This is a genomic window from Amycolatopsis sp. NPDC043889, from assembly GCF_056435645.1.
In genome coordinates this window covers 39438-215279 of the sequence record NZ_JBWKEC010000013.1, presented here as the reverse complement: position 1 = coordinate 215279, position 175842 = coordinate 39438, and the positions used below count along the sequence as shown (strand labels likewise).

Annotated in this window: 129 protein-coding genes and 1 riboswitch; of the genes, 52 read left to right on the top strand and 77 right to left on the bottom strand. The window is 69.8% G+C overall.

What is annotated here, in order from left to right; translation table 11 throughout:
• Positions 1 to 149: 149 nt before the first annotated feature.
• From AC0685_RS24210 to AC0685_RS24200, 3 genes are read right to left on the bottom strand one after another with little or no spacing between them, the layout of a single operon-like run.
• On the bottom strand, positions 150 to 9974 hold the full coding sequence (locus AC0685_RS24210; protein ID WP_478227607.1) for an SDR family NAD(P)-dependent oxidoreductase: 9825 nt from the start codon (positions 9972 to 9974) through the stop codon (positions 150 to 152).
• Positions 9975 to 9992: 18 nt separating this feature from the next.
• On the bottom strand, positions 9993 to 10214 hold the full coding sequence (locus tag AC0685_RS24205) for a hypothetical protein (RefSeq protein ID WP_340683030.1): 222 nt from the start codon (positions 10212 to 10214) through the stop codon (positions 9993 to 9995).
• On the bottom strand, positions 10214 to 16603 hold the full coding sequence (locus AC0685_RS24200; RefSeq protein WP_478227606.1) for an SDR family NAD(P)-dependent oxidoreductase: 6390 nt from the start codon (positions 16601 to 16603) through the stop codon (positions 10214 to 10216). Before AC0685_RS24200 ends, AC0685_RS24205 begins: the two co-directional genes overlap by 1 nt.
• Before the next feature lie 305 nt (positions 16604 to 16908).
• Between AC0685_RS24200 and AC0685_RS24195 the strand changes: the two genes are divergently transcribed.
• The 5 genes from AC0685_RS24195 (at position 16909) to AC0685_RS24175 (ending at position 25645) form a co-directional block, all read left to right on the top strand.
• Positions 16909 to 18600 carry a flavin monoamine oxidase family protein gene (locus tag AC0685_RS24195; protein ID WP_478227605.1) on the top strand — a complete coding sequence of 564 codons (1692 nt, stop codon included), beginning with the start codon at positions 16909 to 16911 and terminating at the stop codon, positions 18598 to 18600.
• A 19-nt stretch (positions 18601 to 18619) separates the two neighbouring features.
• On the top strand, positions 18620 to 20032 hold the full coding sequence (locus AC0685_RS24190; protein ID WP_478227604.1) for a class I adenylate-forming enzyme family protein: 1413 nt from the start codon (positions 18620 to 18622) through the stop codon (positions 20030 to 20032).
• A gap of 27 nt (positions 20033 to 20059) precedes the next feature.
• Positions 20060 to 20998 (top strand): ACP S-malonyltransferase, encoded by a 939-nt coding sequence (locus AC0685_RS24185; protein WP_478227603.1) that lies wholly within the window; start codon positions 20060 to 20062, stop codon positions 20996 to 20998.
• Complete coding sequence (locus AC0685_RS24180; RefSeq protein WP_478227602.1) at positions 20995 to 22539, top strand: MFS transporter; 1545 nt, start codon at positions 20995 to 20997, stop codon at positions 22537 to 22539. The genes AC0685_RS24185 and AC0685_RS24180 overlap by 4 nt, the downstream gene beginning before the upstream one ends.
• Positions 22540 to 22882: 343 nt before the next feature.
• The gene (locus AC0685_RS24175; protein ID WP_478227601.1) at positions 22883 to 25645 is read left to right on the top strand and encodes a helix-turn-helix transcriptional regulator; all 2763 of its coding nucleotides are present in this window, start codon (positions 22883 to 22885) and stop codon (positions 25643 to 25645) included.
• 7 nt (positions 25646 to 25652) lie between these two features.
• On the opposite strand, the gene AC0685_RS24170 is transcribed toward AC0685_RS24175, so the two are convergent.
• The 7 genes from AC0685_RS24170 to AC0685_RS24140 all read right to left on the bottom strand — a co-directional run bounded on the left by AC0685_RS24170 (position 25653) and on the right by AC0685_RS24140 (position 37499).
• The gene (locus AC0685_RS24170; RefSeq protein WP_478227600.1) at positions 25653 to 28376 is read right to left on the bottom strand and encodes an AAA family ATPase; all 2724 of its coding nucleotides are present in this window, start codon (positions 28374 to 28376) and stop codon (positions 25653 to 25655) included.
• Positions 28377 to 28385: 9 nt separating this feature from the next.
• Complete coding sequence (locus tag AC0685_RS24165; RefSeq protein WP_478227599.1) at positions 28386 to 31124, bottom strand: AAA family ATPase; 2739 nt, start codon at positions 31122 to 31124, stop codon at positions 28386 to 28388.
• A complete protein-coding gene (locus AC0685_RS24160) occupies positions 31121 to 33817 on the bottom strand; it encodes an AAA family ATPase (protein ID WP_478227598.1) in 2697 nt (898 codons plus the stop codon). Before AC0685_RS24160 ends, AC0685_RS24165 begins: the two co-directional genes overlap by 4 nt.
• A 472-nt stretch (positions 33818 to 34289) precedes the next feature.
• Positions 34290 to 34955 (bottom strand): helix-turn-helix transcriptional regulator, encoded by a 666-nt coding sequence (locus AC0685_RS24155; protein WP_340683040.1) that lies wholly within the window; start codon positions 34953 to 34955, stop codon positions 34290 to 34292.
• A gap of 501 nt (positions 34956 to 35456) precedes the next feature.
• Positions 35457 to 35792, bottom strand: coding sequence for a hypothetical protein (locus AC0685_RS24150; protein WP_478227597.1), 336 nt, complete (start codon positions 35790 to 35792; stop codon positions 35457 to 35459).
• A 172-nt stretch (positions 35793 to 35964) separates the two neighbouring features.
• Positions 35965 to 36750 (bottom strand): SDR family oxidoreductase, encoded by a 786-nt coding sequence (locus AC0685_RS24145; RefSeq protein WP_478227596.1) that lies wholly within the window; start codon positions 36748 to 36750, stop codon positions 35965 to 35967.
• The gene (locus AC0685_RS24140; protein WP_478227595.1) at positions 36747 to 37499 is read right to left on the bottom strand and encodes an SDR family oxidoreductase; all 753 of its coding nucleotides are present in this window, start codon (positions 37497 to 37499) and stop codon (positions 36747 to 36749) included. Before AC0685_RS24140 ends, AC0685_RS24145 begins: the two co-directional genes overlap by 4 nt.
• A gap of 122 nt (positions 37500 to 37621) precedes the next feature.
• On the opposite strand from AC0685_RS24140, the gene AC0685_RS24135 reads away from it, so the two are divergent.
• Positions 37622 to 38236: a TetR/AcrR family transcriptional regulator gene (locus AC0685_RS24135; RefSeq protein ID WP_340683044.1), complete on the top strand. Its 615-nt coding sequence runs from the start codon at positions 37622 to 37624 to the stop codon at positions 38234 to 38236.
• A 158-nt stretch (positions 38237 to 38394) separates the two neighbouring features.
• A complete protein-coding gene (locus AC0685_RS24130; protein ID WP_478227594.1) occupies positions 38395 to 39768 on the top strand; it encodes an MFS transporter in 1374 nt (457 codons plus the stop codon).
• Here the strand turns inward: AC0685_RS24130 and AC0685_RS24125 are convergent.
• Positions 39727 to 40686, bottom strand: a complete 960-nt coding sequence (locus AC0685_RS24125) for a helix-turn-helix transcriptional regulator (RefSeq protein WP_478227593.1) — start codon at positions 40684 to 40686, stop codon at positions 39727 to 39729. The two genes, AC0685_RS24130 and AC0685_RS24125, sit on opposite strands and share 42 nt — an antisense overlap.
• Positions 40687 to 40829: 143 nt before the next feature.
• On the opposite strand from AC0685_RS24125, the gene AC0685_RS24120 reads away from it, so the two are divergent.
• On the top strand, positions 40830 to 41267 hold the full coding sequence (locus AC0685_RS24120; RefSeq protein WP_478227618.1) for a nucleoside deaminase: 438 nt from the start codon (positions 40830 to 40832) through the stop codon (positions 41265 to 41267).
• On the opposite strand, the gene AC0685_RS24115 is transcribed toward AC0685_RS24120, so the two are convergent.
• Positions 41264 to 42523, bottom strand: a complete 1260-nt coding sequence (locus AC0685_RS24115) for a GGDEF domain-containing protein (RefSeq protein WP_478227592.1) — start codon at positions 42521 to 42523, stop codon at positions 41264 to 41266. The genes AC0685_RS24120 and AC0685_RS24115 overlap by 4 nt on opposite strands.
• Positions 42524 to 42746: 223 nt before the next feature.
• On the opposite strand from AC0685_RS24115, the gene AC0685_RS24110 reads away from it, so the two are divergent.
• Positions 42747 to 43697, top strand: coding sequence for a chitinase (locus AC0685_RS24110; protein ID WP_478227591.1), 951 nt, complete (start codon positions 42747 to 42749; stop codon positions 43695 to 43697).
• Between the two features lie 143 nt (positions 43698 to 43840).
• Here the strand turns inward: AC0685_RS24110 and AC0685_RS24105 are convergent, their stop codons facing one another.
• The 13 genes from AC0685_RS24105 to AC0685_RS24045 form a co-directional block, all read right to left on the bottom strand.
• Positions 43841 to 45379 (bottom strand): ABC transporter substrate-binding protein, encoded by a 1539-nt coding sequence (locus tag AC0685_RS24105; protein ID WP_478227590.1) that lies wholly within the window; start codon positions 45377 to 45379, stop codon positions 43841 to 43843.
• 49 nt (positions 45380 to 45428) lie between these two features.
• Positions 45429 to 47459: a hypothetical protein gene (locus AC0685_RS24100; RefSeq protein WP_478227589.1), complete on the bottom strand. Its 2031-nt coding sequence runs from the start codon at positions 47457 to 47459 to the stop codon at positions 45429 to 45431.
• A 177-nt stretch (positions 47460 to 47636) separates the two neighbouring features.
• Positions 47637 to 48152 carry a hypothetical protein gene (locus tag AC0685_RS24095; RefSeq protein WP_478227588.1) on the bottom strand — a complete coding sequence of 172 codons (516 nt, stop codon included), beginning with the start codon at positions 48150 to 48152 and terminating at the stop codon, positions 47637 to 47639.
• Positions 48153 to 48275: 123 nt separating this feature from the next.
• Positions 48276 to 48545 carry a hypothetical protein gene (locus AC0685_RS24090; protein WP_034311873.1) on the bottom strand — a complete coding sequence of 90 codons (270 nt, stop codon included), beginning with the start codon at positions 48543 to 48545 and terminating at the stop codon, positions 48276 to 48278.
• An 86-nt stretch (positions 48546 to 48631) separates the two neighbouring features.
• Positions 48632 to 49264: a TetR/AcrR family transcriptional regulator gene (locus tag AC0685_RS24085; RefSeq protein ID WP_478227587.1), complete on the bottom strand. Its 633-nt coding sequence runs from the start codon at positions 49262 to 49264 to the stop codon at positions 48632 to 48634.
• Positions 49261 to 50112, bottom strand: coding sequence for an SDR family oxidoreductase (locus AC0685_RS24080; RefSeq protein WP_478227586.1), 852 nt, complete (start codon positions 50110 to 50112; stop codon positions 49261 to 49263). Before AC0685_RS24080 ends, AC0685_RS24085 begins: the two co-directional genes overlap by 4 nt.
• Positions 50113 to 50179: 67 nt before the next feature.
• A complete protein-coding gene (locus tag AC0685_RS24075) occupies positions 50180 to 51346 on the bottom strand; it encodes an acyl-CoA dehydrogenase family protein (protein ID WP_478227585.1) in 1167 nt (388 codons plus the stop codon).
• Complete coding sequence (locus AC0685_RS24070; RefSeq protein WP_478227584.1) at positions 51343 to 53295, bottom strand: ATP-binding protein; 1953 nt, start codon at positions 53293 to 53295, stop codon at positions 51343 to 51345. Before AC0685_RS24070 ends, AC0685_RS24075 begins: the two co-directional genes overlap by 4 nt.
• Positions 53296 to 53478: 183 nt before the next feature.
• On the bottom strand, positions 53479 to 55077 hold the full coding sequence (locus tag AC0685_RS24065; protein WP_478227583.1) for an acyl-CoA carboxylase subunit beta: 1599 nt from the start codon (positions 55075 to 55077) through the stop codon (positions 53479 to 53481).
• On the bottom strand, positions 55074 to 56222 hold the full coding sequence (locus tag AC0685_RS24060) for an acyl-CoA dehydrogenase family protein (RefSeq protein ID WP_478227582.1): 1149 nt from the start codon (positions 56220 to 56222) through the stop codon (positions 55074 to 55076). The genes AC0685_RS24065 and AC0685_RS24060 overlap by 4 nt, the downstream gene beginning before the upstream one ends.
• A complete protein-coding gene (locus AC0685_RS24055) occupies positions 56219 to 57910 on the bottom strand; it encodes an acyclic terpene utilization AtuA family protein (RefSeq protein WP_478227581.1) in 1692 nt (563 codons plus the stop codon). Before AC0685_RS24055 ends, AC0685_RS24060 begins: the two co-directional genes overlap by 4 nt.
• Positions 57907 to 58701, bottom strand: a complete 795-nt coding sequence (locus AC0685_RS24050) for a TIGR03084 family metal-binding protein (RefSeq protein WP_478227580.1) — start codon at positions 58699 to 58701, stop codon at positions 57907 to 57909. Before AC0685_RS24050 ends, AC0685_RS24055 begins: the two co-directional genes overlap by 4 nt.
• Positions 58702 to 58971: 270 nt before the next feature.
• A complete protein-coding gene (locus AC0685_RS24045; RefSeq protein WP_478227579.1) occupies positions 58972 to 59832 on the bottom strand; it encodes an NAD(P)-dependent oxidoreductase in 861 nt (286 codons plus the stop codon).
• Between the two features lie 50 nt (positions 59833 to 59882).
• On the opposite strand from AC0685_RS24045, the gene AC0685_RS24040 reads away from it, so the two are divergent.
• The 10 genes from AC0685_RS24040 (at position 59883) to AC0685_RS23995 (ending at position 73468) form a co-directional block, all read left to right on the top strand.
• Positions 59883 to 60275, top strand: a complete 393-nt coding sequence (locus tag AC0685_RS24040; RefSeq protein ID WP_478227578.1) for a MerR family transcriptional regulator — start codon at positions 59883 to 59885, stop codon at positions 60273 to 60275.
• Complete coding sequence (locus AC0685_RS24035) at positions 60272 to 60751, top strand: tetratricopeptide repeat protein (RefSeq protein ID WP_478227577.1); 480 nt, start codon at positions 60272 to 60274, stop codon at positions 60749 to 60751. The genes AC0685_RS24040 and AC0685_RS24035 overlap by 4 nt, the downstream gene beginning before the upstream one ends.
• A 41-nt stretch (positions 60752 to 60792) precedes the next feature.
• Complete coding sequence (locus AC0685_RS24030; RefSeq protein ID WP_478227576.1) at positions 60793 to 61632, top strand: enoyl-CoA hydratase-related protein; 840 nt, start codon at positions 60793 to 60795, stop codon at positions 61630 to 61632.
• Positions 61629 to 62237 (top strand): acetoacetate decarboxylase family protein, encoded by a 609-nt coding sequence (locus AC0685_RS24025; protein ID WP_478227617.1) that lies wholly within the window; start codon positions 61629 to 61631, stop codon positions 62235 to 62237. The genes AC0685_RS24030 and AC0685_RS24025 overlap by 4 nt, the downstream gene beginning before the upstream one ends.
• A 222-nt stretch (positions 62238 to 62459) precedes the next feature.
• The gene (locus AC0685_RS24020; RefSeq protein ID WP_340683062.1) at positions 62460 to 65444 is read left to right on the top strand and encodes a ribonucleoside-diphosphate reductase subunit alpha; all 2985 of its coding nucleotides are present in this window, start codon (positions 62460 to 62462) and stop codon (positions 65442 to 65444) included.
• A 74-nt stretch (positions 65445 to 65518) separates the two neighbouring features.
• Positions 65519 to 66595 carry a ribonucleotide-diphosphate reductase subunit beta gene (locus AC0685_RS24015; RefSeq protein ID WP_340683063.1) on the top strand — a complete coding sequence of 359 codons (1077 nt, stop codon included), beginning with the start codon at positions 65519 to 65521 and terminating at the stop codon, positions 66593 to 66595.
• Between the two features lie 154 nt (positions 66596 to 66749).
• Positions 66750 to 66972: riboswitch (cobalamin riboswitch) on the top strand.
• Positions 66973 to 67071: 99 nt separating this feature from the next.
• A complete protein-coding gene (metE, locus tag AC0685_RS24010) occupies positions 67072 to 69345 on the top strand; it encodes a 5-methyltetrahydropteroyltriglutamate--homocysteine S-methyltransferase (RefSeq protein WP_478227575.1) in 2274 nt (757 codons plus the stop codon).
• Between the two features lie 138 nt (positions 69346 to 69483).
• Complete coding sequence (locus AC0685_RS24005; RefSeq protein ID WP_478227574.1) at positions 69484 to 70929, top strand: cytochrome P450; 1446 nt, start codon at positions 69484 to 69486, stop codon at positions 70927 to 70929.
• A 209-nt stretch (positions 70930 to 71138) separates the two neighbouring features.
• Positions 71139 to 72986 carry a putative bifunctional diguanylate cyclase/phosphodiesterase gene (locus tag AC0685_RS24000; protein ID WP_478227573.1) on the top strand — a complete coding sequence of 616 codons (1848 nt, stop codon included), beginning with the start codon at positions 71139 to 71141 and terminating at the stop codon, positions 72984 to 72986.
• Between the two features lie 17 nt (positions 72987 to 73003).
• The gene (locus AC0685_RS23995) at positions 73004 to 73468 is read left to right on the top strand and encodes a peroxiredoxin (RefSeq protein WP_034311845.1); all 465 of its coding nucleotides are present in this window, start codon (positions 73004 to 73006) and stop codon (positions 73466 to 73468) included.
• On the opposite strand, the gene AC0685_RS23990 is transcribed toward AC0685_RS23995, so the two are convergent.
• The 4 genes from AC0685_RS23990 to AC0685_RS23975 all read right to left on the bottom strand — a co-directional run bounded on the left by AC0685_RS23990 (position 73455) and on the right by AC0685_RS23975 (position 77335).
• Positions 73455 to 73985, bottom strand: a complete 531-nt coding sequence (locus AC0685_RS23990) for a GNAT family N-acetyltransferase (protein ID WP_478227572.1) — start codon at positions 73983 to 73985, stop codon at positions 73455 to 73457. The genes AC0685_RS23995 and AC0685_RS23990 overlap by 14 nt on opposite strands.
• A 61-nt stretch (positions 73986 to 74046) precedes the next feature.
• Positions 74047 to 75261, bottom strand: a complete 1215-nt coding sequence (locus AC0685_RS23985; protein ID WP_478227571.1) for an LCP family protein — start codon at positions 75259 to 75261, stop codon at positions 74047 to 74049.
• A 94-nt stretch (positions 75262 to 75355) separates the two neighbouring features.
• Positions 75356 to 76618: a class I SAM-dependent methyltransferase gene (locus AC0685_RS23980; protein WP_478227570.1), complete on the bottom strand. Its 1263-nt coding sequence runs from the start codon at positions 76616 to 76618 to the stop codon at positions 75356 to 75358.
• A 21-nt stretch (positions 76619 to 76639) separates the two neighbouring features.
• Positions 76640 to 77335 carry an alpha/beta hydrolase gene (locus AC0685_RS23975; protein ID WP_340683070.1) on the bottom strand — a complete coding sequence of 232 codons (696 nt, stop codon included), beginning with the start codon at positions 77333 to 77335 and terminating at the stop codon, positions 76640 to 76642.
• Positions 77336 to 77466: 131 nt separating this feature from the next.
• Here AC0685_RS23975 and AC0685_RS23970 point away from each other — a divergent pair, with 131 nt between their 5' ends.
• Together AC0685_RS23970 and AC0685_RS23965 are read left to right on the top strand one after the other, a co-directional pair.
• The gene (locus AC0685_RS23970) at positions 77467 to 78195 is read left to right on the top strand and encodes a sugar isomerase domain-containing protein (protein WP_478227569.1); all 729 of its coding nucleotides are present in this window, start codon (positions 77467 to 77469) and stop codon (positions 78193 to 78195) included.
• 92 nt (positions 78196 to 78287) lie between these two features.
• The gene (locus AC0685_RS23965; RefSeq protein WP_478227568.1) at positions 78288 to 79433 is read left to right on the top strand and encodes a serine hydrolase domain-containing protein; all 1146 of its coding nucleotides are present in this window, start codon (positions 78288 to 78290) and stop codon (positions 79431 to 79433) included.
• 50 nt (positions 79434 to 79483) lie between these two features.
• Here the strand turns inward: AC0685_RS23965 and AC0685_RS23960 are convergent, their stop codons facing one another.
• Complete coding sequence (locus tag AC0685_RS23960; RefSeq protein ID WP_478227567.1) at positions 79484 to 81349, bottom strand: ABC transporter ATP-binding protein; 1866 nt, start codon at positions 81347 to 81349, stop codon at positions 79484 to 79486.
• A gap of 146 nt (positions 81350 to 81495) precedes the next feature.
• On the opposite strand from AC0685_RS23960, the gene AC0685_RS23955 reads away from it, so the two are divergent.
• On the top strand, positions 81496 to 82797 hold the full coding sequence (locus AC0685_RS23955; protein WP_478227566.1) for a glycosyltransferase family 87 protein: 1302 nt from the start codon (positions 81496 to 81498) through the stop codon (positions 82795 to 82797).
• On the opposite strand, the gene AC0685_RS23950 is transcribed toward AC0685_RS23955, so the two are convergent.
• From AC0685_RS23950 to AC0685_RS23930, 5 genes are all read right to left on the bottom strand, one after another.
• Entirely contained in the window at positions 82798 to 83007 is a 210-nt protein-coding gene (locus tag AC0685_RS23950; RefSeq protein ID WP_003071237.1) for a helix-turn-helix domain-containing protein, read from the bottom strand. It lies immediately after the preceding gene.
• A 178-nt stretch (positions 83008 to 83185) separates the two neighbouring features.
• The gene (locus AC0685_RS23945) at positions 83186 to 84814 is read right to left on the bottom strand and encodes an ABC-F family ATP-binding cassette domain-containing protein (protein WP_126731835.1); all 1629 of its coding nucleotides are present in this window, start codon (positions 84812 to 84814) and stop codon (positions 83186 to 83188) included.
• 142 nt (positions 84815 to 84956) lie between these two features.
• Positions 84957 to 85625, bottom strand: a complete 669-nt coding sequence (locus tag AC0685_RS23940; protein WP_478227565.1) for an acVLRF1 family peptidyl-tRNA hydrolase — start codon at positions 85623 to 85625, stop codon at positions 84957 to 84959.
• Between the two features lie 182 nt (positions 85626 to 85807).
• A complete protein-coding gene (locus tag AC0685_RS23935) occupies positions 85808 to 88678 on the bottom strand; it encodes a S8 family serine peptidase (protein ID WP_478227616.1) in 2871 nt (956 codons plus the stop codon).
• 213 nt (positions 88679 to 88891) lie between these two features.
• Positions 88892 to 90454 carry a deoxyguanosinetriphosphate triphosphohydrolase family protein gene (locus AC0685_RS23930; RefSeq protein WP_478227564.1) on the bottom strand — a complete coding sequence of 521 codons (1563 nt, stop codon included), beginning with the start codon at positions 90452 to 90454 and terminating at the stop codon, positions 88892 to 88894.
• 43 nt (positions 90455 to 90497) lie between these two features.
• Here AC0685_RS23930 and AC0685_RS23925 point away from each other — a divergent pair, with 43 nt between their 5' ends.
• Positions 90498 to 91625, top strand: coding sequence for a lycopene cyclase family protein (locus tag AC0685_RS23925; protein WP_478227563.1), 1128 nt, complete (start codon positions 90498 to 90500; stop codon positions 91623 to 91625).
• Between the two features lie 72 nt (positions 91626 to 91697).
• Entirely contained in the window at positions 91698 to 93380 is a 1683-nt protein-coding gene (locus AC0685_RS23920; protein ID WP_478227562.1) for an EAL domain-containing protein, read from the top strand.
• Positions 93381 to 93454: 74 nt separating this feature from the next.
• Here AC0685_RS23920 and AC0685_RS23915 read toward each other — a convergent pair whose 3' ends face one another.
• From AC0685_RS23915 to AC0685_RS23905, 3 genes are read right to left on the bottom strand one after another with little or no spacing between them, the layout of a single operon-like run.
• Complete coding sequence (locus AC0685_RS23915) at positions 93455 to 94615, bottom strand: sulfotransferase family protein (protein WP_478227561.1); 1161 nt, start codon at positions 94613 to 94615, stop codon at positions 93455 to 93457.
• 10 nt (positions 94616 to 94625) lie between these two features.
• Positions 94626 to 95408 (bottom strand): SDR family oxidoreductase, encoded by a 783-nt coding sequence (locus AC0685_RS23910; RefSeq protein WP_478227560.1) that lies wholly within the window; start codon positions 95406 to 95408, stop codon positions 94626 to 94628.
• The gene (locus AC0685_RS23905; protein WP_478227559.1) at positions 95405 to 96574 is read right to left on the bottom strand and encodes a hypothetical protein; all 1170 of its coding nucleotides are present in this window, start codon (positions 96572 to 96574) and stop codon (positions 95405 to 95407) included. The genes AC0685_RS23910 and AC0685_RS23905 overlap by 4 nt, the downstream gene beginning before the upstream one ends.
• Positions 96575 to 96661: 87 nt before the next feature.
• Here AC0685_RS23905 and AC0685_RS23900 point away from each other — a divergent pair, with 87 nt between their 5' ends.
• A complete protein-coding gene (locus tag AC0685_RS23900; RefSeq protein ID WP_478227558.1) occupies positions 96662 to 97540 on the top strand; it encodes a helix-turn-helix domain-containing protein in 879 nt (292 codons plus the stop codon).
• A gap of 41 nt (positions 97541 to 97581) precedes the next feature.
• On the opposite strand, the gene AC0685_RS23895 is transcribed toward AC0685_RS23900, so the two are convergent.
• Positions 97582 to 98049, bottom strand: a complete 468-nt coding sequence (locus AC0685_RS23895; protein WP_478227557.1) for a nuclear transport factor 2 family protein — start codon at positions 98047 to 98049, stop codon at positions 97582 to 97584.
• A 77-nt stretch (positions 98050 to 98126) separates the two neighbouring features.
• Here AC0685_RS23895 and cysD point away from each other — a divergent pair, with 77 nt between their 5' ends.
• Both cysD and cysC read left to right on the top strand, forming a co-directional pair.
• Positions 98127 to 99035: a sulfate adenylyltransferase subunit CysD gene (cysD, locus tag AC0685_RS23890; RefSeq protein WP_478227556.1), complete on the top strand. Its 909-nt coding sequence runs from the start codon at positions 98127 to 98129 to the stop codon at positions 99033 to 99035.
• A complete protein-coding gene (cysC, locus tag AC0685_RS23885; RefSeq protein ID WP_478227555.1) occupies positions 99035 to 100861 on the top strand; it encodes an adenylyl-sulfate kinase in 1827 nt (608 codons plus the stop codon). Before cysD ends, cysC begins: the two co-directional genes overlap by 1 nt.
• 225 nt (positions 100862 to 101086) lie before the next feature.
• Here the strand turns inward: cysC and AC0685_RS23880 are convergent, their stop codons facing one another.
• The 3 genes from AC0685_RS23880 to AC0685_RS23870 are packed head-to-tail and all read right to left on the bottom strand — an operon-like array spanning position 101087 to position 103545.
• Positions 101087 to 101740, bottom strand: a complete 654-nt coding sequence (locus tag AC0685_RS23880; RefSeq protein WP_478227554.1) for a response regulator — start codon at positions 101738 to 101740, stop codon at positions 101087 to 101089.
• Complete coding sequence (locus AC0685_RS23875) at positions 101737 to 102966, bottom strand: sensor histidine kinase (RefSeq protein WP_478227553.1); 1230 nt, start codon at positions 102964 to 102966, stop codon at positions 101737 to 101739. Before AC0685_RS23875 ends, AC0685_RS23880 begins: the two co-directional genes overlap by 4 nt.
• A gap of 9 nt (positions 102967 to 102975) precedes the next feature.
• On the bottom strand, positions 102976 to 103545 hold the full coding sequence (locus tag AC0685_RS23870) for a TetR/AcrR family transcriptional regulator (protein ID WP_478227552.1): 570 nt from the start codon (positions 103543 to 103545) through the stop codon (positions 102976 to 102978).
• Between the two features lie 93 nt (positions 103546 to 103638).
• Between AC0685_RS23870 and AC0685_RS23865 the strand changes: the two genes are divergently transcribed.
• Together AC0685_RS23865 and AC0685_RS23860 are read left to right on the top strand one after the other, a co-directional pair.
• Entirely contained in the window at positions 103639 to 104853 is a 1215-nt protein-coding gene (locus AC0685_RS23865) for an MFS transporter (protein WP_478227551.1), read from the top strand.
• Between the two features lie 13 nt (positions 104854 to 104866).
• On the top strand, positions 104867 to 106831 hold the full coding sequence (locus tag AC0685_RS23860; protein WP_478227550.1) for an ABC1 kinase family protein: 1965 nt from the start codon (positions 104867 to 104869) through the stop codon (positions 106829 to 106831).
• Here the strand turns inward: AC0685_RS23860 and lepB are convergent.
• The 9 genes from lepB to AC0685_RS23815 form a co-directional block, all read right to left on the bottom strand.
• Entirely contained in the window at positions 106755 to 107555 is an 801-nt protein-coding gene (gene lepB, locus AC0685_RS23855; protein WP_478227549.1) for a signal peptidase I, read from the bottom strand. The two genes, AC0685_RS23860 and lepB, sit on opposite strands and share 77 nt — an antisense overlap.
• A gap of 28 nt (positions 107556 to 107583) precedes the next feature.
• Positions 107584 to 107913 carry a YnfA family protein gene (locus AC0685_RS23850; RefSeq protein WP_125687586.1) on the bottom strand — a complete coding sequence of 110 codons (330 nt, stop codon included), beginning with the start codon at positions 107911 to 107913 and terminating at the stop codon, positions 107584 to 107586.
• A gap of 154 nt (positions 107914 to 108067) precedes the next feature.
• Positions 108068 to 108475, bottom strand: a complete 408-nt coding sequence (locus AC0685_RS23845; protein WP_034311811.1) for a metal-sulfur cluster assembly factor — start codon at positions 108473 to 108475, stop codon at positions 108068 to 108070.
• Complete coding sequence (sufU, locus tag AC0685_RS23840) at positions 108472 to 108921, bottom strand: Fe-S cluster assembly sulfur transfer protein SufU (RefSeq protein WP_007029705.1); 450 nt, start codon at positions 108919 to 108921, stop codon at positions 108472 to 108474. Before sufU ends, AC0685_RS23845 begins: the two co-directional genes overlap by 4 nt.
• A complete protein-coding gene (locus tag AC0685_RS23835; RefSeq protein ID WP_478227548.1) occupies positions 108921 to 110207 on the bottom strand; it encodes a cysteine desulfurase in 1287 nt (428 codons plus the stop codon). The genes sufU and AC0685_RS23835 overlap by 1 nt, the downstream gene beginning before the upstream one ends.
• Before the next feature lie 39 nt (positions 110208 to 110246).
• Positions 110247 to 111017 carry a Fe-S cluster assembly ATPase SufC gene (gene sufC / locus AC0685_RS23830; RefSeq protein WP_007029703.1) on the bottom strand — a complete coding sequence of 257 codons (771 nt, stop codon included), beginning with the start codon at positions 111015 to 111017 and terminating at the stop codon, positions 110247 to 110249.
• A gap of 35 nt (positions 111018 to 111052) precedes the next feature.
• Positions 111053 to 112252, bottom strand: a complete 1200-nt coding sequence (gene sufD, locus AC0685_RS23825; RefSeq protein ID WP_478227547.1) for a Fe-S cluster assembly protein SufD — start codon at positions 112250 to 112252, stop codon at positions 111053 to 111055.
• Positions 112253 to 112254: 2 nt separating this feature from the next.
• Positions 112255 to 113661, bottom strand: coding sequence for a Fe-S cluster assembly protein SufB (sufB, locus tag AC0685_RS23820; RefSeq protein WP_478227615.1), 1407 nt, complete (start codon positions 113659 to 113661; stop codon positions 112255 to 112257).
• A gap of 38 nt (positions 113662 to 113699) precedes the next feature.
• A complete protein-coding gene (locus AC0685_RS23815; RefSeq protein WP_478227546.1) occupies positions 113700 to 114500 on the bottom strand; it encodes a helix-turn-helix transcriptional regulator in 801 nt (266 codons plus the stop codon).
• A 171-nt stretch (positions 114501 to 114671) separates the two neighbouring features.
• Between AC0685_RS23815 and mptB the strand changes: the two genes are divergently transcribed.
• From mptB to AC0685_RS23790, 5 genes are all read left to right on the top strand, one after another.
• Complete coding sequence (mptB, locus tag AC0685_RS23810; protein WP_478227614.1) at positions 114672 to 116306, top strand: polyprenol phosphomannose-dependent alpha 1,6 mannosyltransferase MptB; 1635 nt, start codon at positions 114672 to 114674, stop codon at positions 116304 to 116306.
• Between the two features lie 19 nt (positions 116307 to 116325).
• Positions 116326 to 117252 (top strand): ABC transporter ATP-binding protein, encoded by a 927-nt coding sequence (locus AC0685_RS23805; RefSeq protein WP_478227545.1) that lies wholly within the window; start codon positions 116326 to 116328, stop codon positions 117250 to 117252.
• Positions 117249 to 118049 (top strand): ABC transporter permease, encoded by an 801-nt coding sequence (locus AC0685_RS23800; protein WP_478227544.1) that lies wholly within the window; start codon positions 117249 to 117251, stop codon positions 118047 to 118049. Before AC0685_RS23805 ends, AC0685_RS23800 begins: the two co-directional genes overlap by 4 nt.
• Positions 118050 to 118113: 64 nt before the next feature.
• Complete coding sequence (locus tag AC0685_RS23795) at positions 118114 to 119082, top strand: COX15/CtaA family protein (RefSeq protein WP_478227543.1); 969 nt, start codon at positions 118114 to 118116, stop codon at positions 119080 to 119082.
• A gap of 103 nt (positions 119083 to 119185) precedes the next feature.
• A complete protein-coding gene (locus AC0685_RS23790; protein ID WP_340683096.1) occupies positions 119186 to 120133 on the top strand; it encodes an acyl-CoA desaturase in 948 nt (315 codons plus the stop codon).
• 76 nt (positions 120134 to 120209) lie between these two features.
• Here AC0685_RS23790 and AC0685_RS23785 read toward each other — a convergent pair whose 3' ends face one another.
• A complete protein-coding gene (locus AC0685_RS23785) occupies positions 120210 to 121076 on the bottom strand; it encodes an ATP-grasp domain-containing protein (protein ID WP_340683097.1) in 867 nt (288 codons plus the stop codon).
• Positions 121073 to 121381: a hypothetical protein gene (locus AC0685_RS23780; RefSeq protein ID WP_478227542.1), complete on the bottom strand. Its 309-nt coding sequence runs from the start codon at positions 121379 to 121381 to the stop codon at positions 121073 to 121075. Before AC0685_RS23780 ends, AC0685_RS23785 begins: the two co-directional genes overlap by 4 nt.
• Before the next feature lie 95 nt (positions 121382 to 121476).
• On the opposite strand from AC0685_RS23780, the gene AC0685_RS23775 reads away from it, so the two are divergent.
• Both AC0685_RS23775 and AC0685_RS23770 read left to right on the top strand, forming a co-directional pair.
• Entirely contained in the window at positions 121477 to 122448 is a 972-nt protein-coding gene (locus AC0685_RS23775) for a quinone oxidoreductase family protein (protein WP_478227541.1), read from the top strand.
• Positions 122445 to 122972 carry a GNAT family N-acetyltransferase gene (locus tag AC0685_RS23770; RefSeq protein WP_478227540.1) on the top strand — a complete coding sequence of 176 codons (528 nt, stop codon included), beginning with the start codon at positions 122445 to 122447 and terminating at the stop codon, positions 122970 to 122972. Before AC0685_RS23775 ends, AC0685_RS23770 begins: the two co-directional genes overlap by 4 nt.
• A gap of 62 nt (positions 122973 to 123034) precedes the next feature.
• Here the strand turns inward: AC0685_RS23770 and AC0685_RS23765 are convergent, their stop codons facing one another.
• The 5 genes from AC0685_RS23765 to AC0685_RS23745 form a co-directional block, all read right to left on the bottom strand.
• The gene (locus AC0685_RS23765; RefSeq protein ID WP_478227539.1) at positions 123035 to 123280 is read right to left on the bottom strand and encodes a cold-shock protein; all 246 of its coding nucleotides are present in this window, start codon (positions 123278 to 123280) and stop codon (positions 123035 to 123037) included.
• The gene (locus AC0685_RS23760) at positions 123280 to 123849 is read right to left on the bottom strand and encodes an FKBP-type peptidyl-prolyl cis-trans isomerase (RefSeq protein ID WP_219153041.1); all 570 of its coding nucleotides are present in this window, start codon (positions 123847 to 123849) and stop codon (positions 123280 to 123282) included. The genes AC0685_RS23765 and AC0685_RS23760 overlap by 1 nt, the downstream gene beginning before the upstream one ends.
• 10 nt (positions 123850 to 123859) lie before the next feature.
• Positions 123860 to 126121, bottom strand: coding sequence for a HelD family protein (locus AC0685_RS23755; protein ID WP_478227538.1), 2262 nt, complete (start codon positions 126119 to 126121; stop codon positions 123860 to 123862).
• Between the two features lie 64 nt (positions 126122 to 126185).
• Positions 126186 to 127142 (bottom strand): MFS transporter, encoded by a 957-nt coding sequence (locus AC0685_RS23750; RefSeq protein WP_478227537.1) that lies wholly within the window; start codon positions 127140 to 127142, stop codon positions 126186 to 126188.
• A gap of 200 nt (positions 127143 to 127342) precedes the next feature.
• Positions 127343 to 128323 (bottom strand): heme o synthase, encoded by a 981-nt coding sequence (locus AC0685_RS23745; RefSeq protein ID WP_478227536.1) that lies wholly within the window; start codon positions 128321 to 128323, stop codon positions 127343 to 127345.
• Positions 128324 to 128623: 300 nt separating this feature from the next.
• Here AC0685_RS23745 and tkt point away from each other — a divergent pair, with 300 nt between their 5' ends.
• From tkt to AC0685_RS23710, 7 genes are all read left to right on the top strand, one after another.
• The gene (tkt, locus tag AC0685_RS23740; RefSeq protein ID WP_478227535.1) at positions 128624 to 130726 is read left to right on the top strand and encodes a transketolase; all 2103 of its coding nucleotides are present in this window, start codon (positions 128624 to 128626) and stop codon (positions 130724 to 130726) included.
• Between the two features lie 17 nt (positions 130727 to 130743).
• Positions 130744 to 131856 carry a transaldolase gene (tal, locus tag AC0685_RS23735; protein ID WP_478227534.1) on the top strand — a complete coding sequence of 371 codons (1113 nt, stop codon included), beginning with the start codon at positions 130744 to 130746 and terminating at the stop codon, positions 131854 to 131856.
• 8 nt (positions 131857 to 131864) lie between these two features.
• Positions 131865 to 133484 carry a glucose-6-phosphate isomerase gene (locus AC0685_RS23730; RefSeq protein WP_478227533.1) on the top strand — a complete coding sequence of 540 codons (1620 nt, stop codon included), beginning with the start codon at positions 131865 to 131867 and terminating at the stop codon, positions 133482 to 133484.
• Positions 133481 to 135010: a glucose-6-phosphate dehydrogenase gene (gene zwf / locus AC0685_RS23725; RefSeq protein WP_478227532.1), complete on the top strand. Its 1530-nt coding sequence runs from the start codon at positions 133481 to 133483 to the stop codon at positions 135008 to 135010. Before AC0685_RS23730 ends, zwf begins: the two co-directional genes overlap by 4 nt.
• Positions 135007 to 136005: a glucose-6-phosphate dehydrogenase assembly protein OpcA gene (gene opcA, locus AC0685_RS23720; protein ID WP_478227531.1), complete on the top strand. Its 999-nt coding sequence runs from the start codon at positions 135007 to 135009 to the stop codon at positions 136003 to 136005. The genes zwf and opcA overlap by 4 nt, the downstream gene beginning before the upstream one ends.
• Entirely contained in the window at positions 136002 to 136757 is a 756-nt protein-coding gene (gene pgl / locus AC0685_RS23715; RefSeq protein ID WP_478227530.1) for a 6-phosphogluconolactonase, read from the top strand. The genes opcA and pgl overlap by 4 nt, the downstream gene beginning before the upstream one ends.
• A gap of 621 nt (positions 136758 to 137378) precedes the next feature.
• Entirely contained in the window at positions 137379 to 138581 is a 1203-nt protein-coding gene (locus AC0685_RS23710; RefSeq protein ID WP_478227529.1) for a sensor histidine kinase, read from the top strand.
• Positions 138582 to 138594: 13 nt separating this feature from the next.
• On the opposite strand, the gene AC0685_RS23705 is transcribed toward AC0685_RS23710, so the two are convergent.
• The 8 genes from AC0685_RS23705 to AC0685_RS23670 form a co-directional block, all read right to left on the bottom strand.
• A complete protein-coding gene (locus AC0685_RS23705; protein WP_034311760.1) occupies positions 138595 to 138936 on the bottom strand; it encodes an RNA polymerase-binding protein RbpA in 342 nt (113 codons plus the stop codon).
• Positions 138937 to 139001: 65 nt separating this feature from the next.
• Positions 139002 to 139232, bottom strand: coding sequence for a preprotein translocase subunit SecG (gene secG / locus AC0685_RS23700; protein WP_016333144.1), 231 nt, complete (start codon positions 139230 to 139232; stop codon positions 139002 to 139004).
• Between the two features lie 140 nt (positions 139233 to 139372).
• A complete protein-coding gene (gene tpiA / locus AC0685_RS23695; RefSeq protein WP_478227528.1) occupies positions 139373 to 140158 on the bottom strand; it encodes a triose-phosphate isomerase in 786 nt (261 codons plus the stop codon).
• The gene (locus AC0685_RS23690) at positions 140158 to 141366 is read right to left on the bottom strand and encodes a phosphoglycerate kinase (RefSeq protein WP_478227613.1); all 1209 of its coding nucleotides are present in this window, start codon (positions 141364 to 141366) and stop codon (positions 140158 to 140160) included. The genes tpiA and AC0685_RS23690 overlap by 1 nt, the downstream gene beginning before the upstream one ends.
• Before the next feature lie 9 nt (positions 141367 to 141375).
• On the bottom strand, positions 141376 to 142380 hold the full coding sequence (gene gap / locus AC0685_RS23685) for a type I glyceraldehyde-3-phosphate dehydrogenase (protein WP_038515534.1): 1005 nt from the start codon (positions 142378 to 142380) through the stop codon (positions 141376 to 141378).
• A 178-nt stretch (positions 142381 to 142558) separates the two neighbouring features.
• A complete protein-coding gene (locus tag AC0685_RS23680) occupies positions 142559 to 143746 on the bottom strand; it encodes a winged helix DNA-binding domain-containing protein (protein WP_478227527.1) in 1188 nt (395 codons plus the stop codon).
• 130 nt (positions 143747 to 143876) lie between these two features.
• A complete protein-coding gene (locus tag AC0685_RS23675; protein ID WP_478227526.1) occupies positions 143877 to 145070 on the bottom strand; it encodes an acyltransferase family protein in 1194 nt (397 codons plus the stop codon).
• Complete coding sequence (locus AC0685_RS23670; RefSeq protein WP_478227525.1) at positions 145063 to 148161, bottom strand: glycosyltransferase; 3099 nt, start codon at positions 148159 to 148161, stop codon at positions 145063 to 145065. Before AC0685_RS23670 ends, AC0685_RS23675 begins: the two co-directional genes overlap by 8 nt.
• Positions 148162 to 148544: 383 nt before the next feature.
• Between AC0685_RS23670 and AC0685_RS23665 the strand changes: the two genes are divergently transcribed.
• Together AC0685_RS23665 and AC0685_RS23660 are read left to right on the top strand one after the other, a co-directional pair.
• Positions 148545 to 149150, top strand: coding sequence for a YiiX/YebB-like N1pC/P60 family cysteine hydrolase (locus AC0685_RS23665; RefSeq protein ID WP_478227524.1), 606 nt, complete (start codon positions 148545 to 148547; stop codon positions 149148 to 149150).
• 72 nt (positions 149151 to 149222) lie between these two features.
• The gene (locus tag AC0685_RS23660; protein WP_478227523.1) at positions 149223 to 150452 is read left to right on the top strand and encodes a hypothetical protein; all 1230 of its coding nucleotides are present in this window, start codon (positions 149223 to 149225) and stop codon (positions 150450 to 150452) included.
• A 43-nt stretch (positions 150453 to 150495) separates the two neighbouring features.
• On the opposite strand, the gene AC0685_RS23655 is transcribed toward AC0685_RS23660, so the two are convergent.
• Positions 150496 to 150918, bottom strand: coding sequence for a nitroreductase family deazaflavin-dependent oxidoreductase (locus tag AC0685_RS23655; protein WP_340683117.1), 423 nt, complete (start codon positions 150916 to 150918; stop codon positions 150496 to 150498).
• A gap of 87 nt (positions 150919 to 151005) precedes the next feature.
• Between AC0685_RS23655 and AC0685_RS23650 the strand changes: the two genes are divergently transcribed.
• Positions 151006 to 151944, top strand: a complete 939-nt coding sequence (locus AC0685_RS23650) for an AraC family transcriptional regulator (RefSeq protein WP_478227522.1) — start codon at positions 151006 to 151008, stop codon at positions 151942 to 151944.
• A gap of 85 nt (positions 151945 to 152029) precedes the next feature.
• Here AC0685_RS23650 and AC0685_RS23645 read toward each other — a convergent pair whose 3' ends face one another.
• From AC0685_RS23645 to AC0685_RS23635, 3 genes are read right to left on the bottom strand one after another with little or no spacing between them, the layout of a single operon-like run.
• Entirely contained in the window at positions 152030 to 156508 is a 4479-nt protein-coding gene (locus AC0685_RS23645) for a hypothetical protein (protein ID WP_478227521.1), read from the bottom strand.
• Positions 156509 to 156520: 12 nt separating this feature from the next.
• A complete protein-coding gene (locus AC0685_RS23640) occupies positions 156521 to 157261 on the bottom strand; it encodes a hypothetical protein (protein WP_046199931.1) in 741 nt (246 codons plus the stop codon).
• A 47-nt stretch (positions 157262 to 157308) separates the two neighbouring features.
• On the bottom strand, positions 157309 to 158760 hold the full coding sequence (locus tag AC0685_RS23635; RefSeq protein WP_478227612.1) for a hypothetical protein: 1452 nt from the start codon (positions 158758 to 158760) through the stop codon (positions 157309 to 157311).
• A gap of 109 nt (positions 158761 to 158869) precedes the next feature.
• Between AC0685_RS23635 and AC0685_RS23630 the strand changes: the two genes are divergently transcribed.
• On the top strand, positions 158870 to 159307 hold the full coding sequence (locus AC0685_RS23630) for a PPOX class F420-dependent oxidoreductase (protein WP_478227520.1): 438 nt from the start codon (positions 158870 to 158872) through the stop codon (positions 159305 to 159307).
• A 333-nt stretch (positions 159308 to 159640) separates the two neighbouring features.
• Entirely contained in the window at positions 159641 to 162154 is a 2514-nt protein-coding gene (locus tag AC0685_RS23625; RefSeq protein WP_478227611.1) for a PQQ-dependent sugar dehydrogenase, read from the top strand.
• 109 nt (positions 162155 to 162263) lie between these two features.
• Here the strand turns inward: AC0685_RS23625 and AC0685_RS23620 are convergent, their stop codons facing one another.
• Positions 162264 to 162875 carry a TetR/AcrR family transcriptional regulator gene (locus tag AC0685_RS23620; protein WP_233621456.1) on the bottom strand — a complete coding sequence of 204 codons (612 nt, stop codon included), beginning with the start codon at positions 162873 to 162875 and terminating at the stop codon, positions 162264 to 162266.
• 84 nt (positions 162876 to 162959) lie between these two features.
• Here AC0685_RS23620 and AC0685_RS23615 point away from each other — a divergent pair, with 84 nt between their 5' ends.
• The gene (locus AC0685_RS23615; RefSeq protein WP_478227519.1) at positions 162960 to 163838 is read left to right on the top strand and encodes a sterol desaturase family protein; all 879 of its coding nucleotides are present in this window, start codon (positions 162960 to 162962) and stop codon (positions 163836 to 163838) included.
• Here AC0685_RS23615 and AC0685_RS23610 read toward each other — a convergent pair.
• Together AC0685_RS23610 and AC0685_RS23605 are read right to left on the bottom strand one after the other, a co-directional pair.
• On the bottom strand, positions 163812 to 164816 hold the full coding sequence (locus AC0685_RS23610) for a glucosyl-3-phosphoglycerate synthase (RefSeq protein ID WP_478227518.1): 1005 nt from the start codon (positions 164814 to 164816) through the stop codon (positions 163812 to 163814). The genes AC0685_RS23615 and AC0685_RS23610 overlap by 27 nt on opposite strands.
• Before the next feature lie 84 nt (positions 164817 to 164900).
• A complete protein-coding gene (locus tag AC0685_RS23605) occupies positions 164901 to 165824 on the bottom strand; it encodes a hypothetical protein (protein ID WP_478227517.1) in 924 nt (307 codons plus the stop codon).
• Positions 165825 to 165882: 58 nt separating this feature from the next.
• On the opposite strand from AC0685_RS23605, the gene AC0685_RS23600 reads away from it, so the two are divergent.
• The gene (locus tag AC0685_RS23600) at positions 165883 to 168852 is read left to right on the top strand and encodes an FHA domain-containing protein (protein WP_478227516.1); all 2970 of its coding nucleotides are present in this window, start codon (positions 165883 to 165885) and stop codon (positions 168850 to 168852) included.
• Between the two features lie 170 nt (positions 168853 to 169022).
• Here the strand turns inward: AC0685_RS23600 and whiA are convergent, their stop codons facing one another.
• The 4 genes from whiA to uvrC are packed head-to-tail and all read right to left on the bottom strand — an operon-like array spanning position 169023 to position 173857.
• Positions 169023 to 170012: a DNA-binding protein WhiA gene (gene whiA / locus AC0685_RS23595; protein ID WP_005152315.1), complete on the bottom strand. Its 990-nt coding sequence runs from the start codon at positions 170010 to 170012 to the stop codon at positions 169023 to 169025.
• Positions 170003 to 171004: a gluconeogenesis factor YvcK family protein gene (locus AC0685_RS23590; protein WP_478227515.1), complete on the bottom strand. Its 1002-nt coding sequence runs from the start codon at positions 171002 to 171004 to the stop codon at positions 170003 to 170005. Before AC0685_RS23590 ends, whiA begins: the two co-directional genes overlap by 10 nt.
• Positions 170991 to 171848 (bottom strand): RNase adapter RapZ, encoded by an 858-nt coding sequence (rapZ, locus tag AC0685_RS23585; RefSeq protein WP_034311885.1) that lies wholly within the window; start codon positions 171846 to 171848, stop codon positions 170991 to 170993. The genes AC0685_RS23590 and rapZ overlap by 14 nt, the downstream gene beginning before the upstream one ends.
• Positions 171849 to 171898: 50 nt before the next feature.
• Positions 171899 to 173857 (bottom strand): excinuclease ABC subunit UvrC, encoded by a 1959-nt coding sequence (gene uvrC / locus AC0685_RS23580; RefSeq protein ID WP_478227514.1) that lies wholly within the window; start codon positions 173855 to 173857, stop codon positions 171899 to 171901.
• A 249-nt stretch (positions 173858 to 174106) separates the two neighbouring features.
• Here uvrC and AC0685_RS23575 point away from each other — a divergent pair, with 249 nt between their 5' ends.
• Positions 174107 to 174844: a S1 family peptidase gene (locus AC0685_RS23575; RefSeq protein WP_478227513.1), complete on the top strand. Its 738-nt coding sequence runs from the start codon at positions 174107 to 174109 to the stop codon at positions 174842 to 174844.
• A 94-nt stretch (positions 174845 to 174938) separates the two neighbouring features.
• Positions 174939 to 175718, top strand: coding sequence for an exodeoxyribonuclease III (locus AC0685_RS23570; protein ID WP_478227512.1), 780 nt, complete (start codon positions 174939 to 174941; stop codon positions 175716 to 175718).
• Positions 175719 to 175842 lie beyond the last annotated feature (124 nt).

Sequence of the window (175842 nt, the reverse complement as noted above, 5' to 3'; positions counted from 1 at the left end):
TTTTACCCCCAAGGAAAATCACGCCGCGGACACCGAAGTGCTGCGGGGTTTGTTGGGGGGGGGGGGGGGGGGGGTTGGGGGGGTGGGGGGGGGGGGTTGGGTCCCCACCCAAACCCCCCACCCACGACCACATGGACCGGGGGACCCCTTCAGCCCTGCTCGGCGGTCGACATCGCCCGGCTGATCAGGTCCCCCACGTCCAGATCGTCGATCGACTCGGCGGACACCGTGGCCTCGGACTCGGGCAGTTCCTCGGCCAGCTTCACCAGAGCCTCCAGCACCCCCAGTTCCCGGAGCCGCTCGACCGGCGCGCCCGCCAGCGCCCGCCGCAGCCGCGCCTCGTCGGGCACCGCGACCTCCGGGAACAGCAGTGTCCGGAGGTGTGCCGCGAGCGCCGAGGGGGTCGGGTGGTCGAACACCACCGTCGCCCCGAGTTGCCGTCCCGCCGCGGCCGCGAGCCGGTTGCGCAGTTCGACCGACGTCAGTGAGTCGAAGCCGAGGTCGGTGAACGCGTGGTCCGGATCCACCTCGTCCGCCGTGGCGAAGCCGAGCACCTGCGCGGTCTGCGTCCGGACCAGGTCTTCCACCGCCTCGGGAGTGAGGGCGGCGGATTCCGCGACCGGGGAAGCCGTCCGCCGCACGGGAAGCCGGACGAGCCCGGTGAGCAGCGCGGGCAGCACACCCGCCCTGGCCTGGTCCCGCAGCCCGGCCAGGTCGAGTTTGACCGGTACGGCCACCGGCCCGGGTGCCAGGTCGAACAACGCCGCGCCCTCTTCCGGTGTGAGCGCCCCGAAGCCGTCACGCCGCATCCTGTCGATCAGCGCCTGGTCGAGGACCCCGCCCATCCCCTCGGCGGCCCACATCCCGTACGCGAGCGACCGCGCGGGCAGGCCGTCGGCGTGCCGTCGCTCGGCCAGCGCGTCGAGGTAGGCGTTGGCCGCGGCGTAGTTGCCCTGCCCCGGCCCGCCGAGCACGCCGGACACCGAAGAGACCAGCACGAACTCGGTCAGCGTCCGGTCGAGGGTCAGTTCGTGCAGGTGACGGGCCCCGTCGGCCTTCGGGCCGAGGACCCGGTCCAGGCGTTCCGGGGTCAGCGCGGTGACGACGCCATCGTCGAGCACACCCGCCGCGTGCACGATGCCCGACAGTTCGGGGATGCCGTCCAGCAGAGCGGCGACCGCGTCGCGATCGGCGACGTCGCACGCTTCGACGCGCACCTCGGCGCCCAGCTCGCCCAGCCGGGCGGCCAGTTCTTGGGCGCCGGGAGCGGCGAGGCCGCGACGGCTGGTGAGGACCAGCCGCCCGACTCCATGTTCGGTCACGAGCCGTTCGGCCAGTTTCGCGCCGACACCACCGGTACCGCCGGTGATCAGCACCGTGCCCGCGGACTCCCAGTCCGGTTTCGGGCCGGGCTCGGCCCGGACCAGCCGCGGCACCTCGGCGCGGCCGTCCCGAACCCGGATCCGGGGTTCGCCGGTGGCCAGTGCGGTGTCCACATCGGACACTTCGCCGTCGAGGATGACGAACCGGCCGGGGTTCTCGGCTTGCGCGGACCGCACCAGGCCGGCCGCGGCCGCGTCGTCGAGCCCATCGCCGGTGACCACCACCAGCCGCGAGCCGGAGAACCGGGGCTCGGACAGGAACCGTTGCAGGACTTCGAGGACAGCGTGGATCCCCGCCGACGGCACCGGCAGGACGACCACCGGCGGGACCGGCTCGGTCACCTCGTCCCACCGCACCCACGGCACCGGCGTGGCGGACGCCGCCTCGGCCGCGATGTGCTCGACGCGGAACAGCGACCGGTCTTCCCCGGCCCGCACCTGTTCGCCGGTGACCGCGCGGACGACCAGTGAGCCGACCGACAGCACCGGTGCCCCGGCGAGGTCGGTCAGGTCGACCGCGACCTCCCCGGGCGCGAGGAACCGCAGCCGCGCGCGGACCGTCGTGGCGCCGGTCGCGTGCAGGCTGACATCGCTCCAGCTGAACGGCAGCGCCCCCGACTCCTCACCCTCGCCGAGGAACATGCCGTGCAGGGCGGCGTCGAACAACGCCGGGTGGATCCCGAACCGGGCCGCGTCCTCCCGGGCGTCCTCGGGCAGCGAGATCTCGGCGTAGCGGTCCTCACCGTGCCGCCACGCCGCACGCAGGCCCTGGAAGAGCGGGCCGTAGACGAACCCGCGGTCGGCGAGGTCGTCGTAGAACGAGCCGAGGTCGATGGGTTCGAGACCGTCCGGCCACACGAAGCCCTTCGCGGGCGGCTCGGCCTCGGCCAGCAGGCCCAGCGCGTTGAGTTCCCAATCCTCGCCGGGGATCCGCGAGTGGATGGTCACCGCCGCCGCGGCGCTGACCGCGACCTGCAGTTCGAGAGGCCCGCTCTCGGGGAGCACGACGGGAGCGTGCAAGGTCAGTTCGACCAGCCGCGGCCGCCCGGCCTCGTCACCCGCCCGGACGGCGAGTTCGGCGAGCGCCGCGCCCGGCAGCAGGACGGTGTCGTGCACCGTATGCCCGGCGAGCCAGGGATGGGTCGCGAGCGAGATCCGTCCCGTGAGGACGGTACCGTCGCTCTCGGCGAGGGACAGCCCTGCGGCGAGCAGCGGATGCCCCGGCGAGTCCAGCCCGGCCGAGGTGAGATCTCCGACCGGGGCCGGTTCGAGCCAGAAGTGTTTGCGTTGGAAGGGGTATGTCGGCAGGTCGACCGCGCGGGCACCCGGTAGCACGGCGTCCCAGTCGACGCGGACACCTTGGACGTGGAGGGTGGCGAGCGCGGTCATCGCCGTCACGGCTTCGTCGCGTCCCTTGCGCAGCAGGGGAATGCCGTCGGTGAGTGGCGAAAGCACCGCGTCCGGGCCGATTTCGAGGAACTTCGTGACACCGTCGGCGCGGAGCTCCTCGACCGCCGCGGCGAACCGGACGGTCTCCCGGACGTGCGCGACCCAGTACGCCGGGTCAGCCACGTTCGACACCATCGGAATACGCGGCTCCGAGAACGTCAGTTCCCGGACCACCGCGGCGAACTCGTCCAGCATCGGTTCCATCAGCACCGAATGGAACGCGTGCGACACGTCCAGCCGCTTCGTCTTGCGATCGGCGAACCGGGCCACGACGGCGAGTGTCGGCTCCTCGGCACCCGAAAGCACCACCGAAGACGGTCCGTTGACCGCCCCCAGCGAGACACCCTCGGGCAACTCCCCGATCTCGTCCTCCGACGCCTGGACGGCGACCATCACCCCGCCCGGCGGCAAGGCCTGCATCAACCGGCCGCGTGCCGTGACGAGCTTCGCCGCGTCCGCCAACGACAGCACTCCGGCGACATGCGCGGCCGCGATCTCACCGATCGAATGCCCCACCAGGTAATCCGGCCGCACACCCCACGACTCCACCAACCGGAACAACGCCACTTCCAGGGCGAAGATCGCCGGCTGCGCGAACTCCGTCCGCGACAGATCCCCGAACTCCGGCAGCAGCGCGCACACCTCGTCATACGCCGCCGCGAACACCGGGAACGCCTCGTACAACGAAGCACCCATCCCGGGATGCTGCGAACCCTGACCGGTGAACAGGAAAGCGAGCTTGCCCCGCGTCGCACGACCGGCGATCCCACCACCTGTGGCGATGGTTTCGAGCCCGGCACGCAGACTCTCCGCGTCCGCACCGACGACCGCGGCCCGGCGCTCGTGCGCGGTCCGCGTTGTGGCCAGGGAGTACGCCACGTCACGGGGATCGGCATCGTCCACAAGGGACAGGAGGGCACGGGCCTGGTCGGCGACGGCCTGATCGGTTTTCGCCGACAGCACCCACGGAACGACGCCGTGCGAAGCGGGCTCAGCGGGCGCTTCGGCCGGGACCTGCTCCAGGACGACGTGCGCGTTCGTCCCGCTGATCCCGAACGACGACACCCCGGCCCGGCGAGGACGGCTCACCTCCGGCCACGGCCTCGAGTCACGGAGCAGATCCACGGCGCCGGCGTCCCAGTCGATCTCCGCCGACGGTTCCGCCGCGTGCAGGGTCCGCGGCAGCACACCCCGGCGCATCGCCTCGACCATCTTGATGATCCCGGCGACCCCGGCGGCGGCCTGCGTGTGACCGAGGTTCGACTTGACCGAACCGAACCACAACGGTTCGTCCCGCTCGGCGCCGTAGGTCGCGATGAGCGCCTGCGCCTCGATCGGGTCGCCCAGCCGCGTGCCCGTCCCGTGCGCCTCGACCGCGTCGATGTCCGAAGTGGACAGACCGGCGTCGGCGAGCGCGGCGCGGATCACGCGCTGCTGCGAGGGCCCGTTGGGCGCGGTGAGGCCGTTGGACGCGCCGTCCTGGTTGACCGCGGAACCGCGCACCACGGCCAGCACCGGATGCCCGTTGCGGCGAGCGTCCGAAAGCCGCTCCAGCACGAGCACCCCGGCGCCTTCCGACCAGCCGGTGCCGTCGGCGCCGGCGGAGAACGACTTGCAGCGCCCGTCCGGGGAAAGCCCGCGCTGACGGGAGAAGTCGAGGAAGGTCTCCGGCGTCGCCATCACGGTGACCCCGCCGGCGAGCGCCATGTCGCACTCGCCCGCCCGCAGCGACCGGGCGGCCAGATGCAGGGCGACCAGCGACGACGAACACGCCGTGTCGACCGACACCGCCGGGCCTTCCAGCCCGAGGGTGTACGCGATCCGCCCGGACAGGACGCTGGCCGAGGTCCCGGTGCCCAGGAATCCGGCGACACTGTCGGGCACGCTGGCCAGTTTCGCGGCGTAGTCGTAGTACATGATCCCGGCGAACACACCGGTGGCGCTGCCCTTCAGCGACGCCGGATCGAGCCGGGCGCGTTCGAGCGCCTCCCAGCTGATCTCCAGCAGCAGGCGTTGCTGCGGGTCCATCGCCAGGGCTTCCCGTGGCGAGATGCCGAAGAACTCGGGATCGAACTCGCCCGCGTCGTGCAGGAAGCCACCGTGCCGGGTGTAGGTCTTGCCGGGCAGGCCGGGTTCGGGGTCGTAGATCCCGTCGACGTCCCAGCCGCGTCCGCCGGGGAACGGCGAGATCGCGTCGGTGCCCGCGGCCACGAGTTCCCACAGCTCCTCGGGTGACCGGACATCGCCGGGATACCGGCAGCTCATCGCGACGATCGCGATCGGCTCGTCGGCGGCGCGCCGGGTCACCACCGGACGCGCCGGTTCCGGGGCGCCGAGCAGTTCGGCGCCGAGGTACGCGGCCACCGCCGCCGGGCTCGGATGATCGAAGACGAGCGTCGCGGGCAGCCGCAACCCGGTCTCCGTGGTGAGTTCGTTGCGCAGTTCGACGGCGGTCAGCGAGTCGAAGCCCAGTTCCGTGAACGGCCGCGACGGCTCAACGGTGCCCGCGCCCGCCCGGCCGAGGACAGCCGCGACGCGTGCCCGGACCAGGTCGATCAGCAGGGCTTCCCGGTCGGTTTCGGACAGCCCGGCGAGCCGTCCCGCCAGCCCGGTATCGGTGCGGCGGGCGGCTTCGCGACGAGTCCGGACGCGGACCAGGCCGCGCAACAACGGCGGGACACCGGCGTTCCGCACGGCGGCGAGGTCGAGCCGCATGGGGACGAGGACGGCACCGCCGTCGGCCACGGCGGCGTCGAACAGCGCGAGCCCCTCTTCCGGTTCGAGAGCGCCGAAGCCGTCCCTGCCGATCCGGTCCCGGTCGGTGCCGCTCAGCGAAGCACCCATCCCGTCTCGCCACAGACCCCACGCGAGTGACTGCGCGGGCTTCCCAGCGGTGCGGCGTCGCCGGGCGAGAGCGTCCAGCTCGGCGTTCGCCGCCGAGTACGCCCCCTGCCCCGGTGAGCCGAACACCCCGGCGATCGAGGAGAACAGCACGAAGAAGTCGAGGTCACCGGTGAGTTCGTCGAGTACATGGGCGGCCGTGGCCTTCGCCCGGTACACGGCGGCGACCCGCTCGGGGGTGAGCGACGTGACCACACCGTCGTCGAGGACACCCGCCGCATGGACGACGCCGGTGACCGGAGGCTCGGCCCGCGCCAGGAGGTCGCGAACCTGATCGCGATCGGAGACGTCGCAGGCCTCGATCCGGGCCCCGAGTTCGTCGGCGAGTTCCTGGGCACCGGGCGCGGCCTCGCCACGGCGGCTGACCAGCAGCAGATGCCGGACACCGTGTTCGGCGACCAGATGCCGGGCGAGGCGGGCGCCGAGACCACCGGTGCCGCCGGTGATCAGCACGGTCCCGGAAGTGTCCAGTGTGGACTCACCGGTGCCTGCTCTGGCCAGGCGCGGCGCGAACAGGCTTCCGCCGTCGGCGTGCACTTCGGGTTCACCGGTGCCGAGGGCGGCTTCGACGTCGGCATGCGTGCCGCGGACCAGGACGATCCGGCCCGGATGCTCGGTCTGCGCGGCCCGGACCAGCCCTTCGACCGCGCCTTCGCGATCGGTCAGCACCACCAGCGGAGCTGGCTCGTCCGTGGCCAGGAAGTCTTGCAACGCGAGGAGAGTGGTGTCGAGCGAATCGGCTTCCACCACCGCCGCGGGCGTGATGTCCTCAGAACCGGTGGGAAGCGGCACGTCTTCGACACGATAGAGGCCGTCCCGCACCGTGGCCGTGGCCGTGACGGCGCGGACGCTGAGCCCGCCCACGGAGGCGACGGGTGTCCCCGTGCCGTCGGCGAGGTCCAGCGCGAAGCCGTCGGCGACCGGCCGAGCGTGCACGCGCAGTTCGGTCGCGCCCCGCGCGTGCAGCACGACGTCACGCCAGGCGAACGGCACCGAACCCTGGTCCTCGCCGGTGACGGCGGTGGCCTGGAGCGCGGCGTCCAGCAGTGCCGGGTGCAGACCGAACTTCGCCGCCTGCCCGGGCTCCGGCAGAGCGACTTCGGCGAAGATCTCCGTGTCGCGACGCCAGACCTTGCGCAGGCCGCGGAACATCGGCCCGTACGCGAGTCCGGCGGCGGCCAGCTGGTCGTAGGCGTCTTCGAGCCCCAGCGATTCGGCGTTCTCCGGCGGCCAAACGGTGTCCATAGTGGACACCGGCGGAGCGCCGAGGAAGCCGGTCGCGTGGGTGACCCACGGCCGCTCCGGAAGCCGCGAATGGATCGACACCGGACGGCGTCCGTGCTCGTCGGCCGCGCCCGCGACGACCTGGACCTCCGGCGCGGTGCCGGGTTCGAGGACCAGCGGTTCCCGCAGGACCAGCTCTTCCACGCCCGCGCAGCCCGCTTCGTCGCCCGCGCGGACGGCGAGTTCGGCGAACGCGGTGCCGGGGACGAGCACGCGGCCCGCGACGACGTGGTCGGCCAGCCACGGATGCCGGTCGAGCGAGAGGCGTCCGGTGAGCAGGACACCGTCGTCGGCTGCGACGGACACGGCGGCGCCGAGCAGCGGGTGGTCGGCGGCGGCGAGCCCGGCCGCGGTGACGTCGGCGTCGCTTTCCTGGCCGAGCCAGAAGTGCTCGTGCTGGAAGGCGTACGTCGGCAGTTCGGTGAACCGGCCGCCGCCGAGGTAGGCGGCCCAGTCGACGGGGACACCGCGCGTGTGCAGCGTGCCGAGCGCGGAGACCAGCTGCCGGGGTTCGTCGTGACCGCGGCGCAGCGCGGGCACGCAGGCGTCGACGAGCGCGCTGAGCACGGCGTCCGGCCCGAGCTCGAAGAACTTCGTGACCCCGGCCGCGGTCAGGCGCTCGACCGCGCCGGCGAACCGCACTGTCTCCCGGACATGCGTGACCCAGTACGCCGGGTCCGTCAGGTCCGCCGTCTCCGTCACCGTGGACACGATCGGAATCCGCGGCGCCGAGAACTCCAGGCCCCGGACCACTTCGGCGAAGTCGTCCAGCATCGGTTCCATCAGCACCGAGTGGAATGCGTGCGACACGTCCAGCCGCTTGGTCTTCCGGTCGCTGAACCGAGCCGCGAGCGCGAGCGTGGCTTCCTCGGCGCCGGAAAGCACCACCGACGACGGACCGTTCACTGCGGCCAGGGAGACTCCCTCGGGCAGCTCGCCGAGTTCGTCCTCGGACGCCTGGATCGCGACCATCACCCCGCCCGGCGGCAAGGCCTGCATCAACCGGCCGCGTGCCGTCACGAGTTTCGCCGCGTCGGCCAAGGACAGCACTCCGGCGACATGGGCGGCGGCGATCTCGCCGATCGAATGCCCCGCCAGGTAATCCGGCCGGACACCCCACGACTCCACCAACCGGAACAACGCCACTTCCAAAGCGAAAATCGCCGGCTGCGCGAACTCCGTCCGCGACAGATCCCCGAACTCCGGCAGCAGCGCGCACACCTCGTCATACGCCGCCGCGAACACCGGGAACGCCTCGTACAACGAAGCACCCATCCCCGGCCGTTGCGAACCCTGACCGGTGAACAGGAAGACCAGCCCACCCTCCATCACCCGGGACCCCGCACCCTCGGTCACTTCGGACAGACCCGCCGAGAGGGTTTCCCAGTCCGTGCCCGTGACGACGGCCCGGTACGGCAGCGCCGCCCGGGTCGTCAGCGTGTGCGCGACGTCGATCGGCTCGGCGGTACCGGCCACGGAAAGCAGACGGGCCGCTTGTGCGGCCAGCGCCGGTTCCGTGGCCGCGGACAGCAGCAACGGCACGACGGCTGGAGCGTCCTGAACGGCGGCGGGTTCCTCCGGCGGGGCCTGTTCCAGCACGACGTGCGCGTTCGTCCCGCTGATCCCGAACGACGACACCGCCGCCGAACGGGGCCGCCCGGTCTCGGGCCATGGTGTGCGTTCGGTCAGCAGCGAGACCGGCCCGGCGGACCAGTCGACCTCGCGGCTGGGCGTGCCGACGTTGAGGGTGGGCGGCAGGACCCCGTGACGCATCGCCTCGACCATCTTGATGATCCCGGCGACCCCGGCCGCGGCCTGCGCGTGCCCGAAGTTCGACTTGACCGAGCCGAGGAACAGCGGGCGATCACGATCACGGCCGTAGGTGGCCATCAGCGCTTCGGCCTCGATCGGGTCACCCAGCCTGGTGCCCGTGCCGTGCGCCTCGATGGCGTCTACGTCTGAAGTGGACAGTCGCGCGTCGGCGAGCGCGGCGCGGATCACGCGCTGCTGTGACGGACCGTTCGGGGCGGTGAGGCCGTTGGAAGCGCCGTCGGAGTTCACCGCGGAACCCCGCACCACGGCGAGGATCCGGTGCCCGTTGCGCTGGGCGTCGGACAGCTTCTCCAGCACGAGCATCCCGACACCCTCGGCCCAGGCGGTGCCGTCGGCGGCGTCGGAGAACGACTTGCAGCGCCCGTCCGGCGCCAGGCCGCGCTGCCGCGCGAAATCGACGAAGATCCCCGGCGAGGCCATCAGGTTGACGCCACCGGCGAGGGCGAGCGTGCACTCTCCCGCCCGCAGCCCGCGCACCGCCGCGTGCACGGCGACCAGCGACGACGAACACGCCGTGTCGATCGAGACCGCCGGGCCCTCCAGGCCGAGCTGGTAGGCGATCCGTCCGGAGTGGACACTGCAGGTGGTGCCGGTGAGCAGGTAGCCGTCCACCGTGTCGCCCGGATTGTGCAGACGCGGCCCGTACTCCTGCGCGGAAACGCCGACGTAGACACCGGTGGGGCTGCCGCGCAGCGCGGCCGGGTCGAGGCCGGCGCGTTCGACGGCCTCCCAGCCGACCTCCAGCAGCAGCCGCTGCTGCGGTTCCATGGCCAGCGCCTCACGCGGCGAGATCCCGAAGAACTCGGCGTCGAATCCGGCGGCGCCGGGCAGGAAACCACCGGTGCGCACGTAGGTGGTGCCGCGATGGTCGGGGTCGTCGTCGAACAGGCCGGAGGTGTCCCAGCCGCGGTCGGCCGGGAACTCGCCGATGCCCTCGCGGCCGCCCTCGACCAGGTCCCACAGCGCGGCGGGCGTGTCGGCCCCGCCGGGGAACCGGCAGGCCATGCCGACGATCGCGATCGGCTCGTGCCGTCCGTCCTCGGCGTCACGCAGCCGTTCCCGGGTCCGGTGCAGGTCCCCGGTCACCCGCTTCAGCAGGTCGAGAAGCTTCTCTTGGTCCGCCATCACACCCTCGCTCGGTGGTCAGAAGATCTCGTCGGTGAGGAAGTCGAAGACCTTGTCGACAGCGGCGTCGAAGAGCAGGTCGTCGAATTCGTCGTCCTTGTCGCCCGCCGCGTAGGCCAGCAGCAGCTTCTTCAGCGGCTTGGCGACCTTCTTGCGGTCTTCGGGGTCCAGATCGCCGAGGCGTTCGCTCAGCCGCTCGATGTCGGCCAGCACCTTGGCGACGGCTTTCTTGTCCGCCATCACGAAATCCCCAGTTCGGTGGCCAGGAAGTCGACGACCTCGTCCGCGGTCGCGTCCTCCAGCCGTCCGCCGACGCCGGTCCCCGTCGTGGTGATGCCGTCGAGCAGCGTCCGCAGACGGACGGCGACCGCGGTCCGGCCGTCGTCGTCGACGGCGGTCAGGCGTTCCGCGAGCCGGTCGAGTTCGGCGAGCACCGCGTCGGCCGCGCTGAGCGACGGAGGGGCCAGTTCGGACAGGAGATGCCCGGCGAGTGTCGCGACGGTCGGATGGTCGAAGACCGCGGTGGCCGAGAGGCGCAGCCCGGTGACGGTGTTGATCCGGTTGCGCAGTTCCACCGACGTCAGCGAGTCGAAGCCGAGGTCCTTGAACGCGCGGGCCGGATCGATCATGCCGCCCGCCTCGTGGCCGAGGACGGCGGCGGCGTTGTGCCGCACCAGGTCGATCAGCAAAGCCGTGCGCTCCTCGTCGGGCAGTGCGGTGAGCCGCTCGCCGAGACCGGCGCCGCCCGTGGTCGCGGGCGCCGCCGCGCGCCGGGTGGTGACCTTGGCGAGACCGCGCAGCACGGGCGCCACTTCGGTGGTCCTGGCGTGGGCGCGCAACGCGGCGCGGTCCAGTTCGATCGGCAGGACGGCGGTGAACCCGCCGTCGAGGGCGGCGTCGAACCGGGCCAGCCCGGACTCCGCGGTCAGCGGCGGCAGGCCTTCGCGCGCCATGCGGTCGACGTCGTTCTCGGCCAGCCCGCTGCCCATGCCTTCCCGCCAGAGCCCCCATGCGAGCGAGACCGCGGGCAAGCCCTGCGTCCTGCGGTGGGCGGCCAAGGCGTCCAGGAACGTGTTCGCGGCGGCGTAGGAGGCCTGGCCCGCAGAGCCGACGATCCCGGACACCGACGAGTAGAGCGCGAAGAGCGCGAGGTCGTGGCCGAGGGTGAGTTCGTGCAGATGCCAGGCGGCGTCCACCTTGGGGCGCAACACTTTCGCGAGCCTCTCGGGGGTCAGGCCGGTCAGCACGCCGTCGTCGAGGACACCCGCGGTGTGCACGACGCCGGTCAGCTCGACACCGTCCAGCAGTACGGCGAGCGCGTCCCGGTCGGCGACGTCACAGGCCACGACCCGGACTTCGGCACCCAGACCGGTGAGCTCCGCCGCCAGCTCTCCCGCGCCCGGTGCGTCCGGGCCGCGGCGGCTGGTGAGCAGCAGCCTGCGGACGCCGTGCGTGGTCACGAGATGCCGCGCGACGAGCGCCCCGAGCCCGCCGGTGCCGCCGGTGACGAGCACCGTCCGGTCCGGATCGAGCGCTCGCGGGACGGTGAGCGCGACCTTGCCGACATGCCTGGCCTGGCTGACGAACCGGAACGCGTCGGGCGCGTGCCGGACGTCCCAGGTCCGCACCGGCAACGGGGTGAGCGCGCCCTGGTCGAACAGGGTGATCAGCTCGGCCCAGATCTCGGCGGTGCGCGTCCGGCCCGCTTCGATCAGGTCGAAGGCGCGGTAGGCGACGTTCTCCGGCGCGCGGACGTCGGTCTTGCCCATTTCGAGGAACCGGCCGCCGGACGCGGTCACGCCGAGCGAGGCGTCGACGAAATCGCCCGCGAGGGAGTTGAGCACGACGTCGACCCCGCGTCCGCCGGTCGCGGTCCGGAAGGCTTCGGCGAAGTCGAGGGTCCGCGAGGACGCGATGTGGTCCGAGGGCAGCCCGGCCGCGCGCAGGACGTGCTGCTTGCCCTCACTGGCGGTGCCGAACACCTCGGCGCCCAGCCGGCGGGCGAGCTGGGTCGCCGCCATCCCGACCCCGCCCGCGGCCGAATGGATCAGGATCGACTCGCCCGCTTTCAGACCGGCCAGGTCGACCAGCGCGTAGTAGGCGGTCAGGAAGACGAGCGGCACGGTCGCGGCCTGCTCGTCGGTCCAGGCGTCCGGGACGCGCGTCAGGAACGGGCGCTCGCCGACGGCGACCGGGCCGATCCCGCCGTGCACCATGCCCATCACCCGGTCACCCGGCGCCAGGTCGGTCACTGCGGCGCCGGTGGCCAGCACGGTCCCGGCTATCTCGCAGCCCAGCGGCCCGGCCTCGCCAGGGTACATGCCCAGGACGTTCAGCACGTCACGGAAGTTCAGCCCCGCCGCGCGGACGGCGATGCGCACGTCTTCCGGTCCGAGGTCCGGTTCGCCCGCGGTCTCCAGGACCAGGTCGTCGACTGTTCCCTCGCCCGACTTGCCCAGCCGCCAAGGCCCGCCGGGCGGCAGCAGGACTCCCGCGCCCGCCTCGGCGATCCGCGGCACGAGCGGGACGCCGTCGCGCACGGCGACCTGCGGTTCCCCGGTCGCCACCGCCATCGGCACGTCTTCGGCCTCGCCGTCGACGAGGACGAACCGGCCCTGGTGCTCGGCCTGTGCACTGCGCACCAGGCCCCAGATCGACGCTGCCGCCGGATCCGTGGCGTCCGGTCCAGCCGCGTGTCGCGTGTGGATGACCAAAGTGGACTCTTCCCGCGTCACCCAGTCCTGCAGCACTTCCAGGACACGCGCGCCGAGCTCGTGCGCGGAGGTGACCGGGTCGCCTTCGGGCAGCACCGACAGCACCGCGGGCTTGCCGGGGACGACCTCCGGATACGCCGTGCACGCCACCGGTTCCGCGACCGCGATCGGCGTCCAGTCCACAGTGAACAGTCCACCGGGGAGTTCCTGGCCGCGGGCGACCGGGCGGCGGACGGCCAGCGAGCCAACGCTCAGCACCTCGGCGCCCGAGGGGTCGACGGCGACCAGCGACACGGTGTCCGCCGCGTGGAACGTGATCCGCAGCCGCAACGCGGTCGCGCCGCTCGCCCGCAGGCGGACGTCCGACCAGGAGAAGGGCAGCCCACCGGCGGATTCCGCCGACTCACGGAAGAACATCGCGTGCAGCCCGGCGTCCAGCAATGCCGGGTGGATACCGAAGCCGCCGTTCTCGTCCGCGGGAAGCGCGACCTCGGCGTAAACGTCGTCGCCATCGATCCACACCGAGCGCAGGCCACGGAACACGCCTTCGTAGCCGAAGCCGGGCAGGTTGTCGTAGAACCCTTCCAGGGACTGGGCTTCACCCGGCGGCGGCCATGCGATCCCCGGGACGTCGGCGTCGCTGTCCGGCGCGAGGACTCCGTTCGCGTGCCGCGTCCACTCCTCGCCGTGCTCCGGTCGCGAATGGACGGTGACCGCTCGGCGGCCGTCGTCGTCCGCGGCGGCCACCACCACCTGGATCTCGGCCGCGGCCGACAGCACGAGCGGGGCGCCCAGGGTCAGTTCCTCCACCCGTCCGCAGCCCGTTTCGGCTCCGGCGTGCAGCGCGAGTTCGAGGAATCCGGTGCCGGGGAAAAGAATGTCGTCGCCGACGCGGTGGCCGTCCAGCCAGGGCTGATCGGTCGTCGAGAGCCGCGCGGTGAACACGGTGTCGCCGCCGGGCACCGCGACCACCGCCCCGAGGAGCGGGTGTTCGGCGCGGCGCAGGCCGAGGCCGCGCGCGTCACGGCCCGGGCCGGGCGTGAGCCAGTACTTCGACCGCTGGAACGGGTAGGTCGGCAAGTCGATCCGGCGCCCGCCCGGGACGAGCGCGGCGAAGTCGACGTCCACCCCGCGGACGTGGGCGGTGCCCAGCGCGGTCAGGAGTTCGGGGACTTCGGGCCGGTCGCGGCGGAGCAACGGGCGCGCGACACCGTCTTCGACCAGCGCCGAGAGGACGCCGTCCGGGCCCAGCTCCAGGTAGGTGCCGCAGCCGTTGTCCCGCAGGACACGCGACGCGTCGGCGAAGCGGACGGTCGCTTCGACGTGGCGGATCCAGTAGTCGGCGGAGTCGTGCCCGCCGATCTCGCCGGTGACCGTCGAGACGATCGGCAGGTTCGCGGGGTGGTAGTCGGCGAGCCGCGCGATCCGGGCGAAGTCGTCGAGCATGTCCCGCATCAACGGGGAGTGGAACGCGTGGCTGACATTGAGCCACTTGACCTTGCCGTCGAAGCCGCCGATCGCCGTCTCCAGCGCGTCACGGGCACCGGACAGCACGACCGCGTCCGTACCGTTGACCGCCGCGATCCCGGCGCGCCGCTCGTGCCCGGCCAGCAACGCATGAGCCCTTTTCTCGGAGACACGCAGGGACACCATCGCGCCGCCTTCGGGCAGCTCACGCATGAGCCTTCCGCGCGCGGTCACCAGCATCGCCGCGTCGGACAGTGACAGCACACCGGCGACGTGCGCGGCCGCGAACTCACCGACCGAATGCCCGCACAGATAAGCCGGGGCGACACCCCAGGACTCCAGCAGCCGGAACAGGGCGACCTCGACGGCGAACAACGCGGGCTGCGCGTAGTCGGTGCGGTCGAGCAACGCCGGGTCGGCCTCGCCGAACACCACGTCCCGCAGCGGCGGATCGAGCTGCAGGTCGACATGCGCGCAGACCTCGTCGAAAGCCTCGGCATAGCCGTCGTAAGCGGCATAGAGCTCGCGGCCCATCGCGATGCGCTGGGCACCCTGCCCGGTGAACAGGTACGCGAGTTCGGCGGGTTCCTGGAGCGGGCCGCCGCGGAGCACCCGTTCGTCGAACGCGGTCAGCGCTTCCGTCAGGCTCGCGGCGTCCGGCGCCAGGACGAAGGCGCGTTCCGTCAGCGTCGCCCGGGTCTTGGCGAGCGAGAAGGCGAGGTCCACCGGATTCGCGTCGACGGCGGCGAGCTGTGCCGCGTGGGCCCGCAACGCGTCCGGATCGGCGGCCGAGAACGCGACGGCGACCGGCGAGGGCGCTGAGGGCGAGGGCTCGGCGGTCGCGACGGGTGCCGGTTCCTCCAGGATCAGGTGGGCGTTCGTGCCGGAGATGCCGAACGACGAGACGGCGGCCCGGCGCGGTTCCCCGCCACGGGGCCAGTCGACCGGCTCGGCCAGCAGGGAGACCGCGCCGGCGGACCAGTCGACCGCCGGGGTCGGATCGGCACCGTGCAGAGATCGCGGCAAACGGCCGTGACGCAGCGCCATGATCATCTTGATCACCCCGGCCGCCCCCGCGGCCGCCTGCGCGTGCCCGATGTTGGCCTTCACCGAACCCAGCCACAGCGGTGTTTCCCGGTCCCGGCCGTACGTCGCGAGCAGCGCCTGCGCCTCGATCGGGTCGCCGAGCGTGGTCCCTGTGCCATGCGCCTCGACGGCGTCCACAGTGGACGCCGACAGTCCGGCGTCGGCCAGCGCGGCGCGGATCACCCGCTGCTGGGACGGGCCGTTCGGCGCGGTGAGCCCGTTCGACGCGCCGTCGGAGTTGACCGCGCTGCCGCGGATCACCGCGAGCACCGGATGCCCGTGCCGTTCGGCGTCGGAAAGCCTTTCCAGCACGAACATTCCCGCGCCCTCGGCCCACGCGGTGCCGTCCGCCGCGGCCGAGAACGGCTTGCAGCGCCCGTCCGGCGCCAGGCCGCGCTGGTTCGAGAAGGCCACGAACGGGCCGGGGGTGCCGAGCACGGCGACCCCACCGGCGAGCGCGAGGCCGCATTCACCGTTCCGCAGCGCGCGGACCGCGAGATGCAGCGCGACCAGCGACCCGGAGCAGGCGGTGTCGACGGTCAACGCCGGTCCCTGCAGACCGAGGGTGTACGCGATCCTTCCGGAGACGACGCTCGGCGCGCTGCCGGTGAGCAGGAGCCCGTCGAGCCCCTCGGGCGCGTCGGCCAGGCGGGTACCGTATTCCTGCGGCTCGGCGCCGACGAACACTCCGGTCCGGCTGCCCGTCAGGGTTCCGGCATCGATCCCGGCGCGTTCCAGCGCCTCCCACGCCGTCTCCAGGACCAGCCGTTGCTGCGGGTCCATCGCCAGCGCCTCACGCGGCGAGATACCGAAGAACCCGGCGTCGAATTCGGCCGCACCGGGCAGGAAACCGCCGTGGCGCACGTACGTCTTGCCCGGGGTACCCGGTCGCGGGTCGTAGAGACCGTCGACGTCCCAGCCGCGGTCACGGGGGAATTCCGTGACCACGTCCCTGCCTTCATCCACAATGGACCAGAGGCCCTCGGGTGAGTCCGCGCCGCCGGGGAAGCGACAGCCGATGCCGACGATCACGATCGGTTCGCCGGTGACCGCACCCCCTTCCGCGGTGTCCGCGGCCTCGGCTCCGAAGAGGCACTCGTCGAGGAAGGCCGCCAGCGATTCGGGTCCGGGATGGTCATAGGCGAGAGTCACCGGGAGTTCGAGGCCGGTCTCGGCGGTCAGCCACGCGTGCAGCTTCACCGCCAGCAGGGAATCGAACCCGAGATCGGCGAAGGTGCGGCCGGGCGGGAGCGGCCCGTCCAGCACCGCCGACGTCGCCCGGCGCACCAGGCCCAGCAGCGTGCGGCGCCGCTCGGCGCGCGGCCTGCTTTCCAGCCGTCGCAGGGAATCCAGCTCGGTCATGCGCGCACTCGCCACCTCGGGTCGCCCGGCACAGGGAAGTCGCGGTCCAGCTAGCCACAGCGGCCCTCGCGGGCGGGGCGGAACTGTTCCACCGCCGGGTAACCGGCCGCTCCCCTGCCCGGTTTCCGTGCCGTGGGCAAGCGGTGGAAAAGGTATCCGGCGCGCCGGGACGGAATCGTTAACGTGGCTTTCGGCGAACCGGATTTCAGCGCCGAGACCCGTAGCCGCACGAGAACGCCGGCGTCCGCCGTGCCGGCCCGCGGTCGTCCGCGCGACGCCAGACACCAGTGCCGGAGGTAACGCCGATGACCCTGTCTCCCGTCGAAGAACGCATCCTGCCCGGCCCCCGGGCCGAGGCGGCGCCGCCGACGAGCATGCTGTGCCCCGATTTCCCGTTCGCCTACGACGACTGGCTCCGCCATCCCGCCGGTCTCGGCCGGGTGCCGCGCCAGGCGCACGGCACCGAGGTCGCGGTGATCGGCGGCGGCCTGTCCGGGATGGTGGCCGCCTACGAGCTGATGAAGCTCGGCCTCAAACCGGTGATCTACGAGGCCGAGCAGCTCGGCGGCCGGATGCGGTCGGTGAGCCTGCCCGGTTACCCGGACGCCGTCGCCGAACTGGGCGCGATGCGGTTCCCGCCGTCCGCCGGGGCTCTCTTTCACTACATCGACAAGGTGGGCCTGGAGACGACGCCGTTCCCCAACCCGCTCTCCCCCGCGTCGCCGAGCACGGTGATCAACCTGCACGGCGAGAACCATTGGGCGCGCACGTCCGCCGACCTGCCGCCGGTATACCGCGAGGTCAACGACGCCTGGACGAAGACGCTCCAGGAGCAGGCCGACATGTCGCTGATGGAGGACGCCATCCGGCGCCGCGACATCACGACCATCAAGGCACTGTGGAACCACTTGGTCACCAAGTTCGACAACGTGTCGTTCTACGGCTTCCTCACCTCGTCGCCGCTGTTCTCGTCGTTCGAGCACCGCGAGATCTTCGGCCAGGTCGGCTTCGGCTGCGGCGGCTGGGACACCGACTTCCCCAACTCCGCGCTCGAAATCCTGCGGGTGATCTGCACCGACACCAGCGACGAGCACCACCGGATCCTCGGCGGCTGCCAGCAGCTGCCGCTCGGGCTGTGGGCGGACGAACCCGCCGACCTCGACTACTGGCCGTCCGGCACGTCACTGGAAAGCCTGCACGGCGGCGAACCGCGCCCGGCGGTGGTCCGGATCGACCGCACCGGCCGCGGGTTCACCATCGAGGACGCGAACCGCGACGTGCGCACGTACCCGGCGGCGATCTTCGCCGCGCAGAACTGGAACCTGCTCTCGGGGATGAAGAGCGACGACGCCCTGCTGCCGCAGCCGGTCTGGACCGCGCTGGAGCGCACCCACTACATGGGCGCGTCGAAACTGTTCGTCATCACCGACCGGCCGTTCTGGCTCGACCAGGACCCGGCGACCGGCCGCGACGTGATGAGCACGACGCTCACCGACCGCATCCCGCGCGGGGTCTACCTGATCGACAACGGCCCCGACGAACCCGGCACGATGCTGCTCTCCTACACCTGGAACGACGACTCGCTCAAGGTCGCGTCGCTGAGCCCGGACGAGCGGCTCGACGTGATGCTCTCCGCGCTGGCCAAGATCTATCCGGGTGTCGACATCCGGTCGCACATGATCGGCCCGCCGATCGCGATCACCTGGGAGACGCAGCCGCATTTCAAGGGCGCCTTCAAATCCTGCCTTCCCGGCAGCTACCGCTACCAGCGGCGCCTGTTCACCCAGTTCATGCAGCGTGACGCCGCCGAGCACCACCGCGGCTTCTTCCTCGCCGGCGACGACGTCGCGTGGATCGCCGGTTTCTCCGAGAGCGCGGTCACCACCGCGCTGAACGCCGTATGGGGCGTCGTCGAGCACCTGGGCGGCGGCACCCATCCGGACAACCCCGGTCCCGGCGACGTGTTCGACGAAATCGCCCCGGTGAGCCTGGATTGACAGCGGAAAGGACTTCCCCATGTTCGCGAAGATCTATTCCCCCGACGCGGTCACCGGCGGCGCGGCCTTCGAACAGCAGGCCCTCCGCGTCGCCGAGGTGCTGCGGGACCGCGGCGTCGGCTCCGGTGACCGTGTCCTGCTCAAGGCCGACAACACGCTGGCCTATCTGACGATCCTCGTCGCGCTGATGCACGTCGGCGCGTCGGTGGTGCTCGTCGACCATATGGAGCACGCCGACCGCACGGCCGAAACGATCGCCGGCTCCGGTGTCGTGCTGGCCGTCATCGACGACGACGCGCCGATGCCGCCGGACGCGCCGTCGGCCTACACCTACGAGATCATGGTGGCCGCCGCCGACCGGGCCCCGACGGATGTCCAGTTGCGTTTCGACGTCTGGGAAAAGCTGCCCGACAGTCTCGTGATGTGGTCGTCCGGTTCGACCGGCATCCCCAAGGGCGTCGCGAAGAACGGCGCGCGGTTCCTGAAGAACCTCGAGCGCAACGCCGATCTCGTCGGCCACGTCGCCGACGACGTCCTCCTGCCGCTGCTGCCGTTCAACCACCAGTACGGCCTTTCGATGGTGATGATCGCGTGGCTGCGGGACTGCTCGCTGGTGATCGCGCCGTACCGCCGCCCCGACCGGGCGCTGCGCCTGGCCGGACGTGCCGGGGCGACGGTCGTCGACGCGACGCCGTCCACCTATCGCAGCCTGTTCAACATCATCGGCAAACGTCCGGCGCTCAAAGAGGAATTCTCCCGGGTGCGCATGCTGTGCAGCGGCGCCGCGCCACTCGAACCCGGCGTCGTGGAGCAGTCCGAAGAGCTGTTCGGCATGCCGCTGCTCGACAGCTATGGCAGCACCGAGATGGGCAACGTGGCCTTCGCCAACATCGGGAACCCGCGTGGCTGCGGGCAAATCGTCGAAGGACTGGACTTGGAAGTCCGCGCCGACGACGGCACCGTGCTGCCCCACGGCGAGATCGGCGAACTGTTCGTCCTCGACCCCGACCTCATGGAGGGCTACCTCGACGCGACCGGGCAGGTGATCCCCGTCGACCGCGGCTGGTACGCGACCGGAGACCTCGGCCGTCTCGACGCGGACGGGAACCTGCTCGTCGTCGGTCGCAAACGGGCGGTGCACCGCAACGGGCACACCCTGCATCCCGAGGTGATCGAGCACCGGCTGGCCGGGGAGGGCTGTTCGGCGAAGATCGTCGCGCTGCCCGATCAGCGTCGCGGGTCGAGCCTGGTCTTCGTCGTCGAGGACGACGCTCGGCGGGACTCGCGGTACTGGCGCGACCGGATCTGCGGTGTGCTGCCGCCCGCCGAGCAGCCGAACCGCGTCCTCGTCACCGATCAGTTCCCGTTGAACCGCAACGGGAAACCGGACCGGAAGCGGCTCGAACAATTCGCCGCCGCCGAACAACTCTGATCCCCACCACGAAACCGGGTGTGCGCAGTGGAAAGTTCCACCGATGCCGTCCTGTTCCCCGGCATGGGCCCCGCCCGTGCTCGCGAACTGGGCCGCTTCCTCGTCATCGATCCCCTGGCCCGGCGCCTGCTCGGCGTGGCGGAGCACGCGCTCGGCCGCTCCCTGCTGGATCCGCTCGCCAGAACGGACGAGGAGTACAACGAGCACACCCAGATCGCGTTCGTGCTCGCGTCGCTGGCGCTGGCCGAACGCGCCGAGCGGGAGCACGGGCTGGTGCCGGTCGCGGTCGGCGGCGCCAGCTTCGGTGAACGCGCCGCCGTGGTCCGCGCCGGCGCCCTTCCCGTGGCGGATCTCGTCCGGCTCGTCGACGCCGTCGCACGGCGGGAACGGGAGTACTTCGAGACGGCGCACCAGGATCTCGTCAGCCAGTTCATCGTGCGCACGCCGGAGGCGGCGCTCGGCGGGATCCTCGACGGGATCGGCCACGAACTCTCCGGCCGGTTCGACGACGAGGTCCACCTGGTGACCTTGCGCGAGTCCGATTTGGACGAATTCGTCCGGCGCGTCCGGGCCGCGGGCGGTTACGCGCTCACCACCATGCGTCCCGCGGCGCACGCGCGGATGCTCGGCGGATTGCGCGACAGGCTGGCGGAAGAGGTCTTCGGCGGGTTCGGTTTCGCCGACCCGGAGCTGCCGATCGTGTCCGATCAGGACGGTGAGCCGGTCCGGACCGGCGACGAGGTGGCATCGCTCCTGCTGGAGTCGACGGTCAACGCGGTCCGGCTGCCGGGGCTGGTCCACCGGTTCGCCACGCTCGGCGTCGGCCGGGTCCTCGTCGCCGGTCCGGACCACCTGCTGCACCGGCTGCCCGGGCTGACGTCGGCGTTCACCCTGCTGCGCGCCGACCTCCGGGACACTCTGAAACCGAGACGACGGCCCCGCGGGCGAGAGGCGGTGGCCGCATGAGCACCAAGGTCCGCGACGTCGCGACGATCATGGTGTCCTGCCTGGCGCAGCTGATGGTCGCGATCGACATGACCGTGCTGCATCTGGCGGTACCCGCGCTGACCACGCAGCTCGGCGCTTCGGCCGAGGAACTGCTGTGGATCGCGGACGTCTACGGGTTCGCCATGGGCGGCCTGCTGGTGACCATGGGCAATTTCGGCGACCGGTTCGGCAGGCGCCGGGTGCTGCTCATCGGCGTCACCGCGTTCGCGCTGGGCTCATTGGTGGCGGCCTACGCCCCGAGTGCCGAGCTGCTCATCGCGGCCCGCGCGCTGCTGGGAATCGCGGGTGCCGCCGTGCTGCCTTCGACGACTTCCTTGCTACGCGCGGTTTTCACCACGCAGCGAGCGCGGACGGCCGCGGTCGGGGTGACCGCCGGGGTTTCGGCCGCGGGTTTCGCCATCGGCCCGATCGTCGGCGGGGTCCTGCTGGAACACTTCTGGTGGGGCTCGGTGTTCCTCGTCAACATCCCGGTGGCGCTGCTGATCCTCGGCGCCGCGCGCGTCGTACCGGAGTCTCGGTCCAGCGGCCGGTTGCGGCTCGACCTGCCCAGTGTGCTGCTGTCCATCGTCGGGCTGGTCGCCGTGGTGTACGCGCTGAAAGGCGCGTTCTACGCCGGGCTTTGGTATCCGGAGGTGCTCGGCGCGTTCGCTCTCGGAGGTGCGTCGCTGCTGTGGTTCGGCAGGCGCCAGCGTCGGCTGGAGCAGCCGCTGATCGATCTCGATCTGTTCCGGCGCCGCGGTTTCTCGGCGTCGGTCGGCTCGAATCTGGTGTCGGTGTTCACGATGTCGGCGTTCGCGCTGATCTCGAGCCAGTACTTCCAGCTCGTGCTGGGCTGGAGTCCGCTGCGCTCCGGGCTGGCCTTCGTGCCCGGCGCCGTCGCCGCACTCGTCGCGGGCGGTGTCGTGGCGGCCAAGGCGGTGCGCCGGTTCGGCCGGGCGCCGACGGTCTCGGGCGGGCTGGCGCTGGCGTCGATCGGCTTCGGGCTGTTCGGCGCGGTGAGCACGGACTCGCCGTACCTGCTGGTGCTGGCCGCGCAGGTGGCTTTCGGCGCGGGCGCCGGGCTCACACTGACCGTCACCGGCGACACCATCCTCGGCACGGTGCCTCGCGACCGCGCCGGTGCCGCGTCGGCGATCTCCGCCACCGCCTACGAACTCGGCGGCTCACTCGGGATCGCGGTGGTCGGCAGCGTGCTGTCCGCCGTCTACCACGCCGAACTGACGCTGCCCGCCGGAGTGCCGCCCGATCTGGCCGCCCAGGTGCGGGAATCGTTCAGCGCCACCGCGGCGGTCGCGACCGGCCTGCCCGAACCGGTGGCGACGGCGGTCCGCACGGCTGCCGAGGAGTCGTTCGTCGGCGGCATCCGGACGAGCATGCTGGGCAGCGCGGCGGTGATGACGATCCTCGCGCTGGTGGCGCTGCGGAGCCTGCGGGGCGTGCCGAAGGTGATCGAGACCGACGTGCCGCCTCCGCGGCCCGCTCCGAGCCCGCTGCCGTGACTTGGTGGGCGTCGCGCAGGGTCCGAAGTACACGAAGCGGTCCTTCACGGACGTACGGCCAGGAACGACGTGAAGGCCTCCTTCCCTACTCTCAAGGTAGGGAAGGAGGCCTTCACGGACTTGGCCGGGCGTGTCTCGCCGGCCCCCTCATGACGAAGTGACGTTCCCTTCCGCACTGCCACGGACCATCCCGAAGAGCGGCCGACCGTGGTCCGCCGGGGCAACTATGCTGGCCGAAGGTGCCCCGGCCGCCTGACCTCCCGACCGAACGGTCCTCCTTGCGCCATGCTCGGAGCGACCGTCGCCCGGCCGCGCCGTGGACCCGCGACGGCCGAGGAGGGAAATGGGAGCGACGGCCGTCACGAGCGCCGGACCGGAGGACGCGCAGGCCGCGTTGGACCGGGTGCTCACGGGGCCCGGCGCGATCTGGGTGGTGCACGGGCCTTCGGGCAGTGGCCGCAGCACCGTTCTCTCCGGTCTCGCCCAGCGCGGCCGCCGCTCCGGTGCCGCCGTGCTGGCCGTGCCCGCCGGCCTCGAGCCCAGGACCGTCCTCCTCCGGCTGACGACCCAGCTGGCCGAGCTGATCACCGTCCTCGACCGCCCCGAGCTGGTCAGCATGCTCAGCGCGGTCGCCTGGCTGCGAACCCGGCTCGAATCGGGTTCCGGCGCCGGACCGCAGACGACGGCCCACGATCTGGTCACCGTCCTCGCCACGCTCGCCCCGCGCGGCCGCATCGTGCTGCTGTTCGACGACTTCGACCTGCTGCCGCCGGAGCTCGCCACCGTGCTCACCCTGGTCGCCGAAGGCGCCCGCGCCACCGGGACGGTCACCGTCGCGACCGTGACCGGCCGGAGCAGGCGGGACGGCCCGGTCGGCAAGGTGTTCGCCGTCGCCGACGGCGCGATCGGTCTCCTGCCGCTGACCGCCGACGAGGCGACCGCGCTGCTCCCCGCCTGGACGACCCGCGCCGGGCGGATCGCGAGTGATCCCGCGTTCGTCACGGCGGTGCGCGCCGCGCTCGGGCCGCTGTTCGGCAATCCCGGCACGGTCGGCGCGACGGTCGCGGGCCTGCGCGCCACCGGCAGACTGGCGGTCATCGACGAGCACGTGTGCCTGATCGGCGCGGGAACGCCGATCGTGCTGCCCGGCGGGCATCCTGAGACGCTCCGCCTGCGACGGCTCGGGCCGCGCGCCCGGCGGCTGGCCGCCATCATCGCGGTGCTGGGCGAACAAAGCGCCGTCACCCTCGAAAGACTGCCTTGGCTGGCCTCCGCGGCGGGAATGACGCCGTCCATCGTGGGACAGGCCCTCGACGATCTGGTCCGGGCCGGGATCCTTCGCACCGGCAGCGGTACCGACGGCGCGATCGAGTTCGCCGTCCCCGCCCTGGCCGACAGGCTCCGGCTGGAGCACGGCGCGCGCTGGCGCGCCGTGCTGCATCGGCGGATCGTCCGGGAGCGGCGATCCGCCGAGATCGCCCCGCATCTCGCGGAGCTTCCGCCGTCGCCGCCGGATCCCGAGGCCGCGAGCCCGCTGCTGGAAGCCGCGGCGAACGCCGACCTGCCCACGGCCCGCCGCTACCGGAGGGCGGCGCTGCGGCTGCTCGCGCCGGCCGACGCCCGCTTCCCCGAAACGCTCCGTGCGCTGCTCGCGGACAGCCTCGCGGCCGGTGAGTACGGCACGCTGGCCGACGACCTCGCCACCGTCGTCGCACCGCGACTCGCCGACGCCGAGCCGTCCGCACGGCTGTCCGTCACCGCGCTGCTGTGCTGGCTGGGTGCCCTCGCCCACGATCAGCGGCTCGCCGAACTCGACGTCGTACGATCGCTGGCAGTCGAGGTCGCCCGCGCCCTCGACTCGGCTCACGAATGCCACCGCCTGCTGGACGCGGTCAACCGGGCCGACCGGCCGGTGGCCGCCGAGGCGGTCCGGGCGCTCGCGCGTGCCTGCGGCGCCGAAGACGACCGTCTGTTCGCCCTCGGCGCCGGGATCCTGCTCGGCTCGTTGCCCGGCGACGGTGGCAGGCCTGCCGAAGAATGGCTGGTATCGACGGAGATGCCGCCGCACGAGGACGTCGCCGAGGCCGCCGAGGTCCTCGACACGGTCAGCGTGCTGAAGGTCCTGCTGTGCGGCCGGTACCAGCCGCCCTCGACCGGGTTCTCGTGCGACTGGCACGCCGTCCGGCAGGCCTACCGCGAAGGCGAGTGGGACACGGCGCTGTCGCTGGCGCGGCGACTCGAAGGCGACCGCCTGTGGTGGGATCCACCCCGTCGCCACCGGTTCGCGAGTGTGTTCGCCGCGGAGATCTGCGCCCAGCGCGATCAGCCGGAACGAGCAGCGGATTGGTTGCGCCGCTTGCCTTTCCGGACGTCCGTCGACGCCTGTGCCGCCTGGGTCCGCTGCCGGCTGCGCCAAACCGAAGGACGGCACGACGAGGCGGTGGAGCGCGGCTGGCGGGATTACCTCGACTGCCGCGAACGCGGCGTGCGCGCGGGTATGGAACGGCTTCTCGCGCGGCTCCTGTACGGCGCGCGGCGTCAAGGTGACACCGAGACCGTGACCCGTCTGCTGGCCGAATTGGAGAACCTCGCGACCCGATGCCCGACCCCGTCGGTCCAGGAGGCGGCCCTGGTGTGCGGCGGTCTCGTGCGCGGGGACAGGGAATCGGTGCACGCGGGGGTCAAACTGGCCCGGCAGTCCGGCGACGTGTTCCGGATCGCCGAGGCGTGCACGGCGTTCGGCGAGGTGAGCCCGGTTCCCGCGCCGTCGCTGCTGGAAGCGCGCCGGACGCTGGAGCGGCTCGGCGCGGTCGCCGAGCTGGCGTCCGTTTCGGCGCTGCTCGACCGGCACCGCATCGCCGTCTCGCCGGAGCAGGCGGACCGGACCGACCGGGCGGCGCTGGATCCCTTGGAGCGCCACATCGTCGGCCTGATCGCGAGCGGCCACACGAACCGGCAGATCGCGGCCGCGCTGCAGGTCAGTGAGAAACGCGTCGAAGCGCGGCTGACGTCGCTGTTCGAGCGCACCGGCAGTCATTCCCGCGTGGAGCTGGCCGCGGCGTGGCTGCAGGGCCGCCTCGACACGGCGGCGCCCACCGGATCCTGATCGGCATTCACCCCGCCCGGTGGCCCCGCATCGCCGCGGCCAGCTGGGCGCGGCCGGTGATGCCCAGCTTGCGGTACGAACTGGTGAGGTGCTTCTCCACCGCGCGCACCGTGACCTCCAGCAGTTCCGCGATGTCGCGGTTGCGGCGCCCGGACACCGCCAGTTCCACGACGCGCTGCTCGGTCGCGGTCAGCAGGCCGTCCGCCTGATCCGGCGGCTCCCCGGATCCGGTCAGCCAGCTCGCGCCGCATCCGGCCGCCAGGCTCCGGCCCTCCCGCAGCCACTCGCGGGCGTCGGGCCCGGTGGCCCGTTCGCCGAGCAGAACCAGGGTGCGGGCGAGTTCGAGACGATCTCCCGAGCGGGACAGGGTTTCCGCGGCTTCGCGCAGCACCGGGACGGCGTCCTCGTCCCGATCGAGCAGCGTCGCGCGGATCCGCAACGCCCGGCCGACCGAAGACGGCGCGCCCCACGACAACGCCCGCTCGACCTCGCCCTGCGCGACGGCTTCGGCCCGCTTCGGGTCGTCGGTCGCCGCGAGCAGCAGCGCGATCTGGCCGCGCAGCGGCAGCAGCACCCGGTTCCCGAACCGTTCCAGCTGGTGCACGCAGTCGAGGAAGTACTCGGCGGCCGCGGTGTGATTGGCCTCGGTCAGCGCCAGGGTGCCGTAGGCCAATGACCGCAGCCACGGATCGTGGTCGGCCTCCAGGTTGTCGACGAGCAGCCGCGCGAGCGCCGGATCTCGTTGCTCCATCGCGATTTCGGCCAGCACCCGCATCGCCGTCATGGTGATCCCGACCCGGCTGGGGCCCGCCGAGGCGAGCACCGCCTGCGCGCGGTCGCGGGCGACGCCGAGCAGCCCCGTGGCGGAGGCCACCAGCGCCTGCCCCGCCCACGCGACCAGCGTCGGGAGGTCGGGGTCGGCGGCGGGGCCGCACGCCGCCGCGAGCCAGGAGTCCACTCCCTCCAGCGAATCCGCCGCCGCCAGCACCAGCACGGTGAGCGGGAACGTGGTGTACATCTGGTCCGGTGAACCGGGTTCCCGCGCCAGCACCTGCCTGGCGAGGTCCACAATGGACTCCCGGGGTGCGACACCCGCGACGGTCATCAGGTACAGCAGGACCGCGACCAGTTCCCGCTGGGCCGAAGACTCCTGCGCGGGCGCGGGACCGAGTTCGGCCAGCCGGTCCGCCGCCGCGTCCCCGGCACCGGGCACTCCTCGTTCGAGGTAGCGAAGCCGGGCTTCCATGCGCAACGCCGCTTCGGCCGCGGCCGGGCCCGGGACCTCCCGCAGTTCCACGAGCACCTGCCGGAGGCGGCGGACATCCGCGGCGAAACGGAGCCCGGCCACCACCGGGAGCAGGCCGAGCGCGAAGGCGCGATCGACCGGATCCCGCATCAGGCCCAGTGCCTGATGCAGATGCCGGTGGGCGGCGGGCAGGTCGTAGCCGCGTTCGACGGCGGCGAGATCGACGAGCAGTTCCGCGCGATCGGCGCCCGGATGCGCCAGCGCGTGCCGCAGGTACTGGGCGGCCGTCCGAGGCGACGAGTTCGCCAGCGCGGCACTGGCCGCGGTCCGCAGGACGTCCGCGGCCCACGGCTCGGGTTCGGCGACCGTCGCGAGCAGCTGGCGGCCGATCTGCTCGACCGGCCTTCCGTTGCGGTACAGGACGTTCGCGGCACGCAGGTGCAACCGGTCCTGTTCATCGGCGCTCAGCTGATCGGCGACGAGATCACCGGCCATCCCGCCGGCGAACCGCAGCAGCCCGTCGGCGGGGGTCTCGACGATGCCCAGCCTCCGCAGCGCCCGCAGCGCCGCGTCGAAGTCCGGGGAATCGAGTCCCGCGAGTTCGGCGAGGACGCCGGCCTCGGTCTCCTCGCCGAGCGCGGCCATCGCCTTGGCCACCGCGCGGACGTCGTCCGGCTGGGCGCGCAGGCAACGGGTCAGCCGGGCCGCCGCGGGCGAGGGGCGCAACGCGGCGAGTTCGGCCGCGGCCGAGGCGACCGGGCGCAGCCCGTGCCCGAGTATCGTGTTGACCAGCGCGTCCAGCAACATCGGCGAACCACCCGTGCGGGCGAAGCAGGCGTCCGCGAACTCGGGGGCGGGTTCGGCTCCGCAGCGGGCGGTCAGGTAGGCCCGGACGCCGGCGGCCGAGAGCGGGGTGGCGTGCACCGTACGCGCCGCGGTGCGGGCGATGTCCTTGACCACGATGTCGTCGGCGGAGTCGTCGCCCTCCAGCAGGGTCGCGACGACGAGGACCCGCAGCCTGCTCATCCGTTTGGCCAGGTAAGCGAGCCAGCGCGCCGACGCCGCGTCCGCCCATTGGAGATCGTCCACGAGCAGGGCCACCGGGCCGGTGTCGCGCACCATTTCGGTGAACAGTTCCAGCAGTTCGTGCAGCACGAGATGGGCGCGGCGCGCGTCGGGCGGGCCGGCGGGGAATTCGCTGTCGGCCCGGACCGCGGTGAGCAGTTCCCCGCGACGACCCGCCTCCAGCAAGGGTTCCAGCAGCAGCCAGACGACGCCGTGGGCGACTCCGCGCTCCAGCGGTGTCGCCGCTGCCCGCACCACGCGCACTCCCCGCGCGGCGGCCTCCTCCCCCGCCGCGTGCAGCAGGGCGGACCGCCCCGCCCCCAGGCCGCCGCGGACGACGACGAACTCGCCCGCCCCGGCACGGGCCTCGGCGACCGCCCCGGCGATCGCGGCCAGCTGATCCGCTCGCTCGATCATCATGACGGCGGCTCAGAGCTCCTTGTCCAGCGCGTCGAACAGCTCGCGCAACTCGGCCCGCCCGGTCACCTCGAGCTGCCGGTAGATCGCGGTGAGCCGCAGCTCGACGGCGCGTTTGCTCACGCCCAGTTCTTCAGCCAGTTCGGCGTTGGAGGCGTTCGCGAGCACGCGGCGGACGAGGTCGGTCGCACCGGGCGAGAGCGCCCGCCAGCGCCGGGACGCCGTGCGGTAGGACCGCCGCGGCCGGTCGGACAGCCGTTTCCCGAGGTCCGCGATCCGGGACGTGGCCCACGCGAGCTGATACGCGGTGGCCAGCCGTTCGGCTTCGCGCAGCAACCGCGGCACGCCGCTGGTCTGGCCGCGGTTGAGCTGGGCGGCCGCGAGCAGCAGGACCGCCTCGACGTAGAGCACCCTGGCCGGCGACTGCTGGAGCGCGTTGACCGCCTGTGTCAGCCGGAACACCGCGTCCTCGGCGCGGACCGCGACACCCGCCCCCAGATGGGTCCGCCCGATCGCGGTGCGCGTGCCCCAGTTCTGCGCCAGCCGCCATTCCTCGCTGATCATCGCGGCCGCGGTGTGCTCGTCGCCGAGTGCCTGCGCCGCGATGGCGACATGCGAACGCCACGGCACCAGGCCCGGGTTCAGCCAGCCCGCCGCGTTCATCCGCCTGCCGCATTCCTGGAACAGGCCCAGCGCCCGGCGGTGGCGTTTCAGGTCCAGTTCCAGGAGCCCGCGCATGAAAAGCAGGTAGGGCGCGGAGTACAGCGGCCCGCCGTCGCCCGCGGCGTCGACGGCGCGCTGGGCGGCCTCGAGATCCCCGCGGGTGAGGGACGCCGCGATCTGGATCGTGCTCAGCGACGTGGCGACCGTCGACGGCCAGCCCTCCGGTGGGCCGGAGGCGGCGGCTTCGGCGAGCGCGTCCTCGGCGGCCTGCACGCGACCGCGCTGCAGATGGATCCAGGCCTTGCCGGTGAGCCCGAGGGCCACCGGCACGCCCGCCCCGGCCGCGCTCGCGTCCGCGATCATCTCCTCGTACACCGAAAGCGCTTCCAGGACGTCGTCGGTCTGGGTGAAGGTGATGGCCAGCGCCAGCCGCGGCGAGTAGAGGGTGATGGGTTCGCGGGACGGATCCGCCGCGCGCCGGGCCAGCCGCCGGGCGGCTTTGCCGTCGCGGCAGGCGATCGTGGCCAGCCAGGACGCGGCGGCCGCCTGCGCGGAGGTCAGTGCCGCCGGGTCGAGATCCGGCAGTGCGGGGATGCCGAGATGGACGGCGCCCGCGCCGCTCCCGTCGGCCAGCCAGTACAACGCCGCCAGATCCGCGCGGTCCCGGTCGTCGACCGCGGCCTCGCTCAGGAGGGCCAGCTCGCGCAAGGCGTCTTCCCTGGCGCCTCGCTGCATCATCAGGTCCACAGCGGACAGTCGCGTTCGGACGGTGTCGTCACCGGAAACCCTGGTCGCCCTCGCCAGCCGCAGCCCTCCGGTGAACGGGCACGACGACGCCTCGACGGTCTCGAGTTCCAGCCGCAGCCGCGCCGACATCCCCGGCGGCGCCGGTTCGGCCAGCGCTCTCCGGTAGTAGCGCGCCGCTTCGGCGTGATCCCCGGCTTCGCGGCGGCGCAACGCCGCGGCGTGCAGCGTCTCCAAGGCCCAGGCCTCGCCGACCGGTTGCGAGCCGAGCAGCAGCCCGGCGACGACCTCCTCCGGGGCGGCCCGGCGATGCCCGAGTTCGGCGGCCCGGCGGCGCGTCCCCGCCCGCTCGTCCGCTCCGGTCTCGGCGAGCACCCAGGTGGCCACCTGCGGGTTCATCGGCTCGGCGGGATCGGTCCCGATCAGGCCGGAGTCCGCCAGCACCCGCAGCGCCCGGCCCAGCGGCATCCCGAGCGGCCCGGCGAGCGGCCGCAGGTACGCCTCGTCGAGGGTGCCGATCGCGGCGATCGTCCGGACCAGCGCGGCGAGATCGGACGGCAGCCGGGCGAGCAGGTCGAGCACGGTGTCGCGGCGCACGTCCGCGGTGACGGCGGTGATCTCCGGACCGGCGGACGACCGGGCGAGCACCTCCGCGAGCAGGGCGGGATTCCCCCGCGTGGCCGCGTAGACCTCGGCCACCGGCGGCCGCGGCGCGGGGACCGCGTGCACCAGCCGCCGGACCGCCGCCTCGCTCAAGGGCCGTAACCGGACGACATGCCGGTTCTCCCAGGGAAGACCGCCGAGCGACAAGGGATCCGCTTCGTCGGCGTCCTGCGGGCCGGAGTGCGCGGCGATGAGCAGCACGGGGTCGTTGCCCCGGCGTCGCTGCAAGGCCGCCAGCCAGGCTTCGGACTGCTCGTCGGCCAGGATGAGGTCGTCGACGACCAGCAGGACCGGGCAGCGCCGGGCCGACTCCAGCAGCCGCTGGCAGAGCAGTTCGTGCAGGACCTGCACGTCGGTGCCGTCCGAGAGCGCGGCTTGCAGCCACGGGACGTCCGCGAGCTCCGGGATCGGTGCCAGCAACTGGGAAAGAAGCCCGTACGGCAGCTGCGCCTCGGTGGCCGAGCCGCACGCGGTGAACACCTGCAGTCCCCGCTCGGCGGCCAGGGACGCGACCTGGTCCAGCAGCGCCGTGCGCCCGCTGCCCGCCGGGCCGAGCACGGCCGCGGAGCCGCCGTGGCCGTGTTCGAGATCCCCGATCAGGCGAGTGAGCAGACGCAGTTCGGTCTCGCGTTCGACGAGTTCGTCCGCACCGTCGGCTTCGAGCCGCCGGACGGCGCTCACCGGGCACCTTCGAGGACGGCCGGACGCTCTTCGGTCTCCTCCAGCACCACGGCCAGTTCGGTCCGCCCGCTGATCCGCAGCTTCCGGTACACGCTCGTCAGATGTGTCTCGATGGTCCGGACGGTGACGAAGAGCCGTTCCGCGATGACCCGGTTGCTGATCCCGCGTCCGGCGAGCCGGGCGATATGCCGTTCCGCGGGACTCAGCGAGGCGAACGGGGACATCTCGCCCGGGATCCCCGCGTCGGCGGCGGTCCGCTGGGCGCGGCGGAGCAGGAACCGGTCCCCTGTCCGCAGGCTCAGCTCGGCGCAGCGCCGCAACCGGGTGCGCGCGGCGACGGTGTCCCCCGCTTCGACGAGCGCGCGGCCGAGGTGGTACTCCGCCAGCGCCTCCTCCAGCCGGGCGGGTGAACCGGCCAGGATGCCCGCCGCCTCTTCGATCAACGCGATCCGGTCGGGGCCGCGGGTGGCGACCGCGGTCGCGAGCCGGGCCATCCCGACCGCCCTCGGGGTGCCCCACCGCAGTGCCGGTCCGGTTCCTTCGGCCGCGAGGTCAGCGGCGGCCTCGAAACGTCCCTCGTCGGCCAGCATGCAGGCGGCCTCGAACCACCACGGCGCCAGCAGCGGGTTGGCGATGCCGACGTCCGCGAGGCTCTCCCCGCAACGGTTGAAGAGGTTCAGCGCGGCCTCGCGGTCTCCCGCCGCCCAATGCACCCGCGCGTCGACTAGCTGGAACCACGGGCGCATCACCGTGTGCTCCCACAATTGCGGGGAATCCGCTTCCCGCAACAACTTCATCGCCTTCGCGGTCTCGCCCTGCTGCGCCGCGACGGTCGCGTACGCGATCCGCGGGACGACACCGCCGGTCCGGCCTTCGGCGCGACGGCTGAGCGCGTAGGCCTGTCCGGCGTCGGCCGACGCGGTGGCGAGATCACCGCACCAGTGCCCGAGCAGGCCGCGGAAGGCGAGATATTCGCTGCGCTGGGCCGGCACGAGTTCGATGGCCCTGGTCAGTTCGTCCCTCGCGACGTCGATCTCGTCCGCGAGCAGCAGGGCCAGCACGGCGGAGCTGACGGCCGAATCGTCGGTGGTCGGGGTGTACCCGCGGATCGCGCGCATCGCCCATTCGGCGGCTTCACGCGGCCGGGTGCCGTCGAGTGCGGCGACGACGGCGCAGACGGCCAGATGCCTGGCGTCGACGACCGCGTTGTTCGACCGCGGCTGGATCCGGGTGTCGAGTTTCGCCAGGCTGTCGCGGTCTTCGATGCCCACCAGGCACAACAGTCCTTCGAGCTGCCCGCGCAGCTGCTGGTCCATCTCGCCGCCGAGCACGGTCAGCACCCGGTCCAGCACGGTGACGGCGGTCCCGCAGCGGCGGGCGACGAGCGCCGCGCGGCCCAGTTTCACCGCGGCCCTGGCCTGGTCCACCGGATCCTGTTGCAGTTCGAGCGCGCGGCGCAGGAGGTCGAATCCGCTGTCCGGTTCCAGCAGCGCGACCGTCTCGGCGAGTTGAACGGCCAGCCCGGCGTCGGAGGGCCGGGCGGCCGCGGCGGGCCGGAGATAGCGCAGCGCGTCCCAGGGCGCGCCCCGGTCGCAGGCGCAGGTCGCGGCGTCACGCAGCAGGTCGACCATCCAGGTGTCGAGCTCGGCGAGTTCGAGCAGGTGTTCCGCCACTTCCTCCGGTGATCCGGCCGCGTCGCTCAGCAGGATCGCCGCGGTCCGCCGCCACCGGCCCAGTTCGGCGGGTTCGAGAGCGTCCAGCAGCCCTTCCCGCACCGGATCGTGCCGGAAGGAAAGCCCTTCCGCGGCGAGGATGTGCCTGCCCCGGAGCAGCTCGACGGCGGTTCCGGCGGTGCGGGCAGGCACCTTGGCCAGACGGGCGACCAGTGACAGGTCCTGCCCGCCGAGCACCGCGATGGCGGTGGCGACCGCCTTGGCGTAGTCGGGGACGCCGGCGAACAGGGAGCGGATCAGCGCCGCCCCCGCCGCGGACCCGGCCACCGGGGCGATCCCGGACGCGACCTTGCCCAGTTCGTCGAGCATCTCCCGCAGCAGCAACGGATTCCCGCCGGACTGCTCGACGCAGTGCCGCACGAACGGCTCGCCCGGGTCCGACCCGACGGCCTCGCGCGCGAGCGAGGCGACCGCCTCGGCGGGCAGCGGGCCGAGGTCGAGCGCTTCGGTGCCGTACCAGGATTCGAGATCCGCCAGGCGTTCCGCCGCGCCGTCCGGCCCGTCGGCGGCCGACCGGACCAGGATCATCCGCACCGGCAGCCTGGTGGAATGCCGGGCGATCAGGCTCAGCCACCGCACGACCGCTTCGTCACACCAGTGCACGTCGTCGACGGCGAACACGATCGCGGGCAGTCCGGCCGCCCATTCGGCGAAAGCCTCGTACCAGGCGGCGAAGTCTTCCGGGTCCGGGACGCGGGCGCCCGCGCGGCGCAGCTCCGCGAGTAGTTCCCCCGCGACCGCGGCCCCGTCACCCGGAACACCGGTGCCCCGGCAGACGACGGTGTCCGTGAGAGCCGCCAGCGCGGTGTCCAGCAGGCTGGACTTCCCGATACCCGCTTGCCCCCGCACGACGATGACGGAGCCTTCACCGGGTGCACCGGGGCGCAGCCGAGCGGCGAGCCAACGGAGCTCGTCGTCACGTCCGGCCAGCGCGCGTCCGGGTCTGTTGGCGTCCCTCATCTCCCGCCTCCCTGTCGTCCCATCGGGGCCGTTGCCGTCACACAGAGCGAACAATCGCTTACGTGCTTCCATCTCATCGTGTGATCGTCTTACCGAATAGAGCGTGCAACCTCGATAAGGGTTATCCCTCACTACAGGGACGGCGGGCGCTCAAATGAGCACGACACTCATCAACGGCGGGATTTCGAGCGCGAAGCGGCGCGGGTCGGCGCGCGGACCCGGGTCGATCAAGACCGACAGAAGTCGCGACAGAAGGAAACATGGCATGAACCAGCGACACCATCGAAGTGACCGCCCGGCTGCCAGCTGACTCGCTCGACAGGCCGCCATCCGCTCAAACGAGCGAAATCACCGCGCGGGTCATTACGAATTCTGCCGAAATACATGCAAACGAAGTGGCCGTTCACTGGGACCGCACCGTGATCGCACGAGCACGTCACGCGATGGCCACCCGCGCGTCAGATCCCGGCGATCAGCTCGCGCGCCGGGACTCCGGCACCCGCGGCGGCCAGGCCGTCGAGTCCAGCAGGCCGGTGGCGAAGGCGCGTGAAACCAGTTCGACCCGGTTGCGCGCCTTGAACTTCCGCTGGAGGCGGGCGACGTGATAGTCGATGCCCTGCCGGCTCAGGTAGAACTTGTCGGCCATCTCCAGACTGGACAGGCCACTGGCGATCCCCTGGAGGATCTTCGCCTCGATGTCGGTGACCGAGCCGAGGTGTTCGGCGCGGGCGACGGCGGGCGCCGCCTCCGGGAGCATGGTCAGCAGGATCGCCGTACCCGGCGCCCGCATCCGGCCCGCCATGATGGTCAGCCTGTCGGAGCCGCCGGAACCGAGCCCGGTGACACTGCCGCGGAACCGCTGTTCCCAGCCTTCGGCGACCCGGTTCAGCCGGTCGCGTAAATGGTCCGGACCAGTGGTGACCAGCTCGGGGAACGATTCGCCGAGCACGTCGGCGGGACGGCGGCCGAGCAGGCGGAAGAACGCGGCGTTGCCGCTGCCGAGCCGCAAGCCGGCACTGAGCGCCGCGAGCGGCATGTCGGCGACTTCCACGAATTCGCTGATGGTTCCGGGTCGTACGGTGCGACCCGCGTCGAAAGCGCGCGTGCCGATCGGGGAAATCGTTCGGATGCCGGCCATGGAAAGCCCCCTTCTGCCTGAGCCAAATGTGTCCACCAAAGCCGTCCCTGCCCAAGACTCGGCAAACACTACGAAGCGGCGATCCGCGAGGTCAACGAATTCCGGAGCAGTTCGTGGCCACCGAACCCACCGTGCGGACGGGCCGCACCGAAGGTTCGGTATCGGGGCCTCGGCTGGAGAATCCTCAGCTCAGCGGCCGGTTCGGCGACCGAACCTCGCACCGAGAGGGAGGCGAAGCGAATTCCGCGTGAAGAAACTCTCGCGTTTTCGCTCCGTCACGATAGCACCGAATCCGCCGATCCTTAACATTGATTTAAGGTGGGCCCGGATCGCGATTCGCGAAGCGGGTGGCCCGATGATCGGTACACGGCCGGTGACCGCCTGTCGATCGACCGAATGGCCTTCAGCGAAGAAAACGATCGGCCGACCGGAACCTTCTATCCATTGTAGACACAGAGCCGCCACGGGCGTGGTGACACCCGGGGCGGCTCCGCTGGAGAATCAGACGGTTTCGCGCGTGGTCACCGCGTCCTTCTCTGCGGCCAGCGCGGTGCAGGTGCGCACCCAAAGTTCCCAGCCGCGCAGCGCCTGGTTGCAGTTCCAGCCGGTCCAGCGGCCCGCCTGCGCGCCCTCGTTGCCGGCGCGGTTGCAGGCGGTTTTGCTGCTCCAGCCCTCACTCACCTTGCGATACGGCGTGCAGGAAGCCGCCGCGACGTCGCCCGGCACCCCGGCCGCGCACGGTTCCGCGGTGCTCGCCATCGCCGATCCCGCGGTCAGCACCGACCCGACGAGGGTGGCGGCGAGAACGGCACCACGGACCACGAAGCGTTTGTTCATCGAGTTTTCCTTACCGCGAGCAAGACCCCTGCCCACAGTGGCCGATCCGCCGACGAAGATCAACCGCCTTGTGCCGGGCGAGTCACCGTGGTCGTGAGTGGCGATTCGGGTTCTAAGCCGAATCGCCACTCACGACCACCCGGACCTGCGCAGCCTCCGCAGCCGGGCGAGGTCATTCACCGATGACCTGCTCCACCTTGCGCTGCAGCTTGTTCATCCCGCCGAGCCAGCGGTCGGTCTGCGTGGCCCGCACGGCGTAGTAGTCCGCGACCTCGGGGTGCGGCAGCACCAGGAACCGGTCGGCGGCGACGGCTTCGAACAGCGCGTCCGCGACCTGCTCAGGCTGGATCGCCGACGCGCCCATCAGCAGCTCGCCCGCGGGGCCGGTGTTCTCCAGCATCGCCGTCCGCACGCCCTGCGGGCAAATGGCCTGCACGGTGAGCCCGCGGTGCCGATAGGTCGCCGACAGCCATTCGGCGAAGGCGAGCGCGCCGTGTTTGGTCACCGAGTAGGACGCCGAACCGAGACTGGTCAGCAATCCCGCCGCCGACACCGTCGAGATGAAGTGGCCGCGGCCGCGTTCGAGCCACGGCGGCAGGAGCAGCCGCGCCGCGCGCACGTGTGCCATGACGTTGACGTCCCAGATCCGCGCCCAGTCCTCCTCGGGCGCGTCCACGCCGCCCATCGGCGCGATCCCGGCGTTGGCGCAGAAGACGTCGATCTCGCCGAGGGTTTCGCGCGCCGCTTCGATCAGGGACGCGACACCCGCTTCGCTCGCGGCGTCACCGGCGACGGCGGTCCCGCCGATCTCCTTCGCGACCTCGGCCGCGGCCTCCCCGTTCAGGTCACCGACGACGACCCGGGCGCCCTCGGCGGCGAACCGGCGGGCGAGGACGGCCCCGATGCCGCCGCCCCCGCCGGTGACGACGACCCCGGAACCGGTGAACGACGCGGTCACAGGCCACCCGCCAGCGTGACGCCGCCGTCGAGGACCACCGTCTGCCCGGTGATCCAGCCCGCCTCTTCCGACAGCAGGAACGACACGGCGCTCGCGATGTCCGCCGGAACGCCGAGGCGCTTCATCGGGTACGGCTCGGAGACCTCTTCTTCGCGGCCTTCGTACAGCGCGGTCGCGAACTTGGTCTTGACCACGGCCGGCGCGACGGCGTTCACGCGGATCTTCGGGCCCAGTTCGAAGCCGAGCTCCTTGGTGAGCCGGATCAGCGCGGCCTTGCTGACGCCGTACATGCCGATCCCTGGCGAAGCGCCGAGCCCGGCGATGGACGCGACGTTCACCACCGCGCCGCCGTGCTCCCCCATCCACGCGTCCCGCGCCCGGCGGGTCCACGAAAGCGGCGCGAGCACGTTGACGGCGAAGATCTTCGCGGCGGCCCCGGGGTCGATGTCCAGGGTCGGCCCGAACACCGGGTTGATACCGGTGTTGTTGACCAGCATGTCGAGCCTGCCGAAGGTTTCGATGGTCTTGGCGACGGCCTCGTCCTGGTGCGCCTCGTCGTCGGCCTTCCCCGGAACGGCGATGGCGACGGCCTCGCCACCCAGTTCGGCCACGGCCTCGGCCAGCGGCTCCGGCTTGCGCGCGGTGATGCACACCTTCGCGCCGCGCTCGACCAGTTCCTTGGCGATCCCGAGGCCGATACCCCGGCTGGCGCCGGTGACGATCGCGACGCGATCCTTGAACGAGTTCACTCTTCGATCTCCTCTGTGTTCACTGGCGACGCAATCACTAAGCGAGCGCTCACTTACAATGGGAAGGTCCGGAGACGGTGTCAAGCCCGCCATCCGGAACGAGCGTCTGGGAGGATCTGCGGATGACCATGTCGCTGTCGGCCGAGCTGTGGCCCGACGTCCAGCCGGAGACGGCACGGCGGCTGATGCTGGCGGGGGTCGAATCCTTCGCACGCCGTGGCTATCACGCGACCACCACCCGGGACATCGCCTCGGCGGCGGGCATGAGCCCCGCGGCGCTGTACGTGCACTTCCCGTCCAAGGCCGCCCTGCTGTTCGCGATCTCGAAGTACGGCCACGAGCAGACGCTCTCACTGGTCGAGAGTGTCGTGGCACGGGAGACCGACCCGGTCGTGCGGATCCGGCTGCTGGTCGAGGACTTCGTGGCATGGCACGCGCGGAGGCACACCGTGGCCCGCGTCGTGCAGTACGAACTGCACGCGCTGCCCGACGAGGAGTTCGAGATCGTCGCGAAACTGCGCCGCCGCATCGAGCAGGTCGTGCGCGAGGTCATCACCGAAGGCGCCGCGGCGGGCGTGTTCACCGTCGGCGACCCGCACACCGCCGCCCGCGCCGTGCTCTCGCTCGGCGTCGACGTCTCCCGCTGGTACAGCGAGCGAACGCGCCAGACCCCGAAGAAGCTGGGCCAGGAGTACAGCGAGCTGGTGCTGCGCATGCTCGGCACGAAACTCTCCTGACCAGTACTGATCGACCTTTCCCGGCGATACCGCCACCAGAGTGACATACCAACTGGTCGGTATCTAGAATTACCTGTTGAGACGTTGACCACATACTAAGCGGTTGTTAACTTGCCCGGACTGCATCGCCGCAGCAGCGCCGAGCGAAGGGCATCCAGATGGCCGACACCGCACCGAACGCCCCTGAAACCGCCGCCGAACCGACGATCACCGTGTCCCAGCGCAGGAGGGCCGCGACCGCGGCGGCACTCGCCTCCTCGGTCGAGTGGTACGACTACTTCGTCTTCGGGATCGCGGCCGCCCTGGTCTTCGGGAAGACCTTCTTCCCCACCAGCAACGCGGCGGCCGGCGTCCTCGCCTCGTTCGCGACCTTCGCGGTCGGCTTCCTCGCCCGGCCGCTCGGCGGGATCATCGCGGGCAGCCTCGGCGACAAACGGGGCCGGAAACCCGTGCTGGTGCTGGCGATCGCGCTGATGGGCGCGGCGACCACGCTGATCGGCCTGCTGCCGACCTACGACACGATCGGCATCGCCGCACCGATCCTCCTGGTCCTGCTCCGGCTCGTACAGGGGGTCGCCGTCGGCGCCCAGTGGGGTGGCGCGATGCTGCTCGCCACCGAGTACGCGCCGCCCGGCAAACGCGGTCTCTACGGCAGCCTCGTGCAACTCGGCGTCCCGATCGGGGTGGTGCTGGCGAACACGGTGTTCCTGGTCGCCGCCCAGGTCGCGCCGCCGTCGGATTTCCTCGTCTGGGCGTGGCGGATCCCGTTCCTGGTGGGTGTCCTCGTGCTCGGGCTGGCCTGGTACATGCACGTCAAGATCGACGAAACCCCCGAATACCGTCGTGCGGAAGCGAAACTCGCCGCCGAGGAACGCGGCCGCGCCAAGTCGCCGCTGCGCGACATCCTGCGCGACCACAAGGGCACGGTGCTGCTGGCGGGCGGCTCGTTCATGGTCAACACCGCCACCTTCTACATCCTGCTGAACGGTGTCCTCGACTACGCCACCCGTCACCTGGGGATGTCGCGGACCACCGTGCTCGTCGCGACCCTGCTGATCAGCACGCTGCAGCTGGCGATCATCCCGCTGGCGGCGAAACTGTCCGACCGGATCGGCAGGCTCAAGATCTACACCTTCGGCGCGGTGGGGGTCGCGCTCTGGGCGATCCCGATGTTCCTGCTGATCGACACGGCCTCGCTTCCGCTGTTCGTCATCGCCTCGTTCGTCGGGTCGCTGTTCCTCGGCATCATGTACGGCCCGCAGGCGGCGCTGTTCGCCGAGCTGTTCACGGCCGAGATGCGCTACACCGGCGCCTCGCTCGGCTACCAGATCAGCGCGGTCGTCGGCGGCGGGCTGGCGCCGTTCATCATGGTGCTGCTGCTGGAATCCACCGGGACCTCGATGTCGGTCTCGCTCTACATCATCGTGCTGGCCCTGATCTCGCTCGGCTCGATCGGCCTGCTCGCCAAACGCGCACGGTCCACTTCGGACTCAGACGACCGCGCGCGCGAAGCGGTCGGCGACCAGCCGTAGCCGCTCCTTGACCTCGTCCGGCGCCTCCTCCACGACGAAGTCGACCTCCCAATGGGCTAGGTAGTAGGGCATCACGGAAAGGTCGTTGGAACCGACCCGGACCCGGCAGGTGTGCTCGTCGATGGCCTCGATCGTCCCGGCGGTCGGGGACACGTATTCGGCGAGCGCGTCCGCCGAGGCGCTCACCCGCAGCACCATCTGGTGCGGATACGGCGAAGACGTGATCCCGCGGGAGACGTACGCCGCGAGGTCCTCGGCGGGCGGTTCCCTCGGCGTGAACCGGAAACTCGTGTCCGGGACGCCGTCGATGCGGTCGACACGGAAGGTCCGCCAGTCGTCCCGGTCGAGGTCGAACGCGACCAGGTACCACCGGCGCCCGGTGTGCACCAGGCGCAACGGCTCGATGTAACGCTCGCTGACGTCACCGTTGTGGCTGCGGTAGCCGAACCGCAGCCGCTGATGGTCACGGCACGCGGACGCGATGACCGTCAGCGCCGCCGCGTCGATGACCGGGACGACGCCGCCGAGCGGGATCATCGCCGTGTTCAGCGCGGTGATCCGATGCCGCAGCCGCGCGGGGAGCACCTGCTCCAGTTTCGTGAGCGCGCGCACCGAGGTCTCCTCGATCCCCGAGACCGTCCCGTTCGCGGCCGTGCGGAGCCCGACGGCGACCGCGACGGCCTCGTCGTCGTCCAGCAGCAGCGGCGGCAACGCGGCCCCCGCGCCGAGCCGGTAGCCGCCCGCGACGCCGGGAGTGGCGTGCACCGGGTAGCCCAGTTCGCGCAGCCGCTCGACGTCGCGCCGGACCGTTCGGACGTCCACCTGCAGCCGGTCGGCCAGATCGGCGCCCGGCCAGTCGCGACGTGCCTGCAGCAGGGAGAGCAGCCTCAGCAGCCGTGCCGACGTGCCCATGGTCATCGGTTCGCTCGCTTCATGGGAGGAGTGTCGCAGATATTCAGGACAGTTCCGGTCCGCATTGGGCTCGTGAGTGGTAATGACGGTTAGAACCGTCCTAGCCACTCACGAGCCGTAAGGTGACCCAGGTGATCGATCCCGCGCGAATGCTGTCCGTCGCCCGTGAAGAGGCCGAACTCGGCAAGGCCGAGGGCGGGGTCCCGATCGGCGCCGCCCTCTTCGACACCGCCGGCGTCCTGCTCGGCCGCGGCCACAACCGCCGGGTCCAGGACGGCGACCCGTCGATGCACGCGGAGACCTCGGCCTTCCGGAACGCGGGCAGGCGGCCGCACTACCGGGACACGATCATGGTCACCACGCTGTCCCCCTGCTGGTACTGCAGCGGGCTGGTGCGCCAGTTCGGCATCGGCCGGATCGTCATCGGCGAGGCCACCACGTTCGAAGGCGGCCACGGCTGGCTCGAGGAACACGGCGTCGAGATCACCCTGCTCGACGATCCGGCGTGCACCGCGCTGATGACCGAGTTCATCCGGGATCACCCGGACCTGTGGTTCGAAGACATCGGCGTCCCGGCCGAGGACTAGGTTTCGGCCTCGAAGACGACGGTCCGGTTGCGCCCGGCTCCCTTCGCCGCGCGCAGCGCCTGGTCCGCCGCGCCGACGAGCCGGTCGAGTGTCTCGCCGCAGGTGGGATGCGACGACACTCCGATCGAGACGGTCGTCCCCGCGAACGTCCCACCCAGTGAGACGAACGTCGAGGAGATCCGCAGCCGGATGCGTTCGGCGATCGCGTGCGCGTCGAACCGGCTCGTGCCGGGCAGCAGGACCACGAATTCCTCGCCGCCGAACCGGCCGACCAGGTCCGCGGCACGGACCTCGGCGCGCAAGGTGTCCGCCACGGCCCGCAGGACGTCGTCCCCGACGTGCCTGCCGTGCCGGTCGTTGAGCCGGGCGAAATGGTCGAGATCGAGCATCAGCAGCGAAAGATCGGCGCCACGGCCGCGAAGCAGCTCGAACTGGGTGCGGGCACCGTCCAACCAGGACGACGCGGTGAGCAGTCCCGTGCCGGAGTCCGTGCCCGCGTGACCACGCAGCGCACGCATCGTCCCCGCCCGGTGAAGTACCACGAGCGCGCCCGCGAGTACCACGGTGACGAACGGCCAGTCCGCCGCCGACCACGCGAGCAACAGTCCGAACGCGACCATCGCCGCGTCGAAGGCGAATCCCGACGGTTCCGCCCCGAATTCGGCCGCCGGTGCGGCCAAGGCCGCGTCGACGGACAGGAAAACCAGACCGGTCGCGAAAACCAGGGCGAAACTTTCGAAATCCCTTGCCGCGCCGATGAACGGCGGCGCACCCAGCAGTACCGGGATGATCGAGGCGCCGAGCGCCGAAAGCATGGTCGCGGACGCCGCGAACACCTGCCGGTGCGGGATCCCGCGCCGGATCCGGAACCAGCGATATCCCGCCGAGGCGACGACGAGCACCGCCGCCAGAGCGGGCGGCAGCAGGAGCGCACCCGCGAAAATCCACGCCGCGTCCAGTCCGGCGCCGAGCCGGGTGTCGGCGCGGGACCGCTCGACGGGGCGCGAAACCTCCGCACTGAGGACCATTCCGGTTAACAGAGCGGAAAACGGAAGAAACGACGACGGCGCGGGCGGCCGCAGGACGAAGAGATAGGTGGTGGCGGCGATGGCGGCGAAGTCGACGAGGAGCAGGTACCCGATCAGGCCTCGCCTGGGTAATTCCCACAGGCTCCACGAGCCTAGTGCCCGCCGCGGCGCGGCGAACCGGCCTCTCCGGTCGCGGCTTCCGGTCGCCATCAGGGAGTCCCCCACCATTTCGGCAAACTAGCCGGTAATCGCGATGGTGTCGATCCGCTTTCCGGGTCATGGCCCCCTACTAAGGTAGGTCGTTTCCGGCGGGTACTCCGGTGAATTCTTGACAGTCCTCAATGGTCTAGTCCACCGTGAGTAGGCGCACCCTCCCAGTTGATACGCCGCGTCAAGACGGAGGTGCTCCACACCTGCGCGCCTCGCCGCGCGCGTACCAGTTGGAGGACCGATGAAATCCTTACGACGCTGGGCAACACTGGCCACCACCGTCGGCGCCGCTCTCGCCACGGCCGCCGGCCTCGCCCCCGTCGCCTCGGCGGCCCCGGATCCGGTGCTCGCCTCGCCCTATCTGTACCAGTGGTCGGGACAGACGGACCCGATCGCCGCCATGAACGCCACCGGCGTCAAGGCCTTCACCCTCGCGTTCATCCTCTCCGACGGCGGATGCAACCCGAAATGGGACGGCAGCCGTTCCCTCACCGGCTCCGACGCCACGATGATCAACAACATCCGGGCCAAGGGCGGTGACGTCATCCCGTCGTTCGGTGGCTGGTCGGGCACGAAGCTCGGCCCGAAGTGCGGCACTCCCGCGGCACTCGCCGGTGCGTATCAGAAGGTCATCGACGCCTACAAACTCAAGGCGATCGACCTCGACGTCGAGAACACCGACGAGTTCGAGAACTACACCGTCCAGGACCGGATCCTGAACGCCGTCAAGATCACGAAGCAGAAGAATCCCGGCCTGCGCGTGGTCATCACCATCCCGACCGAGGTCGGCGGCCCCAACGCGCACGGCAAGCGGCTGATCAACCAGTCGAAGGTGCTAGGCGCGGGCGTCGACGCGTGGTCGGTCATGCCGTTCGACTTCTCCAGCGGCGGTGACATGGCCGGCAAGACCCGCAGTGCCGTGGACGGGCTGAAGAATGTCGTGAAGTCCACTTTCGGCCTGAGTGACGACGCGGCCTACCGGCGCAGCGGGCTTTCGTCGATGAACGGGAAGACCGATGTGGCGGGCGAGACCGTCAGCGTCGCCGACTTCCGCGCGATCCGCGACTACGCGGCGAGCAAGCATCTCGCCCGGCTGTCGTTCTGGGCCGTGAACCGCGACTGCGACAACTGCGCGGGAATCTCGCAGGGCAAGTACGACTACACCAAGATCGTGGCGGGTTACACCGGCTGACTTCCGTTCCCCACCGGTGTCAGTCCGTGAAGGCATCCTTCCCTACCTTGAGAGTAGGGAAGGAGGCCTTCACTACGCGTGGCGTAACGCCAGAACGCGTCGCGAAGGCCCTAGCCCTCAAGAGAACTCGGAACCGGAGCGAGTCAGCGACCGCAGTCCGGCGCCGTGTTCAGCGGCCGCCCGCGCGACCACACGAGGTCGACCGGATGCACCGAACCGTCCGGATCGATCGACAGGATCGGCAACGCCTTGTCGAGCTGGTTCCCCGTCGCCTGGTCGAACGCGATGAAGCCGGTCGCGCCGGGCACCGGGGAGTTGCAGTCGATGCTGCGCAACACGTTCGCCACCGAGACCGGATCCGCCGACACGTTCTGCACGGCCGCTTCGACGGCCGCGGCGACCGCGTCGTGTTCGATCATCGCGGCGCCGTCCCACAATTCCCCCTTGGGAAAACCGTGGGTACCGGTGAATTCCGCGACGAAGTTGCCGTAGTTTTTCTTGTACGTGGGATGCGCCGGGTCGGCGGCGAACATATCCCACTGGTCGGGATAAGCGAGCGCCGTGTAGCGGAGCCGGACACTGATGTCCTTGTTCAGCTCCAAGGGTTTCCCGGCGAGCGTGCTCGCGTCGTCCCCGGTCATCACGGTCACCGTGTCGAGGCCCTCGCAGGCGCCGTCGCCCGCCAGCGCCGCCACGAGGGCGCCGAGATCGAGCCCGCGGCCGGCGAAGTAGATCAGATCGGGTTTCGCACCGCAGATGTCGTTGTGCCATCTGCTGAACAGCCCCCGCAGGTACGCCTCGCGCGAAGTGTCGGCGAGCGGTTTGACGTCATAGGTCTTGGTGAACACGACCGGGACCTTCGACGAGTTCTGGAACGCCTCGGCGAGCGTGGTCGCGTAGGTGTCCTCCTTGCTGACTCCCTGGATCAGCATCACGCGCCGGAATCCGTGCGCGGCGATGTATCCGGCCGCGGCGCGGGCCTCGTCGGTGTTGGTCGGGCCCACGCGGAAGAAGTTGTCGATCCGCGCGCCCTTCGGGTCGGTGTTCATGTTGTCCGCGGTGACGGTCGCGCCGATCGTGGCGATACCGTGCCTGGACAGTTCGGCCACCAGCGCCCGGCTGTTCTCCGAGCTGGTACCGACGGCGGTGACCGCCACGATGCGCTGGGCGGCGGCCGCGGCGACGATCTCCTCGGCGACGACGCGCCAGTGATCGGCGTTGCTCCCGTAATTGGCCAGCAGGAGCTTGATCCCCGGCGGCCCGTTCTTCGGCCACGCCGCGGTGATCGCACCCTGGACCTCCCGCCGCACGAACGGGAACGGCTGGCTGTCGACCTTCGGATCGGGCGCGAGGTTCTCCAGCACCACGATGGTCTTGAAGTTGTCCCCCGCCATCTCGTTGCGGCTCTTGATGAACTTCTCCAGCGGGTCGAGCGGATCGTCGTCCCGCATCGGGCCGGAGTCGAGGTTCAGCCCGACGCAGACGTAAGACGATCCGACCGACTCCTCGTCCGCGTCCACCGCCCGCAGCCCGGAACCGCAGGACTCCCACGGTCTGAACCCCGCCAGCAACGCCCCTGCCAGCACGACCACGGCCAGGATCAGCAGCAGCCGATGGCGGCGCGCCCAGCCGCGTGGCCGGACCGGCGGTCCCGTCACCGCACGTTCACGGGCCTCGGACATGCGTGTTCTCAACGAATCGAGCCAGGACATCACAGAGTTCCGTTCCGGGTCAGGGGAATTCGCCGCGGCGGGCGGCTTCCTTCGCCGACACGAGCGCGCCGACGTCGGGCTGATGCGAGGTGGTGGCCAGCGCGGCGAAGGCGTTCGCGATCACCTGGTGCTGGTTCTGCCCGCGCACGGCGAACGGGTTGGCGGTCAGCCAGCCCGCCGCGATGAGCCGGGCGACGTTGTTCCGGATCTCGGACCGGTCGTTCGGGCACCGCGCGTTGTCCAGATTGACGAGTTCTTCGTACAGCTCCGCGTGATCCCGCTCGGGCGGCAGATCGTCCGGCGCGTTCAGGACCAGCTCGAGTTTCGCGATCCACTCCGCGTGCGGGATCCGGTTGAACTCGCGTTCGAAGAAGGCGACCACCTCGCCGATGTCGCCCAGCGCGAGGTTGCAGTAGGCCAGGCGCACCGGATCCTGCGCGGTGTCCGGATCGTCGCGCAGGGCCTTGAACTGGTCGGTGTAGGTCGGCCCGTCGCCGTCACCGCGCCGGGCCAGCGCGGACACCAGGTTCGCGGCGATCCAGGGATGCAGGGCCGCCTGGTCGTCCGTGGAACCCGGCGAGTTCCGCGCCCTCACCCACAACGAGGTGCGCAGTTCGGTCAGGATCCGCCCGACGTGCGGCTGGTCGATCCGGCTCTGAGCGGCGTCCGGGATCAGCCAGGGCGCGGTCGCGAACGGGGCCGCGGTCACGAAGTCGTCGACGTGGACGTCGTCGAGGTGCTCGGTCAAAGCGAGCTCGGTCAGCCTGCGGTAGCAGGGATCCTGTTCGTCACGAGGATCGGTGGTGAGCAGATCGCGGTCGCCTTCGCGCGCGTCGCTCGCCCGCAACCGCCCCGCGAGCTGTTCGACCGCCGACGGCAGTCCACCGGTCGCCCGGTGCGCGAGCGTGACCTTGGGCGTGCGCGCGCCGGAATCGAGGATGCGCGCGATCCGCCCGATCGACTGGGGCGAGATCCGGACCGGGTAGTAGGGCGAGTCGAGCGCCCCGTTGGCCGGGTTCGCCCAGTCGTCGTACGAGGCCTCCTCGCAGTCCGCGATCGTCCGGACGGCGGGCGGGGCGCCGGACGCGGGTTTCCACGGCGCCAGCCAGGCGGTCCCCCAGTCGTCGTGCCACCGCCCGCTGGTGGCGATCACCAGCAGCGCGTCGTGGGCTTCGCGGTCGTTCGGATGCTGGACGGCGTAGCGCTCCCGCGCGGCGATGAGGTCGGCGAGGAACTCGGTGCCGCCGGCGTGGTCGACGTCGTCCAGCACCACCACCCAGTTGTGCCAGTGCCTGCGCTGCGGCGAGATGTCGCAGGTGCAGGGGCTCTTCTCCTCCGGCTTGGCCATCCGCGGATGGTTCTCCCGGACGTCGCCGAGGAACGCCGCCATCAGCCACTCGTTGACCGCCTTGGCGTCGCGGGCGCTGCCGTGCGCGAGCCGGTTGAGTTCGAGCAGCGCGTCGAACGGCGATCTCCCCTCGGCGTTGGGGAAGTCCGCGAGCGACCGCAGCGCTTTGCCGAGCCGCGGCCGGATGTTCCGGACCAGATGCGGGAACGTCTGGCGGAACAAGTCCGCATACGGGGGCTCGACGAGGCCGGTCGCCTTCGCCGTCTCGGTCAGCGTGTCGAGCGCTCTGTCCAGCGCCGGTGTCCAGATGATTCCGTGAAAACTGTTGAGCAGCGACTTCAGTTGCACGAGGTCTTCGTCGCGATTTCGGCCGGAAAGCTCCGCCTGAACTGCGATCAACGCGATCGTGAACCGAACAAACTGCGGTTTCGGCCGATTTCGCCATTTACTCGACAACCCATAGGCCAGTTTCGTGAGCACGTCGATCGTGCCCGCCCTGCCGCCCTGCCCGAAATCGAATCCGGCGTGCACGACACCCCAGCCCAGGTCACGGCGGATCGCTTCCAGTGCCGTGGTCTTCCCCGAACCGACCGGTCCGAGCAGCAGCGTCACCGGCTGCGGGCGGGACGGATTCCCCGTCTCGCGGTTGAGCAGCATTCTCCGGGCGAGCTGCACCGCGGGAGAATGTCGGTCCACACTCATTTTTCCTGTTCAACCCCTAGTCATGCTCCGGGAGGAATGGAGAGCGCGAACCATCGTAGGTACCCGGCCGGAGCCGGGACACCGGAAAAAGGGCACCGGACACGAACGGACGAATTCAGGGGATGAATCGTAATTCTTGTTCGACAGCGCGCGACGCCGTCGATCACCCGATCGGCGCTATCTACCCCATTGCGGCCGGCGGCCGCCGCCGGGGTATCCGCCGTGATTCCAGTCGTAATACCACCCGTGGTGACCGGCACGCGGATCCGGCCGTTCCTCGGGCCGCGGCGTGGGCGTCGGGGACGGCGTCTCCGAGCCGTGCATCGACGCGGTCATCGGCGGCGGAGGGGCGACACTGCCACCCGAAGGCCCCGACGGGACGGGTGAGGACACCGCGTCGTCCGGGACCTCGACGGCCTGCGGGGCGATGGTCGGCGACGGCGGCGGGAGCGGCGTCCCGGGGACGACCTCGGCCTGGTCGCTCGGGGTGAGCAGCACGGCCAGCAGCCCGCCGACGACGAGACCGCCCGCCGAAAGCGCCGAGATCCGCCGGATCCTCCCGCTCCCGGGAGCGGCGTCCGGAACCCGGTGCTTCGGCCTGCGCGGCTCCCGGCGACGGGGTGCGGCGCCGGCTTTCCGCATCAACTCGCTGAGGGCGTCCGCGCCGGAATCGTGGCGAGCCGTGCGTGCCATCGGCACCTCCCTACCCGGTCCGCCGCTCGACGGCGACGGCCTCATCCCGGGGTGGATCCTAGGAACGCGGGAGGTGGTTGTAAACGGTCGTCGTCCACTGCGGACAGACGATGCGGTGAAGGGTCAGGCTGCCGCGGTGACCGCGATGGCGGCTTCGCCGGCCTCGGTCAGCTCGGCGGGCACGCGGCCGGTGACCGCGGCGGGGCCGGTGGACGCGCCGGGGCGGATGTAACCGCCGCGAGCCAGCGCGTGCGCGGTCATCTGATCGCAGCAGGCGAACCCGTCGATGAAGAGATCCGGCTCGCAGCTGCACGACATCTGGGCACGGCGCGCCGCGACCGCTCGCAGCATCGCCATCGCGCGATGGGACAGTTCGATCTCTGAACCGGACACCGGACGGACCTCTCTCGATCAGCCACCTGAATCAGCAGCACTTACACCGTGTTATCGGCCGCTGCTCCATCAGTGTTAACAAGATCTCAGACGTTGTCGGTGACTTCTTGGTTCCGTGAGATCTTCGCCGACGCCAGGGGCGGCTCCAGAACCCGCGCCCACTGGGCGACGATCTGCTTGCGCCGCTTCGTGTCGTCGGTCAGCAGGTTCGCCAGCCCCAGGCCGCGGGCAAGATCGAGAGTGGCCTGGACCAGCTCGCGAACGCCCTGGTGGGACTCGTCGACGCCGAGCAGCTCGACGGTCACCCGGTGCGCTTCCCGCCCGACCCGCGCCTCCAGCGGCACCAGGGTCGCGCGCAGGGCCTCGTCGGTCGACGCCGCGACCCAGAGGTGGAGCGCGGCGCGGAACAGCGGCCCGCTGTAGAGGTTGAGCACCATGTCGACGGCCCGCTCGATCCGCGACCGCCCCGACGGCAGTTCCGCGGCGCGGGCGCGCAGTTCCACGATCTGGATCTCGCCGACATGCTCGACCGCGGCCGCGACCAGGTCCTCCCTGGTCGGGAAGTGGTGCTGGGCGGCACCGCGCGAGACACCGGCGCGTTCGGCGATCAGCGCGACGGTGGTCCCGTGCCAGCCCAGCTCCCCGATCGTCTCGACGGCGGCCTCGACCAGCCGCCGCCGGGTCGTCCGGCTGCGCTCTTGCTGCGGTTCGCGGATCATGGCCCTGATTCTGGGGTACGGCTTTCGACCCAGAAATCGAGCTGCAGGTCTTCCTCGCGTCCGCCGACGCGGTACTTCGAGAAGTCCGTGACCCCTTCGGCGGCCAGCACCTCGTCGTCGAGGTAGAAGTTCCCCGTCGCCTCGGTGCTCGGCTTGGTCAGGATCGCGTGCGCCGCGTCCGCCATGATCTCCGGCGTCCGCGACTTGGCCGCCAGTTCCGCGCCGACGACGTTGCGGATCGCCGCGGTGTCGATCGTCGTCCGCGGCCACAGCGAGTTCGCCGCGATCCCGTACTGCCGCAGTTCCGCGGCCAGCCCGACCGTCACCAGGCTCATCGAGTACTTCGCGATGCTGTACGCGAGGTGCCCGGCCCGGAACCACTTCTCGTCGAGGCTGATCGGCGGCGACAGCGTCAGGATGTGCGCGTTCTCCGCCTGCTTCAGGTACGGGATGGCGAGTTTCGACAGCAGGAACGACCCGCGCGCGTTGATGTCCTGCATCAGGTCGTAGCGCTTCATGCTGACTGTTTCGGTCGGTGTCAGGTCGATCGCGCTGGCGTTGTTGAGCACGATGTCGATACCGCCGAACTGCTCCGCGGTCCGCGCGATCGCGGCCTCGACCGACGTGTCATCCCGGACGTCGCCGACGATCGGCAACGCCTGCCCGCCGGCGTCCTCGATCGCCTTGGCGGCGGTGTAGAGCGTGCCCGGCAGCTTCGGATGCGGCTCGGCGGTCTTGGCGAGCAGGGCGATGTTCGCTCCGTCGCGGGCCGCGCGGACCGCGATGGCCTCGCCGATCCCGCGGCTGCCGCCGGAGATGATGATCGTCTTGCCGTGCAGCGTGCTCATGAGTTCGCCTTCCGTAGTGGGCTCGTGAGTGGCAAGGACGGTTAGAACTGTCCTTGCCACTCACGAGTCAGTAGGACCGGGGCAGGCCGAGACTGTGCTGGCCGACGAAGTTGAGCACCATCTCGCGGCTCACCGGCGCGATCCGGCCCAGCCGGACGGCCGTGACCAGCGTGCCCAGCCCGTATTCGCTGGCGAGACCGTTGCCGCCGTGGGTCTGCACGGCCTGGTCGACCGCGCGGATGGCGACCTCGGCGGCGGCGTACTTCGCCATGTTCGCCGACTCGCCCGCGCCGAAGTCGTCACCGGAGTCGTAGAGCGACGCGGCCTTCTGCGTCATGAGCTTCGCCAGTTCCAGCTCGATCTTGATCTCGGCCAGCGGATGCGCGAGGCCCTGGTGGGTGCCGATCGGCGCGCCCCACACCTTGCGCTCGTTGGCGTAGGAGACGGCCTTGCCCAGCGCGTAGCGGGCGATACCGAGCGAGAACGACGCGCCCATGATGCGTTCGGGGTTGAGCCCGGCGAACAGCTGCGCGATCGCCGCGTCCTCCTCGCCGACCAGCGCGTCGGCGGGCAGGTGGACGTCGTCGAGGAACAGGCCGAACTGCTTCTCCGGCGAGACGATGTCCATCTCGATCTGCTTGCACTCGAAACCGGGTGTGTCGGTCGGGACGGTGAACAGCGCGGGCTTGAGCTTGCCGGTCTTCGCGTCTTCGGTGCGGCCGACGATCAGGACGGCGTCCGCCTCGTCGACACCGGAGATGTAGACCTTCCGTCCGCTGAGGACCCAGCCGTCGCCGTCGCGTTTCGCGGTGGTGGTGATCTTGTGCGAGTTCGACCCGGCGTCCGGTTCGGTGATCGCGAAGACCATCCGCCCGCTGCCATCGGCGATGCCGGGCAGCCAGCGCTTCTTCTGCTCCTCGGTGCCGAACCGCGAGATCACCGTGCCGCAGATCGCCGGCGAGACGACCATGAGCAGCAGCGGGCAGCCCGCCGCGGCGAGTTCTTCGAGCACCGCGGCGAGATCCGCGATCCCCGCTCCCCCGCCGCCGTACTCCTCGGGCAGGTTCACGCCGAGGTAGCCGAGCCGTCCGGCCTCGGCCCACAGCTCGTCGGTCTTGAGCCCGGCACGGGCCTGTTTCGCGTAGTACTCGTGCCCGTACTTCTTGCCGAGTTCGGCGACCGCGGCCCGCAGCGCGACGCGCTCCTCGGGCTCGGTGAAGTTCATCGCGTTCATTCGTCGTCTCCTACCACCGCGAGGATCGTGCCCACTTCGACCTGTTGTCCGACCACCACCGGGAGTTCCGTCACGACGCCGTCGGCGGGCGCCGCGATCCGGTGTTCCATCTTCATCGCTTCGAGCCACAGCAACGGATCGCCGGTCTTGACGGTGTCACCCGCCTCGACCGCGAGCCGGACGACCGTGCCCGGCATCGGCGCCACCAGCGATCCGGCGGCGAGCGCCGCGTCGGGATCCGTGTACCTCGGCACCACACCCAGTTCGACGGTGCCTTCCGGTGAATCGACGTACACCGTGTCGCCGTACCGGGCGACGGCGAACTTCCGCCGCACTCCGGAGACTTCCAGGACCACGCTGCCGCTCTCGGCGGAAGCCAGTTCGGCACCTTCGAAACCGTCGGCGCGCAGACCGTCCCTGCCGAGGCTGTAGACGACCTCGATCTCGTCGTCGCCGTGACGAAAACGTTTGCGCTGCCCCTGGGAGCGAACGTTGCGCCAGCCGCTCGGCAGCCGCCGCTGCACCCGCGCGTCCGAGCGGTTCGCCGCCGCCCCCGCCAAAGCTGCGGCCAGCGCAGAAATCCGTACGGTGTCCACAGTGGCCAGTGGGCGGGCCAGGGTTTCGAGACCGTGCCGGTCGAAGAACGCCGTGTCGGTCTCTCCGGCGAGGAAAGCCGCGTGGCGCAACACGTTCACCAGCAGATCGCGGTTGGTCACCACACCGTGGATCTCCGCGCCTGCCAAGGCGCCGGCCAGTGCCCGCGCCGCGCTCCGGCGATCCGGGGCGTAGGCGATGACCTTGGCGAGCATCGGGTCGTAGTGCACGCCGACGGTCTGCCCGCTGACGAACCCGGAGTCGAGCCGGACACCCGGGCCGACTTCGAATTCCCGCTGCGCGGCGGGCAGCTCGAAGCGGTGCAAGGTGCCGCTCTGCGGCTGCCAGCCGGCGGCGGGATCCTCGGCGTAGAGCCGGACCTCGATCGCGTGGCCCCGCGTCTCCGGCTCGTCGATCGGGAGGTGCTCCCCTTCCGCGATCCGCAGCTGCAGCGAGACGAGGTCGAGCCCGGTCGTGGCCTCGGTGACCGGATGCTCCACCTGGAGCCGGGTGTTCATCTCCAGGAAGTAGAACCGCCCGTCCGGCCCGGCGAGGAACTCGACCGTCCCGGCGCCGACGTAGTCGATCGCCTGCGCGGCCTTGCGCGCGGCGTCGAACAACGCCTCCCGCATGGCTTCGTCGACGAACGGCGACGGCGCCTCTTCGACGACCTTCTGGTGACGGCGCTGGATCGAGCATTCGCGCTCACCCACCGCCCATACCGTGCCGTGGGTGTCGGCGAGCACCTGGACCTCGATGTGACGGCCGGTCTCCAGGTACCGCTCGCAGAACACGGTCGGGTCGCCGAACGCCGACGCGGCCTCCGCGCTCGCGCCTTCGACGGCCTCGGCGAGTTCGCCGAGCGAGCGCACGACGCGCATTCCGCGTCCGCCACCTCCGGCGGAAGCCTTGACCAGCAAGGGAAGGTCTGCTTCGGTGACCTCGGCCGGGTCCAATTCGGACAGGATCGGAACCCCGGCTTCGGCCATCATCCGCTTGGACTCGACCTTGGAGCCCATGCTCTCGATGGCTTCCGGCGGCGGCCCGACCCAGGTGAGCCCGGCGTCGATCACGGCGCGGGCGAACGCGGCGTTCTCGGACAGGAAACCGTAGCCGGGGTGGATCGCGTCGGCGCCGGTCTCGACGGCCGCCTTGATCAGCAGCTCAGCGCGCAGGTACGTGTCGGCGGGCGCGTTGCCCGGCAGGCGGACGGCGACATCAGCCTCGGCGGTGTGCGGCGCGTCGGCGTCCGCGTCGGAGAACACCGCGACCGTGCCGATCCCGGCGTCGCGACAGGTGCGGAACACGCGGCGGGCGATCTCACCGCGGTTGGCGACCAGCAATTTCTCGATCATGCCGCTCACATTCCTTTACGCGAGATTGCGCGCGTCCGCGATCGGGCCGGCAGGGCGCAACTTCGCGTAGCACCCGCACTGTTGGTCGACAAGCGCCCTGCCACCCCGATAGCGGGGCCTTCGGCCGAGCGCGCGCCTTGACGTACATCTGGTTGCCGCGACATCAGTCTGCTCCGCCTCCCGTCACATCCTGAAGACGCCGAAGCCCTCGGCGCCCTTCACTGGTCCATTGTGGATCACGGACAGGCTGAGCCCGAGCACCGTGCGGGTGTCGCGGGGATCGATGATCCCGTCGTCGTAGAGCATCCCGGAGAGGAACATCGGCATCGACTCGGCTTCGATCTGGCCTTCGACCATGGCGCGCATGGCGGCGTCGTGCTCCTCGTTGTACTCCTGCCCGCGCGACGCGGCGGCGGCACGGGCCACGATGGACAGCACGCCCGCCAGCTGCTGCGGTCCCATGACCGCGGATTTCGCACTGGGCCAGGCGAAGAGGAACCGGGGATCGTAGGCGCGGCCGCACATGCCGTAGTGGCCGGCGCCGTACGAGGCACCCATGAGCACCGACAGATGCGGCACCTTCGAGTTCGACACGGCGTTGATCATCATCGCGCCGTGTTTGATGATGCCGCTCTGCTCGTATTCCTTGCCGACCATGTAGCCGGTGGTGTTGTGCAGGAAGACCAGCGGCGTGTCGATCTGGTTGGCCAGCTGGATGAACTGTGCGGCCTTCTGCGACTCTTCGCCGAACAGCACCCCCTGCGCGTTGGCGAGGATACCGACCGGATAGCCGTGGATGCTCGCCCAGCCGGTGGCGAGACTGCTGCCGTACAGGGGCTTGAACTCGTCGAAGTCCGAACCGTCGGCGACCCTGGCGATCACCTCACGCGGATCGAACGGCACCTTGAGGTCGGTGGGCACGATGCCGAGCAGGTCTTCGGCAGAGTACAGCGGCTCGGCGTAGTCGGGTTTCGGCGTCGGTCCCTGTTTGGTCCAGTTCAGCCGCTTGACGATGCTGCGCCCGAGCCGGATCGCGTCCTCTTCGTCCGCCGCGAGGTAGTCGGCGAGACCGGAGGTCCGGGCGTGCATCTCGGCGCCGCCGAGCGATTCGTCGTCGGACTCCTCACCGGTGGCCATCTTGACCAGCGGCGGCCCGCCGAGGAACACCTTCGCGCGTTCCTTGACCATCACGACGTAGTCCGACATGCCGGGCAGGTACGCGCCGCCGGCGGTCGAGTTACCGAACACCAGCGCGATCGTGGGCACCTTCGCCGCCGAAGACCGCGTGATGTCGCGGAAGATCCGGCCGCCGGGGATGAAGATCTCCTTCTGCGTCGGCAGATCCGCCCCGCCGGACTCGACGAGGTTGATCACCGGCAGGCGGTTCTGCGCGGCGATGTCCGCGGCCCGGTAGCTCTTCTTGGCCGTCCACGGGTTGCTCGCCCCGCCTTTGACCGTGGGGTCGCTCGCCGAGATCATGCATTCGACGCCTTCGACGACGCCGATGCCGGTGATCACGCTGGCGCCGACCTGGTAGTCCGAACCCCAGGCCGCCAGCGGCGACAGTTCCAGGAACGGCGAGTCCTCGTCGAGGAGGAGCTCGATCCGCTCGCGGGCCAGCAGCTTGCCGCGTTTGCGGTGGCGGGTGACGTACTTTTCGCCGCCACCCGCGATCGCCTTGGCGTGCTCGCCGTCGATCTCGGCCAGCTTGCCGAGCATGGACTCACGGTTGGTGGCGAACTCCTCGGTCCGCGTGTCCACTCCTGACCTGATCGTGCTCATGCGGTGTATCCCAATCGCTTCGCGGCCAAGCCGGTGAGGATCTCGTTGGTCCCGCCGCCGATACCGAGGATGCGCACGTCACGGTAGTGACGCTCCACTTCGGACTCCCGCATGTAGCCGAGTCCGCCGTGCAGCTGCACGGCCTCGTTGACCACCCATTCGGCGGTCTCGACGGCGGTGTTCTTCGCGAAACAGGCTTCGGCGATGACCTCTTCGCCCGCGACGTGCCGCTGGGCGACCTGCCGGGTGTAGGTGCGGGCGACGTCGATCTTGCGGGCCATCTCGGTCAGCTTGTGCTGCACCAGCTGGCGGGAGATCAGCGGACGGCCGAAGGTCTCGCGCAGGCGGCACCAGTCCAGCGTCAGGTCCAGAGCCCGCTGCGCGTGCGCGTAACCCTGCACCGCCAGCGAGACCCGCTCGGTGACGAACTGGGTGGCGACCTGCGCGAACCCGCTGTTCTCGGCGCCGATCAGGTTCTCCGCGGGCACCCGGACGTCCACATAGGACAATTCGGCGGTGTCCGAGCAGAGCCAGCCCATCTTCTCCAGCTTGCGGGAGACGGTGAAGCCCGGTGTGCCGCGTTCGACGACGATGAGCGAGATCCCGTGGGCGCCGGCTTCACCGGTACGGACCACGGTGGTCACGAAGTCGGCGCGGCAGCCCGAGGTGATGAAGGTCTTGGCGCCGTTGATGACGTACTCGTCGCCCTCGCGTACCGCCGTGGTGCGGATCCCGGCGACGTCGGAGCCGCCGTCGGGTTCGGTGACCGCGAGCGAGCCGATCTTGTGGCCCTCCAGGGCCGGCCGGACCCAGCGTTCGATCTGCACCGGATCTCCGGCCGCCGCGATATGCGGGACGGCGATGCCACAGGTGAACAGCGAGGCGAAGAGCCCGCCGGAACCGCCCGCGTAGTGCAGTTCCTCGGCGATGACCACCGCGTCGAGGTAGTCGCCGCCTCCGCCGCCGACCTCCTCGGGGAAGCCGACGCCGAGCAGCCCGAGTTCCCCGGCCTTGCGGTGCAGATCGCGGGGCAGTTCGCCCTCTCGCTCCCACTCTTCGAGGTGGGGCAGGATCTCGGTTTCGGCGAACCGCCGCACGGTCTTGCGCAGTTCGGCGCGTTCCGGCGTGGAGAAGGGGTCGGTCACAGGAGGGCCTCCGGGATGTCGATCTCGCGGGAGCGCAGCCATTCCCCGAGCGCCTTCGCCTGCGGGTCGAACCGCGCCTGCGACGCGACGCCCTCGCCGAGGATGCCTTCGACGACGAAGTTGAGCGCCCGCAGGTTCGGCAGGAGATGCCGCCGGACCTCGAGGTCCGCGGTCTCCGGGAGCAGCAGTTTGAACTCGGTGACGGTGAGCCGGTGCGCGAGCCAGCGCCACGCCTCGTCGGAGCGCGCCCAGACACCGACGTTCGCGTTGCCGCCCTTGTCGCCGCTGCGGGCGCCGACCACCCTGCCCAGCGGTGCCCGCCGGACCCGCGCCTGAGTGAACGGAGCGGGCGGCCGATCATCGTCCACATCGGACAAAGGCAGCGTTTCGGCGGCGGGCGCGATGTCGCGGCGTGTTCCGTCCGGCAGGACGGCGACGTGTGGCACCTCGTGCGCGTCGACGAAAGCGGGCCGGTACACACCGTAGGGCGAGGCGGCCGTGGGCGGCGCGGTGACGTGGAAGCCCGGGTAGCTCGCCAACGCGAGTTCGATCGCCGCGCCGCTGAACGCGCGCCCGGCGACCTCCGGGTCGGCGTCCTTCACCGCGACATGCAGCAGCGCGCTCGCCTGCTGCTCGGTTTCGGCGTCGGGCCGGTCGGTGCGAGCCAAGGTCCACTGGACGCCCGCCGGCGGCTTGGCCTTGAGCGCGCCTTCGAGTTGTTCCTTCACCAGCGCGGCCTTCGCCTCGATGTCGAGTCCGGTGAGGACGAACGTCGTCTCGTTACGGAAACCGCCGAGCCCGTTCAGGCAGACCTTCAGGGTCGGAGGCGGCGGCTCTCCGGTGACGCCGCTGATCCGGACGCGGTCCGGGCCGTCCTCGGAGAGCGTCAGCGTGTCGAACCGCGTCGTGACGTCCGGCCCGGCGTACCGGGCGCCGGTGATCTCGTAGAGCAGTTGCGCGGTCACGGTTCCGGCGTTCACGACACCGCCGGTGCCGGGGTGTTTGGTGATCACGCTGGAGCCGTCGGCGGAGATCTCGGCGATCGGGAACCCCGGCACGCCGAGCTCGTGCTCGGTGAAGAAGGCGTAGTTGCCGCCCGTGGCCTGCGTGCCGCATTCGATCACGTGCCCGGCGGCGACCGCGCCCGCCAGCGCGTCGTAGTCGTCGCGGGCCCAGCCGAAGTGCGCGGCGGCCGGGCCGACGATCACCGACGCGTCGGTGACGCGGCCGGTCACCACGATGTCGGCGCCCGCGTTCAGGCATTCCGCGATACCCCACGCGCCGAGATACGCGTTGGCGGTCAGGGTCTTGCCGAAGCCGAGTTCTTCCGCACGCTGGATGAGGTCGTCGCCCTCGACGTGCGCGATCGCGACGTCGACGCCGAGTTTCGCGGCCAGTTCGCGGAGCGCGTCCGCGAGACCGGCGGGGTTGAGCCCGCCGGCGTTGGCGACGATCTTGACGCCCTTTTCCTTCGCCAGCGCGAGATTCTGCTCCATCTGGCGCAGGAAGGTCTTGGCGTACCCGCGGTTCGGGTCCTTCATCCGGTCCCGGCCGAGGATGAGCATGGTCAGCTCGGCGAGGTAGTCGCCGGTCAGCACGTCGAGCGGGCCGCCGGTGAGCATCTCGTGGACCGCGGAGAACCGGTCGCCGTAGAACCCGGACGCGTTGCCGATCCTGATCGGGGTCATGCGAACTGCCCCGGTTTCCGCCCGGCACCGGGAGGTCCGGCGAAGGCCTGCGCGATCCCGAGCCATTCCTCGACGTCCTTGCCGGTGGCGACCAGGTCGGTGTCGGCGGGGTGACGGCGCTGGGTGATGACGAGGCAGAAGTCGACGGCACTGCCGGTGAGCCGCTGTCCGGCACCCTCGGGCCCGAAGTCCCAGGTGGTGCCGTCGGGCGCGGTCAGCTCGACACGGAACTCCTCGCTGGGCGGGGAGAGCGAGTTGAGCTTGTAGGCGAAGTCGCGAGTGCGGGTGCCGAAACGGGCGATGTGCCAGATCCGCGCGGTGTTCTCCCGCGTGACTCCGAGCGCGTCGTAGATGTCCTGGCCGTGCGCCCAGGTCTCCATGAGGCGCGCCGTCACCATGGACGCGGCGCTCATCGGCGGGCCGTACCAGGGGATCTTCTGTCCGTCGGGCACCGCCGCGAGCGCGTCGGCGAGTTTCGCGCGGCCGGCGCGCCACTCCGCCAGCAGCTCACGCGGCGGCGTCTTCGCGCCCTCCGCCGCGCCGTCGTCGACGTAGGACTCGCCCGTCGCGAGCAGCCCTTCGATCTCGGCCTGCCACTCGGCCTCGGATCCGCGCGCCGCGATCAGCGCCTTCTTGTCCGTCCAGGCCAGATGAGCGATCTGATGGGCGATCGTCCAGCCTTCGGCCGGGGTCCGCCGCGCCCAGTCCGACGCGGGCAGATCCGCCACCACGTCGTCGATGGCCTGCGATTCCGCCGCGAGATCCCCAAGGATCACGCCCAGGTCAGCCATGCCCGCCTCCTCGCGTCTCCCTCAGGCTGGCACCGCCCGCCGGAAAAATCAAGCACGCCTGATTGTTTTCCTCAGTCGGCGTGCAGCCGCGACTCCAACTGGCTTCGAGGTGTCCCCAATGTGGCATCGGAGACGCTCAGTGTCCCCAATGCCACATTGGGGACACTGAACCCCGTCGCCCACGACCTCCGCGCGACATCGCCTCGACTACCGACACACCGATGGTGAAGAAGGATCCCTCAAGGAGGCCTTCACGGACATCGGGCCAGGTCAGCTCCCCGGCCGCTCGAATTCCCGGATCAGCACCGGGTACTGCTCCCCGCCGTGCCCGGCGGCGATCGCACGGTCGGCCATCGCCTTGAACAGCTTCGGCAGTTCGGCGTTCACGCCCAGTGCCTCGCATTCCTCGACCAGATGCGCCATTGCCCGTGCATCGGTTTCCAAGGCCGACACCTCCGCGGGGAAGGAATCCTTGTCGACCTGTTCGGCGTACCCGGGCAGCCAGCCCGCCACCCCGACGGCGATCTGCTGCGCGAAGGGCGCGTACGTCGCGGCGTCGACACCGGCCGTCTTGAGCATCGCGGTGCCCTGAAGCCACGCGTTCAGGACGCTCCACATCATCGTCAGGCCGGCGACGTCGTACAGGGACGCGAGTCCGGGGTCCTCGCCGAGGTGGCTGATCGTGCCGAGCGCGCCGATCTCGAAGTCCGGCCGCGGCCCGCTCAGCAGGATCACCGCGTCGGCGGTCCCGATCGTCGACGGGATGGCCATGATCGCGCCGTCCACGTAACGGGCGCCCCGTTTTTCGGCCCAGGCGGCGGTTTCCCGCGCCTGGGCGGAGTCGCCCGAGGTCAGGTTGACCAGTGTCGTGCCCGCCAGCACGGCGTCGCCGAGCAGTGCACGCACGGCGGAGTAGTCGGTGAGGCACAGGATCGTCACACCGCCCGAGCCGAGCGCGTCGCCGATCGTGGGCGCGAGCCGCGCGCCTTCGGCCACGAGCGCGTCCGCCTTGGCGGCCGTCCGGTTCCACACGGTCGTGGGATGCCCCGCCTTCAGGAACGCGCGGGCGAGCGCGGTGCCCATGAGACCGAGGCCGACGACCGATACCGGGGTGTTCTCGTTGTCTGTCATGGCACGATCGTCAACGTTGATACCGGTATGAAGGTCAAGTGGGGAAAGCGATGAAGATCGGTGAACTGAGTCACCGGACGGGCGTCAACGCCCACCAGTTGCGCTACTACGAGGCACAAGGCCTCCTGGAGGCGAGCCGCGGCGCGAACGGTTACCGCGAGTACGACGAGACGGCTTTGCTGCGGGTGAAGCAGATCCGTCATCTGCTCGCCGCCGGCCTGTCGTCCGAAGACATCGCGTACCTGCTCCCCTGCGCGATCGGCGAGGAACCCGAGCTGATCGGCTGCCCCGAGTTGCTGGCCGCGATGCGCGAGCGGCTCGGACGCCTGGACGAGCAGCTGGCCAAGCTGACGCGATCGCGCGACGCGCTGGCCGAGTACATCGTCGTGGCCGAGCGGGTCGGCGGCGAGACCTATCCGCCTTTCGACGGCGCCGCCGCGTGAACGAGGCACACGAAGCGATCCGGCTGCGGGAGCAAGGCACCGACGAGGCGCGCCTGCGGCTGATCGAGCTGGCCGGGCGGCACCCGCGGGACGCCGTGATCGCCTACCAGACGGCCTGGGCCCACGATTCCGCCGGACTGGAGGCCGAAGCGGCCCCGTTCTACGAACAGGCGCTCGCGGGCGACGGTCTGTCCACAGAGGACAGGCATGGCGTGTTCGTCGGGCTCGGCAGCACCTATCGCGTCCTCGGCCGGTACGACGAGTCGCTCGCGACCTTGCGGCGCGGCCTCGGCGAGTTCCCGGACGACGCGGCGCTGAGGACGTTCCTCGCGATGGCGCTCTACAACGTCGGCGAGGCGCGCGAGGCGGCGGGAACCTTGCTGAAGGTGCTCGCGGCGACCAGCGCGGACGACGGCGTCCAGCGGTACCGGCGAGCGGTCGAGTACTACGCGGACCATCTGGACGACGTCGAATGAGCCTTATTGACACCTTGTCAACGTAGCCTTACTTTCACGTCATGAGCGCGTACGCCGAAATCACCTACGAGGTCGCCGACCGCATCGCGACGGTCACGCTCAACCGGCCCGAAGCCCGCAACGGCTACACCATTCGCATGGCCGACGAACTCGGCGACGCGATGGACCGGGCTGACCGCGACGAGGACGTCCGGGTGGTGATCCTGACCGGCAACGGCAAGGATTTCTCGGTGGGCGCCGATCTCACGCAGGGCGGCTTCGACTTCGACCCGGAGACCGGCCCGGACGCGGCGTGGCAGGAGCCGGCGGGACGCTGCTCGAAACGGATCTTCACGATGAACAAGCCGGTGATCGCGGCCCTGCGGGGCGCGGCCGTCGGCGGCGGCATCACGATCACGCTGTCCTGCGACTACCGTCTCGCGTCCACGGATTCCCGGTTCGGCTTCGTCTTCGTCCGCCGCGGGATCTACCCCGAAGGCGCGTCCGCGTGGTTCCTCCCGCGGCTCGTCGGGATGGGAACGGCACTCGACTGGATGGTCAGCGGGCGTGTCTTCGGCGCCGAGGAGGCGAAGGCCGCCGGGCTGGTCCACAGTGTCCACGAGCCCGAGGAAGTGCTCGGCAAGGCGCGCGAACTGGCCCTCGAGATCGCGACGACCACCTCACCCGTTTCGGTCGCGGTGACCCGGCAGCTGCTGTACCGGATGGCGAGCGCCGCGTCGCCGTTCCCGGTGCACGAACTGGACTCCAAGCTGATCGGCGGGCTGGGCGCCAGCCCGGACGCGGTCGAGGGAGTCGTGTCCTTCCTGCAGAAACGACCACCGGAGTTCTCCATGCGCGTCGACACCGACCAGCCCGCCTATCTGCCGTGGCGGAACTCGTGACCGCCTATCCCCCGGAGCCCTGGAACCTGGCGGGTCAGGCGTACCTGTCGATCTGGCGTATCCCGGTGAGCGAACTGCCCGAACTGCCCAGCGGCGCCGAGCCGATCACGCTGGGCGGCCGCGCCCAGGTGTTCACCGCCTGGATCGACTACCAGGAGCCCGGACAGCTCCAGTACCACGAACTGCTGGCGACCGTCGCGGTCCGCGGCGAACGCCTCTCCAGCTCCATCACCGACATCTGGGTCGACAGCGAGGTCTCCCTCGCCGGCGGACGCGCACTGTGGGGCATCCCCAAGGATCTCGCCGCGCTCGACTTCGCCCACGGGCGGACCTTCACCGCCTCGGCGGCCACCCACGAGGACTGGATCGCGACGGCGGCCTTCACCCCGCGCCCGAGCCTCCCGGTGCGGATGCCCGCGGCCTTCGACGTCGTCCAAATGCTGGACGGCCGTCTCAAAAGAAGCCCCGTCCGAGCGACGGCGAACCCGCGTCCCGCGGCCGCGGATTGGCGGATCAACGAGTCCGGCCCGTTCGGCTTCCTTGCCGGTCAGCGGCCCGCGCTGAGTGCCTGCCTGCGCGACTTCAAGATCGTTTTCGGCGGCTGACCAGCCGCTCAGCGTGATCGTCTAACCCGCCAGGGTGAGACCACGACACGCCACCCATTGGGGCACGTGCGGCCTCCGACCCCTACATGTAGTCTCTGGGAACCGGTACCGCCCAGCGACGGGGAGACCGCTCGGGAGCGGTTGCCGGACAGCTTTGTGAACGTGCAGCGCACGGCCTTGTGCGGCCTTGCGGTGCTTCAACGCGCCCTTTGGAGACTACGCATGTCAGTGGAAATCGGTCAGCGGCCACCTTCGTCCTCGGACACCACGCCCGCGACCGTGCGAGTCATCCGGCGGGACGGCAGCGTGTCCCCCTTCGACGCGAACAAGATCTCGGTCGCCGTGACCAAGGCCTTCCTCGCCGTCGAGGGCGGTGACGCGGCCGCCTCGTCGCGGATCCACCACCTGGTCAAGGAATTGACCGAGCAGATCGAGACCACCCTGCTCCGCCACGCCGGTCCCGAGACCGCGCTGCACATCGAGCAGATCCAGGACATCGTCGAACTGGCGCTGATGCGCGGCGAGCACCACAAGGTCGCCCGCGCGTATGTCCTGTACCGCGAGGAGCGCGCGAAGGCCCGTGAGGCCGAGAAGCCCGCGTCGTCCGACGTCGCCATCAGCGTCAAGGCGGCCGACGGCTCGCTTCGCCCGCTCGACTGGGCCCGCGTCTCGCACGTGGTCGGCGAGGCCGTCGCCGGCCTCGAGGACGTTTCGGCCGAGCCTGTCCTGGCCGAGGCCAAGCGCAACCTCTACGACGGCATCAGCGCCGACGAACTCGCCCTCGCCCAGATCATGGCCGCGCGCGTGCTCGTCGAGCAGGAGCCCAACTACTCCTACGTCAGTGCCCGGCTGCTCGCGGACAAGCTCCGCGGCGAGGCGCTCAGCTACCTCGCGGGAGTGCCGCAGCAGGCCAGCCAAGACGAGATGACCGCGAGGTACCCGCAGTACTTCCGGGACTACCTCAAGCGCGCCATCGAGCTGGAGCTGGTCAACCCCGAGCTGCAGACCTTCGACCTGGACAAGATCACCGCGGCCATCCGCGCCGAGCGTGACCTCGACTTCGGCTTCCTCGGCCTCCAGACCCTGTACGACCGGTACTTCCAGCACCACGACGGCGTCCGCTTCGAGCTGCCGCAGGCGTTCTTCATGCGCGTCGCGATGGGCCTGGCGATCCGCGAGGACGACCGGGAAGCCCGCGCCATCGAGTTCTACGAGCTGCTCTCGACGTTCCACTTCATGGCGTCCACCCCGACGCTGTTCAACTCGGGCACCACGCGCCCGCAGCTGTCGTCGTGCTTCCTGACCACTGTGGACGACGACCTGGACTCGATCTTCCAGGCGTACAAGAACAACGCGCTGCTGGCGAAGTACTCGGGCGGTCTCGGCAACGACTGGACCCCGGTCCGCGGCCTCGGCGCGCACATCAAGGGCACCAACGGCCAGTCGCAGGGTGTCGTGCCGTTCCTCAAGATCGCCAACGACACCGCGGTCGCGGTGAACCAGGGCGGCAAGCGCAAGGGCGCGGCCTGCGCGTACCTCGAGACCTGGCACGTGGACATCGAGGAATTCCTCGACCTGCGCAAGAACACCGGTGACGACCGTCGCCGCACGCACGACATGAACACCGCGAACTGGGTGCCGGACGAGTTCCTGCGCCGCGTCGAGGCCGACGCGCAGTGGACGCTGTTCTCGCCGAACGAGACCCCGGATCTGCACGACCTCTACGGCAACGCGTTCGCCGAGCGCTACCGCGAGTACGAGGCCGCCGCCGAGCGTGGCGAGCTGAAGGTGTTCCGCAAGGTCCGCGCGGTCGACCTGTGGCGCCGCATGCTGACCATGCTGTTCGAGACCGGCCACCCGTGGATCACCTTCAAGGACCCGTGCAACCTGCGTTCGCCGCAGCAGCACGTGGGTGTCGTGCACTCGTCCAACCTGTGCACCGAGATCACGCTGAACACCACCACCGACGAGGTCGCGGTCTGCAACCTCGGCTCGGTGAACCTGCTCAAGCACGTCACCCCCGAGGGCCTCGACACGAAGCGCCTCGAGAAGACCGTGCGCACGGCCGTTCGCATGCTCGACAACGTGATCGACATCAACTTCTACACGATCCCGGAGGCGCGCCGCTCCAACCTGCGCCACCGCCCGATCGGGCTGGGCCTGATGGGTTTCCAGGACGCGCTGTTCGAGATCGGTGTCCCGCTGTCCTCGGACGAGGCCGTGCAGTTCGCGGACACCAGCATGGAGCACATCAGCTACTACGCGATCTCGGCGTCGACCGACCTCGCCGAGGAGCGCGGCCAGTACCAGACGTTCGAGGGTTCCTTGTGGAGCAAGGGAATCCTGCCGATCGACTCGATGCAGCTGCTGATCGACGCGCGGCAGGGCGACGCGCTCGACGTCGACACCTCGTCCACTTTGGACTGGGCGCCGCTGCGCGAGCGGGTCAAGACCGTCGGTATGCGCAACTCCAATGTGATGGCGATCGCGCCGACCGCGACGATCTCCAACATCTGCGGGGTCGGGCAGTCGATCGAGCCGCTGTTCCAGAACCTGTTCGTCAAGTCGAACATGTCCGGTGACTTCACCGTGGTGAACCCGCACCTGGTCCGCTCGCTCAAGGAGCGCGGGCTGTGGGACGAGGTCATGGTGTCGGATCTCAAGTACTTCGACGGCAGCCTCGGCCAGATCGACCGCGTGCCGGACGACCTGAAGGCGCTGTACGCGACCGCGTTCGAGATCGAGTCCAAGTGGCTGGTGGACGCCGGTTCGCGGCGCCAGAAGTGGATCGACCAGGCTCAGTCGCTGAACCTGTACATCGCGGCGCCCAGCGGCCGCAAGCTCGACGAGCTGTACCGCTACGCCTGGCACAAGGGCCTCAAGACCACGTACTACCTGCGGGCGCGGTCCGCGACGCACGTGGAGAAGAGCACCCTGCGCGGCACCGACGGCAAGCTGAACGCGGTCTCGGCCACCCCGGCCCCCGCCGCACCCGCTTCGCCGAAGCCCGCCGCTCCGGCCCCGGCTCCCGCCGCTTCGCCCGCCCCGTCGGCTTCCGCCGCGGTCCCGGCCGTGCCGGTCACCGCGCCCGCACCGGCCGCCAAGCCGGAGCCGAAGGAGATGCCGAAGGTCTCGGACGTCGACTTCGTCGCCGCCGACGGCGCCGCCTGCCGGATCGACGACCCCGACTGCGAAGCCTGCCAGTAACGACATCCTCGTGAGTGGTAAGGGCGGTTAGAACCGTCCTTACCACTCACGACGCCTCTTGGAGTGTGCCCTTCATGACCACCTTTGACGCCTCCACCGACGCCACCGGCCTCGGTGAGATCGAAGTCGGCGCCGCCCGCATCAACGTCGACGACAAGCGGATGATCAACGCCCGCGCCGACGTCAACCAGCTGCTGCCGATGAAGTACACCTGGGCGTGGGAGAAGTACCTCGCCGGCTGCAACAACCACTGGATGCCGACCGAGGTCGCCATGCAGGCCGACATCGCGCTGTGGAAGTCGCCCGACGGCCTCACCGAGGACGAGCGCACCATGCTCAAGCGCAACCTCGGCTTCTTCGCCACCGCGGAATCGCTGGTGGCCAACAACATCGTGCTCGCGGTGTACCGGCAGATCACCAACCCCGAATGCCGCCAGTACCTGCTGCGCCAGGCGTTCGAGGAGGCCGTGCACACGCACACCTTCCAGTACATCTGCGAGAGCCTCGGCCTGGTCGAGGGCGAGCTGTTCAACATGTACCGCGAGGTCCCGTCCATCTCGGACAAGGACGCGTGGGCGCTGAAGTACACGCAGAACCTGGAGAACCCGGACTTCGAGACCGGGACGCCGGAGGCCGACCAGGCCTTCCTGCGTGACCTCGTCGCGTTCTACGTGATCTTCGAGGGCATGTGGTTCTACACCGGCTTCGCGCAGATCCTGTCGCTCGGCCGCCGGAACAAGATGGTCGGCATCGCCGAGCAGTACCAGTACATCCTGCGCGACGAGTCGATCCACCTGAACTTCGGCATCGACTGCATCAACCAGATCAAGATCGAGAACCCGCACCTGTGGACCGAGGAGTTCCAGGCCGAGGTCCGCACCATGCTGACCGAGGCGTGCGAACTCGAGGTCGCCTACGCCCGCGACACCATGCCGCGCGGCATGCTCGGGCTCTCGGCCGAGCTGATCGAGCAGTACATGCACTTCATCACCGACCGGCGGGCGCAGCAGATCGGTCTCGCGCCGATCTTCGGCGAGACGGAGAACCCGTTCCCGTGGATGTCGGAGGCGATGGACCTCAAGAAGGAGAAGAACTTCTTCGAGACCCGCGTCATCGAGTACCAGTCCGGTGGTGCCCTCGACTGGGACTGAACCCCGAACTCGCGTGCTCAGGCACGTGACTCGCGTGCTTGAACACGGAACACGCCGGGCGGACTTCCGCCCGGCGTGTTCCGTCTCCAGGCACGCGTGTTCCGCCTCCGATCACGTGAGTTACGCCTCCAGTCACGCGAGACCCGAATTCGGTACGCTCCGGGGTGCTACTGGTTCGCCCGGCCTCCCAGGCCGGTCGAGGTAACAGGGAACCCGGTGCGAATCCGGGACTGCCCCGCAGCGGTATGTGGGAACGAAAGCCGTCACCGTGCGAGACACGGTAAAGCACTGGGACATGGCGCCCCGGGAAGCGACGGCCGGTAGGAACGAGCGAGTCGCCCACGAGTCCGAAGACCTGCCCGTGGTACGCGCGCCGACGGCGTGCGTGAGTCCGGGCCTCGTGGGATGGGCACGACCGAACGGCGGTCATCCCCGCGCGCTCCGGGCTCGCCCGACAAGCTCGCGAGGAGAGAGCTGTGACCGAAATCGGCACGACTGTGCTGGGCTACCCCCGGATCGGACCGGACAGGGAACTCAAGCGTTCACTCGAACGCTACTGGGCGGGCAAGATCGACGAGGCCGAGCTACTGGGCACCGGCCGCGCGCTGCGCACCAGGACCTGGCGGGAACTCAAGGACGCGGGACTGAAATCCGTCCCCTCCAACACCTTCTCCCACTATGACCAGGTGCTCGACACCACCGAGCTGTTCGGAGCGCTGCCGGAGCGCTTCACGACGCTCGGTCTCTCGCCGCTCGACACCTACTTCGCCGCCGCACGCGGGGTGCAGGAAGCGCCGGCGATGGAGATGACGAAGTGGTTCGACACGAACTACCACTACCTCGTCCCCGAACTCGGCCCGGACACGACGTTCTCGCTCACCGGCACCAAACCGCTCGACGAATACCGCGAAGCCCGTGCGGTCGGTGTCGAGACCCGGCCGGTGCTGGTGGGCCCGGTGACGTTCCTGCTGCTCGCGAAGCCGGCCGAGACCGCTCCGGAGGACTTCCGACCGCTGGACCTGCTCGACAACCTCCTCGACGGCTACGTCGAGCTGCTGCGCCGTCTGCACGACGAAGGCGTCGAGTGGGTTCAGTTCGACGAACCCGCCTTCGCCGCGGACCGCACCGAGAGGGAGCTCAACGCGCTCATCCGCACCTACCACCGGCTCGCGAAGGAGACCGCGCGGCCCAAGATCCTGGTCGCCGGGTACTTCGGCGGTCTCGGCCGCGGCTTGGGTGTGCTCGCGCGCTCTCCGATCGACGCCATCGCGGTCGACCTCGTCACCGATGAGTCCTTTGTGGACGCCGTCGCCGCCGAACCCGCCCTGCGGGACAAGGAGGTGCTGGCCGGTGTCGTGGACGGGCGCAACGTCTGGCGCACGGATCCGACCCGCGCGCTCAGCCGAGCGGCGATGCTGCTGGGTATCGCGAAATCGGTCAGCGTGTCGACGTCCTGCTCATTGCTTCACGTGCCCTACGACGTCGAGCGGGAGGACGGACTGCACCCGCGCCTGAAGGGCTGGCTCGCCTTCGCCAGGCAGAAGGTCGACGAGGTCGTCTTGCTCGGGCGCGCGCTGAAGGAAGAGGGCGTCGACCTCTCCGCCGCCCGTGCCGCGGCCACGGATCGCGCGACGGCGGCCGACCTGGCCGACAGCGGGGTCCGCGCCCGGCTGGAGGCACTGCGGCCGGAGGACACCGTCCGCTCCCCCTACGCCCGGCGCGCGGCGGCTCAGCAGGCCGCGCTGAAGCTGCCGCCGTTGCCGAGCACGACGATCGGCTCGTTCCCGCAGACCACCGACGTCCGCAAGGCGCGGGCCGCGCACAAGGCGGGTTCGCTGGACGACGCGGGCTACGAAGCCGCGATGAAGGCGGAGATCGAGCGCGTCGTCCGGCTGCAGGAGGACCTCGGCCTGGACGTGCTGGTGCACGGCGAACCCGAGCGCAACGACATGGTGCAGTACTTCGCCGAGCGGCTGGCCGGGTTCGCGGCCACCGACTTCGGCTGGGTACAGTCCTACGGTTCGCGCTGCGTCCGGCCGCCGATCCTGTACGGCGACGTCTCCCGGCCGGAGCCGATGACCGTCGAGTGGGCCCGCTACGCGCAGGGCCTGACCGGCAAACCCGTCAAAGGCATGCTGACCGGACCGGTGACGATCCTGGCGTGGTCGTTCGTCCGCGACGATCAGCCGCTGGGCGAGACCGCCCGTCAGGTGGCGCTGGCCATCCGCGACGAAGTGCACGAACTGCAGGAGGCGGGCATCCGCGTCATCCAGGTGGATGAGCCGGCGCTGCGGGAGCTGCTCCCGCTGCGCGCGGCGGCGCACGAGGCGTACTTCGCGTGGGCGGTTTCGTCGTTCCGGCTGGCGACTTCCGGAATCGACGACGCGACGCAGATCCACACCCATATGTGCTACTCGGAATTCGGCGACGTGGTCAAGGCGATCGACGCGCTCGACGCCGACGTCACCAGCATCGAGGCCGCGCGGTCGAAGCTGGAGGTCGTCACCGACCTCGGCGCGGCGGGCTTCGGCCGCGGCGTCGGGCCTGGCGTCTACGACATCCATTCGCCGCGCGTCCCCGCGGTCGACGAGGTCAGCGGGCTGCTGCGGACCGCCGTCGGCGCCGTGCCCGCCGAGCGGATCTGGGTCAACCCGGACTGCGGTCTGAAGACCCGTGGGTACGCCGAGGTCGAACCGGCCCTGCGGAACCTGGTCGCGGCCGCCCGCGTGGTCCGCGCCGAACTGGCCTGACCGGTCCGTGAAGGCCTCCTTCCCTACCCTCAAGGTAGTGAAGGAGGCCTTCACGGAACTTCCACCGGGGTATTGTCAGGACGTCAATAAGGGTGCGATGGTGGAACGGTAACCGATCTCAGCGGGGAGATGGTCGCCATGGCGAACGCCGTCGAAAAGGTCACCGGGGCGCTGCGCGAGCGGGTCCCGCCGCTCACCTCGATCCCCCTGCCGCGTTCGGTCGACCAGCGCTGGCTCGGCGCGACCTGGCCGGTCCGCGAGCTCGCGCCCGCCCCGCCGGGCCTCAAACCCGTCCTCGGCGACGAAGGCCCGCCGGTCATCGGGCACGCCCTGGACTTCATGCGCTTCGGCATCGAGTTCGGCCTCAAACGCTACGAGACCTACGGACCGGTGTCGTGGATGGGCGCCTTCGGGCGCCGCATCGTCGCGCTCACCGGCCCGGAGGCCACCCAGATCGCGTTGGTGAACAAGGACAAGGCCTTCTCCCAGGAAGGCTGGAAGTTCTTCATCGAGCAGTTCTTCGACCGCGGTCTGATGCTGCTCGACTTCGGCGAGCACCATCTGCACCGGCGGATCATGCAGGCGGCGTTCACCCGGCAACGGCTCACCGGTTACGTCGACCAGATGGGGCCGGCCCTGCGTAAGGGCGTCGCCGCGTGGGCCGACCGGCCGAACCCGCGGATCTACTGGTCCCTCAAGCAGCTCACGCTCGACGTCGCGACACGCGTGTTCATGGGCATGAGTTCCGGCGACGACGCGGCCGCGATCAACCGCGCGTTCGTGAACTCCGTGCGCGCGGGCACGGCCATCGTGCGGTTCCCCGTTCCCGGCGGCCGCTGGGCGGCGGGTTTGCACGGCCGCAAGGTCCTCGAACGCTACTTTTCGGCGAACCTGCCGGCGAAACGGGCCGGCGACGGCGACGACCTCTTCACCGCGTTGTGCCACGCCACCACCGAAGACGGTGACCGCTTCACCGACTCCGACGTCGTCAATCACATGATCTTCCTGATGATGGCCGCGCACGACACCTCGACGATCACCAGCGCCGCCGCCGTCTACCACCTCGCCAAGAATCCCGAGTGGCAGGAACGCGCGCGCCGGGAATCGCTCGCGCTCGGCGACGACGTGCCGGACATCGAGGCGCTGGAGACCCTGACGACGCTGGATCTGGTGATCAAGGAAGCCCTGCGGCTGGTGGCCCCGGTTCCTTCCCTGACCAGGAAGACCGTGAAGGACACCGAGGTTCTCGGGCATTTCATTCCCGAAGGGACACTCGTCGGGGTTTCCCCCACTGTCAACCACTTCTCGCCGGAGCACTGGACCGACCCCATGCGGTTCGACCCGGACCGCTTCGGCGAGGACCGCCGCGAGGACAAGTCGCATCGCTACGCGTGGATGCCGTTCGGCGGCGGGGCGCACAAGTGCATCGGCCTGCATTTCGGGACGTTCGAGGTGAAGGCGCTGCTGCACGAGATGCTGCGGGCGTATCGGTGGTCGGTACCGGAGAACTACACCGCACGCTGGGACTACGTCTCGCTGCCCGTGCCGGCGGACGGACTGCCGATCCGCCTGACATCCCGCTGAAGCCGGACCAATCGGACAAACACGATCGAGCACTCTTGGTAACTTCCGGTCACCACTCGTGTAGCAGCGATCACCCTTTCAGCCGGTAGACACCCCGGATCGCGCATGATGCCGTGACACTACACCCGGTCGGCCCATACCTAGTGTGGGTCCGTGGGCTCGGACACCCGGTCTGAGCTGGCCATCAACCGAGCATGAAGAGGTGAAGTGTGCCCGAACCTGGTTCCGCGCCAGGGTTGGTGGACGTCGCTCGGAGATGGGCCGAGACGCTCGCTGACACTAAAGGAGTATCGCTTCCCAAGGAGCAACTCGAACAGCTGCTGCTCGGTGTCGCCCAGGACGCCGTCTTGGCCGAGCCCGACCATCAGCCCGCCGTGCTGCGCTTCTCCAAGCTCTATTCCGCCTCTCCCATCGGGATCGCCCTCGCGGACGCCAACGGCACCATCGTGGAGGCGAACGCCGCGCTCGGCCGTCTCCTCGGCTGCCGCCCCTCCGCGCTGCGCGGGCGGGAGATCCCCGATCTCGGCTCCGCCGAACACGACGTCGCCCGCCTGCGGAACGCGCTCGCGCAGCTCATGACGCACGGGCAGCCGACACAGCAGGAACGCCTGCTGCTGGATCACAGCGAGGAAGGCTCGCTCTGGGTCGACGTGACTCTCACCGACCTCCCGGGTGACCGGCCCGATTCGACCTATCCGGTGCTGATGGTCTCCGACGCCAACGAGATCCACCTGCTGCAGGAACGGCTGCTGCACCAGAACGTGCACGACGCGCTGACCGGCCTGCCCAACGCCACCGCGTTCGGCAACGCCCTCGAAACCGCGCTGGCCGGGTCCGGCGGCGAGCAGGTCGCGCTCGTCTATCTCGACGTCGACGGCTTCAAGGTGATCAACGACGGTCTCGGGGCCGGCGTGGGCGATCAGGTGCTGCGCGGGGTCGCGAAGAAGCTCACGTCCGTCTTCACCGGCAGGCACAACGGCTCGGTCGCCCGGCTGTCCGGCGACGGGTTCGCCGTCCTGCTGCGCGGCGACTTCACCCCGCCCGATGTGATCGCGCTGGTCGAGCAGGCCTTGGAGGAGCTGGTCGAGCCGATCTACCTCGGCGGGCACGGTATCGGGGTCAGCGCGAGCGCGGGCATCGTCGTCCGCCCGGTCGCCGACGGCGGACCCGAAGACCTGCTTCGCGCCGCGGAAATCGCCCTGCACCGCGCCAAGGAGGCGGGCAAGGCGCAGTGGATGCTGTTCGATCCGGAACTCGACGCGCGTGACCGGGGCCGCTACCAGCTCGGCGCGGTCATCGCGGGCGCGCTGGAGAACGGTGAGTTCTCGCTGATCTACCAGCCGACGGTGAAGCTCGCGAATCCCGACCAGCTGGCCGCGGTCAACGCCGGGTTGCGCTGGAGCCACCCGGAGAAGGGTGAACTGGACTCGGACGATTTCTATCCGCTCGCGCAGATCACCGGGATGACCATCCCGCTCGGCCGATGGCTGCTGGCCGAATCGCTCGCCGCCACCGCGAGATGGCGGAACAGGTTCGGCGAGGCCGCTCCCGACGTCTGCGTGCGGCTGCCGAACCGGCTGGCCATCGAGCCCGATCTGGTCCTGTTGGTCAAGGAACAGCTCGACCGGCACAACCTGCCCGCCCAGGCGCTGCGGCTGTGCACGGACCGCGAGTCCGTGCTCGACTCGAGCGGCGAGGTGCTGGACTCCTTCGCCGTGCTGGCCGATCTGGGCTCCCAGCTGGTGCTGGCCATCTCCGGTTCGGACGATCTGGAGCTGATCCCGCGCCACGGGCTGCCGGTCCGCCACGTGATCCTGTCCGGCGCGGTCGTCGACGCGCTGGCCGACGGCGAGGACGAGGCCGACGTCCGCCACCTGTGCCAGCTGGTCGCCAGGGCCAAGGAGCTGAACCTGCGCATCGGCGCGGAGGGCGTCCGGAGTCACGAACAGGCCGAACGGCTGCGGCGGTACGGCGTACTCGCGGCGCGTGGTTCGTTCGTGGCGGATTCCGCGACCGGGGACGAGGTCGACGAGCTGATCGAACGGCACGCCCACTGACGTGACAGGATCGGTCCATGGACCAAGGTGACATCGCCCCGGACTTCACTCTGCCCGACGACAAGGGCGAGGAGCGCACGCTGTCGGACTTCCTCTCGTCCGGCCCGGTCGTGCTGTTCTTCTACCCCGCCGCGATGACCAGCGGCTGCACCGCGGAAAGCTGCCATTTCCGCGACCTGGCCGCGGAATTCGCCGAAGTGGGCGCGCACCGCGTCGGCATCAGCCCGGACGCCGTAGCCAAACAGCAGGAGTTCTCCGCCAAGCACGGCTTCGACTACCCCCTGCTGTCCGATGTGGACGGTGTGGTGGCGAAACAGTTCGGCGTATGGCGCAAATTCAGCCCGCTGCATGCCAAACGGCACACCTTCGTCATCGACACCGACCGCAAGGTGCTCGAAGTGATCAAGAGTGAGCTGAAGTTCACCGTGCACGCCGACAAGGCGCTCGCGGCCTTGCGCGAGCGCAAGACTAAGGACGCTTGAGCCGCCAGATCCGGTTGACGCCCGCGCAGGCGGGGGCGAGCGGCGGTTCGGCGGCCTCGTCGCCGGTCATCGTGAAGCCCAGCCGCGCGGGCACGGCACCGCTCGCGAGGTTCTTCTCGTCGTGCCGGATCTCGATCTCCGGCGCGCCGAGCCGGAAAGCCTCGTCGGCCAAGAGCTTCGCGGCCCTGGTCGCGAAGCCGCGACCGGTGTGGTGCCTGCCGAGCCAGTAACCGATCTCGATCCGGCCCGGATGCGTGATCATGCCCGCGCCGCCGACGAGGTCTTCCCCGCTGTGGATCGCGAAGTCGTAGGTCTTGCCGTCGGCCCAGTTCTCCGCGGTCCGCTCCAGGAAGTCGGCGGCTTCACGACGGCCGTAACCGTAGGTGGCCCAGATCATCCAGGCGCCGAGATGTGCGGCAGAGTCGCCCGCGACGGCGGCGAGGGTTTCGAGCTGCTCCGGCTTCCAGCGGCGCAGCGTGACGACGTCGTCGGCGAGGGTTTCGGCGGGCGCTTCCATCAGGCTCCTCGTGAGTGGTAAGGACGGTTAGAACCGTCCTTACCACTCACGAGGCCGACGATCAGGTCAAAATCGCGCTGTCCGGGATCTCCGTGTCGTTCTTCAACGCGTCGAACAGCAGCTTCGACTTCGTCTTGTCCCAGTTCTCCGCCGAACCGCTGGTCACCGGCACTGTCGTGGTGACGACGCCGCCCGAGGAGATCCCGCGCATCGCCAGCGCCAGCCCCACCAGATTGTGCACGTGGTCGCCCGAATCCATCGTCAGCGCGTCCGGCGCCGTCGACAGCAGCGGGAAAAGCGAGAACGGGTTCAGCAATGTGCCGGGGCTGCCGATCTCGCTGACCATCGCGCCGATGAACTTCCGCTGGTTGGCCACGCGGTCGAGGTCCGAACGCGGGGTGGCCTCGCTGTGCCGCATGCGGACGAACCCGAGCGCCTGCGGGCCCTGGAGGTCCTGGCAGCCCGCGGGGATCTTGATCTTGGTGAGGGTGTCCTCCATCGGCTTCTCGACGCACATGTGGACCCCGCCGATCGCGTCGACGATCTTCGCGAAGCCGCCGAAGCCGATCTCGGCGTAGTGGTCGATGCGCAGGCCCGTGGCGCCCTCGACGGTCTGCGCGAGCAGCGTCGGGCCGCCGATCGAGAACGCCGCGTTGATCTTGTTCTTGCCGTGCCCCGGGATGGTCACCTGCGAGTCGCGCGGAAGGCTCAGCAGCGTCGGTTTGGTGCTGTTGTCAGGGACGTGCGCGATCATGATGGTGTCGGTGCGCTTGCCACCGCCTGCGGCCTTGCTGTCCCCGGTGACCAGCTTCTCCTGCTCTTCGGGGGTCAGCCCGTCGCGGCTGTCGGAGCCCACGATCAGCCAGTTGGTGCCTTCGGCAGCGACGGGGCGGCCGGAGTAGTCGGCCAGCGCGTCGACGCGGTTGATGGAGAACTCCAGGTACACCCACACGCCGGCGAGGAACACCACGAACACGGTCAGCAGGGTGAGCAGCACCTTGCCGAAGCCCCAGCGCTTACGTCGCCGCGGCGGCCGCGCACCGTCGTCGGCCGGGCGGCCAGGAGGGGGCTGCGGCGGGCCTGGACGGCGTGGTGGCGGACCGGCGGGCCGTTCCTGGCCGCCGTGCCCCATGGGCCTCGTCCGCTCGTCGTACGGGCTGCTCCCCCGGCCCGGCAGCGGCATCATCTGCGCGGGCTGATGCCGCCGGGGGCGGCCGGACGGCGGCCGTTGCGGCGGCGGCATCCGTCGCCCTCGGTCGTCGCCTCCATACGTCATGCCGAATCACCCGTCCCGGTCTCGCGTGTAGGGCCCAGTCAACCGCAGACCCTAGGTGAAGGACGTCCGGCACCCCGCATCGGTTGGGTGGAGCTCACCGTCCGTTTTCGGCGAATCCGAACTGGTGGACCTTGAGATACCCCGAACGGAACCCCGCTTCGGAGTACGCCAGATAGAACTCCCACGTCCGCTTGAAGACGTCGTCGAAGCCCAGTTCGGTGATTTCGTCCCACCGCTGGCTGAAATTCTCCCGCCACAGCCGCAACGTGCGGGCGTAGTCCTGGCCGAACTCGCGTACTCCCTCCAGTTTCAGCCTGGTGTGCGCCAGCATGCCCTGCTCGACCGACGTCGTGGACGGGATGAGCCCACCGGGGAAGATGTACTTGTGCACCCAGGTGTAGGACCGGGCCGCGGCGAGCATGCGTTCGTGGTCCATGGTGATGGCCTGGAGCCCCAGCCTTCCGCCCGGCTTCAGCCGCTTCCCGATGGTCTCGAAGAACGTCGGCCAGTACGCTTCCCCGACCGCTTCGATCATCTCGACGCTGACCACGGCGTCGTACTGGCCGGTCGAGTCGCGGTAGTCGCACAGCCGGACATCGACGCGGTCGGCGAAGCCCGCCGCCGCGATGCGCTCGGTCGCCAGCTTCGCCTGCTCCTCGGAAATGGTCAGCGAGGTGACCGTGGCCCCGCGCGCGGCGGCCCGGATCGAGAGTTCGCCCCAGCCGGTGCCGATCTCGAGCACGGTGCTGCCTTCGCGGACCCCGGCGTAGTCGAGGACGCTGTCGATCTTGCGGTGCTGGGCGGCGGTGAGGTCGTCGTCCGGGCCGAACAACGCCGACGAGTACATCATCGACGGGTCCAGGAACGCGCCGAACAGGTCGTTGGACAGGTCGTAGTGGCGATGGATGTTCGCCCGCGCGCCCTCGACGGTGTTCTCCTCGCCGGCCGGGTGGCCGCGGTCGACGAAGCGGCGGAACCGTTGCAGCAGCGGCGGGATGAGCGTCGCCATCCGCTCCGCGAACGGGGTCAGCACCTCGGCGAGCGCGTCGCTCGTCCAGTCGCCGACCATGTAGGCCTCACCGAAGCCGATCTTCGCGTCCACGCCGAGGCGGTGGAAGAAGGCGGCGGGGCGGTTGAGCCGCATCTCGGGCGCGTCCGGCCCGCCGGCGCCGAGCTGCGAGCCGTCGGGCATGCGCACGCGGACGTTCAGCGGGCGCACCGCCTGCCGGAACAACTGCTCGGCGATCCGCGCCCGGAACGGGGAATGCGGCGGGGTGGCCAGTCCGGGCCACCGGTTTTCGTCAGGGGTGGGCAGGCCGGACGAACCGGCCGTCCGATCGACGCTCGACGTGGACATGAGTACTCCCTCCCGCCCGGTCTAGACCGGGATCCGCAGCCGTTCCGAACTCGGCCGCCCCCAGGCGCCGCTCAGCGTTTCGTCAGTTCCCCCGGCTTCGATCAGCTCGAGTGTGAAAGCGCGTACGAGACGGTTCCAGACGCGAGACCTTCGTAGCATCGCGTGCCCTTCGCCGCCTATTTCAAACCGCGCGGATCGCGACGTCACCTTTTCGGCGCGTTCCGCGAAAGCGTGTGATGCCACCGGATCGGTCATCCGGTCCTTGGTCCCGTGCGCGATGAGCACGGCACGGCCGCCGACGGCACCGATGGGTTCACCCGGTGGTGTCCACGGTGCCAGCGCGCAGACGCCGATGACGGCCGGATCGTCGGCGACGCGCAGGGCGACCCGCCCGCCCATCGAATGGCCGACGAGGATCACCGGAACCCCCGGATGGTCATCGCGGACGCGTTCCAGTGCCCAGCGCGCGTCGGCGAGCGCGTCGGTGCCGTGGTCGTTCCAGCCGTAGATCCGGTTGCGCAGGAGCCTCACCTCGACCCCGTGCGCCCGGCCCGCCCGATGGACGTCCCTCGCCAGCGGCACCATCCGCTGGTACGCCAGCCGCCACGGCGCGACGCGGGCATGACTGTGCTCCGCGCCGCCGTGCAGGACCAGCACCACGCCTTTCACCCGGCCGCGTACTCGCCAAGTCCGCACCGCGGGATCAGCCTCGCTCACCCTGGACCCTCCAGTCTCCGAAACCCCGGCCGCAGTGATCGGGTCAACCTCGATCATGACCCGATGTATTCCACTTCGGCCATTGGTCCACGCGATACATTCGTCGCTGATCTCCAGACGGAAGGGCGGATGTGGTGAGCACCACCGAACGTTGTGCAGGCGTCACCGAACGGCTCGCTGAGGCCGAACGGGGTAACGCGGAGCAGATCCGGAAGTCGGCCGAGCTGATCCTGGGGGTCATCCGGGCGGACGCCCTGGTGTTCACCGCCGGGGCCGGACATTCACTGGCCGCGGTCGCCGAGACCTTCTACCGGGCGGGTGGGCTCGCCTGTGTGTACCCGGTCTACCACCCCGAACTGCTGCCGTTGCACGGCGCGCAGCACAGCACCAAGACCGAGCGCCGCTCCGGGCTGGCCGAAGAGGTGCTGGCCGAGCGCGCGCCGGGCCCGGACGACGTACTGGTGGTGTTCTCGACCTCGGGGGTCAACCCGTACCCGGTCGAACTGGCCGCCGGTGCCCGGAAGCGCGGGGCAGCGGTCATCGCGGTGAGTTCGGCCGCGTCGGTGGCCAAGGCGCCCAAACGCGCGGCCACGACGCTGCTCGAAGAGGCGACCATCGTGCTCGACTCCCACGTCCGTCCCGGGGACGCGAGCTACCCGCCGGAAGCGCCGCGGACCGCGCCGCTGTCCACGGTGATCAACGCGTTCCTGTGGAACCTCGTGCTCGCCGAGGTCGTCGACCTCGGTGCGGCGCAGGGCGTCGACATCCCGCTGTGGCGCAGTTCCAACGTGGACGGTGGCGACGAGGCCAACGCCGCGCTGCTGGCCAAGTACGGCGCGCGGGTTCCCGCTCTCCGCTAGTTCTTTACCGCGCGGACGAGTTCCTTGACTCGTCCGCGCGGCGCTTCTACGGTCACATACCGACCGGTCGGTGTCCGCAGGAGGTCCGTGCCATGACCGAGATCCACGGCGAGTGCGCGGCGGGCTTCGAACCCGTCCGCGCCGCCTTCGAGGAGAACTTCGCCGAACGCGACGAGATCGGCGCCGCGTTCTCGGTGACGCGGCACGGCGAGACCGTGGTCGATCTCTGGGCCGGCTGGGCCGATCCGGACCGGACGACCCCGTGGCGGGCGGACACGCTCACCAACGTCTGGTCGACCACCAAGGGCATGACCGCGCTCTGCGCTCACCACCTCGCCGACGCCGGACTGCTCGAGCTCGACGCGCCGGTCGCGAAGTACTGGCCGGAGTTCGCGGCGGCGGGCAAGCGGGAGATCCCGGTGCGCTGGCTGCTCTCGCACCGCTCCGGGGTGACCGGGGTCGGTTTCGACCGGCCGGTGACGGTGAAGGAACTGTACGACTGGGACCACATCACCGGACTGCTCGCCGCGCAGGCGCCGCTCTTCGAACCGGGCACCGCCAGCGGCTACCACGCGCTGTCGTTCGGGTTCCTCGTCGGCGAGGTGATCCGCCGGGTGAGCGGGCAGGACGTCCGCGCGTACTTCGCCGGGCACATCGCCGGCCCGCTGGACGCGGACTTCCGGATCGGCCTGGACTCCGACGCCGATCTGGCGCGCTGCTCCACCCTCGTCGAGCCCGTGCTCAGCGCCGAGATGACGACCGCGCTGACCCAGGCGTTCACCAACGCAGGCCCGGTCGCTCTCGCGGCGCTAGCGAACCCGCGCGTACAAGGCCGTGACGCCAACGATCCCGCGTGGCGGCGCGCGATCCTGCCCGCCTTGAACGGTCACGGCACCGCCAGGGCCATCGCGACCATTTACGGCGCGCTCGCCTCCGGGCGCCTGCTCTCGGCCGGAGCGCTCGCGACCGCCCGTGAAGGACAGGGCCGCGAGGCCGACGTCGTCGGCGGGCTGGGCAACGAATGGGCGCTGGGGTTCTACCTCGGCAGCGAGGAACGCGGCTTCGGGCCGAACCCGCGCGCGTTCGGGCACGACGGGTTCGGCGGCTCGTCCGGTGGCGCGGATCCCGAAAGCGGGGTCGCCTTCGGCTACACGATGAACCGGATGGGCCCGCTGATGCGGGACGATCCGCGGAAGATGGCGCTGGTGAACGCGACCTTCCGCGCCCTGCGGTCGTGAGTGGCGATTCGGGTTCTAACCCGAATCGCCACTCACGACCCACCCGAGGGTCACGCGGCCGCGGACTCCTCCGAGAACTGCGTCAGGTACAGCGCCGCGTAGCGCCCTTCCCGCGCGAGAAGGTCGTCGTGCGTTCCCCGCTCGACGATCTCCCCGTGCTCGATCACCAGGATCTGGTCGGCCGCCCGGACCGTCGACAACCGGTGCGCGATGACCAGCGCGGTCCGCCCGTCGAGCGCGTCGGTCAGCGCCTCGCCCACGGCCGCCTCGGACTGCGAGTCCAGATGCGCGGTCGCCTCGTCGAGGACGACGACCTTCGGCTGCGCGAGCAGCAGCCGGGCGATGGTCAGCCGCTGCCGCTCCCCGCCGGAGAGCCGGTAACCCCGCTCCCCCACCACGGTCTCCAGCCCGTCCGGCAGTTCCCGGATCAGCTCGGCCAGCCGCGCCTTCTCCAGCGCCGCCCAGATCTCGGCGTCGGCGACCCCGGGCCGCGCGTACTCGAGGTTCGCGCGGATCGTGTCGTGGAAGAGGTGCCCGTCCTGGGTCACCACGCCGACGGTCTCCCGCAGCGAGGCGAAACCCAGATCTCGAACGTCCACATCGGACAGTTTGACCGATCCGGCGTCGACGTCGTAGAGACGCGGCAGCAGTGAGGCGATCGTCGACTTGCCCGCGCCCGACGAACCGACCAACGCCACCATCTGCCCGGGTTCGGCGCGGAAGCTGATGCCGTGCAGTACCTCCTCACCGCCCCGGTGATCCAAAGTGGACACATCCTCCAGCGACGCCAGCGAGTACCGGTCCGCCGCGGGGTAGCCGAACCGGACGTCCGCGAACTCCACCGAGACCGGGCCTTCGGGAACGCGGCGCGGTTCCGGCTTCTCTTCGATCATCGGCTTGAGGTCGAGCACCTCGAAGACGCGCTCGAACGAAACCAGCGCGGTCATCACGTCCACCCGGACGTTCGCCAGCGCGGTCAGCGGCGAGTACAGCCTGGTCAGCAGCAACGCCAGCGCCACGACGGTGCCCGGCGCGAGCGCCCCGGTCAGCGCGAGGTAGCCGCCCAAACCGTAGACCAGCGCCTGCGCGAGCGCGGAAACCGTGGTCAGGCTGGTGAGGAACCAGCGTGTCAGCATCGCCGTGCGCACGCCGATGTCGCGCACCCGCCCGGCCCGCGCGCCGAACTCGCCCGCCTCGCGCTCCGGGTCGCCGAACAGCTTCACCAGCGTCGCGCCCGGCGCGGAGAACCGTTCGGTCATCTGCGTGGTCATCGACGCGTTGAGCTGACCGGCTTCCCGCTGCAGGGCGGCCATCCGCCGCCCGAGCCGCCGCGTCGGCAGGACGAACACCGGCAGCAGCACCAGCGCCAGCAGGGTGACCTGCCAGGACAGCGTCACCATGACCACGAGCGACAGCGCGAGCTGGATCACGTTGGTGACCAAACCGGACAGTGTCGCGGTGAACGTGCGCTGCGCGCCGATGACGTCATTGTTGAGCCTGCTCACCAGTGCGCCGGTGCGGGTGCGGGTGAAGAACGCGACCGGCATCCGCTGCACGTGGCGGTACACCGCGAGCCGCAGGTCGAGGATGATCCCCTCCCCGATCCTCGACGACTGCGCCCGCTCGGCCAGCCCGAGTCCGGCGTCGATCAGCGCCAGCGCCGCGATCACCACGGCGAGCCACACCACCAGCGCGACGTCGTGCCCGCCGACGATCGCGTCGACCACCTTCCCGGCCAGCACCGGCGTGCTCACCGCCAGTACCGCCGAGACGACGGTGAGCACCAGGAATATCAGCAACCTTCGCCAATGCGGCCTGGCGAACCGTGCGACGCGGCGGAGCGTGCCCTTGTGCAGCCCCTTCGGAACGTCGGCGGACTTCATCGCCGAGTTCATCAGCGTCCACGTGTTGTCCATGAGAACCCTCTCTTCGCCCCCAAAACCTCGATATTAGTCGAGAGTTTTCCCGGATATAAGCATGACCAACACCGGAGCACACCGGATGCTTCCCGGTTTCCGCGTCCTCTTTCCGGCGAAGGTGGCCGCGTCGGTAGCCTGAGCCGGTGACCAAGGACCCAGACCGGCGACGACTGACCATCGACCTGGTCTTCTACACGGGCTGCCTGATCTTCGCCGTCGCGAACACGGCCGTCGCGGAGTTCTACGGCTATCGCGTGTGGGCGAACTTCGCTGTAGCGGGTTACGGCCTCGCCGTTGTCCACTCCGGCTGGCTGCTGGCCGCCGCCCGGCGCGGCAAGCCGCTGCCCGGCGCGCTCGGTTCGCGGTGGATCGGCATCGGGGCGATCGGCCTGTTCGCCATGATCCTTCCCTTGGGAATGCTCGTCATTCGCCGTCTGACCGGAGTGGACTGGCTCGTCACACCGAGCTCCTGGGCCGCGCAGCCCGAGGTCTGGGTGATCGAACGGTCGGCGAAACTCCTTCTGGAGAACGGCACCCCGTACGTCGACGTCACCACGCTCGGTCGCGCGGTGGAAGTAAACGATTACACGCCATACGGTCCGGTGATGACCGTCTTCGGTCTGCCGCGTGCCCTGTTCGGCGACGGACCGGTCGCGAACGCCCTCACCGACGCGCGCTGGATGTTCGCGCTGGCGGCCGTCGCGTGTGTGCTGCTGACGCTGCGGCTGCTGAAGTGGCCGAAAATCCCGGTCAGCGCCGCGCAACTCGCGCTCGCCTGCCCGCTGACAGCACTGACCTGGGCGGTCGCCGGCCCGGATCTGGCCATCGTCGGCCTGCTGGTGCTGTCCTTCGCGCTGGCCTCGACCGGCCGCGCGGTCCTGTCGGGCCTGGTGCTGGCATTGGTGGTCAGCGCGAAACTCATCGTCGCGCCCGCGATCGTGGTGCTGGGTGTCTTGTTGATCACGCGGCGTGGCCCTCGCGCACTGGGCGGATTCGCCGCGGCACTCGTGGTGACGACCCTCGTCCTGCACGTCCCCGTCTATCTGGCCGACCCCAAGGCGTTCGTCGAGCACGTCTTCCGCTTCCCGCTGGGAATCGGCGTGATCAAGTCACCGGCGGCGAGCCCGTTGCCCGGCCACCTCATCGCCTCACTCGGCCCGGTGGGCACGGCGGTTTCCTTCGCGCTGCTCGGGATCGCTGCCGTCGCGATCCTGGTCTGGCTGCTGCGCCGCCCGCCCGCGACCGGCTCGGACGCGTTGCTGCGCATGGCCGTCGGGCTCGTCGCGCTGATCATGCTCACTCCGGCGACGAGGTACGGCTACCTGGTGTATCCGCTGGTCCTGCTCGGTGCCAGGTTGGCCTTCCTGGCCGCGGAAACCCGTGAAACAGCGGTCCCTGGAAAGGGAACTGCGCCCCCCGCGCAGCAGTCCGCTACTTCCTCGTGACTACTTCTTCTTGACCCTGGTGGCACCGCCACGGCCGCGCAACTGGACGCCGGACTCCGAGAGGACCCGGTGCACGAACCCGTACGAGCGACCCGTGGACTCCGCGAGAGCGCGGATGCTCGAGCCCTTCTCGTATTTCTTCTTCAGGTCAGCGGCCAGCTTGTCACGCGTGTTGCCGGTGATCCGCGCGCCTTTCTTGAGATCAGCCACGTCGATCGCCTTCCAGCCGAGAGTGTTCTGGGCCACATAACGGCCCCTGTCGCCGCAATGATCGAACACTGAGCGCCGGAATGCCAGACGACGAGCGCAAAACTGCTGAAACCGCGATCACATTGGGCCATTTCAGTGGCCGGATGGCATCGATCAAGCACCCGAACGGACGCAGGCCTCACGCAAGCTGGACAAGTTCCAGATAATCCGCCGACCAATGGTCCTCGGTTCCGTCCGGCAGGAGGATCACGCGTTCCGGCTCCAGCGCCTCGACCGCGCCCGGGTCGTGTGTCACCAGGACGACGGCTCCGGCGAAGCTGCGCAAGGCGTCCAGGACCTGGGCACGGCTGGCCGGGTCCAGGTTGTTCGTCGGCTCGTCGAGCAGCAAAACGTTGGCAGCGCTGGATACCAGTCCGGCGAGCGCGAGCCGCGTCTTCTCGCCGCCGGAGAGCGTGCCGGCGGGCTGATCGAGCTGCTCGCCGGTGAACAGGAACGAACCGAGAAGGTTCCGCAACTCCTGCGCTCCGGTGTCCGGCGCGAGGTGACGGATATTTTCCCACACGGACGCGTCGTGGTCGAGAGTTTCGTGTTCCTGTGCGTAATAGCCCAGACGCAATCCGTGACCTGGAATGGTCTCGCCGGTATCCGGAGTTTCCATTCCGCCGAGCAGCCGGAGCAATGTCGTCTTTCCGGCACCGTTCAATCCGAGCACGACGACCTTCGACCCGCGGTCGATGGCGAGGTCGACTCCGGTGAAGATCTCGAGCGAACCGTAGGACTTCGAGAGTCCCTCCGCGGTGAGCGGCGTCCGGCCACAGGGGGCGGGCTCGGGGAACTTGATCCGGGCGACCTTGTCGGCCTGCCGGGTCTCGTCGAGCGCGGAGAGCATCTGCTCGGCACGGCGGGCCATGTTCTTGGCCGCCACGGCCTTCGTAGCCTTGGCCCCCAGTTTGGCGGCCTGCTGCTGCAGCGCGGACGCCTTCTTCTCGGCGTTCGCGCGCTCGCGGCGGCGGCGCTTCTCGTCGGTGGCCCGCGCGTCGAGGTACCGCTGCCAGCCCATGTTGTAGAGGTCGAGCTCACCGCGGGTCGCGTCGAGGAACCACACCTTGTTGACGACGTCCGCGAGCAGTTCGACGTCGTGGCTGATGACCACGAGACCGCCGTCGTGCTGCTTCAGGAAGCCGCGGAGCCAGTTGATGGAGTCTGCGTCGAGGTGGTTGGTGGGCTCGTCGAGCAGCAGGATCGTCTCGGATTTGCCGCCCGCGCCCGCCTCGGCGGCGGCGAACAGGATCCGGGCCAGCTCCACACGGCGGCGCTGACCACCCGAGAGCGTCTGCAGTGTCTGTTCGAGCACCCTGTCGGCCAGGCCGAGGTTGGAACAGATCCGTGCGGCCTCGCTCTCGGCGGCGTATCCGCCGAGGGACGCGAAGCGCTCCTCGAGACGGCTGTAGCGGTTGACCGCCTTGTCGCGTTCCTTCTCGTCCGCCAGCTCCGACATCGCGGTCTGCGCTTTTTCCATGTTGCGCAGCAAGGTGTCGAGGCCGCGCGCGGAGAGCACGCGGTCTTTCGCGGTGACGGACAGGTCGCCCTCGCGCGGGTCCTGCGGAAGATAGCCGAGCTCGCCGCTGCGGCGGACCTCGCCCGCGTACGGCTCACCCTCCCCCGCCAGCACCTTGAGCGAGGTGGTCTTGCCGGCGCCGTTGCGGCCGACCAGGCCGATGCGGTCGCCCTGCTGGATGCGGACGTTGGTGTCGTCGAGCAGAATGCGCGAACCTGCGCGCAGCTGCAGGCCAGTGGCCGTGATCACGGGAACTCCCGGTACAAGGGGTGGATGAGCGGACAGCTTCGACTCGTCTGCCGTCGGGCAGACGAGGAGCTACTCCAAGAGGATGTCCACACGATCAGTGTACGGGCCGGTGTCGAACGGTTTTATCCGACCGTGCCCGACGTCACGGCCCGGACAGGGTGATTTCGACCGCGACAGCCCGCTCCGCCGCGTCTTCGAGCACCGTGCGGCGCGGTTCGGCGATGTCGAGGACGCGGGCCTCGGCACGCTGGAACAACGGCGCCAGACGCTTGTCCTCGCGCAGGGATTCCAGGGCGCGGCGATCCCCGCCGAGTACGACGGCGTCCACTTCGGACAGTTGCGGGACGAGCACCTCGAAAGCGTCGTCCGCGGCGGAACGGAGCGCTGAACGCGCCTGCCCTTCCCGCCGCCGCGCGAACCGCTGCTGAGACCAGCCGCCCGCCGCGGACCGGCCCTGGACGAGATGGCGGTCAGTCCTGGACTGCACGACCACTCCCCCGCGCGCGATCCCGACGCTGTGCCCGCCACGGCGCACCAGCAAGAGCGCGATCCTCCGTGAGGTCAGCGCGTGTTCGATGAGCGGGCCGACGGCGAGACCTGGCACGGTTCCTTCGGCGTTCAGCGGTCCGAAAGGGACGGTCGCGACGGCGACTACGCCGTTGTCCGCGACGACCGTGACGGTGTCCGGCTTCAGTTCTGTCGAGCGGACGCCTTCGTTGCGGACGGCGAAGCGGGCGTACCAGCCTTCAAGGCGATCCGGCGCGACCTCGACCGCCCGTCCCCCGCCCGCTACCTGCCGCTCCCTCGCCATGGGTCCAACGTACGGGGCCCGGCCGGATCGGCAACACCGCACTCGCGTGCTTAAGCACGGAACTCGCGTGCTTGAAGGCGGAACTCACGAGTGCGGCCTCCAAGCACGCGAGTTCCGCCTTCAAGCACGCGAGTGCGGTCTCTGATCACGTGAGTCACGCCTTCACGCGCACAGCGAAACAACTAGACCGGCTTCACCGGCCCGCGCCCCACCGACTTCCCGACACCCGCGGGGCGCTCCGCCACACCGGGCTGAACGAAACCGTTGATGTGCAAGGAGATCGCGCGGATCGACCCGGTGTCGCCACCGGCGACGTCCACCGCGGTGAACTTCCAGGTGCCGTCGGCGGCACCGGCGGCCAGGCCGCCGAGCGCCTGCGCCGGCTTGTAGGTGCCGGTGAACGGCGCGTTCGCCGCGCTCACCGAGCTGAACGCGATGGCCGCGTTGTCGGCGAAGACGACCTGGCACAGGTTGTTGCCCGAGCCGCCGCTGCGCTGGAACACAGTCGCCTTCGCACCCGAGGGCGACGTCAGCGTGCCGACCAGGTCACCGACGTACGAGTGGTTGATGCCCACCGTCGTCGAGGTCTGGTCGGCGTCGCAGGTCGCCCCGTCCACCGAGAACGTCAGTTTCGACGCGCGCCCGACCCCGCTCACCGTGATCGGCACGGTCACGCCGGTCGGGTCGCTGTCCGGGATCGCCACGGCGTCACCGGTGTAGGCGAAGTTCTGCGTCACCGGCGACGGGGTGCCGACCGGCAGCGAGAACGTGGACGTGGTCGGCGAGTACGAACCCGCGAAGGTCACGCGCGCGTTCAGCACCACCGGCACACCGAGTTCCTGCGTGGCGGGAACGGTGATGGTGAAGTCGTTCACGCCGGTCTGCCCGGGGCTGATCGTGCCGTACGACTTCGACCGCGGCGCCACCGTGACACCGGGGGTCGGGCTGGACAGCACGACGCTGGTGGACGTCGCGGTGCCGTCGCCGCGGTTGGTCACCGGCAGGGTCACCTTGGCGGTGTCGCCCGGGTCGAGCGCGGAGCCGCCGTCGGCAGGGGTGACCGTCGGCTGACCCGCGGACGCGAGCGGCTGCGGGCTGGCGCCGGTGTAGGCGAGCACCTTGTCGGCGAGGATGACGCCCGCGCCGCTGGAGTTGTCGCGGCCGGGGGCGAGGATGTCGACGGCGGTGTTGATCAGCGCCTCGCGCACGTCGGCCGGGGGCAGCCCCGGGTTGCCCGAGAGCACCAGGCCCGCGATCGCGGCGGCGTGCGGCGCGGCGGCCGACGTGCCGTAGAACGTGGTGAAGCCGGTGACGCTGGTGGAGACGCCGTCGGCCGCGGTGATGTCCGGCTTGGCGCGGACCTCACCACCGGTCCCGGACACGTCGCCCGGGGTGATCGGCGTGCCGTCGGCCTGGTAGAACATCCGCCGCGGACCGTCCGAAGTGAACCGTTCGACCTTCGTGGTCACGCCGAACGCGCCGGGGAACGGACCGGCGGGGTTGGCCGGGTCGCCCGGTTCGAGGGGTCGGGGGAACGCCTTCGCGGCCGGTGCCGCCGCGACACTGAACGCGTCCCGCGCGGCCGAGTGACCGACGGTCACGCCGGGCTTGGTGTAGGCCTTGAGACCGTCGGCCGAATCGGTGAACCGGCCGCGCAACGCGGACAGCGAAAGGTAGCGGCCCTCACCGGAGAACTTGACGATGGCCAGCCGCAGTCCGGCGACGCCCGTGGTGTCCACCCGCTCGTACGGGTCCTGGGTGCCGGTCTGGACGTCCTGGCTGAAGTCGACGACGTTGCCCGCCTGGTTCAGCAGGTACAGGTCGTAGTCGTTGTTCGAGCGGCCAAGCGGGTCGGACCAGAACAACGTGACCGGCACCCGGCCCGACGCGCTCGAAAGCGGCTGGAAGATCTGGTTGCCCGCGGCACCGGCGAAGTTGTGCGCGGTACCGGCGTATTTGCCGACGCCCTTGCCTGAGTCGACGAAGTCGCCTTCCCAGTGGCCCGAGGTACCGTCGGTGACGTTGCCCTCGTTACCGGCCGAGGAGAAGTACAGCGCGCCATCGGCGGTAACGTCGTTCACGGCCTGGGCGATGATCCAGTCCTGGAACGGCGATTCCTTGAAGTACAGGACGTCGTCGACGATGACGTCGCAGCCCGCGTCGAACCGCAGCTTGCGGATGTTGTCGGCGAAACTGGCGTCGGAGTTGAACGCGCTGGCGAAACCGAGCGCCGCGTTCGGCGCGAGGTCGTGGATGATCTCGAGCATCGCGGTGCCCTCGTCGCCATCGCCTTCCTGACCGGGGATCACGTCGACGCCCGCCGGGAGTTCGCCGCGCGCCTGCGAGGTCGCGAGCGAGTCGATCCCGTCGGACAGCGCGCAGATCTTGGTGCCCACCCCAGTGACGCCGAACTGCTGGCGCGCCGTGTCGGCGTTGTGCGCGCGATCGCCCTCGCTGTTGACCGGTCCGGCCGCGATACCGGCCTGTCCCTTGGCGTCGACGGCCTTCTTCAGCTCGTCCGCGATCCGGGCGGCCTTCTCTTCCTTGCTTTCCCGCTTGCCCGCGGTGGCGGGCTCGGCGAGCTGGCGGGCGGTGAACGCCTCGTTGGCGGTCTCGACCTTCTTGACGTCGGCGCGGGCCGCGATCGCCGGGACGGCGTTCAGCGGAACCTCGGCGCGCACACTGCCGTAGCGCTCGGACACCGCGCGAATCCCCGCACCGGATTCACGCAGTCCCTTGAGGAGTTCTTCCGAGACCTGGCCCCGGATGTCCACGAGTACGGTGCCGGCCGCGGAGACGTTCGCCCCAGACCCCAGTGCGGGAACCGCGGAGGCCGACATCCGCTGTGCGCGGAGTTTCTGTTCGACGAGCAGTCGGCTGTCCACTTTGGACTCGCCGGCGTTCTGGCTCTTCTTGATCGACTGCAGTGCCTCGATCTGCCGGACGGTGTTCGCCGAGAACGCGTCCGGGGACCCACCGCTTTCCGCCGCCGCGACGGGCGGGCTCACCAGGCCGAGCGCGGTGACGAGGGCAGCGGTGCCCGCGGTCAGGATCGTTCTTCTTCTCCTACTAGAACGGGTTGGACGCACGTGCGCCTCCGATTCCTAGGCGCGTGCCCCGACTCACGCTGACCGACGCCGGCGATCACCGGCTGGATCAAGCTAAGTACCGGGCGTGCACCGGCGGCAGTCGCCGTTCGGGTGACGTCGGATGGGTATTTTCCGGTTTCGGCCGCAGCTCGTAGGCCGTTCAGGGGAATCGCGTCGTTACAGGACGAACGAGTCCGACCAGGGCTGGGAAGCACGGCCCGACAAGCCGTCCAAAAGGGTCACCGCCTGCTTGTCCGTCAGCGACGCCACGAAATCGACGACCGCCCGCCCGCGCGCCAGACCGCGTACGGCGTCGGCACCGGTGACCGGCTCCCCGGTCGCTCCGATGAGCAGTTCCGGTGACGTCCGCGCCAGCGCGGAGAACTCGGACTGCGCCAATTCCACCAAGTCGTGCAGCCGTCGCGGGAGCCGGTAGAACTCGTCGCGATCGAGCAGCCACGCGTCGAGCGCGTCGACCAGCGTGGTCACCAGGCTCGCCTGTCCGCGTTGGTGCAGCGCGAGTTCCGGGCGCAGCAGCACGAACCGCCGGTGCACGAATTTCAGCACCTGCACCTCGTGCCACTGGGCGGGACGCAGCGTGAGATGGCCTGTCCGGGTCGGAGGCGAGGCCACCACCTGGACGCCGTCGACGAGCCGCGCGGTCCACTTCGCGGAGAAGGCGGCGGTGGCCTGCTCGGCCTCGATGGAACCGTCGAAGCCGGTGGCGAGCAGGCCGTCGACGAGTTCGGCGCGGACACGGGCGACGGCACTGGTGAAGGCGTCGTCGTCGACGATCCAGCCGTCCTTCGCGTGCATTCGGCGGCGCAGCCGTTCCAGCGAACGGCCGGGCAGCCGCCGTTCTGCGGTCAAGGTCGCGTCGTCCAGCCCGGCCAGCTCCAGCGCGTGGTCGACCCAGCCGGAGAACTCGGCGGCGACCGGCGCGTGCTGCAGCACACCGATCCGGTGGAAGTCCTGGAGATCGTGGATGGCGTAGGCGATGTCGTCGGCGGTGTCCATCACGGACGCTTCGACGGTCTGCTGCCAGGGTTCGATCCGGCCGTCGAACGGGGCCCGCGCCTGAGTGAAGTCGTCGAGTTCGGTGCTGTAGGCGGAGAACTTGCTCGCGCCGGTGCCGGGGGCGTCGGCCGGTTCGGCAGCGCCGCGTGGCTGGACGGCCATCGACGTCGGGTGCGGGTCGGGCACGTGCAACCGCGCCCACGGGTACTTCAGCACCGCGGCGCGCACCGCCGTGGTGAGGTCGAGCCCGGACGCGGACGGACCGCGTACGTCGGTGGTGGTGATGATCCGGAACGACTGCGCGTTGCCTTCGAAACCGTCGGCGAGGCCGAAGCGGTGGCGGGCGATCCGGTCCAGGGTCTGCTCGCCGAGGTGGCCGAACGGCGGATGTCCCAGATCGTGCGCGAGCGAGGCGGCCTCGGCGACGTCCGGATCACAGCCGCCCAGTTTCGCGGCGAGTTCGGCGGAATCGCTGCTCGCGTTGATCCGCTCGGCGATGGCGCGCGCGACCTGCGCGACCTTGAGGCTGTGCGTGAGCCGGTTGTGCAGCAACCCGGCGCCCCCGGCGCTGACGACCTGTGTCACGCCGCCGAGCCGGGCGAAGAACGGCGAAGCGGCGATCCGGTCCCGGTCGATCCGGAACGGGCTCGTGGCGAGATCGCTGAACCCGGCGTTCGCGCTCTCCGGATCGCGCCGCCACGCCCTCGGGTCCGTCTGTTCCATGCGTCACACCGTATCCGTCGCGGCGGCATGATGAGATGCCCAGGTGGCGGACGTGGTGATCGCGGGCGGGGGCCCGGCCGGACGGGCGCTCGCGCGTGCCTGCGCCCGGCGCGGCCTGGAGACGGTCCTCGTCGACCCGGCGCCGGGCCGACGCTGGCGGGCGACCTACGGGTTGTTCGCCGACGAACTGCCCGCGCTGCCCGCGAGCGCCGTCGCGTGCGCCCCTTCGACCACGCTCGCCTTCGGGACCAGGCCGCACGTCCTGGATCGCCGCTACCTGGTGCTGGACAACGCCGGCCTGCGACGGTGGCTCGACGGTGCCTACGACGTCGTCGGGGGGACGGTGTCCGGCGTGGACCACGGCGGACAGGGTTCGTCGGTGCGCCTCGATGACGGGCGAACCCTCGCGACCGGGCTGTACGTCGACGCGTCCGGTGTCCGGCCGCGAGGCGACCGGTACGAACAGACGGCGTTCGGCGCCGTTCTCCCAGCCGAGGACGCGCTGCGGCTGGTCGACGACCCCGACACCGCCGTGTTCATGGACTGGCGGGAGACCGAGTCCGGATTCCTCTATGTACTGCCGCTCGGCGACGGCACCGTCCTGGTCGAGGAGACCTCGCTGGCCCGCAGACCCGGCCTGCCGCTCGACGTCCTGGCGGCACGGCTGCGAGCCCGTCTGAGGGCCGTCGGGCTGACGTCGCGCGGGCGCGAGGAACGCGTGCGGATAGTGCTCGACGTGCCGGTGCCGCGACGCGGCCGGACCGTGCCGTTCGGGACCGCCGCCGCCCTGGTGCATCCGGCGACCGGGTACAGCGTTGCGACGTCGATCCGGCTCGCGGAACCGGTGGCCGACGCCGTGGTCCGGGCTTGGGATCGAGGTCCCGACGCCGCGGCGTCGGGCGCGCACCGGGCGCTGTGGCCGTCCTCGGCACGCGCCGTGCACGGATTGCGGCGGCACGGGCTGCGGGCACTGTGCGGGATGCCGCCCGAACTGGTCCCGGTGTTCTTCGATCAGTTCTTCACGTTGCCCATCCCGCTCCAGCGGGCATTCACCAGCGGTCGCGAAGATGTTTCGGATACCGCCGAAGCGATGTCGGCACTTTTCCGGATGTCACCATGGCCAGTAAGAAAACACCTGATCGGGTGGCGTGCGTTACGCCGTTCTAGGTAACCCAGGTGCCTTCACGATGAACATCAGTTGACACGTATTTCGTTTCGTTCCGCCACCGGCGAATATTCGCTTGTGACGTTGCAGATCGCTGTCCGCTTCGCTTACCAGCCGTTGTACAGCCTGCACACCGGTGGCGTCGTCGCGTTCGAAGCACTGGCAAGGCCAGGCCGCGGCACCGCCCGCGAACTGCTCGCCGACGCCCGGCGCAGCGGCAGGCTGGCCGAGGTCGACGTCGGCCTGGCCGCCGAAGCCGTCCGGCAGCTGCGCGAACCGCAGGCCACCCTCCCCCTGCACCTGAACCTGTCCGCGCGGACGGTCGCGGCACCGCCGTCGCAGTTCGACCCGCTGACCGACGCGCTCAGCCTGGCGGGCCGCCGGACCAGGGACGTCGTGCTGGAGATCGGGCCGCCGTTCACGCAGATCCCCGCCGACCTGCTGCTCACCGGCATGCGGCGGCTCACCGAAGTCGGGTTCCGGCTCGCGCTCGACGGCCTCGGCCGCGGTGACCTCCCGCTCACGCTGCTCGCTTCGGCGCCCGTCGACCTGGTGAAACTGGACCGCAGCGTGCTGCGCGGCCTGCCGCACGACCCGGCCGCCGTCGCGGTGGTCGAGTCGGTGCTGCACTTCGCGTCGCGCACCGACAACCGCCTGGTGGCGACCGGGCTCGAAACCACCGAACAGCTGGAGTCCGCGCGGCGGCTCGGCGTGCGGATCGCGCAGGGCAACCTGCTCGCCCCGCCGGACGGCGACCACGCGCCGCTGCCCGCGCCGGACGCGCCCGGACCGTTCATCCCCGGCACCGCCCGCGCCCGCCGCGTCGGCGACTTCCTCCGGCCCGCGACCACGCTGCCGGAAGACGCGACCTGTGACGACGTGCGCGAGGTACTGGCCGCAGCGGACGGGCCGAGCGGCATCGTCGGCATCGACGACCGGCACCGTCCACAGTGGTCGATCGACCGGACCCGGTTCCTGGTCGCGGTCACCGGGTTGTACGGCCACGCCCTGCACGCCAAACGGCCGGCGTCGCGGCTCGCCGACCGGCCGCACACGATCCACGCCGACGCGAGCGCGCTCGAATTCCTCGAACTGGTCACCGACGCGGACTGGGGCCGGACCGGCGACGACGTCGTGGTGGTCGACGACCGCGGCCGGTGTGTCGGCGTGGTGCTGGTGAACGAGGTCGTCCGCGGGGTCGCGGAGGCGAAGGTCGAGGAGGCGGTCTCGCTGAGCCCTCTGACCCGCCTGCCGGGTAGCGACGCCGTCGCCAGGGACGTCGACCGCCGGATCAACGCGCGGGAGCCGTTCGTCGCGGCCTGGCTGGACGTCGATTCGTTCAAGACGGTCAACGACACCGCCGGGTTCGCCGCGGGCGACGACCTGATCCGCACGCTCGGCCGGACTCTCACCGACCTGGAGGCCCGGCTGCGCCGGATGCGCGTCAGCCACGTCGGCGGGGACGACTTCCTGATCGCCTGCGACGTCGACGAGATCGGCACGGTCGCCGCCGCGCTGCTGGACACGGCGTGGTCGGCCGACGGGCTGCCGGTGACGGTTTCGCTGGCGACCCTGGTGTGCGGGCACGGCGCGATCCGGTCCTACAAGGACGCGTCCCGGCTCCTGGCGCCGCTGAAGAAGCGGGCCAAGGAGGTTCCGGGGTCGAGTTGGGTGCTCGGGCGGCCGGGTTCGGACCGGGTCGAGGTCCTGCGCGGGATCACGACGCGCGGCCTGCCTTCCCAGCGCGCCGCCGGCTTCTGACCTGCCGCATTTAGTCCTCTGAATGCGGTCCTTGCGCGAGCGACTACCGCATTCAGAGGACTAAATGCGGGGGATCAGAGGGCGTAGGCGGCGCGGTAGGCCGAGAAGCGTTCGTCGACCTCGCCCGCGGTGAGGCCGAAGTCCGCGAGGTCGTACCGGTGCAAGGGTTTCCTTTCCCCGGAACGGCTTTCGGCGTGCACCACGGTCATCGCGTCCCGGGCGGCATCGCTCAGCGGCAGCCCGAAATGCCGGTAGACGTCCTCGACCGTACCGATCGGGTCGGCGACGAAATCCTCGTACCGGACATCGCAGAACTGTGCCGGGTTGTGCCGTTTCCTTGCCTCCAAAGACTTTTCCGCACCGCGCGCCCAGAGGTCCAGCTGGCTGCGGCCGATCACGTCGCCGCGGAAGACGTCGGACCAGCCCGCCGACGCCTGCTCGTTCAAGCTGCACACCGACGCGACGATCGTGCTCGGCGCGCGATGGGTCTGGACGATCAGCGCGTCCGGGTACACCTCCAACAGCGCGTCGAGCGCGAAGAGATGGCTCGGGTTCTTGAGCACCCAGCGTCGTCCGGCGTCCGGCAGGCCGATGAGCTGCAGGTTGCGCCGATGCCTGCGATAGGCGTCGGTCCAGCTCTGCCCGTCCAGCCAGCGCGAGTACGAGGGCACGCGCGCGAGGCATTCGTAGGACACCGATTTCAGCGACTGCCGCAGGAGCTGCCAGCATTCCTCGACCTGATCGGCGGACATATGGTGCAGGCCCATGAATTCGGGATGTTCGACGTGGTGTTTCTCGTAACCCGCCTGTATGCCTTGGAAGACCGGGTTCGCCACCCAGGTCTCGCGCGGCGGACGCGGTTGCGGCACTTCGGTCAGCCAGACTTCCAGCCCCTGGTGCGCCGGGTCCTCGGTGAGCAGTCGGTGCAGTGCCGTGGTCCCCGTGCGCGGCAGGCCGGTGACGAAGATCGGCCGGTCGACGGGAACGTCGGCGTACTCAGGATTCTGCTTCCACGATGCCTCGCTCAACGACCTCGCCACCAGGGCGCCGCGCAGGAACGCGCGATGGATCTTGTTGCCGTACGGGGTCAGGCCCGCCTCGCCGGCGTACGAATCCAGCAGCACGCGGAGACCTTCGAGATGGTCCTCGCCGCCGAAGTCGTCCAACCCGGTGAGTTTCGCCGCCGACGCGTGCAGATCCTCCACGGTGCCGACGTTTTCCCGCCCTGGCAACATGTTCTCCCCTTCAGTGGTGGTATTCGCCGGCGTTGACGTCGAGGCACTGGCCGGTGACGCACCGGGCGAGCGACGAGGCCAGGAACACGACGGTGTCGGCGATCTCGTCCGGTTCCGGGAGGCGGCGCAGGTCGATCGTCTCCGCCGTCTCGGCGTACACCTGCTCCGGCGGCACCCCGCGTTCCTTGGCCAGATAAGCGAAGTACCACTTCAGCGAGTCCGCCCAGATGTAGCCCGGCGCCACGGAATTGACCCGGATCCCACGCGGCCCGAGTTCCGAGGCGAGACTCTGCGCGAGCGCGAGCAGGCTCGCTTTCGCCATCTTGTAGGCGCCGAACGTCCGCCGGGAATGCCGCAGCACGGCCGAATTGATCATCACCACCGAACCGCCGCTCTCGGCGAGCGAAGGCGTGAACAGGCGCGTGAGCCGAAGCGCGGCGAGTACGTTGGTCTCGAAGCCCGCTCGCACGTCGGCGAGGTCGACGTCGGCGAGATCCATGATCGGCGGGATGGCGAAGGCGTTGTTCACCAAGGCATCCACCCGGCCGAACGCCTTCACCGCGGCCTCGGTGAGGTTCGCCGCCGAAGCGTCGTCGGTGATGTCGGTGGGCACGGTGATCGCGCGGCGGCCGAGCGCGTCGACCTCCTGGGCGACCTCCGCGAGCCGGGATTCGGTTCGGGCGGCGAGAACGACGTCGGCGCCCGCCGCGGCGCAGCGCACGGCGATCGACCGGCCGAGCCCAGGGCCGACCCCGGAGACCACGATCACCTTGTCCCGCAAGAGATCTGTCATCCCAGCATCCTCGCCGCGACGGCCTTCTGCCGGGCCGAGATCCGGTCCGCCCATTCCCGCGGGGTCACGCGCGCCTCGTCGTGGAACGGCAGCCGGTCGGCGAGTTCGCCGAACTTCACCACCTCGACCTCGGGGCCGTCGGTCTTGTCCAGCGCGCGGGACAGGCGCTGCCAGCGGATCTGGACGTAACCGCGGTCGTGCCCGGTGCGTTCGAGCCAGTTCGCCAGGCCGGGGTCGCGTTCGCTGATCACGAAGCGGATCTTGCCGTCGGGGTCGACCCGCGCCTGGTCGGTGGTGAGGCTCGTCTGATGGTTGATGTAGTCCAGCGAGAGATACCAGACGCTGCCGAGCTGGATGCCCTGATACGGCGCGTCCGAACGCGGCACCGTCACGATCATGACCTCCTCGTCGCCGAGTTCGTAGTGCCCGGCCGACGAGTACTGCGTGGTCAGGCCGCCCGGCGTCGGGCGCGGTTCGGTCATCGTGTTCACCGGCAGGTTCAGGTAGAACCACTTCGGGAAGGCGAGGAAGGTGCGTAGCCTGCTCAGCAGGATCTTGCCGGTGACGCCGTACCGCTTGGCCAGCCCGTCACGGGTGAGCGGCGCGGGCGCACCGCCCGCGGTGTCGGCGCACTGGATCTGGATCGTGCCGCGGCGTTCGGTGGCCCAGTCGCTGTAGACCTCGCGCACCACGAGCATCGACGAACCCGGGCCGAGGACGAAGTAGTTGGGTCCAGGGTCGGGTTTCGCCGGCCCGAAGCGGAGTTCGAACGAGCCGTCCTCGGCGATCTCGATCTCGCGATCGTCGAAGGCGGCGAGACTGTCGGGCACCTCGACGGGTGAGTAGTCGCCGTTGAGAACCTGGAAGCTGACGTCGGCCGTGCTCCCCCGCGTCCCGGTGACGACGTATTCGCGGTCCTCGCGGATGTTCGCGTTGAAGTACAGCGTGTCCGGGTTGTCCAGGCCCATCTTCGTGTACGGCCCGGTGGACTGGGTGAAGAACGGATAGTCCCGTTCGTAGGCCCACGCCATCTGCAGGGACGCGCGGATGCTGCCCGCGAGGTAGTCGTACCCCTCGACCAGATCCTGTTCGGTCCGGATGTGCGGCGCCTCCGCGATGATCTTCTCTGCTTCGACGATCGCGTCCGCGAACGGTTGAGTGAGCACCGGCGACTCCTCATACTGGTACAAATACGTACCGGCCTGGTACGTTCTTCGTGTCATCAGACTAGAACGCGTTCTAAGGATGGGTCAATGACCCGGCGCTCACCGCCCACCGAGCGAGTCGTGCGGCTGCTCGACTTCTTCGCCGCGCACCCAGGCCGTCGCTTCGGCCTGTCGGAACTCGCCCGCCGGCTGGACCTGGCCAAACCGACCTGTCTCGGCATCGTCACCGAGCTGACGGCGGGCGGTTATCTGATCCGGGACCCTCAGCCGGTCACGTACCGGCTCGGACCGGCGATGGTCGCCGCCGGCCGCGTCGCGAGCGAAGGATTCGGTGCGAGCGCGGTCGCGCGCCGTCATCTGGAGGAGCTGAGCAGGCGATACGGCACCACGTGCACGGCGTCGGCCGTGGTCGGCGACCGGATTCTGATGTTGCAGAGCGCCGGTCCCGGCCGGATCAAACTGGGCGAGACCTACCCGTTCGCGCCGCCGGTCGGCCTGATGTACGTGCTGTGGGATTCCGACGCGGCGTTCGACGCGTGGCTCGCCAAACCGCCGGCGGTTCCGGTGCGGCTGGACGAAGCGCACCTGCGTCGCGTCGTCGCCGAATGCCGGGAGCACGGTTACCTGGTGGAGAGCCTGACGGCCGCGGGGCGGCGGCTCTACGCGCTGATGGCGGGCGTCGGCGCGGAGGAACTCCCGCCGGAAGTGCGGGGCCTGGTGGGAGAACTCGTGTCGAGCCTAGGCGAGCGCGTCTACCTCGGCGCCGATCTGGAGCCGCGCCGCAAGCACGCGGTGAGCCTGCTCGCCGCGCCGACGTTCGACGCTTCGGGACGGCAAGAGCTCGTGCTCACGCTCTCGGTCGGCGAACCGATCACCGGCGCGGAGATCGCGCGGCGGGGCGCGGCGCTGGTCGCCACCGCCGACGCCGTCACCGCCGAATCCGGAGGCCGCCACCCCCGCGTTTAGCCCTCTGAATGCGATAGTCGCGTGTTCCGGGTTCGTGCGGGTCAGGAAGCCCACCGGTTCGCGGTGAGCTTCAGGCTCGGCACGTCGTCCATCGACATCATCGTCTCGTACAGCCGGTCGTATTGGGTCGAGGCGGTCAGCCACACGCCGTCCACCCGCCGATAGGTGTCCTCGTAGTACGCGGCGCCCTCGATCACCACCCGGTGTTCGGGCACGATCACCTTGTCCCGCATCAGCCACGTGCCCGTCGCGGTGTCGCCGTCGACGTCGATCTCCGGCTGGCCGGCGAAGTGCACCGTCGTGACGCCGGGGCCGACCGCGTTCCGGAAGAACTCGACGATCGCTTCGCGGCTTTCGAAGGTCAGTGGTTTGCCGTACGACGGCGTGCCGTAGCGCGCGTGCGCGTCGGCGGTCAGGGTCTCGGCCATCTCGTCCCACAGCTTGAGGTCGAGGCAGCGGAGGTAGCGGGCTTTCAGGCGACGGATCTCTTCGAGCGCGACCAGGTCCATGCCGACAGCGTCCCCCAGCCCTTGACCAAGCACAAGAACTTGTTCTACTTTTCTGATCTCGAACCACGGAGGTCACGATGGCGTCCCCGGCATACGAGCTCACCCACCTCGAAGCACTGGAAGCCGAAGCCGTGCACATCTTCCGCGAGGTCGCGGCGACCTTCGAACGGCCGGTGCTGCTGTTCTCCGGCGGCAAGGACTCGATGGTGATGCTCCACGTGGCGGCCAAGGCGTTCTGGCCGTCACCGCCGCCGTTCCCGGTGATGCACGTCGACACCGGGCACAACTTCGACGAGGTCGTCGAATTCCGTGACCGCACCGTCGACAGGTACGGGCTCAGGCTCGTCGTCTCCAGCGTCCAGGACGACATCGACGCCGGCCGGGTCGTCGAAGACCCGAAGGCCGGCCGCAACCGTCTTCAGACCGCCGCCCTGCTCAGGGGAATCCGCGAGCATACCTTCGACGCCGTGTTCGGCGGAGCGCGGCGCGACGAGGAGAAGGCCCGCGCGAAGGAGCGCGTGTTCAGCTTCCGTGACGAGTTCGGCCAGTGGGACCCGCGCAATCAGCGGCCGGAACTCTGGGACCTCTACAACGGCAGGCACCGCAAGGGCGAGCACATCCGCGTCTTCCCGCTGTCGAACTGGACCGAACTCGACATCTGGCAGTACGTCGAAGCCGAGAACGTCGACCTGCCGTCGATCTACTACTCGCATCGGCGTCCGGTCGTCCAGCGGGACGGGATGCTGCTCGCGCACACCCGGTTCCTCACCCTGAACGAAGGCGAAAGTCCTTACGAGGCAACGGTTCGTTTCCGGACCGTCGGCGACGCGACCTGCACCGGCTGCGTCGAGTCGACGGCGACGTCGCCGGGTGAGGTGGTCGCCGAGGTCGCCGTCAGCAGGCTCACCGAACGCGGCGCCACCCGCGCCGACGACCGGATCTCCGAGGCGGGCATGGAAGACCGGAAGAAGGAAGGCTACTTCTGATGAGCGCTTCGCTGGTCCGCCTCGCGACCGCGGGCAGTGTCGACGACGGGAAATCGACCCTGATCGGCCGTCTGCTGTTCGATTCGAAGACGGTGTTCACCGACCAGCTCGAAGCCATCGAACGCACCAGCCGCGACCGCGGCGAGGCGTACCCGAACCTCGCGCTGCTGACCGACGGTCTCCGCGCGGAACGCGAACAAGGCATCACCATCGACGTCGCCCACCGCTACTTCGCCACGCCCCGGCGGAAGTTCATCATCGCCGACACGCCGGGGCACGTGCAGTACACCCGGAACATGGTCACCGGGGCGTCCACCGCGGATCTCGCGCTGATCCTGATCGACGCCCGCAAGGGCGTGCTCGAACAGTCGCGGCGGCACGCGTTCCTGGCCAGCCTGCTGGGCATCCCGCATCTGGTGCTGTGTGTCAACAAGATGGACCTGGCCGGCTGGTCTCAGCAGCGCTTCGAAGAGATCCGCGAGGAATTCCGCCGCTTCGCCATGAAACTCCAGGTGCACGATCTCACCTTCGTGCCGATGTCGGCGCTGCACGGCGACAACGTCGTGCACCGGGGCGCCAGTATGCCCTGGTACGAAGGGACTTCCCTGCTGCACCACCTGGAACAGGTGCATGTCGCCTCGGATCGCAATCTCATCGACGCGCGATTCCCCGTGCAGTACGTGATCCGGGAGCACAGCCGCGACTTCCGCGGCTACGCGGGAACAGTCGCGGGCGGGGTGTTCAAACCCGGCGACGAGGTCGCCGTGCTGCCGTCCGGCTTCACCACGACGGTGCGCGCGATCTGGGGCCCGGGCGGCACCACGGTCACCGAGGCCTTCGCCTCGCAGGCCGTCACGATCGAACTCGGAGACGACCTCGACCTCGGCCGTGGTGACCTGATCTGCCGCCCCGGAAACCGTCCCCACACCAGCAGGGACGTCGACGCGATGGTGTGCTGGTTCTCCGAACAAGGGGCGCTGAAACCCGGCTCCACCTACGTCGTGCGGCACACCACCCGGGAGACCAAGGCCGAGATCCGCGAACTGGACTACCGGCTCGACGTCACCACCCTGCACCGTGACGAGACCGCGGAGTCGTTGTCACTGAACGAAATCGGCCGGATCCGGCTGCGCGCACGGCAGCCGCTGCTGTTCGATTCCTACCGCCGCAACCGCTCCACCGGTGGCTTCCTCCTCGTCGACGAGCACTCCGGGGCGACGGTCGCGGCCGGCATGATCACCGGCCCGGGCGTGACCGCTTCGAACGTCGTCTGGCACACCGCCGCGGTCAGCAGGACGGAACGGGCGACACGCGGGCTGACCGTCTGGCTCACCGGGCTTTCCGCGTCCGGGAAGTCGAGTGTGGCCGTGGAACTGGAGCGGCGGCTGGTCGCGTCCGGCAGGCCCGCGTACCTGCTGGACGGCGACAACCTCCGGCACGGGTTGAACGGGAACCTCGGCTTCAGCCCCGCCGATCGCGCCGAGAACGTCCGTCGCGTCGCCGAAGTCGCGAAGCTGTTCGCCGACGCCGGGGTGGTGTCGGTGGTCTCCCTGATCAGCCCGTACCGGGCCGACCGCGAACTGGCCCGCGCCGCGCACGAGGCGGCCGGGCTGCCGTTCCTCGAAGTCTTCGTCGACACCCCGCTCGAAGTCTGCGAAGACCGCGACCCCAAGGGGATGTACGCGAAGGCACGGGCGGGTGAGATCAGCGGGTTCACCGGGGTGGACGCTCCTTACGAGCAGCCGGAGAGCCCGGATCTGGTGCTGCGCCCGGAAAACGGGGATCCGGCCGCGATGGCCGCGCTGATCCTCGCCGCCCTGGAGTAGCGGAAGGACGCTTTCCCCGCATCACCCAGGAACAAGGCGCGTTGCGAAAGTGGCTTTCGCGACATAAGCACCGACTCGACCGAGCGGGCGTGTCTGATTCGGACTCTTCGGCGGCCTGAGCGACCTGCGCCGTCCCGAGCACGGCGCCCGCGGCGGCGACCGTGCCCAGCCCCCAGCAGGCAACGGCGATCGACGTTGCCTGTCCACTCCGGACCCCTGCCCCGTTCAGCCCGCCGGTGTGACGAATCCGGTGTCGTAGGCCTTGATCACCGCTTGCGTCCGGTCTCTCGCGCCGAGTTTCGCGAGCACGTTCCCCACATGCGTCTTGACCGTCTGTACGCCAAGGTACAGCTCGCCCGCGATCTCCACATTGGACAGTCCGCCCGCCATCAGCCGCAGCACCTCGCTTTCGCGTTCGGTGAGCCCGGCGCCGGCGAGACCGTCCTGCGGGCCCCGGTTCGCCTGTCGCGCGGCCAGCCGCCGGATCGCGGCCGGGAACAGCAGCGACTCCCCCGCCGCCACCGTCCGGATCGCCGCGACGATCTCCTCGGGCCGGGCCCGCTTCAGCAGGAAGCCGCTCGCACCGGCGAGCAGGGCGTCGTAGACGTAGTCGTCGTTCTCGAAGGTGGTCACCACGATCACCTTCGGCGGATTGTCCATAGTGGACATCAAATGGGTGGTCGCGCGGATCCCGTCGACCGAAGGCATCCGGACGTCCATCAGCACGACGTCGGGCCGGAACCGCGAGACCAGCCCCGGCACTTCGGCGCCGTCGGACGCTTCACCCACGACCTCGAGGTCGGGCTCGGAGGCGACGATCGCCCGCAGCCCCGCCCGGATGAGCTGTTCGTCGTCGACCAGCAGTACCCCGATGCTCATCGCCGTTTCCCCCATGGCACCGCCACCTCGACCTTCCAGAATCCGTCCGCACGGCCCGCGGTGATCGTGCCTCCGAGCACTTCCACCCGTTCCGTCATTCCCCTCAGCCCCCGGCCGCCCCCGTCGCGAGAAGGCGCCGCGGCGCCGAGCGGGTTGGACACCCGCAAGCGCAACAGCTCCGTTCCGGCGTCGACGAGGACCGTCACCGGAACCTTACCGGCGTGCCGCAGCGCGTTCGTCAGGCATTCCTGCAGGATCCGGTACGCTTCACGGGAGACGACCGGCGGCACCGAGGACGGTTCACCCCGCACCTCCGCCGCCACCTCGGCGCCCGCCAGCCGTGTCGCTTCGACCAGCGCGGGCAGCTCCGCCAGCCCCGATTGCGGGGTCCTCGACGACGCCTCGTCACGTAGCAGCCCGAGCACGTGGTCGAGGTCGTCCAGCGCGGCGCGGGCGGAGTCCTCGATGGCGGTCAGCGCCTGCTCGGTGAAATCGGGATCCGACCTCAGTGTGCGGCGTGCGGCACCGGCCTGGATGGTCACGACGCTCAGCGCGTGCCCGACCGAGTCGTGCAGTTCGCGCGCGAGCCGGTTGCGTTCGGCGAGTTGTTCGGTGCGCTTCTCCAGCTGGGCGATCCGCTCCGCGGCCGAGATCCCCAGCAGGCCCTTGGCGCAGCGGGTCAGCACCGCGCCCGCTCCCCACACGACGTAGGCCAGCGCGACGACGCCGAACAGGAACGCCAGCGGGATCCACGCGCTCGCCCAGCCCTTCGGCACCTCGATCGGGTCCTCGGCGGACAGTGCGATCCGGCCGGTGAACGGGGCCGCGATCGTGAACCCGAACGCGACCGGGACGACCAGGCTCACCAGGCTGACGACGCAGCCGGTGCTCACGTGCAGCAGGAACATCGCGGTCGACCGCAGCCGGACGGGCCAGCTCGACGCGGGTCCGAACGTCACGCCGGGGACGGGATCGTCCAGGAGTTCCCGCACGGCCGCGCCCTCCAGCACCCGGACGGCGGGGATGAACGACGACGCGACCATCACCAGGACGACGGTGATCATCGCGACGAAGATGCCGCGTTCCACCGTCACGACGAGGGGAAGCAACGACGGCACCACGATGGCCGCGAAGAGGATGTACGGCACGCTCAGCGCGCCACCGAGGATGAAGTACACCCACCGGCGGTAGGTCGCCCGATCGACGAGCGGGCCGAAAAGTCGCATGCGCTCTTTCTAGCGTGCGCCGGCTTCGCGCGTATCCCTCACGAGTATCTCCGCGATCTCCCTCGCGAGCGTGACGCGGTGCGCGTCCCCGTCGATGCCGGTGTGCGCGACAGCGCCCTCGAGCAGGAGGAAGAGCTGTTCCGCGAGCCGCTCCGGATCGGCCGCGCCGGGGGCGTCCTCGCGGAGGAGCTCGGCGAACTTCGCCCGTACCGCCGCCTTATGCCGCCGGATCACGTCGAGTCCGGGATGCCCAGCGGGCAGTTCGGCGGCCGCGTTCAGGAACGCGCAACCCCGGTCGCTCCCGAGCCGGGGGTGATCGATGTACGCGTCGAAGACCACGAGCGCCCGAGGACGATCGGCTTCGGCCAGCCGCTCTTCGAGGTACGCCCACCAGACGTCGTGACGACGTCGCAAGTACGCGACGGTGAGCTCCGTCTTCGACCCGAAGCACGCGTATAGGGTCTTCTTCGTGACGCCGGCGGCTTCGGCCACGGCCGCGACGCCCACCGCGTTGAGGCCCTCGCGGTAGAAGAGCTCACTCGCAGAGCTCAGGACACGCTCGCCGGCTGGGGTCAGCATGGTTCCGACTATACCGATCGGTTGACGTGTACGCGAAATGCGGGAACACTCCCGAAGTATACCGATCGGTATACACAGGAAGGAGAGCAGCTGGTGTCTTCATACAAACGCGAACTGACCCTCACCGCGGCCGGGTTGTCGCTGATCGCGGTCTCCTACGGACTCGCGCGGTACGCGTACGGCCTCTTCGCGCCGACTCTCCGGACGGAATTCGACCTCGACGGCAGCGCTCTCGGTGCCATCGCGGCGGGAAGCTACGTCGCGTACTGCCTCGCCGTAGTCGCCTCGACCGCCATCACGACCCGCTGGGGAGCGCGGGCGGGTGCGCTCGCCGCCGGGACGACGGCCACCGCGGGAACCGCCTTGATCGCGGCCGCGCCGAACGCCGCCGTGCTCGCGCTCGGTGTCGTCCTCGCCGGCGCCAGCACAGGCCTGGCCTCCCCTTCGCTCGCCGACGCGGTCTCACGCGTCGTCCGGGCAACCCGCCGTGACCGTGCCCAGTCCGTGGTGAACGCCGGGACCGGGCTCGGCGTGCTGATCTCCGGCCCGGTCTCCCTGCTCGCCATCGGTGACTGGCGAATGGCCTGGTGGGCCTTCGCCGCGGCCTCGGCGCTGGTGACCTTGTGGATCGCCCGGGTCGTGCCGCCGGTCAAGGAAGACCGCGCGCGGGGCCTGCCGGTGCCGCTCTTCCCACCCGCCACCGGGCGGCTGCTGCCCGCCGCAGCGACGCTCGGCCTGGCCAGCGCCGCGATCTGGACGTTCGGCCGGGACATCGCCGTGAGCGCCGGCGGGCTCGACGAGACCGCGTCGACGGTGGTGTGGATCGTCCTCGGCGCGGTCGGCCTGGCGGGCGCGTTCACCGCCGAACTGACCTCCCGGGCGGGACTGCGGCGGGCCTGGTCGGCGGGGATGATCCTGTTCGCCTCCGCCACGGCGCTCTTCGCCCTCGCCACTCGGTCGCTCCCCGCGCTCGTCATCGCGGCCGCGCTCTTCGGGGCCGTCTACATCGGACTGACCGGTGTACTGATCCTCTGGGGCACCAGGGCTTACCCGACGGCACCCGCGTTCGGTGTCGGTGTGGCCTTCCTGGCATTGGCGCTCGGCCAGGCCGCCGGGGCACCACTCATCGGTCTCCTCGGCGATCTCCTCGACCTCCGTACGGGCTTTCTCGTGGCGGCGGCGATCGCCGTTCTCGGTGTCCTGTTCGCGCCCCGGGAGGCGACCACGACGTACAACTTCGGGGCCCGCTCCCTCTCAAGGGTGAGTACCGTCCCGCCGGAGCGGGAATCCCCCGCGGACTGCGCGTGATGTGCTCTTCGGCATGAACCTGCTGCTCGGCCTGCTCACCCTGCCCGTCTACGCGCTGATGCTGTGGCCGCTCGTGGTCGCCGCCCGCCGCGTGCTGGGTGTGCGGATCGGCGTGATCCGCGCGTTCTGCGCCGCCGGTTTCGGCTGGCTGGTCGCGGGCGGCATCCTCAGCGCGTTCCCCTCGCCGATGTACATGGGCGGGGCCTTCGCCGGGCTGGTCATCCCGGTGCTGGGCGGCGCGTTCCTCGCGACGCTGATCTTCCTGTTCGTCGCGGAACTCGCGCTGCCGTCGGGCTCCGGGCTGGGGCTCATCGGCAGGATCCGGTCACTTCGCCGCCGCGCGGCGCGGACGCGGCGCTACTCGCAGATCACCCGGATCGCGATCAAGCACGGCCTCGGCCGGTACCTCACCGGCCGTCGCGAACCCGGCCTCGCCCAGGTCCGGCACGCCAAACTGGCGCGATCGCTGCGGCGTGCGCTGGAGGAGGGCGGCGTGACGTTCGTGAAACTCGGCCAACTGCTCTCGACGCGGTCCGATCTGCTGCCGCCGGTGTTCGTCGACGAGCTCAGCAAACTCCAGGATCAGGTCGCCTTCGCCGACGCCGACGAGGTCGCGACAGTGCTGCGGGAGGAACTGGGCGGAAACCCGGACGAGATCTTCGCCGAGTTCGACCCGGAACCGATCGCGGCCGCGTCGATCGCGCAGGTCTACCGGGCGAAGCTGCGCGACGGACAGGAAGTGGTCGTCAAGGTGCAGCGGCCCGGTGTGCAGGCGCTGGTCGACCGGGACCTCGACATCGTCCGCCGGGTGGCGGCCGCGCTGGACCTGCGCGCGGGCTGGGCCCGTTCGCTCGGCGTCGTCGACCTCGCCGAGGGATTCGCCGACGCGCTGGTCGAAGAGCTCGATTTCCGCACCGAAGCCAGGAACATCGAAGCGGTCGCCGCGGCGTACCCCGGCACCGAGGTCGCGCTGCCGACCGTCCACAAAGAACTGTCCACCGAACGGGTCCTGGTGATGCGGCGCCTCGAAGGCAAGCCGCTCGCCGCCGCGCGGGAGCAGGTCCCGGCCGCGGAACGGGCCGACCTCGCGCGGTCGATGCTGCGGTGCGTGCTCGGCCAGGTGATGGGCAGCGGTGTCTTCCACGCCGACCCGCATCCCGGCAACGTCCTGCTGCTCACCGACGGCAGGCTCGGCCTGCTCGACTTCGGCTCCGTCGGACGGCTCGACTCGGGCCTGCGCGGCGGGCTGCAGAACCTCATCCTCGCGCTCGACCGCGGCGACCCGGCCGCGCTGCGCGACGGTCTGCTGGAGATCGTCGACCGGCCGGACGAGATCGAGGAACGACGCCTGGAGCGGGCACTGGGTTCCTTGGTGGCCAAGCATTTCAACCACGGACAGGCGCCGGATCTGGACATGTTCACCGACCTGTTCCGGGTGATCGCCGACTTCCGGCTCAGCGTGCCCCCGCCGATCGCCGCGGTGTTCCGCGCGCTGGCCACCCTGGAGGGAACGCTGGCCGCGCTGGCACCGGGGTTCAACATCGTCGTCGAATCCCGCGCCTACGCCGCCGAGCAGGTCGGTGCCGGATTGCGACCGGAATCGCTGCGGTCCACGGCCACCAACGAACTGATGGCGCTGCTGCCGGTGCTGCGGCGGCTGCCGCGCCGCGTCGACCGGATCGGCAACGCGCTGGAACAGGGCAGGCTTTCGGTCAACGTCCGGCTGTTCTCCGACGAACGCGACCGCGACGTGGTCACCGGACTGGTGCACGAGATCCTGCTGGCGTTCGTCGGCGTGGCCACCGGGCTGATGGCCGTGCTGCTGCTGGGCAGCGCGACCGGTCCGGAGGTCCTGGACGGGGTCACGCTGCACCAGATGTTCGGCTACAACCTGCTGGTGGTCAGTGCGCTGGTGGGATTGCGGCTGCTCTTCGTCGTTTTCCGGCGGAGCGGACAACGATCACGATCGCCCCGATGACACCGAGGACGACGAGTCCGGTGCCGGCGAACGCGAGGTTCCGCGAGCTACGGAATCCGGTGTCGGACACGGGATCCCCGGAAAGTCCCGCTTCGACGAAAGCCGTGGTCTGCGGAAAAGGCTCGGCGCCCAGGGTGCTCCCCATGCCGACGACGACTCCGTAAACCTTGGAGAGGGGGACGGCACCGTCGCCCGGCATGCCGACGTAGAGCCGCGAGTCCCGGGAGTTGTTCCGCTGATCCCCCGCGACGAACACCGCGCCCGGCGGAACCTGGACGCTGAACGGCATGTGCTCCTTGCGGCCGTACCCGTTGTCGTCCTCGGTGTAGGGCTCTTTGACCGGCTTCCCGTTGACGGTGATCAGGTTGTCGTTCGTACAACAGACGACCTGATCACCACCGACACCGATCACCCGCTTGACGATCCGGCCATCGCCGGGTGCCGCGTCCGGAAACGCGGCGAGATCCATGAGGACGACCGAGCCGCGAGGGATTTCGGGGAGAGCGGTCCAGCGGTACAGCACGACCGACCCCGGCGGGATCGTGGGCGCCATCCCGGTGCTGGGGACGCTCACCATGCGGTAGCTCAGCAGGGTCCAGAACCCATATCCGCCGGTGCCCACGCCGACGATCGCCACCAGGATCATCACCAACAGGAGCGGGGAGAATCTTCGCTTCGGCCCGGGTCTTTCGGGGGGCGGAGCGGGGAAGTCCGTTTCGGTCACAGCGCAGAATAGCGCCGATGGTCCCGGCTCAACCCCGGGGCGCGTACATGATGACCCCGACCCCGGCGAGGCAGATCAAGGCACCGATGACGTCGTAGCGGTCCGGCCGGTAGCCGTCGGCGACCATCCCCCACGCCAGCGAACCCGCGACGAACACTCCTCCGTACGCGGCGAGGATGCGGCCGAAGTTCGCGTCGGGCTGGAGCGTCGCGACGAAGCCGTAGAGACCGAGTGCCACGACGCCCGCGCCGATCCAGAGATAGCCGCGGTGCTCCCGGACGCCCTGCCAGATCAGCCAGGCTCCGCCGATCTCCAGCAGCGCGGCGAGCGCGAACAGCGCGATGGACCGGACGATCATGCCGGGAGCTTATTGCGACGCGCGCGCCGTCGCCGAGCCGTATAGGTCGTTATACGAAAGGGTGACTATATGGCGTTGACCTTGGCAGAGAAGCGCGTGAAGGCCCCCTTCCCTCGGGTGACCCGAGGGAAGGGGGCCTTCACGCGCAAAGAGGTCAGACGGTGAAGCCGAGCGCCCGCAGCTGTTCGCGGCCGTCGTCGGTGATCTTCTCCGGGCCCCACGGCGGCATCCAGACCCAGTTGATCCGGAAGTCCTTGACCAGCCCGGTTCCCCCGCCGACGAGCGCGGCACCGGTCTGGTCCTCGATGACGTCGGTCAGCGGGCAGGCCGCGGACGTCAGGGTCATGTCGATGGTGGCGGTGTTGTCCGCCTCGACCCGGATGTCGTAGACCAGCCCGAGGTCAACGACGTTGATGCCGAGTTCGGGGTCGACGACGTCGCGCATCGCCTCTTCGACGTCCTCGACCTTCGCCACGTCGGCGGCATCCGGGGCGGCGGCGGTCTCGGCGTCGAGGTCGGCGGCCGTGCGCCCCTCGCGGGTTTCGGTCTGCTGTTCGGTCATGCCGTCTCAACTCCGTTGGTCGTGCGGGCGACGGCGTCCTTGAACGCCATCCACCCGAGCAGGGCGCATTTCACGCGGGCCGGGTACTTGGCCACGCCGGCGAAGGCGATGCCGTCCTCCAGCACGTCCTCGTCGGGTTCGATCTGCCCTTTGCCCTGCATCAGCTCGACGAAGGCGTCCATGGTGGTGAACGCCTCCTCCACGGTGTGCCCGACGACGAGATCCGTCAAGACCGACGTGGAAGCCTGGCTGATCGAACAGCCCTGTCCCTCGTAGGAGACGTCGGCGACTTTCCCGTCGTCGACCTTCACCCGCAGCGTCACCTCGTCGCCGCAGGTCGGGTTGACCTGGAACGACTCGGCGTCGAACGGCTCGCGCAGGCCACGGCCGTGCGGGTTCTTGTAGTGATCCAGGATGATCTCCTGGTACATGCTTTCGAGGTTCATCACGCCACCCCGAAGAACTTCCGCGCCTCACGCACACCGTTCACCAAAGCGTCCACTTCGGACAGTGTGTTGTAGACGTAGAACGAAGCGCGCACGGTCGCGGGCACCGAGCAGGCCCGGTGCAGCGGCCACGCGCAGTGGTGCCCGACGCGGACGGCGACACCGAGACTGTCCAGCACCTGACCGGAGTCGTGCGGGTGGACGCCGTCGATGACGAACGACACCAGTCCGCCGCGGTCGGTCATGTCGGTGGGGCCGATGATCCGCACGCCAGGAATCTCGCCGAGCCCGGCGAGCGCCGCCTCGGTGAGGAGGTGTTCGTGCGCGGCGACCCGGTCCATGCCGATCGCAGACAGGTAGTCGGCGGCCGCGCCGAGGCCGACGGCCTGCGACGTCATCGGGGTGCCCGCCTCGAACCGCTGCGGCGGCGCGGCGAAGGTGGTCTGCTCCATGCGGACCAGCTCGATCATCGAGCCGCCGGTCAGGAACGGCGGCATCGCTTCGAGCAGCTCACGGCGTCCATAGAGGACACCGATGCCGTAGGGGCCGACCATCTTGTGCCCGGCGAAAGCGGCGAAGTCGACGTCCAGCGCGTGCAGGTCCACCGGGAAGTGCGGCACCGACTGGCAGGCGTCCAGCACGACCAGCGCGCCGACCTTGCGGGCCTTCTTCACCAGGAAGTCGACCGGGTTGATCGTGCCGAGCACGTTGGACTGGTGCGTGAACGCGAGCACCTTGGTCCGCTCGGTGATCAGTTCGTCCACATTGGACAGATCGAGCCTGCCGTCTGCCGTGACGGAGAACCACTTCAGCGTCGCGCCGGTGCGCTGGCTGAGCTGCTGCCACGGAACCAGGTTCGCGTGGTGCTCCATCTCGGTGATGACGATCTCGTCGCCGGGACCGATCTTGAACCGCTCGGCCCCGGGACCGGCCGTGGCGGCGTTGCTCATCGCGTAGGCGACGAGGTTGATGCCCTCGGTGGCGTTCTTGGTGAACACCAGCTCGTGCGGGGAGGCGCCGACGAACTCCGCGATCCGCACGCGGGCGGATTCGTAGGCGTCGGTCGCCTCCTCGGCGAGCTGGTGCGCGCCGCGGTGCACCGCGGCGTTCGAGGTCTCCAGGAACCGGCGCTCGGCTTCGAGCACCTGCGCCGGTTTCTGGGACGTCGCACCGGAATCCAGATACACCAAGGGTTTCCCGTCCCGCACCGTGCGGGTCAGGATCGGGAAGTCGGCCCTGATGGCCGCTACGTCCAGCGGTACAGAGTTAGCCGTGGTGGTGGTCATCGGGCCAACTCCTCTCGGTGTAGTCGTGAAGTTCAGTGATCAGACGGCGGCGGTCTCGGCGGAGCCGGTGTACTTGACGTACCCGTTCTCCTCCAGCTCGTCCGCGAGTTCACGGCCGCCGGACTCGACGATCTTGCCGCCGGCGAAGACGTGCACGAAGTCGGGCGTGATGTGCCGCAGGATCCGCGTGTAGTGCGTGATCAGCATGACGCCGGCGTCGTTGTTGGCCTTGAACTCGTTGACGCCCTCGGACACGACGCGCAGCGCGTCGACGTCGAGGCCGGAGTCGGTCTCGTCGAGGATGGCGATCTTCGGCTTGAGCAGCGCCAGCTGCAGGATCTCGTGGCGCTTCTTCTCGCCGCCGGAGAAGCCCTCGTTCACCGAACGCTCGGCGAACTCGGACGAGATCTCCAGCTTGCCCATCTCCTCCTTGACCTCCTTGACCCAGTGGCGCAGCTTGGGGGCCTCGCCACGGACCGCGGTGGCCGCGGTGCGGAGGAAGTTGGACATGGACACGCCCGGAACCTCGACCGGGTACTGCATGGCGAGGAACAGGCCCGCGCGGGCGCGCTCGTCGACGCTCATCTCCAGCACGTCCTCACCGTCGAGCAGGACCTGCCCGGAGGTGACTTCGTACTTGGGGTGACCGGCGATGGCGTAGGACAGCGTGGACTTGCCCGAACCGTTGGGGCCCATGATCGCGTGGGTCTCGCCCGACTTGATGGTCAGGTTGACGCCCTTGAGGATCTCCTTGGGGCCCTCCTCGGTCGTGACCGAGGCGTGCAGATCCTTGATTTCCAGCGTAGGCATTTCTTTCCTAAAGTCTGATGTGGACGGACGAGGGCTTAGACGCCCACGGCTTCGAGCTCGGCTTCGATCGCGGCCTCGAGACGCTCGCGCACCTCGGGAACGCCGATCTTGACCAGGATCTCGTGGAAGAACCCGCGTACGACCAGGCGACGCGCGGCGTCTTCGCCGATTCCGCGCGACTGGAGGTAGAACAACTGCTCGTCGTCGAACCTTCCCGTCGCGCTCGCGTGGCCCGCGCCTTCGATCTCGCCGGTCTCGATCTCCAGGTTCGGGATCGAGTCCGCCCGCGCGCCCGGCGTCAGCACCAGGTTGCGGTTGAGCTCGTAGGTGTCGGTGGCCTCGGCGGCCGCCCGGATCAGCACGTCGCCGACCCACACGGTGTGCGCGTCGTCGCCCTGCAGCGCGCCCTTGTACATCACCCGCGACTTGCAGTTCGGCACCGCGTGGTCGACGAAGAGCCGGTGCTCCTGGTGCTGGCCCGAGTCGGCGAAGTACAGGCCGAGCATCTCGACGTCGCCGCCCTTGTCGGCGAACGTCGCCGTCGGCGAGACGCGGACGAGGTCACCGCCCAGGGTGATGACGATGTGCTTGAGCGTGGCGTCGCGGCCGAGCTTGAGGTGCTGCTCGGAGACGTGCACCGCGTCGTCGGCCCAGTCCTGGACGCTGACCACGGTCACGTTCGCCGAATCGCCGATGACGAACTCGACGTTGTCGGCGTAGGTGCCGGAACCGACGTGGTCGAGGACGATGACCGCTTCGGAGAACTGCTCGGCGCGGACCTGCACGTGCCCGTAGGCGACCTTGCCCTCGCCGGGGCCGGTGATCTTCACCGTCGACGGCTTCGACGTCTTCGTCTCCTTGGGCACCGTGATGACGGTGGCCTCGGTGAACGAGGAGTACGCCTGCGCGGCGATCCGGTCGCTCGGGACACCCGCGGCGCCGAGGCGCTCGTCGTCCCGGCCGACCGTCTCGATCTTCAGTTCGGGCGCGGCGTCGGCGTCCACTGCGGCCGAACCCGAAGCGGCGGCGGACCCGTCGTGCAGGCCACGCAGCCGCTTCATCGGAGTGAAACGCCAGTTCTCCTCACGACCGCCAGGGACCTCGAAGGCCTCGACGTCGTAGGAGGTGAAGCGCTCCGCGCGGGACGTGGCCGGCACAACTGTGCCTCCAGAGCCGGCGGGCTCGCCAACGCCCTCGCGCATCGCTTCGGAAACGTTGTTCTCGGTAACCGACATGACTAGCCGACGGACCCTTCCATCTGAAGCTCGATCAGGCGGTTCAGCTCGAGCGCGTACTCCATCGGCAGCTCACGCGCGATGGGCTCGACGAACCCGCGCACGATCATCGCCATGGCCTCGGCCTCGTCGAGACCGCGCGACATGAGGTAGAACATCTGGTCTTCGCTGACCTTCGAGACGGTCGCCTCGTGGCCCATGGAGACCTCGTCGTTGCGGATGTCGACGTACGGGTACGTGTCCGACCGCGAGATCGTGTCGACCAGCAGCGCGTCACAGACCACGCTGGACCGCGAGTGGTGCGCCCGCTTCGCGACCTTGATCAGGCCGCGGTACGAGGTGCGGCCACCGCCGCGCGCCACCGACTTCGACACGATGGTCGAGGAGGTGTGCGGCGCCAGGTGCTCCATCTTCGCGCCGGCGTCCTGGTGCTGGCCCTCGCCCGCGAACGCGACCGAGAGGACCTCGCCCTTGGCGTGCTCGCCCATGAGGAACACGGACGGGTACTTCATCGTGACCTTGGAACCGATGTTGCCGTCGATCCACTCCATGGTCGCGCCCTCTTCGCACTTGGCGCGCTTGGTGACCAGGTTGTAGACGTTGTTCGACCAGTTCTGGATGGTCGTGTAACGGCAGCGGGCGCCCTTCTTCACGATGATCTCCACGACCGCCGAGTGCAGCGAGTCGGACTGGTAGATCGGCGCGGTGCAACCCTCGACGTAGTGCACGTAGGCGTCTTCGTCGACGATGATCAGGGTCCGCTCGAACTGACCCATGTTCTCGGTGTTGATGCGGAAGTACGCCTGCAGCGGGATGTCCACCTTGACGCCCTTGGGGACGTAGATGAACGAGCCGCCGGACCACACCGCGGTGTTCAGCGCGGAGAACTTGTTGTCCCCTGCCGGGATCACGGAGCCGAAGTACTCCTTGAAGATCTCCGGGTGCTCCTTGAGCGCGGTGTCGGTGTCCAGGAACAGGACGCCCTGCGCCTCCAGGTCCTCGCGGATCTGGTGGTAGACGACCTCGGACTCGTACTGCGCCGCGACACCGGCGACGAGGCGCTGCTTCTCCGCCTCGGGGATGCCCAGCTTGTCGTACGTGTTCTTGATGTCCTCGGGCAGGTCTTCCCAGGAAGTGGCCTGCTTCTCCGTGGACCGCACGAAGTACTTGATGTTGTCGAAGTCGATCCCGGAGAGGTCCGCACCCCAGTTGGGCATCGGCTTCAAGTCGAAGAGCTTGAGCGCCTTGAGTCGCGCTTCGCGCATCCACTCCGGCTCGGACTTCTTCGAGGAGATGTCGGTGACGACGTCCTCATTCAGTCCGCGACGGGCCGTTGAGCCCGCCTCGTCGGAGTCCGCCCAGCCGAACGCGTACTTGCCAAGGGACTCGATGGTCTCTTCCTGGCTCATGGGCGCGGTGGTGGGAGTGCGCTGCTCGGCAGCGGCAGTCATGCGGGTTTCCCTCCATTCGGGATCCGTGCTGTGCGCCCTGGGGAGGGCGCCGTGCTTCCCGGCCCGGGTGTGGCCGGGTGACCCGCCGAGACGACGGGTACGTGTGTGGTGCACGCGTTGTCACCGCGTGCGATGGTCGCGAGCCGCTGGACGTGAGTACCCAGAAGTTCCGCGAAAGCCTCTGTCTCGGCTTCGCACAACTGAGGGAACTCGGCGGCGACGTGGGCGACCGGGCAATGGTGCTGGCAGAGCTGTTCGCCGACACCGACCTGACGGGTCGACGCAGCGTAACCCTCCCTGGTCAGCGCCGCAGCGAGGGCCTCGGCGCGCGAGGCGGGGTCCGTGTGCTTGGTGATCGCGTCCTGATGCGGGCCGACCAGCGAAGCGACCCGAGCCTCCGCGAAGGCCTTCACGGCGTCTTCGCCGGCGTGCTCGGCGAGGAAGCGGATGGCCGAGGACGCGAGGTCGTCGTAGGCGTGCCCGAACCGGGCGCGGCCGGCTTCGGTGAGCAGGAAGTTCTTGGCCGGACGGCCTCGTCCGCGGGGGCCGCGGCGGGGCGCGTCCCGGGTTTCGGCCTCGCCGTCGGCGAGCAGCGCGTCGAGATGACGGCGGACGGCGGCGGCGCTGATCCCCAGCTGCTCGGCCACCACGACGGCGGTCATCGGCCCCTGTTCCAGCAGCAGGCGGGCCACTTCGTGCCTGGTCCGGCCCTCGGGGCCGACCTGCGCGGGGACAGGCTGGACCTCGGCGCGGGGCATGTCGCCACCGGCCTCGTCCTGCGTCCCCGTCTTTTTCACAACACAAGTGTGACGTATTTCCGGGGAGACGGCAAAGAGGGGTGCCTCACGGAGTGGCGTGGGTCACGTCGGCCCGGCTGAGCACAGGGGTAACCACGTACCCGCCCGGTCTGTTCCCGGCATCGCTACCCTTCGTGCGTGGCAGTGGGCGATCACCCGGCACAGCGGGACATGGACGGGGCAGAGCCGGAAGACCGGGCCGTGGAGTCGGCGGGGTCGGTGGCGACGCTCGTCCCCGGGCGCCCGCACGATCCGGAACCCCTGGACGACAAGGAACTGCGCGGGCTGAACGTGGTCCGCCGGTTCGGCGCGGTCGGTTCCCTGTTCCTCGCCCTCGGCTCGCTCGGCGCGGGCGCCGCCCCGGTGATCAACCCGGTCCAGGAGATCCCGGTCCTGCGGCTGTTCACCCGGATCCCCATGGTCTCGCTCGCGATGGGCCTGGCGGGCATGGCGATCATCGTGCTCAGCTGGCTGCTGCTCGGCCGGTTCGCGCAGCCCGCGCGCCGCCGCCTCGCCACCCAGGGCCAGCTCGCCCGCACCATCGCGCTCTGGTGCGCGCCGCTGCTGTTCATCCCGCCGCTGTTCTCCCGCGACGTCTACAGCTATCTGGCGCAGAGCGAGATCGTCGCCCGCGGGATGGACCCGTACTCCCTCGGCCCGGCCGAAGCGCTCGGCGTCTCCGATCCGCTGACCTCGGGCGTCTCCAACATGTGGCGCGAGACCCCGGCACCGTACGGCCCGCTGCTGCTCCGCCTCGGCGGCTGGCTCGCCCCGCTGAGCAGTGGCAACATCGTCACCGGGGTCCTGCTGCAGCGCGGGCTCGCGCTGATCGGCGTCATCCTGATCATCTGGGCGCTGCCCCGGCTGGCCCGGCGGTTCGGCGTGCAGCCCGCCACCGCGCTGTGGCTCGGCGCGGCGAACCCGCTGCTGATCTTCCACTTCGTCGCGGGCGCCCACAACGACGCGCTCGCGATCGGGCTCATGGTGGCCGGGCTGGAGGTCGGTCTCCAGCGGATGCCGGTGCGGTTCAAGAACGACGAGCCGCCCCCGCCGGCCAAGGGCGAACTCCTCTACATCGGGCTCGGGGTGGTGCTCATCACCCTCGGCGTCGCGGTGAAGATCAACGCGATCCTGGCGCTGCCGTTCTTCACGGTGATGGTGGCCAGACGATGGCACGGCCGGATCAAGGACCTGGTCACCGCGGCGGTGCCGATGGCGTTGCTGTTCGGCGTGACCCTGGTGGCGGTCTGTTACGGCACGGGCCTCGGTTTCGGCTGGGTCGGCGCGCTCGGCACGCCGGGACTGGTCCGCTCCTGGATTTCGCCGACGTCGGAACTCGCCGCGCTCGGCGGTGTCCTCGGCATCGCGCTCGGTCTCGGCAACCACACCAACGCGATGGTGCCGATCCTCGGCTCGCTCGGCTATCTCGTCGCGGGCGCGGTGACGGTCAAGTTCCTCTGGGACAGCTTCAAATGGCGCTACCGGCCGATCATCGGCCTCGGTGTCTCCCTCGGCGCGGTGATGGTGCTGCACGTCGCGCTGCAGCCCTGGTACCTGCTGTGGGCGATCATCCCGCTCGCCGCGGCGGCGGGGACCTCGCGGTTCCGCATCGCCGCGACGATCGTCACCGCCGTTCTGCCGTTCCTGCTGCCGACGACGGGAAGCACCTTCGAGGGCCGCGGTTTCGTCCTGCCGTTCGCGTGGGCCGCCGCCGGGGTCGTCACGCTACTGGGGCTGTTCATCGTCCACCGCCTCTCACCACTGCTGCTGTCCAGACCGTCCCCGGAGCATTCGGTCCCGGCGTGAGGCCGTATCGTGACCTGTCGTGAACGCCCCCGCCGTCGAGATCACCGGGCTGGTGAAACGCTACGGATCCACCACCGCCGTCGATGGACTCGATCTGCGGATGGACCGTGGCGCACTGCTCGCTCTGCTCGGCCCGAACGGAGCCGGCAAGACCACCACCGTCGAGATCTGCGAAGGCTTCCTGCGGCCTGACGACGGCGAAGTCCGTGTGCTGGGCCTGGACCCGGCGCGCGACGGCGCCGCGCTGCGGCCCCGGATCGGCGTGATGCCCCAGGGCGGCGGCGCGTATCCCGGCGTCCGCGCCGACGAGATGCTCGGGCTGGTCGCCGCGTGCGCGGCGAACCCGCTCGAACCCGCCTGGCTGCTGGACGTCCTCGGGCTCGCGGGAGCGAGGAAGACTCCGTTCAAACGGCTTTCCGGCGGGCAGCAGCAGCGGCTCTCGCTCGCCTGCGCGCTCGTCGGACGGCCGGAACTGCTCTTCCTCGACGAACCGACGGCGGGCATGGACCCGCAGGCCCGCCGCCTGGTCTGGGACCTGCTCGAAGCGCTGCGCGCCGACGGGGTCAGCGTCCTGCTCACCACGCATTTGATGGAGGAGGCCGAAACGCTGGCCGACACCGTGGTGATCGTGGACCACGGCAAGGTCGTCGTCGAAGGTTCCCCGCAGTCGCTGACCGTCGAAGCCGGTGAGAGCGCACAGCTGCGGTTCAAGGCCAGGACGCGGCTCGACACCGCACTGCTGACCGCGGCGCTGCCCGAGGGGCACCTCGTCCACGAGTCGGCGCCGGGCACGTATCTCGTCGAAGGCGCGATCGACCCGCAGGTGGTGTCGACGGTGACGGCGTGGTGCGCGCAGCAGGGTGTCATGCCCGAGGAGCTGCAGGTCGGCAGGCGCACGCTGGAAGAGGTCTTCCTGGAGCTGACCGGACGGGAACTGCGCGCATGACCACGACGCCCACTCCCCGGTTCGCCCCGGGCACGTTCACCCCGGCTCCCGGCCGCGGTTCGCTCGGCAAGATGCTGCGCACGCACGCGAAGGTCGAAGCGAGCCTGACGCTGCGCCACGGCGAGCAGATCCTGCTGACCCTGCTGATCCCGCTCGCGCTGCTGATCGGCCTGTCACTGCTGGACATCCTGCCGTCGTCGCAACTCGGCGATTCGTCCAAAGCAGACTGGATCACGCCGAGGATCCTGGCGCTGGCGGTGATGTCTTCGGCGTTCACCGGACAGGCCATCGCGCTGGGGTTCGACCGCCGCTACGGCGTCCTCAAACGCCTTTCCGCCACCGCACTGCCCCGCTGGCTGCTCGTCGCCGGCCGGGTGGCCGCCGCGCTGGTGGTGGTCGCGCTGCAGGCGGTGATCCTCGGTGCCGTCGCCGCGCTGCTGGGCTGGTCGCCGTCGCTCGGCGGGATCCTCGGCGCGATCCCGTTCCTGATCGTCGGCACGCTCGCGTTCGGCGCGCTGGGCCTGCTGCTCGGCGGGGCGCTGCGCGCGGAGGCCGTGCTGGCGCTGGCGAACATCGTCTGGTTCGTGCTGCTGCTCGCGGGCGGCATCCTGCTGGCGCCGTCGACCATGCCGTCCGGCGTCGCGTGGATCGTCGAACTGCTTCCCTCGGGCGCGCTCGCCGAAGGCCTGCGGTCGGTCCTGCTGGACGGTTCGTTCGGCTGGGGCCCGTTCGCGGTGCTCGTCGGCTGGGGCGTCGTCGCGGGCGCGCTGGCGAGCAAGACCACTCGCTTGACCTGAGGCGGCCGACACACCGGGTGCGGCCGGTGGAACGCTCTCAGGAAGGGCGTTCTAGCATCGGACGGTGCCGTTCCAGAGCCTTGTAGCGCGTCTGCCGTATCCCTCGTTCGCGGTCCAGCGAGCGGTCGCGATAGCGGCGGTGATCGCGCAGGCCGGAATCGGCGTCACCGGCTCGGTCGTCCGCGTCACGGGTTCGGGCCTCGGCTGCCCGACGTGGCCGCAGTGCGTCGAAGGCAGCATCGTGCCGGTCGCGCACCCCGAGTTCGACACGCTCACCCAGTGGATCGAGTTCAGCAACCGGATGCTGACCGGGGTGGTCATCCTGGTCGCCGCGCTGTGCGTGATCACCGCGTGGCGCGTGCAGATCGAACACCCGAGCCGCCGCCGTCTGGTGAAGCTGGCCTGGACGATGCCCGCCGGCGTGATCCTGCAGGCCGTCGTCGGCGGGATCACCGTGCTCGCGAAACTCGAATGGTGGACCGTCGCGCTCCACTTCCTGGCCTCCACTCCTCTGGTCTGGCTCGCGGTCCTGCTGCTGCGCGCGTTCAAGGAGGGTGACGAGCCCGCCCGCTGGCTGATCCCGGACGCGGGACGCAAGACGCTGATCGCGCTCGCCGTGTCCATGTGGGCCGTCCTCGTGGCGGGAACCACCGTGACCGGGGCGGGCCCGCACGGCGGCGACCCCGGCACCCACCGGCTCCAAGCCCCCATCGAGACGCTCACCCAGGTCCACGGTGGTCTGCTGGTGGTCTACCTGATCGTGCTGGCCGTCTTCGGGCTCCAGCTGATGCGTGGCGTGACGCCGAAGCAGTTGTGGAAGCGGTACACCATCGTGTGGGTCGTCGCGGTCCTCCAGGGCGTCGTGGGCTCGGTGCAGTACGCCCTCGGTGTCCCGGAGGCGCTGGTCTCGTTCCACGTCCTCGGCTCCGCGCTCGTGATCATCTCGACGGCGGCGCTGTGGTGCGGCTCGCGCGACCGTGGTCCCGTGTCCTCGGCCACGGCTCCGGAACGCGAACTCGCCACCTCGAACTGAACCGGACGTAACCCCCAGGCGGCGTGCTCGCCAGACGGTGCCCTTACGCTGCGCTCGGTGCCCCACACGGGGGTCACCACCCAGTCGAGGCACGAGGTGTCGCATGACCGCCAGCACCGAGCCGGACGCACCGGCCAGTCCGTCCAAACCCCTGATCTCCCACCGCCGAGGCTCCGGGGAGATGCTGATACTCAAGACCTTCCTGCTGGTCCCGTTCGTCGCGCTGCTCGCCGCCGTGCCGATCGTGTGGGGCTGGGGCATGACCTGGGTCGACCTGGCGCTGGCGGCCGTGTTCTACACCGTCGGGACGCTCGGGGTGACCGTCGGATACCACCGCTACTTCACCCACGGCGCCTTCAAGGCCGGGCGGCCGCTGCGCGTGGCGCTCGCCATCGCCGGCAGTTTCGCCGTGCAGGGTTCGGTCATCTTCTGGGTGGCCAGCCACCGTCGCCACCACGCCTTCGCCGACCGCGAAGGCGACCCGCACTCCCCCTGGCTGTTCGGGACGTCGCCCTCGGCGCTGCTACGCGGCTTCTGGCACGCGCACATGGGCTGGATGTTCAGCCGCGAGGTGACCAACTACGACCGTTTCGCGCCGGACCTGGTGGCCGACAAGGATCTTCGCGTGGTGAACCGCTACTTCTGGCTGTGGATCACGCTGAGCCTCGCGCTGCCCGCGGTGCTCGGCGGGCTGATCAGCTGGTCGTGGTGGGGTGTGGTGACCGGGTTCTTCTGGGCCGGGCTGGTCCGGATCGCGTTCCTGCACCACGTCACCTGGTCGGTGAACTCGATCTGTCACCTGGTCGGCGAGCGCCCGTTCGCCAGCCGTGACAAGGCGGCGAACTTCTGGCCGCTGGCGATCCTGTCCATGGGCGAGTCGTGGCACAACTCCCACCACGCCGACCCCACCTGCGCGCGGCACGGTGTCCTGCGCGGACAGGTCGACGTGTCGGCACGGGTGATCTGGCTGTTCGAGAAGTTCGGCTGGGCACGGGACGTGCGGTGGCCGAAGCCGGAGCGCTTGGCCGCGAAACTCGCCAAACCCGCCTGACCCCCGTCGCACTTAGTCCTCTGAATGCGGTAGTTGCACACGCAAGGATCGCATTCAGAGGACTAAATGCGGGGCGTCAGGCGAGTTGCTGCCGTACGGCGGAGGCGAAGCGCCAGGCCGCGGCGGCATCGGTCTGCCGGAACCCGAGCGAAGGTTCGACGAGCTCCAGTTCCAGCAGCAGCGGCCTGCCGTCCGGACCGGCGACGAGGTCGACGCGGGCGTAGAGCAGTTCCGCGCGCAGGATGCCGAGTAGCGCCGCCGTCGCGTCCAAAGCGTCTTCGGCCAGTGCCCGGAATCCCGCGGCGGGCTGCACGGGTGCGAGCTTTTCCGTGACGTACAGCCCGGATTCGTCGAGTTCCCGGCCCAGCATCGCGGCCTTCGAGAACGCATGCGAGTACACACCGCCGAAGTACACCAGCGCGATCTCCCCCGCACTGTCCACACTGGACTGATACGGCTGGAGCAGCACGGTGTTCCCGTCGGCCTGCAACCCGGAGAGATGCGCGGCGGCCGCGTCGCCCGCCGTGAACCGGCCCGCTCCCCGCGAGCCGGCGCCGATGGCGGGCTTCAGCACGAACTCGCCCTTGGGCCAGCGTGGGGCCTTCTCGTCCGGCGCGATCAGGGTCGTCGGCACGATCGCGACCCCGGCGTCGCCGAGTTCGGCCAGATAGGACTTGTCGGTGTTCCACCGCGCGACCTCGGCCGAATTGGACAGCGTCGGCACGGTCTCGGTCCAGGACAGGAACTCGTCGCGGCGCTCGGCGTAGTCCCAGGTGGCGCGCAGCACGACGATGTCCGCGGCGGCGAAGTCGACGGTCGTGTCATCCCAGGCGGCCCATCGGGTCTTGAAGCCCAGGTCGGCCAGCGCCTCGGGTACGGCGTGCTCGTCGCCGTCACCTTCCGGCAGCGCGGAGCAGGCGGCGAAGATCGCGGAGCCGCTCACTTCCCCGCCATCCGGCGGCGGTGCTCGGCGCCGATCTTGGTGGCCTTCACGGTCTCGCTGTCCCACTCGGCGGGCTCGAGGTCTTCGACGGCCTCGACCAGCGCCTCGCCCGCCGCCACGGAGGCGACGACGACATCGCCGAGCGCGCCGTCGGCACCCACGAGCACGACCCGCGCGCCGATCCGGCCGATGTTCTCCACCACCGCGCGCGACGGCTTCCCGTGCCGCTTCACGAAGTCGCGAGCGGCCGCGACCTGGCGCGACGTGGGGGCGGCGGTCTCGGTCTTCTCTTCGGTCTCAGCCACGCGCCGAGCTTAACCGCGAAAGGCCCGGGACGCGGAATAACCGTGGCGTCGGCCATAGTTGTCCCGGTCGGAACGACCTTGAACGAGGAGGATGTATGCCCGCGGCAGTGCAGATCCGGCGAACCGGTGGTCCCGAAGTCCTTGAACTGTCCGAAGTCGAGGTAGGCGAACCCGGATCCGGCGAACTGCTCGTGGACGTCGCGGCGGCGGGCGTCAACTACATCGACACCTACCACCGCGAGGGCATCTATCCGGTCGACACCCCGTTCATCCTGGGCATGGAGGGTGCCGGGACGGTGGCCGCGGTCGGCGCGGACGTGACCGGTTTCGCCGTCGGCGACCGGGTCGCCTGGCAGGGTTCGCTGGGCAGCTACGCCCGGCGCCGTCTGGTTCCCGCCACGATCGCGGTGAAGATCCCGGACGGCGTGTCCGAGGAGACCGCCGCCGCCACGATGCTCCAGGGGATCACCGCGCACGCGCTGATCGCCTCGACCTACGAGGTCAAGGCCGGTGACGACGTGCTGATCCACGCCGCGGCGGGTGGAATGGGCCTGCTGCTGGTCCAGCTGGCCAAGGCGCGCGGCGCCCGGGTGATCGGCACCGTCTCCACCGACGAGAAGGCCGAACTCGCCAAGCAGGCGGGCGCGGACGACGTCATCCGCTACGACCAGGTCGACTTCGCCAAGGCCACCCGCGACCTCACCGGCGGCAAGGGCGTCGAGGTCGTCTACGACGGCGTCGGCAAGTCCACTGTGGACGGCAGCCTCGCGAGCCTGAAGATCCGCGGTCTGCTCGCCCTCTACGGCGCGGCCAGCGGCCCGGTCCCGCCGATCGACCCGCAGCTGCTCAACCGCAGCGGCTCGGTGTACCTCACCCGCCCGACCTCCGCGCACTACGTGCTCACCCGCGAGGAACTGGAGTGGCGCGTGAACGAACTGTTCGCCGCCGTCCAGGACGGCTCACTGAACATCCGGATCGGCGGCCGCTACCCGCTGGCCGACGCCCGTCAGGCGCACGAAGACCTCCAGGGCCGCCGCACCACCGGCAAGCTCCTGCTGATCCCGTGACGACGCTCTGGCCGGAGGAAGTCCGGCTCACCGGCGAAGGGCTCGTCCTGCGGGAGTGGGTCGAAGACGACATCGCGTTCATGCCGAGGCTGTTCGACAATCCCGCTGTCGCGCGGTTCACGCCATTGCCTTCCCCGTTCGACGAGGTGGCGGCGAAGGCGCACTACGCGAAGGCCGTCGCCCGTCGCGCCGAGGGCAACGGGCTGCGCCTGGCCATCACGGCCGACGGCGGCGATCCGCTCGGCGAGGTGGTGCTGTTCCTGAAGGAGGATGCGGCCGAACTCGGGTACGCCGTCGGTCCCGCGCACCGCGGGCGGGACCTGGCGGCGCGGTCACTGCGGGTCCTCACCGCCCACGCGCTGGACCTCGGGCGCGGACCGCTCCAGCTGAAGATCGACGCCGAGAACGCCGCCAGCGAAGCCGTCGCTCGCCGCGTCGGCTACGCCCTGACCGACGCGGCGCCCGAGCCCAAGGTCGAGAAGGGACTGGAGATCACTCTGCTCACCTGGGAGTACGCCGGCTGAGCGGGACGCCGTGAAGGCCTCCTTCCCTACTCTGAAGGTAGGGAAGGAGGCCTTCACGGACTTCAGCCCATCGCGCGGGCCCAGAGCGCTCGGAGCCGGAACTCGTCCTGTTCCGCGTGCTCGACGGTCAGCTCGACCTCGTCGCCCACGTCGAGCTTCCGGAATTCTCCGGGCCCGAAACCCTTCAGCATCGAATAGTGGACCCAGATCGGGTCGGCGAAGTCGGCCGACTCGACCACTCCCCAGCCATCGTCCACCAGCCAGGAACGAACCCGGCCTCGGTGGACGCGGCCGTCGGAAGGTCCCATCAGCCCTTGTCGGTCGGGACGCTCACCGCGTCGGTCACGAACACCAGGGTCTCGTTCGGCGCGATGCCGTTCCCGCCCTGGCCGTAGCCGAGGTCAGGCGGGATGATCAGCAGCCGCCGCGCGCCCTGCTTGATCCCTTCGAGACCCTTGTCCCAGCCCTGGATGACCATGCCGGCGCCGAGCGTCAGCTCGAACGGTTCGCCGCGGTCGAACGAGCTGTCCAGCTTCTGCTTGTTGGACCAGGTGACCAGCGAATAGTTCATCTTCAGGTTCGCGCCCGCCTTGGCGCCCTCGCCGGTACCGGGCTCGAGGTCCTTGGTGATGAGCTTCTTCGGCGGGTCGCAGTCGTCCGGGATGGTGATGGTCGGCGCTTCGCCGAACTTCCCGGTGGTCTTCACGTCCTCGGCCGTGCATTCCTTGCCCTTCGGGGCGGCCGGAGCCGACGAAGACGCCGACGCGGGGGCCGCGCCGGAGGTCTGGGCCGAACCTGCGGTGTTCTGTTTCTCGCCACAGGCCGCCAGGGCGAGGACGCCCGCGCCGATGACCACGATCTTGCCGAATGTGCGCATGCGGCCGACCTTAGCCAAGACCCTCCAGCGCGGGAACAAGGTCACCGGTCTGCACTACGCCCATCCGACGGGTCGCCCTGGTCAGAGCCACATAAAGATCGTTGAGCCCGCGCGGCGACTCGGCGACGACCTCGTCCGGGGACACCAGCAGCACCGAATCGAACTCCAGGCCCTTCGCCCGCTCGACCGGCATCACCGACACCCGATCCCCCGCCTCGCCGAGTGTCTCCGAGAGCGAAGCGACCAGGGGCGACGGACACAGCACGGCGACCGTCCCACCGTCCACAGCGGACAGTTCGGCGTCGACGAGGCCGGGCAGTTCCGCGGTGAGATCCGCCGGGTCCACGGAACGCAGCCACGGCTCGAAACCCGTCTCCCGCACCGAAACCGGCGCTTCGAGTTCCGGGTTGACCTCAGCGAGCACCCGGGACGCGACGGCCATGATCTCCGCCGGGGTCCGGTAGTTGACGGTCAGTTCTTCGAGCCGCCAGCGATCGGCGACGTACGGCGAAAGCGCCTCGCCCCACGTCCGCGCCCCACCGGCCGCCCCGGTCTGGGCGACGTCGCCGACCAGCGTCATCGACCGGTTCGGCGACCGGCGCATCAGCAGCCGCCAGTCCATCGCGGTCAGTTCCTGCGCCTCGTCGACGATCACGTGCCCGAAGGTCCACGTCCGGTCCTGGGCGGCCCGCTGCGCCGCGGTCATCTCGCTGCGGCGCTGCTGACGTTCGGCGAACAGCTCCGCGTCGAGGACGTCGCCCACCCGCAGCAGCTCCTCGTCGACGATCTCCTCGTCCTGTTCGAGGATGTCGAGCACGCCCTCCGCGTAGGCGCGGTCTTCCCGCTCGCGGCGAGCGGCCTCGGCACGGGCTTCGGTGTCGTCCTCGCCGAGCAACTCGGCGAGTTCGTCGAGCAGCGGGACGTCCGACGGGCTCCACTTCGCGTCGGTCGGGCTGTAGAGGTGCTCACGATCGGTGTCCGACAAGGCCTTTCCGGCCGCGCTGCGCAACCGTTCGCGGTCGGCGAACAGCTCGTCGAGCACGATCTCGGGGGTGAGTTTCGGCCACAGCCCGTCGATCGCGGCGGCCACGTTCCTGTCCGCGGCGACCTCGGCCCGGATGTCCTGGACGTCCCGCGCGTCGAGCAGGTCCTCCCCCAGTTTGCGGGCGGCCTGCCGGGTCAGCGCGTCGAGGAGGTCCGAGACGAAGATCCGCCGGGCGAGGTTGTGCGGACGGCGCGACCGGCGGGCCCGTGTCCGCGCCTCGGTGCAGGTCTTGCGGTCGAGCATGAGGATCTCGCGCTCGAACTCGATCTCCAGGACCGGTTCCGGCACCCGCTGCCGGTCTCGGACCGCGTTGGCGAGCACGTCGGCCATCACCGGACGGCCCTTGATCTCGGCGGCCTCGCGGGTGACGGGGCCGTCGGCGTCCAGCCCCGGGTACAGCTGTCCGATCGTGGCCAGCAGCACCCCGGTCTCCCCCAGCGACGGCAGGACCTGCCCGATGTAGCGGAGGAACGTGCTGTTCGGCCCGACCACCAGCACGCCACGGGTGGTCAGCTGCTGGCGATGCGTGTAGAGCAGGTACGCCGCGCGGTGCAGCGCGACGGCGGTCTTGCCGGTTCCCGGGCCGCCCTGGACCACGAGCACTCCGTTCGGCGACGCGCGGATGATGCGGTCCTGTTCGGCCTGGATGGTGGCGACGATGTCGCTCATCTCGCCGGTGCGACGACGTTCGAGCGCGGCCAGCAGCGCCGCCTCGCCCGCTAGGCCGAGGTCTTGGCCCTGGTCGGCGGCGGAGAGGTCGAGGATCTCGTCGTCGACGCCGACGACCTTCCGGCTCAGCGACCGGATGTGGCGGCGGCGCCGCACACCTTCGGGTGAAGCGGCGGTGGCGAGGTAGAAGGGCCGCGCGACCGGCGCGCGCCAGTCGACGAGCAGCGGACGGTAGTCGTCGTCCTCGTCGAACAGCCCGAGCCGCCCGATATAGGTGGTCTCCTCGTCGTGCTCCGGAAGGAAGTCGAGGCGGCCGAAGCACAGGCCCTGCTCGACGGAGCTCAGCTGGGCCAGCCTGTCGGTGTACAGCGTCGTGGCGACGTCGCGTTCGGTGCGCGCCTGCGGGGTGCCGCCGGTCTGGCGCAGCGTCTCGTCGAGCCTGCGCTGCGCGTCGACGCGTTCGGCGTCGAGCTTGCGGTAGAGGGTGGTGACGTACTGCTGCTCGAGCGCGACGTCCTGCTCGAGCGCGTCGGGTTCCCGGTCCGGGGACACGGACAAAAGCAGCCTGCTTTCGAGAGGTGGGACAGGGGCCGAATGAACTACAACGGCGCCCGCCATCATCTCATTCCCGCGCTCTCACCCGGGCCAGGAGGAAGGCGGCGAGGGACAGGACGGTGGCCACACTCGCCCACACGACGTTCTCGTGGAGCAGCGCGGCGAAGGTGGCGGCGACACCCGCGATGGACTGCGCGACGAACCCGCACAGCGCGACGGCGTACGCGCCGTACCCGGGCACCTCGCTCACCGCGACGGCCATGCCGCTGGGGAAGAGCGCGGCCTGGCCGAACGTGGTGCCGCAGTAGAGCGCGACGAATGTCACGAAGGCTGCCGTGAGCGGGATCGCGGGCACGGGCCACAAGACGATCGTCAGCAGGCCGGCGCCGGTCATGACCAGCGCGCCCGCGCGCATCAGCCACGGCGAGCCTTTGCGCCCGGCCAGCCGGTTCACCAGCAGCGCGCCGGCGAAGTAGGCCAGCCCGAAGAGGAGGCCGAGGCCGCCGTACTGGTCCACGCTCAGCCCGAAGTGCTGCTGGAAGACGAACGGCGAGACCACCTGCAGGAGCACGATCGTCGCGAAGCCGAGTCCTGCCGCGATCGTCGGCCGCAGGAACGCCGGAACCGTGAGGATCCGGAGGTGGATCCGGATCATGCCCGTCTTTTCGCCGCGGCTCTTGTGGAGCGGAATCGTCAGCGTGCCCAGGACACAGAGCACGCCCGCCGCCGTCAGCACCGCGAAACCGCCCTGCCACCCGCCGATCAGCCCGCCGGCGAACTGCCCGCCGCCGAGCGCCGTGACGAACGCGATGGACAGCACCGAAAGCCGTTGGGCGAGCGCGTCGCCGTCGCCGAGGTCCCGCACGACGATACGGGCGATGATGGCCGCGCCTCCGGCACCGATCTCTTGCAGGGAACGGAGCCAGCATCGCGGCCCGGCGCCCGAGACGGTCGGCCGCCCGGCCCCACAGCACCACCGGCGCCGCCGCGCCGGCGGGTACTGACGGGTAACCGGGCTGGGCAACGCGCGCCACCAGGCGGGAAGCCGGGCCGCGGCGGATCTCCTGGTCGCGTGGGTCGTGAGTGGCGATTCGTGTTCTAACCCGAATCGCCACTCACGACCACCTGGACCGAACCTCACCTCCGCCGTCCCACCCCCGACACGCGTGAAGGCCCCCTTCCCTCGGCTGAGCCGAGGGAAGGGGGCCTTCACGCGCTACAAGATCAGAAAGGCAGCCCGATGGCCGGCAGCCCGATCGCCGAGTCGACGGCCAGCGCGACGAACACGATCATCAGGTACGTGTTCGACCGGTGGAACAGCGACATCGGCTTGGTCTCCTCGCCCCGCCGCACCGCCGCGTTAAGGCTGTGCGCGTAGAAGAGGAACCAGCCACCGGCGAGCAGGGCGAACGCCGTGTAGATCCAGCTCGTCACCGGGACCAGCAGCAGCGTCCACGCGACCATCACCCACGAGTAGATGACGATCTGCCGCGCCACGTGCTGCGGGGTGGCGACCACCGGCAGCATCGGCACGCCGGCGCGCTCGTAGTCCTCGCGGTACTTCATGCCCAGCGCCCAGGTATGCGGCGGGGTCCAGAAGAAGATGACGCCGAACATCACGAACGCGGGCCACTCGACGGTGCCGGTGACGGCGGCCCAGCCGATGACGACCGGCATGCAGCCCGCCGCGCCGCCCCAGACCACGTTCTGTGACGTACGCCGCTTCAGCACCAGCGTGTAGACGAAGATGTAGAAGAGGATCGTCACGATCGCGAGGATCGCCGAGAGCAGGTTCACCGTGAAATAGAGCACGACGAACGACAGGACGCCGAGCACGAGACCGAAGATCAGGGCGCCGCGCCGGGGCACCGATTCCTTCACCAGCGGGCGACGCTTGGTGCGGTTCATCACCTTGTCGATGTCCGCGTCGATGACGCAGTTCAAGGCGTTGGCGCTGCCGGCGGCCATGGTGCCGCCCACGAGCGTCGCGAGCACCAGCCACGGCGACGGGATTTCCCGGCCTGCCAGGAACATCGCGGGGATCGTGGTGACCAGGAGGAGCTCGATCACCCTGGGCTTCGCGAGGGCGGCGTACGCGCCGACGACCTGGCGGATTGTTCGCCGGCCACCGTGCGGTCGTTCACCGGTCGGATGTACGGCGCTGGTGCTGTCACTGCGTCCGTGCGCAGCGTTCACCAACGACATTTCACTCCCTGCGTCAGTTTTCGGGGCGGGGTCCACCAGGCTTCCGGGTGATGTGGCGGCCCCGGATCCGGAGTGTTCTGGACCCTTCCCCGATGTTAGACGTGCTGTTTCCAGAGGGTGATCGCGGGTCCTCGACCGGCCGAACCATTAGGCTGGCCGCGGTAGCTCGCGGCGTACCTCTGCGAACGGCCCGGACCAGGAATATCGTCCCTTCCGGATCGATTGAGATTAGTAGCGGTACACGTGGGTTACCCACGAGGGAAGAGAAGCCACAACCTGATGACGGGGAGTTCGAGTTCAGTGTCCGAAACCGCCTCTACCAGCGAGAAGAACCCACTCCTCCGGCGCAACGTGCCCGCCGACTGGACCGACCTCGACACGCGGGCCGTCGACACCGTGCGGGTGCTCGCCGCGGACGCGGTCGAGAACTGCGGCAGCGGTCACCCCGGCACCGCGATGAGCCTGGCGCCGCTCGCGTACACGCTCTTCCAGCGGACGCTGCGTCATGACCCGGCGGACCCCGAGTGGCCCGCTCGTGACCGCTTCGTCCTCTCCGCCGGTCACTCGAGCCTCACCCTCTACATCCAGCTGTACCTCGCCGGGTTCGGCCTGGAGCTGGAAGACCTGAAGCAGCTGCGCAAGTGGGACTCGAAGACCCCGGGTCACCCGGAGTACCGGCACACCAAGGGCGTCGAGACCACCACCGGCCCGCTCGGACAGGGCCTGGCCAACGCGGTCGGCATGGCGATGGCGGCCCGTCGCGAGCGCGGCCTGCTGGACCCGGACGCCCCGCAGGGCGAGAGCATCTTCGACCACTACGTCTACGTCGTCGCCTCCGACGGTGACATCGAAGAGGGCGTCACCGCCGAGGCCTCCTCGATCGCCGGCCGCCAGGAGCTGGGCAACCTGATCGTCTTCTGGGACGACAACGAGATCTCGATCGAGGACGACACCAAGATCGCGCTGTCCGAGGACGTCGTGAAGCGCTACGAGGCCTACGGGTGGCACACCCAGGTCGTCGAAGGTGGCGAAGACGTCGTCGCGATCGAAGAGGCCATCAAGGCCGCGAAGGCCGAGACCGAGCGTCCGTCGTTCATCGCGCTGAAGACCGTCATCGGGTACCCGGCGCCGAAAAAGATGGGCACCGGCAAGGCTCACGGCGCCGCGCTCGGCGCCGAAGAGGTCGCCGCGGTCAAGGAGATCCTCGGCTTCGACCCGGAGCAGAGCTTCCAGGTCGACGACGAGGTCATCACGCACACCCGCCAGGCCGTCGACCGCGGCAAGACCGCCCGCGCAGAATGGCAGGAGAAGTTCGAGGCGTGGGGCGCCGCGAACCCGGAGCGCAAGAAGATCGCGGACCGGATGGCCACCCGCTCGCTGCCCGAGGGCTTCGCGGACAACCTGCCGAAGTGGGAGCCGGACGCCAAGGGCATCGCGACCCGCAAGGCCTCCGGTGAGGTGCTCAACGCCCTCGCCGAGCCGCTTCCCGAGCTGTGGGGCGGTTCCGCGGACCTCGCGGAGAGCAACAACACCACCATGAAGGGGGCCGACTCGTTCGGCCCGGAGAAGGCTTCCACCGACATGTGGAAGACCAGCCCGTACGGCCGGACGCTGCACTTCGGCATCCGCGAGCACGCGATGGGCTCGATCCTCAACGGCATCGCGCTGCACGGCGGCACCCGTCCCTACGGCGCGACGTTCCTGATCTTCTCCGACTACATGCGCCCGCCCGTGCGGCTGGCCGCGCTGATGAAGGCGCCGGTCACCTACGTGTGGACGCACGACTCGATCGGCCTTGGCGAGGACGGCCCCACCCACCAGCCGATCGAGCAGCTCTCCTCGCTGCGCGCGATCCCCGGCCTCAACGTCGTCCGCCCGGCGGACGCCAACGAGACCGCGTACGCGTGGAAGGCCGTCCTGGAGGACGTCCACCACCCGTCGGGCCTGGCGCTGACCCGGCAGAACGTGCCGGTGCTGGAGGGCACCAGCGCCGAAGGCGTCAAGCGGGGCGGTTACGTCCTCGCCGAGGCGTCCAACGGCAGCCCCGAGGTCGTGCTGATCGCGACCGGCTCCGAGGTCCAGCTGGCCGTCGAGGCCCGCAAGACCCTCGAGGCCGACGGCATCCCGGCGAGCGTCGTCTCGATGCCGTGTGTCGAGTGGTTCGACGCGCAGGACCAGTCCTACAAGGACTCGGTCATCCCGCCGTCGATCAAGGCACGCGTCTCCGTGGAGGCCGGTGTCGCCCAGTCGTGGCACCGCTTCACCGGTGACGCCGGGGTGAACGTTTCGATCGAGCATTTCGGTGCGTCGGCCGACGCCGCCACACTGTTCCGTGAGTTCGGTTTCACCGCGGAGGCAGTCGTCGAGGCCGCCCGTCGCTCGATCGCCAACACCAAGAACTGAAGGGGATGACACAGCAGATGAGCAACGACAAGCTCGCGCAGCTGTCCGAGGCCGGGGTGTCGATCTGGCTCGACGACCTGTCCCGTGAGCGCCTGAACACCGGCAATCTCGCCGGCCTGATCCGCGACAAGCACGTCGTGGGCGTGACGACCAACCCGACGATCTTCGCCAACGCGATGTCGAAGGGCGAGGCGTACGACGAGCAGACCCGCGAGCTCGCCGCCCGCGGCGCCGACGTCGAGGCCACCATCCGCGAGCTGACCACCACCGACGTGCGCAACGCCGCGGATCTGTTCCGCGACGTCTACACCGCCACTAACGGGGTCGACGGCCGGGTGTCCATCGAGGTGGACCCGCGACTGGCCAAGGACTCCGACAAGACGGTGGCCGAGGCGCAGGACCTGTGGAAGACCGTGGACCGGCCGAACGTGCTGATCAAGATCCCGGCCACCGAAGAGGGTCTCCCGGCGATCACCAAGACCCTGGCCGAGGGCATCAGCGTCAACGTCACGCTGATCTTCTCCGTCGAGCGGTACCGGGCGGTCATCGAGGCCTACTTCGCCGGGCTGGAGCAGGCCAAGGCCAACGGCCACGACCTCAAGGGCATCCACTCGGTCGCGTCGTTCTTCGTGTCCCGTGTGGACACCGAGATCGACAAGCGCCTCGACGCGATCGGCACCGACGCGGCCACCGCCCTGCGCGGTGAGGCCGCCATCGCCAACGCGCGGCTCGCGTACGCGGCGTTCGAGGAGCTGTTCGCTTCGGACCGCTGGAAGGCACTCGCCGAGGCGGGCGCGAACGCGCAGCGTCCGCTGTGGGCCTCCACCGGCGTGAAGGACCCGCAGTACTCCGACACCCGCTACGTGGACCAGCTCGTCGTCAAGGACACGGTCAACACGATGCCGGAGAAGACCCTCGAAGCCGCGGGCGACCACGCCGAGATCACCGGTGACACGGTGACCGGCAAGGGCCCCGACGCGCAGGTCGTCTTCGACAAGCTGCGTGTGGTCGGCATCGACATCGACGACGTGTTCAAGGTCCTCGAGGACGAGGGCGTCGAGAAGTTCGAGAAGTCGTGGACCGAGCTTCTCGAGACCGTCACCGGGCAGCTGGAAAAGGCAAAGGACTGATCTGGACCATGGCAGGGGAAACGACCGGCGTCGAAATCGTCGACGCCGCCCTGGCCGGCGAAGCCGCTCCGTTCGCGGAGCGGCTCGTCGCCGACCAGGTCGCATCGAAACTGGCGTCCCAGGACGCCACACTGTGGGGTCCCGAAGCCGAGTCCGAAGCGTCGATCCGTCTCTCGTGGACGACGCTGCACAAGTCCTCGCGGCCGTTGATCGGCGAGATCGAGGCACTGCGGACCGACCTGCGTTCCGAGGGCGTCGACCGCGTCGTCCTCGCGGGCATGGGCGGTTCGTCGCTGGCCCCCGAGGTCATCACGGCGACCGACGGCGTCGCGCTGACGGTCCTCGACACCACCGACCCGGGCCAGGTCGCCGACGCGCTCGCCGGTGACCTGGAGCGCACGGTCATCGTCGTGTCGTCGAAGTCCGGCGGCACCGTCGAGACCGACAGCCACCGGCGGATCTTCGCGAAGGCCTTCGCCGACGCGGGTATCGACGCGGCCCGGCGGATCGTGGTCGTCACCGACCCCGGCTCGCCGTTCGCGGAACTGTCCGAAAAGGAGGGTTACCGCAAGGTCTTCCTCGCCGACCCGAACGTCGGCGGCCGCTACTCGGCGCTGACCGCGTTCGGGCTCGTCCCGGCCGGGCTCGCCGGCGCGGACGTCGCCCGCCTGCTCGACCAGGCCGCTTCGGTGGCCGACGAGCTGGCCACCGACTCCGTGGACAACCCCGCGGTCAAGCTCGCGGCGGCGTGGGTCGCGGCGCACGAAAAGGGCGCCGAGAAGGTCGTCATCGGCGACACCGGTTCCGGTATCAAGGGTTTCGCCGACTGGGCGGAGCAGCTGATCGCCGAGTCCACCGGCAAGCAGGGCACCGGTCTCCTGCCGGTAGCCGTCGAGGGCCCGAGCGCTCCCGGCTTCGCCGACGCCAAGGCCGACGCCACCCCGGTGGCGGTCGGACCGGCGGAAGGCGCGGCGAAGATCTCCGTGACCGGCTCGCTCGGCGCGCAGTTCCTGCTGTGGGAGTTCGCCACCGCGCTCGCCGGACGGTTGCTCGGGATCAACCCGTTCGACCAGCCCGACGTCGAGGCCGCCAAGAAGGCCGCGCGTTCGCTGCTCGACAACCCGGACAAGCTCAAGGGCGGCGAGAAGCCGTCCACTGTGGACGGCGCGGTCGAGGTGTCCGGCTCGGCAGGCGTGGCCACCGACGGAAAGCTCGCGGACATCCTGCGGGCTTTCTTCGATTCCGCCCCGGAAACCGGCTACATCGCGGTGCAGGCGTACCTCGACCGTCTCGACGACGCGTCGACCGCGGTCCTGCGCGGCGAGATCGCCAAGCGGACCGGCCGCCAGACCACCTTCGGGTGGGGGCCGCGGTTCCTGCACTCGACCGGGCAATACCACAAGGGCGGGCACCAGAACGGTGTCTTCCTGCAGATCACCGGCGCCGTCGAAGACGATCTCGACGTTCCGGACCGGCCGTACACGCTCGGCGTGCTCCAGCACGCGCAGGCACTCGGCGACGGCCAGGTGCTCGCGGAGCACGGCCGCCCGGTGCTGCGCCTGCACCTCACCGACCGGGCCGCCGGCCTGGCCGGACTGGTCCGCGCGGTACAGGAGGCCGGCGAGTGACACGAGCCTGGAACAACCCGCTGCGCGATCCGCGCGACAAGCGGCTGCCGCGGATCGCCGGGCCGTCCAGCCTGGTGATCTTCGGCGTCACCGGTGACCTCGCCCGCAAGAAGCTGATGCCGGCGATCTACGACCTCGCCCACCGTGGCCTGCTGCCCGCCGGGTTCTCGCTCGTCGGGTTCGCCCGGCGGGACTGGGAGCACCAGGACTTCGGCGAGCTCGTGCACGATTCGGTCAAGGAGCACGCGCGGACGCCGTTCAAGGAGTCGGTGTGGAACCGGCTCGCCGAAGGGATCCGCTTCGTCCAGGGCACCTTCGACGACGATGACGCCTTCGACCGGCTCGCGCAGACGGTCAAGGACCTCGACGCCGAGCGTGGCACCGGTGGTAACACCGCGTTCTACCTGTCGATCCCGCCGAGCGCGTTCCCGGTGGTGACCAAGCAGCTCGCCCGCTCCGGCCTCGCCGAGGCGAGCGAGGACACCTGGCGCCGTGTCGTCATCGAGAAGCCCTTCGGCCGCGATCTCAAGAGCGCCAAGGAGCTCAACGAGATCGTGAACGACGTCTTCCCCGAGGAGTCGGTGTTCCGCATCGACCACTACCTCGGCAAGGAGACGGTGCAGAACCTGCTGGCGCTGCGCTTCGCGAACCAGCTGTTCGAGCCGATCTGGAACGCCAACTACGTCGACCACGTGCAGATCACCATGGCCGAGGACATCGGTCTCGGCGGCCGCGCGGGGTACTACGACGGCATCGGCGCCGCACGCGACGTCATCCAGAACCACCTGCTGCAGCTCCTCGCGCTGACGGCGATGGAGGAGCCGGTCTCGTTCGCTCCGCGCGCGCTCCGTGCGGAGAAGGTCAAGGTGCTTTCGGCGACCAAGCCGCTGGCGCCGTTCGACGAGACCACCGCGCGCGGGCAGTACGCGGGCGGCTGGCAGGGCGGCATGAAGGTGCCGGGCCTGCTGCAGGAAGGCGGTTTCGAGAAGGACTCGACCACCGAGACCTACGCCGCGGTGACGCTGGAGGTGCAGAACCGCCGCTGGGCGGGCGTGCCGTTCTACCTGCGCACCGGCAAGCGGCTGGGCCGCCGGGTCACCGAGATCGCCGTGGTGTTCAAGCGGGCGCCGCATCTGCCGTTCGACTCGACCTCGACCGAGGAACTGGGCCAGAACGCGCTGGTGATCCGGGTGCAGCCCGACGAGGGCATCACGCTGCGGTTCGGGTCGAAGGTGCCGGGGACCACGATGGAGGTCCGCGACGTCACCATGGACTTCGGCTACGGGCACGCGTTCACCGAGTCGTCCCCGGAGGCCTACGAACGGCTGATCCTGGACGTGCTGCTCGGCGAACCGTCGCTGTTCCCGGTGAACGAAGAGGTCGAACTGTCCTGGGAGATCCTGGACCCGATCCTCGACCACTGGGCCAAGAAGGGCGCGCCCGAGGCGTACCCGCCCGGATCGTGGGGACCGCCGTCCGCGGACGAAATGCTGGAGCGTACCGGCCGGAACTGGAGGCGTCCGTGATCATCGACCTGCCGTCGACCACGACGTCGCAGCTGAACAAGAAACTCGTCGAGATCCGCGAACAGGGCGGGCAGGTGGCGCTCGGCCGGGTGCTGACGCTGGTCATAGTGGCCGACGACGACGACAAACTCGAAGAGGCGATCGAGGCCGCCAACGAGGCCAGCCGGGAACACCCCTCGCGGGTGATCGTGGTGGCCAAGGGCGCGCGGACCGCGGCGCCGCGGATCGACGGCCAGATCCGGGTCGGCGGCGACGCCGGCGCGAGCGAGGTCATCGTCCTGCGGCTCTACGGCCCGCTGGCCTCGCAGGGGCAGAGCGCGGTCGTGCCGCTGCTGCTGCCGGACGCGCCGATCGTCACCTGGTGGCCGGGCACCGGTCCGAAGGCTCCGGCCAAGGACCCGCTCGGTGAGCTGGCACAGCGCCGGATCACCGACTCGGCGGCGGAAAAGGCGCCCATAAGGGCACTCACCACGCGGTCGAAGTCCTATGTGGAGGGTGACACCGACTTGGCGTGGACCCGGCTGACCCGGTGGCGCGCGCAGCTGGTGTCCGCTCTGGACCTTCCGCCGTACGAGAAGGTCACCGGTGCGACCGTGACCGGCGAGGCCGACTCGCCGTCGACCGAACTGCTCGCCGGCTGGCTGGCCGAGTACCTCAAGGTGCCGGTGAAGCGGGTCAAGAGCAGCGGTGCCGCGGGCATCATCTCGGTGACGCTGGACCGGCGGTCGGGACCGGTGGAACTGCACCGGCCGGATGGACGGGTCGGCATGCTGACCCAGCCCGGCCAGCCGACGCGCCGGATCTCCCTGCAGCGGCGGGACAACAAGGACTGCCTGATCGAAGAGCTGCGACGGCTCGACCCGGACGAGGTCTACGAGGCTTCGCTGAACGGGCTGAGCAAGATCTCGTCGGGCACCGCGGCCAAGGCCGCTCCGGCGAAGAAGGCGGCTCCGGCCAAGAAGGCACCCGCCAAGACCGCGAAGAGCGCCTCATGAGCAAGACCGAGGTCGTCGTCTACGAGAACCCGGACCTCCTGGCCGCCGCCGCGGCGGCCAGGCTGGTCACCCGGATCGTCGACGTCCAGGCCGCCAAGGGCTCCGCTTCGGTGGTGCTCACCGGCGGTGGCACCGGGATCGCGATCCTGCGCGAACTGCGCGACTCCAGTGCCCGTGACGCCATCGACTGGTCGCGACTGGACCTCTACTGGGGCGATGAGCGCTTCGTCCCGGCGGACTCGGACGACCGCAACGAGAAGCAGGCCCGCGAGGCGCTGCTCGACCACGTCCCGCTCGACCCGAAGCGGGTGCACGCCATGGCACCCTCGGACGGCGAGTTCGGCGACGACGTCGACGCGGCGGCCGCGGCCTACGCGGAGGTCCTGGCGGCCAACGACGCGGCGTTCGACATCATGCTGCTGGGCCTCGGCGGGGAGGGGCACACCGCCTCGATCTTCCCCGACAGCCCGGCGGTGCACGAGAAGGAGCGCTCGGTCGTCGCGGTACGGGATTGCCCGAAGCCGCCGCCGACCCGGATCTCGCTGACCCTGCCCGCGATCCGTCGCGCGCAGGACATCTGGCTGGTCACCGGCGGCGACGCCAAGGCGGACGCCGTCGCGCAGGCGCTGGCCGGTGCGGGCGAGGTCGAGATCCCGGTGGCGGGGGCACGCGGCAGCCGTCGCACGCTCTGGCTGCTGGACCGGGGTTCCGCCTCGAAGCTGACGAGGGTCTACCAGCCACCTACGGGCTGACGCTTTCGCGCGTGAAGGCCCCCTTCCCTCGGCTGAGCCGAGGGAAGGGGGCCTTCACGCGCATCCGGCAACGTGCCCCAAGGCGTGCCTCGCGTGCTCAGAGACGTGCCTCGCGTGCTTGGAGGCCGCACACGCGAGATCCGTGTCTGAGCACGCGAGATCCGTGTCTGAGCACGCGAGTCACGTGTTGAGCACGACTTGCCCGGCGAGGTCGATGGAGACACCCCCATGGCGGAAGTCCGTGAAGGCCTCCTTCCCTACCCTGAAGGTAGTGAAGGAGGCCTTCACGGCATCACGCCTTTTGTAACCGTCTGGGGGCGGAAAGTGACAAAGATCAACTCCTGCCGGCTTTCACATCAGAGACGGTCCGTTCGCGCGTCGGAACGATCAACGGACCACCGAGCCCGGGTGGTCCGGTCCGCGCCTTGACCGACCGAACGTTCATGCACTTGTCCGCAGAGCGGACAGCGACCGGACAGTCGCTAGCCCGACTGGGGGAAACTTACCGCCCTTGTACATCCACCCGTTAGCATCCGCACATTTGTTCGTTCCTGCGCGTCCCGATCGGGCGAAGAACACGTCTCACCATTCAAGTCCACAAGACGAGTGAGGTCGCCAGCGATGAGCACAGAGGGTCTCTCGATGCCAGGTATCTCGGTGGGCGGCTCCGGAGCGGACGCCGCCGACCGGATGCGCCGTGCCGCCGGGGTCATGTCGTTCGCCAAGATCAAACGCCCGGCGCTGGTCGCGCTGGGCATCGACACACTCGCGATCTTCCTGGCCGCGCTCGACGTGTGGCTGGTGATCCCCGAGAAGGCTCAGCCGTACTCGATCTACCTGTCCGGCGCCGCGTGCCTCGGCCTCGCCTTCCGGCGCAAGCTGCCGTTCCTCGCGGTGATCGTCACCGTCCCCGGGTTCCTGGCGGGCTGGTCACAGCTGGCCGCGATGATCGCACTCGGCTTCCTCGCCACCCGCAAACAGATGCACTGGCAGACCTGGACCGGGTTCGCGCTCGTCTTCACCTGCCGGTTCGTCCAGTGGCCGCTGGCCGACTTCGTCGAGCTCAGCTGGCGTGAGCACGTCCTGGACGGCATCTACGGCGTCATCGTCGCCGGGATGCCGGTGGCGATCGGCCTGCTCATCGGAGCGCGGACCGAGATTTCGCAGAAGCTCACCGAACTCGCCGCCAGCCGCGACCGCGAGCGCCGCTTCCACGCCGACGCCGTCCGCGCGGAAGAGCGTGCCCGCCTCGCGCGGGAGATGCACGACGTCGTCTCGCACCAGATCACGCTGATCGCGATGCAGGCCGGCGCGCTGCAGGCGCAGACCACCGACGCCCGCTCGCTCGAAACCGCGCAGGTCATCCGGAAGCTGAGCACCAAGACGCTCGAAGAGCTGCGTTCACTCGTGAGCGTGCTCCGCTCGAGCTCCGAAGACGACGGGCCCCGGCCGGGGATCAACGAACTCGACCGGCTGATCCGCGGCTCGGACGTCCCGGTGCATCTGACCGTCGAGCGGATCCCCGACCTCCTGCCCAGCCAGGTTTCGGCGGCGGCCTATCGGACCGTGCAGGAATGCCTGACCAACGTGCACAAGCACGCGCCCGGCGCCACCGCGACCATCCGGATCCAGGGCGAGCACGGTTCGCTCAAGGTCGAAATACGCAACGAGCGCGCTCGGACCCCCGGTGCGGCCCTGCCCTCGGGAGGGCACGGGCTGACCGGGCTGGCCGAACGCGCTCGACTGCTGGGTGGGAGTTTCGAAACCGCCGACACCGAGGACGGCGGGTTCCGGGTGCGTGCCCGGTACCCGCTCGACCGGTAGGCCTCGGGGAGTCTCAGATCTCCCGGCGCTGGCGCAACCGCTCCAGCGCCTCGGCGAGAATGGCCTCGCCGTCGGCGTCGGAACGCCGTTCCTTCACGTACGCGAGGTGAGTCTTGTAAGGCTCGGTCCGCGGCGCGGCAGGAGGGTTCTTCTCGTCCTGCCCACCGGGGAGCCCGCAGCGCGGGCAGTCCCACTCGTCGGGAATCTCGGCGTCCATCGAGAACGAGGGCTGTGCCTCGTGCCCGTTGGCGCACCAGTAGGAAATGCGGCGCCGCGGCGCCGACTCACCCCGTTCCGATTCGCCCGAAGGACCGGCACCCACACGGGTGCCCCGAATCGCGTTACCGCCAACCATGAATCCTCACACCTATAGGGATCGGCGGCGCGCCCCCCATAGGCACGCCGAAACACCTGGATCGATCAGACCTTGAGCAGGAGCCCGAGGCCGATGATGCTGATCAGCCACACCGCGCCCAGCAGCAGCGTGATCCGGTCGAGGTTCTTCTCGGCCACGCTCGAGCCGGAGAGGCTCGACTGCATACCGCCACCGAACAGCGAAGACAGACCGCCACCACGGCCGCGGTGCAGCAACACGGCGACCACCAGCAGCACGCTGGAGGCGATCAACAGGATTTGCAGGAACAGCTTCATGTCATCCTCTGCGCTCTTGGAGAATGCAGGAAAACGGTGTGCCACCGGCGGCTGTCGACCGCCAGAACACACCGTACTCCTGGACTCGTCCACTGCTGTGTGACGGACCGGATACCCAGGTTACCCGGTAGGTGCCCCGATCAGGGCAGGGGCCCGCCCGCGGCGAGTGCGCAGAGTTTGGTGAACTCGTCACCATCCAGGCTGGCACCACCGACGAGCGCACCATCGATGTTCTCGCAGGCGACGAGGTCACTGATGTTGTTGGCCTTGGCAGAGCCGCCGTAGAGTACGCGGACCGAGGACGCGACCTCGGCACCGTACTTCTCGGCGAGGGTGGCACGGATGGCTCCGCACACCTCCTCGGCGTCCGACGGGGTCGCGACCTTGCCGGTCCCGATGGCCCAGACGGGCTCGTAGGCGACGACGACGTCCTTGACCTGCTCGGCCTTGAGCCCCTTGAGGCCCTCGACCAGCTGGGTCGTGGTGTGGGCGATGTGCTCGCCGGCCTCGCGGACCTCGAGCTTCTCCCCCACGCACAGGATCGGCTTGATGCCGTGCTTGAGCGCGGCCTTGACCTTCTTGTTCACCAGTTCGTCGGTCTCGCCGTGGTACTCACGCCGCTCCGAGTGCCCGACGGTGACGAAGCTGCACCCCAGCTTCGCCAGCATCGGACCCGACACATCGCCGGTGTAGGCACCGGAGTCGTGCGGCGACAGGTCCTGGGCGCCGTAGGTGAGCGACAGCTTGTCGCCGTCGGTCAGCGTCTGGACGCTGCGGATGTCGGTGAACGGCGGCAGGACCGCGACGTCGACCTTCGCGTAGTACTTCTCCGGCAGGGCGAAGGCGATCTTCTGAACCAGCGCGATGGCTTCGAGGTGGTTCAGGTTCATCTTCCAGTTGCCGGCGATGAGCGGTTTGCGCGCCACTAGTCGTTCTCTCCCAGCACAGCGACTCCGGGCAGTTCCTTGCCCTCCAGGTACTCCAGCGACGCACCGCCGCCGGTCGAGATGTGCGAGAAGCCGTCCTCCGGCAGGCCGAGCTGCCGCACGGCCGCGGCGGAGTCTCCCCCGCCGACCACGGTGAAGGCGTCGCTCTTGACCAGCGCTTCGGCCACGGCACGGGTGCCGCCGGCGAAGGACTCGAACTCGAACACGCCCATCGGGCCGTTCCAGAACACGGTCGCCGCGTCGGCCAGCTTGCCCGCGAACAGTTCCCGCGACTTCGGGCCGATGTCGAGACCCATGCGGCCGGCCGGGATGGCCTTCGCGTCGACGACGTCGAACTCCGCGTCGGCCGCGAAACCCGTCGCGGCGAGGACGTCCACCGGCAGGATCAGCTCGACGCCGCGCTTCTCCGCCTCGGCGAGGAAGCCGCGGACCTGGTCCAGCTGGTCCTCCTGCAGCAGCGAGTTCCCGACCTCGTGGCCCTGGGCCTTGAGGAAGGTGTACGCCATGCCGCCGCCGATGAGCAGCTTGTCGACCTTGGTCAGCAGGTTGGCGATGACGCCCAGCTTGTCCGACACCTTCGCGCCGCCGAGGACGACGACGTACGGCCGCGCGAGGTCCTCTGTGAGCTTCTTGAGGACATCGACCTCGGCCAGCACGAGCCCGCCCGCGTACGCCGGAAGCGCCCGCGCGATCTCGTAGACCGAGGCCTGCTTGCGGTGCACGACACCGAAACCGTCGGAGACGAACGCGCCGCCCGGGACGAGCGCGGCCAGCTCGGCGGCCAGCTCCTGCCGCTCGGCCTCGACCTTGCTGGTCTCGCGCACGTCGAAACGCACGTTTTCCAGCAGGGCCACCTGGCCGTCGGCCAGACCGGCGACGGTGGCCTTGGCGGACTCGCCGACCAGGTCACCGGCCAGCGGGACGTCGACGCCGAGCAGCTCGGTGAGCTTCGCGGCGACGGGCGCGAGCGAGAACTTCGGGTCCGGCTCGCCCTTCGGACGGCCGAGGTGCGCCGTGACGACCACCTTCGCGCCCGCCTCGGCGAGGCGCTTCAGGGTCGGCAGGGCCGCGCGGACGCGGCCGTCGTCGGTGATCTTGTCCCCGTCGAGCGGGACGTTCAGGTCGGAACGCACGAGTACGTACCGGCCCGAAACGTCCCCGCTCAGCAGGTCTTCGAGGTTCTTCAGCGCCATGGCTCAGGAGAGCTTGGTGCCGACGAGCTTGACGAGGTCGGCGAGGCGGTTGGAGTAGCCCCACTCGTTGTCGTACCAGCCGACGACCTTGACCTGGTTGCCGATGACCTTGGTCAGCGGCGCGTCGTAGATGCAGGACGCCGGGTCGGTGACGATGTCGGCCGAGACGATCGGGTCGTCGCTGTAGCGCAGGATGCCGGCCAGGGGGCCCTCGGCGGCGGCCTTGTACGCGGCGTTGATCTCCTCGAGGGTCGCGCTCTTGGTCAGCGTGACGGTGAGGTCGGTGGCCGAACCGGTCGGGACCGGGACGCGGACCGCGTAGCCGTCGAGCTTGCCGTTGAGTTCCGGCAGGACCAGGCCGATGGCCTTGGCGGCACCGGTCGAGGTCGGGACCATGCTCAGCGCGGCGGCGCGGGCGCGGCGCAGATCCTTGTGCGGCGCGTCCTGCAGGTTCTGGTCCTGCGTGTACGCGTGGATCGTGGTCATCAGGCCCTGCTCGATGCCGAACGCGTCGTTGAGGACCTTGGCCAGCGGGCCGAGGCAGTTGGTGGTGCAGGACGCGTTCGAGATGATCGTCTGCGAACCGTCGTACTTGTCGTCGTTGACGCCCAGCACCACGGTCAGGTCCTCGCCCTTGGCGGGCGCGGAGATGATGACCTTCTTGGCGCCACCGGCGATGTGCGCCTTGGCGGCGTCACCGTTGGTGAAGAAACCGGTCGACTCGACGACGACGTCCACGCCGAGGTCGCCCCAGGGCAGGTTGGCCGGGTCGCGCTCGGCGAGGGCCTTGATCGTCTTGCCGTCGACGACGATGCCCTCGTCACTGACGCTGACCTCGCCAGGGAAACGGCCGAGGATGGAGTCGTACTTGAGCAGGTGGGCCATGGTGGCGACGTCGCCGAGGTCGTTGAACGCGACCACCTCGATGTCGTGACCGGCGGCCTGCACGGCCCGGAAGAAGTTGCGGCCGATGCGGCCGAAGCCGTTGACACCTACGCGAACCGTCACTGCTGCCACTCCCTTGAGACTCGTCCGGGATCGCCCCGGTAAGACGTCCTTTACTCGGGCGCAACCCTAGCGTGCGTGCTCGGGCGACCCTCTTTGCCCTGACGAGACTTCCACCACTCGGTGGGTCAGGTCAAGAATCGATTAAGACCATCGCTACCAGGCCGTCTTGTCAAAACTCTCAGCTTCCTTGTGCTAGCCGTCGCTCCAACGGTGTCCGCATCCGTGGCGTGACTCGCACCTCTCCGAACCACTCGGCCAGGTGGTTCGCCTCCGCCTCGACGGCCCGTTCGACGTCCGCTCCGACGTCCTCCAGGAAGTGGTGGACGACCTCGCCGTCCGGGCGCTGCGCCCAGCCGCCGACGATGCGGCCGCCGGCCCAGACGGTGGGCCCGATGTTGCCGGTGCCGTCGAACAGCGGTGCCTTGTGCGGGCCGAGATACCAGTCGCGCTCGATCCAGCCCATCGACGTCGGATCGAGGGACGGGAGCAGCGCGACCCACGGTCCGGGCTCCTCGACGGGCTCAAGATCGTCGGCGAGAACCACGCCGGGAACGCCGTCGAGATCGACCTCGACCGGCTGGATCGCCGCGAGCGCCTTCTTGGTCTGGCCAGCCGTCCAGCCCGTCCACCAGCGGAGGTCCGCGATCGAGGCCGGACCGTAGGCGTAGAGCCACCTCCGGGCGAGCTCGGCCCTGGCGGCGTCGGCGTCCCATTCGACCAGGCCCTGGGGTAGCCAGTCCGTCATCGGCGCCCAGTAGTACTGGCTGCTGATCCAGCTGCCGCGCGGGCGGCCGCGCACGATGCGGCCGTCGACCGCGAGCTGGAACAGGACACGGCTGGTGACGTTGGCGATCGCCTCGTACGGCTTGCCCTTGGCCATCAGCAGCTGCTGTTTGAGGCGTGGCTCGTCCTCGGACAGCTGCTGTGCCGTGGCGGAACCGCGGGCCTTCAGCGCACGCTCGATCGCGTCCTCGACCTCGGCGAGCCAGCGCTCCGGCTCCGGCACGTTCTCCGGGTGTCCCTGCGTGCCGAGGTGCTGTTCGAGCAGGCGGCGCTGCTTCCTGGCGATGTCGGCGGAGCACGCGGCCTGCACGAGCGCCGCGTTCTCGTGACCGAGGACGAACACCGTACGGCGCATGCCGAGCATCCGGATCAGCGTGCGCTCCTCGTACAGCGCGCTTTCCAGCTCGGCGACGCCGTCGCCCTTCACACGCGCCCACGCCGACAGGTGCACCGACGCCGGGTCCGTGGCGTGCAACGCGACGACCGCGTCCGCGGCGGCGTGCACCGACTCGGCGGGCGTGACGAGGCGATGGCGCGTCGCGAGGCGGGCACGGCGCTGCCGGATATCGATCTTGGGGGTCACGGATCGTTCCTACCACCGGCCCCCGACAAAACTCCGGATCGGACCGGGGCACCGTACGGCTTCGGTCCGTGAAGGCCTCCTTCCCTACCCTGAGAGTAGGGAAGGAGGCCTTCACGGACCGCGCTCACCGCTACCGCGGACGCCGTGCCTGCGGGTGAGGCGGCGGCGCGGGAGGGACGGCCGGAATCACCTGGGTGATCTCGGTGTCTGGGTGCGGCGCGGGTTTTCCCTTGCCGGACCGGGGTTCGCCCGGCGCACGGAGGTAGATTCGCAGCTTCTGCGTCGGCCGTTCGATCAGCCGCCAGGACACCACCCCGCAGGCGTACGCGGTGGGCACCGCGAGCACGATCAGCAGGTACGAATTGCGGACCCCGGCGAGGGTGTACAGCTGCTGCACCGGCATTCCCCACACGTACATCCCGTAGCTGGGGTAGACCCACTGGTCGTAGCCGTCCAGCCGGCGCGGCCAGTGGTACGCCCAGGTGATCGCGCCGTAGCCCGCGGCGATGGGCAGGATGAAGCGCGTCGCGGGTTCGATGGGCGGGGTGAAGTTCGCGACGAGGTAGAGCGCCACCAGCGCGTACGCGACCGCCGGGCGCAACGGGATGAGGTCCCGGTAGCTGTGCAGCAGCATGCCGATGACGAACGCCACCAGGAACGCCACCATCGATCCCAGCGGCACGCTGAACAACGTGCCCGCGTCGCCCTGGAAGCCCACCGAGGCCCCGATGATCCCGTCCGCCACCATGAACGCCAGCAGCAGCGGGAACAGGACTATCCGTCCGCGCGCGAGGCCGCCCACCAGGCCGATGACGAGCACGATCAGATACCCGGTGGTCTCCATCGGGAGTGTCCAGATCGAACCGTTCGCGGAGTACGGGTACGGGTTCTCGGTGAACACCCCCGGCAGCAGGTGCTGCAACGGGTACAGCATCGCGTTGTGCACCACGTAACCCCAGGTGTCGGGATTCCCCCAGTACTCGCGCGGGCTGAGCACCGTCACCAGTGGCCCGATCACGAACGCCGTCACCATGACCACGAACAGCAGCGGCGGCCAGATCCGCAGCACCCGCTTGAGCAGGTAACGCCACCACGAGGAGTCACGCTGCCAGCTGTCCGCGATCTGGTAGCCGCTCATGGCGAAGAAGCCCATGAGCGCGAAATACCCCAGCGAGATGTTCCAGCTCGACGGCAGGCTGGTGATCCGGCTCGGTTCGATGATCGGGAAACAGTGCTCGAAGACGACCAGGATCGCCCCGAACATCCGCAGCCACGCGAACCCGGTGTCCGGTTTCGCGTAGGTCTTCGCGCCCGGGCTACTCATGGACCACCGGGGCGAGCAGTCCGCTCAGGGTCTCGCGGGCCACCCCTGGCCCGAACTGGTCCGCGACGGCGACCCGGCCCGACTCCGAAAGCCGTTGCCACAAAGCGTCGTCGATGAGCAGGGTGACGATCTTCTCTGCGATCTCTTCAGCCGTCTCACCGGTCAGTACCTCCTCGCCATCGCGCAGCCGCATACCTTCGAAGGCCAGCGGGGTACCGACCACCGGCACCCCGAAGGCGAGGCTCTCGCCCACTTTTCCTTTGACGCCCGAGCCGAACCGCAACGGCGCTAAGGCCATCCGCGTGGCGGCGTAACGCGGCTCGAGTTCGGCGACCCAGCCGCGGACGACGACGCCGTCACCGGCCAGCGCGTGGATGTCGCCGGTGGGGTCGGCGCCGACGAGCTCGAGCTCGGCCGACGGGCATTTCCGCCGCACGGCGGGCCAGATCTCACCGGCCAGCCAGAACGCGGCGTCCCGGTTCGGGCCGTGTTCGAAGCTGCCGACGAACATCGCGCCCGCCCGTCCCTCGGGGCTGGTGGGTTCGCTGCTGAAGGGATGCACATTGGACAGCACGTCGACCTTGGCCGATGGCACCAGTTCGGCGAGCAGGTCCCGTTCGGCCTCGGACACCACCAGCGTGCGGTCGGCGGACCGGACCAGCGCCAGCTCCAGTTCGCGGTACAGCTCGGCACGCCGCCGCAGCATCACCGCGATCGCCGGATCGCCGATCCGCTCGACGAGATCGGCTTCCCTGCCGAGCCGGACGAAGTGCAGATCGACGGTGTCATAGGCCAGAACCGCCTGTGGCGCGCAGATCTGGATCCGCTCGGCCATATGCCAGGCGACCGTCGGCCGGGACAGCAGCACCAGGCTCAAGGCGCTGCCCGCCTCTTCGAGGAACTTCTCGCGGTCGGCCGGTTCGAGCAGAACGGTGACCCCGGCGCGTCTGAGGTCTTCGGTGTATTCCGGCGGCTGGACGCCGTCCATCGGGCAGAACACCACCCGCTGCCCGAGCGCGAGCAGCTCGTCCACGAGCCTGCGCATCCGGACCGAGCCGGAATCCTTGTCCGGTGCGGGCACCCGCAGATCGGCGATCAGCACGATGCCGGTGTCACGGGGTGCTTTCCCGGGCATCCGCTGCCGCCCGAGCCACAGTCCCGCCGGGCTCGGCCCGGCGATCTGCCTGGTCAGGGTCTCCGCCCACTTCTCGGCGAACACCGGCCGGTTGGTCTCCTGGAAGCGTTTGTGCCCCGAGTTCGGGTCCGTGCCGTGCGAGACGCCCTCGTGGTGCACCACGACCGCGGCCGGTTCGACCACGGTCCGGAATCCGGCGGCGCGCACCGCGAACGCCAGATCGGTGTCCTCGTAGTACGCGGGTGCGTAGCGCTCGTCGAACCCGCCGAGCTGCTCGAAGAGTTCGCGGCGGATCATGATCGCCGCGCCGGAGCAGTAGTCGACGTCGCGGACCGAGGCGTAGCGGGCGTCGTCCGGGTCGTCACCGTGGCCGTAGTTCGCCGCGCCGGCGTCCGCCCACACGATCCCGCCGCATTCCTGCAAAGTGCCGTCCGGGTAGACCAGTTTCGCGCCGGCCAGGCCGATCCGGTCGTCGCGATAGACCGCCTCGGCGAGCGAGTCCAGCCAGCCCGGCTTCGGCTCGGTGTCGTTGTTCAGCAGGACCAGCAGTTCGCCGCGGGCTTGGGCGGCGCCGAGGTTGGTAGCCTTCAGGAAACCGACGTTGGTGCCGGTGCGGACCAGCCGCACGCCGGGACATTCGGCGAGCACCCGCGCGGACGCGTCGGGCGAATCGTCGTCGACGACGATCACCTCGAACGGCACCCGCGGCCGTCCTTCCTCGATCGAAGCCAGGCACTGCCGCGTGTAGTCCCATTTGCCGTGAACCGGGATGACGATGCTGACCAGCGGTTCGGCACTGGTGCTCACGGCCACCGGTTCCAGGCCGTGCTCCTCCTGCGGGACCTCGTCGGTGCGCCCGAGCGCGCGCTCATAGGCGCTCCGGACCGCGCTGCCCCTCGGCGCGTACTTCTCGATGGCGCCCCGGTACTTCTTGACCAGCCGGTTCACCATGGCCGAATGCCCGTCGCTCAGCACCGCGTTCTCCGCGGCGAGCCGGGCCGCCTCGGCGCTGTACCGCTCGGCGGTCTCGGTCCGCCACGCCAGCCGTGCCGCGTCCAGTTCCGCCTCCCGGCGGAGTTCGGCGACCTCGGCCGTGAGCCGATCGCGTTCCTCCCTCAGCCGGGCCGGCTCCTCCTCCGCCTCGGCGTGCCTGGATGCTCCTTGTTCCCTCATCGCTCCCAGCAGCGAAAGCTGAGGGTCGAGCAGGGTGCCGACGGCCGGGACGGCGTCCAGCGGGCCGTCGGAGGCGATCCCGATGAGGTAGGTATGCGGGCTCCCGTCGGTGACCGTCCAGCCGTCCTCGCCGATCCGGGTCAGGCTCTGGTTCAGCGCCGGTCCCGTCGCGTGCGGCTCACCGGGATCGGCGGCCAGCAGCGAACCCACCGCGATGTTCTGCCGCAGCACGGCCACGTTCCCGAAATGGCCGCCGAGGAGCGCGCGGAACTCCTCCTCGGTCAACTCCTTGACGTGGAAGGGATTGTCGTTGCCGTGTTCGTGGCTGTAGACCCGGAGGTCCGGGGTGCTGCCGAGGAAGATCCCGCCGGGGGCGAGCCGGACGCGAACCAGGCTCATCAGATCGTCGTGTTCGACGACGTGCTCGATGGCTTCGAAACAGGTGATCACATCGAAGCGGCCGGCGTCGGAAAGCAGTCCCTGGTCGATGATCGACCCCTGGGCGAAACTGAGATTCTTCCGCCCTGCGTAGGTGTTTCGCGCGTGTTCGACGGCCGACTCGTCGATGTCGACCCCGACGACCTCGGCGGCGGTCGTGGCCATCAGCGCCGCGCCATAACCTTCACCACTGGCGAGGTCGAGTACGCGCTTGCCCGCGACGAATCGGGAAGCGAGCGCATACCGGTGGTAGTGCTCGTAGATCATCTGAATGTCCCCGGCCCACGGCACACACCGCTCGCCGGTCCATTCGATCAACCGATGAGAGTCTCCCGAACCCGCCATGCGCGGCAGGCTACCGGGGCCTTGCCAGGGTCCGTGCAAGATACCGATACTTCTGGTGAAAAAGTACCGACGCCAGCCATCACTGAACACTGAGAGCACAGAAGGAGTGACCCACGGTGACCGAGCCCGATCGTTCACGCCGGGAACTCAACCTGGGACTGGTGGTGATCGTGGTGCTGTTCATCGTCCTGGAGGCCGCGGTGATCGGTTACCTCGTCACCTCGAACTGAGCGACGGCCGGGCTGTCAGGCGTTCACCGGACTCCCACGGCTCTTCGAACCCGATACTTTTCTCTCTGTCAACAGACCGCGGCCCACCATTTCGTGCGCAGGCACAATTCGGCTGGCTACCGCTGTCCTCTGGTTGAAAGAGTGGGGAAATCCATGTCCAAAATCGGGAGAATCATCACCTCGTCCGCCGCGACCGCGGTAATGGCGGGAACGGCGATGTTCGGCCTGCTCGCCGCGCCGGCCCAGGCCGCGGAAACGGCCGCGTCGAGCGAAATCGGCATCGCGTCCTCCGACGACGGCGCCTGCAAGACGAAGAAGACGGTCGGAAACGCGCGGAACAAGGGAGATGTCTTCCACTCCTACGCCAAGACCTCCGTGTTCAAGCACAACCACGTCGGCATCTACTACACGACGAAGACGATCGTCGAGGCACCCGGCAAGGGCAGCAAGAGCAGGTCCGTCACGGCGTCCACGCTGAAAAAGTGCGGCCCCATCTACAAGATGTCCGTCAACGCCAAGCAGTCCAGCCGCGACAAGGCGGCCAACCACGCCTACAACAAGTTCCGCGGTCTGGACTACGACATGGACTTCGCGAACAACAAGTACAACAACAACGGGAAGCTGAACTGCTCCGAGCTGGTGTGGAAGGCCTACAAGGATTCCGTCGACATCGACTTGGACAACAACGGCGGACTGGGCGTCTACCCCGACAACATCAAGGATGACGGCAGCACCGTGGTCTACGCGACCATCAAGTAACGACATTCGATGGACGGGTGCGGCCTGCCGGGTGCGGGCCGCACCACCCACCGCCTGAGAGGATTCGGCCCGGTGCGCCTCCCCCGACTCGTCGCGCTCGCCGCCTGTGCGCTTCTGGCCGTGACGGCCTGCACTTCGCCGGACGGCGGAGCGGAGATGAACATCGCCGATCCCGATGTGGTGAAGCTCGGCGAAACCGTCGTCGCGTTCTACCTCAGCCCGGACACCTCCGCCGACAAGCCGGCGGAAAAGCGGCAGCCTGCCTATCTGGTCCTGGTGCGGGCGGACGGTGGCACACAGCTGATCGAGACCGGCGGCATGACCGAGTCGCATATCGCGTGGTCGGAGGCCGGGCTGTTCTTCAGCGACGACACCCGCGACCACATCCTCGGCAAGGACGGTCTGGCCAGCTTCGAGAACAAGAAGGCAGGGCATCAGCAGTCGGCTTTCGCGCTACCCGGCGACAAGGGTTTCGTCGCGGTCTACAACGAAGGCTTCTCAGAATCCGGTTACACCAATCAGGTGGCCGTCACCACTTCGACCGGTTCCCAGCTCTACCGGGTCGAAGGAAACTACTTCATGAACGCGCTGTGCGGCGGCGTCCTCAACGGAATCGCCACCGACGCGGGAGCTCATTTCGCGGATTCGGCCAAGATTCCCGGCATGCGCTCGAAGGCCGATCCCGGTGCGCAGCCGGAGCTGCTTTCGCAGCTGTACCCGGCAACCGAAGGAAAGGAAAAGGTCCTCGCCTGGCGAGGAGTCTTCGACGCGGGAGACCACAACCGTCACGTTCCCTGCCAGGACGGTGTCATCACGTTCCTTTCCGATTACACCGACGCCGACGGCAAGCCCCATCTGGCCATCGTTTTGTGGAACACCGGCGACGGTAAGTACAACGAACAGCCACTCGTCGACGCCGAGGGACGCCCCATCACCGAGAAACTGGTCGACCCCGAGACGTTCTCCCAGAAGACGTACGACGCCAAGGCCGTGCGGGAAGGCCGCCTCGAATGGCTCGCCGCGGACGGCCGGATCATGAGTACCGAAATCGCCTCCGGGATCACCACGCCGCGGTTCGACACCGGGTTCACCTCGGACAGCGATTCGTCCAGCCAGGCCGTCTTCACGGACCGGTCGATAAATCTGATCCAGGAGACGTTCGACGGCAAGACCCCCGTCAGGATCAAGCGGTTCGATCGCGTCACCGGGAACCTGATCACCGAAATCACCGTGCCCGGCCTGGCGGAACGGTTCGGCATCCAGTTCAACTTGCGCGGTATGGCCGTTCCCCCGTCGTCGTGAGTGGCAAGGACGGTTAGAACCGTCTTTACCACTCACGAGGGGGCTAGACCCGCTCCAGCTCGAAGACCGGGATGACGCGGCTGGTCTTGCTCTGGTACTCGGCGAACTGCGGCATGACGGCGGACTGCCTGGCGTAGACCTCGTCGCGCTCGGCGCCGGTGAGCAACCGCGCGCGGACGGGGAAGGTCTCGGTGCCGAGTTCGACCTTCGTGTCCGGGTTGGCCACCAGGTTGTGGAACCACGCCGGGTTGTCGTCGGAGCCGCCCTTGCTCGCGAAGATGAAGATCCGGTCGCCTTCGAGAAGCGGGACGAGCGGCGCGATCCGCTGGGTGCCGGATTTCGCGCCGGTGTGGTGGACGAGGACGAGCGGGTAGCCCTCGAACATGCCACCCGCCTTGCCGCCGGTCTCGCGGAACTCGGCGATCACGGTGCGGTTGATCTGGTCGAAGTCGAACGTGTCAGTCATGACCTCGATCGTATGACGCACTCAGTGACCGTATCGATGCCTGAAGACGCCACGAACATATCCGTTTGTCGCACTATCCTCGATGCCATGGACCTGTTGGCCGAAGCGCTCGCCGTGGGCGGCGTCCGTGGCACCGCCGGGGCGCGGATCGAGGCGTCCGGACCGTGGGGCATCCTCTGGCACGGCACCACCCGCGCCGCCTTCTACGCCGTCACCTGCGGCACCGCCTGGCTGGAACTGGCCGGGCACCCGCCGCGGCAGCTCATGCCCGGCGACGTCGTCCTGTTGCCGAACGGCCCGGAGCACACTCTGCGCAGCGCTCCGGACGTCGCGATCATTCCCAACCTGTGCACTGCGGCGGAGAAGGCGCGAGCCTGCGGCGGCGTGTTGCGCCTCGGGTCCGGCGAGGTGGACACCCATGTCCTCGGCGCGTCCTACGACTACGACCCGGCGGTGTCCACCCAGGTGCTGGCCACCCTGCCGGAACTGGTGCACATCCGCGCGAACCGTGTCGGCGGCGGGCTGGACGACACCGTCCGGCTGTTGTCGCGGGAGCTGGCCTCCCCGCAGATCGCCACCGAGTTCGTCCTCAACCGCCTCGTCGACATCCTCCTGGTCCAATTGCTCCGCGCGTGGCGGACCGAAAAACCGGCCGAGGCGCGAGGAACCTGGCTCGGTGTCCTCGGTGATCCGCTGATCAGCGTGGCACTGGCGAAGCTCCACGAGGGCCCGGCGAAACCGTGGACCACCGATCTGCTCGCGGCGGAACTGGCGACCTCGCGCAGCACGTTGACCCGGCGCTTCCGCGAAACCACCGGCCGGACGCCCGGCGAGTACCTGACCCAGTGGCGGATGGACCTGGCCGCCGTCCGGCTGCGCGACACCGACGACACGGTGGACACCATCGCCCGCTCGGTCGGCTACACGTCGGTGTACGCGTTCAGCCGCGCCTTCCGTCGCGCTCGCCGTCAGGCTCCTGGGCAATACCGGGCCTCGACGCGGGAAGGCCTCAAGCCGGTCGGGTGACGGATCGCTCGACGTTGAAGGTCGCGAAAGCCACTTTCGCGACGGGGGCACCGGACCGGCTTGGCCGGAACTCACCCCTCGACCGTCAGGCCGTCTCCTCCTCCGGCTCCGGCTCGTCCGCCGGCCGCGTGAACAGCCGAGTCGCCGAAAGCCGCGCGACGCCGTCCGGTTCGCCGAGTTCGTCGGTCGCGTTCCGGATCGTCGCGTCGACGGACAGGTACTTGCGCCCCGCCCGCAGATCCGCGTCGTTGCGCAGCCGCACGATCAGCGGGAACTCGCTCAGCGCGCCGGCGTCGAACAGGCCAGTGGTGTAGATCAGCTGGACGCCCAGCGCCTCCGCGACCGCGCGCTGCAGTTCCAGCAGATAGCCCGCCGACGCACGGCCGATCGGATTGTCGAGGAACAGCACGCCGGAATGCCGGTTGCGGGCCTTGCCGCGGTTGTTCGCCCGCAGCGCCGCCAGGGTGCAGTACAGGATGATCGCCGCGGTCAGCTGCTGCCCGCCGGAGAACACGTCCCTGATCTCGGAGACACGCTGCCGCTCGGTCCGCAGCACGGAGTCCGGCTTCAGCATGTCGACCCGGAAACCCTTGGGAGCGGCGGCCTGCACGCCGCGCAGGACGAGCGAAAGCCCGTCCCGCTTGACATCCCGGCCGTCGGAGGTCTTCCCCACCGCGGCCTCGTCGACGACCTCGCCCAGTTTCTCGGCGAGCACGTTCTCCTCGAGTTCGGTGAAGCGGATCCGCAGGAACTCCTGGCCCGACCAGTCGCCGAGACCGTCCGGCAGCCGCGAAACCCGTTGTGCCGCACGGAGAGTGCGCAGTGCGCCGTCGACCATGCCCTGCAGGCGGGTGATGATGCCGCCGCGGTGCCGGTCGATCTGCGCGAGATCGTCGGTGAGCGTGCGCAACCGGGGCCGCAGCGCCTCCGCCCATTCCGCGGCGTGGGCGGGCAGCTGATCGCGGCGGACCGAGATCACCTGCTGCCGCACCGGCGTGCTGAGCTTCTCGAACCGCTTGTCCGTGGCGTACTGCGCCAGCTGGTCGGCCGCGGCCCGCACCCGGCGGTCACCCGCGTCGGCGGCGTCCTGCGCCTCGGTGAGCGAGGTGTTGAGCCGCGAGTGCTTGGCGCGCGCGGATTCGACATCGCCCTCGAACGCCGCCACTTCGTCCTCTTTGGACAAAAGGTGCGCCATGGATTCGGCCAGCAGGCCGAATCCGGACGCGGAGGCCTTCGCGGACTCCAGCGTCGCTTCGGCCGCGGCGCGGCGCTCCTGCAGCTCCTCCCATTTCCGCGCGGCGGCGGACACTTCCAGGCCGGCGTCGTCGATGAGCGCCAGGCCGTGTTCGATGTCCTTCGGCCGCGCGTCGGACGAGATCGCGGCGAGCTGGGCGCTCGCTAGCTCCGGAAGCTGGTTCAGTTCCGCCTTGCGGGTCGCGACGAGCCCGACGATCTCGGTGCGCTCTTCCTCCAGCACCGCGACCGCGCGGTTCGCCCGCGCTTGCGCGGCCGCCCGTGCCGAAGCGTCGGAGCCGTCCGGCGTTTCCAGCAACGCCGATGCCCGCTCGCGGACGGCGTCGTCCAGGGCCTCCACGGCCGCCCGCGAGGACGCCTCGACACTCTCGGCCTGGTCGAGTTCGGCACGGAGGTCACTGCCGACCTCCACCTTCGCGTACGCCTCGGAAGCCGACGCGAACGTACGCCGCAACGCGTCCACCGGTTCGGTGGGCACGGGGTCGTTTTCGGTGACGTCACTCGATCCCGGTACCTCGGCCAGTTCCGCTTTCGCGGTCGTCGCCGTGCGGCGGTGCCCGTCGGCGGTGCGTTGCTCCTCGCTCGCCTGTTCGCGCAGCCGGGACGCCTTCACGGCTGCTTCGGAAGCCGTCGCCTCCGCCCGCTCGGCGGTCTCGGTCGCGCGTTCGACGTCGTCCGTCCACTCGGGAATCTTCGCGGCACGCGCGGCGAGCGTTTCGAGCCCGCGGGCCCGCTCCCCCGCCTCGGCCGAAGCCGCACGCAGTTCGGGGACCCGTTCCCGCAGCCCTGCCGCCTTCTCACCGAGGCGCTGGAATTCCTTTTCCGCCTGCTCCAGCGCGGCCTGCGCGGTTTCGTGCGCGGTGCGCGCGTTCTGGAGCTGCTCGGCCAGTGTCGCGATGCTGCCGGGCGGGTAGTCCTCGCGCCAGGTCTTGAGCTTCCACGACAGGGCGCTGTCGTCGGCGAGCGACGTCGCCAGGGCTTCCAGCCGACGCTGACGCTCCGCGTGCCGGAGCGCGATGGCCTCGCGCTCGGCGTCTGCGGCTTCCTCGTCGTACATCGCCGGGTTGGGCGGCACCAGGAATTCGATCCCGGCCTCGTCCGGCAGACGGTCGGTCGTGGTGGCCTCGGTCGTGGCGACCGGGATGATCGTCGTGGGCAGCAGACGCCGCTCCGACAGGACCTTCTCGGCGCGCCGGACCTGATCCGGTTCGTTGAGCAGGATCCCCGAGACCAGCTGGGGCGCGCGGGCCAGCACGGCCGCCCGCCGCTTCTTGTCCAAAGTAGACAGATAGCGCCAGCCGGACCACGCGTTCATCCCGGCGGCTTCCAGCGCGTCCAACGCGGCCTGGACCTCTTCGGTGGCGGGCAGGAGGCCGCCCGAACCGAGCGCGTTCAGCGCGCGCTCGTCGACCGATTCCTCCATCCGCAGCGCGGTCTGCTCCTTCTCCGCGGCCGAACCCGCCTCGCGTAGACGCTCCAGCAATACCGGAAGGTCCGTCTCCAGCGTGACGTCGTCCGCGCCGAGGAGCTCGCTCAGCCGGGGTTCGACGGCTAGCGCGTCGGTGCGCCGGTTGGCCCGGTCGAGTTCGTCTGCCGCGCGCTCCAGACGGTCCTTTGCAGACCCCGCGAGCCGGTGCGCGTCGTTGACGGTGGCCTGCGCGGATCGCAGATCCTCCGCGACGCGTTCGAGTTCCTGTTCGCGCCGGACGAGTTCGGCGGCGGTCTCCTCGGTCTCCGCCCTGGCCGCACGCGCCGCTTCGGCGACGTCGGCACCGGCCTTGAGCGCGCCGGACCGGACGGTTTCCGCGATCTCCTCACGGATTTCGGCGATCCTCGCTCCCAGCCCTCGGGCCTCCGCCCGGCGCGAGGCCGCGAGGTTCGCCGACTCGTCGCGTTCCGCCTGAGCCTTCTCCGCCTCGGCACGCAGCGCGCCGACATGGGCTTCGGCCTTCGCCGCCTGCTCGGTGGCGTTCTTGGCCAGGGCCAGCAGGCCCCGCGCGAGCGCGGCCGCGGCGGCGTTGCGCGCCTGCAGCGCGGGCTGCGCCTTCTGCTCGCGATTCCCCACCAGTTCCCGGAAATCTCGCGCCTTGCGCGACGCGTTGAGGTGGTTCAGCACGGTGGCGCATTCACGCCAGGCCTCGGCTGCGGTCTTGGCCTCGGCCAGTTCGCCGTCGATCCGCTTCTTGCTCTCCTGCGCCTCCTCGAGCCGCAGTTTCCCGACCAGGCGGCGGAGTTCGGTGACCCCGGCGGTGAGACGGCGGTGGTCGCCCTCGGCCAGTTTCTCCGCGGACTTCACCTCGTCGACGTGCTGTTCGAGCCCGCTCAGCCGCTCGTTCTCCAGCTTGTCGCGCGCGGCGACCTGCCCGGCCAGCGTCCGCATCTCGGCGCGGGCCGCGTCGGCGAGCTTCCGTGAAGCGGCGGCGACGCTTTCCTCGTCCGCCAGCGGCGTGAGCAGGTCGAGCGCGCCCGCGACGAAATCGCGCTCCGACAGCAGATCCCCGCGCCGTGCGAGGTTGTGCGCGTACGTCGCGACAACCTCGGCGAGATCCTTCGGCTCCTCCTCCGAAAGCACCGCGCGCAACAGGAACTCGACGAACGCCTCGTCGGTGCTGAACGCGAAGGCGTCCGCCGCCTCGCCCTCACCGGCGTTCATCGCGCGCTGGTACCGGAAGAGTTCGGTGTCGAGGCCGAGCCCGTCGAGCCGGGACGTCCATTCGTGGTGACGCCGCGTCCAGAACAGCTCCAGTTCGGGCTCGCCGCCGTGCACCTTGTCGAGCTGGTCGTGGAAGCCGGACATCGTCAGCAGCCTGCCGTCCGACGTCAGCGGGAGCGAGTCCAGATCGAGCGAGGGCGTCGGCCGGAAGCAGTACCAGGAATCGACGAGGTTCTCCGAGTCCGCCGACACCACGTGCCCGCGCCATTCCGACACCTTGCCGGTGATCACCCGGTGGCCGGTCTCGACCTGCAGCCACTCCAGCACGACGTGCGAGACGTCCTTGGCGGCGACGAACTTCTCCAGCACCTTGGTGTTCGTCGTGCCGACGACCTGGCGGCGGCCGGGCAGCATGACCGAGAAGATCAGCTTGATCAGGACGGATTTACCGCCGCCGTTCTCCAGGAACAGCACGCTCGCCGGCGACGGGCGCCGCGGCGGCCCCTCCCCCGCCAGGTGGATCCCGGCGCTGAACAGCGCGTCTTGTTTGGGCGCGGTGATGGCCGCGCCGACGCCGCTGAAGTCCAGCACGACATCCTGGTACCGCGCGCCCGCCGGGCCCACCGAGTGCAGGCGAACCCGCGAAAGCTCGTACATCGATTCCCCTTGTTAGAGCGTGTCCGACGCGGCCGCGCGCAAGGTCCCGCCGCCGTTGGCGACCGAGACGACGTTCAGTTCGAGCAGGTCGTCGAAGGCCGCGTCGGCGGCGAGTTCACGCACCTGCACCTGATAACGCGGTGTCGTCCGGTAGGTCCCGCCCTGTTCTCCGCTGACCTGGACGAGAAACCCTTGATCGGCGAGGAAGCGCAGAGCGCGCGCGACCATGCCGCGAGTGGTGTCCGACGCCAGCCTGCCGTCCTTGGTCGCCGCGGCCGCCGGACGCCGGGCGTAGGCGCGCCAGGCCTGTTCGAGTTCGGGCGCGTCGGCCAGCGGGTCGTTGTTCGCCTCAGCCTCCGCAGCGCGCTCGTCGAGGATCCGGCAGGCCTCCCGCACCATCGCGTCCACCTGCTCGACACTGACGCGGCCGATGTAGGTGTCGTTGGCGAGATCGTCCGGGCGCGGGTAGCCGAGCGCGGCGGTCGCGAGGTGGACGAGCCCGTGCAGGACCTTCTCGGTCTCCCGGCGTTCGCGGATCTTGCTCTGCCGCGCGTAGCTGTCCATCTTGATCTCGAAGACGGACTCGTCGGTCGCCGCCAGCACGGCACCGGCCTGGAGGTTGACCTCCAGCACCATCAGCCCGAGCCCTGCCGCGACCGCGTGCGTGAGCTGCTTGAACGCCCTGTCTTCGCCGTAGCGCCGGACGAGGTCGCCGTACACGACGTCCCGCGACGGCAACTGCTTCGGGCGCATCCCGAAGGAGACGAGCCGGGCCGCGGATTCGACGTCCCCTGTGGTCGTCACGCGACCTCCTCCTCATCTTCGTGGCGATCGACCGTGGCCGACGAAAGCAGCAGATCCGCTCCGCCGAACTCGGGATCTTCGAGCAGCGTGCCGTCGTCGACGGCCAGCAGCACCTGGCGCTCCCCCTGCCGCAGCGCCGCGCCGACCTCGGGACTGTAGGCGTGCACCGCCCGCAGGGCGACCAGGGCCGGCAGCCCGGGATCGATCCGGCGAGCTTCTTCGAGCAGCCCGGACAGCCTCCGCGGCACCTCCGGCAGGTCGAGCAGGTCGTCGGCGAGGCGCCACTGCTCGTCGCCGAACCGGTCGGTGACCTCGGCGGGCATGAGTTCGGGTTCGGGGATTTCGCCGACGAGCTGGTCGCGTTCGGGGGCAGGCCGCAGCAGCAGCGACACCAGCGACGACAACGACGGCACGGTCGGTGGGGAGATCCCGGCGCCGGCGTGGAAGAACGATTCGGCGGGCGCGACGGCTTCGGCGATCGGCAGGCCCAGCGTCGGCATCAGGAGCTGGCCGAACAGGTCGATCGTCGCGCGCTGCGGCGGCCCGGAGAACTGCTGACGGTCCTGCTCGGCGCGGAACACCGCGCCCGCGTCGGCCAGCCGTGACTGGAGCCGGGTGTGGCGGCGGATGCAGTCACCGACGATGTCGACGAGCTCGGCCGCGCGGCGTTTGCGGTCGAGGTCCTCCGTCTCGTCCCTCGACGCGGTGATGTTCTTGAGGATCGCGTTCTCGGCGCGGAAGCGGGACTCGATATGGGACAGCGCCTGATCCAGCAGGTCCGGGACCTCGCGCTCCCAGTCGACCGCGCGCACGTCGCGCCGGGTGGCGTCGAGCTTGGCGCGCAGGGTCTCGCCGTACTGGACCGTCCGGTAGCGGGCCTGTTCCGCCGCGAGCTTCGCGTCGGCAAGGCGGCCGCGGTTGATCAGGTTCTCCAGTTTGACCTCGGCCGCGATCTGGGCCGACTCGACGTCGGTGTCCAGCGCGCCGACGAGCACGTTGATCGCCTCGTCGGTGGCGCGCAGGTAGACCTCGCCGTCGGGTGCGGCCAGCTCGACGAGCAGCTTGAAGTCGAACTGGCGGCGCTGGTAGCCGCCGCCGGGGCCGATGGAGCCGTAGACGCGGCGGAACCCGCGATCCGTGGTGCCGACGTTGATCAGGTTGTCGAGGACCCACCGGGCGACCTTGGCGTGCTCGTCGGGCGTCCGGCCGGGCGCCTGGAGCGCCACGAACGGCAGCAGCCGCGCGATCACCTGTTCGTGATCGGCGCCCGTGTCGAAGTCCATCGAGACGGTGACCTGGTCGATCGTGTGCAGGGCGATCTCGGCCATCTGGTAGATCGTGGCGTCCGCCCAGTCCAGCTTCGCCTTGCGCGCGTCGAGGTCGTGCAAGGGCGCGGTGCAGGCCAGCGCCTTGAGGCGGCGGGTCAGCCCCTCGTCGGCCAGCCCCATCCCGGTCAGCTCGTCGTCTCGCACAGCAGGCCAGGCTAGTCGCCGCCCCTCGCGCCCCGCACGGGTGACCGGGGTGCCCGGCGCTCCGGGCGGCGGTAGCGTCTGGTTCATGCGTGAAATGAGCCGGGACGAATGGTGGAAGTTCGCGAGCGAGGGCACGCGGACGGGCATGCTCGGCCTGGTCCGCGCCAACGGGGCGCCGATCGTGACGCCGGTGTGGTTCCTGCTGAACGAGGGGCCGGACGGTGACGAGCTGATCTTCACCACCGGCACGGACACCCTCAAGGGGAAGGCGCTGCGGCGCGATCCGCGGCTTTCGCTGGCCGTCGACGACCAGCGGCCGCCGTACTCGTACGTGCAGTTCACCGCCGAAGCCGTGTTGCACGACGACCTCGACGAGATGCTCGAATGGGCGACCAGGCTCGGTGGGCGGTACATGGGCGAGGACAAGGCCGAGGCCTACGGCAAGCGGAACGCCGTGCCCGAGGAGTCGTTGGTGCGGGCGCGGATCACGAAGGTGATCGCGCGGGCGGACATCGCCGGCTGACGCCTTTGTCTCCGCGTGAAGGCCCCCTTCCCTCCCATCGCGTTTAGTCCTCTGGATGCGGTCCTTGCGTGTGCAAGGACCGCATCCAGAGGACTAAACGCGTTTCGGGAGGTGACCCTCCGTGTTGATGTTGGTCAAGTATTGACACGAAGCACCCGCTGGTGTGTGATCTGAACCATAGATAGGAAAGTTTCCTAACTAAAACTCCACGTCCCCCGCCGGGCTCGCCCGGTCCGCCGTTGCACCTCCCGACCCCGAACTTCACGCATGGAGGCTCCAGTGGCACCCCGACCACCGTGGCGCGCGCTGCTCACGTGTGCCGCCGCGACGGCGATGACCTTCGCCGTCCTGCCGGCTCTGCCCGCCGGCGCGGCACCGACCGATCACGAATCCGAAGCCGCGACGATCTCCCAAGGCGCCGTCGAAAAGAACCACGCCGGCTATTCCGGCACCGGGTTCGTGAACTTCGACAACGTCATCGGCAGCTATGTCGAGTACACGGTGAACGCCGCGCAGGCCGGAACCCAGACGCTGACTTTCCGCTACGCCAACGGAACCACGATCGACCGGCCCGTCTCCCTCAGCGTCAACGGCACGGCCGCCGGGACACTGTCCTTCCCCGGTACGGGGGCGTGGACCACCTGGAAAACCGTCACGAAGGACGTCGCGCTGGCCGCCGGGGCCAACAAGATCCGCACCACCGCGACGACCGCGAACGGCGGTCCCAACGCCGACAAGCTCACCGCGAGCGGGGTGCTCGACGCCGAAGCGCCGACCCCGCCGAAGAACCTGGCCGCCAAGGACATCAAGGCCCGCAGCGCCACCTTCACCTGGGAGGCCGCGACCGACAACGTCGGCGTGGTCCGCTACGACGTCATGCGCGGCGGCAACGTTCTCAAGACCGTCGACGGGAACACGCTCACCACGACCGTCGACAACCTGCAGCCGAACACGGCCTACGACATCTCGGTCGGCGCCTTCGACGCGGCCGGAAACCCTTCGCAGCAAAGCAATGTCGTCCAGTTCACGACACCGCCCAGCGGGGACACCACACCACCGACGGTGCCGGGGAACCTCCGCTCGACGTCGGTGACCGCGAACAGCGTCTCCTTGGCGTGGAACGCTTCCACGGACAACAGCGGCACGATCGCCGGCTACGACGTGTACCAGGGCACCACGAAGGTCGCGACGACGCCTTCGCTCGAAGCCACGGTGACCGGCCTGACAGCGAACACGTCGTACACCTTCACGGTGAAGGCGCGTGACCTCGACGGCAACGCATCGGCCGCGAGCAACGCACTGACCGCGAAGACGAGCGGCGCCGCGGGCGGCGGGATTCCCGAATACGACAAGGACATCACGAAGGTGGACCTCGCCTGGTCCGTCGACTTCCTGCCGGACGGAACCGGGCTGGCGACCGAACGGGACCGGTTCGAGATCCTGCGGATCACGCCGTCGGGCGAGAAGACCACGCTCGGCAAGGTTCCCGGCGCGGTCGGCACCAGTGGCGAGGGCGGCCTGCTCGGCATCGCGATCTCGCCGAACTACGCCACCGATCACGCGATCTACCTCTACCACACGGCTTCCGGGGACAACCGGATCGTGAAGATGACCTACGAGAACGGAAAGCTGTCCTCAACGTCGACGCCGGTGCTCACCGGGATCGCCAAGAACCGTTACCACAACGGGGGAAGGGTGCGGTTCGGTCCGGACGGCAAGCTCTACGCCACCGTCGGCGACGGGCAGAACAAGGCGACGGCGCAGGACAAGAGTTCGCTCAACGGGAAGATCCTGCGGCTCAACCCCGACGGCTCGGCGCCGAACGACAACCCGTTCTTCTCCACCGGCGGCAACGCCCGGTACGTCTGGAGCTACGGGCACCGCAACCCGCAGGGCCTCGCGTGGGACTCCCGCGGCCAGCTGTGGTCCTCGGAATTCGGGGACGGCACCCAGGACGAGCTCAACCTGATCCAGAAGGGCGGCAACTTCGGCTGGTCCCAGTGCGAAGGGACCACCGGCAGCTGCGCCGGCACGATCGCGCCGAAGAAGACCTGGCCGACCAGTTCCGGCGGGCCGAGCGGGATCGAGATCGTCAACGACTGGATCTACGTCGCGGCCGTCACCAGCCAGCAGCTCTTCGCCACCCAGATCAACGCGGCGGGCAACGGCGTCGGCTCGGTGCAGTCGCTGTTCTCCGGCCGCTGGGGCAGGCTCCGCTCGGTCACCAAGACATCGGACGGCGGCCTGTGGGTCACCTCGACCAACGCGGACAAGAACGGCGGCACCCCGAGCGGGATCGACAACGTCGTGGTCCGGCTGAAGTTCCCCGGTGCCTCGCAGCCGGGAGCGTTCAAGCTGACCAGTTCCGCGTTCGCCGACAACGCGTCGATCCCGGACAAGTTCACCTGCGCCGGCGACGGCACCGCGGGCCAGGACACCTCCCCGCCGCTGGCGTGGGGCGCCGGGACCACCGGCGCCAAGGGCTACGCGATCGTCTTCGCCGACGTGGCCAACAACGGCAACAAACCGCACTGGGCGATCTGGGACATCCCGGCGTCCTCGGGGTCCACAGTGTCACTGCCCGAAGGCCTCGGAGCGGGCTACACCGTCCCGAACCAGAACGGCGCCAAGCAGAAGGCCATGGGCAGCGGAGCGAACTCGCAGAAGTACTTCGGCCCCTGCCCCGGCGGCTCCAGCCATCCCTACACCTTCACGCTCTACGCGCTGAAGTCGGCAACGGTTCCGGGCTTGTCCTCGTCCTCGACGATGGCTCAGATCGAAACGGCGATCAAGAACGCCTCGACGGCCAACGTCAAACTACGCGGCAAATCCAGCGCCGCGTCCTGAGCACGGCCGGGGTGTCCGGAGCGGCGCCGGGCACCCCGACCGTATCCAGTGTGAGCTGGAGGAACGCCACCCCGTCCGGGACCTCCCGGCGGGGTGGCGTTTTACGTGCTCACCAGCCGAACAGGTTCCGCATGATCCGCCCGCACCGCTCGGTCATCGCCGCGGCGTCCTGGTCCGGCTGGTCGATCCACCAGCTGATCAGCGAATCGACCACGCCGGTCCACACCTGCGCGATCGCCTCGATGTCGCGATCGTCGTCCAGGCCCCGCGAGCGCATCAACTGGGCGGCGCCGACCAGGGCGAACCCGTCGAGCCGGTAGCGGTAGTCGATCGCGACGCCGGCGATCTCACCCGTCGAGGGCACCGTCGGGTCGCGGAGCAGCTTCCAGGCGTACCGGTCGTTGTCGAACGTCTCGAAAATGGCCGAGAGCACCGCGAGCGGCATCCGTTCCGGCGGCTCGGCCTCCGCCGCCATCGTCTCGGCGACGCCTTCGGTCAGCCTGTCCCCCGCGCGGTGCAGGCAGGCGAGGTACAGCCCGTCCTTCGAGCCGAAGTACTGGTACAGCAAGGGTTTCGTGACACCGACCCGGCGGGCGATCTCCACCATCGACGCCCCGGCGTACCCGTTCTTGCCGAACTCCTCCGTTCCGGCGCGCACGATCTGGGTCTCCCGCTCTTCGCGGGGCACCCCCTTCGTGCCGACGGCCCTTGCTTCTGTCACGGCGATTATCTTACCCTGAGGTAAGTGACCCTCGGGTAAGTTACCTGATGGTCAGATTACGGGGGCGGACGAGGGAGAGGTGCGGTGGCGGATTTTCTTGCCCATCTGAGTGACCCGGTGCTGCTGGCGACACCGGTGTTCCTGCTGTTCGTCGCGATCGAGATCCTCGCGCTGCACGTGCTGGGCCACGACGACAACGTCATCGGTTACAGCGTCAAGGACACCCGCACGAGCATGTCCATGGGCGCGGTGGCGGTGGTGATCAACGGTGTCTTCCGCATCGCCATGCTGTTCGTGTTCGCCGCGCTCTACGAACTGGCGCCGGTGAAGTTCAGCCCGCACGACTGGTGGACCTGGGTCCTGATGCTGCTGGGCCAGGAGATCGTCTTCTACGCCTACCACCGGGCGAGCCACCGCGTCCGGATCATGTGGGCGGGCCACCAAGTGCACCACTCGAGCGAGCACTACAACTTCTCGACCGCGTTACGGCAGAAGTGGACACCGTACTTCCAGCTGCCGTTCTGGTCGGTCCTCGCGCTCGCGGGCATCCCGCCGTGGATGATCCTCACCGGCCTGTCGATCGACCTCGTGTACCAGTTCTTCGTGCACACCGAGAAGATCCGGAAGCTGCCGCGCTGGTTCGAGTACGTGTTCAACACGCCTTCACACCATCGTGTGCATCACGGCAGCGACCAGGAGTACCTGGACGCGAACTACGGCGGCATCCTGATCATCTGGGACCGGATGTTCGGCAGTTTCGTGCCGGAGGGCAAGCGCCCGACCTACGGGCTGACCAAGAACGTCGAGTCCTACAACCTGCTCAAGGTCGGCTTCCACGAGTACGGCTCGATCCTGCGCGACGTCCGCGCGGCGGAGTCGTGGCGGGACAGGCTCGGCTACGTGTTCGGCCCGCCGGGATGGCAACCCAGGGAGGCGTTAAGCGCTCCTGCGCAAGGCGGGTGAGTTCTCCGGGCGGATCTCCGGCGGGAGGCTCTCCAGCGGCGGCCGCTGCGTGAGGGCCACGTCGGTGAGCACGAGTTCCCGCTCGACGGACTCCCCCGCACCGCGCCGGAACTGGGCGAGCGACGTCGACGGGGGCGCCGCGGAGATCACCCGGCCCCCGCGTTCCAGCCGGTCCATCAGGGTCAGCATGATCTGCGCGGACATCCGGCCGAGGGCCTGCGTGCTCTGGTGGCGGTGGGTCCGGTGACCGAGGTCGACCTGCGCGAGCGCGTCGAGGCCGTGCGCTTCGAGCAGGTCGATGAGGTGGCCGACCTCGACGCCGTAGTGCGTGACGAACGGGATGCCTTCGAGCACTTCACGGCGTCCCGCGTACTCGCCGGCGAGCGGCTGGACGAAACCGGCCAGTTCCGGCCAGTACATGTTGAGCAGCGGCCGGGCGACGAGTTCGGTGACGCGGCCGCCGCCGTCGGGTTCGACGCCTGCCGCCCCGGCGAGCGGACGGTGGTAGAAGCCTTTGACGTAGGCGATCCCCGGGTCGGTCAGCAGCGGCCCCAGCAGACCGGTCACGTAGCCGGCGGTGAAATCGCGGAGATCGCCGTCGACGAAGGCGACGAGATCGCCGGTGGTTTCGGCGACGCCCTTCCAGAGCGCTTCTCCCTTGCCTGCCAGGCTTTCCAGCTCCGGGAACACCGCGTCCTGCGCGACGACGCACGCTCCGGCCGCACGGGCGACCTCGGCGGTGGCGTCGGTGGAATGACTGTCCACCACCAGGATCTCGTCCACCAGGGGGAAGCGTTCGACGAGTTCGCGCCGGATGGTGCCGACGATCGCACCCACCGTCTCCTCCTCGTCGCGGGCGGGGATCACCACCGAAACCCGGGTCCCGCGTTTGGCGGCGACCAGCTCCGCCGCCCACCAGTCACCCGCCCGGCTGCTGCGCCGCGCGAGCCACCTGCCGACCTCCGCCGATACCCGCATGGCTGTCCCTTCCTCGAAGATCACCTCTCCGGCGATCTTCGAGTGAGGCTGTTTCCATCGGTCGTCACCGCGGAAACCGCCGCGTTACGCCTGCCCGCGACAGGTTAACGCCTGGGAGAGGACCTCCCCGGTCCGTCGCTTGGCGAGGTAGAACGCCGCCTCGTGCGGTTTCGCGCCGTTGTCGACGGTGTAGCCGCTGTCCAGGACACCGTCGGCGCCGGGGAACATGCCGCTGAGATCCGGCCGGGCGGCGACGAGATCGTCCCGGTCGGCCAGGTTCACCCAGCGCGCGACGCCGGGCGGGACACACGGCGGCTGCGGACGGGTCCGTTCGTAGACCACCGTGCGCAGACCCAGCGGCGAGCCGAGGGTGAGCAGCAGCGGCAGCGGACGGCCATGCCGATGGGCGGCTTCGTAGGCGACGACGGAACCGAGCGAATGCCCGACGATCGCCTCGGTCTCCGGCCCGATGTGCTCGGCGACGCGCTCCTGCACGCGTTCCCGGATCGTCTCGTCGGTGAGGTACAGCGTCACCTGTTTGAGCGCCTTGACCACCACGCGTTCGGCGAACGCGACCCCGAGTCTCGCGAACGGCTTCAGCCGCACCAGCGCGTTCAGCACCGGGCGGGCGGCCGCGCGCACCCCTTGGGTCTCCCCGGCCGGGCCGTCGAGCTGGGCCAATTCGGCCCTCGCCCGGTCCCGGTCCGTCTCGCGGGACGCCGACGAAGCAGCGTTGCGGAGCCATTCCGCCGCCAGGGTCTCGGCGAGCGCCCACTCGTCCGCGGTCAGTTCGTCCGCGCCGCCTTGCTGGCCGTCCTTGCGGAAAAGGTCGCCGTAGAAGGCCATTCGCGCGTCGCCGGGCCGGGCGTCGCGCCACACGGCGTCGGCCAGCGCGGTGTCACCGGCGAGCCGGACACCGCCCGCCAGACTCGGCAGCCATTCGGCCTCGAGGGTGTCCGCGGACTTCTGTTCCTGGGCGATGCCGTGCACCAGAACGATCCGAGCCATGGCGCACAGTATCGCGGCCCCTTGCCGGGTGACCGCCCGATGAGACAAAGTGATCTCCGTGGGAGAGCGCAGGTCGTTGGTGGTCGCGTCGCAATGCGACTCACTGAACCTTCTCTCGTTCCTCCCCGACGCGGGGCATCAGGTCTCGACGGCCCTGCTCGACCCCGAGATCGGCGGCTGCGTGCCCGCGCTCGAAGACGGCCGCGGCCTGCTCGTCGACCCGACGATGGTCGAACTGGACGACGCGCTCGTGAAGGCCTTCGAGCGCGCGTCGGAAGACGAGGCGACGCTCTTCCTCTCGCTCGTCGGCCACGGCGAATACGCCGACGACGACTTCTACTTCCTCACCAAGGACACCGGCCTGCCGGTGGACAGCCGCAGGTCGTTCCTGTTCGCCCAGCGCATCAAGGAGCTGCTCGGCCGCTACTCGATGCTGGACGGTCTGGTGATCCTGCTCGACACCTGCCACGCCGGTATCGGGGCGAGGCAGGCGGGCCAGCGCTGGCTGAGGATCGTCGGCGAAGCGGGCAAACGTTTCGACCTGCTCACCGCCTCGGACGACCGCGTCGCGGCCAACGGGTGTTTCAGCCGGTCACTGGTCTCGGTGCTGCGGTCGGGGCACGCGGAGTTCGGCGAACGGGTCCGGTGCGCGGATCTCAAACGGGTGATCACCGGCCTGTGCCCGATGCAGACCGCCATCCACCTCGGTTTCGACGGCACCCGTGAGGTGGCCGAGGCCGATCAAGGGCTGTGGCTCGCGCTGAACTCCTCCCCCTCTTGGCGGCGTTCCCCGCTGGCGGGCAACCCGGCCGCGCCCCGGATCGAACGGCTGACCGCGGACTACCAGCAGGATCCGAAACTCGGCGAGACCGTCGGGCGCCTGCTCACCGGCGCCCGGCTGGTCGCGATCACGGGTGAGGCCGGCGCGGGGAAGTCGACCATGCTCGCCGCGCTCGCCCGGCCGTCGGTGGCCGGCTCCTATGTGCCGCCCGACTTCCTGCACGGCGTCCTGTTCGCGAGCCGCGGCGACACGGCGGAGCGGCTCGCGGGGGAACTCGCCCGCCAGTTGCTGCGCACCGTGCCCGGTTTCGCCGAAGCCGAGCAGGCTCACCATGCCGGGCTCGACGACGCCGCCCGCAGCGGTGCCAGCGCTTTCGATCTGGCGCTGCTCGGTCCCCTGCGGACGCTCGCTCCACAGTGGACCGAAGCACCGGTGCGGATCGCGATCGACGGGCTCGACGACCTCGACCCCGACGTCCGGGAACGCCTGTACGGCCTCGTCCGGAGCCTTTCGACGGACCCGGGCTTGGAGCTGGTGACGACGGTCGTGGCGACGCGGGATCCGGGGCGCCTTCCGCCCGCGGCGGAGGTTTCACTGGTACTGGCCGGCGGTTTCGAGCCACCCGGCGGGTGGTGGCCGACCGTGGATCCGCGGCCGGTGAGGCGGGAACCCGAGGACGCCGAAGAGTGGGGTCGCCATCACGCCGTTTCGGCCACCTCACCGAGGATCACCCCGGCCACCCTGATCATCGACGTCCCCGGTCAGCCGCCCGCGCACCACGAACTGTCCTTCGGGCTCACGACGCTCGGCCGCAGCAGGAACGCCGCGGTCCGCCTCGGGGACTCGCGGGTGTCCCGGCTCCACTGCAAGATCCGCTGGGACGGAACGACCGCGTGGCTGACCGACCTCGACTCCGCCAACGGCACCTTCGTCAACGGGCAGCGAGTGCCGGACGCCGAGCTGGCGCACGGCGACGTTCTCCGGCTCGGTGATTCGACGGTCACCTTCATCAGCGTCGCGCAGGTGGATGAGGCGGCCGAGGAAGACGTGTCCGACGTCGAGCAGGGCACCGGTGCGGTGGCCTCGCCGCGGCCGGGTCACGCGCTCCTGCTGGAACTGCTGGGGCTGGCCGCGACCCGCGGGCCCATCCCGATCTCGATCCTCACCGCGGCGAGCGCGGCGGCGGGTGGCCCGGAGCGGCGGGTGCACGTCCGTGATTTCCTGGCCAAGCTCGGAGACTCGGTCAGCCGGACGCGGGCGGGTCTCGCCGACGAAACCGTCCTGTGGACCGAAGAACCGCCCGTTCTCTCCCCCGACGCGGCGACACGCCTGCACGCCCGGCTGGCGGCGGCGACCTCGGAGGTGGCACTCGTGACCGTAGACGACGAGCCGACGCTGGAACAAGGCTACGCGGCGGCCAACGAGGCCGAGCACTTCTGGCTCGCCGGACTCCGCGAAGACGCCCTCGCCGCGCTGGAGCGCAGGGCGTCCCACATCCCCGTCGAGAACCGGGAACGCTGGGCGGCCTGGGCGAACCGCGCCGAACGGGAACTCGGCGAGACCGACCGGATCACGCTGCGCTGCAAGGCACGGCACGCGACGTGGACCGGCAAGGCGGGTGACGCGGCCGCGGCGCTCGCCCGATTCGAAGAACTGCTGCCGATCGCCACGATCACCCTGTCGGACGGCGACGAAGACGTCTTGAGCATCCGCAACAACATCGGGCATCTGCTCGCCGAGCTCGGCCGCTTCGAAGAATCCCGGATCGAGTTCGAAGCCCTCGTCCGCGACGCCAGCCACGCTCTCGGAGCTGATCATCGCGAGACCCTGCACGCACGGCATTTCCTCGCGGTGGCGACCGGCAAGACCGGGAACGGGGAGGAAGCCCTCCGCCTCTCCAGGGAATTGCTGCCACAGGCGAAACAGGCGCTGGACGAAGACGAGATCGTCAGCCACGTCCGGCACAACATCGCTTTCTGGAGCGCCGAAATCGAGCACCCCCCACCCGTCGTTTCGGACTACCGACGGCTCCTCGACGAAGCGAGGAGACGGCAGAGTGACCGGCATCCCGACGTCCTCGATCTCCGGTTCGGCCTCGCGCTCGCCCTAGCCAAGGCGGGCCAGGTCACCGAGGCGCTCTCGACCTGGACCTCGCTGCTCAGCGATTCCGTCGAGGTCCGCGGCGAACGGCACGGCGAAACCCGGAAGATCCGCGAGCAGCTCGACTACTGGGGTACGCGGGAGTGAGCGGTGAGCGCACCGCGGACACGCTCCACTGTGGACTATCGACGATCGCCATCAGGGCCGTGCAGCAGCCGGGCGGCCGCCATGGAACTTCGGCGAACACCGCATTTAATCCTCTGGATGCGGTCCTTGCACACGCAATTACCGCATCCAGAGGACTGAACGCGAGCTGATCAGGCCTCGTCTTCTTCGAGCATGTCCGGCGTGACCGCGGATTCGGTGTCCGGAATGCCTTGTTCCTTCGCCTTTTTGTCGGCCATCGCCAGCAGGCGGCGGATCCGGCCGGCGACGGCGTCCTTGGTCATCTGCGGATCGGACAGCTGACCGAGCTCTTCGAGCGAGGCCTGCCGGTTCGACAGGCGCAGCTTGCCCGCGGCGAGCAGGTGCTCCGGGGCGGATTCGCCGAGGATGTCCAGCGCGCGCTCCACCCTGGCCGCCGCGGCGACGGCCGCGCGGGCCGAACGACGCAGGTTCGCGTCGTCGAAGTTCGCGAGCCGGTTCGCGGTGGCGCGCACCTCGCGGCGCATGCGCCGCTCTTCCCAGGCGAGCACACTCGTGTGCGCGCCGAGCCGGGTCAGCAGCGCGCCGATGGCGTCACCGTCACGCACGACGACCCGGTCCGCGCCGCGGACCTCGCGCGACTTGGCCTGGATGCCCATCCGCCGGGCGGCGCCGACGAGCGCCAGCGCGGCCTCGGGGCCGGGGCAGGTCACTTCGAGCGACGACGAGCGCCCGGGTTCGGTGAGCGAACCGTGCGCCAGGAACGCGCCGCGCCAGGCGGCTTCCGCGTCGGCGACACCACCGGACACGACGGCGGCGGGCAGCCCGCGCACCGGGCGGCCGCGCTGGTCGATCAGGCCGGTCTGCCGGGCGAGCCCCTCGCCGTCCTTGACCACCCGGACGACGTACCGCGTGCCCTTGCGCAATCCACTGGAGGAGATGACGTGGACGTCGGACTGGTGTCCGTACAGTTCGTGGATCTCCTTGCGCAGCCGCCTCGCCACCGAACCGGTGTCGAGTTCGGCCTCCACCACGACGCGGCCGGCCACGATATGCAGCCCGCCCGCGAATCGCAGCATCGACGCGACCTCCGCGCGGCGCGGGCCGATCTTGGTGATCTCCAGCCGGCTCAGCTCGTCCTTCACGGCGGCGGTCATCGCCATCGCTGCCCCTCCATACCTTCAGCTCCTCCCCCGGTGAGACCGAGAGCGTCCCGCATACAGCCCGCGAGCGCATCAGGATCATGCCGCCCCGTCACGACCGGGTCAGCCACCGCCCCCAGCAACGCCCGCGCGCCCAGTCTCCCGGCGGCGTCCCGCAACCGGGCTGGTGAGGGCACCGAGTCACGATCCGCGATAACCGCGTCCACCCGCAATTCCGGGGCGTGTTCGAACAGTACGTCCAAATGCTTCTCCGGCGAGAACCCCGCGGTCTCCCCCGGTTGGGGGATCAGGTTGAGGATCACGACCTTCGTGGCGTCCGTTCGGAGCAACGCGTCGTGCAGATCCGGCACCAGCAGATGGGGCAGCACACTCGTGAACCACGACCCCGGGCCGAGGAACACGACGTCCGCGCCGAGCACCGCCTCGATCGCCTCGGCGCAGCCGCGCGGCGGCCGGTCGGCCTGGCCGGACGGGTGCAGGCTGATCCGGTGCACCTGCCCCGGGGTCGTCGCCACCGCCACCTGACCGCGGATCCGCCGGACCGCCTCGGGATTCTCGGCGTCCAGCCCCGAAACCTCACCCTGGATCTCCAGCGGTTCGGGTGACATCGGCAGGACGCGGCCGGAGATGCCCATGAGCCTGCTCGCCTCGTCGAGCGCGGCGACCGGATCACCGAGCACCTCGAACAGCCCGGCCAGCAACAGGTTCCCGACCGCGTGCCCGGCGAGCGCGCCGTCGCCGCCGAAGCGGTGCTGGAACACCTCCGCCCACAGGGTTCCGCCGTCTTCGGCGGCGAACGCGGCGAAGGCCTGCCGCAGGTCGCCCGGCGGCAGCAGCCCGAGCTCCCGGCGCAGCCTGCCGGACGAGCCCCCGTCGTCCGCGACGGTGACCACGGCGGTGACCTGCGAGGTCACCCGGCGCAACGCGGTGAGGGTGGCGTGCAGGCCGTGCCCGCCCCCCAGTGCGACCGCGCGCGGATCACTCGCGGCCAAGGTCGCGGTGCACCACCTTCACGGCCATACCGTCCTCATTGGACAGACGCTGGGCGAGTTCCTCGGAAATGGCGACGCTGCGGTGCTTCCCGCCCGTGCAGCCGACGGCCAGCGTCAGGTACCGCTTGCCTTCGCGCTTGTAGCCCGCGCCGATCAGGCGCAGCAGCTGGTGGTAGCGGTCGAGGAACTCGTCCGCGCCTTCCTGGCTGAGCACGTAGTTGCGGACCTCGCCTTCGAGACCGGTGTGGTCGCGCAGTTCCGGGATCCAGAACGGGTTCGGCAGGAATCGGACGTCCATCACCAGGTCGGCGTCCATCGGCAGGCCGTACTTGTAGCCGAACGACAGCACGGTGACCCTGGTCTGCGTGCTCGCCTCGGAGCCGAAGGCGTCCTCGATCTTGGCGCGCAGGTCGTGCACCGAAAGCGACGAAGTGTCGAGCACAAGGTCGGCCTCTTCCCGCAGCGGCTCCAGGAGCGTGCGCTCGGCGGTGATGCCGTCGGCGAGCCTCCCGTCGCCCTGCATCGGGTGACCGCGGCGGACGGCCTCGAACCGGCGCACCAGCACCGCGTCCGTGGCCTCCAGGAACAGGACTCGCGGCTTGTACCCGCGGGCGTCGAGGTCCTTGATGACCGACGCCAGGTCGTCGGTGAACGCGCGCGAACGCACGTCCATCACCACGGCGACCTTGGTGATCGCGCCCCGCGCCTGCGCGCCGAGCTCGACCATGGTCGCGATCAGCTCGGGCGGCAGGTTGTCCACCACGAACCAGCCCAGATCCTCCAGACATTTCGCGGCGGTGCTGCGGCCGGCGCCGGACAGACCGGAAACGACCGCGACCTCCATCCCCGAACCGCGGCCTTCTTCTTGCGCACTCACAATGGTCCCTTCACCGGTCACGTACTGGACTCCCCCGCCGCCGCGGCTTTCTCCCCTGCGAGTGCCGCGACGACCGCTTCGGCGGTGCGCCTGCCGAAGCCGGGCACCGCCTCGATCTCCTCTATCCGCGCTTCGCGGAGCTTCTTCACCGAGCCGAAATGCTTGATCAGCGCGGTACGGCGAGCCTGCCCCAGCCCGGGCACACCGTCCAATGCGGACACCTGCATCCGTTTGGACCGCTTCTCCCGGTGGTACCGGATGGCGAAGCGGTGCGCCTCGTCACGCAGCCGCTGCAGCAGATACAGCGCGTCGGAGGTGCGCGGCAGGATCACCGGGTCGGGGTCGCCCGGGAGCCACACCTCCTCCAGCCGCTTCGCCAGGCCGACCACGGCGACGTCGGTGACGCCCAGTTCGGAGAGGACGTCCGCGGCGGCGGTGGCCTGCGGGCCCGCGCCGTCGACGACGAGCAGGTTCGGCGCGTAGGCGAACTTGCGCGGCTTGCCGGTCTCCGGGTCGATGCCCGGACGGTCCGGATCGACCTCGGCACCCTCGGCGTTTTCCTTGAGGTAGCGGGAAAACCGGCGACGGACGACTTCGGCGATCGAGGCGACGTCGCCTTCCTCCGCGGCCTCGCGCAACGCGAAGCGCCGGTACTCGGACTTGCGCGGGATCCCGTCCTCGAACACCACGAGCGACGCCACCACGTCACTGCCCTGGATATGGCTGATGTCGACGCATTCGATGCGCAGTGGCGCGGTTTCCAGCGCCAGGTAGTCCTGCAGTTCCGCCAGCGCGGCCGACCGCGCGGTGAGATCGCCGGCGCGGCGCAGTTTGTGCTGGGTGAACGCCTCGCCGGCGTTGCGCGTCACCGTCTCCGCGAGGGCGCGCTTGTCGCCGCGCTGCGGGACCCGCAGGCTCACCCTCGACCCGCGCAGCCCGGAAAGCCACTCGCCGAGCGCCTCCGCGTCGGCGGGCAGTTCGGGGACGAGGACCTCGCGCGGCACCGGCGGGCCGCCGTCGGGATCGTCCGCGCGTTCGGCCTGCTCGCCGTAGAACTGCGTGATGAAGTGGTCGACGAGTTCCTGGACGCCCATCTCCTCGGCCTTGTCGATCACCCAGCCGCGCTGGCCGCGGACCCGGCCGCCGCGCACGTGGAAGACCTGGACGGCGGCTTCGAGTTCGTCGTGGGCGAAGGCGACGACGTCCGCGTCGGTACCGTCGCCGAGCACGACCGCCTGCTTCTCCATCGCGCGCCGCAACGCGCCGAGATCATCCCGCAGCCGGGCGGCACGCTCGAACTCCAGCTCTTCGGACGCGGCCGCCATTTCCTGTTCCAGGCGGCGGATCAGCGCGTCGGTGCGGCCGGCGAGAAAATCACAGAAGTCCTCGACGATCGCGCGGTGTTCGTCGGCGGAGACCTTGCCGACGCACGGCGCGGAACATTTGCCGATGTAGCCCAGCAGGCAGGGCCTGCCGATCTGGCCGTGCCGTTTGAAGACGCCCGCCGAGCAGGTGCGCGCCGGGAAGACCCGGAGCAGCAGGTCGAGCGTTTCGCGGATGGCCCAAGCATGCGCGTACGGACCGAAATACCGCACGCCCTTCTTGCGCGCGCCGCGATAGACGTGCAGGCGCGGGAACTCCTCGTTCATCGTGACGGCGAGGACGGGATAGCTCTTGTCGTCGCGGTAACGGACGTTGAACCGCGGGTCGAACTCCTTGATCCAGTTGTACTCCAGCTGGAGCGCCTCGACCTCGGTACTCACCACGGTCCACTCGACGCTCGCCGCCGTCGTCACCATCTGGCGGGTGCGCGGGTGAAGGCCGGTGAGATCGGCGAAGTACGAGTTCAGCCTGCCGCGGAGGCTTTTCGCCTTGCCGACGTAGATGACCCTCTTCGTGGCGTCACGAAATTTGTACACGCCGGGGGCGTCCGGGATGCTCCCCGGCGAGGGACGGTAGGTGGTCGGGTCAGCCACGCCGCCAAGCCTATGGGGCACCACCGACAGTCTTACGAGGCCCCGCCCTTAGCCGCGCTCCGGTCAACCCTTCGAGTGGCCATTCCCACGATCCGGTCCGTATTTCACTACGTATACCGACCTAAGTCGGGTCTTCGGCCGGAACCGACGTTCGTTGGTTCCTGGCGAGTGAACCGGTTGATTACTTTCCGTCCCAGTTCCACTTCACTCGGTTCTTCGTCAGATGACGCTCGAAAGGACTCCTGCACCGTGAGCCGTCTTCGTACGCTGGGCGCCGCCACCCTCGCCGCCGCAGCCCTCACCATGACCGCCGGCGCGGTCGCCTCCGCGGGCACCCCCACCGGTGTCCAGCCCAACATCGTGGGCGGCGGCACCGCCCCCACCGTGAGCTGGGGCGCCCAGATCTACGTCAACACCCCGGGCCGTCAGTGGGACGGGTTCAACTGCTCCGGCAGCGTCATCGCCCAGCGCTGGGTCCTGACCGCCAAGCACTGCCTCGACTCCGACGGCAGCGGCATGCGGGTCCGCGTCGGCAGCAACCAGCTCCAGGGCGGCCGTGAGATCGCCGTCGACCGCAAGGTGTCCTCGCCGAACGGCGCCGACATCTCGCTGCTGCACCTGGCCTCCGACGCCGGTGTCACGCCGATCGGCCTGGCCAGCTCGAACCCGTCGGTCGGCAGCACCAACCAGCTCTACGGCTGGGGCCGCGAGACCCCCACCGGCCCGCCCGCCTCGGCGCTGAAGGTCGCCAACGTGCGCGTCACCGGAACCTCGCGCGACGCCTACGGTGGGCCCGCCATCCAGAGCGTCGGCATCGACGGTTCGGCGTGGAAGGGCGACTCGGGCGGTCCCCAGGTCTTCAACGGCGTCCAGGTCGGTGTCGCCTCGACCGTGCAGAACCAGAGCGGCTCGAACATCCGCGGCACCAACAACTACGGCAGCGTCGCTTCGGCCCGCTCCTGGATCCGCTCGACCACCGGGGTCTGACCTCCACCCCGGCCGGCCCCTGCCGCGACGTGACCCGTCGCGGCAGGGGCCCTTTCACGTCAGGGTGTCGGTGGGGTGTGGGACGCTCGCGGGCATGCGGATCGCGACCTGGAACGTGAACTCGATCGGACCCCGGCTGCCAAGGGTGCTGGACTGGCTCGGCTCGGTACAGCCGGACGTGCTGTGCTTGCAGGAACTCAAATGCGGCACCGACGCCTTCCCCTTCGACGCCGTGAAGGAACTGGGCTATGAGACGGCCGCGTACGGCATCGGACGCTGGAACGGCGTCGCGATCGTGTCCCGCGTCGGCTTGGAAGACGTGACACGGGGCCTGACCGGCGAGCCCACCTTCGAGGACAAGGCCGACGCGCGGGCCATCGGCGCCACCTGCGGCGGGCTGCGGCTGTGGTCGGTGTACGTGCCGAACGGGCGTGACCTGGAGAACCCGCACTACGGCTACAAACTCGCCTGGCTTTCGGCGCTGGAGGCGACCGTGCGGGAGGAGCAGGCGCGCGGGCTGCCGTTCACGGTGCTCGGCGACTTCAACATCGCGCCGACCGACGCGGACGTGTGGGACATCGGCCTGTTCGCCGAATCGACGCACGTGACCGAGCCGGAGCGGAAGGCGCTCGCCGCGCTGCGCGACCTCGGGCTGTCGGACGTGTTCCCGCGGCCGCTGAAGTACGACCACCCGTTCACGTACTGGGACTACCGCGCGGGGAACTTCCCGAACAACAAGGGAATGCGGATCGACCTCGTCTACGCCGACGCGACGGTGGCCGGTGCGGTGACGGATTCCTATGTGGACCGTGAGGCGCGGAAGGGGAAGGGGCCCTCGGACCACGCGCCGATCGTGGTGGATCTTTCGCTCTGAGCGGCCGGCCGGTCCGGGGCGGGTATCGGTCGGGGTGGTCGTGGGGGGGGGGTTTGGGTGGGGACCCAACCCCCCCCCCCCACCCCCCCCCCCCCCCCCCCCCCCCCCTTCCTTTTTTCTCCCC

Excerpts from the sequence above, each read along its gene's own strand:
- AC0685_RS24210 (WP_478227607.1), bottom strand. The coding sequence starts at position 9,974 with ATGGCGGACCAAGAGAAGCTTCTCGACCTGCTGAAGCGGGTGACCGGG.
- AC0685_RS24205 (WP_340683030.1), bottom strand. The coding sequence starts at position 10,214 with ATGGCGGACAAGAAAGCCGTCGCCAAGGTGCTGGCCGACATCGAGCGG.
- AC0685_RS24200 (WP_478227606.1), bottom strand. The coding sequence starts at position 16,603 with ATGACCGAGCTGGATTCCCTGCGACGGCTGGAAAGCAGGCCGCGCGCC.
- AC0685_RS24195 (WP_478227605.1), top strand. The coding sequence starts at position 16,909 with ATGACCCTGTCTCCCGTCGAAGAACGCATCCTGCCCGGCCCCCGGGCC.
- AC0685_RS24190 (WP_478227604.1), top strand. The coding sequence starts at position 18,620 with ATGTTCGCGAAGATCTATTCCCCCGACGCGGTCACCGGCGGCGCGGCC.
- AC0685_RS24180 (WP_478227602.1), top strand. The coding sequence starts at position 20,995 with ATGAGCACCAAGGTCCGCGACGTCGCGACGATCATGGTGTCCTGCCTG.
- AC0685_RS24175 (WP_478227601.1), top strand. The coding sequence starts at position 22,883 with ATGGGAGCGACGGCCGTCACGAGCGCCGGACCGGAGGACGCGCAGGCC.
- AC0685_RS24170 (WP_478227600.1), bottom strand. The coding sequence starts at position 28,376 with ATGATGATCGAGCGAGCGGATCAGCTGGCCGCGATCGCCGGGGCGGTC.
- AC0685_RS24160 (WP_478227598.1), bottom strand. The coding sequence starts at position 33,817 with ATGAGGGACGCCAACAGACCCGGACGCGCGCTGGCCGGACGTGACGAC.
- AC0685_RS24155 (WP_340683040.1), bottom strand. The coding sequence starts at position 34,955 with ATGGCCGGCATCCGAACGATTTCCCCGATCGGCACGCGCGCTTTCGAC.
- AC0685_RS24150 (WP_478227597.1), bottom strand. The coding sequence starts at position 35,792 with ATGAACAAACGCTTCGTGGTCCGTGGTGCCGTTCTCGCCGCCACCCTC.
- AC0685_RS24135 (WP_340683044.1), top strand. The coding sequence starts at position 37,622 with ATGACCATGTCGCTGTCGGCCGAGCTGTGGCCCGACGTCCAGCCGGAG.
- AC0685_RS24130 (WP_478227594.1), top strand. The coding sequence starts at position 38,395 with ATGGCCGACACCGCACCGAACGCCCCTGAAACCGCCGCCGAACCGACG.
- AC0685_RS24125 (WP_478227593.1), bottom strand. The coding sequence starts at position 40,686 with ATGACCATGGGCACGTCGGCACGGCTGCTGAGGCTGCTCTCCCTGCTG.
- AC0685_RS24120 (WP_478227618.1), top strand. The coding sequence starts at position 40,830 with ATGCTGTCCGTCGCCCGTGAAGAGGCCGAACTCGGCAAGGCCGAGGGC.
- AC0685_RS24115 (WP_478227592.1), bottom strand. The coding sequence starts at position 42,523 with ATGGTGGGGGACTCCCTGATGGCGACCGGAAGCCGCGACCGGAGAGGC.
- AC0685_RS24110 (WP_478227591.1), top strand. The coding sequence starts at position 42,747 with ATGAAATCCTTACGACGCTGGGCAACACTGGCCACCACCGTCGGCGCC.
- AC0685_RS24105 (WP_478227590.1), bottom strand. The coding sequence starts at position 45,379 with ATGTCCGAGGCCCGTGAACGTGCGGTGACGGGACCGCCGGTCCGGCCA.
- AC0685_RS24100 (WP_478227589.1), bottom strand. The coding sequence starts at position 47,459 with ATGAGTGTGGACCGACATTCTCCCGCGGTGCAGCTCGCCCGGAGAATG.
- AC0685_RS24095 (WP_478227588.1), bottom strand. The coding sequence starts at position 48,152 with ATGGCACGCACGGCTCGCCACGATTCCGGCGCGGACGCCCTCAGCGAG.
- AC0685_RS24085 (WP_478227587.1), bottom strand. The coding sequence starts at position 49,264 with ATGATCCGCGAACCGCAGCAAGAGCGCAGCCGGACGACCCGGCGGCGG.
- AC0685_RS24080 (WP_478227586.1), bottom strand. The coding sequence starts at position 50,112 with ATGAGCACGCTGCACGGCAAGACGATCATCATCTCCGGCGGCAGCCGC.
- AC0685_RS24075 (WP_478227585.1), bottom strand. The coding sequence starts at position 51,346 with ATGAACGCGATGAACTTCACCGAGCCCGAGGAGCGCGTCGCGCTGCGG.
- AC0685_RS24070 (WP_478227584.1), bottom strand. The coding sequence starts at position 53,295 with ATGATCGAGAAATTGCTGGTCGCCAACCGCGGTGAGATCGCCCGCCGC.
- AC0685_RS24065 (WP_478227583.1), bottom strand. The coding sequence starts at position 55,077 with ATGAGCACGATCAGGTCAGGAGTGGACACGCGGACCGAGGAGTTCGCC.
- AC0685_RS24055 (WP_478227581.1), bottom strand. The coding sequence starts at position 57,910 with ATGACCCCGATCAGGATCGGCAACGCGTCCGGGTTCTACGGCGACCGG.
- AC0685_RS24050 (WP_478227580.1), bottom strand. The coding sequence starts at position 58,701 with ATGGCTGACCTGGGCGTGATCCTTGGGGATCTCGCGGCGGAATCGCAG.
- AC0685_RS24045 (WP_478227579.1), bottom strand. The coding sequence starts at position 59,832 with ATGACAGACAACGAGAACACCCCGGTATCGGTCGTCGGCCTCGGTCTC.
- AC0685_RS24040 (WP_478227578.1), top strand. The coding sequence starts at position 59,883 with ATGAAGATCGGTGAACTGAGTCACCGGACGGGCGTCAACGCCCACCAG.
- AC0685_RS24030 (WP_478227576.1), top strand. The coding sequence starts at position 60,793 with ATGAGCGCGTACGCCGAAATCACCTACGAGGTCGCCGACCGCATCGCG.
- AC0685_RS24020 (WP_340683062.1), top strand. The coding sequence starts at position 62,460 with ATGTCAGTGGAAATCGGTCAGCGGCCACCTTCGTCCTCGGACACCACG.
- AC0685_RS24015 (WP_340683063.1), top strand. The coding sequence starts at position 65,519 with ATGACCACCTTTGACGCCTCCACCGACGCCACCGGCCTCGGTGAGATC.
- AC0685_RS24005 (WP_478227574.1), top strand. The coding sequence starts at position 69,484 with ATGGCGAACGCCGTCGAAAAGGTCACCGGGGCGCTGCGCGAGCGGGTC.
- AC0685_RS23995 (WP_034311845.1), top strand. The coding sequence starts at position 73,004 with ATGGACCAAGGTGACATCGCCCCGGACTTCACTCTGCCCGACGACAAG.
- AC0685_RS23990 (WP_478227572.1), bottom strand. The coding sequence starts at position 73,985 with ATGGAAGCGCCCGCCGAAACCCTCGCCGACGACGTCGTCACGCTGCGC.
- AC0685_RS23985 (WP_478227571.1), bottom strand. The coding sequence starts at position 75,261 with ATGACGTATGGAGGCGACGACCGAGGGCGACGGATGCCGCCGCCGCAA.
- AC0685_RS23980 (WP_478227570.1), bottom strand. The coding sequence starts at position 76,618 with ATGTCCACGTCGAGCGTCGATCGGACGGCCGGTTCGTCCGGCCTGCCC.
- AC0685_RS23965 (WP_478227568.1), top strand. The coding sequence starts at position 78,288 with ATGACCGAGATCCACGGCGAGTGCGCGGCGGGCTTCGAACCCGTCCGC.
- AC0685_RS23960 (WP_478227567.1), bottom strand. The coding sequence starts at position 81,349 with ATGGACAACACGTGGACGCTGATGAACTCGGCGATGAAGTCCGCCGAC.
- AC0685_RS23940 (WP_478227565.1), bottom strand. The coding sequence starts at position 85,625 with ATGGCGAGGGAGCGGCAGGTAGCGGGCGGGGGACGGGCGGTCGAGGTC.
- AC0685_RS23930 (WP_478227564.1), bottom strand. The coding sequence starts at position 90,454 with ATGGAACAGACGGACCCGAGGGCGTGGCGGCGCGATCCGGAGAGCGCG.
- AC0685_RS23915 (WP_478227561.1), bottom strand. The coding sequence starts at position 94,615 with ATGTTGCCAGGGCGGGAAAACGTCGGCACCGTGGAGGATCTGCACGCG.
- AC0685_RS23910 (WP_478227560.1), bottom strand. The coding sequence starts at position 95,408 with ATGACAGATCTCTTGCGGGACAAGGTGATCGTGGTCTCCGGGGTCGGC.
- AC0685_RS23900 (WP_478227558.1), top strand. The coding sequence starts at position 96,662 with ATGACCCGGCGCTCACCGCCCACCGAGCGAGTCGTGCGGCTGCTCGAC.
- AC0685_RS23895 (WP_478227557.1), bottom strand. The coding sequence starts at position 98,049 with ATGGACCTGGTCGCGCTCGAAGAGATCCGTCGCCTGAAAGCCCGCTAC.
- cysD (WP_478227556.1), top strand. The coding sequence starts at position 98,127 with ATGGCGTCCCCGGCATACGAGCTCACCCACCTCGAAGCACTGGAAGCC.
- cysC (WP_478227555.1), top strand. The coding sequence starts at position 99,035 with ATGAGCGCTTCGCTGGTCCGCCTCGCGACCGCGGGCAGTGTCGACGAC.
- AC0685_RS23880 (WP_478227554.1), bottom strand. The coding sequence starts at position 101,740 with ATGAGCATCGGGGTACTGCTGGTCGACGACGAACAGCTCATCCGGGCG.
- AC0685_RS23875 (WP_478227553.1), bottom strand. The coding sequence starts at position 102,966 with ATGCGACTTTTCGGCCCGCTCGTCGATCGGGCGACCTACCGCCGGTGG.
- AC0685_RS23870 (WP_478227552.1), bottom strand. The coding sequence starts at position 103,545 with ATGCTGACCCCAGCCGGCGAGCGTGTCCTGAGCTCTGCGAGTGAGCTC.
- AC0685_RS23860 (WP_478227550.1), top strand. The coding sequence starts at position 104,867 with ATGAACCTGCTGCTCGGCCTGCTCACCCTGCCCGTCTACGCGCTGATG.
- AC0685_RS23850 (WP_125687586.1), bottom strand. The coding sequence starts at position 107,913 with ATGATCGTCCGGTCCATCGCGCTGTTCGCGCTCGCCGCGCTGCTGGAG.
- AC0685_RS23845 (WP_034311811.1), bottom strand. The coding sequence starts at position 108,475 with ATGACCGAACAGCAGACCGAAACCCGCGAGGGGCGCACGGCCGCCGAC.
- sufU (WP_007029705.1), bottom strand. The coding sequence starts at position 108,921 with ATGAACCTCGAAAGCATGTACCAGGAGATCATCCTGGATCACTACAAG.
- AC0685_RS23835 (WP_478227548.1), bottom strand. The coding sequence starts at position 110,207 with ATGACCACCACCACGGCTAACTCTGTACCGCTGGACGTAGCGGCCATC.
- sufC (WP_007029703.1), bottom strand. The coding sequence starts at position 111,017 with ATGCCTACGCTGGAAATCAAGGATCTGCACGCCTCGGTCACGACCGAG.
- sufD (WP_478227547.1), bottom strand. The coding sequence starts at position 112,252 with ATGTCGGTTACCGAGAACAACGTTTCCGAAGCGATGCGCGAGGGCGTT.
- sufB (WP_478227615.1), bottom strand. The coding sequence starts at position 113,661 with ATGAGCCAGGAAGAGACCATCGAGTCCCTTGGCAAGTACGCGTTCGGC.
- mptB (WP_478227614.1), top strand. The coding sequence starts at position 114,672 with ATGGACGGGGCAGAGCCGGAAGACCGGGCCGTGGAGTCGGCGGGGTCG.
- AC0685_RS23800 (WP_478227544.1), top strand. The coding sequence starts at position 117,249 with ATGACCACGACGCCCACTCCCCGGTTCGCCCCGGGCACGTTCACCCCG.
- AC0685_RS23790 (WP_340683096.1), top strand. The coding sequence starts at position 119,186 with ATGACCGCCAGCACCGAGCCGGACGCACCGGCCAGTCCGTCCAAACCC.
- AC0685_RS23775 (WP_478227541.1), top strand. The coding sequence starts at position 121,477 with ATGCCCGCGGCAGTGCAGATCCGGCGAACCGGTGGTCCCGAAGTCCTT.
- AC0685_RS23765 (WP_478227539.1), bottom strand. The coding sequence starts at position 123,280 with ATGGGACCTTCCGACGGCCGCGTCCACCGAGGCCGGGTTCGTTCCTGG.
- AC0685_RS23760 (WP_219153041.1), bottom strand. The coding sequence starts at position 123,849 with ATGCGCACATTCGGCAAGATCGTGGTCATCGGCGCGGGCGTCCTCGCC.
- AC0685_RS23745 (WP_478227536.1), bottom strand. The coding sequence starts at position 128,323 with ATGTCGTTGGTGAACGCTGCGCACGGACGCAGTGACAGCACCAGCGCC.
- tal (WP_478227534.1), top strand. The coding sequence starts at position 130,744 with ATGAGCAACGACAAGCTCGCGCAGCTGTCCGAGGCCGGGGTGTCGATC.
- AC0685_RS23730 (WP_478227533.1), top strand. The coding sequence starts at position 131,865 with ATGGCAGGGGAAACGACCGGCGTCGAAATCGTCGACGCCGCCCTGGCC.
- pgl (WP_478227530.1), top strand. The coding sequence starts at position 136,002 with ATGAGCAAGACCGAGGTCGTCGTCTACGAGAACCCGGACCTCCTGGCC.
- AC0685_RS23710 (WP_478227529.1), top strand. The coding sequence starts at position 137,379 with ATGAGCACAGAGGGTCTCTCGATGCCAGGTATCTCGGTGGGCGGCTCC.
- AC0685_RS23705 (WP_034311760.1), bottom strand. The coding sequence starts at position 138,936 with ATGGTTGGCGGTAACGCGATTCGGGGCACCCGTGTGGGTGCCGGTCCT.
- secG (WP_016333144.1), bottom strand. The coding sequence starts at position 139,232 with ATGAAGCTGTTCCTGCAAATCCTGTTGATCGCCTCCAGCGTGCTGCTG.
- AC0685_RS23675 (WP_478227526.1), bottom strand. The coding sequence starts at position 145,070 with ATGAGTAGCCCGGGCGCGAAGACCTACGCGAAACCGGACACCGGGTTC.
- AC0685_RS23670 (WP_478227525.1), bottom strand. The coding sequence starts at position 148,161 with ATGGCGGGTTCGGGAGACTCTCATCGGTTGATCGAATGGACCGGCGAG.
- AC0685_RS23665 (WP_478227524.1), top strand. The coding sequence starts at position 148,545 with ATGTCCAAAATCGGGAGAATCATCACCTCGTCCGCCGCGACCGCGGTA.
- AC0685_RS23655 (WP_340683117.1), bottom strand. The coding sequence starts at position 150,918 with ATGACTGACACGTTCGACTTCGACCAGATCAACCGCACCGTGATCGCC.
- AC0685_RS23650 (WP_478227522.1), top strand. The coding sequence starts at position 151,006 with ATGGACCTGTTGGCCGAAGCGCTCGCCGTGGGCGGCGTCCGTGGCACC.
- AC0685_RS23645 (WP_478227521.1), bottom strand. The coding sequence starts at position 156,508 with ATGTACGAGCTTTCGCGGGTTCGCCTGCACTCGGTGGGCCCGGCGGGC.
- AC0685_RS23640 (WP_046199931.1), bottom strand. The coding sequence starts at position 157,261 with ATGCGCCCGAAGCAGTTGCCGTCGCGGGACGTCGTGTACGGCGACCTC.
- AC0685_RS23635 (WP_478227612.1), bottom strand. The coding sequence starts at position 158,760 with ATGGGGCTGGCCGACGAGGGGCTGACCCGCCGCCTCAAGGCGCTGGCC.
- AC0685_RS23630 (WP_478227520.1), top strand. The coding sequence starts at position 158,870 with ATGCGTGAAATGAGCCGGGACGAATGGTGGAAGTTCGCGAGCGAGGGC.
- AC0685_RS23625 (WP_478227611.1), top strand. The coding sequence starts at position 159,641 with ATGACCTTCGCCGTCCTGCCGGCTCTGCCCGCCGGCGCGGCACCGACC.
- AC0685_RS23610 (WP_478227518.1), bottom strand. The coding sequence starts at position 164,816 with ATGCGGGTATCGGCGGAGGTCGGCAGGTGGCTCGCGCGGCGCAGCAGC.
- AC0685_RS23605 (WP_478227517.1), bottom strand. The coding sequence starts at position 165,824 with ATGGCTCGGATCGTTCTGGTGCACGGCATCGCCCAGGAACAGAAGTCC.
- whiA (WP_005152315.1), bottom strand. The coding sequence starts at position 170,012 with ATGGCGATGACCGCCGCCGTGAAGGACGAGCTGAGCCGGCTGGAGATC.
- rapZ (WP_034311885.1), bottom strand. The coding sequence starts at position 171,848 with ATGGAGGTCGCGGTCGTTTCCGGTCTGTCCGGCGCCGGCCGCAGCACC.
- AC0685_RS23570 (WP_478227512.1), top strand. The coding sequence starts at position 174,939 with ATGCGGATCGCGACCTGGAACGTGAACTCGATCGGACCCCGGCTGCCA.